207 protein-coding genes and 4 tRNA genes (1 of these 211 only partly in view) are annotated in these 228,529 nt (G+C 70.2%); 99 read left to right on the top strand and 112 right to left on the bottom strand.

Annotated features, from left to right (window positions below):
* The first annotated feature begins 192 nt into the window (after nt 1-192).
* Nucleotides 193-1,215, top strand: a complete 1,023-nt coding sequence (locus tag AC59HU_RS05540; protein WP_497222358.1) for a LacI family DNA-binding transcriptional regulator — start codon at nt 193-195, stop codon at nt 1,213-1,215.
* A gap of 63 nt (nt 1,216-1,278) precedes the next feature.
* On the opposite strand, the gene rplL is transcribed toward AC59HU_RS05540, so the two are convergent.
* The 5 genes from rplL to AC59HU_RS05565 all read right to left on the bottom strand — a co-directional run bounded on the left by rplL (nt 1,279) and on the right by AC59HU_RS05565 (nt 4,942).
* Nucleotides 1,279-1,665: a 50S ribosomal protein L7/L12 gene (gene rplL, locus AC59HU_RS05545; RefSeq protein ID WP_497222359.1), complete on the bottom strand. Its 387-nt coding sequence runs from the start codon at nt 1,663-1,665 to the stop codon at nt 1,279-1,281.
* Between the two features lie 50 nt (nt 1,666-1,715).
* Nucleotides 1,716-2,231 (bottom strand): 50S ribosomal protein L10, encoded by a 516-nt coding sequence (gene rplJ, locus AC59HU_RS05550; protein ID WP_137837783.1) that lies wholly within the window; start codon nt 2,229-2,231, stop codon nt 1,716-1,718.
* Between the two features lie 262 nt (nt 2,232-2,493).
* Nucleotides 2,494-2,655: a hypothetical protein gene (locus tag AC59HU_RS05555; RefSeq protein WP_497222360.1), complete on the bottom strand. Its 162-nt coding sequence runs from the start codon at nt 2,653-2,655 to the stop codon at nt 2,494-2,496.
* A 74-nt stretch (nt 2,656-2,729) separates the two neighbouring features.
* Nucleotides 2,730-4,208, bottom strand: coding sequence for a sensor histidine kinase (locus AC59HU_RS05560; protein ID WP_497222361.1), 1,479 nt, complete (start codon nt 4,206-4,208; stop codon nt 2,730-2,732).
* Entirely contained in the window at nt 4,205-4,942 is a 738-nt protein-coding gene (locus tag AC59HU_RS05565) for a response regulator transcription factor (RefSeq protein WP_497222853.1), read from the bottom strand. Before AC59HU_RS05565 ends, AC59HU_RS05560 begins: the two co-directional genes overlap by 4 nt.
* Nucleotides 4,943-5,132: 190 nt before the next feature.
* Here AC59HU_RS05565 and AC59HU_RS05570 point away from each other — a divergent pair, with 190 nt between their 5' ends.
* Both AC59HU_RS05570 and AC59HU_RS05575 read left to right on the top strand, forming a co-directional pair.
* The gene (locus AC59HU_RS05570) at nt 5,133-5,759 is read left to right on the top strand and encodes a YqaJ viral recombinase family protein (protein WP_497222854.1); all 627 of its coding nucleotides are present in this window, start codon (nt 5,133-5,135) and stop codon (nt 5,757-5,759) included.
* Between the two features lie 43 nt (nt 5,760-5,802).
* Nucleotides 5,803-6,618 (top strand): alpha/beta fold hydrolase, encoded by an 816-nt coding sequence (locus tag AC59HU_RS05575; protein WP_497222362.1) that lies wholly within the window; start codon nt 5,803-5,805, stop codon nt 6,616-6,618.
* 55 nt (nt 6,619-6,673) lie between these two features.
* On the opposite strand, the gene AC59HU_RS05580 is transcribed toward AC59HU_RS05575, so the two are convergent.
* Both AC59HU_RS05580 and AC59HU_RS05585 read right to left on the bottom strand, forming a co-directional pair.
* Nucleotides 6,674-7,963, bottom strand: coding sequence for a cell wall-binding repeat-containing protein (locus AC59HU_RS05580; RefSeq protein WP_497222363.1), 1,290 nt, complete (start codon nt 7,961-7,963; stop codon nt 6,674-6,676).
* Nucleotides 7,964-8,098: 135 nt separating this feature from the next.
* Nucleotides 8,099-8,782, bottom strand: a complete 684-nt coding sequence (locus AC59HU_RS05585) for a DUF998 domain-containing protein (RefSeq protein WP_497222364.1) — start codon at nt 8,780-8,782, stop codon at nt 8,099-8,101.
* Nucleotides 8,783-9,008: 226 nt separating this feature from the next.
* On the opposite strand from AC59HU_RS05585, the gene AC59HU_RS05590 reads away from it, so the two are divergent.
* On the top strand, nt 9,009-10,034 hold the full coding sequence (locus AC59HU_RS05590; RefSeq protein WP_497222365.1) for an NADP-dependent oxidoreductase: 1,026 nt from the start codon (nt 9,009-9,011) through the stop codon (nt 10,032-10,034).
* Between the two features lie 86 nt (nt 10,035-10,120).
* Here the strand turns inward: AC59HU_RS05590 and AC59HU_RS05595 are convergent, their stop codons facing one another.
* From AC59HU_RS05595 to AC59HU_RS05630, 8 genes are all read right to left on the bottom strand, one after another.
* Nucleotides 10,121-11,242 carry a cell wall-binding repeat-containing protein gene (locus tag AC59HU_RS05595; protein WP_497222366.1) on the bottom strand — a complete coding sequence of 374 codons (1,122 nt, stop codon included), beginning with the start codon at nt 11,240-11,242 and terminating at the stop codon, nt 10,121-10,123.
* 122 nt (nt 11,243-11,364) lie between these two features.
* Nucleotides 11,365-11,919 (bottom strand): GNAT family N-acetyltransferase, encoded by a 555-nt coding sequence (locus AC59HU_RS05600; protein WP_497222367.1) that lies wholly within the window; start codon nt 11,917-11,919, stop codon nt 11,365-11,367.
* Between the two features lie 201 nt (nt 11,920-12,120).
* Nucleotides 12,121-13,380, bottom strand: a complete 1,260-nt coding sequence (locus tag AC59HU_RS05605) for a cell wall-binding repeat-containing protein (RefSeq protein WP_497222368.1) — start codon at nt 13,378-13,380, stop codon at nt 12,121-12,123.
* Between the two features lie 195 nt (nt 13,381-13,575).
* Nucleotides 13,576-14,265, bottom strand: coding sequence for a 50S ribosomal protein L1 (gene rplA / locus AC59HU_RS05610; protein ID WP_497222369.1), 690 nt, complete (start codon nt 14,263-14,265; stop codon nt 13,576-13,578).
* 14 nt (nt 14,266-14,279) lie between these two features.
* Nucleotides 14,280-14,711 carry a 50S ribosomal protein L11 gene (gene rplK / locus AC59HU_RS05615; protein WP_497222370.1) on the bottom strand — a complete coding sequence of 144 codons (432 nt, stop codon included), beginning with the start codon at nt 14,709-14,711 and terminating at the stop codon, nt 14,280-14,282.
* A 123-nt stretch (nt 14,712-14,834) separates the two neighbouring features.
* The gene (gene nusG / locus AC59HU_RS05620; protein ID WP_497222371.1) at nt 14,835-15,737 is read right to left on the bottom strand and encodes a transcription termination/antitermination protein NusG; all 903 of its coding nucleotides are present in this window, start codon (nt 15,735-15,737) and stop codon (nt 14,835-14,837) included.
* A gap of 50 nt (nt 15,738-15,787) precedes the next feature.
* A complete protein-coding gene (gene secE / locus AC59HU_RS05625) occupies nt 15,788-16,063 on the bottom strand; it encodes a preprotein translocase subunit SecE (protein ID WP_497222372.1) in 276 nt (91 codons plus the stop codon).
* Between the two features lie 27 nt (nt 16,064-16,090).
* Nucleotides 16,091-16,163: transfer RNA gene (locus AC59HU_RS05630), tRNA-Trp, on the bottom strand.
* Nucleotides 16,164-16,305: 142 nt separating this feature from the next.
* Here AC59HU_RS05630 and AC59HU_RS05635 point away from each other — a divergent pair.
* The 4 genes from AC59HU_RS05635 to AC59HU_RS05650 all read left to right on the top strand — a co-directional run bounded on the left by AC59HU_RS05635 (nt 16,306) and on the right by AC59HU_RS05650 (nt 21,979).
* Entirely contained in the window at nt 16,306-17,340 is a 1,035-nt protein-coding gene (locus AC59HU_RS05635; RefSeq protein WP_497222373.1) for an AI-2E family transporter, read from the top strand.
* Nucleotides 17,337-17,960 (top strand): MarC family protein, encoded by a 624-nt coding sequence (locus AC59HU_RS05640; RefSeq protein WP_497222374.1) that lies wholly within the window; start codon nt 17,337-17,339, stop codon nt 17,958-17,960. Before AC59HU_RS05635 ends, AC59HU_RS05640 begins: the two co-directional genes overlap by 4 nt.
* Nucleotides 17,961-17,969: 9 nt before the next feature.
* Complete coding sequence (locus tag AC59HU_RS05645) at nt 17,970-19,169, top strand: pyridoxal phosphate-dependent aminotransferase (RefSeq protein ID WP_497222375.1); 1,200 nt, start codon at nt 17,970-17,972, stop codon at nt 19,167-19,169.
* Between the two features lie 281 nt (nt 19,170-19,450).
* On the top strand, nt 19,451-21,979 hold the full coding sequence (locus tag AC59HU_RS05650) for a hypothetical protein (protein ID WP_497222376.1): 2,529 nt from the start codon (nt 19,451-19,453) through the stop codon (nt 21,977-21,979).
* Between the two features lie 63 nt (nt 21,980-22,042).
* On the opposite strand, the gene AC59HU_RS05655 is transcribed toward AC59HU_RS05650, so the two are convergent.
* A complete protein-coding gene (locus AC59HU_RS05655; protein ID WP_497222377.1) occupies nt 22,043-22,813 on the bottom strand; it encodes an alpha/beta fold hydrolase in 771 nt (256 codons plus the stop codon).
* A gap of 230 nt (nt 22,814-23,043) precedes the next feature.
* Here AC59HU_RS05655 and AC59HU_RS05660 point away from each other — a divergent pair, with 230 nt between their 5' ends.
* On the top strand, nt 23,044-23,904 hold the full coding sequence (locus tag AC59HU_RS05660; RefSeq protein WP_497222378.1) for an ABC transporter ATP-binding protein: 861 nt from the start codon (nt 23,044-23,046) through the stop codon (nt 23,902-23,904).
* The gene (locus tag AC59HU_RS05665; RefSeq protein ID WP_497222379.1) at nt 23,901-24,770 is read left to right on the top strand and encodes an ABC transporter permease; all 870 of its coding nucleotides are present in this window, start codon (nt 23,901-23,903) and stop codon (nt 24,768-24,770) included. Before AC59HU_RS05660 ends, AC59HU_RS05665 begins: the two co-directional genes overlap by 4 nt.
* Nucleotides 24,771-24,823: 53 nt before the next feature.
* Here AC59HU_RS05665 and AC59HU_RS05670 read toward each other — a convergent pair whose 3' ends face one another.
* The 5 genes from AC59HU_RS05670 to AC59HU_RS05690 form a co-directional block, all read right to left on the bottom strand.
* Nucleotides 24,824-25,576, bottom strand: a complete 753-nt coding sequence (locus AC59HU_RS05670; protein WP_497222380.1) for an ABC transporter permease — start codon at nt 25,574-25,576, stop codon at nt 24,824-24,826.
* Between the two features lie 3 nt (nt 25,577-25,579).
* Nucleotides 25,580-26,560 (bottom strand): ATP-binding cassette domain-containing protein, encoded by a 981-nt coding sequence (locus tag AC59HU_RS05675; RefSeq protein WP_497222381.1) that lies wholly within the window; start codon nt 26,558-26,560, stop codon nt 25,580-25,582.
* Between the two features lie 79 nt (nt 26,561-26,639).
* Nucleotides 26,640-27,887: a UDP-N-acetylmuramate dehydrogenase gene (locus AC59HU_RS05680; protein WP_497222382.1), complete on the bottom strand. Its 1,248-nt coding sequence runs from the start codon at nt 27,885-27,887 to the stop codon at nt 26,640-26,642.
* Nucleotides 27,884-28,315, bottom strand: a complete 432-nt coding sequence (locus tag AC59HU_RS05685; RefSeq protein WP_497222383.1) for a MaoC/PaaZ C-terminal domain-containing protein — start codon at nt 28,313-28,315, stop codon at nt 27,884-27,886. The genes AC59HU_RS05680 and AC59HU_RS05685 overlap by 4 nt, the downstream gene beginning before the upstream one ends.
* A complete protein-coding gene (locus AC59HU_RS05690) occupies nt 28,312-28,761 on the bottom strand; it encodes an FAS1-like dehydratase domain-containing protein (RefSeq protein ID WP_497222384.1) in 450 nt (149 codons plus the stop codon). The genes AC59HU_RS05685 and AC59HU_RS05690 overlap by 4 nt, the downstream gene beginning before the upstream one ends.
* 41 nt (nt 28,762-28,802) lie before the next feature.
* On the opposite strand from AC59HU_RS05690, the gene AC59HU_RS05695 reads away from it, so the two are divergent.
* Entirely contained in the window at nt 28,803-29,738 is a 936-nt protein-coding gene (locus AC59HU_RS05695; RefSeq protein WP_497222385.1) for a Ppx/GppA phosphatase family protein, read from the top strand.
* On the opposite strand, the gene AC59HU_RS05700 is transcribed toward AC59HU_RS05695, so the two are convergent.
* The 6 genes from AC59HU_RS05700 to AC59HU_RS05725 form a co-directional block, all read right to left on the bottom strand.
* Nucleotides 29,717-30,577: a TrmH family RNA methyltransferase gene (locus tag AC59HU_RS05700; protein WP_497222386.1), complete on the bottom strand. Its 861-nt coding sequence runs from the start codon at nt 30,575-30,577 to the stop codon at nt 29,717-29,719. The two genes, AC59HU_RS05695 and AC59HU_RS05700, sit on opposite strands and share 22 nt — an antisense overlap.
* An 11-nt stretch (nt 30,578-30,588) precedes the next feature.
* A complete protein-coding gene (locus AC59HU_RS05705; RefSeq protein ID WP_497222387.1) occupies nt 30,589-31,077 on the bottom strand; it encodes a VanZ family protein in 489 nt (162 codons plus the stop codon).
* Nucleotides 31,078-31,323: 246 nt separating this feature from the next.
* On the bottom strand, nt 31,324-31,497 hold the full coding sequence (locus AC59HU_RS05710) for a CsbD family protein (RefSeq protein ID WP_497222388.1): 174 nt from the start codon (nt 31,495-31,497) through the stop codon (nt 31,324-31,326).
* 95 nt (nt 31,498-31,592) lie between these two features.
* On the bottom strand, nt 31,593-33,110 hold the full coding sequence (locus AC59HU_RS05715) for a hypothetical protein (RefSeq protein WP_497222389.1): 1,518 nt from the start codon (nt 33,108-33,110) through the stop codon (nt 31,593-31,595).
* Nucleotides 33,100-33,966, bottom strand: coding sequence for a TIGR03943 family putative permease subunit (locus tag AC59HU_RS05720; protein ID WP_497222390.1), 867 nt, complete (start codon nt 33,964-33,966; stop codon nt 33,100-33,102). Before AC59HU_RS05720 ends, AC59HU_RS05715 begins: the two co-directional genes overlap by 11 nt.
* Nucleotides 33,959-35,008 (bottom strand): permease, encoded by a 1,050-nt coding sequence (locus AC59HU_RS05725; protein WP_497222391.1) that lies wholly within the window; start codon nt 35,006-35,008, stop codon nt 33,959-33,961. The genes AC59HU_RS05720 and AC59HU_RS05725 overlap by 8 nt, the downstream gene beginning before the upstream one ends.
* Before the next feature lie 286 nt (nt 35,009-35,294).
* Between AC59HU_RS05725 and AC59HU_RS05730 the strand changes: the two genes are divergently transcribed.
* The gene (locus tag AC59HU_RS05730) at nt 35,295-37,421 is read left to right on the top strand and encodes a phosphatase PAP2 family protein (RefSeq protein ID WP_497222392.1); all 2,127 of its coding nucleotides are present in this window, start codon (nt 35,295-35,297) and stop codon (nt 37,419-37,421) included.
* Nucleotides 37,422-37,568: 147 nt separating this feature from the next.
* Complete coding sequence (locus tag AC59HU_RS05735) at nt 37,569-39,311, top strand: S8 family serine peptidase (RefSeq protein ID WP_497222393.1); 1,743 nt, start codon at nt 37,569-37,571, stop codon at nt 39,309-39,311.
* A gap of 39 nt (nt 39,312-39,350) precedes the next feature.
* Here AC59HU_RS05735 and AC59HU_RS05740 read toward each other — a convergent pair.
* Both AC59HU_RS05740 and AC59HU_RS05745 read right to left on the bottom strand, forming a co-directional pair.
* Nucleotides 39,351-39,424: transfer RNA gene (locus tag AC59HU_RS05740), tRNA-Met, on the bottom strand.
* A gap of 49 nt (nt 39,425-39,473) precedes the next feature.
* Nucleotides 39,474-39,545 (bottom strand) — tRNA-Thr (locus tag AC59HU_RS05745).
* 140 nt (nt 39,546-39,685) lie between these two features.
* On the opposite strand from AC59HU_RS05745, the gene AC59HU_RS05750 reads away from it, so the two are divergent.
* Entirely contained in the window at nt 39,686-41,494 is a 1,809-nt protein-coding gene (locus tag AC59HU_RS05750; RefSeq protein ID WP_497222394.1) for a glycoside hydrolase family 13 protein, read from the top strand.
* Between the two features lie 88 nt (nt 41,495-41,582).
* Here AC59HU_RS05750 and AC59HU_RS05755 read toward each other — a convergent pair whose 3' ends face one another.
* Nucleotides 41,583-42,800, bottom strand: a complete 1,218-nt coding sequence (locus AC59HU_RS05755) for a M23 family metallopeptidase (RefSeq protein ID WP_497222395.1) — start codon at nt 42,798-42,800, stop codon at nt 41,583-41,585.
* Nucleotides 42,801-43,252: 452 nt separating this feature from the next.
* Between AC59HU_RS05755 and AC59HU_RS05760 the strand changes: the two genes are divergently transcribed.
* Nucleotides 43,253-43,780 (top strand): GNAT family N-acetyltransferase, encoded by a 528-nt coding sequence (locus AC59HU_RS05760; RefSeq protein WP_497222396.1) that lies wholly within the window; start codon nt 43,253-43,255, stop codon nt 43,778-43,780.
* A gap of 67 nt (nt 43,781-43,847) precedes the next feature.
* Here AC59HU_RS05760 and AC59HU_RS05765 read toward each other — a convergent pair whose 3' ends face one another.
* From AC59HU_RS05765 to AC59HU_RS05775, 3 genes are all read right to left on the bottom strand, one after another.
* Nucleotides 43,848-44,711, bottom strand: a complete 864-nt coding sequence (locus tag AC59HU_RS05765; RefSeq protein ID WP_497222397.1) for an inositol monophosphatase family protein — start codon at nt 44,709-44,711, stop codon at nt 43,848-43,850.
* A gap of 17 nt (nt 44,712-44,728) precedes the next feature.
* Nucleotides 44,729-44,813, bottom strand: a tRNA-Tyr gene (locus AC59HU_RS05770).
* Between the two features lie 86 nt (nt 44,814-44,899).
* A complete protein-coding gene (locus tag AC59HU_RS05775; RefSeq protein WP_497222398.1) occupies nt 44,900-45,676 on the bottom strand; it encodes a lytic murein transglycosylase in 777 nt (258 codons plus the stop codon).
* Nucleotides 45,677-45,735: 59 nt separating this feature from the next.
* Between AC59HU_RS05775 and AC59HU_RS05780 the strand changes: the two genes are divergently transcribed.
* Both AC59HU_RS05780 and AC59HU_RS05785 read left to right on the top strand, forming a co-directional pair.
* Entirely contained in the window at nt 45,736-46,224 is a 489-nt protein-coding gene (locus AC59HU_RS05780) for a YajQ family cyclic di-GMP-binding protein (RefSeq protein WP_370545119.1), read from the top strand.
* A gap of 5 nt (nt 46,225-46,229) precedes the next feature.
* Nucleotides 46,230-46,949, top strand: coding sequence for an NUDIX domain-containing protein (locus AC59HU_RS05785; protein ID WP_497222399.1), 720 nt, complete (start codon nt 46,230-46,232; stop codon nt 46,947-46,949).
* Between the two features lie 16 nt (nt 46,950-46,965).
* Here the strand turns inward: AC59HU_RS05785 and AC59HU_RS05790 are convergent, their stop codons facing one another.
* From AC59HU_RS05790 to AC59HU_RS05800, 3 genes are all read right to left on the bottom strand, one after another.
* Nucleotides 46,966-48,360, bottom strand: coding sequence for an FAD-binding oxidoreductase (locus tag AC59HU_RS05790; RefSeq protein WP_497222400.1), 1,395 nt, complete (start codon nt 48,358-48,360; stop codon nt 46,966-46,968).
* Between the two features lie 137 nt (nt 48,361-48,497).
* Complete coding sequence (locus tag AC59HU_RS05795) at nt 48,498-56,183, bottom strand: DUF5979 domain-containing protein (RefSeq protein WP_497222401.1); 7,686 nt, start codon at nt 56,181-56,183, stop codon at nt 48,498-48,500.
* 236 nt (nt 56,184-56,419) lie between these two features.
* Nucleotides 56,420-57,892, bottom strand: coding sequence for an aminotransferase-like domain-containing protein (locus AC59HU_RS05800; protein WP_497222402.1), 1,473 nt, complete (start codon nt 57,890-57,892; stop codon nt 56,420-56,422).
* On the opposite strand from AC59HU_RS05800, the gene AC59HU_RS05805 reads away from it, so the two are divergent.
* Nucleotides 57,891-58,856 carry a DMT family transporter gene (locus AC59HU_RS05805; RefSeq protein WP_497222403.1) on the top strand — a complete coding sequence of 322 codons (966 nt, stop codon included), beginning with the start codon at nt 57,891-57,893 and terminating at the stop codon, nt 58,854-58,856. The genes AC59HU_RS05800 and AC59HU_RS05805 overlap by 2 nt on opposite strands.
* Here AC59HU_RS05805 and AC59HU_RS05810 read toward each other — a convergent pair whose 3' ends face one another.
* The 3 genes from AC59HU_RS05810 to AC59HU_RS05820 are packed head-to-tail and all read right to left on the bottom strand — an operon-like array spanning nt 58,857 to nt 62,006.
* Nucleotides 58,857-60,209, bottom strand: a complete 1,353-nt coding sequence (locus tag AC59HU_RS05810; RefSeq protein ID WP_497222404.1) for an FAD-dependent oxidoreductase — start codon at nt 60,207-60,209, stop codon at nt 58,857-58,859. It lies immediately after the preceding gene.
* Between the two features lie 26 nt (nt 60,210-60,235).
* On the bottom strand, nt 60,236-61,291 hold the full coding sequence (locus AC59HU_RS05815; RefSeq protein WP_497222405.1) for a polyprenyl synthetase family protein: 1,056 nt from the start codon (nt 61,289-61,291) through the stop codon (nt 60,236-60,238).
* A gap of 10 nt (nt 61,292-61,301) precedes the next feature.
* Nucleotides 61,302-62,006, bottom strand: a complete 705-nt coding sequence (locus AC59HU_RS05820) for a demethylmenaquinone methyltransferase (RefSeq protein WP_497222406.1) — start codon at nt 62,004-62,006, stop codon at nt 61,302-61,304.
* 130 nt (nt 62,007-62,136) lie between these two features.
* Between AC59HU_RS05820 and AC59HU_RS05825 the strand changes: the two genes are divergently transcribed.
* Entirely contained in the window at nt 62,137-63,420 is a 1,284-nt protein-coding gene (locus AC59HU_RS05825; protein ID WP_497222407.1) for an isochorismate synthase, read from the top strand.
* 84 nt (nt 63,421-63,504) lie between these two features.
* On the opposite strand, the gene AC59HU_RS05830 is transcribed toward AC59HU_RS05825, so the two are convergent.
* A complete protein-coding gene (locus AC59HU_RS05830) occupies nt 63,505-63,657 on the bottom strand; it encodes an LPXTG cell wall anchor domain-containing protein (protein ID WP_497222408.1) in 153 nt (50 codons plus the stop codon).
* A gap of 112 nt (nt 63,658-63,769) precedes the next feature.
* Between AC59HU_RS05830 and AC59HU_RS05835 the strand changes: the two genes are divergently transcribed.
* Both AC59HU_RS05835 and AC59HU_RS05840 read left to right on the top strand, forming a co-directional pair.
* Entirely contained in the window at nt 63,770-64,219 is a 450-nt protein-coding gene (locus tag AC59HU_RS05835) for a YidH family protein (protein WP_497222409.1), read from the top strand.
* Nucleotides 64,216-64,629: a DUF202 domain-containing protein gene (locus AC59HU_RS05840; protein WP_497222410.1), complete on the top strand. Its 414-nt coding sequence runs from the start codon at nt 64,216-64,218 to the stop codon at nt 64,627-64,629. The genes AC59HU_RS05835 and AC59HU_RS05840 overlap by 4 nt, the downstream gene beginning before the upstream one ends.
* 43 nt (nt 64,630-64,672) lie before the next feature.
* Here AC59HU_RS05840 and AC59HU_RS05845 read toward each other — a convergent pair whose 3' ends face one another.
* From AC59HU_RS05845 to AC59HU_RS05885, 9 genes are all read right to left on the bottom strand, one after another.
* Entirely contained in the window at nt 64,673-66,193 is a 1,521-nt protein-coding gene (locus AC59HU_RS05845) for a hypothetical protein (protein ID WP_497222411.1), read from the bottom strand.
* Nucleotides 66,194-66,358: 165 nt separating this feature from the next.
* Nucleotides 66,359-67,327: a DMT family transporter gene (locus AC59HU_RS05850; RefSeq protein ID WP_497222412.1), complete on the bottom strand. Its 969-nt coding sequence runs from the start codon at nt 67,325-67,327 to the stop codon at nt 66,359-66,361.
* 20 nt (nt 67,328-67,347) lie between these two features.
* Nucleotides 67,348-69,735 (bottom strand): DEAD/DEAH box helicase, encoded by a 2,388-nt coding sequence (locus AC59HU_RS05855; RefSeq protein WP_497222413.1) that lies wholly within the window; start codon nt 69,733-69,735, stop codon nt 67,348-67,350.
* 257 nt (nt 69,736-69,992) lie between these two features.
* Nucleotides 69,993-70,289: a putative quinol monooxygenase gene (locus AC59HU_RS05860; RefSeq protein WP_497222414.1), complete on the bottom strand. Its 297-nt coding sequence runs from the start codon at nt 70,287-70,289 to the stop codon at nt 69,993-69,995.
* Between the two features lie 45 nt (nt 70,290-70,334).
* On the bottom strand, nt 70,335-71,261 hold the full coding sequence (locus AC59HU_RS05865; RefSeq protein ID WP_497222415.1) for an LLM class F420-dependent oxidoreductase: 927 nt from the start codon (nt 71,259-71,261) through the stop codon (nt 70,335-70,337).
* Between the two features lie 76 nt (nt 71,262-71,337).
* Complete coding sequence (locus AC59HU_RS05870; protein ID WP_497222416.1) at nt 71,338-72,624, bottom strand: MFS transporter; 1,287 nt, start codon at nt 72,622-72,624, stop codon at nt 71,338-71,340.
* A gap of 174 nt (nt 72,625-72,798) precedes the next feature.
* A complete protein-coding gene (locus AC59HU_RS05875; RefSeq protein ID WP_497222417.1) occupies nt 72,799-74,715 on the bottom strand; it encodes a YhgE/Pip family protein in 1,917 nt (638 codons plus the stop codon).
* Entirely contained in the window at nt 74,712-77,807 is a 3,096-nt protein-coding gene (locus AC59HU_RS05880; RefSeq protein WP_497222418.1) for an MMPL family transporter, read from the bottom strand. Before AC59HU_RS05880 ends, AC59HU_RS05875 begins: the two co-directional genes overlap by 4 nt.
* 64 nt (nt 77,808-77,871) lie before the next feature.
* Nucleotides 77,872-78,456, bottom strand: coding sequence for a TetR/AcrR family transcriptional regulator (locus tag AC59HU_RS05885; RefSeq protein WP_497222419.1), 585 nt, complete (start codon nt 78,454-78,456; stop codon nt 77,872-77,874).
* Nucleotides 78,457-78,566: 110 nt separating this feature from the next.
* Between AC59HU_RS05885 and AC59HU_RS05890 the strand changes: the two genes are divergently transcribed.
* A complete protein-coding gene (locus AC59HU_RS05890) occupies nt 78,567-80,099 on the top strand; it encodes an amino acid permease (RefSeq protein WP_497222420.1) in 1,533 nt (510 codons plus the stop codon).
* Nucleotides 80,100-80,110: 11 nt separating this feature from the next.
* Here AC59HU_RS05890 and AC59HU_RS05895 read toward each other — a convergent pair whose 3' ends face one another.
* A complete protein-coding gene (locus AC59HU_RS05895) occupies nt 80,111-81,046 on the bottom strand; it encodes an NAD-dependent epimerase/dehydratase family protein (RefSeq protein ID WP_497222421.1) in 936 nt (311 codons plus the stop codon).
* Nucleotides 81,047-81,096: 50 nt separating this feature from the next.
* On the opposite strand from AC59HU_RS05895, the gene AC59HU_RS05900 reads away from it, so the two are divergent.
* Nucleotides 81,097-81,486 (top strand): DUF1304 domain-containing protein, encoded by a 390-nt coding sequence (locus tag AC59HU_RS05900; protein ID WP_497222422.1) that lies wholly within the window; start codon nt 81,097-81,099, stop codon nt 81,484-81,486.
* Nucleotides 81,487-81,498: 12 nt separating this feature from the next.
* On the opposite strand, the gene AC59HU_RS05905 is transcribed toward AC59HU_RS05900, so the two are convergent.
* Nucleotides 81,499-84,834 (bottom strand): efflux RND transporter permease subunit, encoded by a 3,336-nt coding sequence (locus AC59HU_RS05905; RefSeq protein WP_497222423.1) that lies wholly within the window; start codon nt 84,832-84,834, stop codon nt 81,499-81,501.
* Between the two features lie 109 nt (nt 84,835-84,943).
* Here AC59HU_RS05905 and AC59HU_RS05910 point away from each other — a divergent pair, with 109 nt between their 5' ends.
* From AC59HU_RS05910 to AC59HU_RS05940, 7 genes are all read left to right on the top strand, one after another.
* The gene (locus AC59HU_RS05910) at nt 84,944-86,056 is read left to right on the top strand and encodes an NAD-dependent epimerase/dehydratase family protein (RefSeq protein ID WP_497222424.1); all 1,113 of its coding nucleotides are present in this window, start codon (nt 84,944-84,946) and stop codon (nt 86,054-86,056) included.
* A complete protein-coding gene (locus AC59HU_RS05915; protein WP_497222425.1) occupies nt 86,053-86,823 on the top strand; it encodes a glycosyltransferase family 2 protein in 771 nt (256 codons plus the stop codon). The genes AC59HU_RS05910 and AC59HU_RS05915 overlap by 4 nt, the downstream gene beginning before the upstream one ends.
* Nucleotides 86,824-86,944: 121 nt before the next feature.
* On the top strand, nt 86,945-87,589 hold the full coding sequence (locus tag AC59HU_RS05920; protein ID WP_497222426.1) for a TIGR04282 family arsenosugar biosynthesis glycosyltransferase: 645 nt from the start codon (nt 86,945-86,947) through the stop codon (nt 87,587-87,589).
* A 19-nt stretch (nt 87,590-87,608) separates the two neighbouring features.
* On the top strand, nt 87,609-88,865 hold the full coding sequence (locus tag AC59HU_RS05925) for a molybdopterin-dependent oxidoreductase (RefSeq protein ID WP_497222427.1): 1,257 nt from the start codon (nt 87,609-87,611) through the stop codon (nt 88,863-88,865).
* Nucleotides 88,865-89,305, top strand: a complete 441-nt coding sequence (locus tag AC59HU_RS05930) for a hypothetical protein (protein ID WP_497222428.1) — start codon at nt 88,865-88,867, stop codon at nt 89,303-89,305. Before AC59HU_RS05925 ends, AC59HU_RS05930 begins: the two co-directional genes overlap by 1 nt.
* 20 nt (nt 89,306-89,325) lie before the next feature.
* Nucleotides 89,326-90,714, top strand: coding sequence for a glycosyltransferase family 87 protein (locus AC59HU_RS05935; RefSeq protein WP_497222429.1), 1,389 nt, complete (start codon nt 89,326-89,328; stop codon nt 90,712-90,714).
* 98 nt (nt 90,715-90,812) lie between these two features.
* Entirely contained in the window at nt 90,813-91,487 is a 675-nt protein-coding gene (locus tag AC59HU_RS05940; protein ID WP_497222430.1) for a hypothetical protein, read from the top strand.
* A gap of 157 nt (nt 91,488-91,644) precedes the next feature.
* On the opposite strand, the gene mtnN is transcribed toward AC59HU_RS05940, so the two are convergent.
* Complete coding sequence (mtnN, locus tag AC59HU_RS05945; protein WP_497222431.1) at nt 91,645-92,430, bottom strand: 5'-methylthioadenosine/S-adenosylhomocysteine nucleosidase; 786 nt, start codon at nt 92,428-92,430, stop codon at nt 91,645-91,647.
* 128 nt (nt 92,431-92,558) lie between these two features.
* On the opposite strand from mtnN, the gene AC59HU_RS05950 reads away from it, so the two are divergent.
* The 5 genes from AC59HU_RS05950 (at nt 92,559) to AC59HU_RS05970 (ending at nt 97,829) form a co-directional block, all read left to right on the top strand.
* Nucleotides 92,559-93,752, top strand: coding sequence for an NYN domain-containing protein (locus AC59HU_RS05950; RefSeq protein WP_497222432.1), 1,194 nt, complete (start codon nt 92,559-92,561; stop codon nt 93,750-93,752).
* A gap of 171 nt (nt 93,753-93,923) precedes the next feature.
* On the top strand, nt 93,924-94,934 hold the full coding sequence (locus AC59HU_RS05955) for a FecCD family ABC transporter permease (RefSeq protein WP_497222433.1): 1,011 nt from the start codon (nt 93,924-93,926) through the stop codon (nt 94,932-94,934).
* Nucleotides 94,931-95,944, top strand: coding sequence for a FecCD family ABC transporter permease (locus AC59HU_RS05960; protein ID WP_497222434.1), 1,014 nt, complete (start codon nt 94,931-94,933; stop codon nt 95,942-95,944). Before AC59HU_RS05955 ends, AC59HU_RS05960 begins: the two co-directional genes overlap by 4 nt.
* Complete coding sequence (locus AC59HU_RS05965) at nt 95,941-96,798, top strand: ABC transporter ATP-binding protein (RefSeq protein ID WP_497222435.1); 858 nt, start codon at nt 95,941-95,943, stop codon at nt 96,796-96,798. The genes AC59HU_RS05960 and AC59HU_RS05965 overlap by 4 nt, the downstream gene beginning before the upstream one ends.
* Before the next feature lie 20 nt (nt 96,799-96,818).
* Nucleotides 96,819-97,829 (top strand): ABC transporter substrate-binding protein, encoded by a 1,011-nt coding sequence (locus AC59HU_RS05970; RefSeq protein WP_497222436.1) that lies wholly within the window; start codon nt 96,819-96,821, stop codon nt 97,827-97,829.
* A gap of 12 nt (nt 97,830-97,841) precedes the next feature.
* Here the strand turns inward: AC59HU_RS05970 and AC59HU_RS05975 are convergent, their stop codons facing one another.
* Genes AC59HU_RS05975 through AC59HU_RS05985 form a run of 3 tightly spaced genes read right to left on the bottom strand, consistent with a single transcriptional unit; the run spans nt 97,842 to nt 101,526 of the window.
* Nucleotides 97,842-98,531, bottom strand: coding sequence for a response regulator (locus tag AC59HU_RS05975; RefSeq protein WP_497222437.1), 690 nt, complete (start codon nt 98,529-98,531; stop codon nt 97,842-97,844).
* Nucleotides 98,528-101,137 (bottom strand): sensor histidine kinase, encoded by a 2,610-nt coding sequence (locus AC59HU_RS05980; RefSeq protein WP_497222438.1) that lies wholly within the window; start codon nt 101,135-101,137, stop codon nt 98,528-98,530. Before AC59HU_RS05980 ends, AC59HU_RS05975 begins: the two co-directional genes overlap by 4 nt.
* A gap of 8 nt (nt 101,138-101,145) precedes the next feature.
* Nucleotides 101,146-101,526 carry a DUF7882 family protein gene (locus AC59HU_RS05985; protein ID WP_497222439.1) on the bottom strand — a complete coding sequence of 127 codons (381 nt, stop codon included), beginning with the start codon at nt 101,524-101,526 and terminating at the stop codon, nt 101,146-101,148.
* A gap of 90 nt (nt 101,527-101,616) precedes the next feature.
* Between AC59HU_RS05985 and AC59HU_RS05990 the strand changes: the two genes are divergently transcribed.
* From AC59HU_RS05990 to AC59HU_RS06000, 3 genes are all read left to right on the top strand, one after another.
* A complete protein-coding gene (locus AC59HU_RS05990) occupies nt 101,617-102,750 on the top strand; it encodes an AI-2E family transporter (protein WP_497222440.1) in 1,134 nt (377 codons plus the stop codon).
* Nucleotides 102,751-102,833: 83 nt separating this feature from the next.
* Nucleotides 102,834-103,319 (top strand): pyridoxamine 5'-phosphate oxidase family protein, encoded by a 486-nt coding sequence (locus AC59HU_RS05995; protein WP_497222441.1) that lies wholly within the window; start codon nt 102,834-102,836, stop codon nt 103,317-103,319.
* Nucleotides 103,320-103,358: 39 nt separating this feature from the next.
* Nucleotides 103,359-103,667 carry a hypothetical protein gene (locus AC59HU_RS06000; protein ID WP_497222442.1) on the top strand — a complete coding sequence of 103 codons (309 nt, stop codon included), beginning with the start codon at nt 103,359-103,361 and terminating at the stop codon, nt 103,665-103,667.
* A 34-nt stretch (nt 103,668-103,701) separates the two neighbouring features.
* Here the strand turns inward: AC59HU_RS06000 and yczR are convergent, their stop codons facing one another.
* Nucleotides 103,702-105,174, bottom strand: a complete 1,473-nt coding sequence (yczR, locus tag AC59HU_RS06005) for a MocR-like transcription factor YczR (RefSeq protein WP_497222443.1) — start codon at nt 105,172-105,174, stop codon at nt 103,702-103,704.
* Between the two features lie 61 nt (nt 105,175-105,235).
* Between yczR and yczE the strand changes: the two genes are divergently transcribed.
* Entirely contained in the window at nt 105,236-105,910 is a 675-nt protein-coding gene (gene yczE, locus AC59HU_RS06010) for a membrane protein YczE (RefSeq protein WP_497222444.1), read from the top strand.
* Here the strand turns inward: yczE and AC59HU_RS06015 are convergent.
* Together AC59HU_RS06015 and AC59HU_RS06020 are read right to left on the bottom strand one after the other, a co-directional pair.
* Entirely contained in the window at nt 105,846-106,430 is a 585-nt protein-coding gene (locus AC59HU_RS06015; RefSeq protein WP_497222445.1) for an HhH-GPD-type base excision DNA repair protein, read from the bottom strand. The genes yczE and AC59HU_RS06015 overlap by 65 nt on opposite strands.
* Nucleotides 106,431-106,461: 31 nt before the next feature.
* Nucleotides 106,462-106,665, bottom strand: coding sequence for a hypothetical protein (locus AC59HU_RS06020; RefSeq protein WP_497222446.1), 204 nt, complete (start codon nt 106,663-106,665; stop codon nt 106,462-106,464).
* A 122-nt stretch (nt 106,666-106,787) separates the two neighbouring features.
* Here AC59HU_RS06020 and AC59HU_RS06025 point away from each other — a divergent pair, with 122 nt between their 5' ends.
* From AC59HU_RS06025 to AC59HU_RS06065, 9 genes are all read left to right on the top strand, one after another.
* Nucleotides 106,788-107,687 (top strand): SDR family oxidoreductase, encoded by a 900-nt coding sequence (locus tag AC59HU_RS06025; RefSeq protein WP_497222447.1) that lies wholly within the window; start codon nt 106,788-106,790, stop codon nt 107,685-107,687.
* Between the two features lie 112 nt (nt 107,688-107,799).
* Nucleotides 107,800-109,239, top strand: coding sequence for a ferredoxin reductase family protein (locus AC59HU_RS06030; protein WP_497222448.1), 1,440 nt, complete (start codon nt 107,800-107,802; stop codon nt 109,237-109,239).
* Nucleotides 109,236-109,658 (top strand): FMN-binding protein, encoded by a 423-nt coding sequence (locus AC59HU_RS06035; RefSeq protein ID WP_497222449.1) that lies wholly within the window; start codon nt 109,236-109,238, stop codon nt 109,656-109,658. The genes AC59HU_RS06030 and AC59HU_RS06035 overlap by 4 nt, the downstream gene beginning before the upstream one ends.
* A gap of 2 nt (nt 109,659-109,660) precedes the next feature.
* Nucleotides 109,661-110,440, top strand: a complete 780-nt coding sequence (locus AC59HU_RS06040; protein WP_497222450.1) for an FAD:protein FMN transferase — start codon at nt 109,661-109,663, stop codon at nt 110,438-110,440.
* Between the two features lie 32 nt (nt 110,441-110,472).
* Nucleotides 110,473-111,141 carry a response regulator transcription factor gene (locus tag AC59HU_RS06045; RefSeq protein WP_497222451.1) on the top strand — a complete coding sequence of 223 codons (669 nt, stop codon included), beginning with the start codon at nt 110,473-110,475 and terminating at the stop codon, nt 111,139-111,141.
* Nucleotides 111,138-112,388, top strand: a complete 1,251-nt coding sequence (locus AC59HU_RS06050; RefSeq protein ID WP_497222452.1) for a sensor histidine kinase — start codon at nt 111,138-111,140, stop codon at nt 112,386-112,388. Before AC59HU_RS06045 ends, AC59HU_RS06050 begins: the two co-directional genes overlap by 4 nt.
* A 215-nt stretch (nt 112,389-112,603) precedes the next feature.
* Entirely contained in the window at nt 112,604-113,551 is a 948-nt protein-coding gene (locus AC59HU_RS06055) for an ABC transporter substrate-binding protein (protein WP_497222453.1), read from the top strand.
* Between the two features lie 74 nt (nt 113,552-113,625).
* Complete coding sequence (locus AC59HU_RS06060) at nt 113,626-114,516, top strand: amino acid ABC transporter permease (protein WP_497222454.1); 891 nt, start codon at nt 113,626-113,628, stop codon at nt 114,514-114,516.
* Nucleotides 114,513-115,280, top strand: coding sequence for an amino acid ABC transporter ATP-binding protein (locus AC59HU_RS06065; protein ID WP_497222455.1), 768 nt, complete (start codon nt 114,513-114,515; stop codon nt 115,278-115,280). The genes AC59HU_RS06060 and AC59HU_RS06065 overlap by 4 nt, the downstream gene beginning before the upstream one ends.
* Here the strand turns inward: AC59HU_RS06065 and AC59HU_RS06070 are convergent.
* Complete coding sequence (locus tag AC59HU_RS06070) at nt 115,277-116,044, bottom strand: IclR family transcriptional regulator (RefSeq protein WP_497222456.1); 768 nt, start codon at nt 116,042-116,044, stop codon at nt 115,277-115,279. The genes AC59HU_RS06065 and AC59HU_RS06070 overlap by 4 nt on opposite strands.
* 143 nt (nt 116,045-116,187) lie before the next feature.
* On the opposite strand from AC59HU_RS06070, the gene AC59HU_RS06075 reads away from it, so the two are divergent.
* The 7 genes from AC59HU_RS06075 to hutI all read left to right on the top strand — a co-directional run bounded on the left by AC59HU_RS06075 (nt 116,188) and on the right by hutI (nt 124,203).
* Nucleotides 116,188-116,664, top strand: coding sequence for a cucumopine synthase-related protein (locus tag AC59HU_RS06075; protein WP_497222457.1), 477 nt, complete (start codon nt 116,188-116,190; stop codon nt 116,662-116,664).
* A gap of 110 nt (nt 116,665-116,774) precedes the next feature.
* A complete protein-coding gene (locus AC59HU_RS06080) occupies nt 116,775-117,200 on the top strand; it encodes a hypothetical protein (RefSeq protein WP_497222458.1) in 426 nt (141 codons plus the stop codon).
* A 122-nt stretch (nt 117,201-117,322) separates the two neighbouring features.
* Nucleotides 117,323-118,867 carry a histidine ammonia-lyase gene (gene hutH, locus AC59HU_RS06085; RefSeq protein ID WP_497222459.1) on the top strand — a complete coding sequence of 515 codons (1,545 nt, stop codon included), beginning with the start codon at nt 117,323-117,325 and terminating at the stop codon, nt 118,865-118,867.
* Nucleotides 118,864-120,513, top strand: coding sequence for a urocanate hydratase (gene hutU, locus AC59HU_RS06090; protein ID WP_497222461.1), 1,650 nt, complete (start codon nt 118,864-118,866; stop codon nt 120,511-120,513). The genes hutH and hutU overlap by 4 nt, the downstream gene beginning before the upstream one ends.
* Nucleotides 120,513-121,694 carry an allantoate amidohydrolase gene (locus tag AC59HU_RS06095; protein ID WP_497222462.1) on the top strand — a complete coding sequence of 394 codons (1,182 nt, stop codon included), beginning with the start codon at nt 120,513-120,515 and terminating at the stop codon, nt 121,692-121,694. The genes hutU and AC59HU_RS06095 overlap by 1 nt, the downstream gene beginning before the upstream one ends.
* Nucleotides 121,691-123,058 (top strand): amidohydrolase family protein, encoded by a 1,368-nt coding sequence (locus tag AC59HU_RS06100; protein WP_497222463.1) that lies wholly within the window; start codon nt 121,691-121,693, stop codon nt 123,056-123,058. Before AC59HU_RS06095 ends, AC59HU_RS06100 begins: the two co-directional genes overlap by 4 nt.
* On the top strand, nt 123,055-124,203 hold the full coding sequence (gene hutI / locus AC59HU_RS06105) for an imidazolonepropionase (RefSeq protein ID WP_497222464.1): 1,149 nt from the start codon (nt 123,055-123,057) through the stop codon (nt 124,201-124,203). The genes AC59HU_RS06100 and hutI overlap by 4 nt, the downstream gene beginning before the upstream one ends.
* A gap of 66 nt (nt 124,204-124,269) precedes the next feature.
* Here the strand turns inward: hutI and AC59HU_RS06110 are convergent, their stop codons facing one another.
* On the bottom strand, nt 124,270-125,475 hold the full coding sequence (locus tag AC59HU_RS06110; RefSeq protein WP_497222465.1) for an ROK family transcriptional regulator: 1,206 nt from the start codon (nt 125,473-125,475) through the stop codon (nt 124,270-124,272).
* A 165-nt stretch (nt 125,476-125,640) separates the two neighbouring features.
* Between AC59HU_RS06110 and AC59HU_RS06115 the strand changes: the two genes are divergently transcribed.
* The 6 genes from AC59HU_RS06115 (at nt 125,641) to AC59HU_RS06140 (ending at nt 131,097) form a co-directional block, all read left to right on the top strand.
* Complete coding sequence (locus AC59HU_RS06115) at nt 125,641-126,705, top strand: substrate-binding domain-containing protein (RefSeq protein ID WP_497222466.1); 1,065 nt, start codon at nt 125,641-125,643, stop codon at nt 126,703-126,705.
* A gap of 66 nt (nt 126,706-126,771) precedes the next feature.
* Nucleotides 126,772-127,752: an ABC transporter permease gene (locus AC59HU_RS06120; RefSeq protein WP_497222467.1), complete on the top strand. Its 981-nt coding sequence runs from the start codon at nt 126,772-126,774 to the stop codon at nt 127,750-127,752.
* The gene (locus AC59HU_RS06125; RefSeq protein ID WP_497222468.1) at nt 127,749-128,552 is read left to right on the top strand and encodes an ATP-binding cassette domain-containing protein; all 804 of its coding nucleotides are present in this window, start codon (nt 127,749-127,751) and stop codon (nt 128,550-128,552) included. The genes AC59HU_RS06120 and AC59HU_RS06125 overlap by 4 nt, the downstream gene beginning before the upstream one ends.
* A gap of 2 nt (nt 128,553-128,554) precedes the next feature.
* Nucleotides 128,555-129,496, top strand: a complete 942-nt coding sequence (locus AC59HU_RS06130) for a sugar phosphate isomerase/epimerase family protein (protein ID WP_497222469.1) — start codon at nt 128,555-128,557, stop codon at nt 129,494-129,496.
* A 10-nt stretch (nt 129,497-129,506) separates the two neighbouring features.
* Nucleotides 129,507-130,379, top strand: coding sequence for a sugar phosphate isomerase/epimerase family protein (locus AC59HU_RS06135; protein WP_497222470.1), 873 nt, complete (start codon nt 129,507-129,509; stop codon nt 130,377-130,379).
* Nucleotides 130,366-131,097 (top strand): nucleoside/nucleotide kinase family protein, encoded by a 732-nt coding sequence (locus AC59HU_RS06140; protein WP_497222471.1) that lies wholly within the window; start codon nt 130,366-130,368, stop codon nt 131,095-131,097. The genes AC59HU_RS06135 and AC59HU_RS06140 overlap by 14 nt, the downstream gene beginning before the upstream one ends.
* 7 nt (nt 131,098-131,104) lie before the next feature.
* Here AC59HU_RS06140 and AC59HU_RS06145 read toward each other — a convergent pair whose 3' ends face one another.
* Genes AC59HU_RS06145 through AC59HU_RS06155 form a run of 3 tightly spaced genes read right to left on the bottom strand, consistent with a single transcriptional unit; the run spans nt 131,105 to nt 134,263 of the window.
* Nucleotides 131,105-132,358 (bottom strand): ABC transporter permease, encoded by a 1,254-nt coding sequence (locus AC59HU_RS06145; protein ID WP_497222472.1) that lies wholly within the window; start codon nt 132,356-132,358, stop codon nt 131,105-131,107.
* Nucleotides 132,355-133,173, bottom strand: a complete 819-nt coding sequence (locus AC59HU_RS06150) for an ABC transporter ATP-binding protein (RefSeq protein WP_497222473.1) — start codon at nt 133,171-133,173, stop codon at nt 132,355-132,357. The genes AC59HU_RS06145 and AC59HU_RS06150 overlap by 4 nt, the downstream gene beginning before the upstream one ends.
* A gap of 10 nt (nt 133,174-133,183) precedes the next feature.
* Nucleotides 133,184-134,263 (bottom strand): permuted SH3 domain-containing protein, encoded by a 1,080-nt coding sequence (locus AC59HU_RS06155; RefSeq protein ID WP_497222474.1) that lies wholly within the window; start codon nt 134,261-134,263, stop codon nt 133,184-133,186.
* A gap of 121 nt (nt 134,264-134,384) precedes the next feature.
* Between AC59HU_RS06155 and AC59HU_RS06160 the strand changes: the two genes are divergently transcribed.
* Complete coding sequence (locus tag AC59HU_RS06160; RefSeq protein ID WP_497222475.1) at nt 134,385-135,824, top strand: MFS transporter; 1,440 nt, start codon at nt 134,385-134,387, stop codon at nt 135,822-135,824.
* A gap of 156 nt (nt 135,825-135,980) precedes the next feature.
* On the top strand, nt 135,981-136,553 hold the full coding sequence (locus AC59HU_RS06165) for a TetR/AcrR family transcriptional regulator (RefSeq protein WP_497222476.1): 573 nt from the start codon (nt 135,981-135,983) through the stop codon (nt 136,551-136,553).
* Between the two features lie 127 nt (nt 136,554-136,680).
* Here AC59HU_RS06165 and AC59HU_RS06170 read toward each other — a convergent pair whose 3' ends face one another.
* On the bottom strand, nt 136,681-136,863 hold the full coding sequence (locus tag AC59HU_RS06170) for a hypothetical protein (RefSeq protein ID WP_497222477.1): 183 nt from the start codon (nt 136,861-136,863) through the stop codon (nt 136,681-136,683).
* Between the two features lie 183 nt (nt 136,864-137,046).
* Here AC59HU_RS06170 and AC59HU_RS06175 point away from each other — a divergent pair, with 183 nt between their 5' ends.
* Entirely contained in the window at nt 137,047-137,889 is an 843-nt protein-coding gene (locus tag AC59HU_RS06175; protein ID WP_497222478.1) for an alpha/beta fold hydrolase, read from the top strand.
* Nucleotides 137,890-137,936: 47 nt separating this feature from the next.
* Here AC59HU_RS06175 and AC59HU_RS06180 read toward each other — a convergent pair whose 3' ends face one another.
* The 3 genes from AC59HU_RS06180 to AC59HU_RS06190 form a co-directional block, all read right to left on the bottom strand.
* Entirely contained in the window at nt 137,937-138,914 is a 978-nt protein-coding gene (locus AC59HU_RS06180; protein WP_497222479.1) for a GlxA family transcriptional regulator, read from the bottom strand.
* Between the two features lie 283 nt (nt 138,915-139,197).
* The gene (locus AC59HU_RS06185; protein WP_497222480.1) at nt 139,198-139,821 is read right to left on the bottom strand and encodes a TetR/AcrR family transcriptional regulator; all 624 of its coding nucleotides are present in this window, start codon (nt 139,819-139,821) and stop codon (nt 139,198-139,200) included.
* A gap of 148 nt (nt 139,822-139,969) precedes the next feature.
* Nucleotides 139,970-140,359: a VOC family protein gene (locus tag AC59HU_RS06190; protein WP_497222481.1), complete on the bottom strand. Its 390-nt coding sequence runs from the start codon at nt 140,357-140,359 to the stop codon at nt 139,970-139,972.
* Between the two features lie 397 nt (nt 140,360-140,756).
* On the opposite strand from AC59HU_RS06190, the gene AC59HU_RS06195 reads away from it, so the two are divergent.
* The 6 genes from AC59HU_RS06195 (at nt 140,757) to AC59HU_RS06220 (ending at nt 147,750) form a co-directional block, all read left to right on the top strand.
* A complete protein-coding gene (locus AC59HU_RS06195; protein ID WP_382309831.1) occupies nt 140,757-141,074 on the top strand; it encodes an NIPSNAP family protein in 318 nt (105 codons plus the stop codon).
* Nucleotides 141,075-141,903: 829 nt separating this feature from the next.
* Nucleotides 141,904-143,040: a LacI family DNA-binding transcriptional regulator gene (locus tag AC59HU_RS06200; protein ID WP_497222482.1), complete on the top strand. Its 1,137-nt coding sequence runs from the start codon at nt 141,904-141,906 to the stop codon at nt 143,038-143,040.
* Between the two features lie 251 nt (nt 143,041-143,291).
* On the top strand, nt 143,292-144,527 hold the full coding sequence (locus AC59HU_RS06205; RefSeq protein ID WP_497222483.1) for an ABC transporter substrate-binding protein: 1,236 nt from the start codon (nt 143,292-143,294) through the stop codon (nt 144,525-144,527).
* A gap of 32 nt (nt 144,528-144,559) precedes the next feature.
* Nucleotides 144,560-145,528 (top strand): carbohydrate ABC transporter permease, encoded by a 969-nt coding sequence (locus tag AC59HU_RS06210; RefSeq protein ID WP_497222484.1) that lies wholly within the window; start codon nt 144,560-144,562, stop codon nt 145,526-145,528.
* Nucleotides 145,521-146,345, top strand: coding sequence for a carbohydrate ABC transporter permease (locus AC59HU_RS06215; protein WP_497222485.1), 825 nt, complete (start codon nt 145,521-145,523; stop codon nt 146,343-146,345). The genes AC59HU_RS06210 and AC59HU_RS06215 overlap by 8 nt, the downstream gene beginning before the upstream one ends.
* A 106-nt stretch (nt 146,346-146,451) precedes the next feature.
* The gene (locus AC59HU_RS06220; RefSeq protein WP_497222486.1) at nt 146,452-147,750 is read left to right on the top strand and encodes an alpha-L-fucosidase; all 1,299 of its coding nucleotides are present in this window, start codon (nt 146,452-146,454) and stop codon (nt 147,748-147,750) included.
* A gap of 879 nt (nt 147,751-148,629) precedes the next feature.
* Here AC59HU_RS06220 and AC59HU_RS06225 read toward each other — a convergent pair.
* The 5 genes from AC59HU_RS06225 to AC59HU_RS06245 all read right to left on the bottom strand — a co-directional run bounded on the left by AC59HU_RS06225 (nt 148,630) and on the right by AC59HU_RS06245 (nt 154,044).
* A complete protein-coding gene (locus tag AC59HU_RS06225; RefSeq protein WP_497222487.1) occupies nt 148,630-149,364 on the bottom strand; it encodes a substrate-binding domain-containing protein in 735 nt (244 codons plus the stop codon).
* Between the two features lie 557 nt (nt 149,365-149,921).
* Complete coding sequence (locus AC59HU_RS06230) at nt 149,922-150,398, bottom strand: nuclear transport factor 2 family protein (RefSeq protein ID WP_497222488.1); 477 nt, start codon at nt 150,396-150,398, stop codon at nt 149,922-149,924.
* Nucleotides 150,398-151,429: an ABC transporter permease gene (locus AC59HU_RS06235; protein WP_497222490.1), complete on the bottom strand. Its 1,032-nt coding sequence runs from the start codon at nt 151,427-151,429 to the stop codon at nt 150,398-150,400. Before AC59HU_RS06235 ends, AC59HU_RS06230 begins: the two co-directional genes overlap by 1 nt.
* Nucleotides 151,422-153,032, bottom strand: coding sequence for a sugar ABC transporter ATP-binding protein (locus AC59HU_RS06240; protein WP_497222491.1), 1,611 nt, complete (start codon nt 153,030-153,032; stop codon nt 151,422-151,424). The genes AC59HU_RS06235 and AC59HU_RS06240 overlap by 8 nt, the downstream gene beginning before the upstream one ends.
* Nucleotides 152,992-154,044: a sugar ABC transporter substrate-binding protein gene (locus AC59HU_RS06245; protein WP_497222492.1), complete on the bottom strand. Its 1,053-nt coding sequence runs from the start codon at nt 154,042-154,044 to the stop codon at nt 152,992-152,994. Before AC59HU_RS06245 ends, AC59HU_RS06240 begins: the two co-directional genes overlap by 41 nt.
* Before the next feature lie 218 nt (nt 154,045-154,262).
* On the opposite strand from AC59HU_RS06245, the gene AC59HU_RS06250 reads away from it, so the two are divergent.
* Entirely contained in the window at nt 154,263-155,060 is a 798-nt protein-coding gene (locus AC59HU_RS06250; RefSeq protein ID WP_497222493.1) for an SDR family NAD(P)-dependent oxidoreductase, read from the top strand.
* A 3-nt stretch (nt 155,061-155,063) separates the two neighbouring features.
* On the opposite strand, the gene AC59HU_RS06255 is transcribed toward AC59HU_RS06250, so the two are convergent.
* From AC59HU_RS06255 to AC59HU_RS06265, 3 genes are all read right to left on the bottom strand, one after another.
* Nucleotides 155,064-156,056 (bottom strand): alcohol dehydrogenase catalytic domain-containing protein, encoded by a 993-nt coding sequence (locus AC59HU_RS06255; RefSeq protein WP_497222494.1) that lies wholly within the window; start codon nt 156,054-156,056, stop codon nt 155,064-155,066.
* A 36-nt stretch (nt 156,057-156,092) separates the two neighbouring features.
* A complete protein-coding gene (locus AC59HU_RS06260) occupies nt 156,093-157,373 on the bottom strand; it encodes an ATP-binding protein (RefSeq protein ID WP_497222495.1) in 1,281 nt (426 codons plus the stop codon).
* Between the two features lie 68 nt (nt 157,374-157,441).
* Nucleotides 157,442-158,476, bottom strand: coding sequence for an alcohol dehydrogenase catalytic domain-containing protein (locus tag AC59HU_RS06265; protein WP_497222496.1), 1,035 nt, complete (start codon nt 158,474-158,476; stop codon nt 157,442-157,444).
* A gap of 160 nt (nt 158,477-158,636) precedes the next feature.
* On the opposite strand from AC59HU_RS06265, the gene AC59HU_RS06270 reads away from it, so the two are divergent.
* The 4 genes from AC59HU_RS06270 (at nt 158,637) to AC59HU_RS06285 (ending at nt 162,672) form a co-directional block, all read left to right on the top strand.
* The gene (locus tag AC59HU_RS06270; protein WP_497222497.1) at nt 158,637-159,998 is read left to right on the top strand and encodes an ABC transporter substrate-binding protein; all 1,362 of its coding nucleotides are present in this window, start codon (nt 158,637-158,639) and stop codon (nt 159,996-159,998) included.
* Between the two features lie 79 nt (nt 159,999-160,077).
* Nucleotides 160,078-161,010 (top strand): carbohydrate ABC transporter permease, encoded by a 933-nt coding sequence (locus AC59HU_RS06275; RefSeq protein ID WP_497222498.1) that lies wholly within the window; start codon nt 160,078-160,080, stop codon nt 161,008-161,010.
* Nucleotides 161,007-161,855, top strand: coding sequence for a carbohydrate ABC transporter permease (locus AC59HU_RS06280; RefSeq protein WP_497222499.1), 849 nt, complete (start codon nt 161,007-161,009; stop codon nt 161,853-161,855). The genes AC59HU_RS06275 and AC59HU_RS06280 overlap by 4 nt, the downstream gene beginning before the upstream one ends.
* Before the next feature lie 43 nt (nt 161,856-161,898).
* Nucleotides 161,899-162,672, top strand: a complete 774-nt coding sequence (locus AC59HU_RS06285; RefSeq protein WP_497222500.1) for an IclR family transcriptional regulator — start codon at nt 161,899-161,901, stop codon at nt 162,670-162,672.
* Nucleotides 162,673-162,766: 94 nt separating this feature from the next.
* Here the strand turns inward: AC59HU_RS06285 and AC59HU_RS06290 are convergent, their stop codons facing one another.
* The 10 genes from AC59HU_RS06290 to AC59HU_RS06335 form a co-directional block, all read right to left on the bottom strand.
* Nucleotides 162,767-163,552 (bottom strand): shikimate dehydrogenase family protein, encoded by a 786-nt coding sequence (locus AC59HU_RS06290; protein WP_497222501.1) that lies wholly within the window; start codon nt 163,550-163,552, stop codon nt 162,767-162,769.
* A gap of 7 nt (nt 163,553-163,559) precedes the next feature.
* Entirely contained in the window at nt 163,560-164,318 is a 759-nt protein-coding gene (locus AC59HU_RS06295) for an SDR family NAD(P)-dependent oxidoreductase (RefSeq protein WP_497222502.1), read from the bottom strand.
* Nucleotides 164,315-164,605 (bottom strand): muconolactone Delta-isomerase, encoded by a 291-nt coding sequence (locus tag AC59HU_RS06300; RefSeq protein ID WP_497222504.1) that lies wholly within the window; start codon nt 164,603-164,605, stop codon nt 164,315-164,317. The genes AC59HU_RS06295 and AC59HU_RS06300 overlap by 4 nt, the downstream gene beginning before the upstream one ends.
* Nucleotides 164,593-165,699, bottom strand: a complete 1,107-nt coding sequence (locus tag AC59HU_RS06305; RefSeq protein ID WP_497222505.1) for a mandelate racemase/muconate lactonizing enzyme family protein — start codon at nt 165,697-165,699, stop codon at nt 164,593-164,595. Before AC59HU_RS06305 ends, AC59HU_RS06300 begins: the two co-directional genes overlap by 13 nt.
* The gene (locus AC59HU_RS06310) at nt 165,692-166,675 is read right to left on the bottom strand and encodes an aldose epimerase family protein (protein WP_497222506.1); all 984 of its coding nucleotides are present in this window, start codon (nt 166,673-166,675) and stop codon (nt 165,692-165,694) included. The genes AC59HU_RS06305 and AC59HU_RS06310 overlap by 8 nt, the downstream gene beginning before the upstream one ends.
* Entirely contained in the window at nt 166,663-167,541 is an 879-nt protein-coding gene (locus tag AC59HU_RS06315) for an SMP-30/gluconolactonase/LRE family protein (RefSeq protein WP_497222507.1), read from the bottom strand. The genes AC59HU_RS06310 and AC59HU_RS06315 overlap by 13 nt, the downstream gene beginning before the upstream one ends.
* On the bottom strand, nt 167,538-168,347 hold the full coding sequence (locus tag AC59HU_RS06320) for an SDR family NAD(P)-dependent oxidoreductase (protein WP_497222508.1): 810 nt from the start codon (nt 168,345-168,347) through the stop codon (nt 167,538-167,540). The genes AC59HU_RS06315 and AC59HU_RS06320 overlap by 4 nt, the downstream gene beginning before the upstream one ends.
* A complete protein-coding gene (locus tag AC59HU_RS06325; RefSeq protein ID WP_497222509.1) occupies nt 168,344-170,326 on the bottom strand; it encodes an alpha-ketoacid dehydrogenase subunit alpha/beta in 1,983 nt (660 codons plus the stop codon). The genes AC59HU_RS06320 and AC59HU_RS06325 overlap by 4 nt, the downstream gene beginning before the upstream one ends.
* A gap of 86 nt (nt 170,327-170,412) precedes the next feature.
* Nucleotides 170,413-171,603 carry a Gfo/Idh/MocA family protein gene (locus AC59HU_RS06330; protein WP_497222511.1) on the bottom strand — a complete coding sequence of 397 codons (1,191 nt, stop codon included), beginning with the start codon at nt 171,601-171,603 and terminating at the stop codon, nt 170,413-170,415.
* A 9-nt stretch (nt 171,604-171,612) separates the two neighbouring features.
* Nucleotides 171,613-172,596 carry a sugar phosphate isomerase/epimerase family protein gene (locus AC59HU_RS06335; RefSeq protein WP_497222512.1) on the bottom strand — a complete coding sequence of 328 codons (984 nt, stop codon included), beginning with the start codon at nt 172,594-172,596 and terminating at the stop codon, nt 171,613-171,615.
* A gap of 554 nt (nt 172,597-173,150) precedes the next feature.
* Here AC59HU_RS06335 and AC59HU_RS06340 point away from each other — a divergent pair.
* Entirely contained in the window at nt 173,151-174,368 is a 1,218-nt protein-coding gene (locus tag AC59HU_RS06340) for a DHA2 family efflux MFS transporter permease subunit (protein ID WP_497222513.1), read from the top strand.
* Here the strand turns inward: AC59HU_RS06340 and AC59HU_RS06345 are convergent.
* From AC59HU_RS06345 to AC59HU_RS06360, 4 genes are read right to left on the bottom strand one after another with little or no spacing between them, the layout of a single operon-like run.
* A complete protein-coding gene (locus AC59HU_RS06345; RefSeq protein ID WP_497222514.1) occupies nt 174,352-174,612 on the bottom strand; it encodes an HPr family phosphocarrier protein in 261 nt (86 codons plus the stop codon). The two genes, AC59HU_RS06340 and AC59HU_RS06345, sit on opposite strands and share 17 nt — an antisense overlap.
* Before the next feature lie 17 nt (nt 174,613-174,629).
* The gene (locus AC59HU_RS06350) at nt 174,630-176,057 is read right to left on the bottom strand and encodes a glycoside hydrolase family 1 protein (protein WP_497222515.1); all 1,428 of its coding nucleotides are present in this window, start codon (nt 176,055-176,057) and stop codon (nt 174,630-174,632) included.
* A gap of 8 nt (nt 176,058-176,065) precedes the next feature.
* The gene (locus AC59HU_RS06355) at nt 176,066-176,905 is read right to left on the bottom strand and encodes a PRD domain-containing protein (protein WP_497222516.1); all 840 of its coding nucleotides are present in this window, start codon (nt 176,903-176,905) and stop codon (nt 176,066-176,068) included.
* A 7-nt stretch (nt 176,906-176,912) separates the two neighbouring features.
* Nucleotides 176,913-178,850 (bottom strand): glucose PTS transporter subunit IIA, encoded by a 1,938-nt coding sequence (locus AC59HU_RS06360; protein ID WP_497222517.1) that lies wholly within the window; start codon nt 178,848-178,850, stop codon nt 176,913-176,915.
* Nucleotides 178,851-179,083: 233 nt separating this feature from the next.
* On the opposite strand from AC59HU_RS06360, the gene AC59HU_RS06365 reads away from it, so the two are divergent.
* Nucleotides 179,084-179,941, top strand: coding sequence for an MBL fold metallo-hydrolase (locus AC59HU_RS06365; protein WP_497222519.1), 858 nt, complete (start codon nt 179,084-179,086; stop codon nt 179,939-179,941).
* A gap of 28 nt (nt 179,942-179,969) precedes the next feature.
* Here AC59HU_RS06365 and AC59HU_RS06370 read toward each other — a convergent pair whose 3' ends face one another.
* From AC59HU_RS06370 to AC59HU_RS06390, 5 genes are read right to left on the bottom strand one after another with little or no spacing between them, the layout of a single operon-like run.
* Nucleotides 179,970-180,872 (bottom strand): alpha/beta hydrolase, encoded by a 903-nt coding sequence (locus tag AC59HU_RS06370; protein WP_497222520.1) that lies wholly within the window; start codon nt 180,870-180,872, stop codon nt 179,970-179,972.
* Nucleotides 180,873-180,891: 19 nt separating this feature from the next.
* Complete coding sequence (locus tag AC59HU_RS06375) at nt 180,892-181,707, bottom strand: heme-binding protein (RefSeq protein WP_497222521.1); 816 nt, start codon at nt 181,705-181,707, stop codon at nt 180,892-180,894.
* Nucleotides 181,708-181,743: 36 nt separating this feature from the next.
* The gene (locus AC59HU_RS06380) at nt 181,744-182,451 is read right to left on the bottom strand and encodes an SDR family oxidoreductase (protein ID WP_497222522.1); all 708 of its coding nucleotides are present in this window, start codon (nt 182,449-182,451) and stop codon (nt 181,744-181,746) included.
* Nucleotides 182,452-182,483: 32 nt separating this feature from the next.
* Nucleotides 182,484-183,266, bottom strand: a complete 783-nt coding sequence (locus tag AC59HU_RS06385; RefSeq protein ID WP_497222523.1) for an aldo/keto reductase — start codon at nt 183,264-183,266, stop codon at nt 182,484-182,486.
* The gene (locus tag AC59HU_RS06390; protein WP_497222524.1) at nt 183,263-184,423 is read right to left on the bottom strand and encodes an MFS transporter; all 1,161 of its coding nucleotides are present in this window, start codon (nt 184,421-184,423) and stop codon (nt 183,263-183,265) included. Before AC59HU_RS06390 ends, AC59HU_RS06385 begins: the two co-directional genes overlap by 4 nt.
* Nucleotides 184,424-184,560: 137 nt before the next feature.
* On the opposite strand from AC59HU_RS06390, the gene AC59HU_RS06395 reads away from it, so the two are divergent.
* Together AC59HU_RS06395 and AC59HU_RS06400 are read left to right on the top strand one after the other, a co-directional pair.
* A complete protein-coding gene (locus tag AC59HU_RS06395) occupies nt 184,561-185,163 on the top strand; it encodes a TetR/AcrR family transcriptional regulator (RefSeq protein WP_497222526.1) in 603 nt (200 codons plus the stop codon).
* A gap of 15 nt (nt 185,164-185,178) precedes the next feature.
* A complete protein-coding gene (locus AC59HU_RS06400; protein ID WP_497222527.1) occupies nt 185,179-186,000 on the top strand; it encodes an aldo/keto reductase in 822 nt (273 codons plus the stop codon).
* A gap of 239 nt (nt 186,001-186,239) precedes the next feature.
* Here the strand turns inward: AC59HU_RS06400 and AC59HU_RS06405 are convergent, their stop codons facing one another.
* On the bottom strand, nt 186,240-187,085 hold the full coding sequence (locus tag AC59HU_RS06405) for a helix-turn-helix transcriptional regulator (RefSeq protein WP_497222528.1): 846 nt from the start codon (nt 187,083-187,085) through the stop codon (nt 186,240-186,242).
* Between the two features lie 124 nt (nt 187,086-187,209).
* Between AC59HU_RS06405 and AC59HU_RS06410 the strand changes: the two genes are divergently transcribed.
* Nucleotides 187,210-187,959 (top strand): SDR family oxidoreductase, encoded by a 750-nt coding sequence (locus tag AC59HU_RS06410; protein WP_497222529.1) that lies wholly within the window; start codon nt 187,210-187,212, stop codon nt 187,957-187,959.
* Between the two features lie 123 nt (nt 187,960-188,082).
* Here AC59HU_RS06410 and AC59HU_RS06415 read toward each other — a convergent pair whose 3' ends face one another.
* On the bottom strand, nt 188,083-189,465 hold the full coding sequence (locus AC59HU_RS06415) for an NAD-dependent succinate-semialdehyde dehydrogenase (protein ID WP_497222530.1): 1,383 nt from the start codon (nt 189,463-189,465) through the stop codon (nt 188,083-188,085).
* The gene (locus AC59HU_RS06420) at nt 189,462-190,913 is read right to left on the bottom strand and encodes a flavin monoamine oxidase family protein (protein ID WP_497222531.1); all 1,452 of its coding nucleotides are present in this window, start codon (nt 190,911-190,913) and stop codon (nt 189,462-189,464) included. Before AC59HU_RS06420 ends, AC59HU_RS06415 begins: the two co-directional genes overlap by 4 nt.
* A 322-nt stretch (nt 190,914-191,235) precedes the next feature.
* Here AC59HU_RS06420 and AC59HU_RS06425 point away from each other — a divergent pair, with 322 nt between their 5' ends.
* On the top strand, nt 191,236-191,754 hold the full coding sequence (locus AC59HU_RS06425; RefSeq protein ID WP_497222533.1) for a GNAT family N-acetyltransferase: 519 nt from the start codon (nt 191,236-191,238) through the stop codon (nt 191,752-191,754).
* A gap of 34 nt (nt 191,755-191,788) precedes the next feature.
* Here AC59HU_RS06425 and AC59HU_RS06430 read toward each other — a convergent pair whose 3' ends face one another.
* The gene (locus tag AC59HU_RS06430; protein ID WP_497222534.1) at nt 191,789-192,568 is read right to left on the bottom strand and encodes a MerR family transcriptional regulator; all 780 of its coding nucleotides are present in this window, start codon (nt 192,566-192,568) and stop codon (nt 191,789-191,791) included.
* Between the two features lie 51 nt (nt 192,569-192,619).
* On the opposite strand from AC59HU_RS06430, the gene AC59HU_RS06435 reads away from it, so the two are divergent.
* Complete coding sequence (locus tag AC59HU_RS06435; RefSeq protein WP_497222536.1) at nt 192,620-193,573, top strand: aldo/keto reductase; 954 nt, start codon at nt 192,620-192,622, stop codon at nt 193,571-193,573.
* A 115-nt stretch (nt 193,574-193,688) separates the two neighbouring features.
* Here AC59HU_RS06435 and AC59HU_RS06440 read toward each other — a convergent pair whose 3' ends face one another.
* Together AC59HU_RS06440 and AC59HU_RS06445 are read right to left on the bottom strand one after the other, a co-directional pair.
* Entirely contained in the window at nt 193,689-195,182 is a 1,494-nt protein-coding gene (locus AC59HU_RS06440) for an L-serine ammonia-lyase, iron-sulfur-dependent, subunit alpha (protein ID WP_497222537.1), read from the bottom strand.
* Nucleotides 195,183-195,282: 100 nt separating this feature from the next.
* Nucleotides 195,283-196,665 carry a glycine--tRNA ligase gene (locus AC59HU_RS06445; RefSeq protein WP_497222539.1) on the bottom strand — a complete coding sequence of 461 codons (1,383 nt, stop codon included), beginning with the start codon at nt 196,663-196,665 and terminating at the stop codon, nt 195,283-195,285.
* Between the two features lie 114 nt (nt 196,666-196,779).
* Between AC59HU_RS06445 and AC59HU_RS06450 the strand changes: the two genes are divergently transcribed.
* Together AC59HU_RS06450 and AC59HU_RS06455 are read left to right on the top strand one after the other, a co-directional pair.
* The gene (locus AC59HU_RS06450; protein ID WP_497222541.1) at nt 196,780-197,718 is read left to right on the top strand and encodes a multidrug DMT transporter permease; all 939 of its coding nucleotides are present in this window, start codon (nt 196,780-196,782) and stop codon (nt 197,716-197,718) included.
* A complete protein-coding gene (locus tag AC59HU_RS06455) occupies nt 197,715-199,019 on the top strand; it encodes a hypothetical protein (protein WP_497222544.1) in 1,305 nt (434 codons plus the stop codon). Before AC59HU_RS06450 ends, AC59HU_RS06455 begins: the two co-directional genes overlap by 4 nt.
* 5 nt (nt 199,020-199,024) lie before the next feature.
* Here the strand turns inward: AC59HU_RS06455 and ku are convergent, their stop codons facing one another.
* The gene (gene ku, locus AC59HU_RS06460; protein ID WP_497222546.1) at nt 199,025-199,966 is read right to left on the bottom strand and encodes a non-homologous end joining protein Ku; all 942 of its coding nucleotides are present in this window, start codon (nt 199,964-199,966) and stop codon (nt 199,025-199,027) included.
* 37 nt (nt 199,967-200,003) lie between these two features.
* Between ku and AC59HU_RS06465 the strand changes: the two genes are divergently transcribed.
* The 7 genes from AC59HU_RS06465 to AC59HU_RS06495 all read left to right on the top strand — a co-directional run bounded on the left by AC59HU_RS06465 (nt 200,004) and on the right by AC59HU_RS06495 (nt 209,611).
* On the top strand, nt 200,004-202,625 hold the full coding sequence (locus AC59HU_RS06465) for an ATP-dependent DNA ligase (protein WP_497222548.1): 2,622 nt from the start codon (nt 200,004-200,006) through the stop codon (nt 202,623-202,625).
* Nucleotides 202,626-202,758: 133 nt separating this feature from the next.
* Nucleotides 202,759-204,654 carry a cell wall-binding repeat-containing protein gene (locus tag AC59HU_RS06470; RefSeq protein WP_497222550.1) on the top strand — a complete coding sequence of 632 codons (1,896 nt, stop codon included), beginning with the start codon at nt 202,759-202,761 and terminating at the stop codon, nt 204,652-204,654.
* 89 nt (nt 204,655-204,743) lie between these two features.
* Nucleotides 204,744-205,271 carry a TetR/AcrR family transcriptional regulator gene (locus AC59HU_RS06475; protein WP_497222552.1) on the top strand — a complete coding sequence of 176 codons (528 nt, stop codon included), beginning with the start codon at nt 204,744-204,746 and terminating at the stop codon, nt 205,269-205,271.
* 88 nt (nt 205,272-205,359) lie between these two features.
* Nucleotides 205,360-206,826, top strand: coding sequence for an MFS transporter (locus AC59HU_RS06480; protein WP_497222554.1), 1,467 nt, complete (start codon nt 205,360-205,362; stop codon nt 206,824-206,826).
* A 130-nt stretch (nt 206,827-206,956) separates the two neighbouring features.
* Nucleotides 206,957-207,091, top strand: coding sequence for a hypothetical protein (locus tag AC59HU_RS06485; RefSeq protein ID WP_497222556.1), 135 nt, complete (start codon nt 206,957-206,959; stop codon nt 207,089-207,091).
* 149 nt (nt 207,092-207,240) lie between these two features.
* On the top strand, nt 207,241-209,274 hold the full coding sequence (locus AC59HU_RS06490) for an APC family permease (RefSeq protein ID WP_497222557.1): 2,034 nt from the start codon (nt 207,241-207,243) through the stop codon (nt 209,272-209,274).
* 130 nt (nt 209,275-209,404) lie between these two features.
* Nucleotides 209,405-209,611, top strand: a complete 207-nt coding sequence (locus AC59HU_RS06495; protein WP_497222558.1) for a DUF3073 domain-containing protein — start codon at nt 209,405-209,407, stop codon at nt 209,609-209,611.
* Nucleotides 209,612-209,704: 93 nt separating this feature from the next.
* Here AC59HU_RS06495 and AC59HU_RS06500 read toward each other — a convergent pair whose 3' ends face one another.
* On the bottom strand, nt 209,705-210,049 hold the full coding sequence (locus AC59HU_RS06500; protein WP_497222559.1) for a hypothetical protein: 345 nt from the start codon (nt 210,047-210,049) through the stop codon (nt 209,705-209,707).
* A 70-nt stretch (nt 210,050-210,119) separates the two neighbouring features.
* Nucleotides 210,120-210,482 (bottom strand): sterol carrier family protein, encoded by a 363-nt coding sequence (locus tag AC59HU_RS06505; protein ID WP_497222560.1) that lies wholly within the window; start codon nt 210,480-210,482, stop codon nt 210,120-210,122.
* A 43-nt stretch (nt 210,483-210,525) separates the two neighbouring features.
* Here AC59HU_RS06505 and purD point away from each other — a divergent pair, with 43 nt between their 5' ends.
* The 4 genes from purD (at nt 210,526) to AC59HU_RS06525 (ending at nt 213,892) form a co-directional block, all read left to right on the top strand.
* Nucleotides 210,526-211,812, top strand: a complete 1,287-nt coding sequence (gene purD, locus AC59HU_RS06510; RefSeq protein ID WP_497222561.1) for a phosphoribosylamine--glycine ligase — start codon at nt 210,526-210,528, stop codon at nt 211,810-211,812.
* The gene (locus AC59HU_RS06515; RefSeq protein WP_497222562.1) at nt 211,809-212,741 is read left to right on the top strand and encodes a phosphoribosylaminoimidazolesuccinocarboxamide synthase; all 933 of its coding nucleotides are present in this window, start codon (nt 211,809-211,811) and stop codon (nt 212,739-212,741) included. Before purD ends, AC59HU_RS06515 begins: the two co-directional genes overlap by 4 nt.
* A gap of 42 nt (nt 212,742-212,783) precedes the next feature.
* Nucleotides 212,784-213,485 (top strand): alpha/beta fold hydrolase, encoded by a 702-nt coding sequence (locus tag AC59HU_RS06520; RefSeq protein ID WP_497222563.1) that lies wholly within the window; start codon nt 212,784-212,786, stop codon nt 213,483-213,485.
* 107 nt (nt 213,486-213,592) lie between these two features.
* A complete protein-coding gene (locus AC59HU_RS06525; RefSeq protein WP_497222564.1) occupies nt 213,593-213,892 on the top strand; it encodes a DUF6611 family protein in 300 nt (99 codons plus the stop codon).
* Nucleotides 213,893-213,974: 82 nt separating this feature from the next.
* On the opposite strand, the gene AC59HU_RS06530 is transcribed toward AC59HU_RS06525, so the two are convergent.
* Entirely contained in the window at nt 213,975-214,871 is an 897-nt protein-coding gene (locus AC59HU_RS06530) for an alpha/beta fold hydrolase (RefSeq protein WP_497222565.1), read from the bottom strand.
* Nucleotides 214,872-214,921: 50 nt separating this feature from the next.
* Complete coding sequence (locus AC59HU_RS06535; protein WP_497222855.1) at nt 214,922-215,398, bottom strand: VOC family protein; 477 nt, start codon at nt 215,396-215,398, stop codon at nt 214,922-214,924.
* A 252-nt stretch (nt 215,399-215,650) separates the two neighbouring features.
* On the opposite strand from AC59HU_RS06535, the gene AC59HU_RS06540 reads away from it, so the two are divergent.
* Nucleotides 215,651-216,574 (top strand): helix-turn-helix domain-containing protein, encoded by a 924-nt coding sequence (locus AC59HU_RS06540; protein ID WP_497222566.1) that lies wholly within the window; start codon nt 215,651-215,653, stop codon nt 216,572-216,574.
* Here AC59HU_RS06540 and AC59HU_RS06545 read toward each other — a convergent pair.
* Nucleotides 216,571-217,626, bottom strand: a complete 1,056-nt coding sequence (locus AC59HU_RS06545) for an isopenicillin N synthase family dioxygenase (protein ID WP_497222567.1) — start codon at nt 217,624-217,626, stop codon at nt 216,571-216,573. The two genes, AC59HU_RS06540 and AC59HU_RS06545, sit on opposite strands and share 4 nt — an antisense overlap.
* Before the next feature lie 77 nt (nt 217,627-217,703).
* Complete coding sequence (locus AC59HU_RS06550) at nt 217,704-217,928, bottom strand: response regulator (RefSeq protein ID WP_497222568.1); 225 nt, start codon at nt 217,926-217,928, stop codon at nt 217,704-217,706.
* 64 nt (nt 217,929-217,992) lie between these two features.
* Here AC59HU_RS06550 and AC59HU_RS06555 point away from each other — a divergent pair, with 64 nt between their 5' ends.
* Nucleotides 217,993-219,174 (top strand): DNA-3-methyladenine glycosylase family protein, encoded by a 1,182-nt coding sequence (locus tag AC59HU_RS06555; RefSeq protein ID WP_497222569.1) that lies wholly within the window; start codon nt 217,993-217,995, stop codon nt 219,172-219,174.
* 203 nt (nt 219,175-219,377) lie between these two features.
* Here the strand turns inward: AC59HU_RS06555 and AC59HU_RS06560 are convergent, their stop codons facing one another.
* Genes AC59HU_RS06560 through AC59HU_RS06570 form a run of 3 tightly spaced genes read right to left on the bottom strand, consistent with a single transcriptional unit; the run spans nt 219,378 to nt 223,353 of the window.
* Nucleotides 219,378-219,722, bottom strand: coding sequence for a hypothetical protein (locus AC59HU_RS06560; RefSeq protein ID WP_497222570.1), 345 nt, complete (start codon nt 219,720-219,722; stop codon nt 219,378-219,380).
* 60 nt (nt 219,723-219,782) lie between these two features.
* Nucleotides 219,783-220,895: a phosphoribosylformylglycinamidine cyclo-ligase gene (gene purM / locus AC59HU_RS06565; protein WP_497222571.1), complete on the bottom strand. Its 1,113-nt coding sequence runs from the start codon at nt 220,893-220,895 to the stop codon at nt 219,783-219,785.
* Nucleotides 220,896-220,932: 37 nt separating this feature from the next.
* Nucleotides 220,933-223,353: a cell wall-binding repeat-containing protein gene (locus AC59HU_RS06570; protein WP_497222572.1), complete on the bottom strand. Its 2,421-nt coding sequence runs from the start codon at nt 223,351-223,353 to the stop codon at nt 220,933-220,935.
* 203 nt (nt 223,354-223,556) lie between these two features.
* Here AC59HU_RS06570 and purF point away from each other — a divergent pair, with 203 nt between their 5' ends.
* On the top strand, nt 223,557-225,014 hold the full coding sequence (purF, locus tag AC59HU_RS06575) for an amidophosphoribosyltransferase (RefSeq protein WP_497222573.1): 1,458 nt from the start codon (nt 223,557-223,559) through the stop codon (nt 225,012-225,014).
* A 74-nt stretch (nt 225,015-225,088) separates the two neighbouring features.
* Nucleotides 225,089-225,559, top strand: a complete 471-nt coding sequence (locus tag AC59HU_RS06580) for an NUDIX hydrolase (protein ID WP_497222574.1) — start codon at nt 225,089-225,091, stop codon at nt 225,557-225,559.
* 57 nt (nt 225,560-225,616) lie between these two features.
* On the opposite strand, the gene AC59HU_RS06585 is transcribed toward AC59HU_RS06580, so the two are convergent.
* Nucleotides 225,617-227,926: a hypothetical protein gene (locus AC59HU_RS06585; protein WP_497222575.1), complete on the bottom strand. Its 2,310-nt coding sequence runs from the start codon at nt 227,924-227,926 to the stop codon at nt 225,617-225,619.
* A 367-nt stretch (nt 227,927-228,293) separates the two neighbouring features.
* Nucleotides 228,294-228,529 carry the 3' end of a helix-turn-helix domain-containing protein gene (locus tag AC59HU_RS06590; protein ID WP_497222576.1) on the bottom strand. It continues 595 nt past the right edge of the window, so 236 of the gene's 831 nt are visible here — the last part of the coding sequence; its start codon lies off the right edge, out of view; it ends in the stop codon at nt 228,294-228,296.

Here is a 228,529-nt window from a genome sequence, read left to right on the forward strand (position 1 = left end):
GAAACCTTTCCATAAGTCTCAGCAATTTACAAGCGACTTCGAGGGGCGGTCGAGAAGGTAACGATTTGGTTGCAGAGAGCGCTCTCACGGACTACTCACGTGAGACCCCTCCGGAGCCCAGTACTGACGCGGAAGCGCTCCGACCCACTAGGATTGTGGAAGCGTTTGCAGGCGTATGACGAGGAGGTCGTGATGTCGGGCATCGAAGACGTCGCGAGTCTCGCCGGCGTGTCCAAGGCGACCGTGTCGCGGGCGCTCAGCGGCCGCGGCTACGTCTCGAGCGAGACGCGCACCCGGGTGACCGAGGCCGCTCAGAGTCTCGGCTACGTCGTCTCCTCCAGCGCATCCAGTCTCGTCACCGGCCGCACGAGCAATGTCGGCGTCATCATCCCGGTGATCAACCAGTGGTTCTTCGGCAGCATCATCGAGGGCGTCGAACGCGCGCTGCTGGATCGCGGCTACGACCTGATGCTCTACAACCTCGCCAAGTCGCGCGCCGAGCGCACGAGGGTGTTCGAGTACTTCCTCGTACGCAAGAGGGTGGATGCGGTGATCGCCGTGACCCTGGAGATCACACCCGACGAGGCCGAACAGCTCCTCGCCCTCGGCAAGCCCATCGCGGGCATCGGCGGCCCACTCGCCGGCATCCCGACCCTCGGCATCGACGACGTGGAGGCCGCCCGGCTCGCGACCGAGCACCTGCTGCTCCTGGGGCACCGCGACATCATGCACGTGGGCGGCGACCTCGACGAGCAGATGGACTTCCATGTCCACAGCAAGCGACTCCAGGGCTACCTGCAGGCGCTCGAGGCCGCGGGCATCCGGTACGACGAGAAGTCGTTCGTGCCCACGCACTTCGACATCCCGGGCGGCTACCGTGCCGGCAAGCAGATCCTCGGCGACCCGCGGCGCCGGCCCACGGCGATCTTCGCGGCCGCCGACGAGGTGGCGATCGGCATCATCCTGGCGGCGCGCGAGCTCGGTCTCTCGGTGCCGGAGGATCTCTCGGTCATCGGCATCGACAACCACCCCCTGGCCGAGATGTTCGGGCTCACCTCGATCGAGCAGCGACCCGACCAGCAGGGCGAGCTCGCGGTCGACTGGGTGATCCGCCAGCTGGAGGAGCCGGGGTGGATGCCGCCGGCCGAGCACGCCTTCCTGCCCGCGACGCTGGTCATCCGCTCGTCGACCGGCCGGCCCCGACGAACCTCCTGAGAACGCCTTAACGGCGGATGCCCCGGGCCAGTGGCCCGGGGCATCCGTTGCGAAGCAGTGAGACTACTTGAGGGTGACGGTCGCGCCGGCCTCTTCGAGCTGTGCCTTGGCCTTGTCAGCGGCCTCCTTGGTCGCGCCCTCGAGCACGGCCTTGGGGGCGCCGTCAACGAGAGCCTTCGCCTCACCGAGGCCGAGGCTGGTGAGGGCGCGCACCTCCTTGATGACCTGGATCTTCTTCTCGCCGGCCGACTCGAGGATGACGTCGAAAGCGGTCTGCTCCTCGACCTCCTCAGCGGGGGCTCCACCGGCAGCGGCGGGGCCGGCGACGGCGACGGGGGCGGCAGCGGTGACCTCGAAGGTCTCCTCGAACGCCTTGACGAACTCGCTCAGCTCGATGAGCGTGAGCTCCTTGAAAGCCTCGAGCAGTTCCTCGGTGGAAAGCTTTGCCATGTTGTTCTCCTTGTTTGGTAGTTAGTTCAACCGCGTGACCGAGCAGGAGCTCAGGACGCGGACTCCTGCTTCTCGCGCAGCGCATCGACCGTGCGAACGGCCTTCGACAGCGGTGCGTTGAAGAGATAGGCGGCTCCGAACAGCGAGGCCTTGAAGGCACCGGCGAGCTTCGCCAGCAGGACTTCACGGGACTCGAGATCGGCCAGCTTGGTGACCTCGGCAGCGGTCAGGGGGTTACCGTCGAAGTACCCGCCCTTCACGACCAGCAGAGGGTTTGCCTTGGCAAAGTCACGCAGCGACTTGGCGACGGCCACGGGGTCACCGTGGACGAAGGCGATCGCGGACGGACCGGCGAGCTCGTCGTCGAACGACGAGATGCCGGCGTTGTTCGCCGCGATCTTGGTCAGCGTGTTCTTTACCACGGCGTATGACGCGTGCTCACGGATGTTGCCGCGCAGCTGCTTGAGCTGGGCAACGGTGAGACCGCGATACTCGGTCAGCAGAACGGCGGTCGAGCTCTGGAAGAGTTCCGTGAGCTCGGCTACCGAGGCTTCCTTGTTCGCCATGGCGCTCCTAGTAATCGTTGATGTGACCGGAATGACCGTCGGCACACACGAAAAAAGCTCCGGCACAGGAGGCCGGAGCGAGAGAACCAGCGAGACGCTGAAAAACTTACTTCGTACACCTGCGCAGGTCTTCGCTCATGCGAATCTTCGATCGAATGCTGCTCGCGCACCATCTGATGACCGGCGGTCTTTGGCCTCGTACATACTAAGCGGCCCGCCCCTGCGACGCAAATCGCAGGTGACGGGCCGCTCGGAGATCAGGTCAGCGGCGGTTGCCGGTGATGAAGCGGAGCAGGAAGACGATGAGCGCGATCACGAGCAGGGCGATTCCGACGTAGAGAAGGAACTGCAGCGATGAGACGAAGCCACCGGTGAACAGCAGGATGATCGCCACGACGACGATGATGATGACGAGGATGTTCATGTGATTCCAGACCTTCCGTAGGCGGGATCGCGTCCCTCGGCCCCGTGGCCGTGATTTTGACCGTACCCCGATCGTCAGGCGAGCGGGAGGGCGACGGTGAAGACCGTACTGCCCGGTTCGCTCCGCACCGCGACCGAGCCGCCGTGCGCATCCACGACCGCCTTCACGATCGCGAGGCCGAGGCCCGTGCTGCCGGCGTGCCGCGAGCGGGAGGAGTCGCCACGCACGAAGCGCTCGAACAGCGTCGGCAGCAGGGCGGGGTCGATGCCCGGGCCGTCGTCGGCGATGGTGACGCGGGCCATCCGGTCGGGCGCGGTGTCGATGCTGCCGGGTGCGGTGGTGCTCCCGCCCGCGATGCCGCTTCCGGGCGCGGTGTCGATCGAGACCCGCACGGTCGTGCCCGCCGGGGTGTGCACCCGCGCGTTCGCAAGGAGGTTCGCGAAGACCTGGTGCAGCCGGGCCGCGTCGGCAGCGACCTCGACGGGCTCCTCGGGGAGGTCGAGCTCCCACTGGTGGTCGGGGCCGGCCGCGTGTGCGTCGCTCACGACGTCGACGAGCACCAGCGAGAGGTCCACGGGTGACACCGCGAGCTCGGGCTTGGCGTCCAGACGGGCGAGCAGCAGGAGGTCCTCGACCAGGGAGGTCATGCGTGTGGCCTCCGACTCGATCCGGCCGAGCGAGTGCGAGACGTCCTCGGGCAGGTCGCCCGAGGTGCGCCGGGTGAGCTCGGCGTAGCCGCGGATGCTCGCGAGCGGGGTGCGGAGCTCGTGACTGGCATCCGCGACGAACTGCCGCACCTTGTTCTCACTCTGCTGGCGGGAGGTGAGGGCCGAGGCGACGTGCTCGAGCATCCGGTTGAAGGCGAGCCCCACGCGCCACACCTCGGATCGCCGGTCGGCGTCGTCGATCGGGACGCGTTCGCCGAGCGCGACGTCGCCGCGATCCAGCGGCAGCTCGGCGACCCGGGTCGCGGTCGCCGTCACGCGGTCGAGCGGGCGCAGCGCGAGGCGGATCACGAGGAAGCCCGCGATCCCGGCCAGCAGCATCGCGCCGGCCGTGACGGCGACGATCACGACGATCTGCTGCGAGAGGGTGCTGGTGACGTCGGAGAGCGGCAGGCCGGTCACCACGATGTCGCCCGCGGTGGTCACGGTCTGCGACTCGATCCGGTAGTCGCCCAGCGAGTCGATCGAGACGCTGGTCGCCTGGCGACCTGGCTCCACGCCGTCGAGCGAGGCGAGCTCGCTCTCGGTCAGGCCCTGGAGGGCGCCGTTCTGGTCGAGCACGAACCCGCTGGTCGCGATCCCGTCCGAGACCACGGCCACGACGGTTCCGGATGCCTGGCCGAGGGTGAGCCCGGACTGCGCGCCCGGCCCGCCCTGCGCGCTCTGGGACAGCGAGATGATCGTGCGGTTGGCGGCCTCGTGCAACTGCGAGTCGAGCCGGTTGAGGAGGAAGCCGTTGAGCGCGACCGTGCTGACCACGCCGATGATGACTCCGGCGAGCGCGATCAGCCCGAGCACGCTCAGGATCAGCGTCCGCCTGAGGGTCACAGCGCGGGTTTCAGCATGTAGCCGGCGCCGCGCACCGTGTGGATCATGGGCGTGCGGCCCGCATCCACCTTCTTGCGCAGGTAGGAGATGTAGATCTCGACGACGCTGGACTTGCCGCCGAAGTCGTAGCTCCAGACCCGGTCGAGGATCTGCGCCTTGCTCAGCACGCGCCGCGGGTTGCGCATGAGGTATCGGAGCAGCTCGAACTCGGTCGCGGTGAGCTCGATCGGGTCGCCGTCGCGGAAGACCTCGTGGCTGTCCTCGTTGAGCTCGAGGTCGCCGACCGTGACGATCGGGTCGTCGGCGTCGGCCACAACGAGGGTGGAACGACGGATGAGCCCGCGCAGGCGCGCCACCAGCTCTTCGAGGCTGAACGGCTTGGTGACGTAGTCGTCGCCGCCCGCGGTGAGCCCGGCGATGCGGTCGTCCAGCGCATCCTTCGCGGTGAGGAAGAGCACGGGCGTCTCGTGCCCGTCGCCGCGCACGCGGCTGAGCACCTGCAGCCCGTCGATGTCGGGCAGCATCACGTCGAGCACGATGACGTCGGGGCGGAACTCGCGGGCCATCGTGATGGCCTGCCTGCCCTCGCTCGCGGTCTTGACCTCCCAGCCCTCGTAGCGCAGGGCCATCGAGAGCAGGTCGGTGAGGGTGTTCTCGTCGTCGACCACGAGGGCGCGCACGGGCGAACCATCGGCTCGGCGCAGACGGGGCTGCTTGGCGGGGGTCGTTTCGATGCTCACGAGTTCCAGTATTGGCAATCGGCTATGAGGAGTCTATGAGCCGTCGGGGTGGTGTCTGAGAATGTCGGTGGCGGGGATGTCTGGCGGCCGGGTCGCTAGCGGTTCGGATGGCTTGGGATCGAGATGTCTGTCGCTGGCGGGGGATGTCCTCGGGTCGGGAGACAATAGGGACGTGTCCGATCTCATGCTCTCCTTCCCGTGGGACGAGCATGCCGTGCCCGCTCCTCCCCCGCCCCACGAGCGGCGGATCGTCGCGCGGTCGACCGACCGGGTCGCGTGGCTCCGGGCCCGCAGCCGCGGGGTCACCGCGACGGATGCCGCCCGGCTGGCCAGTGCCGCCGCCGTGAAGGCGGTCGCCTGGGAGAAGTTCAACGGCTCGGGCTTCGGCGGCAACGCCTTCACCGACCACGGTCGCGCCCGCGAGCCCGAGATCGCCGCCTGGGTGCTGAAGGAGCACGCGATCGAGCCGAGCGTGGCGCTGTTCCACGCGAGCCGCTCGCGGCATCACCTCGCCACCCCCGACGGCATCCGGGTCACCACCTCCGGCGCGCTCGAGCTCGCCGAGATCAAGACGACCTCGAAGCCGTGGTCGCGCATCCCGCGCAGTTATCTGCGGCAGGTCTGGTGGCAGCAGTACGTGCTGGGGGCGGAGCGCACCCTGGTGGTCTGGGAGCAGCACGTCGACTTCGTGCCGCTGGCCAGCGACCCGCGCTGCCAGTGGGTCGATCGCGACGAGTCGCAGATCGAGCTGCTCGTGCACCGGGCCGACGAGCTGCTGGCGTGGATGCGCGGAGAGCGGGGGCGCGCATGAGCGTCGTGCTGCGGGCCGGGCACGGCACCCACCGGGGGCGCGCATGAGCGTCGTGCTGCTGCACGGGCTGGGCGGCACCGGGGCCGACATCCTGGATCAGGTCGGCCCGATCATCCCGTCCGGAACCCCGGTCTTCGCGCCGGACGTGCGCGGTCACGGTTCGCGTGAGCCGCTCGATCCGGCGCTGCCGTCGTCGGCGTTCTCGATCCCGGCGCTGGCCGACGACATCGCCGTGCGCGTCGCCGCCTGGCGCCGGGAGCTCTCGCCCGCCCAGGCGGCGGAGCCGGTGACCGTGATCGGCACGTCGATGGGCGCGGCCATCGCGCTGCGGCTCGGTATGCGCTTCGGGGCCGTCTCGGGCGTCGAGCCCGAATCGGGTTTCGGCGAGCTCGAGCGCCTGGTCTTCGTCCGCCCCGCGTTCACCGACCTGCCCCTGCCTCACAACCTCCGGATGTTCCCGGTCATCGGCGAGCTGCTCGCGGATCGCGGCCCGGAGGAGGGTGCGCGGGTCTTCCTCGACACCGAGATCTACGCCGAGACGCTCGAGGAATCCCCCACCGCCGCGGAGGCGCTGATCGGGCAGTTCCAGAGCCCGGATGCGGCCGCCCGTTCCCGCCGTCTCCTGGAGATCCCGCGCTCGGTGGCCTTCGACGACACCGAGAGCCTCGCCGACATCGCGGTGCCGACCGCGATCGCCTGGGCCCCGCGCGACCCCGTGCATCCAGTCTCGGTCGCCGAGCTCTGGATGGACGAGCTCGACGGCGCCGCCAGCCTCCCCCTCCCGGCCCGCGACGACGGCCCCGAGGCCTACCTCGACGCCACCCGCACCGCCCTCGCCGCCTGGCTCGGCTGGCGCTAGCCCTGGCAGACGAATGGGCCCACGCCTTCCGACGCGGGCCCGTTCGTGACCTAGGTCAGGCGCACGGAGTGAGGTTCGCCACCGCGGCCGACAGCGTCGACGTCCCACCCAGGACGACGATCTCCGACGGAGCGATCCGGTAGATCGCGTCGATCGTGGCCTGCGGCACACAGGTGCTGGGCACGATCATCAGCGGGCTTTCGCTGTAGCCTGCCGCAGCGCCGCCGCTCAGCGCATCGGCGAACCCCGTGCCACTGGCGAGGTACACCCGCGGTGCCGTGGGGAACGCCGCGTTCACAGCGACCGAGGTGTCATAACGGGAGGCACCGGCCACCCGGGGCGTGAGTGCGCCGAAGGCCGTCATCGCGCTCTGCTCGAGCTGCGGCGTTACCGAGTTCGGGCCGCCGACCACGTGCGCCGAGGTGTAGCCGCGTTCGGCGATGAAGGTCTTCTCCGCGTCGGAGAGCGCCGTGCTGTGACCGTCCACGAGCATCATCGACTGCCCGAACCTCACGGCGGCCGGGCCGGCGCTGAGGGCGTCCGGGAAGTCGAGGCCCGACGCGAGCGTCGGAGCCGTCGCGCTGAGGTTGCCGAAAAGGGGATGCATGAGCAGCGAACGCGACGTGGCGAATCGATCGGCTCCGGAGATGCGGTTGACCGTCGCACCGGTCGTCAAGAGTTGGGTGCGGACGTTCTCGGAAATCGAGGAGGGTCCACCCACGAGCGCGATGTCCTTGACGCCGAGTCGTGTGAGTTCGGCCACGACTCCGTCGGGCAGCGCATCAGAGCGAGTGAGAAGGATCGGACCAGCGTTGATTCCCGCGACTCCCGATGCGCTGAGAGCGTCTGCGAACTTCTCCCCGCTCACCACGTAGGCGACGTTCGCTGTCGCGAACGACTGTCGGGAGAGCTCGAGGGCCGTGACGTACCGATCTGCGCCCTGCACCCGGCTAACGGTCGGAGCCGGCTTGATCTGCATCGAACAAGTGGTCAGCTCGTGGCCGTTCGTGCCGTCCGAAAGCGGATAGGTGCTTCTGATCGCGAAGGTGTACATGCCCGTCGTATTCGGCGTCCCCGAGAACGTGGAGTTCGTCAGTTCGATCCCCGGAGGCATCACTCCGGCGAACAGGTCGACGGAGCCGACCGCGACATCCCGAGCCGAGCTCGGCGCCAAGGCGTGACCGGTGTTGGCCGCAGGCTGAGGGCAGACCGGTGTGACGACCGTCTCGGCCGCGTTGGCCCCGGCGCTGCCGGAAGCGACGGAGAGACCCACGAGGGCCAGCAGGGAGAGGGCGGTCAGCCCGATCTGAGGACGAGAGGCCGGGGAGTTTCGAGTCAGGGTCATGATCTTCCATTCGTAGAGAGATCATCAGTTTCCGCCTGATTCCGCTGACCCCGTCCTGAGCAATTGGTACTCAGGAACGGGTGGAACCTGATCGGGCACGGACCGACCGGGACGCTCGGACGGCACGGACCCGTTCTAGACCCGTGTGGCCGCCAGCGCTTCCTGAGAAGCGCTCGTCAGAGGGGCCGGGGCGGGGCGGCGGGTGGACTCGAGGGCGAGGATGGCGGCGAGGCCGACGAGCCAGGCGAGGGCGACGGTGGTGGCCACGAGTTCGAGGATGCCGCCGAGCTGCGTCGCGAGCTGGAGGAGGGAGAGGATGCCGCCGATGCCCGCGATCACCGCGACGACGACGGCCGCGACGAGCGAGAACCGAGCGAGGCGGCGGAACCGGCGGTCGGCGGCGGCCTGCAGCATCACCAGCGCGGCGGCCGCGAAGCCGATCACGGCGCAGACGGTGTGGATCAGGTCCTGCCAGGTGAACGCGGCGCCCACCGGCAGCGGGCAGTACCTCGTGCAGGTGATCTGCGAGGCCACGCCGAACATCAGACCCGCCACGGCGAGCACGATGGTCGACGGAACCACCGCGAGCCAGCGCATCCCGGGCCGGAGCAGGGGTGCCGCCAGCGCCGTCACGATCGCCGCCGAGGCCACGAGGGTCATCGCGATGCGGAAGACCCCGGCGGTCGGTTCACCGGTGGCCCCGAGCTCGCTGACGTAGAGGAACCGATCGGCGCCGAGGCGTGCGACCCAGATGAGCACGAGCCCCGCGGCCGCGAGGAGCGCCCCCGCCCACAGCCCGACTGTGCGCAACGTGCTCATGGGTCTCGGGGCTTCCTGCTCGGGCGGCCGGTGGAGGCCGAGGATCACTGAATGCTACGGCGTCGCGCGCGAGTTTGCACCCCAGTGACGTGACCGTAACACCGGCGAATCATTCACCCCATAACGTGAGGATCAGCCGAAGAGGCGACGCAGTGGAGCGGGAGCCCGAGCCCCCTGGTGTGTGACGAGAGCTGTTGTGTGGCGAAGACGACCGGAAGGGCTGAGGATGATCGAACAGTGGAGCGGAGCGTCGAGGACGACGAGTCCGACACTCACCCACCCCAAGACGATGCGGGCAGCAGTGCTCGCCGAGTTCGGCGCACCGGACGCGTTCTCGATCGCCGAGGTTCCGACACCCGTCCGGATCAACGCCGAGGTGCTCGTCAAGGTCGCCGCGGCCGGAGTCAATCCGATCGACGCCAAGACCAGGGCCGGCAAGGGCGTGGCCGACGCGGTCGCCTCCCTCCCGTGCATCCTCGGCTACGACTTCGCGGGCGTGGTGGTCGAGATCCCGTTCGCCGGGCATCCGCTCAACGTCGGCGACGAGGTGTTCGGCATGATGTCGACGCCGCGCGGCGAGGGCTCGTACGCCGAGTACGTCTCCGTTCCGAGTCTGCAGGTCACCCGCACCCCGAAGACCCTGTCGCTCGTCGAGGCCGGCGCGGTGCCGTTGGCCGCCCTCACCGCCTGGGGCCTGGTCGTCGATCTGGCCAAGGCCCACGAGGGGCAGCGGATGCTCATCACCGGCGCGTCGGGAGGTGTCGGTCACTTCGCGGTCCAGTTCGCCTCCTACTTCGGCGCCCGGGTCGCTGCGACGGCCTCGGCCCGCAACCAGGCGTGGCTCCGTGAGCTCGGTGCGAGCACGGTGCTCGACTACGACCTGACCGGATGGGAGGACCAGGTGTCGGACGTCGACGTCGTGGTCGATCTCGTCGGCAACACGGTCGACGACACCGGGCGGCGCGCGCTCTCGACGCTCCGGCCCGGCGGGTTGATGGTGAACGCTCCCACCGGGAGCTGGCCGACCCTCGACGAGGAGGCCGCCGCCGCGGGCGTGCGCGCGACGACGTTCAAGGTGGCCCCGGATGCCGCGACGCTCGCCGTGGTCGCCCGGCTGATCGACTCCGGCGACGTGCGGGTGCACATCGACCGCGTCTTCCCGCTGGCCGAGATCGCGGCGGCGCACTCGAGCCTCGAATCCGGACACACGCGCGGCAAGCTCGTGCTGCAGGTGGGCGAACTCCCCTTCTGACGGAGTGCTCGTGGCCGTGCGGCTCGCGGTGTCGGCCGCCGCCGCGGCCGCGGCAGCCTCCGTGGCGGCCGTCTCCCGCAGGGTCTTCATGGGCACGGAGTCAGCGCTTCAACTGCGGGCGTGAGTGTCAGCGGACCGCCGAGGATCACGATGCGGTCGGGATCCAGTCGCACCAGATCGTCCAGCACCGGCTGCGGCACGCAGTTCGGCTGCACCACGTAGAGCGGAGCGCGGTCGTGCGCCGCGAGCGGTCCCCCGCTCAGCGCATCCGGAAACGACGCACCGCTGGCGAGGTAGGCGGTCGTCGCCCTGGGGAAGGCCAGCTGATTGATGCGCACCCCGGTCGCGTACCGGTCGGGGCCGCTCACCCTGAGAACCGCCCGCGTCTTCCCGAGGGCGGCCTCGAATTCGGCGCTCACGGTCGAGACACCTCCCGCGATCGTGACCCGGTCGACGCCCCGCGCATCGAGCAGGGCCCGCTCGACGTCGGTGGGGGCGGGTTCGGCTCCGTCGACCAGTAAGACCGGTGATCCCGTTCGGCTCGCCGCGGGCGCGGCGGTCAGTGCGTCTGGGAAGGAGGCTCCCCCGGCGATGTGGATGCTCGAGCCGGCCGGCGCACCGACCGCGCCGTCGCCGATGAGGCTCCGCGACACCTCGTACCGATCGGCGCCCGCCACCCGCACCACCGTGGATCCGGTGCTGGCTCGGGAGAGCTGGTCCATCACCGCGTCGGAGACCGTCCGCTCGCCGCCGACGACCACGATGACGTCCGGCGCGAGCCGGTTGAGCTCGGTGGCGGTGCTGACCGGCACGCTCCGCGCCATCGTCAGCAGCAGGGGCGCACCCCGGGTGGCGGCGACGGATGCGGCGGTCAGCGCATCCGGGAAGGCCTCACCGCTCGCGACGTAGACCAGCTCGCTGTGGGCCAGGCCGAGGGAACGGGATGCGAGCGCGGCCTGCGCGTACCGGTCGACGGCCGCCAGCCGTTGCGGAACGGGAAGCCCCCGCCGCGCGTGCTCCCCGGCGACCGAACCGGCCTCCCCGAGCGCCGAGGCCCTGGCTGGGGCTGGGGCTGGGGCTGGGGCTGGGGCTGGGGCTGGGGCTGGGGCTGCTGATGAAGCGGGTGTGTCGAAGGCGGCCCAGCCGAGCAGCATCGATCCGAGTGCGGCGGCGAGCGCGCAGCGCACCACGAGGTGCCCGGTGGTCATAAGAGGTGGTTCGACGTGTCCATGAACCCATGGTCGCGCCCGGCGAAGGAGCGGTGATATGAGCAATCCCTACCCAGACGCGTTCGCGCCGCCACCGCCCGACCAGCCGATCCGGTGCTGCCTCAGGAAGGAGCGTCGGTCCTGACCGCGAGCAGGTGCTCGAAGACGAAGTCGTCGTGGAGCTCGTCGCCGACGAGGAAGGTCTTCACTCCGACCCGCTCGAAGCCGCTCTTCTCGTAGAAGCGCTGGGCCCGCTCGTTCCGCTGGTTCACGCCGAGCCAGACACTCATCGCGCCGGCCTCGGTCGCGGCCTGCAGCGACGCCTCCATGAGCGCCCGGGCGACACCGTGGCCATGGAAGTTCGCCCGCACGTAGCACTTGCTCAATTCGGCGGTGGGCCGATATCGGACGGCGTCGAGCACCCCCTGATCGGTCGGCTCGCCGACGATCACCAGCGTGTACCCTGCTATCTCGCCGTCGACGTCGGCGAGCAGCACCACGGCGCTCTCGCTCGTGAGGTAGCGGGAGAACTCCGACTCGGAGAGGTGGGACTCGATGAAGGACGTGATCGCCTCGGGCGCGGTTCCGGGAGGGCAGGCGAGTTCGAACGTCTCCGCAGCGACGGCGGCGACGATCCTCGCATCTTCGGGACGTGCCCGGCGAACCCTCGTGACCATGTGTCACAAACTACCCGGACTTCCCCGATCCGCCCCGTCGCCGAACCGTCTCCGCCCAGACCCGAACCCCCGATCCGGGCTCGCATTCGACGCTCGACCCGCATTCGACGCTGCACTCCCGCCCGCGGCGAACCAGGCGCTCCGCCCGGAGCGATCTACCAGCGTGATCACGAGGGCGGAGCGCACCGTCGCCAGGCGAGGTCAGCAGGGCTTCAGCATGTCGACCCGGGAGTCGATCGTGGCGTCACCCCCGAGGATGACGATCTTCGTCGGCTGCAGCCGCACGATCTCCTGCAGCACCGGCTTCGGCACGCAGCTCTTCTGCACCAGGTAAACCGGGGCACCCTGCTCGCCGGCGACCGGAGCGGCGCTGAGGGCATCCGAGAACACCTCGCCGCTGGCCAGGTAGAACGTCGAGGCCGTGGTGAACCACTGGTTCACGGCGACCGCTCCGCTGTACCGGTCGGGACCGCTCGCCCGGGTCACCGAGAAGAGGTCGGTGCCGAGTGCATCCTGCAGATCCTGGCTGACCGAGAGCGGGCCGCCCGCGATCCGGATCGTCTCGGTGTGGAGCGACTCGAGGAGGTCGAGCTCGGCGGTCGAGGGCGCGGTCTTCGTACCGTCGACGAGCAGCACAGGGCCGTTCACCCCGATCGCCGCCGGCGAGGCCGCGAGCGCGTCGGGAAAGTTGTTGCCCGACGCCAGGTAGACCTCGGGCGCCGTCGGCACTCCGAACATCGGATCGGCGATCAACTTGCGCGACCCCGCGAAGCGATCGGCGCCCCAGATGCGCGTGACGGTCGCGTCACCGAAGTCGGCGGTGAGCCCGGTGACGACCGACTCGGCCACCGATGCCGGCCCGCCGACGACCACGATGTCGTCCGGCGAGAGCCTGGTCAGCTCGGCGCGGGTGCTCGCGGGGAGCGTGCCCGCCTGGGTGAGCAGCAGCGGCGCCCCGTGCACCCCGGCGACCGAACCGGCGCTCAACGCATCGGCGAACTTCTCGCCGCTCGCGAGGTAGACCAGGTGCGACCCGGTCGTGAATTGCGACGCCGAGACCTTCGCGGCCTGGTCGTACCGATCCGTGCCCTGGATGCGCGAGGGCGTCGGCGGGGTCTTCACCGTCATCGTGCAGACCATGGTCTCGGCCGGCACGTCCTCCTTCTCGACCTTCAGAGTGAACGTTGCGGTGCCTGCGGTGCTCGGCGTACCCGAGAAGGTGTTGCCCGAGAGCACGACGCCCGCGGGCAGGGTGCCGGCGGAGACGGATGCGACGGCCCGCGCATCCACCTCGGACAACGCGCTCGACGGTACCAAATCGATGCCCTGGTAGGCGGTGGTCTGCGGGCACACCGGGCCGGCGCCGACGGCGAAAGCCGCCCCGGCGGGCCCGGCCACCGCGAGGGCGGCGAGCACGGCGGCGCCGAGGACGGCACCGCGATGAAGAAGAGAACGAGTCACGTCGGGTCACTTTCTGGAGGAGGAGCAGGGGATGGGTCCTGTCATCCTGCAGTCCGATCGACCCGCACCGTTATGAGTACTTCCTACCCACGCCGCACCAAACCAAGCCGACCTCGCCCCCCCCAACGCAGAAAGGGCCCGCCGTGAGGCGAGCCCTTCCTGGTGCCACGCGCGAAGCGCGGCGAAAGCGAACTACTAGATCGCGTTGACGTCCAGCGGGATGCCGGGGCCGAACGTGGTCGACACAGCGCCCTTCTGGATGTAACGGCCCTTCGAGGCGCTCGGCTTGAGACGCACGACCTCTTCGAGGGCGGCCTTGATGTTGTCGTCGAGCTGCTCGGGGGTGAAGCCGGCCTTGCCCACGACGAAGTGCACGTTGGCGTGCTTGTCGACGCGGAACTCGATCTTTCCACCCTTGATCTCGTTGACGGCCTTCGCGACGTCGGGGGTCACGGTGCCGGTCTTCGGGTTGGGCATGAGGCCACGCGGGCCGAGCACCTTTCCGAGACGACCGACCTTGCCCATGAGCTCCGGGGTCGAGACGGCGGAGTCGAACGAGGTGTAGCCGCCGGCCACCTTCTCGATCAGCTCGTCGCCACCGACCTCGTCGGCGCCCGCAGCGATCGCGGCCTCGGCCGCAGGGCCGGTCGCGAACACGATGACACGGGCGGTCTTGCCGGTGCCGTGCGGGAGGATGACGGTGCCGCGGACCATCTGGTCGGCCTTACGCGGGTCGACGCCGAGCTTCAGCGCGACCTCGACGGTGCTGTCGAACTTCGACGAACCGGTCTCGCGAGCCAGGTTGACGGCCTCGGACGGGGTGTAGTACTTGCCGGCTTCGATCTTCTCGGCCGCGGCCCGGTAGGCCTTTGACTTCTGTGCCATTTCCAGCCTCCTCCTTATGCCTCGACCGTGATGCCCATGGAACGGGCGGTGCCGGCGATGATCTTCTCTGCAGCTTCGATGTCGTTCGCGTTCAGGTCGACCTGCTTCTGCTCGGCGATCTGACGGACCTGGTCACGGGTGAGCTTCGCGACCTTGACGGTGTGCGGGGTCGACGAGCCCTTGGCGACGCCGGCGGCCTTCTTGATGAGCTCCGCCGCGGGCGGGGTCTTCAGGATGAAGGTGAAGGAGCGGTCTTCGTAGACCGTGATCTCGACGGGGATGACGTTGCCGCGCTGCGACTCGGTCGCCGCGTTGTACGCCTTGCAGAACTCCATGATGTTGACGCCGTGCTGACCGAGCGCCGGGCCGATGGGCGGGGCGGGGTTGGCGGCGCCGGCCTGGATCTGAAGCTTGATCAGACCTGTGACCTTCTTCTTCGGTGCCATTTCTTCTCTTTTCTATCGAGCCGCGCGAAGGCGGCGCTCCCACCACGGGGCTTCTCCCCGCAGTGGTGTAGCGGATGCCCGCGAGGGCAACCGCAAGATTCTAGCCGAAAAGCCTGAGAGGCTCTACAGCTTGGTGACCTGGTCGAACGAGAGCTCGACGGGGGTCTCGCGCTCGAACAGGGAGACGAGGACCGTGAGCTTGCCGCTCTCCGGCTTGATCTCGCTGATCGAACCGGGAAGGCCGGCGAACGAGCCCTCCTTGATCGTGATCGTCTCGCCGATCTCGAAGTCGACCTCGGCCGGGATCGAGCGGGCGACGGCCTTGCCACCCTTGCCACCCGCGGTCTTCGCGGCCGGCACGTCCTTGACCTCGACGAGGCTCTTCAGCATGTTGAAGGCCTCCTCGAAGCGGAGGGGCGTCGGGTTGTGCGAGTTGCCGACGAAGCCGGTCACACCCGGGGTGTGACGGACGACGGACCAGCTGTCCTCGTTGAGGAACATGCGCACGAGCACGTAGCCCGGGATGCGCACGCGAGTCACCAGCTTGCGCTGGCCGTTCTTGATCTCGACGACGTCCTCCATCGGGACCTCGACCTGGAAGACGAAGTCCTCCATGCCCATCGAGGTCTTGCGGCTCTCGATGTTCGACTTCACGCGCTTCTCGAAGCCGGCGTAGGAGTGGATGACGTACCACTTGCCGGGCAGCGAACGCAGCTCGGCGCGGAAGGCGTCGTAGGGGTCGACCTCGGCCGCATCCTCATCGCCCTCGGCGGTGACGGCAGCGGCGGAGTCGGCGGCGTCCGAGTCGACGGCGGCAGCCTCGCCCTCGTCGAGCGGCTGGTCGGCGACGGCGGCATCCGGGTCTTCGAGCACGTCGAGCACCGCGGCGGCCTCGTCGAAGTCGCCGATGTTCAGCGCATCGTCGACCACAGCATCCGCTTCGGGATCCGCCGCCTCGTCGATCGCCTCGAGGAGAGCGTCGAGATCGGCGGGCACGCCGACTTCTTCGGGCTTTGAGTCAGACACGAAAGTTGTATTCCAATTCTTGTTGGTTCAGCCGGCTTGGTTCAGCCGGCTCAGGCCGGGGGATTTCCGAAGACGACCACCGCGAGCCAGCCGAACAGCTGGTCGAGACCGAACACGATCGCCATCATGATGACCACGAAGACCAGCACGACGAGCGTGTAGTTCACGAGCTCACGACGGGTCGGGGTGACGACCTTCTTCAGTTCTGTGAAGACCTGCCTGATGAACAGGGCGATCCGGGCGAACGGGTTGCGCCGGGCAGCCCGATCTTTCTTGGCATTCTCGACGACATCCTCGGAAGGTTCGTCGATTACTTTTCGTGCCACCGTTTCAGTACCTTTCACAAGCCGGTGCAGGGCGGACAGGACTCGAACCTGCAACCTGCGGTTTTGGAGACCGCTGCTCTACCAATTGAGCCACCGCCCTTGGGGAGACAAATCGCGCCGCTTCGCTACACTCACCTCAGGGACGACCTGAAAAATTGGCATAGAAAAGCTTGGCGGATTCAACCACCGTCAGCCAGTGTAAGCGACATCCGATACGACCGCAAAGGCGACCGAGGAGCACCATGCGCACCAGCCCGTTCCGCGTCGGATTCGTGGCCACCCTGGGGGCGCTGATCGCCGTGGCCCTCGGATTCGCCTTCGTCCAGCTCTCGACGGTGGTGATCTGCATCCTCGCGTCGCTGTTCCTGGCGCTGGGGCTCGACCCCCTGGTGCGCTGGCTCACCCGCCGGAAGATCCCCCGCGGCTGGTCGATCCTGCTGGTGTTCGCGATGGTGATCGCGTTCGCCGTGCTGGTCGTCTTCCTCGTCATCCCGGCCGTCGTCGACCAGACCACCGAGCTGGTCTCCAATCTGCCCGGGGCGGTCAGGAGCGTGACCCAGGAGAAGTGGTTCAGCGAGGTCTTCGGCTCCTCGGTCGACACCCAGAAACTCGTGGGCGACCTGGAGACCTACCTCTCCGACCCCAACAACCTCGCCACGCTCGGCGGCGGCGTGCTGAAGATCGGCATCGCCCTGGTCAACGGGATCTCCGGCGGCATCCTGGTGCTCGTGCTGACCCTGTTCTTCCTCGGGTCGCTCGAGGCCGTGAAGAGCAGCCTCTACGTGCTGGTGCCGATGTCGAAGCGCGAGGGCGTCGTCTCCATCACCGAGCAGATCGTGCGCTCGATCGGGAAGTACGTCAGCGGTCAGGTGATCCTCGCCGGCACCAACGGCGTGTTCGGGTTCATCGCGATGATGATCATCGGCGTGCCCTACGCGGGCGCGCTCGCCGTGGTCGCGTTCCTGCTCGCGCTGATCCCGCTGGTCGGCACGGTGATCAGCGCGGTCCTGGTCACCTTCATCGGGCTCACCGTCTCACCGGGCACCGCGATCGCGATCGGGATCTACTTCCTGGTCTACATGCAGGTGGAGGCCTACTTCTTCAGCCCGCGCGTGATGAACAAGGCGGTCGACGTCCCCGGCATCCTCGTCGTGATCGGCGCGCTCGTCGGCGGAACGCTGCTCGGGGTGCTCGGCGCGCTGATCGCGGTGCCCGTGGTGGCGTCGCTCCTGATCATCGTCAAGCAGGTCGTGGTGCCGCGCCAGGCGGTCCGGTGAGCGACGACCTGATCAGCGCCCCGACGCTGATGACGAGCGCGATCGCGCTGTTGACCATCGCCAACCCGATCGGCAGCCTGCCGATCTTCCTCAATCTCACCGCGGATTTCGAACGGGCCCGCCAGCGGCGCATCGGCATCCTGGTCGGCCTCGCGGTGTTCGCGGTGCTGACGGTGTCGCTCCTGATCGGCAAGCTCATCCTCCAGGCCTTCAGCATCGACCTGACCTCATTCCAGATCGCGGGGAACCTGCTGGTGGCCTCCATCGGATGGGGCATGCTGACCGCCAAGGCGAACGTGCTCACCGCGACGGGCACGCAGTCGCCCGTGGTGGTCCCCCTCGCGATCCCGCTGATCGCGGGGCCCGGCGCGATCAGCCTGGTCATCACCTTCGCCGAGAACTACGGCACACCCCTCGACCTGCTGGCCGGCGTGCTGGTGAACCTCGGCGTCGCGCTCGTGATCGCGGTGGCGCTGTTCTTCGCCCCCGAGGTGGCGCGGGTGGTGAAGCCGACCGGGATGAGCATCGTCACCCGCATCTTCGGCCTGCTGCTGCTCTCGATCGCGGTGCAGTCGATCCTCGGCGCGCTCACCACCGCCTTCCCGGTGCTCACCAAGTAGCCTGGTGGTGTGACGAACCACCCCCGCATCTCGAAACGAATCGCCGCCATCGACGAATCCGCGACCCTCAAAGTGGATGCGAAGGCCAAGAGCCTGCAGGCCGCCGGTCGCCCGGTCATCAGCTACGCGGCGGGCGAGCCCGATTTCGCGACCCCGGCGCACATCGTCGAAGCCGCGGCCGCGGCGGTGCTCGATCCCAAGAACTACCGGTACACGCCGGCCGCCGGGCTGCCGGAACTCCGCGAGGCGATCGCCGCGAAGACCCTTCGCGACAGCGGTCTCGAGGTCGCGCCCTCGCAGGTGATCGTGACCAACGGCGGCAAGCAGGCCGTCTACCAGTCGTTCGCCACCCTGCTCGACCCGGGCGACGAGGTGCTCGTGCCGACCCCGTTCTGGACCACGTACCCCGAGGCGATCGCCCTCGCCGGCGGCGTGCCCGTCGAGGTCTTCGCGGGCAGCGACCAGGACTACCTCGTCACCGTCGAGCAGCTCGAGGCGGCGCTGACGCCCCGCACGAAGGTGCTGCTGTTCGTCTCGCCCTCGAACCCCACCGGCGCCGTCTACTCGCCCGAGCAGACGAAGGCGATCGGTGAGTGGGCCGACGCCAACGGCCTCTGGGTGATCAGCGACGAGATCTACCAGAACCTGGTCTACGACGGCCTCCGCTCGGTCTCGATCGTCGAGGCGGTGCCCGCCCTCGCCGACCGAACCCTGCTCGTGAACGGCGTCGCGAAGACCTACGCGATGACAGGATGGCGGGTCGGCTGGATGGTCGGGCCCCAGGACGCGATCAAGGCCGCGTCGAACCTGCAGTCGCACCTCTCGTCGAACGTCGCGAACATCTCGCAGCGCGCCGCCATCGCCGCCCTCAACGGGCCGCAGGACACGGTCGAGGTCATGCGCGAGACCTACCAGCGCCGCCGTTCGCTCATCGTCGACGGCCTCAACACGATCAACGGGATGCACGTGCCGACGCCCGAGGGCGCCTTCTACGTCTACGCCGACGTGACGGGCCTCCTGGGACGCACCTGGGGCGGGGTGACGCCGACGACGTCGCTGGAGCTGGCCGACCTCATCCTCGACCAGATCGAGGTCGCGACGGTGCCCGGCGAGGCGTTCGGCCCGAGTGGGTTCCTGCGGCTGTCGTACGCTCTGGGCGACGAGGCGCTGCTCGAAGGTGTGGCGCGGTTGCAGCGGCTGTTCGGCTGAGCACGTCCCTGTATCGGGTCATCCCCCGTTTTGGGTTATCCCAAGGTTGCTGAGTGATCTTCAGGTAAGGGTCGTTTGCGAGTAGAGTTTTGCTCATGACACGGCTCGGGGTCTCGGCAGTGGCGCGGCGGGGACGCTCGGGTGCGGTCGCGGGCTCGAGCTCGGACTCCGACTCGGGTGCGCCCGGGGGCTCGGCAGGACGGGCTCATTCGGGTGCGCTCAGGGACTCGGGCGCGGCTGAAGGCCCGGTCGTACACAGGCGCTTTGCTGCGGCTGGGCGGTTGGCGGCCGGGTGGCTGGCGGCCGCGTGGCTGGTGGCCGGGTGGCTGGCGGTGGTCGCTCTGCTGACGCCGGTCTCGGGTGCGCTGGCGGATCCGCTCGCCTTCACGGTCACCGCTTCGCCCCCGGCGGGGTCGGTGATCGTGGCCGCCGGTGACGGGTCGTTCGCCTTCGTGGTCGCGGGCGCAGCACCCGCGGGAGGTTCGGTGGTGCTCAGTGCCACCGTCCCGCCGGGTGGGCTCGACGCCGAACTCTGCAGCACGGTCGCCGACGCCGGAGACGACTGGAGCTGCACCGTCACCGCGGGGCCGGACACCCCTGGCCCCCTTCGCGTCGTCTCCGGCGCCGACGAGCTGCTGCTCGACGTCGCGCTGCTGCACCCTCCGGTGATCACCACCGACCCGGCGACGCCCGGGGCACTGCCTTCGACGGGCACTCCCGAGGCACCCGCGCAGACCATCACGGGAACGGGGGCTCCCGGGGCGCTGCTCACCCTGAGCGTGAGCGACGGTAGCGGATGCACGACCACGGTCGGCGACGACGGCACCTGGGCCTGCGTGCTCGGCTCCCTCCCGGTCGGCGCCGATGTCTTCACTCTGGTCGCGTCGCAGGCCTACCCCTTCGCTCCGGGCACGGCGGCGGAGAGCGACCCCGTCGCGTTCGTGCCGTCGATGACCACGATCATTCCGGGCGGGCCGGTCGACCCGCCCCTACCGCCGACGCCTCCCGTGCCGCCCGCGCCGGGTTCTGCGGGAGTCGGCACGCCGGCGGACTCGGCTCCGGACACGATCCCTCCCGTCATCGGGACAGATCCGGGTTCCGAGGGCGGGGCCGGGGCCGGGGCGGCGCCGGGCGGCGAGACGGGCGATCCGGCGAACGACGCCACATCGGCCGCAGCGCGCGGCGGCACCGACGGCGGCGACGGACGCGGTGGGCGTGGGGACCGCAGTGGACGCGACGGTCTGCTGACCGACCCGTCGGGTGGCGACGAAGCAGCGCTCGCATCTGGCGTCGGCGACGGAGCCGCAGACTCGTCGGTGCGGCTCGTTCGCCCCGGCGACGGAGCCGTGGGGCTGGCTGGCGGGTCCTTCTCGGCCGGAGACGGCTCGAGCAAGGCCGGCCGGGAAGGGTCGGGAGGATCCGGTGCGTCGGACAGCCCCGGAGCCCTGGCTGCCGGGGACGGCGCCACCGACTCAGGCGCCGGCGACGCAGCCGGGGAGCGCTTCGGTTTCGCGCTCCGGGATGTGAACGCGGTGCTGTCACTGCCACCCGCATCGGTCGTGTTCGCGGGACTGCTCGTGGGCGGTCTCGCGCTGCTGGTCTGGCTGCCCGGTGGTCTGCTCGAGTCCACGCTGCACGAGAACCACCCCCGCATCCGCAGAAGCCCACCCGTCCGGTACCTCACCGCCCTCTCCGCCCGTTTCCGCCTCGCCTCCTCCGCCCGCGCCGCCCAAGCCCGTCCCGAATCCCCATCCCGCGCCGCCCACCTCCGCCTCGCCTCCCGCTCTCGCGACGCCCAGCTCCTCGTCGCGTCCCGCTCCCGCGCCGCCCAGCTCCGCGTCGCCTTGGCCTCCCGCGGGGCCCAGCTCCGCGTCGCCTCGCCCTCCCGCGGGGCCCAGCTCTCGCACCCCAGCCGCGCCCTCGCCGCCTTGGGCGGTCGACTGCCGCAGGTCGCGGCAGCCGGGGCGGCGGTCGTTGTTGCTGCGGGGGCCGGCGTCGTGGTCGTGCCGGGGGCCGGATTCGACGCGGAGGGAGTGCGCACGTTCCTGTGTTTCCTGGTCGCACTCGTCGTGGTGAACGCGGTGCCGCTCGTCGCCGCCGGCGGGTTCGTGGCCCGGCGCACCGGGGCGGGCGCGGTGCCGACCGCACGGTGGACGGCCCTCGGGCTGACCGTGCTCACCGTCCTCGGGTCGCGGGCGGCGGGTCTGGAACCGGGGTTCGTCTTCGGCACCGTGATCGCGCTGCAGTTCGGGATCAGGCTCACGCGGCCGATGGCCGCCCGGGCCACGGTGATCGCGACCACGGCCTCGCTCACCGTCGGCGTGCTGGCCTGGGTGGCAGCGAGTGCTCTCCTCCCGGGAGTCGGGGCGAGCGCGGCCGGCGCCGATGCCGGCAGCGTGGGTGGGGCGGCGATGATGGAGGGATTTGGCAGTGGCGGGGCCTGGGCGGGGTTGCTGGTGCAGGTGCTGACCGCGGTGACGGTGTGCGCGCTGAGCGGGCCGGTGGTGTCGTTGCTGCCGATGCGGTTCCTCGACGGGCACGGGCTGTTCGCCGCGTCGAAGCGGGTGTGGGCCGTGCTGTACGCGGTGGCCGCGACGCTCTTCGTCGTGGTGCTTCTGCCGCTGCCGTCGGCCTGGTCGGAGCTCGGCGGCGACCTCGCGGCCTGGCTCATCGCCCTCGCACTCGCGACGGCGCTCTCGCTCGGAGTCTGGGCCTACTTCCGCTTCGTCCCCGAACGCCTCTCGCCCCAGGACGACCGCCCCACCACCGCCACACCGGAGACGTCGACACCCCCCCTCACCCACCATTGAGTCCGGCCGTCGCCACTCCCACGGACGCACACTGCCCGCGGTAGGGAAGGACGGCGCGGCGGGTCAGCGGATCACTCGGGCCACCTCCCTGGCCAGGGGGAGGCGCATGAGGTGGTCGGTGCGGGGGACCTCGTGGAGAGTGACGTGGTGCATCGCGCCGAGACGCTCGACGCCCTCGGGCACGATGACCTGGTCGCGGGCGCCGTAGACGATGTCGACGGGCGCATCGAGCTGGGCGACGTCGGTGGCACAGCTCTGCGTCTCGATGCAGTTCTGCATCGAGAGCGAGAAGGCGGCCCACGACTCCTCGTCGATCTTCATCGCCCCGCCCGGCATCCAGCGCGAGAATCGGCCCGCCGTGTTGATGACCGTCGGCTTGTTGTCGCGCACGAAGCGGTAGAACCAGAGGTAGCCGCCGACGCGGAGGCGATGGCCGAACTCCTCGAGGTACCGCGGATGCGGATAGATGGGCGGCGCCACCAGCACCAGTTGCGCGATCTGCCGGCGGTGCTCGGCGGCGTACCGGGCCGCGAGCAGGCCGCCGAGGCTGTGGCCGATCAGCGTGAACGGCCGCCGGAGATGGAGGCTCCGGATCGTACGGTGCAGCGCCCGGACGTGCTCGTCGACCGTGAACCCGGCCCCGACCGGGGCCCTCGATCCGCCGAAACCGAGCAGGTCGATCGCGATCACGCGGTACAACGGCGAGAGCAGCGGCACCAGCTGCCGCCAGCTCGCCGACGACGACGCGATGCCGTGCAGCAGCACGACCACCGGGCCCTCCCCCACGTCGACCGCGACGTTCAGCAGGGGCGCGGGACGGGTCTTCGCGAACATCCTCAACCCCCTCGACACCCGACGGCTCGACCACCGACGACTCGACCAGCGGCGACTCGACGACTCAACGACTCGACCACCGGCAACCCGGCAACTCGACGACAAAATCACCCGACGACTCGACCAGGCGACCGCCCGAGCGCCGATACCTGAGGATACATCATCGAATCCACCCGGCCCAGCCCCCGGACAGGGTGGTGCCGGCGCGAGGATGCCGACAGCATTGACCCATGACTTCCGATGCCGCCGTGAGCGTGCGCGATCTCCGCAAGGACTACGGGACGTTCCACGCCGTCGACGGCATCAGCTTCGACATCGGGCGCGGCGAGACCTTCGCCCTCCTCGGTCCGAACGGCGCCGGCAAGAGCACGACCGTCGAGATCCTCGAGGGGTACCGCGAACGCACCGGCGGCGAGGTCAGCGTGCTCGGGCACGACCCGCGCCACGCGGGACTCGCCTGGAAGGCCCGGCTCGGCATCGTGCTGCAGCAGACCGGCGAGAGCGGCAACGTCTCGGTGCGCGAGCAGCTCACCCACTTCGCCTCGCTCTACCCGAACCCGCGCGACGTCGAGGAGGTGATCGCCGCGGTCGGCCTCGAGGAGGAGGCCAAGACCCGCATCAAGTCGCTCTCCGGCGGCCAGCGCCGCCGCGTCGACGTGGCCCTGGGGATCATCGGTCGGCCCGAGCTGCTCTTCCTCGACGAGCCGACCACCGGGTTCGATCCCGAGGCGCGCCGCCAGTTCTGGGAGCTGATCCGCTCCCTCTCCCGCGAGGGCACCACGATCGTGCTCACCACCCACTACCTCGACGAGGCCGCGCAGCTCAGCGATCGCGCCGCCGTCATCGCGGGCGGCCGGCTGATCGAGATGGGCCCGGTGCACGAGCTCGGCCCGGCCGAGGCCCGCATCCCGATCGTGCGCTGGCGGGATGCCGGCGGCCTCCGCGAGGAACGCACCGACTCCCCCGCCGCCCGGGTCGCCGCCCTGGTCGCAGCCCACGGCGAACTGCCCGAGCTCGAGGTCATCCGGCCCGGGCTCGAGGACATCTACCTCGACCTGGTCGCCACAGCCGAAGCCGGGGTCCCCGCATGACCACCCGAACCGACGCCCCCGCCCCCGCGGCCGCCCGCCCCGCGGGCTTCGGCCCCCTCCGCACCCTCCGCCTGGGCCTGGCCCGGGCGATCTACGAGACCACGGTCTACTTCCGCGCCGGCGACACGATCTTCTTCACCTTCCTGTTCCCGGTCGTGCTGCTCGGGATCTTCTCCGTCGCCTTCCAGGGCCTCGGCAACGTGGGCGAGGTGAACGGCCAGGGCGGCGTCTCGCAGGCCGCCTTCTACCTGCCCGGGATGATCGCCGCCGGCATCCTGCTCAGTGGCGTGCAGAACCTCGGCATCGACATCGCGGTCGAACGCAGCGACGGCACGCTCAAGCGCCTCGCCGGCACCCCGCTGCCGGTGGTCTCGTACTTCATGGGCAAGATCGGCCAGGTGCTGGTGACCTCGCTCGCGCAGATCGCCATCCTCATCCTGGTCGCCCGTCTCGCCTTCGGCGTCGAGCTGCCGACCGAGCCGGGCAAGTGGCTGACCTTCGCCTGGGTCTACCTGCTCGGCATCGCCACGGCGGCCGTGCTCGGGATCGCGATCTCGCAGCTGCCGAAGTCCGGCAAGAGCGCCTCGCCCGTGATCATCCCGCCGCTGCTGGTGCTGCAGTTCATCTCCGGCGTCTACATCTCGTTCTCGCTGCTGCCCGACTGGCTGCAGGCGATCTCGAGCGTCTTCCCGCTGAAGTGGATCGCGCAGGGCATGCGGTCGGTGTTCCTGCCCGACGACTTCGCGTCGGCCGAGGTGGGCGGGAGCTGGGACCTGCCCGGGGTCGCGATCGTGCTGGGCATCTGGCTGGTCGTCGGGCTCGTGGTCTGCCGCCTCGGCTTCCGCTGGATCCGCAAGGACAGCTGAGCCCCCGACACCCGAGCCGTCGGCAGGCCGCCGACCCGGCCGTCAGCCCCGCTCTACGCGTTCTCCTTCCGGAACGTCCGCGTCCCCACGTACAGCCCCGCCGCGAACAGCGCCAGGGTCCAGATCACACCCCACATCGTGGTGACGGTGAAGAACGACCCCGCGAACAGCTCACGGATCGCGTTGACGATGTACTTCGTCGGCATGAAGTCGCTCACCACCTGCAGCCACTGCGGCCCGATCGTCATCGGCAGCAGGATGCCCGACAGCAGCAGCACCGGCAGCGCGATGCTGTTGATCACCGGCGCCATCACGTCTTCGCTCTTGGTCGTGAGCGCCAGCGCGTTCGACGCCGCGGCGCACGCCGCGCCGAGCAGCACGGTCAGCACGAGCCCGAGCGCCATGCCGCCGATCGACCCGGTGAGCCCGAACAGGAACGCCAGCCCGATCAGCACCAGGCCCTGCACGAACAGCTGCAGCACGTCGCGAAGGATGCGCCCGAGCAGCAACGCGGTGCGACTGGCCGGCGTCACCCGCTCCGCCTCGATCACCCCCGCACGCCACTCGGCGATCAGCCCGAACCCGGCGAACAGCGCTCCGAACAGGCCCAGCTGCACCAGCAGCCCCGGCACGAACAGCGTGTACGCGTTCTGGGCGCCGAGCGAGCCCGCGAGGGGCTCGAGCAGCGGGCCGAAGAGCACCAGGTAGAGGATCGGCTGCACCAGCCCGATGATCACCCAGGCGGGGTTCCGCAACGCCAGCCGGAGCTGGCGGCGGAAGACGATGTAGGTCTCTCTCCAGAACATCGATCAGGCTCCTTCTCGCAGCGAACGGCCGGTGAGGGTGAGGAAGACGTCGTCGAGCGTGGGCCGGCGCACCTCGATCGACTCGAGCGCGATGCCCTCGGCGTCGAGGGCGCGGATGAGGCCGGCGACCTCGTGCCCGGCTCCGCGCACCCGGGCGCGGACGGTGGCCGGGCCGGCACCCGCGGCCCCGTCGTCCGGCTCCGAGCCGGCGAGGGAGGCCAGCAGCCGTGCGGCCGCCGGAGCCTGCGCCGGGTCGGCGACGACGAGCTCCACCAGGTCGCCGGAGACCTGCCGCTTCAGCGCATCCGGGGTGTCGCTCGCGACGATCGCCCCGTGGTCGATGACGAGGATGCGGTCGCAGAGCGCGTCGGCTTCGTCGAGATAGTGGGTGGTGAGGAAGATCGTGGCGCCGCGCTTGACCCGGAGGTCGGAGATGTGGGTCCAGAGGTTCGCCCGCGCCTGTGGGTCGAGCCCGGTCGTCGGCTCGTCGAGGAAGACCAGGGTGGGGTCGTGCACGAGGCCCATCGCGATGTCGAGCCGACGGCGCTGCCCGCCGGACATCGCGCGAGGCTGCCGCTCCCAGAGCCCGTCGAGGTCGAGCTGCTCGAACAGCTCGCGACCGCGCAGCTCCGCCTGCTTCTGGCTGATGCCGTAGAGCATCCCGTGATCCATGATCTCCTCGCCGGCCCGCGCCTCCGGCGAGGTCGACCCGCTCTGCGAGACGTAGCCGATGCTGCGGCGCACCTGCTGCGACTGGGTCTCGACGTCGAAGCCGGCCACCGTCGCCGAGCCGGCCGTGGGCTTCAGGAGTGTGGTGAGCATCCGGAGCGTCGTCGTCTTGCCGGCGCCGTTCGGGCCGAGGAATCCGACGATCTCGCCCTCCTCGACGTCGATGTCGACCCCGACGACGGCCTTCACCTGCTCCTTCTGCCGGCCGCGGCCGCGCCCGTCGAACGTACGTGCGAGCCCTCGCGCGTGGATCATCCGCTCTCCTTCACCGGCCGGTCACAATGTGGACATCGTTCACATTAGGGGCAGGAGGGCGCTGGGCGAAAGACCCGGATCAGATCCCGTGGCCGAGGAAGACGGGTTCGGGCTGCAGCAGCACACCGAACTCTGCGAGCACGCGGCCCTGCACGAAGCGGGCGAGCTCGGCGACGTCGGAAGCCAGACCGGCCGAGCCGGAGCCGGAGCCCGAGCCGGAACCAGAGCCCGACCCCGACCCCGAGCCAGAGCCCGAACCCGCCGCCGTGTTCACGATCGCCAGCGTGTGCTTCGACGAGATCGCGGCGGTCGACCCCGGAAGGGTGAAGCCCTTCCGCACCCCGGCGCGCTCGATCAGCCACGCCGCGCTGAGCTTCACGTGGTACTCCGCCGGCAGCACGCGCTCCTCGCGGTCGCCCGCGATCGAGACCCCGGTGCCGGCGTCGCCGATCGGCACGACCAGGTCGGGCTCATCCGGTTCGATCTGCCAGCGCGGAGCGTCGGACGGGAGGGTGCGGGCGAAGGCCTCGGTGACGACCGGGTTGGTGAAGAAGGAGCCGGCGCTGACCGAGTCCGGGTCGGCCGCGTCCAGCACCATGCCCTTCGACGCGCGCAGCGCCAGCACGGTCTCGCGCACCGCGGTCAGCGGCATCCGGTCGCCGACGGCGACACCGAGCGCGGTCGCGAGCTGGCCGTAGGCGATCGAGCGGCTGAGGGGCACGGTGTCGCCGCCCCGCGCATCCGTCAGCTCGAAGGTCACCGAGACGACGACCCCGCGGCGGCCTCGCTTGAACACCGAGGTGCGGTAGCCGAGGCCGAGCTCCTCGCGCGGCAGCCGCACGACCTCGCCCGAGTCGGCGTCGAGGAAGTCGAGCGAGACGATGGCCGACTCGACCTCCTGCCCGTAGGCGCCGATGTTCTGGATCGGCGCGGCACCGACCGAACCGGGGATGCCGGAGAGCGCCTCGATGCCGCTCAGCCCGTTCTCGACCGCGTAGCGGACGAGCCCGTCCCACGACTCCCCGGCCTGCACGCGGAGTCGCGCGGTGCCCGACTTGGCCGGGAGCGCGACGATGCCGCGGGTGGCGACCCGGATCACGGTGCCGTCGAAGCCCTCGTCGGCGACGACCACGTTCGAGCCTCCGCCGAGCACGAACCAGCGCTCGGGGTCGTCGTCCTCCTCGGCCCACGCACGCCGGGCGAGCTCGAGCAGCTCGGGCTCGGTGCGGGCGGTGAGCAGCCGGTTCGCCGGCCCGCCCACCTCGAGCGTCGTGAACTGCGCGAGCGGGGTGTCGGCGGAATCCTCCACGACGGCCGGATCGGTCACGGCAGCCTGACGAGCACCTGGGCCTTGCCCAGCACGGTGCCGCCGTCGACCGTGACGGTGAGGTCGATGCGCGCGGTCTGTTCGGCCTCGTCGACCGTGCCGATCTTCGCCGAGACCGCGACCTCGGCGCCGGTCTCCGGATGCACGACCACGGGCCGCGTGAACCGCACCTGGTAGTCGAGCACGCGCGCGGGGTCGCGCAGCCACTCGACGACCGGCTGCACCGCGAGTCCCATGGTGAGCATCCCGTGCGCGAGGACGCCGGGCAGCCCGACCTCCGCGGCGACGTCGTCGCGGTAGTGGATGGCGTTGAAGTCGCCGGAGGCACCCGCGTAGCGCACGAGCGACTCGCGCGTCAGGTGGTAGCTCGCCTCGGCGACCACGTCGCCGGGGACGTAGGCGTGGACGATGACCTCGTCGCTGGTCATGCGGCGTCTCCTCTCACCACGAGGGTCGAGGTGGCGGTGACCACGTGCTCGTCCCGCGCATCCCGGATCGTGGTCTCGGCGGCGACCATGGCGTTGCCGCCGAGGGTCTTGATGCTCGTGATCGACAGCTGGGCCGTGAGTTCGTCGCCGGCCACGATCGGGCGGGTGTACGAGAACTGCTGCGAGCCGTGCACGACGTGGGTGAGCTCGATGCCGGAGTCCTCCACCTCGAAGAGCTGGTCGAGGCCCAGCTGCTGCACCACGATGGCGAAGGTGGGGGGCGCGACGACGTCAGCGAAGCCGGCCTCCTGCGCCGCCTCGGCGCTGTAGTTCACGGGGTCGGAGGCGAAGACGGCCCGCGAGAACTCGCGCACCTTCTCGCGGCCGACGAGGTAGGGGCTCGTCTTGGCGAACTCCCGCTCGATCAGGTCCTGGTTCACTGGCACGCCTCTCATCTTACGTTCGCGGCTCCAGTAGGGTCGGTGGCGTGCGGTTAGGTGTGCTCGACGTCGGGTCCAACACGGTCCATCTCGTGGTCGTCGACGCGCATCCCGGAGCCCGGCCGGTGCCCGCCGCCTCGCACAAGTCGGTGCTGCGGCTGATGCGCTACCTGGAGCCCGACGGCGCCATCAGCGAGGAGGGCGTGCGGGCCATCGTCGAGGCGATCTCGGCCGCGACCGCGGTCGCCCGCCGCGAGGGCATCGAGGACCTGCTGCCGATGGCCACCTCCGCCCTCCGCGAGGCCGCGAACGGCGAGGAGGTGCTCGCCCGGATCGAGGCCGAGACCGGGGTCGCCCTGCGGGTGCTCTCGGGCGAGGACGAGGGGCGCCTGACCTTCCTGGCCATCCGCCGGTGGTACGGCTGGTCCTCCGGCAACATCCTGCTCTTCGACATCGGCGGCGGCTCGCTCGAGATCGCCGCCGGCAGCGACGAGTACCCCGAGGTCGCGGTCTCGCTGCCGCTGGGCGCGGGCCGCACCACGGTGCAGTTCTTCCCCGACGACCCGCCGTCGCCCGAGCGGATGCTGGAGCTGCGCGCCCACTCGCGGGCGGTCATGCGGGCGGATGCGCTGCCGCTGTTCGAGCACCTCCCGCCGTTCGAGCACGTGGTCGGCTCGTCGAAGACCATCCGCTCGCTCGCGCGCCTGGCCGGCTCGTCGTTCCCGAGCGGCTCGGCCGGCGGCGAGGACCGGTTGACGCTGCGCCGCTCCGAGTTGAAGGACTGGATCCCGCGGCTCGGCCGCCTCCCCGCCGAGGCCCGCCAGGCGCTGCCGGGCATCACGCCCGACCGCACCTTCCAGATCGTGGCCGGCGCCGTGGTGCTGCACTCGGCGATGAAGCTCTACGACGTCGAGGAGCTCGAGGTCTCGCCGTGGGCGCTCCGCGAGGGGATCCTGCTGCGCTACCTCGACGGGCTGGGCTGAGCCGGACTGGTCTGAGCCGGGCTCGAGACCGCCCAGAGCGCGACCGCACTCGCCGCGGCGACGTTGAGCGAATCGATGCCGTGCAGCATCGGGATCTGCACGACCGTGTCGGCCGCCGCGATCGCCTCGTCGGTGAGGCCGGCGCCCTCGGTGCCGAGCACCAGGGCGACCCGTTCGGGGACGTGACGCTCGAAATCGCGCAGGCTCACCGCATCCGGGGTCAGGGCCAGCGCCGCGATGTGGAAGCCGTGCGCGTGCAGCAGCGGGCCGAGCTCGTCCCACTCGCCGACCCTGGTCCACGGCACCTGCAGCACCGTGCCCATGCTCACCCGGATCGCCCGGCGGTAGAACGGATCCGAGCAGCGCGGCGAGACCAGCACCGCGTCGGCGCCGATCGCCCCGGCCGAGCGGAAGACCGCGCCGACGTTGGTCGGGTCGACCACGTCCTCGAGGATCGCGACCCGGCGGGCGCCGCGGAGGAGCTCGGCGGGGTCGGGCAGCGGCGGCCGGGTCATCGCCGCGATCAGGCCGCGGTGCAGGAGGTAGCCGGTCAGCTCGGCGAGCAGCGCGGAGTCGCCGACGAACACCGGCACGTCCGGATGCCCGGCCGCCGCGAGCACGGCGAGGGCCTCCTGCTCGCTCGGCCCGAGCGCGAGCACTGACCGGGGCACGTGACCGGCCCGGAGCGCCCGCTCGATCACGAGCAGCGACTCGGCGAGGTAGAGCCCGTTCTCGCGGCCCGGCTCGCTGCGACGCGCATTCTTCAGGGCCACGTCGGTCGCGTGCGCGTAGTCGGCGAGGCGGGGATCACGCAGATCCTCGACGCGGATGACGGGCATGGAACGAGAGTCTAGGGCGCGGGGGCGGGGCGGGTGCGCCGCCGGGCCAGGGCCCGGACGCCCAGCATGAGCCCGGCTCCGAGCAGCGCCCCGGCGGTGTTCGTGATCAGGTCGTTGACGTCGGCGGTGCGGCCGTCGTCAAGCAGGTACTGCGTGACCTCGATGGTGAGCGTCGTGGCCAGCGCGATCGCGAAGACGGTCAGGATGCGCGCGCCCGCGAGCACGAGCAGCAGGCCGAGCGGCACGAACACGAAAACGTTGAGCACCGCGTCGACCGCGGAGCCGCGGCCGTCGAACTGCAACGGCACCAGGTTGAGCCGCACGCCGAGGCCGGTGCCCGGACGCAGGGTCATGAACGCCACGCCGGCCGCCCAGACCAGGGTGAGCAGCACCACCGGGCCCCGCGAGACCGGGCCCGGGACGATGCCGCGCCCGACGGCGACCATGCCGAGCGCCACGAGGAGCCCGGCGAACAGCAGGCTCAGCAGGTATTCGCCCATGAGGCGATGGTGTCACGGCCGGGTGGCCGCGGCCTGGGCGTGGGCCGGGAGCGCGCTGCGCCGGGAAGCGGCCGGTGAGGCCGGGCAGCAGGCAATGAGACCGGGCAGCGGGCGGCGAGGCCGGGCAGCGCGCGGTGAGACCGCCGGAGCCCGGGCAGGCGAAGGCCCGCCTCACGGTGATGCGGGCGGACCTTCGGCGACGGCGGAACCGTCAGGACGCGGAACGCGTCAGCGCAGGAGAGCGCGTCAGTGCTTGAACGCGTCCTTGACGTTCTCGCCGGCGTTCTTGAGGTCGGCCTTCGACTGGTCGGCCTTGCCCTCGGCGACCTTCGAGTCGTCGTCCGTGGCCTTGCCGAAGGCTTCCTTCGCCTTGCCGCCGAGGTCCTCGGCCGCGTTCCCGATCTTGTCTCCAACACCCATGATGAGCACCTCTTCCTTCGTCAGAACCGCGTGTGGCGGTGATCTCAGCCTGCACCTCGCACCGAGAACCGCAACGGATTGTCAGCGATCGTGGATCATCCGCACCAGTCGGGCAGGAACCCGGCGACACCGCGGGTCGTCGCGCCGGTCTCGATGTCGACGAAGAAGGTCGACATGCCCGAGTACCCGGGCAGCGCGTAGCCGTCGTTGAGGGCGCCGGCCGGGACGACCTCGACCGCGAGGTACTGACCGTTCGGCGAGACGCAGAAGTCACGCACCCGGGAGCCCTCGGAGCTGGAGCGGTACAGCTCCCGCGTGCCCGTCGCATCCGCGAGCGCGATCACCGAGGCGGCGACCGGGCTGTCGCTGGAGTAGTCGACGTCGTCGTACTGCCGGATCGTCACTCCCCCGGCCTGCACCACGATCTTCTTCGGGTAGAACTTCGGGTCGACCACCGGCGTGAAGACCGGCAGAGCCGTCACTGCCCCGCTGGAGAGGTCGATCGTCGACTCGCCCTCCCCGTCGGCGACCACGAGCCGCACCCCGCCGGGCAGGAAGCCGCGCATCTGCGCGTGCCGGCCGAGCGGCGTGGGCTCACCGCCCTTCAACGGGTCGACCAGGTAGAGCTGCTGGTCGGAGCCCTGACCCACCAAGGAGGAGGTGCCAGGCACGAAGCGCCAGTCGACCAGCGGCAGCGGGGCGCCCTGGAAACCGGCCACCGGATCGGCCCGCCCCGAGGCGGCGAGCGGGTCGAAGACGAAGACCGCGTCCTGATAGGGCGCGCCCGACGCGTCGGCGCCGCCGCTCACGGTGAAGCCGAACAGTCGCGAGGTCGGGGAGGAGTGCAGGTTCTGCAGCCGCGCGCCGGTCGGGGTCGGCACGGTCACCGCCGAACCGCCGTTCGGCTGCACCTGCAGGGTGGTGCCGCCCTGGTCGTCGGCGACGATCGCGGCCAGGGCGACGTCGGTCACGGCGTACTGCACGATGTGCGGGGCCTCGAAGACGACGTCGCTCGTCGCATCCGGCCCGCCCGCCACGCCCGATCGCAGCACCTGGTCCTCCGGACGGCCCGGATCCCGAGCCGCGGCCCCACCCTGCCGGAGCAGCGTGTAGACGGGCACGTCGGGGGTCTCGAAGGTGTAGTCGAGCGCACCGGAGAGGCCCGTGTCGGCACCGACCACCCCGTCGACCCGCACGTGGTAGGTCGTGGCGTAGTCGAGCAGCCCGGAGAACGCGAGGGTCACGTCGGCACCGGAGGCGGTCACGTCGACGGGCGCGGCCGGCGAAACACTGACCTGCTCGGGCGTGATCGGGCCGAGCGACTGGTCGGCGTGCAGCACGAGTTTCTGCCCGTCGCGGGCGATGACCGCGGAGAGGTTGATAGAGGCCGAGTCGATCGTCGGCCCGCGGAGCACGGCGGCGGCGCCGAGCCCGGCGGAGAGCAGGGCGAGCACGGCGATCGTGGCCGCGCTCGTGCGTCGGTAGCGGCGCCAGCGGCGGTCGGCCCCGCGCGGCCCGGGCGCGGGCGGCGCGGGTGAAGGATGCGCGGAGGCGGGCTGCGCGGATGCCTGCGCGGGCAGAGGCTGCGACCCGGTCGGCTGCTCAGTAGACATACGGCTCCGCCGGCTGATCGACCGAGGCGAGCGCCGAGGGCTCGAGCACGATCGCCTGGGTGCTCGACGTGCTCGGGTTCGAGCCGAAGCCCCCGGTCGCGTGCACCCAGCTGTCGATCGGGTACTGGCCCTGCCAGCCCGGCAGGTAGACGGGCACCCCGACCGGCTGCGCGTCGACGGCGCAGCAGGTCACCACGAACCGGGCCACATAGAACACGTTCTCGGGGTCGGCGGGGTCGGGAGTGACGAACCCGGTGACGTCGGCCGTCTTGCCCGCGAGGTAGTCCTCGCCGGCGCCCTGGCGGAGGAGCGAGGCCCAGTCCTTCACGGTGAAGGTGGTGGTGTCGCTGCCGACGAGATCCGGCGCCGACAGCCCTGCCGCATCGGCGGCGGCGCCGGTCAGGGCCGCGGAGGCGTTGAGGTCGCGCTGGTCGACGGTGGCGGAGGTGAGGGTCGAGGGCGGCACGACGAGCAGGGCGCCGACCGTGCCGACGACGATGAGCGCGGTGGCGGCGACCCACGCGGTCGTCCGCCATCCCGAACCCGGCTTCGAGGCCGCGCCGTGGTCGTGCGTGTGGTCGTGCCCGTGCGCATCCACCCCGGCATGCGCATCCACCCCGCCGTGGTCGTCCACCGCGCCGTGGTCGTGACCGTCGTCGTCCGGCGCGCCCGGCACGACCGCGAAGGCGGCGATCACCGCGATCCCGGCCAGCACCGCCATGATCACCGTGAACTCGTAGTAGCGCGGGTGGATGTAGAGCCCGAGCTGACCGGTCACGGCCAGCCAGACGATCGCGACGACGCCGATCAGGCTGAGGACGACCCCGCGCCAGCGGGAGAGCAGACGGTCACGCAATGAGGTTCACTCCGAATCCGAGGGCGATCGAGGCCAGGGCGACGATCGCGACGAGACGCACCAGGGCCGCGGTCGTGAAGGTCGTCCGCATCAGGGTGACCATCTTGACGTCGACCATGGCGCCGAAGACCAGGAAGGCGACGACCCCGCCCGGCAGGAAGGTCGAGCCGAAGGCGAGGATGAAGAAGGCGTCGACGTTCGAGCAGATCGCCACCACGAACGCCAGCAGCATCAGGGCGAGCACCGACCAGATCGGGTTGCTGCCGAGCGCCACGAGGATGTCGCGGGAGAGCCCGACCTGGATCGCCCCGGCGATCGCCGACCCCACGATCAGCGCGGGCAGCATCGTCGAGGTCTCCTCGGCGAAGGCGACGACCGAGCGGCGCAGCCGCGGGCGCGGGGCGTCCGGCCCGTCCTCGATCCGGCGGGCCGCCTCGAACCGGGGGGTGAGCAGCGACTCGGGCTGGGGGTGACGGCTGAACACCCAGCCGATCAGGTTCGCGATGACGAAGCCTCCGACGATCCGGCCGGCGAGGATCCCGTCGTTCCAGCCGAACGCCTGATAGGTCGTGATGATCGTGACGGGGTTGAGGATGGGGGCGGCGAGCAGGAAGGTCATCGCCTCCGGCACGCTGAAGCCCTTCATGATGAAGCCGCGCGCGAGCGGCACGTTGCCGCACTCGCAGACCGGCAGCAGCACGCCGACCAGGGAGATCACGACCCGGCGGAGCCAGGGGGTGCGCGGCATGATCCGGTGCAGCCACCTGTCCGGCACCCAGAACCGCACCACGATCGAGATCAGGATGCCGAGGAACACGAACGGGAGCGATTCGATGACGACGCTGGTCGCGAGCGTGACGAAGTCGCGCATCCGGTTCGGCAGCCCGCCCGCATCCCAGTCGCTCGTGACGAGGCGGAGCACGATGAGGGCCCCGGCCACCGCGGCGCCGATCGCGAGGCCGACGATCCGTGCCCGCGGGGGCCGGGAGGCCGGGGTGCCCACCGGGCGGCTGGCTCCTCGCGCGATCAGGTCCTGGGTCACATCCGTCAGGGTAGAGGACGGCCGGGCCGGAAGCCTGGGTGGAAGGTGCTCGACGGAGGGCCGCAGGGAGAGCCGCGGGCGGAGGGCTCGACGAAGCGGCGCGGCTGGAGATCTTCGACGAGGGGCCGCCCGGAGAGCCCCGGCGGAGGGCGCCCACACGGCGACCGGGCGACACGCCGCTCAGGGTCCTCCGTTCATCCGCCGGCTGCCTCCAGTCAATCGCGGTGACGTTCAATCGGTGCGTCCCGTGCGCCCGCAGGGACGTCTGAGCCGTGGAGTCCATCCGATGAAACCATCCCCCGCCGAGCGCCACCCGCGCCGCGCCCGCCGCATCCGTGTCGCCACCGCGACCGCCGTCACCGCCGTCTTCGCCATCGGCCTCGCCGCACCCGCCCACGCGGCGCCCGACGACGCCATCGCCCCGCATCCGGATGCGTGGGGCCGCTTCTACGTCGACTCCTACGCCACCAACACCACGGCGAACACGAGCCCGGCGACCAACGCCGCCATCGGCCTGCTCTCGCCGATGCTCGACTACTGGACCCCGGAGGTGCCGGCCACGCCCGCCTTCACCGCCGACGGCACCTTCATCCCGGACAGCGTGGGCACGGTGAAGAACGCCACGGTGCTCGACGCCAACATCGCCGAGGCCGCTCGCATCACCCAGACCCGCACCGCCGATCAGGCCACCCAGGCGTACCTGATCGACCGGCGCAACCAGAACTACAGCGCCATCGACGGCCTCGGCGCCTACGCCGACGCCTTCCGCAGCGGCACGAACGCGGGAACCACCATCCCCGACACGATCCCGGCCGACGCCACCACCGTGAAGTACGACGACGGCGGCAACTCGCACGGCGCCTGGGCCGACTCGGGCACCGCCTACGGCCCGATGGTCGACCTGGTGAACCAGTTCCGCAACAGCTCCGCCTCGACCAACCCCGCGAAGGCCTATTACAACTACGCGCGCCCGTTCCGGTGGAGCGACGACGTGTCGGTGCTGCCCACCCTGGTGCCCGCGAAGAAGGCGGATGCCGACGCGCTCTCCGACGGCGGCTACCCGAGCGGTCACACGAACGCGGGCTGGCTGGCCAGCTACGCCCTCGCCTACGCCGCCCCGGAGCAGTACCAGGACCTGCTCCTGAACGCCTCCGAGATCGGCAACAGCCGCATCGTGGCCGGGATGCACTCGCCCGGCGACGTGATCGGGGGCCGTCTGCTGTCGACGGCCGTCTCGGCCGCGGCCCTGAACGACCCGGCGAACGCCGCGCTGAAGGAGGCGGCGCGCCAGAACGCCGCCACGCTGTTCGCCGCGACCGGCGGCACCGGCGGCATCGGCGGCAGCGGCGGCGGCACCGGCGGCATCAGCGCGGCGGAGGCCACCGCCGACCCGGCCGCCCACGCAGCCGCCGAGGCCCTCTACGTGCAGCGCCTCACCTACGGCCTGCCCGTCGTGGGCGACACCACCGTGCCGGCCGTCGTGCCCAAGGGCGCCGAGGTGCTGCTGGAGAGCCGGCAGCCCTACCTCGACGCCGACCAGCGCCGCTGGGTGCTGCAGACCACCGCGCTGCCCTCGGGCCACGCACTGCTCGACGACGCGGAGGGCTGGGGCAGGCTGAACCTGGTCGCCGCGGCCGACGGCTACGAGTCGTTCCGCACCGACGTGACCGTCGACATGGATGCCGCCGCCGGCGGGTTCAGCGCGGCCGACGCGTGGCGCAACGACATCGACGGCGCGGGGTCGCTCACGAAGCAGGGCACGGGCATCCTGACCCTGACCGGAGCCAACTCGTACGCCGGCGGCACCGTCGTCGACGCCGGATCGCTCGTGGCCGCCTCGACCACGGCCCTCGGCACCGGATCGGTGACCGTGGACGGCGGCACCCTCGAGGAGACCGCGGCGGCCCCCCTCGACGTGGCCGGCGACCTCACGCTGGCGGCGGGCGCGTCGCTCGACCTGTCGGTGGAGTCGGACGCCCCGGCGCTGCAGGTGTCGGGCGATGCCGTTCTGCACGGCGGACTCACCGTGACGGTCGCGCCGGGCACCGTGCCCGCCGACGACCAGATCATCGCGACCTTCGCGGGATCGGCGTCCGCCGTCGACCTCTCGTCGGTCTCCGTCACCGGCCTGCCGGCGGGGTACACGCCCGCCGTCGTGCTGCGCGACGGCGCCCTGCACCTGCTGAACACCGCGGCGATCGCGGGCGCACCGAAGCCCGGTGACACCCCGGCCTCCGGCGGGCGCCCGGTCGCCGTGGCCGGAGCACCCGGCTCGGGTGCCCTCGCGGCCACCGGGCTCGAGGCCTCGCCGCTCGCGCCGCTGGTCGCGCTCGGCCTGCTCGGTCTGGGTGCGGCGCTGCAGCTCGGCCGCCGCCGTCGCCCGGGTCTGCGTCTGCCGGTGTCACGCGGCTGAGGCCGAGCCGGACGGCCGCGGGAGGTGCGGGGCCACCCGAGCGCACCGCACTCCCCCGCACGGCGCTCCCCCGCACGGCGCTCCCCCTCACGGCTCCGTCAGGCGATGATGGTGTCGAGGAGAGGGGGCGTCGTGAGGGCAGCCACGATGAGGGGATGGATCGCGGGGGGCGTCCTGCTGGTCGCGATCGGGTCGCTGGGCGCGGCCGGGAGCTCGAGCGCGAGCGCGGCCGAGGGGTGCGGCAACGCACGCGGCCCGGCGGCCCGGCTGCTCGGAGCCGACACGGCGGCCTCCGCGTTCGGCGTGGACGGCACCGGCGTGCGGGTCGGGATCATCTCGGACTCCTTCGCCTCGCGCGGCCAGGACGCCGTCGATGCGGATGTCGCCGCGGGCTGGCTGCCCGGTCCGGGGAATCCGTGCGGCTACGACACCCCGGTGACCGTCCTCTCCGATCTGCCCGCGGGCAGCGACGACGAGGGCCGGGCGATGGCCCAGGTGGTCCACCAGGTCGCTCCCGGCGCCGAGATCCTGTTCGCGGCCAGCGGCGACAGCTTCGAGGATGCGGTGGCCGACCTGGTCGACCACGGCGTCTCCGTCATCGTCGACGACGTGGCGATCGGGGGCGAACGTCAGTTCCACGCCGACGCGGGGGCGGACGCCATCCGGTCCGCGGTCGACGCCGGTGTCTTCTCCGTCACGGCCGCGGGCAACTACGGAGTCGAGGGGGCGGAGGGCCGACCCAGTGAGGGCTACCCCATCGGCGCCTGGTCCACCGACCGGTACCGCCCGACCGTGTGTCCCGCGGGCGTCGCCGCGCTCTACCCGGATGAGCCCGTCGACTGTCTCGACTTCGATCCCGGCCCGGGCGAGGATGCGACGCTCACCCTCACCCTTCCCGCGCGCTCGCTGATGAGCGGCGCCCTGGACTGGGCCGAACCGGATGGCGCGGTCACCACCGCGCTGGACTACGTGCTCGAGGTGGGCGGCAAGATCAACAAGTTCTCCGCGGCGGATCCCGCCCGAGCTCAGACCCAGGCCGAGATCGGCAACCCGGCCGGCACCGCCGACACGGAGAACGTCGTCAGCATCGTGCGGCACCTGACCCCGGGAGCCGGCACCCCGCCGGTCGCGGTGACCTGGACCCAGGCGCCCGGTTTCGGTGTCCTCTCCGACCAGGAGTACTTCGTCTCCACCGGGAGCGACGTGGTCGGCGCCACCCTGTTCGGCCACCAGGCGGCACCCGCCGCCTTCGCGGTCGGAGCGATGGACGCGGCGGACTCGACCCTCGAGACCTACTCGACCCTGGGACCGGCCCGCCTGTACTTCGGGGTGCCCGAGCCGCTCACCGTGCCCGGGCCCGCCGCGATCGGCGTCGACGACCTGCCGGTGTCGGACACCGTCCTGGAGGGCACGGGATCGTTCCGCGGGACCTCGGCCGCCGCGCCGACGATCGCGGCGGCGGCCGCTCTGCTGCGCCAGTTCGCCCCGGCCCTGACGCCGGATCAGGTGCGGGCCGTCCTCACCGACCACGCGAGCCGCCTGTCGGTCGGTCAGCCCTGGGACGTCTCGGTGCCGGGGGAACGGTCCCTGGGCGCGGGACTCGTCGATGTCGGCGCCGGCCTCGCGTCGCTCGCGCCCGCGCCCGTCCCCGCGCCCGTCCCCGCGCCGACGCCGACCGCGACAACCTCACCGGTGCCGACGCCCGCGGCGGCGGGGCCGGAGAGACCCGCGGTCGCCACACTCGCCGCGACAGGCGCCTCCCCGGATGAGCCCCTGCTCGTCACGCTCGCGGTGATCGCGGTGGCGGTCGGCCTCACGATCGGTGCCGCTGCGCCCCTGCGCCTGAGACGCACTCGGGTCGGTGCCCGGGTCCGGGCCGAAGGCCGATAAGCAAAAACCCCCAAGATGGCGAGATCTTGGGGGTTTTCGTAGCGGGAGCGGGACTTGAACCCGCGACCCCACGATTATGAGCCGTGTGCTCTAACCAACTGAGCTATCCCGCCGAGGCTTCGACGGCCCGCGGCCTGGAGGCCGGAGCCGGCCGGAAGCCGGAGCCCCCTGTGGGAATCGGACCCACTACCTCTTCCTTACCAAGGAAGTGCTCTACCAATGAGCTAAGGGGGCGCGCACAACCGCGAGCGGTTTTTGGCACCAGTAGAGAATAGCATCCCGCGGGCGACGCTTTCGCCGCATCCGGTCTGCGAGATCCACGACCTGTGTGCAAACGGTTCCACACGCCGGATCCTCCCGTTAGAGTTCTCGGCATGACTATCGAGACCACCCCTGAATCCGGCCTGCCGGAGGCCGCGGTCACCGAGGCCGACGCGACCACCCCGACCACGACCGAGGCGGAACCCGCGCTCACCTCGGTCGGCACGGGCGGGGAGTGGTGGCGGTCGGCCGTCATCTACCAGATCTACCCGCGCTCGTTCTCGGACTCGGACGGCGACGGCATCGGAGACCTCCCCGGCATCACGGCCCGCCTCACCGCGCTCTCCGAGCTCGGCGTCGACGCGGTCTGGCTCTCGCCGTTCATGACCTCGCCCCAGCACGACGCCGGCTACGACGTCGCCGACTACTGCGACGTCGATCCGCTGTTCGGCACGCTGGAGGACTTCGACCGGCTGCTCGCGACCGCGCACGGCCTCGGCATCCGGGTCATCGTCGACCTGGTGCCGAACCACACCTCGTGGGATCACGAGTGGTTCCGCGAGGCCCTCGCGGCCGCGCCCGGGAGCCCGGAGCGGGACCGCTACATGTTCCGCGACGGACTGGGCCCGAACGGCGACGAGATGCCGAACAACTGGGAGTCGGTCTTCGGCGGCCCGATGTGGGAGCGCACGACGAACCCCGACGGCACGCCCGGCCAGTGGTACCTGCACATCTTCGACAAGTCCCAGCCCGACCTCAACTGGGAGAACCCGTGGGTGCGCGAGCGGTTCCGCGAGATCCTGCGGTTCTGGCTCGACCGGGGCGTCGACGGTTTCCGGGTGGATGTCGCGCACGGCCTGATCAAGGAGGCCGGCCTGCCGGACTACACGCCCCCGGCCGACGCCGGCAGCATGGGCGGCGGAGCGATCCCCGTGGGGCTGGAGCCGAACATCCTCGCCGACGTCGAGATCGACCCGCCGACCCCTCCCTACTGGGCGCAGGACGGCGTGCACGAGATCTACCGCGACTGGCACGCCGTGCTCGCGGAGTACGAGGGCGACCGGGTGCTCTGCGCCGAGGCCTGGGTGGAGCCGCTGACGAAGCTGGCCCGCTGGGTGCGGCCGGACGAGATGCACCAGGCCTTCAACTTCACCTACCTCTCCGCCTCATGGTCGGCCCCGGACCTCAAGGTCGTGATCGACACCTCGATCGCCGCCTTCGCCTCGGTCGGCGCCCCGAGCACCTGGGTGCTGTCGAACCACGACGTGGTGCGCCATGCCTCCCGGCTCGCGCTCGGCGCCGACAACCTGCAGGGCGCCGGCATCGGCCCTGACTCCCCCGGCCTGCCCGACCCGATCGTGGGCCTGCGGCGCGCCCGCGGAGCGACCGCGCTGATGCTCGCACTGCCGGGCAGCGCCTACATCTACCAGGGCGAGGAGCTCGGCCTGCCGGAGGACATCAACCTGCCGGACGAGGCGCGGCAGGATCCGACCTGGTTCCGCACGAACCACGAGAAGTACGGCCGCGACGGCTGCCGGGTGCCCATCCCGTGGGAGCCCCAGGTGCCGAGCTACGGCTTCGGGCTGACCGGGACGGCGGCCAGCTGGCTGCCCCAGCCGGACGACTGGGACCGCTTCGCCCGGGCGAGCCAGGAGGGCGTGGCCGGATCGACGCTCGAGCTCTACAAGCTCGCGCTGCGGCTGCGGGCCGAGCGGGAGCTCGGCTCGGGCACGCTCGAGTGGCTGCCGGGGTACGGCGAGAACGTGATCGCGTTCCGCAACAACGGCGTCACCGTGATCGCCAACATGGGCGAGACCGCGGTCGAACTGCCGGTCGAGACGACGCCGGACGGCATCCTGCTGATGAGCGAGGCACTGACCGAGGCGGCGCTGCCGCCGGACACGACGATCTGGCTCGCCTGACGAGTAACGTCCGAAATAACGAGGACCGACGCCATATACGGGGTCGGTCCTCGTTATTCCGGACGTTAGACGGAGGGTGCAGCGGCTCTCAGGCGACGCGCTCGCTGAGCCAGGCGTAGGGGTCGACCGCGGTCGTGCCGTTGAGCCTGATCTCGAGGTGCAAGTGCGCGCCCGTCGAGGTGCCGGTGTTGCCGACGCGCCCGATGACCTGGCCGACCTTCAGCACCTGACCGGTCTCGACCTCGATCGAGCCGGTGAGCATGTGGCCGTAGACGCTCGAGACCTCGTCGCCGTCGACCACGTGGTCGACGATGACGTAGACGCCGAGACCCCCGCCGTCGGACCGCACGACCTTGCTCACGACGCCGTCGGCCACCACGTGGATCTCCGAGCCCTGCCCCGGGGTGAAGTCGACGCCCTTGTGGTCGGTGCTGCCGATGCCGCCGGGCGACTCGCGCGGGCCGAAGCCGTCACTGATCGGCACCCCGACCGGGAACGGCCACTGCACGGCGCTGGTCGGGTTGTTCGTGAAGGTGTCCGCGACCCGGAGCCCGGCCGCCTTCAGCGCGGCGACGTCGCGCACGCTGTAGTCGTCGCGGAGGATGCTCGCGCCGGCCGAACCGGAGCTCGTCGTCAGCTCCTGGCGCGCGGCGAGCGGTGCGACGTCGGCGAGGACCGTCTCGGGCGCACCCGCGGAGGCCGCGTGGAACGCCGAGGCGGGCATCGTGGTCGCGACGGCGATCCCGGCGGCGAAGAGCATCGCCACGACACTGAAGGTGCCCTTGGCGATGTCGCCGCGGCGGCTCCGACGGCCGCCCTTGCCGGCGGGGGCGCCGGTGCCAGGGCCGCTCGCACCCTGCGCGGTCGTGTCAGGGGAAGACGACGCGGCGGTCGGGCCGCCGGTCGATGCGGCGGCCGCGCCGGTTCGGGATGCGGCATCCGGGGCGATCGACGCCGTGCGGAGAGACCGGCGCGAGACCGACTTCGGTACGACCGCGACGGGTGCGTCGGCGACGACCGCCACGGATTCGGGCGCCGGGGTCTCAGCGGTAGGAACGACCGCCAGCGAATCGAGTGCGGAGTCGGGCGAGGTCGCGTCGGTGGCGGGGACGACCACCACGGGGTCGGACGCGGGCGCCTCGGCGGTCGTGGGCGTCGAGACGCGGGCGCGGCGACCACCGGCGGGCTTCTCGATCGAGTCGCTGAACGATGAGGCGGCGCGGCGGCCACCCTTCTGAGCATGGGGCCGCGGGGCGGTCACCGTGCTGGCCGCCACCGACGGGCTCGGCGCCGCGATCTCGGTCACCGGCGCTGATTCGGCGGGCACAGACTCAGCGGGCACAGACTCAGCGGGCACAGAACCTGCGCTCTCCGCCTCGGCGCGCGCCGCCGCCTCGGCCGCCGCGAGGCGAGCCGCCCGGCGGCTCATCGCCGCGGTCGTGACCTCGGGCGATGCGGCGGGAGCCGTCACGCGCAGGCTCCGCCGTGACGGAAGAGCAGAGGAAGAAGGGGAGGAGGATTGGTGCTTCGTCGAACCAGGGGCCTCGCGTTTGGATGCGTCGTCATCCGGGCGTGAAGTCATCCGTGCCAATTGTTCGGGTATCTCCGGTCGATTCGGGGGCGCCCGATGGAGCGGGCGAGAAGGTCGATCCAGGCTAACCACCCAACATTTGAATTGCCACCGAGCCCCCGTCCCGCGTCCCTCGGTCGCACCGCCCATCGACGCCTCGGGCGCCGGGATGCTGCGAAGCTGGGGTCATGTCGTGGCCCCGAGGTCCCCTGCTCCGGTCGGACCGCTTCCTCCTGGAGCCGCTCTCCGTCGACCACGCCGACGAGATGCTCGCCGCGCTGGCCCCGAGGGAGCTCTACGGATTCACCGGAGGCGAGCCCCCCACCCTGGAGCAACTCCGCGCCCGCTACCGTCGGCAATCGCGGGGTCACTCCGAGGACGGAAGCGCGGGCTGGCTGAACTGGATCATCCGGCCCGTCCAAGGCGGGACGGCGATCGGTTTCGTGCAGGCGACCCTCGTCGGCGCCGATCCCGACCGGGTGGCAGACCTCGCGTGGCTGGTCACGACGAGCGAACAGGGCCGGGGCGTGGCCGCCGAGGCCGCCTCGACCGTCGCGGCCTGGCTGGCGTCGATCGGGGTCGGGAGGCTGACGGCCTCCATCCATCCCGCCCACGCCGCCTCAGCCCGGGTGGCGCAGCGGATCGGCCTCGCCCCCACGACCGCCAGCGTCGACGGCGAGACCGTCTGGGAAGGCCCGGCCCGTCCGGTGCGGTGACCGCCCGGGGGTGATTAGCGACCCGGAGTCGCCCGCCGCAAGCTCCCAGGAGCGACCCGCCGGACGGTCAGAGCGGCAGGCCGGCGTCGCGGTGCAGACCCTGCACCAGCGGCTCGAGCTCGGCCGCCAGGGCGGGAGCCGCCGCGAGGGTCATGACCCCGCTCTCCCGCGCCTCGCCGAACCCGCCCACGCGCGCCCCGGCCTCGCGGCAGATCAGCGCGCCGGCCGCGTGGTCCCAGGGGTTCAGCCCGCGCTCGGCGTAGGCGTCGAGGCGGCCGAGCGCCACCGAGCACAGGTCGAGTGCCGCCGAGCCCGCCCGGCGGATGTCGCGCACCCGGCCGACCAGCCCGGTGACGACCTGACCCTGCTTGACCCGCACCTCGGCGTTGTACGAGAAGCCGGTGCCGACGAGCGCCTGCGCGAGCGGCACGTCCTCGTTGACCGCGAGCCGGCGGTGCGCCGCGCGCGGTGAGTCGAGGAACGCTCCCCCGCCCGCCGAGGCGGTGAACACCTCGCCGAGCACCGGGTTGACGACGACGCCCGCGAGGGCGGTCCACTCCGCGGGATCCGTGCTGCCGGTGACCGCGGCGATCGACACCGCATAGGCCGGGATGTCGTAGAGGTAGTTGACGGTGCCGTCGATCGGGTCGACGACCCAGGTGATGCCCGAGCTGCCCGGGGTGGCCTCGGACTCCTCGCCGAGGAACCCGTCCTCCGGCCGCGCCTCGGCGAGACGGGCGCGGATGAAGTCCTCCGACTCGCGGTCGGCGAAGGTCACGACGTCCTCGAGCGACGACTTGGTCGCGGCGACCGTCACACCCTCGGCGCGGCGACGGGCGACGAGCTCGGCCGCATCGATCGCGATCGACCTGGCGAGTTCGAGGAGCTCAGCCGGAGAGGGGGCCGCGGCGGCGGCGGCGGAAGAAGTCATGGATGCGCTCCGTGATCTGGTGGCGAGTGAGGGATTCGAACCCCCGAATGCTGAGCAGTCTGATTTACAGTCAGATCCCTTTGGCCGCTTGGGTAACTCGCCAGGCGCACCCGACCACGTTCGACAACACAACCGAAGGCGCTGGTCAAGGATACCCATGACCCGCGCTGGAGCGAAATCGCCTCCGATCAGCCCGCCGCGGCGGCCTGTTCGCCGTAGCGCACCGCGTACTCGAGCACCTCGTCGAGGTAGGCGGGCGACTCGTTGTAGCCCGCGATGGCGGTCCGCCATCCGCTCTCCGTCGTGAGGTCACCCCCGGTGTAGCAGAGGTACTCGGCCGCCGAGAGCGAGGAATCGTCGATGTTGTGGATGTCGGGCACCCCGTCGCCGTTGGCCTCGGTGGCCCACGCGGCCCAGGTCGCGGGCACGAACTGCATCGGGCCCACCGCGCGGTCCCATTCGGTGTCGCCGTCGACCGCCCCGGCATCCGTGTCGGGGATCTCCTGGAACCCGTCGCCGTCGAGCGGCACGCCGATGATCAGGTCGCTGGTCACGCCGTTCTCGCCGATGCTGCCGCCGAAGATCGTGCCGTGGTGCGACTCGACCCAGCCGATGCCGGCCAGCGTGTTCCAGCCCACGCCGCAGCCGGGCCGCACCTCGCTCTCGGCGATCGCGGCCCCGGCGTAGCCGGTCAGGGCGCGCCTCGGGATGCCGGTGGCCTCGGCGACCCGGTCGAGCCAGGCGGGGTCGACGAGTTCTGCGGTCGGCGTGCCGGCGTCGTAGGTGCCGGAACCGGATTCCTCCGCCGGGGCCTGCGGCGGGAACGCGGGGCCGGCCGCCTCGGCACCGGAGGAAGCGCCGCCGCCGCTCCCCGTGCATCCGGCGAGCAGGAGCCCGGCGACACCGAGGGCGCCCAGGAGGCCGAGGGCGCCCGGGCCGGAACGGGTCGGGACGCGTGGCTGCATGACCCCCACTCAACCATCACCGGCTGACAGTCCCGCGGCGGCCGCCCTAAAATGGCCTCATGGCAGATTCATCGTTTGACGTGGTCAGCAAGGTCGACAAGATGGAGGCGGACAACGCCCTCAACCAGGCGCAGAAAGAGGTCGCGCAGCGCTACGACTTCAAGAACATCGGCGCCTCCATCGAGTGGAGCGGCGAGAAGGTGCTGATGAAGGCCAACTCCGAGGAGCGCGTCAAGGCGATCCTGGAGGTGTTCGAGTCGAAGCTGATCAAGCGCGGCATCTCCCTGCGCAGCCTGGATGCGGGTGAGCCGTTCGCGAGCGGCAAGGAGTACCGGCTCGAGGCCTCCATGAAGGAGGGCATCGCGCAGGACGACGCGAAGAAGATCAACAAGCTCATCCGCGACGAGGCCCCCAAGAGCGTCAAGTCGCAGATCCAGGGCGACGAGCTGCGCGTGAGCTCGAAGAGCCGCGATGACCTGCAGGCCACCATGGCCCTGCTCAAGGGCGCCGACCTCGACGTCGCGCTCCAGTTCATCAACTTCCGCTGATCGGGATGTCCGGCACGCCAGGCCCGGGCAGCGACGGCCCGGGCACCGACAGCCCCGGCACCCCCGGCATCGACGTCCCCGACCGCCGGGGCCGCACGGGCCTGGACCGCGAGGGCCTCGACCTCACCGGCAACCCCCGGGTGCGGGTCGAGGAGGTGCGGCTGCTCACCTCGAACTGGTACGTCACCCGCACCACCCGGATCGCCTTCCAGCACCGCGACGGCCACTGGTCGACCGAGGAGCGCGAGACCTACGACCGCGGCAACGGCGCGACCGTGCTGCTCTACGACGTCACGCGGCGCACGGTGCTGCTCATCCGTCAGTTCCGCTATCCGGCCTACGTCAACGGGCACCCCGACGGCATGCTGCTCGAGGTGCCGGGCGGCCTGCTCGACGACGACGCCCCCGAGGAGGCCGTGCGCCGCGAGGCGCACGAGGAGACCGGCTACCGCATCGGCGAGGTCGAGCACCTGTTCGACGTCTACATGAGCCCGGGATCGGTGACCGAGAAGCTCTACTTCTACGCCGCCGGCTACGACACCGCCGACGAGGGCGCGTCGACCCGAACGGATGCGGGGGGCGGGCTCGCCGAGGAGGGCGAGGACATCGAGCTGGTCGAGCTGGGCATCGACGAGGCGCTCGCCCGCATCGGCGCCGACATCATCGACGCCAAGACGATCATGCTGCTGCAGTGGGCGGCGCTCAGCGGCCCGTTCGCCCGCTGAGCCCCACCACGGGGTCCTACCCCGCCACGGGGCGCCGCCCCACCACCGGATAGGGGAACAACCCCGTCGGGTCCCACTCCTCCCGCAGCCGCGCCAGGCGCTCGAAGGTCTCGGGCGGCCACGACGCCTCGAAGGATCCCGGCACCGAGAGGTCGCCGGCGAAGTTGATCGAGTTCGACGCCGACACCCAGGGCGCGAGCCGCTGCCCGATCCCGTCGGCGACGGCGGGCAGCACGGTGTCGAACAGCGCCGGATCCGGCACGCCGATCAGCACCAGGGTGCCGGAGGCCGATCGCCCGCCGACCGCGCTGCCACCCGGCACGTCCCGCGCCGTCGCACCGCCGAGGTGCCGCAGCTCGGCGGCCACGATCGGCACCTCGCGCTCCGGCCCGAGCACGTCGAGGAAGGCCTCGATCAGGTCGTCGTCGATCAGGTCGAGGAGCATCCCCCTGTCCCACGCCGGCCCCGGATCGACCGGATCGTTGTGCACGAGCCCGATCTGGGCGGCCGGCATCTCACCCACCCGGCCGAACACCGCGGGCGCCGCCGACCGCAGGGGCGCGAAGACCCGCTCGGCCTCCTCCGGCTCGCCGACGTGCACGTAGCGCAGCGAGACGACGGTCTTGCCGCGGAGCGCCTCGGGTACGACCGGGAGCGGCGGGAACCGCAGCACCGCGACCGAGGAGGTCGCCTCATCCGGGGCCGTGTCGGTGAACGCGGCCCAGGCGCGCAGCACCGCGGGGATGTGCTCGGCGTCGAAGAACAGCGACCCGCCGTAGAAGGTCGTGAGCGGCACCAGCTCGAAGTCCATCGAGGTCACGACGCCGAATCCGCCCTTGCCTCCGCGCAGAGCCCAGAAGAGCTCCGGATGCCCGCCCTCGCCTGCGTGGACGCTGATCGCCTCGCCCGTCGCCGTCACGAGCCGGAAGGCGCGGGCGTAGTCCGACGAGAAACCGTGGCTGCGGGCGAGCGGGCCCAGGCCGCCGCCCAGCGTGTAGCCGATCGTGCCGACGTGGCCGGAGGCCCCGGTGACGGGCGCGAGGCCGTGCACCGCGGCGGCCTCGATCACCGAGCTCCAGCGGTTGCCTGCCCCGATCCTGGCCACCCGGGCGTCGGCGTCGATCTCGAGCGCGTCCAGCCGCCACGTGGTGACGAGCACTCCGTCGCGCACCGGCGCGAACACCCCGTGGCCGGTCGCCAGCACGTGCAGCGCCAGCCCGTGTGCCGCCGCGAAGCGCACGGCCGCCTGCACGTCGGCCTCGCTCGCGGCCCCGACGAGGAGGTCGGGATCGTGCACGACCATCGTGTTCTGGCCCGCCGCCTCGGCCGCGAGACCACTGTCGCCGCGGCGGAGGACCGGCCCCCGCACGTCCCGCCCAAGGGCGTCGAACTCATCCGTCGTGAACGTCATGAGCAGACGTTATCGAGGATCGGGCGGGACGGGAACGGCGGGACCCCACAGGATCCCGCCGTCGGCGTCTTCGGCCGTCAGCGTCTTCCGCCGTCAGCGTCCCGCCGTGCCGAGCACGCTCAGCTCGTCACCGCGGGTCAGACCGACCGCCGCCGCCGCATTCCGACCAGCACCAGGCCGAGAAGCAGTGCCCCTGCCGCACCGGCCAGACCGAAGGCCAGGCCCGAGCCCGTGCTCGCCAGGCCCGAGGGCCCGGGCAGCACCGGCACCGTCACGAGGGTCTGCGCCTCCGACATACCCTCCGGGGAGACGTCGCCGACGTGGTCGACCTCGCCCCAGGGGCCGGTGGGGTTCGTCACGTCCGCCAGGTTGGCGATCGCACCGGCCGAGTTCACGACCGTGGTCACGGTGAACACCCTGGAGGCGCCGACCGGCAGGCTGTCGACCGGCCAGGAGAGCTCGCCGCCCACCCCGTCGATCGTCGTCGTGGTCGCCGGCGGATCGGTCGAGACGACGGTCAGTGCCGAGGGGAAGACGTCGGTCACCGTGATGCCGGTGGCGTCGATCTGCCCTGTGTTGGTCAGCGTGATCGTGTAGACGAGGGTGTCGCCCACGGTCGCCGCCTTCTTGTCGACCGTCTTCTCGAGCGAGAGCCGGCCGACGTCGAAGGTGTTCGTGACCGTCACGGTCGCCGGGCCCGCCGCCTCGCCGTCGGCGAGGATCGTGATCCCCTCCTCCGGATCGATCGAGGATGCGGTCGCGAGTCCGCGGTCGGTCTCCGTCACGATGCACTCAGCACCGGCGATCAGGTCGCCGATCGAGGCCCGGTAGCCGTTCGCGGCCGAGAGCACGACCTCGCCGTCGTCGGCCAGCGCGATCGGGGTGATCACGCCGTCCTTCTCCCACGTGCAGACGACCTGCATCGTGAATGGTCCCGAGCCGAAGGCGGCCACGCCGTCGCCGACGCGCTCCTTCACGATGTCGAGCGATCCGGTGTCGAAGGTGTTCGTGATGGTGACCTCCGCCGCCGCGTCGGCCGGCACGGTGACCTTCCCGCCGGCCGGCGCGTAGACGGTGCTGGTCGCTCCTCCCGCCACCGTCTCCTCGACCGTGCAGCTCGCGCCCTGGATCAGGCCCTCGATCGAACCGGCGTAGCCGTTCGCCGCGCTGAGCTCGAGCACCCCGCCGCCGGGCAGCGGGATGGTCAGGGTCTGACCGTCCTTCACCCAGGTGCAGGTGACGACCGCGGTGAAGGGACCGGCACCGTAGGTCTCGGCACCCGCCCCGTCGATCACCTTGGTGACCTCGACACGGCCGGCGCTGAACCGGTTCGTGACGTCGGCCGTGACCGAGCCCACGGTCTGGCCGTCGCCGGGACCGACGATCCGCACCGAGGCGGCCGGGGTCGACTCGTTCGCTCCGCCGTCCACCGTCTCCTCGACCGAGCACAGGGTGCCGATCGGGAAGACGTCGCCCAGCGTGCGGGACTTCCCGCCGGTGAGCACGATGTCGCCGTCGAACAGCGTCTGGCCGTCGTAGGTGCAGGTCACCGCGATCGTGAAGGGCCCCTGGCCGTAGCCGTCCTCGGGCGAGGGCGACCCGGTGCCGTCGCCGGCTCCGGTGCCCGCCAGGGTCTTGGTGACCGTGAGCGTGCCCGCGGCGTAGGTGTTGGTGTACGCGGCGGTGCTGCCCGTGGCGCGGATGGGCACGACGGCCTGGGTGCCGGTCGTCGCGGCGCCCCCGTTGGTGCTGACGTGGATCGCGTTGCCCGCATCCTGCGCGCCGTCGGTTCCGGTCTCGACGACCGAGCAGTCGGCGAGCACCGGCAGGCCTTCGATCGTCCGCGAGGCTCCCGCCGCGAGGCTGAACGAGGCGTCCGCCGGGGCGAGCGCGACCGCCTGGCCGCCGGCCGCGACGCAGCTCACCGTGTACTGGAACGGCCCGAAGGAGCCGACCGTGGCGAGGGTCGACACGGTCTTCGAGACCGTCAGCGACGCCAGCGCGTAGTCGTTCACGATCCCGACCTGCTGTGCGGCGGGCACCGGGGCGGTGGCCGCGGCCGGGGCCGCGATCGTCACCGACTCCGGGCTGACCGAGCGCGTGGTCTCGCCGTACGACCCGGTCGTGCCGTTCTCGGTCACCGAGCAGACGGCGCCGAGCGGGATGCCGTCCAGACGCGCCGTGTAGTCGTGCGCCGCATCCAGCACCACCTGGTCGGTGGCGAACCGAACCGCAGCTCCGGCGACCGTGCAGGTCACGGTCGCGGTGAACGAGGTGGGTGCGAAGGATGCGCCCGCGCCGGTGACCGCCTTGGTGATCTGCAGCGGGCCGCCCTGGAGGGTGACTCCGGCGTAGTTCGAGGCCGCGCTCTTCGGCGCGCCCGTGACGAACTGCGCCACGAGGCCGATCTGGTTCCAGGCGAACTCGGGGCCGACGGGGGCGTCGACCGGCGCGAGTGCCGCATCCGCCGCGGTGACCGGCTCGTTCACCGTGTTGTAGAGGATCGTCACCGAGCCGCCGGGAGGCAGCACGCCGCCGGCCGCGCCGGCGAAGTCGACCGCGACGCGGAGGCCGGTGATCGCAGCCCAGTCGCCCGTGTACGAGGCGATCGGGGTCCACTCGGATGCGACGGGGTGCGTCGAGCAGGTCGGGTCGGTCGGCCAGGCCGAGGCCGGGTCCGTGCCGACACAGACCGCGGCGGCGGTGGTCACCTCGATCGTGCTGGTCGATCCCGCGGGGGCGGAGACGGTGACCGGGGTCGCCGCATCCAGCACCGGCTTGAAGGTCGAGCCGCGCGGGGCGCCGGTCGCGAGGCGGCGGTCGCCCGCGAAGGGCAGCGCGTCGACCACGGTCAGCGACGTCGAGGCGATCGTGCCGTTGTTGACGGGCACGAGCTTCCAGGTGTCGGTGCCGCCGACCACGGTCTCGGCGGCGCACGGGGACTTGTAGAAGCCCTCGGAGTCGGCCAGGCACGGCAGCGCCGGGTCCGTGGTGTTCACGGCGCCGCTGACGGTGCCGCCCGCGACATCGCCCTTGACCGACTTGGTCGAGACGACGGCGCTGCCCGGCTGCGGGCCGACGAAGTTCGTCGTGCCGCACTGCGTGGGCCCGACACCGGCGAGGGTGCCCTGCATGTTGCCCGAGGTGTTGGTGCAGGCCTGGAGGGTCTGCCCGGTGGTCACGACCATCTGGTTCGTGGCGCGCTCGCCGGCCGAGAGACCGACGCCCAGCACGATGCCGAGCGTGACGGTGAAGGTCTCACCGGGCTGCATCCGCTGCCCGCCGGTCGGCCAGGTGAAGACGATCTTCTTCGTGGTCTGGTCGTAGGCGACGGTGACGTCGGTCGAGAGCGTGCCTCCCGCACTGGTCGCGAAGACCGGGGCCTCGCCGTCCCAGTCGAGCTTGTCCGGCAGGCTGTCGGTCAGGTCGCCGATGGTGAGGATGCCCGTTCCGCTGTTGCGGAAGGTCATCGTCCACTCGTTCGGGGTCAGCGGGGTGACCGTGTGGATGTTCGAGAACGGAGACTTCGAGACGTCGATCGAGAACGTGCCGGCCAGCAGCGAGACGGTGTCCGTGCTCTCGGCGTTCGCATCCGGGTACACCGACGGCTGGTCGGTGCGGTGCGAGTTCGTCTGCACGGTGTTGTCGACCGAGCTCGGGAAGAGGATCGCTGCGCCGTTCCGCGCCACGTCGAGCAGGGTCACCTTGAGCAGCGCGGTCGCCGTGTAGTTCGCCGGTATCGCGGTGTTCGAGAGCAGCCCGCCGTCGGCGCGATAGAAGACGAAGCGGATGCCCGTGACGTCGGCCACGGTCTTCCCGGCGGGGAAGGCCGGCAAGGCGGCGGTGGGTGCCGCGGTTCCGGCCACCCAGTCGGCGCCGCCGTTCAGCTGCACGTCGACGCGCACCCGGTCGGAACCGGCCGGGAGCGTCACGTCGGACGCGGCGAGACCGGTGAGCGCGAACTCGTTCCAGAACTCGGCGTCTGTGTCGGTGATCGTGACCTGGTTGGTGGGCACCGTCGACGAGCCCTGCGTCGCGCCGAGCGTCGCCGTGACGACCGTGCCGCGATCCTTCTCGAGGATCGTGTCCGGCGCGAACTGCTTCGACGCGGTCACGTCGAGTGCACCCTGCACCAGGGTGACCGACTTGGTGTCGCTGTCGAAGGGACGCGCACCCGGAGTGCCCTCGGGGTAGAGGACCGGGTCGTAGCTCTGGGCGAAGGCGGAGTTCTCGACCGTGAACGGCGAGACCGGGACGGCGCTGTCGCTCCGCAGGGTTTGGCGCAGCTGGGTGGAGAGCACGAGCTTCGCCTGGCTGCCGCTGGCGATCGAACCGCCGTCGATCGCCGGGTCGAGACCGGCGAAGGTGACGCTCACGCCGACCACGTCCTGCAGGTCGGTGAGCGTCGCGGCCTGACTCAGCGACACGGTACGGGTCGACAGGGTGCCGTCAGCTGCGCGCTGCTGGAGGAAGACCGTGGAGGCGGCCGCGTCGATCTGCGCCGGGTCGACCGTGGAGGCGATCTTCGTGAGGGTGAAGCGCTCGAACGGGTTGGTCGCCGCGACGTAAGCCGTCTGGGCGAAGGGGTTCGCACCCCAGGCGTCGGCGGGCTGGGCGCAGTCGGCCACGTTCTGGCACGGCATCGGGTCGGTGACCCGGAGGTACGAGGCCCGCGACGAGGAGTTGTTGGTCGCCGTCAGCGTGAAGTCGTTCGTCGGGTAGCCCGACGCCGGCACGTCGCCGAAGTTCGGCACGACCATCCGGCTCTTCTGGGTGCTCTTCTGCACGTCGACCGCCGGCGGCTGGTCGACCAGGGCGATCGTGTCGGCCGCGGTGCGGGGCCCGACGGGCGTGCCGTTCTGCACTCCGGTGACGGCCATCGTGTTCACGATCGTGCCGGCGGCCGGGTCGTTGAAGGCCTGTTTCGCGGTGACCCACGGCGACGCGGGGTCGGCCGGGTCGCGGAGCGTGTTGCGGAGCTCCCAGATCAGGCGGAGCGGCCGGGTGTCGCCGAAGGCGCTGGTGGCGACACCGGAGCCCACCGGCGGGGCCAGCGGGTCGGTGCTCGAGGCGCGGGCCTGGTCGTTCGGGGTCACGATGAACCGCACGCCGGTCGCGTCACGCGACTCGTCGGCCGTCAGGGTGTAGCCGACGAAGCCGTTCTGGCCCATCCAGCCGCCGGCCGGCGCCCGGGTGGCGTCGTGCCAGTCGCCGCCGTAGAAGAACTGCACGTTCGTGATCGTGTCCCAGCGCAGGCGCGGGTCGAGCGAGTACGGGATCGCCGGGACGGACTTCAGGTCGAAGGCCTGGAAGACCGTGTTCCGGGGAGTCGCCTCGCCGGCGGCGGGGTCGGAGACGACCACGCGGGAGTACCCGGTCGAGGTCACGCCCCAGCCGAGCGCGGTGCCGACGCGGGCGCCGGACTGCGAGCTGAGGAGGTTGGCATCGGCCGAGAAGTCGGTCGTCCGCCAGGCCTTGGTGCCGGCGAGGGTGCCGGTACCGCTCTCGCTGCGGATCTGCGCGACCGCGTCATCCTGCACCACGTCGCTCACGACCGGGACGGTGCCCCCGGCGACCGAGCCCTCGCCCTGGGCGGTGGCGATGTCGGTGTACGCGGAGGCGGGGCCGTTCGCGACGGAGGTCGGGGTGCCGTTGGAGCGCGTGCTGCCGAGCGCCTGGAAGACCGCGTTCGGGCTGACCGTGGTGCCCTGGGCGAAGCCGGCCGGGTTCTCGAAGGTGTAGCGGAGGCCCACGATCCCGGGGATCGCAGCGGTCGGGAGGGTGCCCGAGTAGACCTGCGTGCCCGCGGTCGCGTCGACGACGTGGAACGTGGTCCAGGTCGCACCGTCGAGCGTGTACTCGATCGTGAGGGTGGACCCCGCGAGCACCTGGGTGGGGGCGATCGCGATCGGCTGGAAGGCGTTCCAGAAGTCGTCGGAGACGCCCGGGCGGAACAGGTCCTCGACCACGATCTTTGCGGGGTTCACGAACGCCGAGTCGGTGGAGGTGGAGGTCGGCAGCTGCACGACCGCGGTCGCGCCGGGCGACACGGGGGCGCCGGGCTGGATCGTCTTCACGATGCTGAGGGCGATGTCGGGCGTGAAGACCTTGAGCGGGGCGCTGGCGTCGGCGCTCGCGCTGCCCACCGGGTTGCTGCCGGTGACCACGAGGGTGTTCGTGAGGTCGACCGGGGCCGCGGGGTCGGCCACGAGGCCGACCCCCGGCGTCACGCCGAACGGGGCGGAGACCTGCGCGCCGGGCGCGACGGCTCCGGTGTACGAGATCGAGAACCCGGTCAGGTGGTCGCCGGATGCGGGGGCCGGAGCCGTCGGGGTCGAGCCGCTGGCGAAGGGGGCGACGACGGGTGCCGCGGAGGCGAAGTGCCAGGTGACCGTGGCGCCCGTAGCGCCGGTGGGGTAGGCCAGCGGCGCCTGGAAGCCGGCGAAGTGCACGCTGTCGGTGAAGAAGTCGAGGTCGTCGAGGGTGAAGACGCTGAGCGGCCCGTTGGAGTCGTTCTGGCCGGTGATGACCGCCTTCGCGGTGACTCCGGCGGGCACGCGGGAGGGTGTGATCGACTTGGCCGCCTTGACGGCGACGGTGAGGCTGCCGATCGAGTAGGGCGCCTGGGCGGTGTCGGTGGCGGAGGGCTGGCCGGGCACGTCGACCGTGCCGGTCACGGCGTTCGTGAGCGAGGCTCCCGCGACCAGCGAGGCGCCGGTGGCGCGGTCGGTCGCACGCTGGGCGACGTCGACCACGACGCTGCCCGCGGCACCGCCCGGGGTGAGGGCGACCGTGCCGGCGTCGCCGGCGAAGGTGAAGCGGAGGCCGGCGACCGCGGATGCGGCGACGCCGGTGGGCAGGGCGATGGCGCCCGGCGCCCGCGGCGATCCGGGGACCCAGGTGTAGCCGCCCCCGGCAGCGTCGAGGACGTAGGCGTCGACCTGCACCGTGGTGGCACCGGCCGGGAGGGTCACGGCCCCGAAACCGGCGAAGTCGGTGACGAGGAACGGGTTGTCGCCGCCCAGACCGGCCTCGCCGTCGTCGGCCGAGGAGGGCTCCTGCACGGTGAGGCGCTCGGCGGCCACGTTCGAGGTGTTGCGGCTGCCGAGCGTGATCGCCGAGGCGGCGCCGGGCTGGAACTGCTGGCTCGCGGGCTGCCAGGTCTTCGTGACGTCGGTGCCGACGTGGACCGGGATGGCCACCGTGACCTCGGCGCCGTCGCTCGGCTCGTTCATGGCGTTGGCGGCCTTCACCGTGGCGGTGTTCGGCACGGCGACGCCGTTGGAGGGCCAGCTGGCCGGGAGGTTCTGCGGGGCGCGGAGGGTGACCTGCACGTCGACGGACTCACCGGCGTTGATGCCGACCTTGCCGTCTCCGAGATCCTGCGCGTAGACCGCGGTCAGGGTGCAGTCGTCGGTGACGGTCGTGCTGCAGCCGCCGAAGCTCACCGAGGCGATACCCGACGGCACGGTCGTGGTGGACAGGATGTCGAAACCCTGGCCCGGGAGGCCGAAGGCGGTCGGCAGCGGGTCGGTGAGGGTGGCGTCGACGCAGTCCTCGTCGCTGCAGCTGACCGAGATCGTGTACGTGAACTCGTCGCCGGGCTTCACCGTCACGGCCTCCTGGCCGTCGACCGTCTTCGCTATGGCGAGGAAGCTCGGGTTCGCGGCCTGGGCCGGGAGCGCAGGCACCACGGCGAGCATGGCCGCGACGAGCGCGACCGTGAGCGCCGAGGCCACGGGCGCGAGCCGCTGGTACCAGCGGCGCGCGCGTGCGCCCCGGTTTTCGGGCGCGAAAAGGGTCGGTTTCAGGTCGAACGTCACGTGCTGGGGTCCCCTCGTACAGCGATGCGGTGCGGGCTCACCGCCGCCGTCGACTGGGTTGAGAGGAAAGGCAGGCGGTGAGCCAGTGCGAGCCTAGGGACGGTGTCGTGCTCGCGACCGCGGAGGGGTGGGGCTTTCACCCGTCGATTCACCCTCGGGGGTGGCTCGGGCCCTCCCCGGTCGGCCGGTCGGTTCTTCGGCTGTTCGGCTGCCCGGCTGTTCGGCTGCTCGGCCCGTCAGCCCGCGAGCTGCTGCAGGGTGGCGGCGAGGATGCGGACGCCCTCGCCGAAGCGGGCCGGGTCCGGCCCCGAGTAGTTCAGTCGCACGAAGGCGCCGGTGGGTTCGGCCGGGAACCACTCGTCTCCCGGCGAGACCAGCACGCCGGCCTCGGCCGCACGGGCGGTGAAGGCCGCGGCCTCGACTCCCGCGGGCAGGCGCAGCCAGAGGTTGAGTCCGCCCTGCGGCACGGCGGTCAGGGTGCCCGCCGGCAGCAGCTCGTCGATCAGGGCGACCAGGGAGTCCCGTCGCAGCCGCAGCTGCTCCCGCATCCGGCGCAGGTGGGCCGGCCAGCCCGGGGCCCCCACGACCTCGAGCGCGGCGGTCTGCAGCACCCCGCTGACGTACAGGCCGTCGACCACCCGGTCAGTCTGGATGCGGCTACGCGCCGGGCCCCGCGCGACGACGGCCGCGATCCGCACCGCCGGCGACACGCTCTTCGTGAGCGAGCGCACGTAGACGACGTGCCCGTCCGCATCCCGGGCCGCGAGCGGGCGCACGGGCACGTCGAGCGCGAAGTCGTGCGCCCAGTCGTCCTCGACGAGGAAGGCGCCGTTCTCGCGCACGACGGCGAGGATGCGATCGGCCTGCGCGGGCGACCAGCTGCCCCCGGTCGGGTTGGCGAAGTGGGGCATGGCGTAGAACAGCCGCGCCCGTGAGCGCTCGAAGGCCTCGGTGAGCACCACCGGATCGACCGCGGCCCCGTCGCGCGGGACCGGGACGATCACCAGCCCCGCCTGGCGGGCGGCGGCGATCGCACCCCAGTAGCCGGGCGACTCCATGATGATCGCGTCGCCCGGGCGCCCGAGGGCGCGGAACACCGAGGAGAGCGCGCTCTGCCCGCCCGGCATGATCGTGACGTCGCCCGCCGAGGGCGCGGCGCCCGTGGGGCTGCCGGCCGCACTGCTGCCGGCCGTACTGCTGCCGACGCCGTTGCCGGCCGTACTGCTGCCGGCCCCGGCGAGTTCGTCGGCGAACCAGGCGCGGAGCTCGGGCAGGCCCGGCGCCGGCGGCCGGTCGAGCGCCGAGCGCGACCGGGCGGCCCGGGCCAGTGCGGTCTGCACGGCCCGTGCCGGCAGCAGCTCGTCGGCCGGGTAGCCGCTGTGCAGGCCGATGACCTCGACCGGCGGCGACTGCATCGTGGAGCCGACGAAGGCGCCTTCCGCGCGGAGCGGCCCGAGGGCCGTGGTCTGCCAGGTGTAGTCGGCAGTCGGTGCCGCGGCGGGGCGGCGCACGAAGGTGCCGGCGCCCGGCCGGGTCTCGACCAACCCCTGGCGCACCAGGAGACGCACGGCCTGCTGCACGGTCACCGGGCCGGCGCCGAAGCGCACGGTCAGGCTCCGGGTCGAGGGCAGCGCCGTCCCGGCGGGCAGCCCGCGGATGTCGTCGCGCAGCACTGCCGCGATCCGTTCGGAACTGCTACCGTGGTTCATGAAGGCCAACGATAGCGCTATCGACTCCGAATCCGTACCGCTACCCGGCGCACCGCAGGGCCGCGCCCCACGGCGGGCCGGGTCGACCCCGGTCGCCGGGCTGGCCTGGGGCTTCACCGGGGTGCTGGTGTTCTCGTTCACGCTGCCGGTCACCCGGGTCGCCGTGGCCACCCTCGATCCGCTGTTCGTGAGCGCGGGGCGAGCGCTCGTCGCCGCGGTGCTGGGTGCGATCGTGCTCCTGGTGACCCGCACGCCCGTGCCGGCGCGGCGGTTCTGGCCGCGCATCCTGATCGTGGCGGGCGGGGTGGTGCTGGGGTTCCCGCTGCTGACCTCGTTCGCGCTGCAGACCGCGCCGGCCTCGCACGGAGCCGTGGTGATCGGCCTGCTGCCGGCGGCGACCGCGGCGGTGGCGGTGCTGCGCGGGCGGGAGCGGCCGAGCCGGGTGTTCTGGCTGGCGTCGGCGGCGGGCGCGCTCGCGGTGCTGGGCTTCACCGTGCTGAGCTCGGGCGGGCTCGGCGGGGTGCACGTCTCCGACCTGCTGCTGCTCGGCGCCGTCGTGGCCGCCGCGGTGGGGTACGCGGAGGGCGGGCTGCTGGCGCGGGAGATCGGGTCGTGGCAGGTGATCTGCTGGGCGCTGATCGCGGTCGCGCCGCTGATGCTGGTGCTGACCGGGGTCTCGTCGGTTCAGCATCCGCCGTTCGCGAGCGGCACCGGGGTCGAGGGGTGGATCGCCTTCGGCTACGTGAGCCTGTTCAGCATGTTCCTCGGGTTCTTCGCCTGGTACCGGGGTCTCGGCATCGGCCCGATCGCCACGGTCAGCCAGATGCAGCTGCTGCAGCCCGTGCTCTCGATCGTCTGGGCGGCCCTCCTCCTCGGCGAGCCCCTCACCCCCCTCACCCTCGCCGGAGCCGCCGCAGTAATAGCCTGCGCAGCCCTGGCAGTCCGCTCAAGGGTCGGGCGCTGATCACGCGCGCGAGATGTCGATCATCTCGTCGCGCGGCACGACCTTCACCCGCAGGCGGCCCTCGGCCTCGCCGAGCCCGAGCTCGTGCTGGTCGAGCTTGTGCCAGCCGTCGAGGTCGGTGTACGCCACGCCGCGCTCCTCGAGCAGGGCGGGCACCGACTCCTCGGCGGGGTCGGCCGGGGTCCACCAGTTGCCCTGGTCGCGCACGAGGTGCGACAGGGTCTCCATGGCGTCGGACTTGGTGTGCCCGATCAGACCGACCGGTCCGCGCTTGATCCAGCCCGTGGCGTAGACGCCGGGGATGACCTGGTTGTCGTCACCCAGCACCTGGCCCTCGTGGTTCGGGATGACGCCGTGCTGCTCGTCGAAGGGGATCTCGTCCAGCGGCGATCCGAAGTAGCCGACCGCGCGGTAGAGCGCCTGGATCGGGATCTCGCGGATCTCGCCGGTGCCGACCACGCCGCCCGCCGCATCCGGAACCGTGCGCTCGTAGCGGATCGCGGCCACCCGGCCGTTCTCGTCGCCGACGATCTCGAGCGGCTTCGCCCAGAAGTGCAGGTGCAGGCGGCGCGAGGCCTCGCCGACCGGGCGCTCGCGCCACTGGTTCAGCACCTTGTTGATCACGAAGACCTGCTTGTTGGAGGCGATCGCGAGCTTCGAGGCCTCGTCGAGCTCGAAGTCCTCGTCGTAGACGATCATGTCGACGTCGTTCATCTCGCCGAGCTCGCGCAGCTCGAGCGGCGTGAACTTGACCTGCGCCGGCCCGCGACGGCCGAACACGTGCACGTCGGTGACCGGCGAGGCCTTGAGCCCCTCGTACACGTTCTGCGGGATCTCGGTGACGAGCAGGTCGTCGGCGTGCTTGGCGAGGATGCGCGAGACATCGAGCGCCACGTTGCCGTTGCCGATCACCGCGACCGACTCGGCTTCGAGCGGCCAGGTGCGCGGCACGTCGGGGTGCCCGTCGAACCAGCTGACGAAGTCGGCGGCGCCGTAGGAGCCCTCGAGGTCGATGCCGGGCACGTCGAGCGAGGCGTCGCGGATGGCGCCGGTCGAGAAGATGACGGCGTTGTAGTGCTTCTTCAGGTCGTCGAGGGTGATGTCGACGCCGTAGCGCACGTTGCCGAAGAAGCGGATGACGCCCGAGTCGAGCACCTCGCGGAGCGCGGTGATGATGCCCTTGATGCGCGGGTGGTCGGGCGCGACGCCGTAGCGCACGAGACCGTAGGGGGCGGGGAGCTGCTCGAACAGGTCGATCGAGACGTCGAAGTGACGCTCGGCCTTCACGAGAAGATCTGCGGCGTAGATGCCGGCGGGGCCGGCTCCGACGATGGCCAAACGAAGCTTGGTCACGGTGAGTTGTTTCCTTCGGTTGTGGGTCAGCTGGTGCGTTCGACGACCGTGTCGGCGAAGCGGGTGAGAGTCTTCTTCACGGTGCCCTCGGGCAGCGGCGCGAGCGCCTCGACGGCCTCGCGGGCGTACCGGCGGGCCTCGTCGACGGTGCGGCGGGTGACCGCGTTCTCGCGGAGCAGCCGGATCGCGTCGTCCGACGCGGCGGCACCGTCGGCCTCGAGGGCCTCGGGACTCAGTCGCTCGAGCAGGGCCGCGGCCGTCTTGTCCGACGCCGCCTGCTCGCGCAGGTAGAGCACGGGGAGGGTGGCGACGCCGGCGCGCACGTCGGTGCCGGGCGTCTTGCCGGTCTCCTCGTCGCTCGGCGCGATGTCGATGACGTCGTCGACGAGCTGGAACGCGATGCCGACCTTCTCGCCGAACTCCCGCACGGGCTGCTCGTAGCGCGCGTCGCCGTTGGAGAAGATGACGCCGAGCTGGGCCGACGCCGAGATCAGCGAGCCCGTCTTGTCGGCGAGCACCGCGATGTAGTGCTCGACCGGGTCGGCCTCGGGCGCGGGGCCGATGGTCTCGTTGAGCTGGCCGAGGCAGAGGCGCTCGAAGGTGTCGGCCTGCAGCCGGATGGCCCGCTCGCCGAGGCGGGCGAGCAGGGCGCTGGCCCGCGCGAACAGCAGGTCGCCGGTGAGGATGGCGACCGAGTTGCCCCAGACCTTCTGCGCACTCGGCACCCCGCGGCGCTGGTCCGCGTCGTCCATGACGTCGTCGTGGTAGAGCGAGGCGAGGTGGGTGAGCTCGATCGAGGTCGCGGCGGTGATGACCTCGTCGGTGATGCCGTCGCCGAGCTGGGCGGTGAGGAAGGCGAGCACCGGGCGCACCCGCTTGCCGCCGGCCTCGAGCAGGTAGCGCGAGACGACGTCGACGAGCCCGCCGGTGAACGTGGTCTCAAGCGAAAGGCGCGCCTCGAGGTCCTCGATCCCGGCCTCGATCACGCGCGCGGTACGGCGGTCCTCCCCGGTCGAGAAGAGACGGTCGGCGAGCGAGAGCGGGGTCGACCGGCCGGTGGCGCGGCGAAGACTGGAGGGCACGGGGTCTAGCCTACTTTCCCGGCTTGATTCCGCGGTGGAGAGCGACGATCCCCGCGGTCAGGTTGCGGTAGCCGACGCGGGTGAAGCCGGCGGCGCGGAGCCAGGAGGCCAGCGTCTTCTGGTCGGGCCAGGACTGGATCGACTCGAACAGGTAGTCGTAGGCGTCGACGTTGGAGGAGACGGCCTTCGCGAGCGTGGGCATCACGTTCTCGAGGTACCAGGAGTAGAGGGAGCGCAACGGCTTCACCGGGGTCGAGAACTCGCAGATCACGATGCGGCCGCCGGGCTTGGTCACGCGGTACAGCTCGGCGAGCGCGGTGCGCGGCTCGACGATGTTGCGGAGCCCGAACGAGATGGTGACGGCGTCGAACTCGTCGTCGTCGAAGGGCAACGCCATCCCGTCGGCCACGACGAACTCGATGTTCGGGGTGTGGGCCTGCTGGCGCTTGCCGACCTCGATCATGCCGGGCGAGAAGTCGGCCGCGACCACGTGGGCGCCGCTCTTCGCGAGCGAGGCGCTCGAGGTGCCGGTGCCGGCCGCCAGGTCGAGGATCTTCTCGCCGGGGCGGGGGTCGACGGCGCGGGTCGTCGCCACGCGCCAGAGCACCGCGTTGCCCACCGAGAGCACGTTGTTGGTGCGGTCGTAGCCCGCGGCGACCTGGTCGAACATCGCGGAGACCTGCTCGGGTCGCTTGGTGAGGTCAGCCTTAGTCACCTGGACAGTTTACGTTCAGTTGCCTGACAGCGGCGTCGGAGCCGCTGTCCAGTCGATCGCCGCCTGAACGCCGCATCGGAGACACCCTCCCGGCGGCTGGGTGCCGGTTCGGCGGGCGTAGGCTGATCGGGTGAGTCCCACACCACGTCAGATCCCCCGTCTGCGCGTCGAGACGAGCCGGGTCGACGACCTGAAGCTGCTCATCCCGCTCCTCGACCCGCGTCATCCGCTGCTCTGGATCCGGAAGGGCCAGGGCATCGCCGGGGTCGGCGAGGCGCTGCGCCTGGAGTTCAGCGGCCCCTCGCGCATGGTCGACGCCTGCGCGGTGTGGAAGGACGTGGTCGCGGCCGCCACGGTGAGCGACCCGATCGCGGTGCCGGGCTCCGGGCTCGTCGCCTTCGGCACCTTCGCCTTCGCCGACGACTCCTCGGCCGTCAGCACCCTGATCGTGCCCCAGGTCGTGCTCGGCAAGCGCGACGGGCAGTACTGGGTCACCCACGTCGTGGCCGAGTGGCCGGCCGGCGCCGTGGATGCGGACGGGCGGCCCCGCGAGACCCTCCCCGCCCCCGTGCTCGCACCCCGCCCCCTCGGGCCGGAGTACCGGATCACGCTGCTGCCCGGCACGGTCAGCGCCGACGCCTTCCGCGCCTCGGTCGAGTCGGCCGTCGAGCGCATCACGGCGCAGGAGCTCGAGAAGGTCGTGCTCGCCCGCGACCTCGTCGCCCACCTGCCCGAGGGCGCCGACCTGCGTCGCCCGCTGACCGACCTGGCCCTCGGCTACCCCGACTGCTGGACCTACGCGGTCGACGGCTTCATCGGCTCCAGCCCCGAGACCCTCGTCCGGGTCGCCCGCGGCACGGTCAGCGCCCGCGTGCTCGCCGGCACGACCGCACGGGGGGCGGATGCGCAGGCCGACCACGACCGCGCCGTCGCCCTCGCGACCAGCACCAAAGACCTCGACGAGCACGGTTTCGCCGTCAACAGCGTGGTGGCGGCGCTCGCCCCGCACAGCCGCAACCTGATCGCGAGCGAGCTGCCCTTCACCCTCAAGCTGCCGAACCTCTGGCACCTGGCCAGCGACGTCGAGGGCACGTTGAGCGACGGGTCGACCTCGCTCGACCTGATCGCCGCGCTGCACCCGACCGCGGCGGTCGCCGGCACTCCGACGGCCTCGGCCCTCGCGCTGATCCGTCAGCTGGAGCCCTTCGACCGCGGTCGCTACGCCGGCCCGGTGGGCTGGGTGGGCGCCGACGGCGACGGCGAGTGGGCCGTCGCACTGCGCTCGGCGCAGGTGGATACGGCAAACGACATCACCGCTTACGCCGGCTGCGGCATCGTGGCCGATTCGGAGCCCGAGCGCGAGTACCTCGAGACGAAGATGAAGTTCAGGCCGATCGTGGAGGCCTTCGGCTAGAGGCCGCTACGGGTCTCGTGACGCCGTGCGCTGCCGGGCGGTCAGGCGGGCGACGCAGGGCAGTCGACGCCGGTCAGTCGGGGCTCAGTTGCCGCGACGGCGGCGGGTGACGAGCAGCACGATGCCGCCGATGATGAGCACGGCGACCGCGATGCCCCCGATGATCAGGGCGAGCTGGCCGTTGGCTCCGGTCGCCGCGAGGTCGGCGGCGACGGCGTGCGGGGTGGCGAGTGTCACGGTGGTTCCTCCTGGGATGGCTCCGCACAGCCTAACCCCCGGGCTCGCGGACCGCTCGACCCGGGCTGGTCGAGGCTCAGGCTCGGGTCTCGGCGCGCGTTAGAGTGCCGGTATGACCTCGGGCGCCGACACCCCTGCCGAGCTGCCGGATCCGACGCCGGGCGGCCCGGTGGATCCTCCCGGTCCCGACACCCGTCGGCCCCGGTCGGTGTACGGGGTCGGCTCCGATCCGGATGTGCGGTTCAGCCTCGCCAACGAACGCACGGCCCTCGCGTGGGTGCGCACCGGGCTGTCACTGGTGGCCGGCGGGGTGGCCCTCACGACGCTCTCGGCGCTGGCCGACCTCCCCTGGCTGATCGAGCTGATCGCCCTGATCGCCTGCCTGGCCGGCGGCGGACTCGCCGTCTCCGCCCTGTTCTCCTGGCGCCGCGCCGAGCGGGCGCTGCGGCTCGACCGGCCGCTCCCGGCTCCCGCTGCGCTGCCCTGGCTGGTCGGCGGGGTCGGCGTGCTGGCCCTGGTGCTCGCCGGCTACGCGCTCTTCGAACTGGGCCGGTCGCTGTGACGCCGGAGCCGGGCGCCCGACCGCCGCGTCCGGTCCGCGACCCCGGGCTCCAGCCCGAACGCACGGCCCTCGCGTGGCAGCGCACCTCGCTGTCGACCGCGATGGTCGCCCTGCTGCTCGCCTTCGCGTGTCTCCGGGGCGGCTTCCTGATCGGCGCCGTCGCCGCCGCGCTGATCACCCTGGCCGCGGTCGTCGTGCTCTACGGGCTCCGCCGTCGGGCCGTCGCCCGCGAGCGCGCCGACGAGGCCGCCCGAGCCGCGGTCGCCACCGGGCGCGCAGGCACGGAATGGGCGGATGCCGGCGGGACGCGACCGGCCACGTCGCCCTGGGGCGCGCTGACCCGGGTGACCGCGGTGATCGTCGCCACGGCGGTGCTCGGCGGCATCCTGGGCGCGATCATCCTCTTCTGAACCGCCTCGGCGTCGCCGAGCTCGGCGGCGGGGCCGCGCGCCGTCAGCCCGCGGGGAGGAGGTTGGTGTCGTTCAGCAGCAGCGGCGCATCCGTCACCGGGACGTCGACGTGCATGTGCGTGCAGGTGTCGTCGAACTCGGTCCAGTTGGTGAGGTCGAGCTTGATGCCGGCCGAGGTGCGGCAGCTGGCCTGGCCGACGCGGGCGCCGACGGGCATGACCGGGTCGAGGATGCCGATGAGCTTCAGCGTGTTCGCATCGGCTCCGTTCAGGCCCTTGTTGTTCAGCAGGTAGAAGTCGACCGCGTGGCCGCCGCCGTCGATGTAGTGCGACGAGCTCGTGCCCGCGCCCTCGATCTGGCCGGTGCACTTGCGGTTGATGTCGCTGACGCCGACCTGGTCGAAGTTGCGCACGGCGATCGCGATGATCTCGAGTACCCGGTAGTCGACGCCGCAGTCGGCGACGGTCACGCCCTGGGCGATCCAGCGGATCTCCTTGAGGTGGTCGGGAACGGAGCCGACGAGCTTGCCGGAGTCCATCGCGTTGACGAGCTCCTGGGCGAGCGAGCGGCCGACGAGCAGCTGGGCGGTGGAGTAGCCGGCGGCCTGCAGCTCCCCCGCATCCGTCACCGAGTAGCCGTCACGGTTGACGGAGGCCGACGAGCCGGCCGAGGTGATCAGCTTCTGCGAGGTGGAGTTGGTGTTCGCGTTGAGGCTCAGGTTGACGACGTTGGCGTCGACCGGGCTCGCGGAGACGGTGCTCGGCAGCCCGGTGACCGCGGTGATGCCAAGCACGAACGCCATGGCGACGGCGCTGAGGCCGGCCTTGGCCCAGCCCTTGCCCTTGGTGCTGCTCGCGTTCTTCCCGCCGGCGGCGATCGCGCGCTCCGCGGTGCGACGACCACGGCGACCCGGGCCGGTCGACGGCTCGGCCGAGGCCACGGCCTTCGCGGCGCGGGCGGCCTCACGGCCGGCGCGACGGCTCGGCGCGAGGTGGAGCGGCTGCTCGGGCTCGAGCGCGATCAGGGCGAGCGGCCCGGTGGGCACGGTCTCGATCGTCTCGACGTGACCGGAGTCGGAGGGCGAGGGCTCGAGGTGGGCCTCGAGCTCGTCGGTGAGCGGGGCGTCGCTGAGGCTGTGGTCTGCGATGCTGTGGTCAGCGGGGACGTCGTCGACCTCGACGACCTCGGCGTAGACGGGCTCGTCGGCGTCGGCGGGCTGCTCGGCGTCGACCGGCTGCTGGGCGACGGGACGGGATTCGGTGGCCGCCTGGAGCGGCAGCGAGACCGGCGGTTCGAGCGGTGCCGAGCCGAACTCGGCGATCTCGATGGCCGCCAGCTCCTCGGCCCGCAGCTGCTCTTCGCGCAGACGCTCGGCCTGCTCCTGCTCGCGCAGCTGACGCCGGGTCAGGGGCACGGCCGGAGCCGCGATCGCGTCGGCGGCCGACTGCTCCTGTCGACGCAGCTCCCGGAGTTGACGACGGGTCGGCGAGCCGGCCGGCGCAGTGCCGGGGTTCGCGTCGCGGGTCGGTTCAATGCCGTCGGAGCGCGGTTCGGGATAAGTCAAACGTGGAGCACTTTCAGAGGGTTCAAGCGGTTGCGTGCGCGACTCGGCACGGAAACGAAGCTGTTCGACCCTACCAACCGACCCTGGAAAAACCCAGGGCGGTCCGGAAATCTCCATGGATACGCATCCTTCACCCCGCCCGGAAGATCGTCTGACCCGCCGCCGTCAGAGCCGCGCCCGCGAGGGCAGCGACACCACCAGCACCGCGACGACGACCAGCACGGCGGCGATCGGCGTGGTCCAGTCGACGGTGTGACCGACGCCGGGGGCCACGAGGTCGATCACGATCGAGCCGACCAGCTGACCCGTGATCGAGCAGAGGCCCAGCAGCAGCACCCCGGTGACCCGCACCGCGGTCGCGAGCCCGAAGATGAAGACGACGCCGAGCGGGCCGCCGAGGTAGAGCCACCAGTCGCCGGGATACGCCGCGACCGGGGGCAGCCCGCCCACGACGAGCGCGTGCACCAGGGCGATCACGATGAGCAGGCCTGAGCCGGCGATGAAGTTGAACAGGGTCGAGCTCACCGCCGAGCCCGAGGCGGCCGCGACCCGTCCGTTGGCGGCCTGCTGCACCGCCTGCGCCACCCCGGCCACGAACGGCAGCACGAGCAGCCAGGCCGGCACGGCCGGATCGATGTGCACCGACACCGACCAGACGACGACGCCGAAGGCGATGGCGGCGCCGAGCACGCGCCGCAGGGTGAACAGACGCCGGCCTCCCGGGCCGATGCCGACCCGGTCGACCACGAGTCCGGAGATGGTCTGGCCGCCGATGAAGGCGACCGTGAACAGCGAGACGCCCACCAGCGCGGAGGCGAGCCCCTGGGTGAGCACGAAGATGCCGCCGCCGAAGCCGGCCAGCAGCATCCACCCGGGCAGTCGGCCCGCGCGCACCTCGCCGACGGCCTGCCGCGCGCCCGCCCGGGCCGAGGGCAGGAACGCGACGATCACCGCGACGATGACGAGGCCGACCGTGAAGCTGATCGCGGCCGCCGTGAAGCCGTCGCCGAGCCGACGACCGAACTCGCCGTTGATGCGCGACTGGGTCGCCATCAGCATCCCGCACACGACGGCGACGCCGACCGCCGCCCAGAGGGGCAGACGGCCGGCGCGCGGTGGGGCGATCGGGATCATCCGAGCGGTGTCGGGCGTGCTCAGTGCTCGGAGCCCGAGGCGTCCGAACCGTGGTCGGCCGCGAGCTCGCTCACGAGCCGGTCGCCGGGGGCGACCGTGACCATCTCGGCCTCGATCTCGGCGCGGCCGAGCAGCTCGTCCATCCGGCGGGCGCGGCTGCGGGAGATGATCGTGACGACCGTCCCCTTCTTGCCGGCACGACCGGTGCGGCCGGCGCGGTGCAGGTACGTCTTGTACTCGTCGGGCGCGTCGGCCTGGATGACCAGGTCGATGTCGTCGACGTGGATGCCGCGGGCCGCCACGTCGGTCGCCACCAGCACGGAGACCCGGCCCGAGGTGAGCATCTGCAGGTTGCGGGTGCGTCGGGACTGGTTGAGGTCGCCGTGCAGGCTGGTCGCCGGGAACCCGGCATCCTCCAGCTGCTCGGCGAGGGTCTCGGCGTAGGCGCGGGTGCGGGCGAAGATCAGCGTCTTGCCGTCGCGGTCGGCGAGCTGCTCGATGATCGCGCCCTTGTCGCGGTGGTCGACGATCAGCACGCGGTGGTCGATGGTGGAGGACGCCTGGTCCTCCCCCGCGACCTCGTGCACGCTGGGGTTCACCAGGAACTCCTCGACCAGCTTCGCCACGCCCTTGTCGAGGGTGGCGGAGAACAGCAGCCGCTGGCCGCCATCCTTGGTGTGACGCAGGATGCGCTGCACCGGCTCGAGGAAGCCGAGGTCGCACATGTGGTCGGCCTCGTCGAGCACCGTGATGGTGACCTCGGAGAGGTCGAGCCGACGCTGCTCGATCAGGTCTTCGATGCGGCCGGGGGTGCCGATGATGATGTCGACGCCGCGCTGCAGGGCTCCGACCTGGCGGGCCTGGGGCACGCCGCCGTAGATCTGCGTGGTGAACAGGCCCACGGCACGGGCGATCGGCTGCACGGTGCGGTCGATCTGCAGGGCCAGCTCGCGGGTCGGGGCGAGGATGAGGGCGCGGGGCTTGCGACCCGGCTTGCGGTTCGCACCGCCGCCGTTCTCCATCAGGCGCTCGACGAGCGGGGCGCCGAAGGCGATGGTCTTGCCGGAACCGGTGCGGCCGCGGCCGAGCACGTCGCGACCGGCGAGCACCATCGGGATGGTGGCCGACTGGATCGGGAAGGGGCTCTCGGCCCCGAGCTCGCCGAGCACGCGGACGATGTTGCCGCCGAGGCCCAGGCTCGAGAACGTGGCGCCCTCGACCTCTTCGGCCAGGGTGGCCGTGGCCTCGAGGCGCTCGAGCACGACGTCGTCGTCTCCGTGGAACGCCGGCTTGGCGTCGCGGGAGGGGTAGTAGCTCGAGTCGCGCGCGGGGCGGCTGTCGCGGGCCGGGCGGTTGTCGCGGTCGCCGTACGAGGGGCGCTCGGTGCGGGCCGGGCGGTCGCCGTAGGACGGACGCTCGCTGCGGGCCGGACGGTCGTCGCGGTCGAAGCTGCGCTTCGGGCGGTCGTCGAACGAACGGGAGGGACGGTCTCCGTAGGCGGGACGCTCGCTGCGCGCGGGACGGTCGCCGTACGAGGGACGCTCGCTGCGCGCCGGGCGGTCGCCGTAGGACGGACGCTCGGAGCGGGCGGGGCGGTCGCCGTAGGACGGACGCTCGCTGCGCGAGTACCCGCCGCGGTCGGACGAGAAGCGGTCGGTGCGGTCGGATCGCTCGGCGCGGTCGTAGCCGCCGGAACGGGCCGGGCGGTCGGCACGCTGGCCGGGCTGGAAGTCGGCGGTCGGGCGGGCGCTGCGGTTGTAGCCGCGCTCGTCGACGCGCGGCGGCTTGCCACCGGTCGGGCGGTCGGAACGCTGCGGGCGCTCGGCGGAGCGCTCGGCGGCCGCGGCGGCGCGGCGCTCCTCGTTGCGGGCGTCGTTCCACTTCTGGCGGTCGGTGCGCTGGCCGCGGTCGTGGCCGCGGGCGCCCTCGTCGCGGGCGGGGCGGTCGCCGTAGGCGGGACGGTCGTAGCCGCCGCGCTCGGGCCGGTCGCCGTACGCGGGGCGGTCGCCGTAGGCGGGGCGCTCGGAGCGGCCGGTGCCGGTGCCGGAGCGGTTGAAGCCGTTCTCGCGGCTCGGGCGCTCGTAGCCGCTGCGGGCCGGACGGTCGCCGTAGGCGGGACGCTCGGAGCGGTCGTAGCCGCGGTCGGAGCGGTCGTAGCCGCGGTCGGAGCGGTCGTTGCCGCGCTCGGGGCGGTCGCCGTACGAGCCGCGACCCGAGGGCGCGGTGCCACGCGAGGCGCGGTCGTCCGCGTTCCAGCGCTGCTTGCGCGCGGGTGCGGTGTCGTCGACGGGCTTGTACCCGCGGTGTCCCGGGCTCCGGCTGCCGGCCTTGGGGCCGCCCTTGCCGGGGGTGCGGGGCTCGTAGTTCTTGGCGGGCTTGAAGCCGCCTGACTTGTTGGATTTGGGCATGATTCTTTCCGGGTTATCTCGAAATGCGCGCACCGCAACGCCGAGTGCGTTGGAGTGCTAACTAGATCCCCGGGAGTAGCGGGGGCCGTGTCGTACGCGACATTCACCAGTGACCAGCGCATCCATGCACTGACTGGGAAACCGGCCCACCAGACTTACAAACCCATCCGCGATGCAATTCGCGGTGTCCAGAGCCGACCGACTCACATTACACGAGTCGGCCGGCGATCACCAGAGGCGATCGATCGAGCGGATGCTCAGACCCCGTCGGCGACGACGGTGCGCACCAGGCTCGGCGGCCCCGCCAGGATCGAGCCCAGGTCGCTCGCCCCCTCCGGCGTCGCCCGCCAGGCGCGGTAGGCGTCGTCGTCGTCCATCGAGGCCCAGCGCTCGACCAGCACGTAGTGGGTGGGGTCGTCGACGTCGACGACGACCTCCACGCCGAGGCTCCCCGAGAAGGCCCGGGTGGCGGTGAGCACGTCGGAGATGACGGACGGGGCGGATTCGAGAGCGTCCTGCCGGACGCGCACGTCGAGGAACGAGAGAACAGTCATGCCCTCACCCTAGGCCGCCCCTCCGCTTCTCCGCGAGGGCGGGCGCTACTCGGCGAGGGCGGGGACGACCTCCTGGGCGATGAGCTCGAGGTGGTCGAGGTCGGCGAGGTCGAGGATCTGCAGGTAGACCGTCTCGGCCCCGTCTTCGCGCAGGGCGCCGAGCGTGTCGACGACCTCGGCCGGCGTGCCCGCCAGGCCGTTGCGGCGCAGCTCCTCCGGCTCGCGGCCGATCGCGGCGGCCCGGCGTGCGATCTCGGCCTCGTCTTTGCCGACCACCGCGACGAGCGCGGTGGAGTAGACGATGTCGTCGGGGTCGCGGCCCATCTCGTCGCAGGTGCGCCGCACGTTCTCGAACAGGCCCGGCAGGGTTCCGGGATCAGGGAAGGGCACGTTGAACTCGGTGGCGTAGCGGGCGGCGAGCAGCGGCGTGCGCGTGGCGCCCTTGCCCCCGACGATGACGGGCAGGGGCGACTGCACGGGCTTGGGCAGCGCCGGGGAATTCTCGAGCGTGTAGTGCTCGCCGTGGAAGGAGTAGGTCTCGCCCGGCTCGGTGGCCCAGAGGCTCGTCACGATCTCGAGCTGCTCTTCGAGCAGGCCGAAGCGCTTCGGCGGGAACGGGATGCCGTAGGCCAGGTGCTCCTCTTCGAACCACCCGGTGCCGAGCCCGAGCTCGACCCGCCCGCCCGACATCTGGTCGACCTGAGCCACCTGGATGGCCAGGATGCCGGGGTAGCGGTAGGTCACGCTCGACACCAGGGTGCCCAACCGGATGCGCTGGGTCTCGCGGGCGAGACCGGCCAACGTCGTCCACGCATCCGTCGGCCCGGCGCCGGGATCGCCGGCGCCCATGCGCAGGTAGTGGTCGGAGCGGAAGAAGCCGTCGAAGCCGAGCCGCTCGGTCGCCTGGGCGACCGCGAGGATCTCGTCGTAGGTGGCGCCCTGCTGAGGTTCGGTGAAGATCCTGAACTGCATGGGGGAATGCTATAGCGCCCGGCCGACAGCGGGGCTGGCCCCGACAGGTGCAGGTCAGGCGCGGGTCAGGTGCCGGTCAGGCGCGAGGGCCCGCAGATCGGGGACCCGCCGAGCGAGGGCCGGCGGCTCGGGGCCCGGTGGCCCGGACCGCGCCCGCGAGGCCCGCCGCCGTGAACACCACGGTGGCGACGAGCACCGTCGCGATCGGCAGGGTCCACGCGCCCGTGGCGTCGTGCACGGCGCCGACCAGGGTGGGCGCGGTGGCGCCCAGCGCGTAGCCCACGCCCTGCACCATCGCCGACAGCCGCCGGGCGTGCGTGCCCGACAGCGAGAGCCGCACGATCAGCACGAAGACGATCGTGATGCCGCCGCCCTGCGCGATCCCGCCGAGCACGCCCCAGAGCGCCCAGGCCCCGGGGGCCAGCATCATGCCGAGCGGGAAGCTGATCCACAGCGCCGAGACGATCGCGAAGGTCACCGGGAGGCCCAGCCGCTTCGACACCAGCGGCACCCCGAGCGCACCCACCACCGCGGCGATCTGGAAGACCGACGAGCTGCTGCCCGCCTCGGCCGCGGTGTACGAGAGCTCCTGCTCGAGGATGGTCGGGAACCACGCGGTGAGTCCGTAGTAGGCGAAGGCCTGGCCCGCGAAGGCGAGGGCGAGGAAGACGGCCGAGAGATTGCGCCAGGTGCGGGGTTCGGGGGCCGCCAGCGGGATGCCCCTGGTGTCGATCGCCACGGTCTCGAACGCGCCGGTCTCGACGCCGGCCTGCACGGGCCCCCAGTGGAACGCCCGCCGCGGACCCATCGCGATCAGCCACGCGACGGCCGCGAGCACGACGAAACCGAGCCAGGTCAGCAGAGCGCCCCGCCAGCCCAGGGCGAGCGCGAGCGGCACCGTGGCGAGCGAGGTGATCATCGAACTGATGTTGAGCGCCGAGGTGTACGCGCCGGTGACGATGCCGATCCGCTCGGCGGGCACGTCGCGCCGGATGATCACCGGGATCACGACGTTGCCGATCGTGATGAAGGCACCCATGATCACGGTGCCGGCGAAGGTCGCCTCGATGCCTCCGGCCGAGCGCACGATCGACCCGATGCCCACGCCGATGATCGCGGTCGTGGTGGCGACGTTCGCGCCCGCCTTGCCGACGAAGACCGAGGCCAGGGGCGTGACGAGGGCGAAGCAGAGCACCGGCAGGGTCGTCAGCAGCCCCGCCTGGGCCGCCGACATCGACAGCTCGGCGCTGATCGTGCCGGTGATCGGGGCGACCGCGATGATGGGGCCGCGCAGGATGAAGCCGATGCAGACGATGCCGACCAGGAGGCTCCAGGGGAAGGCGCGGTTCGCGAGTCGGGACATCTGGTCAATGGTAGAGGCCGGGCGGCCGGGCCCCGCGCGATCGTACCTTGCGCGACCGGGCCCCGTGCGACCGGGCCCTGCGCGGCCGGGCCCTGCTCTACCGGGCACCGCGCGGCCGGGCACGGCCCGGCCGAGTCGCGCGCGACCGGGCGGCTACGCCCCGTGGCCTGGTTCCTACGCCAGGCGCGCCCGCGCCGTGGCCGCCCGCGCGCTCCGCTGCGGCACCAGCCACCCGATCTCGACCGGCCGCCGCCGGCGAGCGAGGGCGACGCCGGCGAGCAGCACGCTGACCACCAGCACCCCGGCCATGACCAGCGCGGCCTGCACGACCGTGCCCGCATCCCCACCGGTGAGGATGGCCTGCACCCCGGCGACCGCGTAGCTCATCGGCGTGATCGCGCTGAGCGCCTGGAACGGCCCCGACAGGATCTCGATCGGGTAGAGCCCGCCGGTCGCCGCCAGCTGGAGCGCGAGCAGCACCAGCGAGATCACCGCGCCCACCCGCCCGAAAGCGGTCGTCAGGAACTGGTGGAACGCCGTGAACGCGAGCGCCACGATCAGCGAGAAGCCGAGCGTCGCGGGGAACGAGCTCCACGCCACCCCGAGCGCGAGGTGGAGGAACAGCACGATCAGCACCGCCTGGCCGGCCGCGACGACCGCCGCGCGACCGAGGGTGCGCAGCGTGAGCCGGGCCGTGGTCGCCGAGGAGGCGAGCACCGCGCGGGAGAACGGCCGCAGCCAGAGGAACAGGGCGAGCGCGCCGACCCAGAGCGCCGTCGGCACCAGGATGGTCGACACGATCTGGCCCACGTTCGTCACCTGGTTCTGGGTCGAGACGTCGACCTTCACCGGCTGCGCGATCACGTCGGCCGCGCTCGAGGAGTCACCCGAGGCGTTCGCGGTGATCTGCTGGGCCCCGGTCGTGAGGCCGGAGGCGAGGGTGCGCGCGCCGTCGCCGAGCTGGGTGGCGCCGGTCGAGAGCTGGGTCGCCCCCGGGGCGAGCTGGGCTGCGCCGTCGGTCAGCTGCTGGGCGCCCGAGACGAGGGCGGGGCCGCTCGCGGCGAGCTGGTCGGCTCCGGATGCGGCGGTGGCGATTCCCGAGGAGAGCTGCGGGAGAGCCGCCACCCCGGCGTCTATTCCGTTCTTGGCATACGCGTCCGCCGTACCGATCGCGGTGGCTGCGGTGGTCAGCGAGGCGATCGCCTCGGCGGTCTGGCCGGTCTGCAACTGCCCGATGGCGGCCTGGAGCGCGGTGTTGCCCGAGGAGACCTGGTCGGACATGGTCGCGTAGCCCGAGGACAGCTGGCCGAGCTCGCTCGTCCCCGTCCGCAGCTGATCGAGCCCACCCGCGAGCCCGCTCACGCCGTCGGTGTACTGCGTCAGCCCGGTCGTGAGCTGCCCGGCGCCGCCGGAGAGCTGGGTCGCGCCGTCGGCGAGCTGGGTGGCGCCGGTGGCGAGCTGATCCGCGCCGGAGCCCAGCTGGGTCGCGCCGTTCGCCGCATCCGTGAGGCTCGTGCCGACCGTGCCGAAGCTGGTGTAGATGCCGTTGACGACCTGCGCGGTGACGGTCTGGCCGAAGCCGGACTGCACGGCGGAGGCGACCGTGGAGGCGACGATGCCGGAGAGGTAGCCGTGCGAGGCATCCGTCGTGATGTCGATCAGGCCCTGCTTCGGATCGGGGGTGCCCAGGGTGTTCAGGGTCGCCGAGAAGTCCGAGGGGATGGTGAGCACGGCGTAGTAGCGGCCGTCCTCCAGGCCCTTCGCCGCGTCGTCGGCGCTCGTGGCCTTCCAGTCGAAGCCGGTCTGGCCCGCCCCGGTCAGCTCGGTGACCAGCCCGCGGCCGGCGAAGTTGACCGACTGGGTGCCGTCGGCGTTGGTCGTGGTGGTCATCTGGTCGTTGTTGACGATCGCGGCCGGCACCTTCGAGAGGTTGGTGTCGGCGTTCGCGAGCGCACCGGAGAAGAGCCCGTTGATCGCGAGCGGCGTGAAGACGACGGCGAGCACGGCCAGCACGACGAGCACGATCTTGGTGCGCCGCCGCATCCGGGGCGAGGGGGCGACGGAGGTCGCGGGCGTGGTGGAGGAGCTCATCGGAGGCCTTCTTCCGAGACAGGGCGGACGGCGGAGACGGTGGCGGCGCCGGCGCGGGGCGCCTCGGCCGGAGGGGCGGCGGCTGGTGGGGCCGCGGCCGGCGGGGCCGCAGCGGGAGCAGCAGCAGCCGGGGTCACGGCAGCCGGGGCGGCGGGGGCCGAGGTGGCGGCGGCCAGCGCGGCCGCGGGCTCCCGCCCCAGCTCGATGCGCACGAGCGCGCGGTCACCGACGGACGAGGCATGGCTGGCGGGCTCGGACTCGAGCCCCAGCACCACGGTCGTGCCCGGCCCCGCGACCCGCGCGACGGCCGCGGCGAACGCCGGGGTCGCCGGGCGCGCGAAGTCGCCGTCGCCCGCGTCGATGACGAGCACCGGCGAACCGTCGGCGACGCCCAGGGCGACGGTGAGCAGCGCCAGCGCCAGCGGGCTCAGCTCGCCGATCGTGCGATGGATGTCGATGGTCGCCTCGGCGCCGGCGGCCCCACTTCCAGCTCCGCTTCCGGCCCCGCCGGCTTCCTCGAGCGCGCGGTTGATCCGCTCGACCGACGACTCGATCTCGCTCCGCGGCACCCGCCGGGCGACGACTCGGTTGAGCGAGATCCGCTCGGCGATCGCGTCGCCTACGGCCGTGCTCTCGTCGGGTCGGCGCGAGTCGAGGTCGACCAGGGTGACGCGCTTGGCGACCTCGGCCGACTCGGAGGGCAGGCTGCGACCGAGCACCTGGAGGTGCCCCGACTCGGGTGCGATGCGGCCGGCCACGGTGGCTCCGACCAGGCGCCGCGCCGTGGTGTCGCCGGTCAGCACGGCGACGGCGCCGGCGGGCACCGAGAACGACAGCGGCGACCCGGCCCCGACGACCACGAGCTCCTCGGCGCTGATCGCGGCGTCACCCTGCTCGTCGGCCCACTCGCGCTCCTCGATGTGCTCGCGGAGGCTCTCCCCCTCGACGTCGACGTTGGGCAGGGCTCGGTCCAGCCACCTCGGCAGGTACCAGGCGCTCTTGCCGAGCAGGGTCATGATGGCCGGCACCAGCGTCATCCGCACCAGGAAGGCGTCGACGAAGACGCCCACGGCGAGCGCGAGCGCGATCTCCTTGATCGCCCCCTCCCCCTCGGGGATGAACGCGAAGAAGACGAAGAACATGATCAGCGCCGCCGCGGTCACGACCCGGGCGCCGTTCTGGAAGCCGACCCGCACCGCGCGCCGCGCATCCTTCGACTTGACGAACTCCTCCCGCATGCCCGAGACCAGGAAGACCTCGTAGTCCATCGCCAGACCGAACAGGATGGCCATCAGGAGGATCGGCAGGAAGCTGATGATCGGCCCCTGCGCGTGCACGTTCAGCAGATCGGCGGCCCAGCCCATCTGGAACACCGCCACGGTCACGCCGAACGAGGCGCCGACCGAGAGCACGAAGCCGAGGGCCGCCTTGATCGGCACGGCGATGGAGCGGAACACCATCGCCAGGAGCACGATCGAGAGCCCGACGACCAGGATGCCGAACGGCACCAGCGCGTTGGTGAGCTGGTTCGAGACATCGATCGCGACGGCGGTCTGGCCGCTGACCGTGATCGGCGTGCCGTACTGCGAGTCGATCTCGCCCTTCATCTCGCGCAGCCGCTCGACCAGGTTCTTGGTCTCGGGCGAGTCCGGCGCGGTGGTGGGCACGACCTGGAAGATCGCGGTGTCCAGCGTCGGGTCAGGCAGGCCGGGGCCCACCGTCGCGACCCCGTCGACGGCCTCGAGATCCGAGCGGATGCCCGCCAAGTCGTTCTGGATGTCGGTGGTCTGCGTGATGTCGGCGACCACGACGATCGTGCCGTTGTACCCGGGGCCGAACTTGTCGGCGACCGTGTCGTACGCGGTGCGGGCCGTGCTGCCCTCGGGCTGCGAGGCCGCGGTCGGCAGGTTGAGGTCGAGGCTGAAGGCCGGGATGGCGACGACGCCGAGCAGGCCCACCACCGCGATGATGAACACGACCGGGGCCTTCATCACGATGCCGACCCAGCGGCCGCCGAGCGAGGGCTTGGCCGTCTCCTCCGAGGCCGCGATCGCGCGGCGCGCGGCGCGTGACCCGGGCTTGGGGGCGAGCCGACGCTTGGCGACGCCCATGATCGCGGGCAGCAGGGTGATGGCGATCGCGACGGCGGCGAACACGGCGAAGGCCGCGGCCACGCCCATCACCGACAGGAACGGGATGCCGACGACGAGGAGGCCGAGCAGCGCGATGATCACGGTCAGGCCGGCGAACACCACGGCCGCCCCCGCGGTGGCGACCGCCTGGGCCGCCGACTCCTCGGGTTCGAGCCCCTTGGCGAGCTGACTCCGGTGCCGCGACAGGATGAACAGGGCGTAGTCGATGCCGACGGCCAGCCCGATCATGATCGCGAGCATCGGCGCCGTGCTCGACACCGAGGTGAACGCCGCGACCACCGAGATGCCGCCGAACGAGACCCCGACGCCGATCAGCGCGGTCAGGAGCGGAAGGCCCGCTGCCAGAAGCGAGCCGAAGGTGATGAACAGCACCACGCCGGCGAAGAGCACGCCGAGGCCCTCCGTCAGGGTCGGCCCGAAGGTCTGGTTCTGGAACACCTCGCCGCCGTAGGAGACCTGCATGCCGTCGGTGTCGAGCGTGCCGGCCGTGGTCTTCAGGTCGTCCAGCGTCGAGTCCGGGATGTCGGTGGCCGGGCCGTCGAACTGCACCTTGAGCAGGGCGGTCGTGCCGTCCTGGGAGATCGCGTTGGTGGCGTACTCCGAGTAGGGCGAGATCACGGCGGCGACGTGGTCGATCTTCGCGATGTCGTCGCTCGCCGTGGTGATCTCCTGCTTCACGGTGTCGTCGTTCACGCTCTGGCCCTCGGGCGCGACGATCACCACGGTCGCGGCGGCGCCGGCGGCCGAGGGGAAGAGGTTCTCCAGGGTGTCGATCGTCTGCTGCGACTCGGTGCCCGGGATCGAGAAGCTCTCCTGGGTCTGGCCGCCGAGCGCGAGCCCGCCGCCGACGACGCCGGCGAGGATCAGCACCCACGCGGCGATCACGTACCAGGCGCGGCGGAAGGCGAATCGTCCGATGCGGTAGAGCAGTGTGGCCACGGGAGGGCTCCTCGGTTCGGGTCGGTGTGTTCGGTGTTCGGTGTCGTGCGATGCGGCAGGGGCGTCAGAGCGGGGTGGTCAGCTCTGTCACGACGTCGATGAGGGCCTCCCTGACCTCGTCGATGTCGTCGAGGTCGACGGCGCTGGGGCGCGACGCGACCATGACGTAGGCGGCCCCGGCGAGCGCGACTCCGAGTCGGATGCGCTGCGCGGCCGTGGGCAGGCCGGACATGAACGACTCGCCGATCCGCTCGATCAGGCCGCGGGCCTGGTCGATGATCGGGATGTCGGACAGGGTCTGGCCCTGGTTGATGATGATGTGCGCCGCGAGCCGGTGCTCGAGCAGCAGGTCGATGAACTCCTCGACGAATCTCGAGCGGCGCTCGTCGTTGGTCAGCTTCTCGACGATCGATTCGAGGAAGGAGTCGAGCTCGGCGACGGCCGGGGTGAGCGCCGCCTCGAACAGGGCCTCCTTCGACCGGAAGTGGTAGAGCACGCTGGATTTGGAGTACCCCGCCGCATCCGCGATCTGCTGCAGGCTGGTGCCCGAGTAGCCGTTCTCCGCGAACATCTGCAGCGCCACGAGGCGCAGCTCGGCGCCGGCGTCGATCTGGACGCGCTGTACGGGGGCGGAGGACGAAGTGGGCACGGGATCGAGCGTAGCCTGACCGATCGGTCAGCTCCTGCACGATCGGTCAGATTCGAAGATTCCTGTCAGGCGACTCGGAGGTGGAGCCGGGGTTGCACTAGCGTCGTGCCATGGACGAGACCCCACGGGAAGAAATCGGCGACCGGGCCACGTCGGTCGAGGACTTCTCGGACGAGCAGGCCGGCTACCACAAGAGCCTCAAGCCGCGTCAGCTGCAGATGATCGCGATCGGCGGGGCCATCGGCACGGGCCTGTTCCTCGGGGCCGGCGGCCGCCTCCACGAGGCCGGCCCGCTCCTGGTCGTGGACTACGCGGTCTGCGGCTTCTTCGCCTTCCTCATCCTCCGTGCGCTCGGCGAGCTGGTGCTGCACCGGCCCTCCTCGGGCTCCTTCGTGTCGTACGCGCGGGAGTTCTACGGCGAGAAGGCCGCCTACGTCTCGGGCTGGCTCTACTTCCTCAACTGGGCGATGACGGCGATCGTCGACTCCACGGCGGTCGCGGTCTACGTGCAGTACTGGAGCCTGTTCACGAGCGTGCCCCAGTGGCTCCTCGCCCTCATCGCGCTCGCCATCGTGCTCGGGGCGAACATGATCTCGGTGAAGGTCTTCGGCGAGATGGAGTTCTGGTTCGCGCTGATCAAGGTGGCCGCGCTGGTCGCCTTCCTCCTGATCGGTGTGATCTTCCTGGCCTTCGCCTTCCCGACCGACGTCGGGGTGACGGGCATCCCGATGATCGTCGCCGAGGGCGGCCTGTTCCCGGACGGCATCAACACGCTGGTCGTCGCGATCGTGATGATCCAGGGCGTGGTCTTCGCCTACGCCGGCGTCGAGCTGGTCGGCACCGCCGCGGGCGAGACCGCGAACCCCGAGAAGATCATGCCCCGCGCCATCAACAGCGTGGTCTTCCGGATCGCCGTCTTCTACTGCGGCTCGGTGCTGCTGCTCGCGCTGCTCCTGCCGGCCTCGAGCTACTCGGCCACCGAGAGCCCGTTCGTGACCTTCTTCTCGCACATCGGCAACCCGACCGTCGCCGCGATCGCGGGGTCGGCGATGAACTTCGTCGTGCTGACCGCGGCGCTGTCGAGCCTGAACGCCGGGCTGTACTCGACCGGGCGCATCCTGCACTCGATGTCGGCGAGCGGCGCCGCACCGCGCTTCACCGGCCGGATGAACAAGCGCGGCGTGCCCTTCGGCGGCATCCTGCTCACCGCCGCCGTGGCCCTGCTGGGCGTCGGCCTCAACTTCGTGGTGCCGGCGCAGGCCTTCGAGATCGTGCTCAACGTCTCGGCGCTCGGCATCGTCGCCAGCTGGGGCACGATCGTGCTCTGCCAGATGAAGTTCAAGAAGCTGGCCGACAAGGGGCTGTACGTGCGCCCGAAGTTCCGGCTGTTCGGGGCGCCGTTCACCTCGTACCTGACGCTCGCGTTCCTGGTCGCCGTGCTGGTGCTGATGGCCTTCGACTATCCGGCGGGCACCTTCACGGTGGCGTCGCTGGTGATCATCATCCCGTTGCTGATCGTCGGATGGTTCGTCTACCGCGACCGCATCCTGGCCATCGCCGCCGCCCGCTCGGGCTACACGGGCTCGTACCCCACGATCGCGAACCGCGGCTCGATCCCCGGCGACGAGGGCCCCGCCGACTAGCCCCCAGCCGACTAGCCCCCCGCCGACTGGCGGGGCTGGGCGTGGTCGCGCCAGGAGTGGCGCGGGCTGTACCAGAGCATCCGCCTGGCCTTGTCGATGCCGAGCAGCGTCTCGGTGCCCTCGACCTCGCGCCGGAACGGCACGGCCGGGAAGTATCTCGCGGCCAGCTCGGCCGAGGGGGTCGACATCACCGTGTCGGCGGCGGCGATGATGAAGGCCTCGAAGCCGGTGAGCGTGCTCTCCAGCGCCAGGCGCACCGCCTGGGCGCCGTCGCGGGCGTCGATGTAGCCCCAGGCGTTCCACGAGCGGCTGGCGGGGTCGGCCTCGAAGGCGGGGAAGGCGGCGTAGTCGGCCTCGTCCATCACGTTCGAGAAGCGCAACCCGATCAGCTTGAGGTCGGGGTTCCAGCGCATGAAGTGCCGGGCCATCTCCTCCTCGACGGCCTTGCCGAGCGAGTACGTGGTCGACGGGCGCACCGGGTACTCCTCGTCGACCGGGAAGGACGGCGGCGGGTTCGAACCGAACGGCAGGCCGAGCACGGTCTCGCTCGAGGCCCAGACGATGTTGTCAATGCCGGCGGCCTGGGCGGCGGCGAAGACGTTGTAGCTGCTCGGCACGTTGTTCGCGAAGGTCTGGGCGTTCGTGGTGAGCCCGGGGGCCGGGATGGCCGCCAGGTGCACGAGGCCGTCGATGCCGTCGTAGCGGTCGTCGACCGCGGTGAGGGCCTGCACGACCTGGCCGTAGTCGGAGAGGTCGACGCGCACGAAGATGGCTTCCGGGCGGGCTCCCGCATCCGTCTGCAGCGACGGCTGCGAGGTCGAGGCGAACGGTGACGCGGGGGCGGGAGCGCGGTCGAGGTTCACGACCTCGTAGCCCTGGTCGAGCAGATGGGCGACGACGGCGCGGCCGAGTTTGCCACTGCCACCGGTCACGGCGATACGGGTCATGATGGGCGCTCCTCCTGGATGCGGTTCACCTTCCACCCTAGGCTGACCGCATGACCATCGTCGCCGCAGTCTTCGCCGGGCTGGCCGCCCTCGTCCACGTCTACATCTTCGTGCTGGAGAGCGTGCGCTGGCGGCAGCCCGCGACCTGGAAGATCTTCGGCCTCGGCTCGCAGGCCGACGCCGACACCACCGCGCCGCTGGCCTACAACCAGGGGTTCTACAACCTGTTCCTCGCCATCGGGGCCGTGATCGGGATCGTGCTGCTGTTCACGCCGGCCGCGATGGCCGGCTACGCGCTCGTCTTCCTCAGCACCGGTTCGATGCTCGCGGCGGCGCTCGTGCTGGTCAGCACCGGGCGCGACCGCATCCGCACGGCGGCCATCCAGGGCACCTTCCCCCTGCTGGCGGTCGTGTTCTCGCTCATCTCGCTCGCCGTCTGAGCCGGCAGGCCGTCAGCGCGGCGCGGCGGCCGCGAGCTCCTCGGCAGCCCGCTGCTCCCGGCGGTCGCGGAACCGCTCCCGCGTCCCCTCGACCAGGTTGTAGAGCACCGGCAGCACGATCAGCGTCAGCACGGTCGACGAGACCAGCCCGCCGATCACGATGATCGCGAGCGGCTGCGAAATGAACCCGCCGTGCCCGGTGAGCCCCACCGCCATCGGCAGCAGCGCGAAGATCGTCGCCAGCGCCGTCATCAGGATCGGCCGGAGCCGGCGTGACGCGCCCTCGATCAGCGCCTCGCGCACGTGCAGCCCCTTCGCCCGGTACTGGTTCACCAGGTCGACGAGCACGATCGCGTTCGTCACCACGATGCCGATCAGCATCAGCACGCCGATGATCGACGGCACCCCGAGCGGGATGCCCGAGATCACCTGCAGCGCGATGGCGCCGGTCGCGGCGAACGGGATGGAGACCAGCAGCAGGATCGGCTGCAGCAGGCTCTTGAAGGTCGCCACCATGACGACGTAGACGATCAGGATGGCGATCAGCAGCGCGATCCCCAGCTGCGAGAACGCGTCCGACTGGTCGGTGACCACACCGCCCACGGAGGCGTCGGCACCGGCCGGCAGCTGCACGTCGGCGAGCGCCTTCGACACCTCCGAGCTCGCGGTGCCGAGATCCTCGGAGTTGGGCGTGACCGAGACGGTCGCCGTGCGCACGCCCTTGACGGTGGTGATCGCGTTCGGGCCGTCGGTGACCGCGACCGAGGCGATGGTGTCCAGCCGCACCGGGCCGGCCGCGGTCGGGATCTGCAGCGCCGCGAGGTCGGCCTCCGTGGTGGGCGGGTTCTGGGCGGCGACGTAGATCGTGTAGTTCTTGTCGTCGATCACGATCGAGCCGACCGTCGTGGGCTGCATGGCCTGCGACACGATCGAGCCGACGGCGATCTCGCTGAGTCCGACGGCGGCCGCCTTGTCGCGGTCGACCGCGACCTGCACGTACGGCCGGGAGTCGCTGAGGTTGCTCGAGGCCTGCTTGACGGCGCTGAGGCCCTGCATGGTGCTGAGCACCGCATCCGCCGCCGTCTTGAGGTCGGTCTGGTTGCCGGCCGTCACGTCGATCGAGATGTCGCTGGACCCGCCGAAGCCGGAGCCGGAGCCGATCGAGATCTCGCCGGCGTCGGGGAGCGCTTCGAGGGTCGTGCGCACGGTGTCCTGCAGCGCATCCTGATCGACGTTCTCGTCGGTGGTGATGTTGTAGGTGATGGCGCCGTCACCGCCGCCGACGAAGGCGTCGCGGAGGGCGCTGCCGCTGGAGCCGATGGTCAGCTGCACGGTCTGCACCCCGGAGACGCCCTCGAGCGCGGACTCGACCTGGGTGGCCGCCTGGGACTGCGCCTCCAGGCTCGCCCCGACCGGCACGGTCTGCGTCACCGTGAAGGTGTTCTGGCCGCTGGAGCCGAGGAAGTTGGTCTTCATCAGGGCCGTCAGCGGGATGGTGCCACCGAGCACGATGACCGCGAGCACGATCGTGACCACGGAGTGCTTGAGGGTCCAGCCGATGATGGGCAGGTAGCGGCGCTGGAGGGCGGTCGGCGGCTCGTCGTCGAGGTCGGCCCGGTGGCTCGACGCGCGGGCGCGGCGACTCGGGGCGGGGTCGGCGACGACCACGGCGATCGCCTGATCCTCGGTGAGTGTCTCGGTGGCGGTCGAGGAGGCCGGGAGCGCGTGCTCGTGGAGGGGTGCGGAGCCCGGTGTCGCAGCAGCGGGCGTCGCCGAGGCCGGCGTGGTCGTCGCATCCGCCCCCGGCGCCCCGTGCGCCTTCGCCGTCTTCGGCTTCGGGGGGCGCACGAACCAGTAGGCGAGCACGGGCACGATCGTGAGCGCCACCAGCAGCGAGGCGAGCAGCGCGATGGTGACGGTGAGGGCGAACGGCCGGAACAGCTCGCCCGTCGTGTCGCCCACGAACGCCAGCGGGAGGAAGACCGCGACCGTGGTGATGGTCGACGCGGTGATCGCGCCCGCGACCTCGCGCACGGCCTCGACGATCAGGGCGGCCCGGGCGGCGCCGGCCTCCTTGGGAGTCAGGGTCGCGCCGGTCAGCTGCGAGAGGTGTCTCTTGATGTTCTCGATCACGACGATCGAGTCGTCGACCACGCGCCCGATCGCGATCGTCAGGGCGCCGAGCGTGATGATGTTGAGCGTGTAGTTCGCGGCCTGCAGCCCGATGAAGGTGATCAGCACCGAGGTCGGGATCGAGATCGCGGTGACCAGGGTCGACCGGATCGACAGCAGGAACACGAAGACGACGAGCACCGCGAAGAACAGGCCCAGCAGACCCTCGGTCGCCAGCGACTCGATCGACTGCTGGATGAACGGGGCCTGGTCGAACACGACCGTGAAGGTCGCGCCCGGCAGCGCGCTCTGCAGCTGCGGCAGCAGGTCGCGCACCGAGTTCGAGACCTCGACGGTGTTGGCGGCGGGGAGCTTGGTGATCGAGATCGTCAGGGCATCCTGCCCGTTGACGCGCGAGATCGAGGTGGTCGGGTCGTCGGTCAGCTGCACGGTCGCGACCTCGCCGAGGGTCACGGGGGTGCCGTCGGCCTGCCGAGCCGGCAGCGGCAGGCCCTGCAGGTCGGCGATCGAGCCGAGCTTCTGCCCGGCCTGCACCGCGTAGCTCTGGCCGCCCTCGGTGAGGGTGCCGGCCGGGATGAGCTGACCGCTCGCCTTGACGACGTCGCTGATCGAGGAGGCGCTGAGACCGGCCGTGGCCAGCGACGCCGGGTTCGGGGTGATCGTGACCCGCTGGCCGATCTGGCCGAGCACCTGGGCGGCGCGCACGCCGTCGACGGCCTCGAGGTCGGGCACGGCCCCGGTCGTGAGCTGCTGGGCGAGCGACTTGGTGTCCTGCGAGGAGTCGGAGACCGCGATCGAGATGATCGGCAGGTCGTTCAGGCTGCCGCTCAGCACCTGCGGATCGAGATCGGCCGGAAGGGTCGACTTGATGCGGCTGATCGCCTGCGAGATCTTCTGCTCGGCGGTGGCGAGGTTCGTGCCGTAGCTGAACGTGGCCGAGATGATCGAGAGGTTCGTGCTCGAGGTTGCGCTCGTGGTGTCGATGCCCTCGACGCCCTGGATCGCCGCCTCGATCGGGGTCGAGACGTCGTCGTTCACCACCTCGGGGCTGGCACCGGGGTAGGTGGTCAGCACCGCGAGCTGCGGGAACTCGATCGACGGGATCAGCTCCTGCTTGAGGCTGGTGAGCGCGAGCCCGCCGAAGACGGCGACCACGATCGTGACGAGCGCGATCAGCGCCCGGTTCTTCATGCTCAGAACGGCGAGGAAATGCACGTGGTGGTCTCTCTGTGCGCCAGAAGTGTCTAGGAGCCTTAACTATCGCACCCCGCGCGCCGATCGATTCGCGGTGGGCCTCCGAAGAGGGGGTATGTATTGTGACGGAATGGGTACCGTGCTGGTGACGGGTGGGGCCGGCTTCATCGGGAGCGCGGTCCTCGAACGGGCGCTCGCGCTCGGTCGTCCGGTGCGGGTGATCGACTCGTTCCGGAGCGACGTGCATCCTGACGCCGACCTCGACGCCCTCGTCGGCGCCGACCCGCGCGTCGAGGTGATCCGCGGCGACATCCGTGACCTCGACATCGTCCGCGCCTCCCTCGAGGGCGTCGACGTGGTGTGCCATCAGGCCGGCAAGGTCGGCCTCGGCGTCGACTTCTCCGACGCGCCCGACTACGTCTCGTCGAACGACCTCGGCACCGCGGTGCTGCTTCGCGCGATGGCCGACCGGGGCGTGCATCGGTTCGTCTACGCCTCCTCGATGGTCGTCTACGGCGAGGGCCGCTACCGCGACGCCGGTGGCCACGACGTGCGGCCCGCTCCGCGCCGCGTCGAGGATCTCGAGGGCGGCCGGTTCGAACCGATCGACCCCGCCACCGGGTCGCCGCTGGAGCCCGCGCTCATCGCCGAGGACTCGGCCCTCGACCCCCGCAACGTCTACGCGACCTCGAAGCTCGCGATGGAGTACCTCGCGGCCTCCTGGGCACGGGCGATCGGCGGGCGCGCCGTGGGCCTGCGCTACCACAACGTCTACGGCCCCGGGATGCCGCAGAACACGCCTTATGCGGGCGTGGCCTCGCTGTTCCGCTCCGCGCTCGAACGGGGAGAGGCCCCGCGGGTCTTCGAAGACGGCGGGCAGCGCCGCGACTTCGTGCACGTGCGCGACGTCGCCGCCGCCAACCTCGCCGCGATCGACTGGACCGAGGATGCCCCGGCCGGGCGCACCCGCGTCTTCAACGTGGGGTCGGGCGTCGTGCACACCATCGGCGACATGGCCGAGGCGCTCAGCCGCGCCTTCGGCGGGCCGGCACCGATCGTGACGGGCGAGTTCCGCCTCGGCGACGTACGCCACATCACCGCGTCCTCGGCGCGCATCCGCGACGAGCTCGGCTGGCAGGCCGAGGTCGACTTCGAGAGCGGGATGCGCGAGTTCGCGTCGGCGCCGCTCCGCGCGGCGGCGGGCGCATCCGGATCGGCGACCGCGGCGGTGGGCAGCCGATGACCACCGCCCCGGCCCGCGTCGACGTGATCCTGCCCTGCCTCGACGAGGCCGGCGCCCTGCCCTGGGTGCTCGGCCGCCTGCCCGAGGGCTACCGCGCGATCGTCGTCGACAACGGGTCGACTGACGACTCGGCCGCCGTCGCCCTCGCCCGCGGCGCCACCGTCGTCACCGAACCCCGGCGCGGCTTCGGCTCGGCCGCGCACGCCGGGCTGCTCGCGGCCACCGCGCCGATCGTGGCGTTCTGCGACGCCGACGCCTCGATGGATCCCGCCGACCTCGTCGAGCTGGTCGCGCTGGTCGAGAGCGGGCGGGCCGGCCTCGCGCTCGGCCGCCGCCGCCCGACCGACCGGGGCGCGTGGCCCTGGCACGCGCGGTTGGCCAACCGGGCGCTGGCCCTGCTGATCCGGCTGCGCTCCGGCATCCGGCTGCACGACCTGGGCCCGCTCCGCGCCGCGCGGCGCGAGGATCTCCTCGCGCTCGACCTGCGCGACCGCCGCAGCGGCTACCCGCTCGAGATGGCGCTCGGGATCTCGAAGGCCGGTCTCCCGATCGTGGAGCGCGACATCCCGTACAGCCCCCGGGTCGGCCGCTCGAAGGTCACGGGCACGATCCGCGGCACGATCTCGGCCGTCACCGACATGTCCCGCCTGCTCCGCGACCACCGCGACGGCCCGGGCCGGCAGAGCGACCCGGCAGACCCGGCCGACCCGGTCAGCCCGGCCGGCAAGACCGACCCGGCCGACCGCGCGCGGGCCGCGCCATCCTGAACGCCGGCTGGGTGAAGCATCCGATCACCACCCCGCGCCGAATCACTTGTGCCCGCCGCCGCATCACCGGCACCGGGGGTCACAGCAGGCCACACCGCCTCCAGCGAACAAGGGACAGCACATGCTCACCATCGTCGTCATCGCCAAGGAATGCCTTCCCGGTCGGGTGAAGACGCGGCTGCACCCGCCGCTGAGCTACGAGGAGGCCGCCGAGGTCGCCTCCGCCAGCCTCTCCGACACCCTCCAGGTGGTCCGCGACCTCCCGGTCAGCCGCCGGGTGCTCGCCTTCGACGGCGAGAACGTGCCGGCTGAGGCCGAGGGCTTCACGGTGCTGCCCCAGATCGGCGGCTCGCTCGACCAGCGCCTGGGCGCGATCTTCGACTCCGTCTCCGGCCCGACCCTGCTGATCGGCATGGACACCCCGCAGGTCTCGCGACGACTTCTGGAGGACGCCCTCACGGGCTGGACCCCGGACATCGACGCCTTCCTCGGCTTCGCCTCCGACGGCGGCTTCTGGGCGCTCGGGATGCGCGACCCGAACGGGGAGCACATCCGCGGCGTGCCGATGTCGCAGGACGACACGGGCCGCGTGCAGCTCGGCCGCCTGCGCGGCGCCGGGATGACCGTGCACCTCCTGCCCGAGATCAACGACATCGACACCATCGACGACGCCATCGAGGTCGCCGAGCTCGTCCCGCACGGCCGCTTCGGCCGCACCTTCGCCCCCCTCGCCGCGCGGCTCGAACTCGAACGCGCGCGGTCCTAGGCCGGGTCGGGGGCCCGGGATGCAGCGCTTGCTGTCCGATCTCAGACGGGTCGTCAGCGCGCCCGCACGCACGCCGCGGAGCGCGGTGGTGCTCGGGCGCCTGCTCGCGATCGCGTTCCTCGTCTGCTTCGGCACCGGGCTGTACAGTCACTTCCTGCAGGAGCCGCTGCCGTGGATGCGGTTCCCGACCCAGCCCGCGCAGCTCTACCAGGTCACCCAGGGCCTGCACATCACGGCCGGAATCGCCTGCTTCCCGCTGCTGCTCGGCAAGCTGTACGCCGTCTTCCCGGAGCTGTTCCAGACCCCGCCGCTGCGGGGCGTCGTGCACCTGCTCGAGCGCGCGTCGATCGCGGTCTTCGTGGCGGCCTCGCTGGTGCAGATCACGATCGGGCTCCTCAACACCTACCAGTGGTATCCGTGGCCCTTCGGGTTCCGCGAGGTGCACTTCGCGCTCTCCTTCGTGCTGATCGGGTCGCTCGCCATCCACATCGGCGTGAAGCTGCCGATCATCACGCGGTACTGGACGAAGAACCGCGCCCGGCTGGCGGAACGAGCGGATGCGGCCGAGGGCCCGGATACCGACGATGCCACCGACCCCGCACCCCGCACCACCCGCCCGGCCCGCGGCCTGACCGGCCGCCTCTTCCGCTGGATCGACGGCACCCCCGCCGTCGCCGAACCGGGGGTCGACCGCCGCGGCTTCTTCGCCCTGGTCGGCATCGCGACCGCGGCCGTGGTCGGGCTCACGGCCGGCCAGTCGTTCGCCTTCCTCTCCCCCGTCAACGCCTTCGCCCCGCGCGCCAAGAACATCGGGCCGCAGGGAGTGCCGATCAACCGCACCGCCGCCGCGGCACAGGTCACGGCCGCCGACGTCGGCCCCTCCTGGCTGCTCTCCGTCGCGAACGGCGACCGGATGCTCGCCCTCACCCGCGACCAGCTGCTCGCGATGCCGCAGAGCGAGGTCGACCTGCCCATCTCCTGCGTGGAGGGCTGGAGCCAGATGGCGCACTGGAAGGGTGTGCGCATCCGGGATCTCGTCGCCGCCGTCGGCGGCTCCGCAGACTCCGCCCTCACGGTGACCAGCCTCGAGAAGGAGGGCGGCTACCGGGTGATGCAGATGGGACCGGAATACGCCTCTGACCCCACGACCCTCGTCGCCCTCGAGCTCAACGGCGAGACCCTCGACATCGATCACGGCTACCCGGCCCGGATCATCGCCCCCGGCCGCCCCGGCGTGCTGCAGACGAAGTGGCTGACCCGCCTGGAGGTGTCGTGATGCGTGCGACGAGAGGGATCCTGATCGGGATCGGCGTGCTGGGCCTCGCGCTCGGCGCGGCAGTGCTCCTGCTGAAGCAGGATCCGATGCAGATCGTCGGGGTCGGGCTCTGGATGATCGCGGCGATCGTGCTGCACGACGGCATCCTCTCGCCCCTGGTCGTGCTGGTCGCCCTGCTCGCGAGACGGGCGGGGCGCCGCATCCCGTACGCCGTGCTGGTGATCGTGCAGGTCGGCGTCGGGCTCGGCGTGATCCTCAGCCTGCTGGTGGTGCCCGAGATCTACGCCAAGACCCTCGGGGTCGCGAACCCGACCGTGCTGCCCTTCGACTACGGCCTGCGGCTGGCCGTCGCGTGGCTCGCGATCGCGGTGCTGACCGCGCTGGCCTGCCTCCTGTACCTGTCCCGATCCCGGCGGGCGCGCCTCTCGCCCCGGTCGTGACGCGCGCGAGACCATCGGGCGTGCGCATCCTCCTCGCCGCCCTGGCTCTCGCGGCCCTCACCGCGGTGACCGGGCTCGGGGTGGTGTCGGTGGGGTTCTACGATCCCCGCGACACGGGCGGGGCGCTCTGGTGGGCGATCGCAGGCTGGGCGCTGTTCGCGGTCGCCGTGTGGCTGCTCCGCGGGGTCGGGCGGCGCGCGGCCGTGGTGCTGATCGTGACGGGGGCCGTGGCGCTCGGTGCCGCGGCGATGATCGGGCCGCCGACGACCAGCACCGACTCGGCCCGCTACGCCTGGGACGGGATCGTGCAGGTCGACGGGCACTCGCCCTACGACCACGTGCCGCGCGACCAGACCTATCAGGAGCTGCGACCGGCCTGGCTGTTCCCAGATGCGGTCGCCGACGCGGGCGGGCACCCCCGCTGCCTCTCCAACGGCGAGCGGATCACCCGCACCCTGAACGTCCCGGACTTCACGGTGCTCTGCACCGCGATCAACCGGCCCACCGTCCCGACGATCTACCCGCCGACCGCGGAGCTCTACTTCGCCGGCGTGCGAGCCCTCGTGCCGCCCGAGGCCCCCTACTGGCCGTTCCAGGCGGCGGGCGCCCTGGCCTCCCTCGCGGTGACGATCACCCTGCTCGTCGCGCTGCGCCGGCGCGGGCTCGATCCGCGCTGGGCCGCCCTGTGGGCCTGGTGCCCCTTCGTGCTCTCGGAGGCGGTGACGAACTCCCACGTCGACGTGATCGGCGCGCTGCTCGTGCTCGCCGCCACCCTGCTCGTCGCCGGCGGCCGGCGCCTGCTCGGCGGCGTGGCCCTGGGTGCGGCGATCGGGGTCAAGCTCATCCCGGTCATCGCGGCGCCCGCACTGCTGAAGAAGCAGCCGTGGAAGGTCGCCCTCGGCGCGGTGCTGACCTTCGGCCTGCTCTATCTGCCCTACGTGCTGCAGAGCGGGCTGGACGTGATCGGCTATCTGCCCGGCTATCTCTCGGAGGAGGGCTACGACGACGGCACCCGGTTCGCGCTGCTCTCTCTCGTCGCGCCCGGCCCCGCATCCGTCGTGCTCGCCGCCGTCGCCCTGCTGGTGCTGGCGCTCGTGGTCTACCGCCGCACCGACCCGGCGTCACCCTGGCTCGGCCAGCTCGTGATGATCGGCGGGGTGATGCTCGTCGTCACGCCGCACTACTCCTGGTACGCGCTGCTGCTGGTTCCGTTCGTCGCGATGACGGGGCGCTGGGAGTGGCTCGGGATCCCGCTGGCGCTGAGCGTGGGCCTGCTGATCCCCGAGCTGTGGGTGGCGCGGCTGACCCTGGGCGCGGCCCTCGCGATCGTGCTGGTGATCAGCGCCCTGCGGCGCCGGGACGCCCGAGGAGGCCCCTGGCGGCTCCCGTCGAACCTGAGTGTCAGCTGAGCGAAACGGTCTGTTCCGATCTGGTCGGCGGAGGGTGACGAACTCCATGTGCCTGGCAATCACATCACCGACATTCGAGAACATTAAGGATTCGAACAATGCGTAGTATCACGAAAGCAACCATCGGAATCGTCACCGCCGGCCTCCTCGCCTTCGGACTCGGCGCCTGCTCGTCGAACAGCAGCAGCACCGACACCTCGGCCGGCTCGAGCCCCTCGGCCATGGCCACCCCCAAGCCGGTCGCCTCGATCCCGTCGCTCTCGGGCGTCGACACGCAGGTCGCCGTCGACAAGGGCTTCCTCGACGCACTCACCTCGCTCGGCCTCACCCCCGGCGTGGTCGGCACCGCGACGCTGACCGACGGCGTCCTGGCCTTCCCGATCACCGGCGGCAACGTCGACTACTACGACCCCAACGAGTCGTACCGCCCCTACGTGCAGGGCACCATCGAGCACGAGGGTTCCGGCCTCTCGCTCAGCGCCGGCGGCACCACCGTCGAGCTGACCAACTTCACCATCGACCCGGGCACCTCGGAGCTCTACGGTGACGTCGCGGCCAACGGTTCGCCCGTCGTCTCGCAGGCCAAGCTCTTCGACCTGGACGGCTCGACCCTGAAGCCGCTGCAGACCGAGGGTGACACCGCCATCCTCCAGGGCACGACCGTGCACGTGTCGGCCGACGCCGCCGACCTGCTGAACAAGACGTTCAACACCACGGCCGTCAAGGAAGGCCTGCTGGTCGGAGTCGCCAAGATCACGGTCAACACCAAGTAGCACCGGTGCCGCGTGAGCGGCACCCCACGGATTCCCACGGTCCAGACCCCGTCGGGAAATCGGGCCCGTCGCCTCGCGCGGCGGGCCCTTTCCGTGCGCCCGGGAGTTCTCCGCCTCAGGATCTCGGGGCCGCGGAACCCCTCCGGCCCGTTCGGCCTCAGAGCCGCAGGGCCTCCGCGAGCGCGAGCAGCACGCGCGACGAGCGCTCGGCGGTCGAGGACGTGTTGTCGACGTGGTCGACCGGGGCGGTGACGCTCGCGAGATCGGAGATGCCCCGCACCGAGGCGAACGGCACCCCGAGCGAGTAGCAGACCTGCGCGATGGCGGAGGACTCCATGTCGACGGCCGCGACCCGGGGGAACTCGGTGCGGGCGATCGCGGCCCGATCGGCCGTGACGAAGGAGTAGCTCGAGGCGATCAACCCCTGCCGCACCTGCCAGCCGCTGCCCACCGGCGGGGAGGCGAGATCGGTCGCGGCGAGCATCCGCGGGTCGGTCGGGTAGCTCTCCGGCATCCCGGGCACCTGGCCGAGCCGGTAGCCGAAGACCCGCGCGTCGGCGTCGATGTTGATGAACTCGCTGCCCACCACGACGTCGCCCACGTCGACCCCGGCGCCCAGCCCTCCCGCGGTGCCGGCCGAGAAGACGACGGGCACCGCATCCGGATGCGCCTCGCGCGCCCACAGGATCGCCGCGGTCGCCGCCGAGGCCGCGTTCACGAAGCCGATGCCGGTCTGCACCAGCCGGATCGGCAGGCCGTCGATCTCGATCGAGCGCACCACCGAGGCGCCGACCGTCTCGGGCTCGCCCGCGGTCTCGGCGCGGCGGAGGAAGGGCTCGGCCTCCTCGGCCATCGCGACCAGCACGATCACGGTGCGGGTGGGCTCGGCCGAGGCGGCGGAGGGCTCGGCGGAGGCTGCGGGGGTGGGGGTCGTGTCGCTCATCACGCCCATCCTCCCACCCGCCGGCCCGGCAGGCCGCCGGGCGCGAGTTGCCGCGCGGACGGGGATCACGGAGACTGGGGTCACCGGATCGCGGTCGAATTTCCGCGCCGGCTGAGGAGTCCACACCCATGACCGAACCGACCGAGGCGCGCGTCGGCCTCTACATCGACTTCGACAACATCGTCATCTCGCGCTACCAGCAGCTGCACGGGCGCAATGCCTTCCAGCGCGACGGCATCCGCGACTTCGACCGGTCGAGCCCCGGCGCCGACCCCGAGATCGCGGCCCGGCTGGCCGCCGCGACGGTCGATTTCAACGCGATCATCGACTTCGCCGCATCCTTCGGCACGATGGTCGTCAACCGCGCCTACGCCGACTGGTCGGTGCCGGTGAACGCCAGCTACCAGCGCCAGCTCATGTCGCGCGCCGTCGACCTGACCCAGCTGTTCACCACGACCACCCGCGGCACCAAGAACGGCGCCGACATCCGCCTCGCGGTCGACGTGGTCGAAGACCTGTTCCGCCTTCCCGACCTCACCCACGTGATCATCGTCGCCGGCGACTCGGACTACATCGCGCTCGCGCAGAAGTCGAAGCGGCTCGGCCGCTTCGTCGTCGGCATCGGCGTCGCCGGCTCGACCAGCACCTCGCTCGCCGCCGCCTGCGACGAGTTCGAGGACTACGACTCGCTGCCGGGCATCGAGAAGATCCAGCTGCCGACGGCCGCGACCTCCTCGGCCACCGCCACGGCCGAGAAGCGCGCCTCGGGCCGCCGGGCCGCGAAGGCCGCCGCCGACACGGCCGGCACCGGTGGAGCGGGCGGCGCGGGCGGCTCCTCGGCCGGCACCGGCGGGTCGACCGGCTCGGGCGCTTCGGGCTCCGGGCGCGGTCGGGCTGCTGCGGCGGATGCGGGCGCCACCGACGGCGACGGCACGGACGGCGTGGGTACCGAGGGCGACGGCACGAAGAAGGCGCCCACGCGGTCGCGCCGGGTCTCGACCACACCGATGTTCTCGCACACCGACGACACGGTCTTCGACGAGCCGGAGCCCGAGGACATCGACCCGCAGACCGTCGCGACCGAGCTGCTCGTGCGCGCCCTGCAGATCGGCCACGCCAAGGGCGACGCCGACGAGTGGCTCAACACGGGGACCGTGAAGAACCAGATGCGCCGGATGGACCCGTCGTTCAACGAGAAGCCGCTGGGCTACCGCTCGTTCACCGACTTCCTGTCGTCGCGCGCCGAACTGGCCGAGCTGGAGGAGGAGGGGCCGCAGCGCCTGATCCGCCTGCGCCCGGGGGCGGCGGTCCCCCGCCGCTGACCGGCGTGGGCGCCCGGCGGCGCGGTCGGCGGGCGGCGCCGACCGGCGCTTCTGGGCGCGCACTCCTGGCGCTCCTGGCCCCGCGCTCCCGGCCGCGCACTCCTGGCCTCGTGCTCCTGGGCTCGGATTCGCGTTTCGACGCGCAAGGTTAGGTGAGGCTAGGCTAACCACATGCGCCGCTCGACCGTTCTCCGTTCGCGGCGCGCGCTCATCCTGGTCGCCCTGCTGGGCGCCCTGGCCGTCATCGCCCTCGCCAGCCTGATGCTCGGCAGCAACCTGATCAGCCCGGGCGCCGTGTTCACGGGCCTGTTCGACCCGGCCCGCGACGAGGGGGCCGTGGTCTGGGGCTCCCGGGTGCCGCGCACCGTGCTCGGCCTGCTGGTCGGCTGCTGCCTGGGCATCGCGGGCGCCGTGATGCAGGGCCAGACCCGCAATCCGCTCGCCGATCCCGGGATCTTCGGCGTCTCGGCCGGAGCCACCCTCGCCGTCGTGATCGGCGTCTACGTGCTCGGCACCAGCTCGGTGCTGACCACCCTCTGGCTCGCGCTGGCCGGCGCGACGATCGCGAGCATCCTCGTCTTCACGGTCGCCGCGCTCGGGCGCGGTCTCTCGAGCCCGGTGCCGCTGGCGATCGCGGGCACCGCGGTGTCGGCTCTCCTGGTGGCGTTGACCTCCTACCTCGTGCTCGCCGACGAGACGACGCTGGCCGCCTACCGCATCTGGGTGGTCGGCTCGCTCTCCGGCCGCACGCTCGCCGGTGCGGATGCGGCCCTCCTCTTCGCCGGGGCCGGCCTGGTGTTCGCCTTCGCCAACGTGCGCTCGCTCGACAACCTCGCGCTCGGCACGGAGCTCGCCCACGGCCTCGGCGAGAACCTGCTCCGCGCCCGGATCGTCGGGCTCGCCGCGATCACCCTGCTGACGGCGGCGGCCGTCTCGCTCACCGGCCCGATCGGCTTCGTCGGCCTCACCGCCCCCCACATCGCCCGCGGGCTCGTCGGGGGTCGGCACGCCTGGCTGCTGCCCGCCTCGGGCCTCGTCGGCGCCGGGGTGCTGCTCGTCTGCGACATCATCGGGCGCCTGATCGGCGGCACCGCCGAGGTGCCGGTCGGCGTCGTGCTCACGGTCGTCGGCGGCATCGCGTTCATCGCGATCGTGCGACGCGGCAGGATGGCGGCGCTGTGAGGCGGCGCGTCGTGCTCAGCACCGTCTGCTGCCTGGTGGCCGCCCTGGTGCTCGCCGTGCTGGGCATCCTGGCCGGCTCGTCGTCGCTGACCGTGCCCGACGTGCTGCGCACCCTGGTGGGGGCGGGCACGCCCGGCCAGGAGCTGATCGTGCTCGAGCTGCGGCTGCCGCGGGTGATCGGCGGCCTCGCCGTCGGCGCGGCCCTCGGGCTCGCCGGCGCCCTGACCCAGACCTTCGCCCGCAACCCGCTCGCCACCCCCGACATCCTCGGGGTGACCTCGGGGGCCGCCCTCGGCGCGGTCTCGGCGATCGTGCTCGCGGGCGGCAGCTACTCGGTCGGCGCAGGGCTCCTCACCCTGGGGCTCCCGGCCGTGGCCACGATCGGGGCGCTGGTCACCGCCGGCATCGTCTACGGTCTCGCCTGGCGCGGCGGGGTCGACAGCTACCGACTCATCCTGATCGGCATCGGCGCCACCGCGGCCCTCGGCGGCATAACGAGCTACCTGATCTCGCGGGCGCAGATCACCGAGGCAGCGGCCGCCGCGCAGTGGCTGGTCGGCAGCCTGTCGGGCATCTCCTGGGCGAGCGTGTGGCCCGTGGTGGTCGTGCTGGTCGTCGTCACCCCCGTCGCGCTGCTGCAGTCGCGGGCCCTGGAGATCAGCCAGCTCGGCGACGACATCTCGACCGGGCTCGGGGTCGCGGTGCAGCGCCACCGGCTGATCGTGATCGTCTGCGCCGTCGTGCTCACGGCGGCCGCGGTGTCGGCCAGCGGGCCGATCGAGTTCGTGGCCTTCGTCGCACCGCAGATCGTGCGCCGCCTGGCACACACCGGCCGGCCGCCGCTGATCGCGTCGGCCTTCATGGGCGCGGTCATCGTCGTCGGCGCGGATGCGCTCGCGCGCGGGGTGCTGCCCGGCGAGGTACCCGTCGGCATCCTCACCGCGATCATCGGCGCCCCCTACCTGATCTGGCTGCTCACCCGACGCAAGGAACGGGAGTACACCTCATGACCGCATCCACCGCATCCGGCCCCGTCTCTCCAGCCCTCCGCGCGCGCGGAGTCACCCTGGCCTACGAGAAGACCGTGATCTTCGAGGGGCTCGACCTCGAGATCGAACAGGGCCGGGTCACCACCCTGATCGGGGCGAACGGCAGCGGCAAGTCGACGCTGCTCAAGGCCTTCGGCCGGCTCCTGGCACCCGACGCCGGCACGGTCGAGCTGAACGGCCGCCCGGTGGCCTCGCTGCCCACGCGGGAGGTCGCGCGACAGCTCGCGATCCTGCCCCAGAAGCCGCTGACGCCCTCGGCGACGACCGTGCGCGACCTGGTCTCGCGCGGGCGCCACCCGCACCAGAGTCTCCTGCGACCGTGGACCCCGGCCGACGCGGCGGTGATCGACGAGGCGCTCGCGGCGACGGGGCTGACCGAGCTGGGCGACCGCGAGGCGGGTTCGCTCTCGGGCGGTCAGCTGCAGCGGGCCTGGATCGCCCTGGTGATGGCCCAGCAGACCCCGATCATCCTGCTCGACGAGCCGACGACCTTCCTCGACCTCAGCCACCAGCTCGACGTGCTGGGCCTGGTGCGCTCGATCAACCGCGCGCGCGCCGCCACGGTCGTCATGGTCCTGCACGACCTCACCCTCGCGGGCCGCTACTCCGACCGGCTCGTCGTCGTGGGCGGCGGCCGGGTGATCGCCGACGGCACGCCGTGGGAGGTGCTCACCCCGGCGGTGCTGCGGGAGGCCTTCGCCCTGGAGGCCCTCGTCATCCCCGACCCGAGCACGGGCACCCCGCTGATCGTGCCGATCGACCCCGAGGCGGCCTCGACGAGCCCGGCCTCGATCTCGACTCGCGCGGCGAGTTAGGTTCGGCTAACCTAACTTTTGTGAAAACTTCGACCGCCCTCCGCCGTTCCGCCCTCCTTCTCGTCCCCGCTCTGGCCCTGGTCGGCCTGGCCGGGTGCGCGACCGACCCGGGCGCCGCGTCGGCCGACTCCGCCGCCGACGCCGCCTGGAGCTACACCGACGACACCGGCACGACCGTGACCCTCGACCACCGCCCCGAGCGGATCGCGAGCTACTCCGACTACGCGATCGGCCTGCTCAGCACCGGCATCGACCCGGTCGCGATCTTCGGCCGCGTCGACGTCGCCTCCGACCCCCGCTTCGACGGCTACGACATCAGCAAGGCGGCGATCGTCGGCAACAGCTACGGCGAGATCGATCTCGAGGCGCTGGCCGAGGCCGCCCCCGACCTGATCGTCACCGGCATCTACCCGACCGACCGGGAGGGCACGCTCGATCTGGCCGGCCCGTACTACGCCTTCGCCGACGTCGAGCAGCAGGCCCAGCTGGCGAAGATCGCCCCGATCGTCGCGATCGAGGTCGGCGGCAAGGGCAGCGACGTGATCGACAGCTCCAACCGACTCGCCGAGGCCCTTGGGGCGAGCCCGGACACCATCGCCGCGGCCAAGGAGAAGTTCGATGCCGCGGCCGCCGACCTCACCGCCGCCGCCAAGGAGAACGACATCGAGGTCACCCAGATGTACGCCGACGCCGACGGCATCTACGTCGTCAAGCCGATGGACGAGCCCGAGACCGAGCTCTACTCCAGCCTCGGCGTGACCTTCACGAACGCCAATCCCGACGGCTTCTACTACTGGGACATCTACAGCTGGGAGAACGCGGCCCAGATGATGACCGGCGACGTGCTGCTGGTGAACGTCGAGGGCTACCAGGAGGCCGACCTCCGCGCCCAGCCGACCTTCGCCGCCGACCCCGCCCTCGCCGCCGGCCAGATCCACACCTGGAACGGCGCCGCGCTGGACTACGCCTCGCAGGCCGCCCACATGGAGCAGCTGGCCGACATCATCCGCTCGTCGAAGAAGCTGTCCTAGCCCGAGACGCTGTCACGCCACGAACCGGTACCCCATCCCGGCCTCGGTCACGAGGTGCTTCGGCCGGGAGGGTACCGGTTCGAGCTTCTTGCGCAGCTGCCCGATGTAGAGCCGCAGGTAGCCCGTCTCCTTGACCCGGTGGGTGCCCCACACCTCGGTCAGCAGCTCCTGGTGCGTGACCAGCCGGCCGGGGTTCCGCAGCAGCAGTTCGAGGATCTTCCACTCCGTCGGGGTGAGCCTCACCGGCGTGCGGTCGTCGTCGTGCACCACCTGGTGCGCCGCGAGATCGACCGTCACCCCGCCGAACGAGACGGCGGGCTCCGCCGTCCCCGCGCCCGCCGCACCCGGGGCGCGACGGGTGAGAGCCCGGATGCGCGCGAGCAGCTCGTCCATCGCGAACGGCTTCGTGACGTAGTCGTCGGCCCCCGCGTCCAGCGCGTCCACCTTGTCGGAGGAGCCGGTGCGGCCGGACACCACCAGGATCGGCACGGCCGACCAGCCCCGGATCGCCTCGATCACCTCGATGCCGTTCAGCTCCGGCATGCCGAGGTCGAGCATGACGAGGTCGGGGTGGAACTCCGCCGCCGCTCGGATCGCCTCGGCGCCGTCGGCGGCGCTGCGGATGTCGTAGCCGTGCGAGCCCAGCGTGATCCGCAGCGCGCGGAGGATCTGCGGGTCGTCGTCGGCGATCAGGATCCTCATGCGTGCGGTTCCCTCTCCTCGGCCGGTTTGCTCTGCTCGGCCGGTTTGCTCTGCTCGGCCGGTTCCCTCTCCTCGGCCGGCTCCCTCTCCTCGGCCGGGAGGGCCGTCTGCAGGGCGACCACCATCGTCAGCCCGCCGCCCGGCGTCTCCTCCGCCTCGATCGTGCCGCCCATCCCCTCGACGAAGCCCTTCGAGAGCGCGAGCCCGAGGCCGAGCCCCGTGAGGTTGTCGGTGTCGCCCAGCCGCTGGAACGGCACGAACACCTCGTCGCGACGATCGGCCGGGATGCCCGGCCCGCGGTCGACGACCCGCAGCTGCACCGTGCCGCCGAAGGCGCTGGCCGCCACCGTGACCGGATCCCCCTCGGGAGCGTGCCGCAGGGCGTTGCCGACGAGGTTCACCAGCACACGGACGAGCAGCACGGGATCGGCGCGGAAGGCCGGCAGGCCGGCCGGCACGTCGAGCTCCACCTGCTCCGGCCCGACGGCGAGCTCGTCGAGCACCTCGGGCAGCAGGTCGTCTACGTCGACGTCGGCGAGGGTGACGCCGAGCACCCCGGCCTGCAGACGGCTCACGTCGAGCAGATCGGTGAGCAGGCGGGCGAGACCGGCGAGACTCTCCTCCGCGGTGGCGAGGAGCTCTTCGCGGTCGACGTCGGAGAGCGCCGCGCGTTCGGCGTCGGCCCGGAGGCCCGTGACGGCCGCGGTCGCAGCGGCCAGCGGGCGACGGAGGTCGTGGCCGACGGCCGCGAGCAGCGCGGTGCGCACCCGGTCGGCCGCGGCCAGCGGCACCGCCTCCCGGGCGGCCTCCTCCAGCTCGGCGCGCTCGAGCACGGCGGCGAGCTGCGTGGCGATGACCGACAGCAGCCGGCGGTCGGCGGCGCCGAGCGGGCGGCCGGCCAGCTCGAGCCGCGTGCGGTCGTCGATCGGCACCACGACCGGGGTCCCGCCACCATCACCGGCACCGGCACCAGCACCGAACCCCGCGCCGTCGTGGGCCAGCACGCGATCCTCGCGCACCAGCCGCACGCCGGTGAGGCCGAACGCCTCCCGGGTCTGCGCGACGAGCGCCTGCAGGGCGCCCTCACCCCGCAGCACGCTGCCGGCGACCGCGGCGACCAGCTCGGACTCGGCTGCCGAGCGCACCGCCGACCGGCTGCGCCGCGCCGCCTGGTCGACGACCACCGAGACCAGCACCGCGATCACGACGTAGAGGGCGAGCGCGACGAGGTGCAGCGGCTCGGCGACCGTGATCGTGTAGAGCGGGTCGACGAAGAAGAAGTCGAGCGTGAAGGCGCTGAGCACGGCGGCGAACAGCGCCGGCCAGAGCCCGCCGATCAGGGCCGCGACCACGGTGATCAACTGGTAGGCCAGCACGTCCGAGGTCATCGAGTCGTCGGAGCGCACGCTCGTCAGCAACCAGGTCAGCGCCGGGCCCGCCACCACCGCGAAGACGAATCCGAGCACCCGGCGCCGCAGGGTCAGCGCACCGCGCACCCCGGGCAGGCGCATCCGGAGCCGGCCGCCGGCCGCGGCGTGCGTGACGATGTGCACGTCGATGTCGCCCGATTCGCGGATGACGGTGGATCCGATGCCCGGCCCGGTGAACACGGCGGCGAGCCGGCTGCGGCGGCTCACGCCGATCACGAGCTGCGTCGCGTTCGACGCCCGCGCGAACTCCACCAGGGCGGTTGGGATGTCATCGCCCACCACCTGGTGGAAGGTGCCGCCGAGACTCTCCACCAGCACGCGTTGCGCCTCGAGCGCGCCCGGCTCGCCCTGGAGCAGGCCGTCCTGCGCCATCACGTGCACCGCGAGCAGTCGTCCTCCCGCAGACCGCGCGGCGATCCGGGCCCCTCGGCGCAGGAGGGTCTCGCCCTCCCGGCCACCGGTCAGCGCCACCACCACCCGCTCGCGGGCCTCCCATTTCTGGCCGATCCCGTGCTCGGCCCGGTACGACTGCAGCGAGGAGTCGACCTCGTCGGCCAGCCAGAGCAGGGCGAGCTCGCGGAGGGCGGTCAGGTTGCCGAGCCGGAAGTAGTTCGACAGGGCCGCATCCACCCGGGCCGCCGGATAGACCACACCCTCGGCGAGCCGGTCGCGGAGCGCCTCGGGGGCGAGATCCACGACCTCGATCTGGTCGGCGGAGCGGAGCACCGCATCCGGGATCGTCTCCTGCTGGGGTGCGCCGGTGATCTGCTGCACGACGTCGTTGAGCGACTCGATGTGCTGGATGTTGACGGTCGAGATCACGTCGATGCCCGCATCCAGCAGCACCTCGACGTCCTGCCAGCGCTTGCGATTGCGGAGTCCGGGCGCGTTGGTGTGCGCGAGCTCGTCGACGAGCGCCACGTCGGGTGCCCGGGCGAGCAGGGCCTCGAGGTCGAGGTCGTCGAGCGCCACGCCGCGGTGCTCGACCCGCACCCGTGGCACGGTCTCGAAGCCGACGGCCATCGACGCCGTTCCGGCGCGACCGTGCGTCTCCACGATGCCGACGACCACGTCGCGGCCCGCCGCGCGGAGCCGCCGGCCCTCCTCGAGCATCGCGTAGGTCTTCCCGACGCCGGGAGCCGCACCGAGCAGCACCCGCAGTCGGCCCCGTCGCACGGCCGCCGTCAGCGCACGGTGGCCGGGCCCGAGGCCCCGCCGTGGGCTGAACCGTTGCCGGAGTGCCCGTTGCCGGAGTTGCCGTTGCCGGCTCCGGGCTCCTCGGTGAACTGCAGCCCGCCGCTGCCGTTGGAGGAGGCGGTGAGGATGTCGAGCCACTCGCGGTTGATCGACGGAACCCGACCGCCCGCGAACTTGAAGTAGAGGGGGATGGAGGCGTCGAGCCAGATGCTCGAACGGCCGTCACCGATCGCCGGGTCGTCCTTCCAGGAGAAGAAGAAGCTCTCCTTGCGGCGGAGCTTCGCCGCGATCACGATCTGAAGATGCGTGAGCGTGCGATCGTCGAACTCGATCTCGATTCCTGACGATCCGTACAGCAGCTTTCCCATGCGGCGTTCCTCCTGGGCAAAACGATACTGCCACGGGCGGCGGGGCGCTCGGCGCATTAGTGTTGCCAGCGGATGAGATGAGGTGTCTTCGTGTTCAGGACAAAACGGCACGCCCCCGAGAACCCCGCACTGCAGCCCGGTTCCGACCTCGACGTCGCCGGCTCGGAGAGCGTGCCGGCGGTGCGCGTCAACGCCTTCCGCATCGGTCTGGTCGGCGGTCTCGGCGTGCTCCTCGCACTGGTGATCGGCGGCATCGTCGCTCAGCTGGGCACGGTGCTGGTCTACATCGGCGTCGCCCTCTTCCTCGCCCTCGGGCTCGACCCGCTGGTCTCGTGGCTCGAGCGGCGGATGAAACGGCCCCTGGCGATCGTGATCGTGTTCGCGGTCGTCATCCTCGTCTTCGGCGGGCTGCTGTTCGCCGTGATCCCGTTGATCGTCGATCAGGCCTCGAACTTCATCAACTCGTTCCCGCAGATCGTCACCGGTTTCACGCAGAGCGACTTCGTCAAGAGCGTTCAGAGCCAGCTCGGCAACGTGATCGACATCGACCAGGCGACCAAGGGCGCGCTCAGCTTCGTGCAGGACCCGAACAACCTCGTCACGCTCGGCGGCGGCCTGCTGGCCGTGGGCACGGGTATCGCCAGCGGGGCCACCGGCGCCGTGATCGTGCTGATCCTGACCCTGTACTTCCTGGCGTCGCTGCGCAGCATGAAACGGATGACGTACCGGTTCGTGCCGGCCAACCGTCGCGCATCCTTCGCCTCGCTGACCGACGACGTGACCGGGGCGGTCGGCCGCTACGTGGTCGGGCAGATCAGCCTCGCGGCGATCAACGGCATCCTGAGCCTGATCTTCCTGACGATCATCGGCGCACCGCTGCCGGCGCTGTTCGCGTTCGTGGCGTTCCTCGCCTCGCTGATCCCGCTGGTGGGCACGCTCTCCGGCGCGATCGTCATCACGCTGGTCTGCCTGTTCGCATCGCCGCTGACGGCGCTGGTCGCGGCGATCTACTACGTGATCTACATGCAGGTCGAGGCCTACTTCCTCAGCCCGCGCATCATGAACCGGGCCGTCGCGGTTCCCGGGGCGATCGTCGTGATCGCCGCCGTCGCGGGCGGCACCCTCGGCTCGGTGCTGGGCGCCCTGGTGGCCATCCCGATCGCGGCGTCGGGCATCATCATCATCCAGAAGGTCGTGTTCCCGAAGCAGGATGCGAAGGTCTGATCACCGGCCGGTGGCGTGAGCGGGTCGCATCCTCGCGATCCTTCCGCGTGGCGTTCTCGCCGCATCGGCGTAGGTTCGGGCGCATGAACGCATCCGACGACGACATCGCCACCATCGGCGCCATCATCTCCTCCGCCAAGATCGCCCTGGTCACCACGCAGGGCGAGGGCGGCGCGCTGCACAGCCGCCCCCTGCGGGTGCAGGAGCAGCAGTTCGACGGCACCCTGTGGTTCTTCACCCAGGAGCCGAGCGAGAAGACCGAGGAGATCGCCGCGCATCCCCAGGTCAACGCCTCCTTCGAGTCCGGGAAGGGCTACCTCTCGATCGCCGGCACCGCCTCGGTCGTGCGCGACGAGGCCAAGATCGACGAGCTGTGGTCGAAGGGCGTCGAGGCCTGGTTCCCCGAGGGCCGGGAGGACCCGACGGTCGCCCTGCTGAAGATCGACGCCGACTCGGCCGAGATCTGGTCGCTGGACGAGCCCCGCCCGGTGGCACTCCTCAAGATCGCCAAGGCGATCGTCACCGGCACCCAGCCCGACGTCGGAGACAACAAGACCGTCGATCTCTGAGTCGTTGAGGATTCCTCGCATGTGCGCTAATGTCGGCGGATGGACCTCGCCGACGAACTCGCCCTCGCGGGCCTGACGCGCCTCGCCACCGAGCTGTACCGCGTGTCGGCCACGTCGTCCGGGGCCCTCGCGGTGCAGCTCGAGCGCTCGGCCGACATCATCACCGAGGGGTTGGCTCGCGGCGAGCTGCACTCGGTGCGGGTGCGCATGACGGTGTTCTGGCTCGCCTGCTTCGACGGTCGGCACAGTTCGGCGCGCATCCCCGATGCGATCGTGCTCGGCGCGACCGCCGTGTTCCAGCTGCTCGACCGCCCGATGCCGATGCTGCGGAGCGCCGGGCGGCCGTGAGCTGTGGCGACTGCGGTCGCCTCTGCGGCCGGGTTCAGACCACGTCGGCGAAGAGCTCGCTCGTCGAGGCCACCGGGCCGGAACTGACCGAGCGCCAGGCGGCGGCGAGCGCGCCGACTCCGCGCTCGAGTTCGCCGCGCGAGTAGCCCAGCGGAATGCGCATGAACCGCTCGAGCGCCCCGTCGAGCCCGAACCGCGGCCCGGCGGTGATCAACAGCCCTTGGGCGCGGGCCGCCAGCGCGAGCTGGCTGCTGAGCGGTGCGCCCAGGTTCACCCAGGTCGAGAGTCCGCCGTGCACCCGCGGCACCTGCCAGTGCGGGAAGGTGGAGCCGAGCACGCGCTCGAGCGTCTCCCGACCCTCGCGCAGCTGCTGGGAGCGCAGGGCGAGCACCGGCGCGAAGTCCCTCAGCAGTTCGGCCACGATCAGCTGCTCGAGCACCGGCGTGCCGAGGTCGCCCGAGAAGCGGGCGCCGGCGAGCTTGCGGATGATGGCGGGCGTCGCCCTGACCCAGCCCACCCGCAGCCCCGCCCAGACGGTCTTGCCGACCGAGCCGATCAGCACGGCCGAGTCGGCGGTGGCGGATTCGCCGTAGGCGGCGAAGGGCAGGTACGACTCCGGTCGGTCGATGTCGAGCTCGCTGGTGGTCTCGTCGACGATCACGACGGTGCCGTGCCGGGCTGCATCCCGCAGCACCTGCTCGCGCAGCTCGGCCGGCATCGACTCGCCCGTCGGGTTGTGGAAGTCGGGCATCAGATAGGCGATCGCCGGGCTCGTGCGGGCGAACGACTGCGAGAGCTCCGCCGCATCCCACCCGTGCATCCCGTCCGGGACCGCGCCGCTGCCGCGCGCCGAGACGGTGACCGGCACCAGCCGCGCGCCCGCCACCCTGAGCGCCTCGTAGGCGTGCGGGTAGCTCGGCAGCTCGACGACGGCCCGATCGCCGCGGGCCATCACCGTGCGGGCGAGCAGCGCGATGGCGTGCTGGGCGCCGATCGTGATCATCACCTGGTCGACGCTCGTGGGCAGGCCGCGCTCTGTGTACCGGTCGGCGACGGCCTGGCGCAGCAGGAGCGAGCCGAACGGGTCGATGCCCGTGCCCCCGAGCTCGGCCGCCCAGTCGCCCATCACCCGCTCGGTCGCGGCGTAGAGGCCTGGGTAGGCGGGCATCGTGGCCTTGGTGAAGTCGATGTAGTCGCCGGTGGCGTCGTGCCCGGCCACCGGGGCGCGGCCGGGCAGCCGGGTGAGGCTTCCCGAACCGCGGATGCTCGTGGTGTAGCCGGCGTCGCGCAGCTCGCGGTAGGCCGCCGACACCATCGTGCGGCTCACGCCGAGCGCCTGCGCGAGGTCGCGCTCGGCCGGCAGCCGGGTGTCGGCCGCGATCCGGCCGTCGAGCACGAGCAGACGGATGCGGTCGAAGAGGGCGAGGTAGGAGGGTCCCGTGGCCGTCACCCGCCAGTCTCCGAGCAGGGCGATGAAGGCGCGGGTTCCGATGCGGGCGTCGACCATGCATCCACCCTAGTCATATTGGCTTCTTGAAAGGGGGCCAATCATCTAATTGGATTGCAGCATGTTCCGTCCCACGCTGCACTCCCGGCTCATCCGGCTCGTCATCGGCCTCGTGCTCTTCGGCTTCGGCGAGGCGATGATGATCCGGGCCGGGATCGGCGTCTCGCCGTGGACGGTGTTCTCGCAGGGCCTGTCGCACGTCACCGGCTGGGGCGTCGGCATCCTGACGAACCTGGTCGGGCTCGCCGTGCTGCTGATCTGGATCCCGCTGCGGCAGCGGCCGGGCATCGGCACCGTGCTCAACGTGCTGCTGGTCGGCACCGCGATCGAGTTCGGCGTGTGGCTGCTGCCCTCGCCGGCATCGCTGCCGATCGGCGGCTGGGCGATCGTGGCGCAGGCGGGGCTGTTCGCCGCCGGGCTGCTGCTGCTGGCCGTCGCCTGCGGCCTCTACATCGGTGCCGGGTTCGGCCCGGGGCCGCGCGACGGGCTGATGACGGGCATCCATTCGAGGCTGGGCTGGCCGCTGTGGCTCGGCCGCACCCTCGTCGAGGCGAGCGTGCTCGGGGTGGGCTGGCTGCTCGGCGGCGACGTCGGCATCGGGACGCTGGCCTTCGCCCTGCTGATCGGGCCGCTGTGCGGGGTGACGCTGCCGTTCTTCGCGCGGCGGGCGGTTACTTCCCCGCGCCCGCCTTCGCCGCGGCTTTCGCGGCCCGCTTGGTCTCGCGGACGAGCGTGAGCGACTCGGCGTCGACGATGTCGGCGACCGAGCGGTGCGAGCCCTCGTCACCGTAGGGGCCCGCGGCGGCCCGCCATCCGCTCGGCGTCACGCCGTACTGCTTGCCCAGCAGCGCGACGAAGATGCGGGCCTTCTGCGCGCCGAAGCCGGGCAGCCCTTCGAGCCGGCGCAGGAGGGTCGGGCCGTCGGGGTCGTCACGGGTCCAGAGTGCGGCCGGATCGCCGTCCCAGTGCTCGACGAGTGCGGCACTGAGCGCCTGCACTCGCGCCGCCATCGAGCCGGGGTAGCGGTGCACGGCCGGGGTCTGCCGGAAGACGTCGACGAGGGCCTCGGGGTCGTACCCGGCGAGGTTCGCAGCCGTGAAGGGCCCCGAGATGCGGTCGCGGATCTTCTTCGGCCCCTCGAACGCGGTCTCCATCGCGATCTGCTGGTCGAGCAGCATGCCGACCAGGAGCGCGAACGGATCCGTCGACAGGAGGGCGTCGGCGTCGGTGTCCCCCGTGATCCACAAAGCAGTCATGCCGACAATGTACGGGAAACCGCGGCGCGGGTCAGGAGCGGCTCGAGCGGCGCAGCTGCACGAGCGCCAGCACCGAGACGACCGCGCCCACGACGAGGAAGAACCAGCCGAAGAGCGGGTTGAGGTTCAGCACCACCACGACGATGCCGATCACGAGGCACACGACGGCGAGCACGAGGCCCAGGATGAGGGAGGCGCGGTAGCGCCCGGGGCTCAGCGGTTCGCGACTGGTCATGCTCGAACTCTAGCGATGCCCGGGTCGCGGTTTCCAGCCTCCCGGACGGGGGCCGCGAACGTCGCGGGCCCCCGGCGACCAGGGGATGGCCGGTCGGCGACGCGCGGCGTACGGTGTGCGGCATGAGCGACGCAGACCAGTTCGAGCCGGGCGACCCGGTGAAGCGCTACGCCCGGGTCGAGCCCCCGGTGCAGCACCAGCCCGAGCCGGGCCTGCAGAGCCGGATGACCCCGGTGCCGGATCTCGGCGAGACGAGCTATCGAGGGCTCGGCCGGCTGACCGGGCGCCGGGCCCTGATCACGGGCGGGGACTCGGGCATCGGCGGCGCCGTGGCCATCGCCTTCGCCCGCGAGGGGGCGGATGTCGCGATCGCCTACCTGCCCGAGGAGGAATCGGATGCGGCGCACGTGCTCGAGCAGGTGCGCGCCGCCGGGCGGACGGCGGTGGGCTTGCCCGGCGACATCACCGACCCGGCCGCGTGCCGGCGCCTCGTCGCCGATGCCGTCGAAGCGCTGGGCGGGCTCGACGTGCTCGTCAACAACGCCGGGAAGCAGCTCGCGGTGGCGGACGTGGAGGAACTCGACGACGACCAGTTCGAGGCCACGTTCCGCACCAACGTCTTCGCGAACTTCTGGATCACGAAGGCCGCCCTGCCGCACCTCGGCCCCGGGTCGGCGATCATCAACACGGCCTCCCTCGAGGCCTACCAGCCGGCACCGGACCGACTCGACTACGCCGCCTCCAAGGCCGCGATCAACAACCTGTCCAAGGGGCTCGCGCAGCAGCTCGCCGGTCGCGGCATCCGGGTGAACGTGGTCGCGCCCGGGCCGACCTGGACGGCGCTGCAGGTCTCCGGCGGCGTCTCGGACGAGCAGATGGCCGCCTTCGACGACGAGAGCACCTACCAGCGCGCCGGCCAGCCCGCCGAGATCGCGCCCGCCTACGTGTTCCTCGCCTCTGCCGAGGCGAGCTTCGTCTCCGGCGAGACGCTCAACGTGAACGGCGGCATGGTCACGCCGTAGCAGCCGGGCTGCGCCGCCGGGCCGGTGGAGTTGCCGCTCCTAAGAAAGCTGGAAGAATTCCGGACGATCGTTGAGAGGGTAACCCGACGACCCTCTGCGAATCGAGCGGATGATGACCCTCAGAACAGCCCCCGTGGCGACGACGCGGCCCCGCACCGCCCGCCCGGGCGCGCCCGCCGGCTCGATCGACCGAGCCCGCCGCATCCGCACCCGCCGCCGTCTGCGCGCGGCCGACGCGATGGTCGTCCTCGTCTGGGCCTCCGTCGCCGCGTCCGTCGCCCTCTGGCTGGCCTACGGCGGACTGCTGACCGTCACCGACCCGGCGTCCGCGATCACCGCCGCGGGCATCGTGACGGGCCTGGTCGGCACCGACCTGATCCTGGTGATGCTCGTGCTCGCCGCCCGCATCCCCGTGATCGACCGGGTGGTCGGCCAGGATGCGGCGCTGGCGGTGCATCGCCGGCTGGGCAAGCCCGCGCTGTACCTGATCCTCGCCCACGGAGTGCTGCTGACGGTCGGCTACGCGATGACCGACGAATCGGACGTCTTGACCGAGACGATCGGCCTCCTCCAGGGGCCTGACCTGGCGCTGGCCTACCTGGGGCTCGGGCTGCTGGTCGCCGTCGTGGTCACCTCGGTGGTCGCGGTGCGGCGCCGGTTCTCCTACGAGGCCTGGCACCTCATCCACCTGCTCAGCTATCTCGCGGTGCTGGTGGCCCTGCCGCACCAGCTCAGCGCCGGCGGGGTGCTCGCCGACGGCGCCGTGCAGCGGCTCTACTGGATCGCGCTCTACCTGCTCGCCTTCGGCGGCATCGGCCTGTACCGCTTCGCGCTGCCCCTCTGGCGCAGTGCCCGCCACGGCATCCGGGTCGCGGGCGTCGAGGCGGTGGCGCCCGGGGTCGTGTCGATCCACCTGGTCGGCCGCGAGCTCGACCGGCTGCAGACCGCGGGAGGGCAGTACGCGATCTGGCGCTTCTGGTCGCGTGGCACCTGGTGGCACGCGCATCCGATCTCGTTCTCGGCCGTGCCCACCGAGCACTCGGCCCGCATCACCGTGCGCGACCTCGGCCGCGGAAGTGCGGCGATCGGCCGGGTGCGCCCGGGCACCCGGGTCTGGATCGAAGGCCCCTACGGCGTCTTCACCGACGCCCACCGGGTCGCCCCGCGCCTCGCCGTAGTCGCCGCGGGGATCGGCATCACCCCGATCCGGTCGCTGCTCGAGCACTCGACGCTCGCGCCGGGCGAGGCGACCGTGGTGCTGCGGGCGACCGACCCGAGCGAGGGCTACCTCTGGCACGAGATCGGGATGCTGCCGAGCCTGCGGGGCAACGCGGTCTACTCCATGCTCGGCCCCCGCCCCCGCGAGCTGGCGACCTGGATGTCGGCCGAGGCCCTCGCCCGGGGCGTGACGATCACGAGCGCATTCCCCGACCTGCTCGACTCCGACCTTTACGTCTGCGGCCCGGCGGCGTGGACCGATCTCGTCGTGCGCGACGCCCGCGACGCCGGGCTGCCGGAGGCGCAGCTCCACGTCGAGAGGTTCGACTGGTGAGGGCCCGCGCGCTGGCGCTCGGCATCCTGTCGTCGGCCGCCGTGCTGACGGTGGGCTGGCAGCTGGGCACCCAGGGTCAGAACCCGACGGTTCAGGATGCGGCGGCCCCGGATGCGGCGGGGCCCGCGGCCCCGACGGGCGCGTCGGGCACCTTCACCGGCTCGTCGGTGCAGACCCGCTACGGCGCGGTGCAGGTGCAGATCACCGTCGAGAGCGGCACGATCACCGACGTCACCGCGCTGCATCTCACCGACGACGACCAGCGCTCGGTCTCGATCAGCAATCGCGCGGCTCCGGTGCTGCGGCAGGAGGTGCTCGCCGCGCAGTCGGCCGACGTGCACGGCGTCTCGGGCGCCACCTACACGAGCGAGGGGTACCTGACGTCGCTGCAGTCCGCTCTGGATCAGGCGGGACTGTGACGGTGACCACGCACGTCTTCGCCACAATGGGCACCACCGTCAGCCTGCGCTTCGCCGGAGCGGTGCCGGCAGCATCCGTGCTCGACGACATAGAAAGCGCCTTCACCGAGGCCGACCGGCGGTTCAGCCTCTACCGCGCCGACTCGGAACTGAGCCGGATCGCCCGCGGCGCGCTCGCCCTCACCCGGTCCAGTGCCGAGCTGCGGGAGGCCTACGCCGAGGCGCTCGACTGGTCGGCGCGCACCGGCGGCGCCTTCACCCCGCACCGGCCCGACGGCGTCATCGACCTCTCGGGCACCGTGAAGGCACGGGCGATGGCCGAGGCGGCGCACCGGCTCGAGCGGGCCGGTGAGACCGAGTGGATGCTCGTGGCCGGCGGCGACGTGCTGACGAGCGGGTCGGCGAGCGGCACGGCGGGCGGGGCGGCACGCGCAGAGCCCTGGCGCGCCGGCATCGTCGATCCCGCCGACCGGGGCGCCCTGCTGACGGCGGTGGAACTGGACGGCCGCCGGAGAGCCCTCGCCACGTCCGGCACCGCCGAGCGCGGCGAGCACATCTGGCGTACGGGCACCCCCGCCTCCGGTCGCTACCGCCAGGTGAGCGTGCGGGCCGAGAGCATCCTGACCGCCGACGTGCTCGCCACCGCGCTGGTCGCCGCGGGGCCGGACCGATGTCAGGAGCTGATCGACCGCTTCGACCTCGACGTGCTGGCCGTCAGCGGGGACGGCGCGCTCACCGCGACCGCCGCGTTCCGGCGATCCGGCGGGCTCGTGGCGGCGTGACCGTGCCCGAGCGCGCTCCTTATACTTCGAGCATGCCCGAGCCCGCCCGCATCCTGCTGGTGGAGGACGACGCCCGGCTCGCCGCGATGCTCGAGCAGCTGCTGGCCGGCGAGGGCTACGACACGGTGCTCGCGCGCGACGGCCAGCGCGCGTTGCACGAGGGGCTGACCCAGGACTTCGACGCCATAGTGCTCGACCGGGGCCTGCCGGTGCTCGAGGGCCTGGAGGTGCTGACCCGGCTGAGGAGCCGGGGCATCCTCACCCCCGCTCTCGTGCTCTCGGCGCTCGGCAACCCGGCCGACCGGGTCGAGGGCCTGGACCGCGGCGCCGAGGACTACCTCGCGAAGCCCTTCGACATCGACGAACTGCTCGCGCGCGTGCGGGCCCTGTTGCGCCGGCACCGCAGCACCCTGCCCGTGCTGCCGCTGCCCGACGCCTCCCTCGACGTCGACGGCCGCACCGTGACCACGCGTCACGGCGCCCTGGTCGCCCTCTCCGAACGCGAGACGCACCTGCTCGAACGGCTCGCCCGATGGCCCCAGCAGGTCTTCGAGCGCGACGACCTGCTGGCGACCGTGTTCCCCGACGCCGACGACCCCGGGGTCGTCGACACCTACGTGCACTACCTGCGGAAGAAGCTGGGCCGCGGGGTCGTGACGACCGTGCGCGGGGTCGGCTACCGACTCGGGCCGCTGTCGTGAGCCGATCGCGCACGGACGACCTTCGGGGCGCATCCCTGCGGCTCACCGCGCAGTTCACCGCGCTCGTACTGGTGCTGGTGGCGGTCGTCGGCGTGATCGTGTTCGGGCTGGTCAGCACCAGCGTCGCGGAGTCGGACCAGCGCGCGCTCTCGGCGCTGACCCAGCTGGACTCCCCCGGGGACACCCCGATGGGCTCGTACCTGTCGATGGTCGACGGCCGCACCGGCGACGCCCTGATCTCGTCGAAAGACATGCCCGCGGGCCTCGTCGACACCGCCGCCATCGCCGCGGTGTCGGCCGGCGGAGCGGACGTGAGCACCCGGCGCACGGTCGACGGGCACGACTACCTCCAGCTCACCACCTCGGCGACCGGCGACCGCAACCACGACCGGGTGGTGCAGGTCTCGCTCGACCTGCGCGAGAGCGGCGAGGAGCTCGGACGCCTCGCGACCGCCCTGATCCTCGGCGGCCTGCTCGCGGTGGTGCTGGCGTTCGGGGCCGCCTACCTGATGGCCCGGCGCGCCATCCGGCCGCTCGCCGACGCGCTCGCCCTGCAGCGCCGCTTCGTGGCCGACGCCAGCCACGAGCTCCGCACGCCGCTGACCCTGCTCAGCACCCGCGCCCAGATGCTCCGGCGGAGGGGCGGCCCCGCCCTGCCCCCGGACGTCACCCGCTCGGTCGACGAGATCGTCACCGACACCCGCGCGCTCACCGAGATCCTCGAAGACCTGTTGATCGCCGCCGACCCCCGGGAGGTCGCAGATCCGGTGCCGGTCGACCTCGCCGCGACCGCCGACGAGGCGGTCCGTCTGCTCCGCGACGACGCGGTCGCCCGAGGGCTGAGCATCACCCGGACCGGATCCGTGGAGCCCGTCCTGCTGTCCGGATCGCGCGCCGCCGTCCTCCGGCTCGTCATCGCCCTGACGACCAACGCGCTCGACCATGCGCGGAGCGGGGTCACGGTGACCGTCACCTCCGCGACCGGCGGCGCCGCCCGCATCCGGGTCTCCGACGACGGCCCGGGCTTCCCGCCCGAGATCGAGGCCACGGCCTTCGAGCGGTTCGCGAGCAGCCGCGGCGGAGCCGGCTCCTCAAGCGCCCGCCACTACGGCCTGGGCCTCGCGATCGTGGCCGAGATCGTGCGCCGGCACCACGGCACCGTCGAGATCGAGCACCCGGAGACGGGAGCGGCGGTCACCGCCGTCTTCCCGGGGGGCGTTCGATACGTCCAAGAAACATCGATGTAATCGTCGACCCTCAAGTCTGAGATCTCAGACAGTGGACGCGAAGGCGACCCCATCCGCGCGGGACGCCTACCTACGCTTGTGGGAATCCAACCCGCTTTCGTCGCACGGCCTCCAGGCACACTCACCGACTGGCCTTCCCCATCGCTCAGGGCCCGAGCGTGTTCCACCACTGTCATTCACACGTCACTCCCGAATCATCACGAGAGGTCTCAGATATGAAGAAGTCACTCCTCGGGGCATCGACCGCCGTCGCCGTCGCCTCCCTGCTCGTCCTGACCGGATGCTCGGGCGGCTCCGCCGGTTCCGCACCCGCCGACACCCCCGCGCCCACGGGCGACGCCTCCCTCCGCGCCCTCCTGCCCCAGTCCGTGCTCGACAGCGGCGAGCTGATCGTCGCGACCGACGCCAGCTACCCGCCGTGCGACTTCATCAACGACGCCGGCGAGATCGACGGGTACAACCACGACTTCCTCCAGGTGATCGGCGAGAAGCTGGGCATCACGATCACCCAGGAGTCCATCGCCTTCGACGGACTCATCCCCGGCGTGCAGGGCGGGAAGTACCTCGCCGCCATGGAATGCATCAGCGACCGGGCCGAGCGCCAGGAGCAGGTGACCTTCATCGACAACGCCTACGCGACCAGCGGCGTGCTGACGACCTCCGCCAACCCGGCCGGAGTCTCGGAGAACCCGCTGACGCTCTGCGGCGTCTCGATGGCGATCCAGAGCGGCACGGACTTCGTCGCCGAGGAGGAGTTCTTCAGCCAGAACTGCCAGCAGGAGGGTCTCCCGCCGATCAACGGCACCGAGTTCCCCGACGCGACCAGCGTCAACACCGCCCTGCAGTCCGGCCGCGCCGACGCCGCGTTCACCGACCTGACGACCGGCGCCTACCTCAACCAGACCACCGACGGGGCCTTCACCGTGTTCACCAGCCCGCTGATGGCGAAGGTCTACAACGGCATCATCGTCGCGCACGAGAGCACCGACCTCGCGAAGGCGATCGAGGGCGCGCTCAACCTCGCGATCGAGGACGGCAGCTACGGCGAGGTGCTGTCGAAGTGGGGGCTCGAGGGCCTCGCCCTCGACCACGCCGGCATCAATCTGGCCACCACCGAGCCGCTCGAGGCCCCGACCCTCTGCGGGGCCTGCGGCCTCGAATGAGCACCAGGGATGCCCGCCCGTACCGCGAGCACGGGCGGGCATCCACCCGAGAAGACAGCACGCAAGGAGACACCATGTCCGCACCGACGAGCACCTCCGGGCCGGTCGACGAGAGCCTGCCCGTCGTGCGCAGGCGACACCCCGACTGGTGGATCTCCGGCGTCATCGTGGCCGCGATCGCCGTGCTCGTCATCTCGAGCCTCGCGACCAACGAGAAGCTCAACTGGCCGGTCTTCGCCAAGTACGTCTTCTCGGCGCCGATCCTCGAGGGTCTCTGGGTGACGATCCAGCTCTCCGTGATCAGCATCCTGCTCGCCGTCACCATCGGCTTCCTGATGGCGGCCCTGGCGCAGTCCTCGAACCCGGTGCTCTCGGCCGTCGCCCGCGCCTACATCGGCTTCTTCCGGGGCCTGCCGCTGCTGGTCCTGCTGCTGGTCACCTTCAATCTCGCCCTGTTCATCCCCGAGTTCTCGCTCCGCATCCCGGGGATCATCGACGCCGGCATCGCGACCAACGACCTGATCAGCGGCTTCACCGCATCCATCATCGGGCTCGCCCTGCACGAGTCGGCGTTCATGGCCGAGATCGTGCGCGGCGGCGTGCTCTCGGTGCCGCCCGGACAGCTCGAGGCCGCCCGGAGCGTCGGAATGACGAAATGGCAGGCCATGCGCACGATCGTCTATCCGCAGGCGATCCGCGTGATCATCCCGCCCACCGGCAACCAGTTCATCATGCTGCTCAAGGCGAGCTCGATGGTCGCCGTGATCGGCGGCGGCGACCTGCTCACCCGCGCACAGCAGATCTACGGCCAGAACTTCCAGGTGATCCCGCTGCTGCTCGTGGTGTCGTTCTGGTATCTCGTGCTCGTCGGGCTGGCCTCGATCGGCCAGCACATCCTCGAGAAGCGGCTCGCCCGGGGCGCTCGGGCACCGCGGCCCACCATCCCCGTGGAGGTTGAAGCATGACCACCGACCCCCTGGTCAGGATGAGCAACGTGCACAAGCGCTACGGCGCCGCGCACGTGTTGAAGGGCATCGATCTCACCGTCGCAGCCGGAGAGGTGCTGTGCCTGATCGGCGCGTCGGGCTCGGGCAAGAGCACCCTGCTGCGCTGCGTCAACTTCCTCGAGACGCTCGACGAGGGCGTGATCACCGTCGGCGACACCTACGTGGGCAGGGTGGTGCGCAACGGACGGCTGCACGAGGCGAGCGAGAGGCAGGTCGCCGCCTACCGCCGCACCGTCGGGATGGCCTTCCAGCACTTCAATCTCTTCGGCCATCTCACGGCCCGCGAGAACATCACCGTCGGCCTCCGCAAGGTGCTGAAGCTCGGCAAGGACGAGGCGGACGCCACGGCCGAGGCGATGCTCGAACGCGTCGGGATGACCGCCCGCCGCGACGCCTACCCGCGTCACCTCTCCGGCGGGCAGCAGCAGCGGGTCGCCATCGCGCGCTCGCTGGCGATGAGACCGCAGCTGATGCTGTTCGACGAGCCGACGAGCGCGCTCGACCCGGAGCTGGTCGGCGAGGTGCTCGCGGTGATGAAGGACGTCGCCGCCGACGGCATGACGATGATCGTCGTCACCCACGAGATGCGGTTCGCCCGTCAGGTCGCCGACCGGGTCGCGTTCATGGAGCAGGGGATCATCGCCGAGCTCGGCGGCGCAGCCGAGGTCATCGGCTCCCCGAAGAGCGATCGGCTCGCGGGGTTCCTCGGCCACCTGCGCTAGATCTTGCCGCGCAGCCGCATGCTGAGCGCTCCGGCGCTGATCTGGGCCGCGGCACCGAGCTGCTTCCACAGCGTCTGATCGACGGCGATCTTGCGGAAGGTCAACGTGATGGAGGCCGCCGGGTACCCGTTGTGGTCGAGGGATGCGACGGCCACCGACGCGCAGTCCTCCGTGATCTCGCCGTTCTCCAGCGCCCAGCCGCGGGTGCGCGTCTCGCCGAGCAGCGCGTTGAACTCCTTCAGGCTCGACGGCCCCCGACCGTTGCGGGTGGTCAGGCTCGCCCGGTCGGGATACAGCGCCCGCACCTGGTTGCGGTTGAAGTGGGCGAGGATGGCACGCCCCGATGCCGTGAGGTGGGCGGGCAGGTGCACGCCGATGTCGGTCACCAGCGTCGGAGCGCGCGGCGCCGAGTGCTTGACGACGTAGACGACGTCGGTGCCGCGGAGGACTCCGAGGTGCGCCACGACCGGGAGCCCGGTGCGGCGGACCAGCTTCTCCAGCAGCGGTTCGGCCAGCTGCCCGAGCTTCGCGGTGCGCAGGTAGCTCGACCCGATCTCCGAGACCAGGGAGGACAGGCCGTACGTCCTGTCCTCGGGGAAGTGCAGCAGGAACCCCTCGTCCTGCATCACCTTGATCAGCTGGTACGTCGTCGACCGCGGGATCCCGAGGTCGCGGCTGATCATCGCCGCGCGCACGGGCCCGCTCTGCGCGGCGACGTACTTCACGATCTGGAGCGCCTGGCGTGCCGCCGGGATGTCGGGCATGGTCCTCCTCCGGAAACCTGCGGGAAATCAGCGGTGGGACTGTCTGGTATCTCAGACAGCTTAGGCGGGAAACCCCTGAGCCGGCACGACCGCCCGAGGTACCAATGAGTAGGCCGAAGACCACCACTAGAGGAAGGGATGCCGTGAGCATCGTCACCGACGTCATCGCAGAGCTGAATGCCGAGCGCGAGAAGATCTGGCTGGAATGCCCCCAGGAGATCGTCAACATGGGCAAGGGCATCATCCCCCGCAACACCGGTTCGCACGGGCAGTACCTGTCCACCCTCATCTTCGCGGAGGGCGAGGCGCGCACCCTCGCCGACGAGGTGCTCTGGGGCATCATCGAGGTCAGCGAGACCGAGTCGCTCGACCTCCGGACGGTGCAGCTCCTGGTCAACCAGATCGTCGGCTACAAGGCGGCGTTCTTCGACTTCGTCGGCATGCCCGAGGCCGGCGCTCTCGTGGCTCGGTACGTCGAGGCCGGCAACGCGGCCGAAACGATGGAGGAGTTCCTCGCTCTCACCAACGCGGCCATCAGCTACGTCAACAAGGTCCACATGTGGGTCGACGCCGTCTTCCCCTGGGGCGTCACCAACGGCTTCAAGCGCGTGAGCGCCTGAGCGCCTGAGCGCCTGAGCGCCTGAGCGCCTGAGCGCCTGAGCGCCTGAGTGTCTGAGCCCCTGATCCACAGCCCACGTCAAAGAGCATCCGAGAGCGAAGGAACACCCCAATGAAACTCATCATGTCCGTCGACGGCACCGAGGTCTGCACGATCCAGGTCTTCGACGACCTCGTGCCCCAGATCGCCGCCGCCCTGCGCGAGAACCTGCCGCAGAAGAGCATCCTCCAGCACGGGAAGATCGTCGGCGACATGGTCTTCTGGACCATGCCGATCGTCACCCCGTGGGAGAACGTCTACCTGACCGAGGAGGTCGGCGCGATGCGTCGTGCGGAGAAGGGTTACGCCCGCGGTTCGGTCTGCTGGTACAGCCCGCGCCAGCAGTTCTGCGTCGTCTACGGCGACGACCTGGCCGACGAACCGCTGAAGATCAGCTACATCGGCGAGGTCGTCGAGGGCGAGCTCGAACTCGCCCTGGCCGGGATGCGCAACTGGCTGCAGCAGGGCCAGCTGGTCGAGCTCGCCGTCGCGGCGTAGCCCGCACCCCTCTCCGGCGGCGCCCGACCACGAACGGCGCCGCCGGGCCTCCATCCCGACACCCGATCGCTCCCCCATACTGACGGGGGCCACACTCCCACCGGCGGAAGGCAAGGCTAGACGTGAACACCGACACCCTCGAGGTCGTGATCGGAACCGGAGCGCTCTCGTTCGAGGACGTCGTCGACATCGCCCGGCGCGATGCGCGCATCCGGCTCGACGACGAGTCCCTCGCCGCGATGGCCGCCAGCCGGTCCGTCATCGACGCCCTCGCCTCCGACGTGCAACCGCACTACGGCGTCTCGACCGGCTTCGGCGCGCTCGCCTCGAAGCAGATCCCGACCGCGCTGCGCGCCCAGCTGCAGCGTTCGCTCGTGCGCAGCCACGCCGCCGGATCGGGTCCCGAAGTCGAGCGCGAGGTCATCCGCTCGCTGATGGCCCTCCGGCTCTCCACCCTCGCCACCGGCCGCACCGGAGTGCGCCCGATCGTGGCACAGACCTACGCCGACGTGCTCAACGCCGGCATCACGCCCGTCGTCGGCGAGTACGGCAGCCTCGGCTGCTCTGGCGACCTCGCGCCGCTGGCCCACTGCGCCCTCGCGCTGCTCGGCGAGGGCGAGGTGCGCGTCGGCGGCGAGCTCCTGCCCGCCGCGGAAGCGCTCGCGGCCGCAGGCATCGCGCCGCTCGAGCTGCACGAGAAGGAGGGCCTGGCCCTCATCAACGGCACCGACGGGATGCTCGGGATGCTGGTGCTCGCCATCACCGACCTGCGCGACCTGCTGACGATGGCCGACGTGGCCGCCGCCATGAGCGTCGAAGGGCTGCTCGGTACCGACTCCGTCTTCGCCGACGATCTCCAGCAGCTGCGCCCGCATCCGGGACAGGCGGCCTCGGCGAAGAACATGCGGGTGACCCTGGCCGGGTCGCCGATGCTGTCCCGCCCCGAGGGCTTCACCCGGGTACAGGATGCCTACTCCCTGCGCTGCGCGCCCCAGGTGCACGGCGGCGTCCGCGACACGATCGAGCACGCCGCGACCGTCGCCGGCCGCGAGCTCGCCTCCGCCGTCGACAACCCCGTCGTCACGCTCGACGGCCGGGTCGAGTCGAACGGCAACTTCCACGGCGCCCCGGTGGCCTACGTGCTCGACTTCCTCGCCATCGTCACCGCCGACCTCGCGAGCATGAGCGAGCGGCGCACGGATCGCTTCCTCGACCCGTCGCGCAACCACGGGCTCAACGCCTTCCTCGCCGACGACCCCGGTGTGGATTCCGGGCACATGATCGCCCAGTACACGCAGGCCGGAATCGTCAGCGAGCTCAAGCGGCTCGCGGTTCCCGCCTCCGTCGACTCGATCCCCTCCAGCGCGATGCAGGAGGACCACGTGTCGATGGGCTGGGCCGCGGCCCGCGCCCTCCGGCGCTCGATCGACGGCCTCTCCCGCGTGATCGCGATCGAGCTGCTCACGAGCGCCCGCGCGATGGACCTGCGCGCCCCGGTCTCGCCCTCCCCCGTGTCGGCCGCGGTCGTCGCCCGCCTCCGCAGCGAGGTCGAGGGCCCCGGCACCGACCGGTACCTCGCCCCGGAGATCGCCGCCGCCCACCGCCTGCTCGTCGACGGGTCGCTGCTCTGCGCCGCCCGCGCCGCCACCGAAGGAGACCTCGTATGACCGGCCCCCGCCCCGTCCGCGCATTCCGCGGCACCCAGCTGAACACCCTGGGCTGGCCGCAGGAGGCGGCGCTGCGCATGCTGCAGAACAACCTCGACCCCGAGGTCGCCGAGCACCCCGACGAGCTCGTCGTCTACGGCGGCTCCGGCAAGGCCGCCCGCGACTGGGCGAGCTACGACGCGATCGTGCGGTCGCTCACGACGCTGAAGGGCGACGAGACCCTGCTCGTGCAGTCCGGCAAGCCGGTCGGCGTGATGCAGACCCACGAGTGGGCGCCCCGCGTGCTGCTGGCGAACTCGAACCTCGTCGGAGACTGGGCCAACTGGGACGAGTTCCGCCGCCTCGAACTGCTCGGTCTCACGATGTACGGGCAGATGACGGCCGGATCCTGGATCTACATCGGCACCCAGGGCATCCTGCAGGGCACCTACGAGACCTTCTCGGCGGTCGCCGCCAAGTCATTCGGCGGCACCCTCGCCGGCACGATCACCCTGACCGGCGGACTGGGCGGGATGGGCGGCGCGCAGCCGCTCGCCGTGACGATGAACGACGGCGTCGCGATCTGCGTCGACGTCGACCCCTCGCGCATCGCCCGCCGCATCGAGCACCGCTACCTCGATGTCGAGGCAGGCTCCGTCGAGCACGCTCTCGAGCTCGCCTATGCGGCCCGGGATGCGCGACGGCCGTTGTCGATCGGTCTGCTCGGCAACGCGGCGACCGTCTTTCCCGAGATGCTCGCGCGGAACGCCGAGATCGACATCGTCACCGATCAGACGAGCGCCCACGACCCGTTGGCGTACCTCCCGGTCGAGTACGCCTTCGACGACTGGGCCGAGGCGCGGAAGGACCCGGGCTTCATCGACGCCTCGCGCCAGTCGATGGCCCGCCAGGTCGAGGCGATGGTCGGCTTCCAGCGCGCCGGCGCCGAGGTCTTCGACTACGGCAACAACATCCGCACCGAGGCGAGGACGGCTGGGTTCGCCGACGCGTTCGCCTTCCCGGGCTTCGTGCCCGCCTACATCCGACCGCTCTTCGCTGAGGGCCGGGGTCCGTTCCGCTGGGCGGCGCTCAGCGGCGATCCGAAGGACATCGCGGCCACCGACCGGGCGGTGCTGGAGCTGTTCCCCGAGAACCGGTCGCTGGAGAAGTGGATCCGGATGGCGGGGGAACGCGTGCACTTCCAGGGCCTGCCGGCCCGCATCTGCTGGCTCGGCTACGGCGAGCGCGACCAGGCCGGGCTGCGCTTCAACGAGCTGGTCGCCTCGGGTGAGGTCTCCGCCCCGCTCGCGATCGGCCGCGACCACCTCGACGCCGGCTCCGTGGCCTCGCCGTACCGGGAGACCGAGTCGATGATGGACGGGTCGGACGCGATCGCGGACTGGCCGCTGCTGAACGCCCTGGTCAACACCTCCTCCGGCGCCACCTGGGTCTCGATCCATCACGGGGGCGGTGTCGGGATCGGCCGCAGCATCCACGCCGGTCAGGTCTCCGTCGCCGACGGCACTCCGCTGGCCGCCGAGAAGCTGGCGCGGGTGCTGTCGAACGACCCGGGGATGGGCGTCATCCGGCACGTCGACGCCGGCTACCCGGAGGCGACGGCCGTCGCCGACCGGCTCGGCGTCCGTATCCCGATGCAGGAGGGCTAGTGTCGCCGGTCGGTCTGCTCGACGAACTCGCCGCGGTCGGGCGCAATCCGCGCTCGGGCGGGTACGACCGCCTCGCCTGGACCGGTGTCGACGCCGAGTGCCGCCTGTGGTTCGAGCAGTGCGCCGCGGCCCTCGACCTCGAGGTCGAGACGGATCGGAACGGCAACCTCTGGGCCTGGTGGAACGAGTCGGCCCCCGGGAGCGTGCTGCTCCTCGGGTCGCACCTGGACAGCGTGCCCAGCGGAGGAGCCTTCGACGGCCCGCTCGGCATCGCCTCGGCGTTCGCCGCGATCAGCGACCTGCAGCGTGACGGCTTCCGCCCCGGTCGCCCGGTCGCCGTCGTGGCCTTCGCCGACGAGGAGGGGGCGCGGTTCGGCGTCGCCTGCGCCGGATCGCGTCTGATGACCGGCGCGCTGTCGCCCCGGGACGCCCTGTCGCTCCGGGATGCCGACGGCACCACGCTCGCGGAGGCACTCCGCTCGGCCGGCCGGGATCCGCGGAGCCTCGGGGCCGACCGGGCGCGGATGGATCGCATCGGCGAGTTCGTCGAGCTGCACGTCGAGCAGGGACACCTGCCGACCAGCGTGGGCGGCCCGGGGCTCGGTGGCGCGCCGCTCGGCCTCGCCACCCAGATCTGGCCGCACGGGCGGTGGCGGGCCGACCTGCACGGCATCCAGAACCACGCGGGCACCACCCCGCTCGCCGACCGTCGCGACCCCATGATCGCGCTGGCCGAGCTGATCCTGGCGGTCCGCGCCGGGGCGGAGCGGGCCGACGTGCTCGCCACTGTCGGCAAGATCTCGGTGCACCCCGGTGCCGTCAACGCGATCCCCGGGCTCGTCTCGGCCTGGGTCGACGTGCGCGGCGAGAGCGAGGCCCGGCTGCGCACGCTCACCGAGTCGGTCGGGGGGCTGGTCGAGGAGTCGTGGACGGCCGCGACGCTGTTCGACACCGAGTTGACGCAGGCCGTCTCCGGGGTGCTGGGCGGGGACATCCCGCTGCTGCCGTCGGGAGCGGGTCACGACGCCGGGGTGCTCGCGCTCGCCGGGATCCCGACCGCGATGATCCTCGTGCGCAATCCCAGCGGCATCTCGCACGCCCCCGAGGAGTTCGCCGAGCCGGACGACTGCGCGACCGGCGTCGACGCGCTCGTCGCCGTGCTCAGGGCGCGCGCGTCGTGAGCGTCTTCTGGGCCGAGGCGGCAGTGCTCCCGGGGGGCATCGCCGAACGGGTGCGCATCGACGAGGCCGGCGGGCGGATCGTGTCCGTCCGAGCGGATGCGGAGCCCACCGGCACCGTGCTGCGCGGCCTCGTCCTCCCCGGTCTCGCGAACGGGCACTCCCACGTCTTCCATCGCGCGCTCCGCGGCACGACCCACGCCGACGGCGGCACCTTCTGGAACTGGCGCGAGCGGATGTACCGGGTCGCCGCGAGCCTCGACCCGGACGGCTACCGCGAGCTCGCCACGGCGATCTTCGCCGAGATGGTGCTCGCCGGGTACACGGTCGTGGGCGAGTTCCACTACCTGCACGGCGTCGGCGACGGGGCACGGCAGGACGGGGCGATGGAGGACGGGGCGATGGAGGAGGCCGTGCTGGAGGCCGCCGCGGCCGCGGGCATCCGGATCACCCTGCTCGACACGCTGTACCTGCAGGGCGGGGTCGGTGCGGCCCTGCGGCCGGAGCAGGCGCGCTTCGGTGACGGCACCGTGGCAGCCTGGGCGACACGCCGGGCGGGCGTGGCCCGATCGCTCGAGGCCGGATCGTTCGAAGCTGGATCGTTCGAGGCCAGACCGCTCCAGTCCGGGTCGCACGTGCCTTCGTCGGCGACCGCCCGCATCGGCGCCGCCATCCATTCGGTGCGCGCCGTCGCACCGGCGGCCATCGCCGAGGTCGCGGCGCTCGACCTGGCCGTCGTGCACGCCCATGTCTCGGAGCAGCCCGCCGAGAACGAGCAGGCGATCGCCGAGTGGGGCGCGACCCCGGTCGAGCTCTTCGCCGAGCTGCTCGGCGATCGCTTCACCGCCGTGCACGCGACGCATCTGACCTCGAGCGACGTCGCCGCCCTCGGGACGAGTTTCGCGTGCTTCTGCCCGACCACCGAGCGCGACCTGGCCGACGGCATCGGTCCGGCCCGCCGGCTCGCCGACGCGGGCGCCCGACTCACCCTCGGCAGCGACCAGAACGCGGTGATCGACCCCTTCGAGGAGCTCCGCGGCCTCGAGATGCACGAGCGACTCGCCAGCGGCCGGCGCGGGCGCTTCGACCCGGCCGAGCTGCTGCGCATCGCCGGCGCGAACGGCTACGCCTCGCTCGGCTGGGACGAGGCGTCACTCAGCGCCGGCTCGCTCTGCGACCTGGTCGCCGTCGCCACCGACTCCGTGCGCACCGCGGGCTCCGAGCTCGGCCAGCTCTGGCTGTCGGCGACCGCAGCCGACGTCTCTACCGTCGTCGTCGGCGGTGACATCGTCGTCCGCGACGGCCGCCATCGTCTCGGCGACGTCGCCGGCCTGCTCGCCACGGCCATCGGGAGGACCCGGGCATGACCACCGTCATCGATCGAATCGGACTGCTCGTCACCCACGACCCCGAACGACCCCAGCGCGACGACGCCGCGGTGGTGATCGACGGCGGCGAGATCGTCTGGGTCGGCGACTCGGCCGATGCGCCGGCCGCCGACGAGCGCGTCGACGCGGCGGGCCGGTGCGTCATCCCGGGCTTCGTCGACAGTCACAGCCATCTGGTCTTCGCCGGCGACCGCGCCGACGAGTTCGAGAGCCGGATGGCGGGACGCCCGTACACGGCCGGGGGCATCCGCCGCACCGTCGCCCTCACCCGCGCCGCCGACGACGAGGCGCTGCGCGGGACCGTGAGGCGTCACGTGGCCGAGATGCTCCGGCAGGGTACGACGACGGTCGAGATCAAGGGCGGCTACGGGCTCACGGTCGAGGACGAGGCGCGCGGGCTCCGGATCGCTCGGGAGTCCAGCGGGGAGACGACCTTCCTGGGGGCCCACGTCGTGCCGCCGGAGTATGCCGACGATCCAGCCGGGTACGTCGATCTCGTGACCGGCCCGATGCTCGCCGCCGCCGCGCCCTTCGCCCGCTGGATCGACGTCTTCTGCGAGACCGGGGCCTTCGACGTCGACCAGGCGCGCGCCGTCCTCACCGCCGGGATCGGCCACGGCCTCCAGGCCCGGATGCACGCGGCCCAGTTGGGCCCGTCGGGCGGGGTGCAGCTGGCCGTCGAGCTGGGGGCGGCCTCCGTCGACCACTGCACCTACCTGACCGACGCCGATGTCGACGCGCTCGCGGACTCAGACACGGTCGCCACCCTGCTGCCCGGGGTCGAGTTCTCGACCCGCCAGCCCTATCCGGATGCGCGACGGCTGCTCGATGCCGGCGTCGCGGTGGCACTGGCGACCGACTGCAATCCGGGGTCCAGCTACACCTCGTCGATGGCCTTCTGCATCGCCGTGGCCGTCCGCGACATGGGGATGACCCCGGCCGAGGCGCTCCGGGCGGCGACGGCGGGCGGAGCGGCCGCGCTCCGCCGCACCGACGTCGGCGTGGTGCGCGTCGGAGGCCGCGCGGATCTCGTGCTACTGGACGCCCCTACCTACGTGCACCTCGCGTATCGCCCGGGGGTGCCGCTGGTGGCGCGCACCTTCAGCGCGACCCAGGAGCGCTAGGGGCTGCAGTGACCGTGGCGCCGGCAGCGGCGCTGGCGGCGCCCTCGGGCCCCCGCCCCCGCCCGATCACGCCCGGCGGGCTGCCGGCTCGGAGAAGAGCAGGTCGATGCGGTCCGACCCGAAGATGCGGTCGCCCGTGATCAGCGCCAGTCCGGTCACCCCCGCGAACTCGCCGAGCTGCGAGAGCGAGATGGTGAGGTTGCGGGTCGCGAGCGGCTGCGAGCGCTGGTAGACCCGCTCCCGCACGCCCGAGAGCAGCGCCTCGTCGCAGTCCGAGAGCCGGCCGGAGACGATGATGCTCTCGGGGTTCAGGATGCTGACCAGGTCGGCGACCGCGTCACCGAGCACGCGGCCGGCCTGGCGGACCAGGCGCACCGCATCCAGGTTGCCCTGCTTGACCAGGGTCACGACCTCGCCCACGTCGGCCGCGTGCACACCGAGGAGGCCCAGGTCGCGGATGATGGCCCAGCCCCCGGCGTAGGCCTCGACGCAGCCGACGTTGCCGCAGCGGCAGGGCAGCGGGTCGGCCGAGTCGGCGACCGCGGCCCGGGTGTGGCCGATGTCGCCCGCGGCGCCCTCGCCGCCCCGGATGATCTGGCCGTTGAAGACGAGGCCCGAGCCGATGCCCGTGCCCACCTTGAGACTGATCAGGTTGTCGTGGCCGCGGGGCCGGGCCTCGGCGACGGCGCGGGAGTTCGCGTCGTTCTCGACCACGACGGCGGCCCCGTAGCCGGAGAACCAGCCGGCGATGTCGAAGCCGTCCCAGCCGGTCATGATCGGCGGGTTCACGACGCGCCCGGCGGCGAACTCGACCGGGCCGGGCACGCCGATGCCGACGCCCCAGACGGGGCGATCCAAGACCGGGCGGTCCACGGCGGGTCGGCCGTCGGCCTCCGGCGAGGCGAGCAGCTCGGCGAAGCAGGCGTCGACCGCGGCGAGCACCGGCTCCGGGCCCTCCCACACGTCGATCGTGCGACGTCGATGCGCGAGCGGCGTGCCGCCCAGGTCGCAGATCGCGGCGACGAAACCGGTGGCGCCGATGTCGGCGGTCAGCAGCACGGCGCGCTCCCGGTTCAGCGCGAACCGGCTCGACGGGCGGCCACCGGTCGACTCGGCGCCGCCGATCTCGTGGATCAGCCCGAACTCGTGCAGCGCGGTCAGCCGCTGGTTGACCGTCGACCGTGACAGGCCGGAGAGGTCGATGACGTCGGTGCGGGAGAGTTCCCCGTGTTCACGGAAGAGCGCCATGACCTCGCCGACGTGGGTTCTCACATCCTTCACTTTACGCAGAGCTCCATTGCCGTCGTCATCACTGATGCGCCCAGTGTATACACACGTTGATCTAAAAGTCAGGAGACTTTCGGTTGCAATTAGACAAAAGTGCGCGTAGTTTCACTGAGGACGGCACGCAGTGGTGCCCCGACACCAAGGATCACAATGTTCAGCAAAGACGCAACATGGATGCGCACCGCCCGCATCGCCGTCCCTCTCGGAATCGCGGCCCTGGCCCTCGCCGGCTGCTCCGGCTCGGGCGACTCCGGCTCCGGCTCCGGCTCCGGCTCCGGCTCGACCAAGGTCGCGGCCGTCATCAAGGGCCTGGACAACCCCTTCTTCCAGGCGATGGAGTCCGGCATCCAGGGCGCGGCCGACACCGACGGCGTCGACGTCACCATCCAGGCCGCCTCCGACATCGGCGACACCACCGGCCAGGCCGACAAGCTCACCGCCCTCGCGGGCCAGGACTTCGGCTGCTTCGTCGTCAACCCCATCTCCGGCACCAACCTCGTGCAGGCTCTCGCCACCGTCGGCCAGGCCGGCAAGCCGATCGTGAACATCGACCAGCCGATCGACTCGAGCGCCGCCTCCGCCGCCAACCTCGACATCGCCACCTACATCGGCACCGACAACGAGGCCGCGGGCGGCAAGGCCGGCGACTTCGTCAAGGCCCAGGTTCCGGCCGGCTCCGAGGTCGCGATCATCGGCGGCATCGCCGGCGACGTCACCAGCGGCGCCCGCGTCGACGGGTTCAAGGCCGCTGTCGGGAGCGACCTGAACATCATCCAGGAGTCGGCCGCCGACTGGAAGCGCGAGGTCGCGCTGACCCAGGCCACCGACATCATCGCCGCCAACCCGAACATCAAGGCCTTCTTCGCCGCCAACGACGACATGGGCCTCGGCATCGTCAAGGCGATCGAGAACGCCGGCAAGACCGGCACCATCACGGTCGTCTCGGTCGACGGCAACCAGGATGCGCTGGAGTCGGTGAAGGCCGGCGGCCTCTCCGCCACGGTGGCCCAGTACCCCTACGCGATCGGCTCGCTCGGCCTCCAGGCCTGCGAGGTCGCGACCTCGGGCGGCACGCTGCCGAAGACCATCGAGTCGCCGACGGCCCTGGTGACCAGCGCCGAGGCCGACCAGGCGATCGCCGCCTTCCCGCAGCCGTTCGCGCCGTTCGAGAACCCGCTCGAGTCACTCCTGCCCACCCCGGCCGCCACGAACTAGTTCCCCCGGCGGGGGAGCCGGGCCAACCGCTCCCCCGCCCCCGTTCCCAGTCAGAAACCGGCATCCATGACAACGACAGAGCAATCCCGCCCCGGGCCGCTCCAGACGATCGGCGCCCACGCCCGGCAGCTCAGCTTCTGGGCCGAGAACGCCGCCCCGATCGGCCTGGTGGCCCTGGTCATCGTCTTCTCCATCCTCAGCCCCACCTTCCTCACCCTCGGCAACATCAAGGCCATGCTGGTCGCGGCCGCCATCCTGGTCATCCTCGCGATCGGCCAGACCTTCGTCATCACCACCGGTGGCATCGACCTCTCGATCTCGGCCACGATGACCTTCGGGGCGATCGGCTTCGGCCTGGCGTTCTCGAACGGCTTCGGGTTCTGGCTCTCCGCGCTGATGGCGGTGGTCGCTGCGCTGGTGATCGGCCTGATCAACGGCCTGCTGATCGCCAAGGGCAAGGTCACCGACTTCATCGCCACGCTGGGAACGCTCTCGGTCGCGACGGGCCTCGCGCTCATCGTCTCCGACGGCAAGCCGATCACGGTCTTCAGCCCCGAGCTGCTCACCCTGACCTCCGGCGCGATCGGCATCTTCGGCTTCCCGATCATCCTCGCCGCCGTCATCGCCGTGCTGGCCTGGTTCTTCATGTTCCGCACCCGGTTCGGCCTGCACGTGCAGGCCGTGGGCGGCAACGAGGAGAGCGCGGTCGCCAACGGCATCAGCGCCTCACGGATCCGCATCGCGGTCTACCTCATCTCGGCGGGCCTGGCCGGCATCGCCGCCATCCTGCTGGTCGCCCGCGTCGGCGCCGCCGAACCCGCGATCAACACGCAGTTCCTGCTCAACTCGATCGCCGCGGTCGTGCTCGGCGGGGTCAGCCTCACCGGTGGCAAGGCGAAGATCGTCGGCCCCGTGATCGGCGCCCTGCTCCTCACGGCCCTCACCAACGGGCTGACGCTGCTCGGCGTCTCGCAGTTCTACCAGCCGCTCGCCGTCGGACTCGTCGTGGTCCTGGCCGCCCTACTCACGAGGTTCCAAAAGAAATGACCGACACCTACAACACCCAGCCCGAGGGCTCGCCGCACACCGGCCGCACCCAGGCCCGCGACTTCATCCTGCAGGCCACCGACATCAAGAAGTCGTTCGGCGGCGTGCACGCCCTGAAGGGCGCGTCGATGACCATGCGCCGCGGCGAGATCACCGCCCTGATCGGCGACAACGGCGCCGGCAAGTCGACCATGGTGCGCTGCCTCTCCGGCATCCACCGCCCCGACTCGGGCACGATCGTGCTCGACGGCAAGCCGGTGACCTTCGAGAACCCGGTCGCGGCCATCAACCAGGGCATCGAGACGGTTCAGCAGAACCTCGCGCTGGTCGAAGACCTGACGGTCTGGCAGAACTTCTTCCTCGGCCGCGAGAAGACCCACGGCTTCGGCCCGTTCCGCACCCTCGACCGCAAGCTGATGAAGACCACGGCCGGCGACCTGCTGAAGAACCTCGCCGTCAACGTGCCGCCGGTCACGAGCAAGGTGCGCCGGCTCTCCGGCGGTCAGCGCCAGGCCGTCGCGATCGCCCGGGCCGCCGGCTGGGGCTCGAAGATCGTGATCATGGACGAGCCGACCGCCGCGCTCGGCGTGCAGGAGACCGCCCGCGTCGAGGGCGTCATCAACTCGCTCCGCGACTCCGGGGTGGCCGTGCTGCTGATCAGCCACAACTTCGACCAGGTCATGCGGCTCTCCGACCACGTCTGGGTGATGCGCGCGGGCATGGCCGTCGCCGAACGGCGCACGGCCGAGACCAGCGGCGACGAGCTCGTCGCCCTGATCACCGGCGCCAAGGCGGCCTGACCGTGGTGTTCGACCTCCGCATCCCGTTCCGGCGGGCGGCGGCCGATTCGGCGATGCCGCTGGGCGTCCACGCCGGGCTGTGGGTGGCCGACTGGTCGCCCACCTCGGCCCGGCGGGCCGTCGAGGGCAGTGCCGCCGCGGGCTACCAGCTGATCGAGATCCCGGTTCCGGATGCGGCGGACTCGCTCTCGCTCTCCCCTCAGGAGACCGTGCGCCTCCTGGAGGGCACGGGCCTGGACGCCGTGGTCTCCCTCGCCCTCGACGCCGCCTCGGACATCAACACCGACGACCCGGCACTCTCGGCCCGCGGCGAGGCCCGGCTCCTCCGCGCCGTGGAGTTCGCCGAGGCGATCGGCGCGAACTACGTCGGCGGCGTGACCTACTCGGCGATGACCAAGTACACGCACCCGGCCACCGAGGCGAGCCGGGGGAACTCCCTGGCCGTGCTCACCCGGGTCGCCGAGACGGCTCGTCGGGCCGACGTGCGGATCGGCCTCGAGTACGTCAACCGCTACGAGAGCAACCTGCTGAACACCGCCGCCCAGACGGCCGCGTTCATCGACGAGCTCGCCGAGCGCGGCGCCGACAACGTGCTGCTGCACATCGACACCTTCCACGCCAACAGCGAGGAGCTCTCGCTGGCGGCCGCGGTGCACGACGCCGGTGCCCGGCTCGGCTACCTGCACCTCTCGGAGAGCCACCGGGGCCTGATCGGCACCGGCACGCTCGACTGGACCGGCCTGTTCGAAGCCCTGACCGGCAGCGGCTACCGCGGGCCGCTCACCGTCGAGTCGTTCTCGCCCGCGGTGGTCTCCGCCGCCACCCGCGACCTGATCGGCGCCTGGCGCACGCTCTGGATCGACCCGGCCGACGCCGCGCGCGAATCGGCACGCTTCCTGCGTGCGCGGCTCGACGCATCCACTCTTCTCACCCCCACCAACTGAAGGAACCGTCATGACCACGAACCAGCTCGGAGTCCACGCCCTCGTCTTCTCCGGCGGAACCACTCCCGCCGAGGTCGACTACATCATCGCCGAGACCAAGAAGGCCGGTTTCGACCTGCTCGAGCTCTCGCTGCACGACTCCGCCAACCTCGACGTGCCCGCGGCCCGGGCCGCCCTGGAGGCCGCCGGCCTCGGCGTCGTCTGCTCGCGCGGCCTGGCGTTCTCGGCCGACGTCTCCAGCGACGACCCCGAGGTCGTCGCCCGCGGCGCGAAGCTGCTGCACGACTCGCTCGCCATCACGAACGGCCTCGGCGGCACCCACTTCACCGGTGCCCTCTACAGCGCGCTCGGCAAGTACGGCCACGCCCTCTCGGCGGCCGGCCGCGCCAACGTCGTCGCCGTGCTCAAGGATCTCGCGACCGAGGCGGAGGGTCTCGGGATGACGCTGGGCCTGGAGATCTGCAATCGTTACGAGACGAACGTGATCAACACCGCGGCGGATGCGCTGCGACTGGCCGACGACATCGGTCACGACAACGTGCTGATCCACCTGGACACGTACCACATGAACATCGAGGAGGACGATCTCGTGCGACCCGTGCACCTCGTCGGCGACCGCCTCGGCTACGTGCACATCGGCGAGAACCACCGCGGCTACCTCGGCTCGGGGCACCTGGACTTCGGTTCGTTCTTCCACGCCCTCGACGACATCTCCTACGACGGCCCGATCACCTTCGAGTCGTTCTCGTCGGCCGTGGTCTCGCCGACGCTGTCGAACGACCTGGCGATCTGGCGCAACCTCTGGAACGACGGGCCGGCCCTGGCGGCGCACTCGAAGAAGTACCTCGACACCATCCTCGAGGGAACCCGTGTCGCACTCTGAGCCCCGCACCGCTGAGGGGCTCGCCCCGGAGGCACCCGGCGCCGAGGAGCACGCGCTCGACGCGCTCGCGCGGCGGGCCCTCGCGCTCGTCGGCGCGGACGGCCGGGCCATCCTCGGCATCGCGGGCAGCCCCGGCGCCGGCAAGACCACCCTCGCCCGCACGCTGGCCGACCGGGTCAACGCCCTGAGCGCGGCCGCGGGCGGGCCCGGTGCTCCCTTCGCGGCGCACGTGCCGATGGACGGCTACCACCTGGCCCAGTCGACCCTGGTGCGGCTCGGTCGGGCCGAGCGCAAGGGCGCGATCGACACCTTCGACGGCTGGGGATTCGTCGCCCTGCTCGAGCGGCTGCGCAGCGAGACCGGGCACACGGTCTACGCGCCGAGCTTCGACCGGGCGATCGAGGAGCCGATCGCCGGCGAGATGGCGGTCGAGCCCGAGACCCGGCTCGTGATCGTCGAGGGCAACTACCTGCTCGTCGACCAGGAGCCGTGGAACCGGGTGAAGCCCCTGCTCACCGAGTCGTGGTTCTGCGAGACCGGCGACGAGGTGCGGGTCTCACGCCTGGTCGTGCGGCACGAGATCGGCGGGCGCACGCCCGAGGCGGCGCTCGCCTGGGCCGAGACGGTCGACGGGCGCAACGCCGTGCTGATCGAGTCGACCCTGCCGCACGCCGACCTCGTGGTCTCGGGCGTGACCGGGGAGATCGTCTCCCGCTGAACCCGCCTCAGTAGCGGATCGCGTCGATCACCTTCACCCGCACAGCGACGAGCGCCGGCAGCAGCCCGGCGAGCGCCCCCACCCCGGTCGCGGCGGCCAGCCCCAGCAGGGCCGCCTCGACCGGGAACGGCGGGAAGTCGGTGACCATCCCCTGCCCCACGAAGTCGTGCACGATCGGGCTCTGCACGAGCAGCACGGCCGCCATCACGCCGACCACCCCGGCGGCGACCGTGGCGACCACGCTCTCCATCATCACGGCGAAGAACACCCGCCCGGCCGTCGCCCCGAAGCTGCGCCGGATACCGATCTCCCGCACCCGCTGCTTGACCGTCACGAGCGCGATGTTCACCAGCCCCAGAGCACCGAGAAGCAGCACCAGCACGGCGATGCCGCCGACCACGAGCTTCGTGACCAGGAACGGGTCGTCGCCGTACTGCGCGTAGTCCTGTCGGTAGACGTCGACCTGCGCTCCGTCGCCGAGCGCGGCCTGGAGGTCGCGCTGAACGGCGGCGAGCAGCGGCTCGGCGAGCTCGGGCGGGATCCACATCTCGTACTGCGTCTGCCCGCCGCCGAACGCGGCGTAGGGGTCGGCCGAGGGATCGGTGACGGGTTGCGCCGCCTGCACCACCGCGAGCTGGGAGGCCAGCATGAACATCGCGGGCTCGGTCTCGTAGGTGGCAGCCGGGGTCACCCCGACCACGACCGCGGTGGCGCCCTTCTCCCCGCCCAGGGTGACGGTCGGATGCGTCGCGAGGTCGGGCTGGCCGAGCCGGTCCCAGAACACCGAGTTGATCACGAGCGCCGGGGCGAGCGCCTGCTCGTCGGCCGGGCTGAACCAGTGCCCCTCCGAGATGCGCACCCGGTGCATCTCGCCGTAGGGCTGGTCGACCGCCTGCGTGCCGACCTGCACCACCCCGGTCACGAAGGGCACCGCCTGCCCGGTGGAGACTACGCGACTGGCGTAGTCGATCCGGTAGCGCGCCACCGTCTCGTCCCAGGCGGTGTCGAGCGCCTCGGCGTCGATCGCGCCGCCGTCGGTGGCGTAGGCCGAGACGTACAGCGTGGCGGGCCGCCCGCTCGACCGCTCGCTCAGCTCCTCGTTGGCCTGCTGCACGATCGCGCCGAGCGCGACCACCGTGGTCAGCGAGCAGACCGCGACCGCGACGCCGATCAGCGACAGCAGCACGCGGGTGCGGTGCACCCGCAGCTCCTGCCAGGCCTCGAGCACGGCGCCGAGGAAGCCGGTCAGTGCGCGGCTCATCCGGTCGCCGCCTCGTCTGCGCGGGCGCGCATCCGGTCGTCGGCGGGGGCGTCGACTCGGGCGCCGGCCGGGACCTCCGCCGGCGCGTGGGCGGGGGCGTCCGCTCGACCGCCGGCCGCAGCATCCACCAGCGACTCGGCCGGGGTCAGGATGCCGCGGTCGAGCCGGTAGTGCGTGCGCGACCGGGCCGCGATAGACGGGTCGTGGGTGATCACGACCAGGGCCGCGCCCGTGCGGGTCGCCACCTCGTCGATCAGCTCCATCACGCTCTGCCCGGTGTCGAGGTCGAGGGCGCCGGTCGGCTCGTCGGCGAGGATCAGCCGCGGCCCGCGCACGAGCGACCGCGCGATCGCGACGCGCTGCTGCTCGCCGCCGGAGAGCCGGTCGGGCAGGCTGTCGACCCGATACCCGAGGCCGACCTGCTCGAGCATGTCGGCGGCGAGCTGCCGGCGCCGCCAGAACTGCCGCCCGCTCGCGTAAAGCAGCGGCATCGCCACGTTCTCCAGCGCCGTGCGGCCGGCCAGCAGGTTGAACTGCTGGAAGATGAAGCCGATCTGCGCCCCGCGCAGCCGGTCGCGGCCGGCACCCGAGTAGCTCTTGACCGGCCGGTCGTCGAAGGCGAGCAGGCCGCTCGTGGGCAGGTCGAGCAGGCCCATCAGGTTGAGCAGGGTCGACTTGCCCGAGCCCGAGCGCCCGACGATCGAGATGCGGTCGCCGCCCTCGACGGTCAGGTCGACGCCGTTCAGGATGGTCAGGGCGGGCTGGTCCGGCGGCAGCACCGTCCGCGTCACGTCCTCCAGCCGCAGCAGGCTCACGCGGCCCGCCTCATCGGACGGGCTCGGCGCAGACCATGCCGCCTCCGGGCTGGGTCATGCAGCCGTCGCCGTCCGGCACCGCGAGCGCACCGGGCGCGAACTCGAGGATCTCCTCGCCCTCCGTCAGGCCGCCCGTGATCTGCACCTGGCTGCCGTCGCTGAGGCCGAGGCCGACCGCGCGCTCCTCGGTGCCGCCATCCGGGGTCGACACCCAGACGGTGCCGTTCTGAGCGGCTCCGCGCACCGCGGTGGTCGGCACGACCAGCACGTTCTCGGCCTTGCCGCCGGCGATCGTCATCTCGGCCGCGAGGCCGGAGAAGACGGTGACCCCCTCGGGCACCGGGCAGGTCACGGTCGTGCCGGAGCCCGATCCGCCGCCGGTCGAACCGCCGCCGCCGCCTCCGATGCCGACGCCTGCGCCCGTGCCGGCACCGGAGCCACCGGTGTCGTCGCCGGTGCTCCCCGGCAGCGGGGTCAGGATGCGCAGCCCCGTGCAGACGAAGGGCGCCGGCCCGCCGGTGATCGCGATCGAGGCCTCGGTCGGCTGGTTCACCAGTCGGTACTGCTGGGCGGGTTCGATCGAACCCGAGACCGAGAAGCTCGGCGGGGCGATCTGCCCCGCCGTCATCCCGATCGTGACCGATTGGCCCGGGATGACGGAGAGCGAGCTGAGGATGCCGCCGGCCGCCGCGGTCACCTTCTCGTAGCGGAAGATCGCGGGCAGCGGCTTGCCCTCCGCGTCCACGGAGGCGGCCGGGTCGCGCACGATCTCGACCTTGACGTCGAAGACGGTGTCACCCGCCGCGATAGGCGCCCCGGTGGCGACGAAGATCTCGTCGACGGTGCCGGCGGCGGTGGACTTGACGGGCACCGCCGCATCCGCCGACACCGTGGCCTTCACCACGACGTCGTTCGTGATGGTGCCGAGGGTCGCGGCGATGCGCGGCTCGACGAGCTCACCGGTGGGCACCGCCGGGTCGGCCTCGACCGGCTGGTCCGGGAAGAAGGCGAGCTTGCCGAGGGCCACCGCGATCACCCCGATGATGACGATGCGGATGATCGGCAGCACCCATTTCCTGACGACTCCCACGTGCTTCCTCCCCGGCCGCGGACGCGATCCCCGCGGGCACCAGGCCACCCTATTGGACGGGTGTGGCGGGGCGGGGTGAGTACCCAGCCAACTAAACATTCATAAATGTATAGTTACAGACATGACCGCTCTCTCCGCCCGCCGCCGCTGGGTGCTGCTCGCCACGGTCTCGACCGGACTGCTGCTGATCACCCTCGACAACTCGGTGCTCTACACCGCCTTGCCCACACTGACCCGCGAGCTCGGCACCACGAGCACCGAGAGCCTCTGGATCATCAACGCCTACCCGCTCGTGATGGCGGGGCTGCTGCTGGGCGCAGGGACCCTCGGCGACCGCGTCGGCCACCGCCGGATGTTCGTGATCGGCCTGGTGATCTTCGGTGCGGCCTCGGCGTTCGCCGCCTTCTCCCCCGTGCCGCTCGCCCTGATCGCGGCGCGGGCCCTGCTCGCGGTCGGCGCGGCCGCCATGATGCCGGCGACCCTCGCGCTCATCCGGGTCGCCTTCACGGACGAGCGCGAGCGCAACATCGCGATCGGGCTCTGGGGCAGCCTGGCGGTCGTGGGCGCCGCACTCGGCCCCATCCTCGGCGGCCTGCTGCTGGAGTTCTTCTGGTGGGGCTCGGTGTTCCTGATCAACGTGCCGGTCGTCATCGCCGCTCTCGTCGCCACGATGCTCGTCGCGCCCCGCGGCGAGCGTCACCCGGGGCGGCCGTGGGATCTGCTCTCCTCCGTGCAGGCGATGGTCGGGCTCGCGGGCCTCGTGGTCGCGGTCAAGGAGGCCGCGAAAGGCGCCGACGCGGCCTGGCCGCTCGTCGGCGGCACACTCGCGGTCGCGGTGGTGGCGTTCTGGTTCTTCGTGCGGCGCCAGCGCCGGTTGCCGTACCCGCTGCTCGACTTCGCGCTGTTCCGGCACCCGGCGGTGCTCGCCGGCGTGATCGCGGCCGGGCTGTCGATGTTCGCCGTGGCCGGCACCGAGCTCGTGACCGCGCAGCGGTTCCAGCTGGTCGAGGGCTTCAGCCCGCTGCAGGCCGGACTCGTGGTCGCGGCCCTGGCGCTCGGTTCGCTCCCCTCGGCCCTGGCGGGCGGTGCGGTGCTGCACCGCACCGATCCCCGCCTGCTGATCGGGGGCGGCTTCGCGGTCGGCGCGGTCGGCACCGCGGTCGCTCCCCTGCTGCTCACCCTCGGCTGGGGGTGGATGCTCGTCGGTCTCGTCGTCGCCGGAGCCGGGCTCGGCCTCGTGATGGCGGCGGCCTCGGCCGCGATCGTCGGGAACGCGCCGGTGCACCGGGCCGGGATGGCGTCGTCGGTCGAAGAGGTCTCGTACGAGTTCGGCAGCCTGACGGCCGTCGCCGTACTGGGCGGGCTGATCCTGAGCGCGTTCGGCGGTGCCGGGCAAGGCGCGGGCGGTGCGGATGCTGCTGGCGCCGCTGGTGCCGACGCGGCGGCCGAAAGCGGATTTCTGACGATCATGATGATCGTGGCGGCCGTGCTCACCGTGGCCGCGGTCGTCACGACCGTCCTGCTCCGGGGCACCCGCGCCGGTACGCTCGTGAACCACTGACCGAGGCTGCCGCGTCCGCACCGCCACCGCCCCCGCCGCCGTGACCATTCAACGCCACCACCGCATCCGCACCGTCACCAAACCCGGCACCCGCATCGCCATCGCCGAAGGCGTCCACCGCATCCCGCCGCCACCGCCGACCACCCGAGGAGAACTGTGAGACCAAACAACCGCGCGAAGATCCTCGACGCCGCTGCCCGGGTGGTCGGGCGGGCGGGCCTGCGCGCCCTCACGCTCGAGGCCACGGCGGAGGAGGCCAGGCTCACCCGCGGCGGGATGATGTACCACTTCCGTGACCGCGATGCCCTCGTGCTCGCCCTGCACGAACACCTCGCCGCGGAGTGGGAGGCGCAGCTCGTCGCCGCAGCAGGCAAGCCCGCCGAGGACGCGACGGCCGACGAGCGGATCGCGGCCTATGCCCGCGCAACCAGCGAGGACGCGTCGGCGGCCGAGTTCGCCCTGCTCGTCGACGCGGCCCACGACCCGCGGTTCGCCGCGATCTGGGCGGCGGTGCAGCACCGCTGGTCGCCCACTCCGGCCGAGGCGGCCGCCGACCCCGCTGCGCTCGACCGCTTCGTGCTGCGCCTGGCCGCCGACGGCCTCTGGGCCTACGACGCCTTCGACGCCGAGCCCCTCACCCCGGAGTTCCGCCGCCGGGTCGCCGAGCGCATCACTTCCCTGCTCGGGCCCGCCGCGGCGCAGGACGACTTAGGGCGAGCTCTTCGATAGCGCAGACACGCCCCCTCGGGCGTGCATCCGGCGAATCAACACGAACCGACTCCCGAAAGACCGGGTTCGCGCGAAGGCGAACGGACAAGGGGACGCGGATATTGACCGTTATGTCAATAGTGACGGATTAGCCCTCAGCGGGCACCTGGTTGCCGAGGTCGCGCAGGAACTCCCCCCAGCGCGTGTCGGCTTCGGATCTGGAGTCGAACTTGCCCAGCCATGCATCGAAGGCCGGCCTGCCGACGAGCTTGATCTCGACCTGCAGGATGTGATGGGTGCCATCCCGGTGGACTTTCGGAACGAGCAACACGACGGGCTCGAAATCGATCCACGTCCGCGCGCTGCCGACGGGGATTTACGTCCGGATGTCTGGGATGTACGGCCCTGGCTGCGGGGCGCTGGATGCGCAGGCTCCCGAGACTGAGGTCATCGCCTCATTCGGGGTGATGTCGAGGGGCCCTCCGGCTCCGTACCTCAGCGAGGAAAGCAAATCATGTCCGTCATCTCAGTGGGTAAAGAGAACAGCACGTCGATCGACCTGTACTACGAAGACCACGGAACGGGGCAGCCGGTCGTCCTGATCCACGGCTACCCGCTCAGCGGCGCGTCCTGGCTGCCTCAGACGCGGGCGCTTCTCGCGGCCGGCTACCGGGTCATCACCTACGACCGTCGGGGGTTCGGCAAGTCGAGCCAGCCGAGCGTCGGCTACGACTACGACACCTTCGCCGCCGATCTCGATACGGTGCTGACGACTCTCGACCTGCGCGACGTCCTGCTCGTGGGCTTCTCGATGGGTACGGGCGAGGTGGGCCGCTACACCGCCACGTACGGGACGGATCGCCTTGCGAAGATCGCCTTCCTCGCTCCGATCGAACCGTTCCTGCTGAAGACCGACGACCACCCGAACGGACTTCCGCAGGAGGCCTTCGACGGTTTCGTCACGGCCGCGAAAGACGACCCGTACGCGTTCTACACCGCGTTCTACAGCGACTTCTACAACCTCGATGAGAACCTCGGCAGCAGGGTCAGTCAGGAAGTGGTCACCAACAGCTGGAACGTGGCCACCGCCGGCTCCATGCGCGCCGCGTGGGCCGTTGTGCCGGCCTGGCACGAGGACTTCCGCGGAGACATCGAGAAGATCCGCGCCAGTGGAGTCCGGAGCCTCATCATGCAGGGCACGCTGGACCGCATCCTGCCCATCGATGCGACCGGCCGCGCCTTCCACGCGGTCTTCCCGGAGAGCGAGTACATCGAGATCGAGGGAGCTCCGCACGGCTTCGGCTGGACCCACTCCGCCGAGGTGAACGACCACCTGCTGCACTTCCTCGCGTCCTAGGAATCTGCGCGCAGCTCGACGATGACCCGATCGGACCCGCGCCGGCTTCACACGGCGCGGGTCTGACCAGCGGCGGAAGAGAAGCGGCGCTGGTACACCGACGGCGGCACCGACAGATGGGCGATGAAGGCACGTCTGAGAGATTCGGATGTGCCGAAGCCGGAGTCCTCCGCCACGCGCGTGACGGTGTGCCCCAGATCGAGAAGCGACTTCGCCTTGTCCACCCGCACGATCTCCACGTACTTGCCCGGAGTCGTCGCCAGCTCGTCATGGAACAACCGAGAGAGGTGCCGAGGACTCACCCGAGCGATCGCCGCCATGCTCGAGGCGGTGTGCTCAGCCGACGGGTCGGCCATGACCGCGCTCACCACCACGCGCAGCAGCGACGCCTCCCTTACCGGAGCGAGCAGACTGTCGGAGAACTGGGTCTGACCACCGTCCCGCCGAAGATAGACGACCAAGGCGCGAGCGACACCTCGCGCGACCTCGGCGCCCTCATCCTGCTCGAGGAGCGTCAACGCCAGATCGATCCCGGCCGTCACACCGGCCGAGGTGTACGTCGCGTCGTCCTCGACCACGATGGCGTCCGGCTGAACCCGTATTCCGGGATAGCGCCGGGCGAGCTCCCGTGTGTGATGCCAGTGGGTGGTGGCTCGCTTGCCGTCGAGCAGGCCGGCCGCAGCCAAAACGAACGCCCCGGTGCAGATCGACGCCGTACGGGCTGCGCGTTTCGACATGCTCACCGCCGCCGATGCCAGAGCTTCGGTGACCTCGCCCGCGGGAAACGCCTCGCCGCCGGTGACGACCACCGTGTCGAACGCCCCCCGCGACGCGGCCGAGGAGTCCACGGGAATCCTCATCCCCATCGAGGTCCGCACATCACGGCCGTCGACCGAGACCATGCTCATCCGGTAGTCGGCACCGAAGTGATTCGCCTCAGCGAAGACCTCGGCCGGCCCGGCGAGGTCGAGCAGCTTCATGTCGTCGAACACGAGCAGGGCTACTCGGTGACCAGAACTCGACATGGTCGGCCTCTCGTGTGCTCATCAGGCGGTGCATCGTCAGAATGACCGACCCGTCACACGCACAAAGCGAATGCACACGGTGGGAGCAAGTAAAGCACGAGCGCGCACCGCCATCAACGCCCCCGGTCAGACATCGGCGAGTCACACCTATCTCAAAAGTCCGAAGGTTTCGAGACGTCTCAGATCGCCGTCGGAAGGCCTACACAGCGTGCTGTTGATAACTGCCTCGCGATTCGCGAGGGAGCGCTACACGATGACCGGGCGGAATCCTCGATGATGACGGTCAAGTGCGGTTGGGTTGGCGCATCCATTCCGGGAGAAGGGAATGCGCCACCCGAGCGATCTCGCCAGCGTCTTCGTTGCCTCGAGCACCCGTCGAGAGCACGGCGTACAGCCCGGCGGCAGCGTAGGTGATTTCGACTTCCGCTGTGGCCGAGACGTTCCCGCTGTCCTTCCAGACGAGGCGGGTTTGAACGCGGAAGATCTCGCCTATTCCACGGAGGTCGGAGCCGTTGTCGTAGGTGTCCGCCAGATGGAAGAGCTGCGGTTCGGCGCGCAGCAGCTCGACGATGAGCCGAAGGTTCTCGATCGCCGCGACCCTCAACTGGATGCCCTCGTCACGTTTCTCGAATGCTCGGGCGATGAGGTGGTCGAAGCTGTCGAGGATGGCGAACCATGCTGCTTCCTCGAGGATGTCGAAATGGTTGTAGAAGGTTGCTCGAGTGACGCCGGCAGCCTCACTCAACGAGGAGATGCTGGTGAGCTCTCCGGCCCGCGCCTGAGCGTGCAGGGCGTCCAGGATCTGCTGGCGTGATTTCTGCGACCGTGGGTCGGATGAGATCGGACGTGCTCCCATAAGCAGGTTTGCTCTTTCGGTGGATCGGATTGCTGTGTTGGTTCGTTGCACAGATCCTTGGTGTTGATGAGCGGGGGCGGTGCCACAGATCCCGCTTGGAGAAGCTGCCGAGAGCGGCATCGTCTGAGGTACCGCTCTCGGATCAGGTCTCGTCGGGCGAACTGTGCAGCGCGGATGGACCGGAGGCGGGCTGGGGTACCTATGCCCAGCTCTTCTTCACGATCTCGAACTGGTTGCCGTCGAAGTCGGTGAAGTTGGCTGCGTAGTAGCCTTCAGCGAATTGGGGACGCGGGCCGGGTGCTCCGTCGTCGTTCCCGCCGGCGGCCAACGCGGCAGCGTAGGTCGCATCGACGGCGTCTGTGCTGTCTGCGGCGATGCCGAGGTAGATGCCCTCGATCGAGTCCTTCTTACCGGGTCGAAGCCAGATGCTGTTTGCCCCGTCCGCGAGACCCCAGGTGTCGACGGCAGTGCCCGGCCCGCCGGAGCTGAACTGCCCGAACTCTTCCCATCCAAGCGGCTTCAAAGCCGAGACGAGAAATCTGAACGAACGTTCCGGGTCGCTAGCGGAAATGTACACGTGATCGATCATGGTGGTCTCCCTGTTCAGGTTCGGCGTTCTTGCCGGTAGCTCACGCGGTGAGCTTGGATCAGTGTGGCACATCATTGACAGATGTCAAAGATGTTCTTTACAACCGTCTAAGACAGCCAGTAGAGTCATCAGCACGCCGCCACAACAAGGCCGTGCGCCCAGCGGTAGACAAGCTCGCGCACAACGATGCGGGGACAAGGACATGGGATACATCACCGTTGGACGAGAGAACTCGACGCCCATCGAGCTCTACCACGAAGACCACGGCGCCGATCAAGCGGTCGTGCTCGTATGCGGATACCCCTTCGATGGAAGCTCCCGGATCGGGGGAGCCCCCACAGCACGTCTGCTGACAGACGACCCGGGTTCGTCAACACCCTGACAGGAAGCGCCGCCCATGCCCGTCACCTTCGTGATCGACTACACGATCGATCCAAGCAAGATCACGCAGTTCGAAACCTACTCAGCCCGATGGATCGAACTCGTCGAGCGTGAGGGCGGGGTGCATCACGGCTACTACCTGCCGTCGGAAGGTGCCAGCGACAAAGCTCTTGCGCTCTTCACCTTCGAAAGCCTCACCGCCTACGAGGCCTACCGCGAGAACTTCGGCGTCGACCCCGATTTCATTGCCGCCGACCGGCTGCGCACCGACACCGGCTGCGTGCTGCGCTGGGACCGCACCCTAATGCAACCACTCCGCCGCAACACACAATGACCCGGCGCATGCGCTTCGCGCACGCAATCCGGCCGCCCGCCGGATACACAACTGTTGCGATGCCCATAGCCCCGGCAAACTACCACGCAAGAGTGCCGCATATCGCGAAGGCTATTGCCTCAGAAATCTAAGGCGAGCTCAACCGGGGTGGACACGGCCGGCCACTCCCCTTCTGTGAATCGCAGCGCTAAGTGGCCGCGTTTTCACAGCGCTATTCGTCATCCCCGCTGCACGTTAGCCGATCCCTCAACGGGACCATTAATGCTCGGGAACGGCTCCGTTACCGGACAGCATTTCGGAACAGGCAAACGGGGCGCAGAACCTCGGCGTGTCTGGCGGCTTGTTAGCAGACCGCTGGACCATCCCCTATCGAGACTGTCTGCACCATCAGGTCAGGGATTGAAAGGACAGACCGCGCGCGTTTAAAAGGTGTAAACACGTGTGTTTCAAACACCCATAACAACTGTTATGTCAATAGCTTCCTGAATGACCCTCACCCCCACGCTCCGAGCCGCTCCGCCTGAGCTCACACGCGAGTCAGGGGAAGACGCGGTTCCGGCGGCAGCTGTACCTCGATCCGATCCCCGGCGGCCGCACGCCCGCCACGCGAGACGATCCCCATGACACCCGCGAGAGGAAGCCGTCGCCATGCCCGTCTCGGCACCCTCGACGCGAATGGGGTGGGCGTTCCGGCTACGTCGCTGACCCGGAGGGAAACCGATGGGAGATCGCCCGGGCCTCGACAGCTCGGTTCGACGACCGCGGCTCACTCACCGGCTTCGGCTCGTGAGCGAGCCGCCGGCGGGATGAACAGCGGCGCGGAAGGCGGATGGTAGATTCGCCTCCGTACGACGGCGCGGCACGGCCGCTCAGCAGCGGTGCCGCGGATGTCATGTCGGCGCGGGAGGAGCTCATGGGGCAGTCGACGCACCCCCCCGTCCCGGGCGTCCGCGAGGTCGCCCACCACGCGGGAGTCTCGCGCGGGACGGTCTCGAACGTCCTGAACTACCCCGATCGGGTCCGGCCGCAGACGCGGGAGCGGGTCCTCAAGTCGATCGACGCGCTGGGGTTCGTGCCCGACGGCAACGCCCGTTCGCTGACGCTCGGGCAGAACAACGTGATCGGGCTCATCCTGCCGGGGCTCCTCAGCTCGTTCTTCGTCGACGTGGCCAGGGGCGCCCAGAAGGCGGCCCAGGACGCCGGGTGCAGCCTCCTGATCGCCACGATCGTCTCCAACAACGACGACGGCGCAGTGCGGCAGAGCGGGTACATGGACTACTTCGACTCGACGCGCGCGCGGGGGATCGTCGTCGCGCCCATCCGGAGCCCGATGGACGGCGTCCGTCGCGCTCACCGGCGGGGGCGGCCGGTCGTCACGGTCAACTTCGAGGATGAGGGTCTCGACGCCTGTCGGGTGCTGGTCGACGAGGAGCTCGCCGGATACCTGGCGGCGGACGAGCTGCTGCGCGGCGGTTCGACGAGGATCGCCTGGGTGACGGGGATGACCGAGTACCAGCCCGTCACGCGACGCCAGCAGGGTGTGCTCCGGAGGCTGGCCGAGGCCCGGCTGGACCTCGATGCCGAGATCATCGACGCCGGCGGATTGACGGCGACGCACGGCGAGACCGTGGGACGGGCCCTCGCCGAGCGTGCGCCGCAGGAGCGACCGGATGGGGTCGTCGTCGCGACGGCCGCGCTCGGCGCCTCCATCATGCGCCAGCTCCTCCGCGCCGGTGTCGACGTACCCGCGGACGTCGCCATCGCGTCGTGCGAGGGCAACACCGACGAGATCCGCTCCGACACCCCCCTGACCGCATCCGAGACGGACGGCGTGCGGGTGGGCGAGAACGCTGTGGAGCTCCTCCTGGGCGAGTCGCTGGACGAGGACTTGGGACACGTCCATCGAGCGGTGATACTCGAGCCGGTGCTCGTCCGCAGGGCGAGCACGCGGGAGCCCGTGCGCTGACGCCCCTTCGTGCGTGAACCGTCCATTGTCGGACGCGATCGGACGTCTCCTCCCCCAGGACACAGGACTGTTACCTGGGACCGGCCGGATTTTACGTGCCCGAAACGTAATTTGACCGGTCCAAATTCCTGTGTCAGAGTCCCTCCTTGCGAGGCGATGAACCACTGGCGTCGCTCCGGGCACCCGTCCGGATCCCTACTCCCCGCCCACCGGAGAACCCTGACGCCGGTGGCCCTTCTGAAGAGGTTCACATGAGATCTTCCGTTCGACCGCCGGTGATCGCCGCGATCGGCGCCGGCACCGCCCTGCTCCTCGGCCTGTCCGCCTGCAGCTCCCCCTCCTCGAGCTCGGAGCCCTCCGGCGAGGTGGCGCTCTACACCTGGGCGTCCGGGTCCGAGAGCCAGTGGGACACGTTCGTCGACGCCGCCCAGAGCCAGCTCGACGGGATCACCCTCAGCTACGAGGGGCCCTCCTTCGCCGACTACTGGACCCAGATCAAGACCCGGTACTCCGGTGGCGACGCGCCGTGCCTCGTCGCGACGCAGTCGGACAAGACCTCGTCGATCGACAGCATCCTCGCTCCCCTGGACGACCAGCTCGCCTCGGCGGGCATCTCGGCCTCCGATTTCAATTCGGCGATGATCGACGGGATGACGATCGACGGGAAGATCAAGGCGCTGCCCTACGACTCCTCCGCGCTCGTCATCTACTACAACAAGTCGCTCTTCCAGCGCTACGGCGTCGCCGAGCCGACGGCGCAGTTCACCTCCGCCCAGTTCGAGGATGCCGCGGCCGCCCTCTCGAAGGACGGCAACAAGGGATTCGCCTACGGGAGCAGCTGGTTCTGGTTCGGTCCCTTCGCGGTCGCCGCCGGGCAGACCTGGTCCGACGGGGACGGCGGCCTCGACCTGACGAACGAGGGAGTGGAGTCCACGCTGCAGTCGTACCTGGATCTCGCGGCGAACGGCTACGCGGCCCCGGTGACGGCGGGTGAGACCGCCACGCAGCAGGACGCGTTCGCGCAGGGCGACGTCGGGATGATCGTGGGCGGCACCTGGGACTACAGCACGCTCGTCAGCGCCCTGGGCGAGGGGAACGTGGGCGTCGCCCCCATCCCGAGCCCCGACGGCAACGGGCCGCAGTTCGTGACCGGCTCCGGCTACGGCATCTCCGCATCCTGCGCCGACAAGGACCAGGCCTTCACGGCTCTGACGGCCCTGACGAGCCCCGAGACCATGAAGGTCGCCGCCGACTCCATCGGCACCGTCCCGGCACGCACCGCCGTGCTCGACGATTTCCTGGCCGCCGGCGACCCCGCCTATGCCAGCACCGTCGGCTCGGTCCTCCAGAACGGCACCGTCGCGCCCTACGTCGAGAACTGGTCCAACACCGACACCCTCCTCACCCAGTACCTCCCGGAGGGCTTCAGCGGCTCGATGTCGGCGAAGGAGATCCTGGAGCAGGTGCAGTCGTCGGTCGGCGACTGACTCCCGACGACATGAGACCCGAGACCTCGACCATGAGCGAACGACTCGCCGTCGCCGAACCCGTCGCGGACACCGCTCGGGGGGAGGCCCTCGCGGCCTCCCCCCGAGCGGGACGCAGGAGGGCCCGAGGGCAGGCTGAGGGCGGCGGACTCACCGCCGCGCTGTACCTGGCCCCGGGCGTCATCGGGCTCCTCGTCTTCGTCATCGGCCCGCTCGTCGCGTCTCTCGGGATGAGCCTGTTCGACTGGTCCCTGCTCGGGACGCCCGAGTTCATCGGCCTGGACAACTACCGCCGCCTGCTCTTCGACGATCCGAGCTTCTGGACCATCGTCGGTAACACGCTGATCATCGTCTTCGTCTACGTCCCGCTGAACATCGCGCTCGCGACCGCGATGGCGACCTGGCTGACGACCCGGATCAAGGGCCGGTCGATCTTCCGGGTGCTCTTCCTGCTCCCGGCGCTGACACCGATGGTCGCGAACGCCCTGATCTGGCGCTTCATCCTCAGCGACGACGGCCTGGTCAACACCCTGCTGGCCACGGTCGGCATCCAGGGACCGAGCTGGCTCGGCACCGGCGGATGGGCGCTCACGTCGATCATCATCGTCTCCGTGTGGCAGAGCTTCGGCTACAACATGGTCATCATCGGCGCCGGGCTCGATGCGGTCGACAGATCGGTGCTGGAGGCCGCACGCATCGACGGAGCGGGCGCGTTCACGCGCTTCCGATCCGTCACGCTCCCTTTGATCACGCCCTCCCTCTTCTTCACCACCGTCATGACCGTGATCGGCGCGTTCCAGATCTTCGTGCAGCCCTACATGATGACCCGCGGCGGCCCCGGTCAGAGCACGAACACCCTCGTGCTGTACCTCTACCAATCCGGGTTCACGTTCGACCGGCTCGGATACGCCTCCGCCATCGGCTGGGTCGTGTTCGCCCTCGTGATGGTCGTCACCGCCCTGCAGTTCATCGCCCAGAGGAAGCTGGTCCACTATGCGTGACTCCGCCCGGGTGTGGATTAACACCGGCCTGGTCGCTCTCGTCTCGCTGGGCTTCGTCTTCCCCTTCGTCTGGATGATCAGCACGTCGCTCAAGCCGTCGGACGAGATCTTCTCGGGCGGCCTCCAGCTCTGGGGCTCGCAGGTCATGTTCTCGAACTACGCGGAGGCGTGGACGCGGATCGACTTCGGGCGGTTCGTCCTCAACGGCCTGTTCGTCGCCAGCGTGGGCACGCTCCTGACCTTGGTGGTCTCCGTCCTCTCGGCGTACGCCTTCTCGCGCCTGCCCTTCCGGTTCCGCGACCGCCTGTTCCTGCTCTTCATCGCGTCGATGGTGCTGCCCCAGGAGGTGCTCGTCATCCCCCAGTTCATCCTGATGCGATCCCTCGGCCTCGTGAACACCTACACGGCGCTCATCCTGCCCGCCGCGTTCGCCGCCTTCGGCGCCTTCCTCCTCCGGCAGTTCCTGCTCTCGATCCCCGAGGAGCTCGAGGAGGCGGCCACGCTCGACGGCGCCTCACGGCCCCGCATCATCTGGAGCATCCTCGTCCCCCTGATCCGTCCTGCCCTCGCCGTGCTGGCGGTCTTCACCTTCATCTCCTACTGGAACAGCTTCCTGTGGCCGCTGGTGATCGTGAACTCGACCGACATGGCCACCGTCCCGCTCGGCCTGTCCATGTTCACGACCCAGTTCACGACGGCATGGCACCTGGTCATGGCGGGCTGCGTCATCTCGACCGTCCCGAGCCTCTTCCTCGTCGTCTTCATGCAGCGCCATCTCATCAGCGGTCTCGCGGCGGGAGGCTTCGGGGGCCGCTGAACGCGCGGACGGCCCTCCGCATCCACCGTCGGCACCCGCGGCTCCGACCGCCCCTACGCTTCCGCGCGCCTCGACGCGGGCATCCTCATCATCCAGAAGGAGACACATGACATCGATCGACTGGTTCACGCGAGCCAACGTGGGGCTCTTCGTCCACTGGGACCACGCCAGCCAGACCGGGACCGAGATCGGCTGGCCGATCGTCGGGGGACTCTCCCACCTGCCCTCCCCCATCCCCACGACCGCCGCCGAGTACCACGCCAGCGCCGCCACCTTCGACCCGAAGGACTGGGATCCCCAGAACCTTGTCGCGGCGGCGAAGGCCATCGGAGCGAAGTACGCGATCTTCACCACCAGGCACCACAGCGGATGGTCCGCCTGGCCGACCAAGACCGGACAGCTCTCGATCGCGAGCTCGCCTTTCGGCGCCCGTGGCGGCGACTTGGTGCGCGACTTCACGGACGCCTTCCAAGAGGCGGGCATCCGCGTCGGCCTGTATTACTCGCTCTCCGACTGGCACCACCCCGACTACCTCGCCTGGACCGACGACCAGCGCCCCTACAACTACCGGCCCACGATGGGCACTCCTGAGCAGTGGCAGCGCTACCGCCAATACATGAAGGATCAGTTCACCGAACTTCTGACCGAATACGGCCAGATCGACCTGCTGTGGTTCGACGGAGACTGGGAGCGCACCCCGGAGGAATGGGATGCGGACGATCTCGTCTCGCACATCCGATCGCTCGCGCCCGACATCATCCTCAACAACCGGCTCCCCGGGCACGGCGACTATCAGACTCCCGAACAGCACATGCCGAGCCAGCCCCTCGACGGACCATGGGAATGCGGCATCACCATCAACGACACCTGGAGCTACGTCCCCAAGGACACCAACGTCAAGTCGGCCTTCGACCTCATCCGCAGCCTCGTCCAGGTGCGCGCGAGCGGCGGGAACCTCCTCCTGAACGTCGGACCCACCGGAGATGGTGTCCTCCCTCCCACGGAGACGGAACGCATCGACGACATCTCGCAATGGCTCAGCGCACACAGCGAATCCGTCTTCGACGTCGAGCCGGGTCTCGAGGTGTGGCAGTTCTACGGACCCTCCACACGACGAGGGAACACGCTCTACCTCCACCTCCTGGCCTGGCCCAGGGAGTCGATCAGCATCCGCGCGCTTCCCGTTCGGCGGGTGCGCTCCGCCCGGATGCTCGACACCGGTGAGGAGCTTGCACTGCGGTCGCAGATCTCTCCCCTGTCCATCGAGGAGAACGACCCCGAGGGCGAGTTGACGATCCTCATGCCCCAGACCCCGTCGGAGTCCGTCGTCCCCGTCATCGCCATCGAGATCGACGACTACGCATCCCGACCCCGCGCGGAGGGCTCATCCGGGGAACGCGTCTGACCGCCAAGCCGGAGAATTGGGCGTGAGGAGAACGGTGTCCTGCGAGGGGTCGCGAAGGATAAACCCGTTCCCGGCTTCGGTGACGTCATGAGAGAGCGTGCCGAGCACTTGGTCGAGGCGTTCTGGTGTGTCCAGCTGCAGGGTGAAGTTCCGCATGCGGGCGGTGCAGGCCTGTGACTGAGGGGCGTTCACGCCTTGCCAGGTGTTGACCGCGATGCGGTGGTTGAAAAGTCCGCCGCCGCACACGTCACCCATGTGAATGCGGGGCGCCCAGAGAGCCTGGTTGAAACCGAACGCTTTGTAAAACGTGCACGCGGCTTCAAGGTCGCCGGGGTCTCGAGCGTAATCTCGACGGTGAGGGAGTCTCGCTTGCGCTTCTTGGGGACGTATCGCTGCCTCGGCAGTCGTGCAGTTCGTCATCGCGGGAGTGAGAGCCTGGCTGGGAATCTAATTCCCAGGGAGTCCCGGTCTCGTAAGAGGCCGGGACTTCCCTTTATTCAAATCCGTCGATGATGAACGCCCGCGGCCTCCCGTGCCACCTTTTTTCTGTAGAGGATGCTACTCAGCCGACTCCCAGAAAAACGCGGATAACCCCAATTGTGTCAAGGGCGACTCTTCCGAGACCCTTTTTGAGGTCTGCATCAGCCTAAAAGCCGGACGGCACGCGCAGCGAGAACACAGCCGTGAGGCGGCTACTGCACCATGCGCAGGATAATGATGCTGTGGCGAGGCCTGCATGAATTCTTTGAGCGACGGAACGGCCCGTTCGGACTCATCAGCGCGGACCTGTGTTGATCGGCATGCTGCTCGAAGTGAGCCGCTGGTCTCGAGAACGTCCGGTCGAGACCTACCAGGGATTCCCTAGGGCGCAGCCGGAACCTAAGATGTCGCGCGTCGCACCACGACAGCTTCACCCGCCGACCCCGCGACAGGCGCGGGGAGGCCGTTGATCGCCGCGAGGGCAGCCTCGGCCATGTGCCGCCCGAGACCCGCGGTGTCGATGCGGACGCTCGAGAGTGCGGGGACGAAGAGCGAGGCGAGCGGCGTGTCGTCGTGTCCGACGACGGCGATCCTGTCGGGGACGGCGATCTCCTGCCGCAAGGCGGACCCGACCGGGAGCGCCGCGACGTCGTCGTTGTAGGCGACGATGCCGTCTGCTCCGTCGCCAACCCACTGAGCGAGGTGCTCGTCGACATTCTCCTGATCGACGTCCGCTTCGTGCATCAGCATGTTGCCGGTGAGACTCAGCGCCGTGTCCCCCGCCAATCGACGACGCGCATCCACCAGATCGGTCACACGCGGATCCGTGGTTCCCGCGAATGCGAGTCGCGTGCGACCGACCGAGACCAGATGCTCGACCTGCTTGCGAGGGCCTTCCGCGAAGCCTCGGGCGCCGGGCGCAGTGACCGGTTCCGTCGCCTCGGGGAAGACCCGTCGTACGCCCGCGCGTCGAATCGAAGCGCGTTGCTCGCTCGTGAACGGTGTCAGACCGAGAACGACCTCGGGATCGAGGGTCTCCCAGAGTGGCGGCGTCCGACACTCCGGGTGCACTGTCGTCGTCACGAACGAGTACCCGGCTTCGTTCATCACATGAGAGGCCTCGTCGAGATGCACTCGCATGCTGTAGTCGATCGGCCAGTCGGGAGCCCCGCGAAGAGATTAGCTCGCGTTCGCCACATGAGGACATATATTGCCCCTGAAACGCGGCCCTCTATTGCTACCACTCACATTCTTCATACTCTCGCCCTCACCCGATATCTCAGAAAGCCGCCCCACGTTCGCGGTATCTCAGCCCGGAATTCTGCGGGTTCACGACACACGCGATGGGGCGCAGCACCATTTGCATCGCAACACGATCGCGAAGCACCTGAAATCACGGGGACTCGCGCTGGACAAGCAGCTGCTGCTCGCGCCGGCCGAGATTGATTGAGTGAGCGACGATGCTATACGCGCGAGACCTATCGCTGATCGCTAGTGGAAAAGAGATGGGGCGCAATCCGAAGTTGGTAAAATCAGCCATGGTGTGCTGAAGGCACTCATCGCCGAGGCTGTCCCTCATTCGACGGCCAAACCCGGGTGTGCTCTCGCGAGCCAGGGGCTGAGGGCGTCGTACTGGTCGATGTTCAGTTCCTCAGAGAGATCTGCATGGGACGGGGTGACGTCGACGTGTATCAGGCTTGCACGTTTAGCGTAGGGTCGAGGCTCCACGGCTGGCCGAAGGGGAGCCAGTAGTGCAGATCGGCGCGACGCTCGAACAGGCGCCAACGTCCATCGGTCCTCACGAAGGAATCCCGATACGTGGCACCCAGAATCAGCGATCGGTTGCCGGAGTCGGTGGCCGTCGCGAACACTTGACTGACGGCCTTCGCGGTCTCGCTCTCCATCTCGATCAGAGGCTCGCCGGCGATGTGATGCGACTGAGGCAGAGTGGCCCAGGTCTGACGAATCCAGCCTTCGATCGCGGGATGCCCAACGTAGTCGCCTTGAACGATCCCCGAATCGGTGACAATGAGAGACCGCCCGCCGGGATGCCAGATGTCGAGCAGCAGATCGAGGCGGTGCTCGTCGATGCCATGGACGTAGGAGGCCATGATCTGCCGGAGGGCTGCGATCGACTCGGGTGAGGTTGTGGGGGATGATGCGCTCACTATGAGTCCCTCTCTCCCGTCGTGAGACGGGTGATGATGAGTGACGCGACGATGATGGCGCCGTAGCACGCGTCGATCCAGAAGGAGGCCACCTGTGCAAGCGTCAGGATGTTGGAGATGACAGCCAGGAGAATGACGCCGGTGAGAGCTCCGAACAATCGTCCTCGCCCGCCGTTCAGGCTGATTCCCCCGATCACGGCAGCCGCGAATGCACTGAAGATGAGGTTGGTGCCTTGACCCGCAGTGGCGGAGGCGATTCGGCCGGTCATCATGAGTCCGGCGAGAGCGGCGAGGACACTTCCGACGATGAACACGCCGATCAGGATTCGATCGACGGGGATTCCGGCCGCCCGGGCCGCGTCCTGATTGCCACCGATCGCGTAGATCGAGCGCCCGATCTTATGGAACTTGAGGAACAATCCACCGACCAGGAAGACGAGACCGGCGATGATGATCGATACCGGCAGGCCGAAGATGTCGGCGGATCCCAGCCAGAGGAACGTCTCCGGGAAGTTGTAGAGCGTACTGCCCGAGGTGATCCCGAGGGTCACGCCGCGCAGGAGGATGAGGACGGCAAGAGTGACGATGAACGCATTGAGGCCGAGCTTTACGATCAGTAACCCGTTGGCCAGCCCGACTGCGGCACCGATCAGGAGAGCGACTCCGATGGCCAGCAGAGGATTGAGCATCAAACCCGATCCGCCGAGAGAAGTTGCCGAGATGAGCCACGCAGCGACCATCGGGGCGAGACCGAACGTGGACTCGAGCGACAGATCGAACTTGCCCGCAATCAGGATGACCGAGAGAGCGGCCACTACGATCGCAAGTTCGGAGCTCTGCTGAAGAATGTTCAGCATGTTCCGTTCGGTGAGGAAGGTCGGGCTGCTGATGGTTCCGATGATGAGCGCCAGTATGAGCACGGGGATGAGGGTGAAATCACGCGCGATCGTCCTGACGACGGACCGGCGAGCGCGCGGTGCTCGCGACGCCCGGTGTTGTTCACCGGCAGTCGGGCTGATGGTGCTAGTCATGGTGTGCGGATCCTTCCATTGCGGCGACCAGTTCCTCGTCGGTTCTCTGGCGACCGAACTCGTTGACGACGGAACCGTGTGACATGACGATGACTCGGTCGCAGAGTTCAAGCTCGTCGAGTTCATCGGTGATGAGGAGCACGGCGATGCCTTTGTCGCGTTCGAGAGCAACCTGTTCGTACAGAGTCTGCTTCGACGCGATGTCGACCCCCACCGTGGGCTTGATTAGGACGAGGAGCTTCGGGTCAGATGCGAGCGCTCGCGCCATGACCACCTTCTGCTGATTTCCGCCGCTCAATTCCGAGACCTTCTGCCTGATCGAGAACGCCTTGACGTCCAGCTCGTCGGAGAGTCCGGTCGCCGTCGCCGATCGCTTGCTCCTGTCGATGACTCCGATCGGTTTCGAGATGCGATCGAGGATGCTCAGGGTGGAGTTCTCCTCGATGTCGAAGTCAGGGACGAATCCCCGGGCATGCCTGTCCTCGGGCACGTAACCCAGACCTCGCGCGATGCGGGCCTTCACACGCTGCCCTGCGAGATCACGCCCGCTCAGCGAGACCGTTCCCGAGTCGAGAGTGGTCAGTCCGACGATGGCGTCGCCAACGACCGACTTCCCCGAGGAGGAGTGTCCGGCTAGTCCGACGCACTCGCCGGCGCGCACGGTGACGCTCACGTCACGTACGACGCTGCCCACAGTCAGTCCTGCGGCGTCGAGCACGATGTCGCCGATCGGCGATGCCGTAGGCGCGGGTTCTCGAGGCGTCGCGGGCTTTTGGCGGGTCTGATCCCCGACCATCGCCGTCACCAGTCTGTCCATCGGCAGCTCGGACACCGGGGCAGTGATGATCCGACGACCGTCGCGGAGGACGGTCAGTTCCGAGCAGAGTTGGTAGACCTCATCCAAATGGTGGGAGATGAAGAGGAAGGCGACTCCCGCGTCCTGGAGGGCTGTGATCCGATCGAAGAGACGGGTTATCTCCGGACCGTCCAGTTGGGCGGTCGGCTCGTCCAGGATGACGAAGCGGCTGCCACGCCTCAGGGCACGCGCGATCTCGACGAGCTGCCGTTGCTCGACCGAGAGCGAGTCCGCGGTGAGGCGCGGATCGATGCGGATTCCCCACTGTTCGAGTTCGGAGCCGGCGCGCTCATACGACGATTTCCAGTCGATCGACCCCCAGCGAGTGGTGAGCATGGAATTGAGCAGCAGGTTCTCCGCAACCGACAGATGCGGCACCATCGTGGGCTTCTGATAGACGCACGCCACACGGGATAGCCACCCATCCCTGTCCCCGAGAGCCGGCGCGGGCTCACCACTAAAGCTGATGGCGCCGGAGTCGGGTCCGTACAGTCCCGTCATCAGAGAGACGAGACTGGACTTTCCCGCTCCGTTCCGCCCGATCAGAGCGTGGGAGCGGTTCGCTTCCACCGTCAATGAGACTGAGTCAAGGGCAAGGGTCTCACCCCATCTCTTTGTGACGTCGGTCACTTGGACAAGAGGCACGGACGAGTGGCGGTCCGCCGTCACGATATCGTGGGCCATTGCTCCCTTTCGGCGTTCCGGACTACTGAGTGGCGAGGGGCGAGTTCGCCCAGAGTGATTCATCGTCGACGTTGTCGGCGGTCACGACGGGCGAGGGGAGCAGATCCATCAAGTTGCCGGTCTCGTCGTCGACGACGATCTCGCTGTCATGATCCGTGGGCCCCGCCTTCTGCTCGACCCCGTCGATACCCTCCTGGGCGTAGCGCACTCCGAGCTGGGCGTAGGCGTCCATCGGCTGCGAGATTGCCGCATCGAGCTGCCCGTCGCGAATTGCGTCAAGCGCTACCGGCCCGCCGTCGATCGAGACAAGGACGACGTGACCGTCCGAACCGACACCGGCGTCGAGGCCGCTCTGCTTGAGCACCTGGAGAACCGAGGTGAGCATCACCGAATCGCTCTGCATGTAGATCCCGCTGATGTCGGGCCTATCCGTCAAGACCGTCTGAGCTTCGTTCGCCGCCTTTTCCGCTTGCCACTCGGTGGGGCGTTCAATGACCTCGATGTCCGGGAACTGCTCGGACATGCACTCGTTGAATCCGTTCGTGCGGTCGCGTCCGTTGGTCGTCGAAAGGCTGCCCTGCAGCGAGAGCACCGTCCCCTCACCGTTCAGGCGCGAACCCATCTCCTGACAGGCCTGGGCCCCCATAGCCGAGTTGTCGGCACGGACAACCATGTAGGCCTTGCCCGAAGTGGGCTTGTCGTCCAGAACCACAACTGGAACCTTCTGCTCTTCCGCGTAGTCGAGGGCCGGCGCGAATGCAGCGGCATCCACAACCGTGGCCATCACGGCGTCTGCACCTGAGTTGATGAGGTTGCGGACGTCCGTGATCTGCTTGCCGGGATCCTGATTCGCGTTGGTGGGCTGGAGAAGAGTGAGGCCGGAATCCTTCGCGTCGGCCTCGATGTAGTCGTTCATCACGACGAAGGCGGGATTCGCCAGGAATGCGTGCGAGAGAGCGATCGTGGACCCACCTCCGCTTGTGGAGCCACCGGAGCACCCGGCAAGGAGCAGTGCCCCTGCGGCGACCGCCGATGCGACGGTGATGCGAGTTGGAACATGACGTGACGATCGCACTTGCTTCTCCTCATTGAGTTCGCGCAGCCGACGTTGTCGTCGACTTCGAGCAGATTATGCGCCGAGACACTGATAGTCAATATCTTGATTACGTTTCATATGCTGACCATTTGTGGAACAGATTGCAGTGAGTCGTGCGACACTGGGTCAGAATTTGTGCTACATCATGTGAAAGCTTTTTCACATAGAACGCGTTGTCGTGGAGAGACGAGGATGTCATGAGCAACAACCCACCGCCCCTGGCCGGCCGAGTAGCGCTTGTCACTGGGGGAAGCCGTGGGATCGGCGAAGGCATTGCGCGTTCCCTGGCGGAGGCAGGTGCACGAGTGATGGTGGCCGATGTCGACCTCGTCGCCGCCGAGAGCGCAGCCCGGAGCCTTCAGCGCGAGGGGTTCGCCGTCAGAGCTACCGGCGTGGACGTCTCCCGTGGCCGCAGCGTGACGCAGATGATCGCGACGACGATGGCCGCGTTCGGGAAGCTCGACATCGCGGTGAACAACGCGGGCGTCCTCGGGCTCGGGCCGCTCGAGACCATCAGCGAAGCGGAATGGGACCGCGTGTTCGCGGTCAATGCGCGAGGGGTGTTCCTATCGTGCCAGGCGGAGATCAAAGTCATGCGCGCCGCGGGAACCCGAGATGGGCGGATCATCAATGTCGCATCGATAGCCGGCAAGGTCGGGTACCCCTTGCAGGCCCACTACTGCGCGTCGAAGTTCGCCGTCGTCGGCTTCACCAACTCCATAGCGAAGGAGGTCGCGAAGGAAGGGATCACGGTCAACGCCCTGTGCCCGGGTGTCGTCGGAACAGCCATGTGGCGGGGGCCTGGCGGTGTAGCCGCAGGCAAGGCTCAGGACGGCGAGTCAGAGCAGGAGTCCTGGGAACGGCACCAACAGACCCTCATGCCTCAGGGCGAGGCGCAGACGGTGGAAGACATGGGGGCGATGGCCGTCTTCCTGGCCACCGCCCCCCACATCACCGGTCAGGCCATCGCGGTGGATGGTGGCGCGACGCTGTAGCCGTCACTCGAAGAGCACGTGTGCTTTCGCAGCACGACGCGCACCTGTCTTGTGTGTCCAATCAGCCGCTTCGTCCAGGGTCAGGGTGTCCCCGAGAATGATCGCGGGATCCACAGCTTTCATCGCCAGGAGGCGGAGCGCAGTGCCCATCGCCCCGAGACCCACGTAACTGCCTCTGATCGACATCTCGCGTCGGAACACCCGTTCCGGGGCGACAGCGACGCGATCGCCCGGCGACATCACGCCATACAGGAGGAGCGTGCCCCTCGGTCCGACCGCCTCGAACGCCGGCTCGAACGCCGACGGCGACCCCGACGCCTCGATCGCCAGGTCGACCTCAAGACCCGTCGAAGCTTCTTCCTGAGTGATCGCCTCCGACGCGCCCGCTGCCAGAGCGCGCTCCCGGTGATCCGAATGGTGACTGATCGCGACGATCCTGGACGCTCCAACAGCCTTGAGGTACTGGATCATCATCAGGCCAGCGGTCCCCAGACCCCAAATCGCCGCCGATGAGCCCGGCCGTGGATTCACGCCTTCCAGGGCTCTGACCACACAGGAGAGAGGCTCCCCGAGGACGGCGTCCTGGGTGGTGAGACTCTGAGGGATGGGATAGCACACCTCGGCTGGGACGGCAAGAAGAGGTGCCAGGCCCCCATCCTGCGTGACACCCACCGCCTTGAGGTTGGTGCACAGGTTCGGATGCCCGCTCTGGCAAGACGCGCACCGTCCGCACGCGATGTTCGGTTCGATGCAGACGGCCGTGCCGACGCCGAGGTGGTCGACGCCTGCTCCGACCGCAGCTACGGTGCCCGAGACTTCATGGCCTAGAACGATTCCTCGGGCGCTGCTCCCGTGTGACCCCTCGGCGATATGGCGGTCGGTGCCGCAGAGCCCGGCGGCGGTGACGCGCACCAGCACTTCTCCAGCACCTGCCGTGGGTTCATCGACGTCAGCGACGAGTGTTTCGCCGTCCCGGTTGTGAACTAGTGCTCTCATGGTTTTCGCTCCTTTGCAGATGATCGGTTGAAAGACTCAGATGCGCGCGAGGTGTGTGATGTCCTCGAGGAATTGCGCCGCCACCTCCGCGGACACCGTTGCCCGTGTGCTGGAAATCGCATCCGTGTAATGGCGCGATTGGGGGCCACCCCGTCGATCGAATTCGCGACCCTGAGCGAGCGCCTCATCCAGTGCCGTCTGAGCGGCCTTTCGCGCGGCGAACTCGATGTCGGCGGGGGAGAACCCTTCAGATCCTTCGACCAGACTCTCTAAGTCGATGCTTGTGGCCGAGTCAGGGATGTACCGTGCCCAGATCGACGAGCGCGCCTGGGCGTCGGGGAGGCCGATCGGAATGACATAGTCGAATCGGCCGTGCCTCAGGAACGCTGAATCCAGCGACCGAATGAAGTTGGTGGCGCAGACTAGCAGGCGATTGGGCTGATCGCGAAACGCCGGGATGATCTTGAGCAGCTCATTCGTGACGCCCTGGATCGAGGATGGGGGCTCGCCGCTTCGCTGCACGGCGATCTCCTCCACCTCGTCGATGAAGACGACCGCGTGTTCCAGCTCGTCGATCTTGATGAAGGCCTCCCGCAAGGCGCCCGCCAGGCCCGCAGGGTCAGCACCCAACCGCGAGGGGAACACCTCGACGAACGACCACTCGAGCCGAGACGCTATCGCACGGGCGAAGGTCGTCTTCCCTGTGCCGGGTGGCCCAAAGAGCACAACGGCGCTCGGCGGGACCACCCCGTACTGTGCCGCCAGATCCACGTTGGACAGCGGGGCCACAAGCCTTCGTTCGAGGAGCTCCTTCTCCGCATGCATGCCCCTGATTGCCTCCCAGAGGCCGCGCGGGAGCAGCTTCCCGCCGAGCTCCGCCAAGCTCGCCAACTCCTTGCGCTGCACAGGGAACTGGCGCTCGAAGTAGAGCAAGTTCTTCTTCGCGACGAAGCCTTGGTCGCTGAAGGCGTCGGTCCGCACGGCGGACTCCGGCAGGAGGACGGATAGCTTCTGCAAGCCGAGACCGGCCATGCGCGCCTCGAGCGCCGCCAGCATACGCTTTCCCACCCCGCGGTCTTGCCACGCACTCTCGGTCGCCACGAAGACGATCCACCCATGAGCGTGCGCGGCTCGTCCAACCGCCGTTCCGATGACCCGGTCTTCGTGGGTCGCCACAACCGCGTGGTCTTGTTGGCACGACGAGATGACCTCGGAGAGACCGTAGACGGGCTCGTCGGCCCGTCTGGCCTCCTCCCACAATCGGAGGATCGCGTCGATGTCTTCGGGATGGAAGTCGCGTACGCGGAATGTCGCCACAGCTCTACGCTCGCTCTAAGCCGTCGAGGTCGTCGGCGAAGCGGCCGCCGCCTGCTCGGCCTGACCGTTCACGGCCAGACGATCATGGTCTTGCCGATGCCTCCGTTGGCGAAGTCCTCGACAGCCTGGGGAGTGTGCTCGAGCGTGCAACGCACCGTAACGATGTCATCCAACGCCACCTTCAGTCGGGCAGCATCACGGACAGCCTCCATCATCACGGGCATGCTGAACACGAACGAGCCCCTGATGGTCGCTTGCTTCATGATGACGTCGGTGACCGGGTCGATGTCGTAACCGGGCCCGAATCCGACCAGCACGACCGAGCCCCAGGTCTTGGTGATCCGGGACGCATTTCGACGGCCGTGGATGTTGCCGGAGGTCTCGATCGTCACGTCGACACCGTCGGGAATCGATGACACATCGAATTCCGCAGGGTCGTGCGCCTCATACCCGAGCGTCACGGCGAACGCGCGCCGATCCGCGGTCGGGTCCAACCCGAATGCTCGAAGCCCGTAGGCCCGAGCCCATGCCAGCACCGCCAGACCAACCGGGCCCAGACCGATGACCGCCACGGTGCCGCCCAACGGAACCTCCCCTCGGCGGAGCGCTTGGTACGCAGTGCTCGCGCCGCACGCCAGAAACGCTCCCGTCTCGAACGACAGCTCGCCGGGAAGAGGCACACAGTCGCGGCTGGCCACGATGACCTTGTCCTGGTAGCCGCCGTCCCGGTCGAGAGAGTAGACCGTGTTGTTCGCACAATGGTTGTCCCAGCCCTTGCGGCAGCTGAGGCAGTTGCCGCATCCCGAATAATGCTGGACCGCGACCCGGTCCCCCGCCTTGACGTTGGTCACTCCCGCTCCGACGTGCTGCACGATCCCGGCCATCTCGTGGCCCGGTGTCGTGGTCCACTTTCGCGGCTGAGTGTGCGCTTCCATCGCCTCGCGGGAGATGTGGTAGTAGTGCAGGTCGCTTCCGCACATCCCCTCGGCTCGAACATCGAGAAGCACCTCACCCAACCCGGGAGCTCGAACGGACTTCTGCACCAGCTCCATTGAGGAGTCGCCGGAGAACAGGGCGGCGAGCACCGTCACTTCTTCAGACATTGAGCATCGTTGCTTTCTTTGCGGCCGACAAGATATCCGGGCTTAACCTACCGCATGTTTTCATATGGTTACACCTTGACTCATAGTATTGATTTAAAGGGCCCCATTCCCTACGGTGTGGCGAGGAGCTATGAAGCTCTATCCCAACCAAGGAGATTCGATGAAGAATCAACGCAACACAGCAGTCGCTGCGCTGGGCCTGGTCGCAGTGGTCACCCTTGCCCTCTCCGGGTGTTCCGGAGCCGGAGGCGGCGGCCAGGAGGCCAGCGGGACGACAACACTCACCCTGGCTTCTCCGAGCTTCTCTCAGATGAAGGACATGGAGAAGCTGATCCCCGAGTTCGAGAAGTCACATCCCGACATCAAGGTCGACGTGACGTTCCTCGAAGAGAGCGATCTCCGGGACGCAGTGACGAAGGACGTCGCCACCAAGGGCGGCCAGTACGACATCGTCACCATCGGCGCCTACGAGACGCCGATCTGGGCGGCCAATGGCTGGCTCACCGAATTGGGCGGCTACGCCGAGGAGGACACGGAGTATGACCTCGACGACCTGTTCGCACCCGTTCTCGAGGGCAGTTCCTATGACGGGAAGATGTACTCGGCACCGTTCTACGGCGAGTCGTCCTTCTTGATGTACCGCAAAGACCTGTTCGAGGCAGCCGGTCTGACGATGCCGGAGAACCCGACCTGGGACGAGGTCGCCGCGATGGCGGAGAAGCTGAACGATCCGGGCAACGGCATCTCGGGCATCATTCTTCGTGGCAAGCCCGGCTGGGGCGAGTCACTTGCCCCTCTCAACACGGTCATCAACACGTTCGGGGGGCAGTGGTACGACACCGATTGGAACGCGACCCTCACCTCACCGGAGGTCGAGAAGGCGACGACGTTCTACGTCGACCTCCTGCAGAAGGCCGGCGAGCCCGACCCGGTATCCTACGGATTCGCGGAGTCCCTCAACCTGTTCACGCAGGGCAAGGCCGCGATGTGGTACGACTCGACCTCGGCCGGTGGAGTGATCGAGGACCCTGACGTCTCGAGCGTGGCCGGGAAGGTCGGCTACGTGCACGCCCCCACGGTCGAGACCGCCGAGAGCGGGTGGTTCTGGTCCTGGAACCTCGCCATTCCCGAGACGTCGAAGAAGAAGGATGCCGCCTGGCAGTTCGTCTCGTGGGCGACGAGCAAGGAGTACGTGCAGCTCGTCGGTAACGAGATCGGGTGGACCCAGGTGCCTCCCGGAACGCGCAGCTCGACGTACGAGATCCCCGAGTACCTCGAGCAGGCCAGTTCCTTCGCCCCGATCACGAAAGACATCATGTTGGCTGTCAATCCGAAGCAGCCCGGGGTCAAACCACAGAACTGGATCGGCGTCCAGTACGTAGGCATCCCGCAATTCCAGGACATCGGCAATCAGATTTCCCAGGGGCTGGCCGACACGATCGCCGGGAAGCAGGACGTACCGACCTTCCTCAAGTCGGCCCAGCAGATCGCGCAGCAAGCCGGCGACGAGCAGAAGAAGTAACGCGCACCTCTAGTCACCGAGGGGGTGGTCAGGGCATCAGCCCTGCCGCCCCCTCCATCCCATCCGAAAGGACCGCGTCATGGCAACTGCCGTGCTGGACGATGCCATCCCTGTCGTCAAAGTTCGTCGCGCGCGAACGTCGAGATCTCTCTGGACCTCCCGTGCCATGCTGTGGCCGGCTCTGTTGGTGTCGCTCGTGCTCACACAGATACCATTCTTGGCGACGATCTTCTACTCGTTCCAGTCGTGGAACCTGCTGCAGGACCCCGGGCCCGCATTCGCCGGATTTCAGAATTACGTCACCGTCTTCACGAACGGGTCATTCCTGTCATCGTTCATCGCGACTGCGCTGATCACCACCTCGACCGTAGTGGCCGCACTTCTGCTCGGCCTCGGATTCGCGGTGCTCCTCGACAGGAAGTTTCTGGGCCGCGGGGTCGCGCGAACACTGATGATCACGCCGTTCCTCGTCATGCCGGCAGCGGCGGCCCTGATCTGGAAGTGGTCGATGCTGGACGCCAGTACGGGGTTCGTGAACTGGGCACTAAGCCTGCTCGGGATCGCGCCGGTCGCCTGGGGAACCGACGCGCCGGTCGCCTCGATCGTCATCGTCTTGACCTGGCAGTACACGCCCTTCTTCATGCTGATCCTCCTTGCGGGACTGCAGTCGCAGTCCAAGGAGGTGCTCGAGGCCTCCAGCGTCGATGGAGCCGGGCCGCTTCGGCGATTCAGCCTGATCACCTTGCCACACCTGCGCTCCTACATCGAGATCGCGGTGCTACTCGGCTCGATCCAACTCGTGCAGGCGTTCGATCCGATCGCCATCATGACCCGAGGTTCGGGTGGAACGAAGACCCTCTCCTATCTGCTCTACGAGCGAGCCTTCGTCGGTCTCGACGTAGGCGAGGCGGCCGCTTACGGGGTCATCACCGTCCTGGTCACGATCGCCATCGCGAGCCTCGGATTGAGGCTCTTGTTTTCCATCTTCACTGAAGGGACGAACCGCGCATGACCTCCTCCACCGCTCACGGCCGCCGGCGCGCCATCCGCCACATCCCGTCCCGCGTGCTCACGCTCATCACGTGGTGCCTTGTGATCCTGTTCGTGTTCCCGTTCTTGTGGATGGTCATCACCGCCTTCAAGCCGGAAGGGCAGGCGGCGACAAACCCTCCGACGTTCTTCGCCGCGTGGACCGTCGCTGGCTTCACCGAAGCCTTCGATCGCGACATCGCCCCGTACCTGATCAACTCGGCGACGGCGTCGATCCTCTCGACCGCCCTAGTGCTTCTTCTCGCCATTCCTGCGGCGTATGCCCTGAGCATCCGGCCCATCAAACGAACCCGCGACGCCCTCTTCTTCTTCATCTCCACCCGCTTCATGCCTCTCGCCGCCGCGATCATCCCGATCTATCTCCTGCTTCAGAGCATCGGGGGCCTTGACAACATCACGGTTCTCAGCATCCTCTACGTGGGCATGAACCTTCCGATCGCGATCTGGATGATGCGATCGTTCTTCTCCGAAGTACCGTTCGAGATCGTCGAGGCTGCGCAGGTCGACGGTGCGAACGTGCGAACGGAACTGTTCCGTGTTGTTCTGCCGATCGTCCTCCCCGGTGTCGCGGCGGCCGGACTGATCTGCTTCATCTTCGCGTGGAACGAGTACTTCCTGGCCAACATCCTGACCTCGTCGATCGCCCGCACGACCCCCCCGTTCCTCACAAGCTTCGTCGACGGGCGAGGTCTGTTCCTTGCGGTGCTCTCCGCCGCGTCGTCATTGGCGATCCTGCCGGTGGTCATCGCGGGATGGGTGGCCCAGAAGCAGCTCGTGCGTGGACTGGCGATGGGCGCCATTAAGTGATGGGGGCTCCCGGATTCAAGATAGTGAAAGGTAGAGTTCGGGAGTGACGAACGAACTAGCGCCAGACACCGAGCTGAGAAGCCAGACCCGGATCCAATCGGTGAGCCGCGCCATCCAGATACTGCTCGCTGTCGCCGAGTCCGATGGCATCCAAGCTAAGGACGTGGCTCGACGATTCGGGCTCTCGCTTCCGACCACCTACCATCTGTTGACGACGCTGGCGGCCGAGGGCATGGTGACCAAGGACGAAGGTCGCTCCTTCCACCTCGGCCCTCGAGCCGGGGTGGTCGCTGACGCGTATGCCCGCGCAGACGTGGTGCCGGCTAGCTACAGCCGCGCGCTGGACGCACTCGCTCTCGCCACCGGCGAGACGACCTATCTGAGCGTATGGCGCAATGGTGCCGTCAAGGTGCTGGCGACCGCTGAGGGCGCACATGCCGTGCGTGTTGTCGGGCTGAATGCCGGGTACTCGGACAACGTGCATGCGCGGGCGAGCGGCAAGCTGCTTCTCGCCTTCGCATCGCCCGAGGTCCGAGATGCCGCGATAGCGCGTATGAAGTTCGCCAAACTCACGCCGAACACCATCTCGAGCAAGAAGAAGTTCCTGGAAGAGCTCGAGACGATCCGCGAGCAGGGCTACTCCTTCGACCGACAGGAGTTCCAGCTCGGCGTCGACTGTGTGAGCTTCCCGATCTTCCAGTCGAATCACGTGGCGGCCTGCATCACCGTCTCGTCCCCCTCCCAACGGTTTGTCGACACCGAGCACGACCTGATCCGCCAGGTCGGAGACGTCACGTCCCAGTTGAGCAATTCGTGAACTCTATCCACACTTCACCTGGTTTGAACGGTTGCCAGCCCTTGGCCTCGACGGAATGCCGTCTCAACACCGAGCGGGTGGATATGCCTGATGATCACGGTGTGAGGAAGTCCGCGATGAGCTCGACCTGCCCCGTCAGCATGGCGCGCCCCTCGTGCACGGTCAGCCCCTGACGCGAGGCCGCCGCAAGCAGTGGGGTCAGGCTGTCGGACACGACGACCTCCGCCACCACGGCTGATGGTTTGGCCTCCGTCAGATCGACGTGAAGAGTGTCACCGGGACGCATGCCGTTCGATGTCGCGTTGATGATCAGGTCAGCGTGGCCGAGGTCTGGGTCGGCGACGCGGATGCCGGCGAACCCGGTCTTCTCGATGAGTCGGTCGCGCAGCGCGATGGCCCGGGCCACAGTTCGGTTGATTATGAGCAGATCGTCGATTCCTGAGTGGATGAGCGCGGCGGCAGTCGCGGCGGCCGCTCCCCCGGCACCCAGTACGACGACCTGCATGCCGGACGGATCGATGCCCGCAGCGTCCAGTCCGGCGACGAAGCCAAGTCCGTCGAGGGTCTCGCCGACGAGTGATCCGTCGCTCTCTCGTCGGATGGTGTTGACGGCGCCGACGATCGCGGCGTTCGCACCGATCCGGTCGCAGAGCGCCGCGGCAGCCTGCTTGTGGGGGATGGATACGACCGCGCCGGCCCAATTCCGAACGGTTCGCATGCCGTCCAGATACCGTTCAAGACCATCCCCAGCGACTTCGGCCGCGTGCGTGACCACATCTGCTCCCCGTCGAGCCCAGACCGCGTTCAGCTCCTGCGGAGTCTGCAGCTGGAAGACGGGCTCGGCGATGACACTGACAGTCTTAGTCTCTCCAGAGATCACGACGCCCTCAATACCAATCGCCGTCGATAGTCATCCCACCGTCGACGTACAGGGTGTGTCCGGTGATGAAGGACGCCTCCCGCGAGGCCAGGAAGAAGATCGCCGAAGAGATCTCCGCCGGATCGGCGAGTCGCTTCAAGGGTGTCCTCCGCACGATCGGGTCGAGGTCGAGCGAACCCGCCTGGACAAGCCCCTTCGTCATCGCCGAGTCGACGTATCCGGGGGCCACTGCGTTAACCCTGATCCCATCCGGTGCCCATTCGACGGCAAGTGCCTTCGTCAAACCCTCGACCCCAGCTTTCGCGGCGCAGTAACTCGATCGCCCCGGCATCCCTGAGACGGCTGCGACGGATGAGATGTTGACGATCGCCGGACGGCTCGACCGAGCGAGCGCCTCATAACAGGCACGGTTGACGCGCATCGTGCCGTTGAGGTGAATGTCGACCAACTGCGTCCACTGATGGTCTGCGACCGTCGCCGCGGGCGCCGGCCGGGCTATGCCGGCACAGTTCACGACTGCGTCCAGAACACCGTCCATGCTCGTGACGAGTGATTCGACTGCCGCGCGCACCTCCTCGTCGCTCGTCACGTCTGCTGTCGCCCCTAGAGCGACGTCTCCGCCGCCTAGCGAATGGATCGCCGAATCGACGCGGTCTCGGTCGAGATCGATGATCCCGACGACACCTCCCTCCTCGATCCAACGTTCGGCGAACGCGAGCCCCACGCCGGATGCTCCTCCTGTCACCAGGGCCGTAGGTTTGGTCACGATTGCTCCTTCATCGGGTCTGAGGGGTGGTCTTGCACCGGGTAGGGGGTGATGGTCATGTACGGAGAGAGCGGCAGCGTGGAGACGAGATCCAGAAGAGCCGCTTCGTCGTCGGCCTGCCAGAGGCCCCAGTTGGCCCACTGCCGGGAATCTCTCCACAGGCGGAGGATGACACCGCCATCTGACAGTTCTCGAGCCCTCGCGCTTTCGGCTCGCTTTAGTTCGTCGAGTGCGTCAGCGGAAATTCCCGCGGGAGTCGCCAGTTGGATGTGGACTATGAAGAGCACGCGACCGCCAACGTTGTCGAGGAGAGGCTGTCGACCCGCTCCCAATCGAGCGGGAGATACAACCCGAGGTGCTCCGGGGGCATCCAGCGGCCGTGTTCAACCGGGTAGGGTTCTGTCAGTATCAGGTCGAGGGGGTCTGCCGCCGAATAATGCGGGATCAGCTCCACCATGCCGACGCTGGACGATGCCGCGGCCAGTGGGTGATGAATGTGGGGCCACACGTGAGGTGCGGCCACCGCGTCGAAGCGGCGTACCGACTCCATACCCGACAGAGCACCCGTGTAGCCCCCTGACGCTGTGGCGTCCAGCCGAAGGAACCCGACTCCCCCCTGGAGAAGCTGCGCGTAACCGGTCGATGCTGCGACGTCTTCGCCCGCCGCGACCGGAGTGCTGATCGCTTGAGCCACGGCGGCGACCGATGCGACTTCGTAGCTGGCGAAAGGATCTTCGATGAACGTGAGGCCGAGGTCGTCGAAGGCGCTGCAGTAATCGATCGCCGATGCGGGGTCAGTGAAGGCACCGTGGAAGTCAATGGCGAGGCCCACCCTAGGGGGCACGACCTCAGCGACAGACGAGACGAATGCAAGGTCGGCGTCGCGGTCGTGCCCGGGCACGATCAGTTTGATGGTCGAGTATCCTTCGTCGACGAACTGACTCACTTCGTCGACGATGGCGCCGGTCCCGCGCTGATCGAGGAAGTATCCGGCGACGACCATGAGAGGGACTTCTCGGCTTTGGGAGCCCAGCAGAGCCTCGAGCGGCAGGAGCTGACGGCGGGCGTCAATGTCCCAGAGTGCGATGTCGAAGAGTGAGGCTGCGCGGACGAGCGAGCCCCATCCCGGCGCGAACTGGCGTCTGAGTCTGCCGACCAACCCCAGGTCGACCTCGGTCACATGGGGGGCGAGCAGACGCACGGCCTCTAGAAGTGGGGTATCGCGAGTGTACCCGACAGCGCTGCCGGTGATGCCGGACTCAGTGGTCAATCGGAGGACCACATAGTCGCGAGAGGTGTATCGGATGGCACCCAGTCGCAGCTCCTTCGGAAGCGGCAGTGGGCACAGCCACGCGTCGATGCGTTCGATCTTGTCAGTCATGCGCAACGTGCCCGTTCTTGTCGACACCGGAGACCGGTGGTGATCCGTCTTCTAACAGCGTCATCGTGAGCCAGGAGGAGCGGGTCTCCCCCGGGGCCAGAATCACCGCCTGGCCGCGTTCCACGGCCCCGGCCAAGCCATCGAATGGCCAGGCGCGCTGGGGTTCGAGGCCGAGCATCCGGGCGCGCCCGTACCAGGGGAATCCGGGATCGCCATTCTGCAGCCAGACCCAGAGGAATGGATACGCGTCGGTGTCCCAGCTCATCGCCACGCTCGGCGACGTCGACCCGGGGGGATTACGCAAGGCGACCCACCCCTGAGGCAGCTCCCGAATGTACAAGAGGCGTACGAGTTGCTCGGCCGGGACCGTGCTCACATCGACGAGCATCCGCTGGTCGGACAGGGTCAGCGGCCACGCGAATTCCTCGGAGCTCAGACCACCGACAGCACTGGGTTCGACTGCTACCTGACCGCCCGCACAGAGATCGATCTGCGCTCCCGTTTTCGCGGGGAACGTGGGGTGATGGCCCCAAAGAAAGGGGACGTCGACCGAGCCGATGTTGCGCACGGATTCTTCGACGTAGACGGTAGGCGCGTCGATCGATAGTCGAATGGTCCGTGTCAGCTCCAACGGCAGCCGGGCCGTCGTGCGTATCGTGCATGACGTGTCCGTCCGAGCCAGCACGGTGACGTGCGCCAACGACGATTCGCCGTGGAACGCCACAGGCACGCCCAGAGCGCGTGACTCCGCTCCTGCGTTAGGAAACAGAAATTGCCATCCCGCGCGGTAGCGCGACAGCCAGTCCAGTTCCGTCGATCCGTAACTCGGGCCGACCGTTGCCGAGAGGGGAGCATCCCAGGTGTGGTAGGCGAGCGCATTGCGTTTGTCGCTGCCGGCGAAATAGGTGACCTCCCCTCCGCGACTGGGATCCAGGCGCAGCGTCAGATGAGGATGCTCGAGTGTCAGCTCCCCCACGCCACAACCTCCGGACGCTCGATTCGGTGTCCTGCCGCTGGTACGTCGTCGGTGACTCCGACGTGGTAGCCGCACAGATTGGCATGGGCCAGGGACGACAGATCGGGGCCCACGAAGGCGACATTGGTCGGCCCCTGAAGGACCTGTCCGGACCAGTCGTGAGCGAAGACCTCCGAGCTGCCGTCGGGCTTCAGCACGAAGATCGAGTCGGGAGTATGGCAGCTGATATAGAGGCTGCCTTCCTGATCGAACGCCAGGCCGTCTGGAACCGTCTCGGGAACATGCCAGACCAATTCGTGCTCCCCCGCCTTTCCGTCCGGGTTGATGGCGATTCGCCAGACGTTCGATGCCCGGCTCTCGGCGACGTAGAGCCAGCGCGCATCCGGCGCCAGAGCCAGCCCGTTCGTGAAATCGCTGGGTGCCGTCGCCCACACCTCGGTGCCGTTCTTCGGGTCGACGGTGAAGATGACACCGCTGTCATCACCCCACGCCCCTGAGTCACTGACGAACAGACGCCCGCTCTTGTCGAAGGCCGGGTAGTTCGGGCAGGCCATCGGCCGATCGGCCGTGCCGCGGGAGAGCTCGACGACGGAGAGGTTGTCGACATCCACCTTGAGGAGCCGCGCATTGCCCCGCTCGCAGACGTAGAGATCGCCTCGGGCATCGAGCGCCATTCCGAGCACGAAGGCGTTCTCGCCGCAATCGACGATCTTCTCCCACAAACCGTCCAGGTGCCCTCGGATGATCTCGCCGCGGTCGCTTCCGGAGTAGACGACTTCGCGCATGTCGTCCCACACGATGTCCTCCGGATGGTGGAGCCCCGCGAGAAGCACCCGAAATCGGTCGGGCCCGACGACCGCGTTCATTTGTCCTGGTGGCCGACAGACCCGTTGAGCAGGAGTCCCCCGTCCACGGTGATGATCTGGCCGGTGATGTATCGCGACTTCTCCGAAGCGATGAGCAGGATCGCGTCGGCGATGTCCTCGGGCGTCGCGATCCGCTGAAGGGGAATGCGTTCGCGATAGGTGCTGCGGACGTCTTCCGTCCACGAGTCGGTGTTGAGCGGCGTCTCCGTCGCCCCGGGGGCCACCGCATTCACGGTGACACCGGACGGCGCCAGTTCGACAGCGAGGGCCCTGGTGAACCCTGTGATGCCTCCCTTTGCCGTCACGTATCCGGTCATGTGGGTCGGGGGCTGCTCGGCGACCACGGAGCTCACGTTGATGATGCGCCCGTAGCCGGCCGGAACCATGACACGCGAGGCCGCCCGAGCCCCTCGGATGTATCCCAGGAGATTGGAGTTGAGCAGCGACGTCCACTGGTCATCGTCCATCTCGCTGAAGGGTCGGACGAGGAGCCGGGCCGCGTTGTTGACCCAGACGTCGATGCCCCCCCACGCGGTGATCACGCGCTCTGCGGCCCGGTCTATGTCGGCGGTGATCCCGGCATCGCCCGTCATGATGATCGCACGGGCCCCCCGCTTCTCGATTTCTGCTGTAAGCCCTGCCGACACGGCGGGGTCCGTACCGCGGTGGATACCCGCGACGTCGTACCCCGATTCAGCCGCGGTAAGGGCGAGCGCACGTCCGATGCCCCGGGAGACTCCGGTGATCACGATTCGAGGGCGCTGTCCATTGGCGTGCATACGGGTCTCTCTTTCGATCAGATTCACGCGAGTACTGGGGAGACGAGCCTACGAGCCGCGGCGGTGATCGTCTCGACGGTCGGTACGAGTGCTCCCTGCAGCGGCGCGGCGGCCGGCAGGCGGGAGTCCGGGGTGGCAAGGCGCTTGACCGGGTGGGTCAGCAGAGCAAAGTGCTCGTCCTGGATCCGAGCTGCGATCTCAGCACCGAAACCTCCCGTTCGGTTTGCTTCGTGCACGACGAGGACCCTGCCGCCGCTGAGCGTCACGGCCTCTCCGATTGCGGCTTCGTCGAGGGGGTTGAGCCAGCGCAGATCCAGGACGGTCGCGTCGATACCCTCCGCTTCCAGCGCCTCGGCGGCGCGGAGCACCCTGTGGAGCATGGCACCCCAGGTGATGATCGTGACGTCACCACCCCGTCGGTGAAAGCGAGCACCACCGATGGTCTCCAGCTCGGCCTCCAGGTGCACGTCACCTTTCGTCTGGTACAGCTCACGGGCCTCGATCAAGATCACGGGGTCTTCATCAGCGACAGCGGCGCGGGTCATCGCATACGCGTCGCCCGGCGTCGCAGGAAGACCGACGCGCAGCCCGGGGATGTGGGCCAGTAGAGCCTCGAGACTCTGGTCGTGCTGCGCTCCCGAGCCCGGAGTGGCACCCTGCTGGGTTCGGACGACCAACGGAGCGTGAAGGGCGGACCTCGTAGAGTACCGGACGTTGGCGGCCTGGTTGACGAGCTGGTCGAGAGCGACGAGCATGAAGTCAGCCCACATGATCTCCACCACCGGGCGCAGTCCCTCCATCGCTGCCCCCACCGCGGACCCGAGTATCGCGCTTTCCGAAATGGGCGTGTCGAAGACACGGGCGTCACCATGGGCTTTCTGAAGCCCGCGGGTGACACCGAAGATGCCTCCGGCGAATCCGACGTCCTCGCCGTACACGACGACCTCGGGACGGTTCTCCAGTTCTGCGTTGAGCGCCTTGTTCACCGCGCGCTGGTAGGTGAGTTCGGTGGCGACACCCTGGGTCTGTGGTCCCGTCGGAGTGACCTGCGGCCCGTAGAGGTGCGCGAACGCGTCTGCGGGATCGCATTCCGGCATGGCTACGACGGCAGCTGCGGTATCCCGGATGGTCGCTTCGACCTCGGCGTCGATCGCCTTGATGTCGGACTCCGGGACGTTCGCCTCGGAGAGCCGAGCACGGATCAGGACAAGCGGTTCCGTCGCCTGGGCCCTGGCGCTGTCCTCCTTCGGGCGATAGTGCTCGATATCGCGGTTGTAGTGACCGCGGAGACGGACGGTCGCGAACTCGAGCACGGTGGGACCGTGACCGTCTCGGGCTCGGTTCGCGGCTTCCCGCGTGGCCTCCGTCACAGCGAATGGGTCACCGCCATCGACGACGCGAACGGGGATGCCCAGCGCTGCGGCGCGCTCGGACAGGTTCACGTTCTTCAGGAGCGAGATGGTCTCGGTCATCTCCGACCAGGCATTGTTTTCGATGACGAAGACGACCGGCAGTGAGTACGCCGCCGCGAAGATCATGCCTTCCTGCACCGAGCCCTGGTTCATCGCACCGTCGCCGATCGACACGACTGCGATCCGCCCCGTGCCCTGGTGCTTCGCAGCGAGTGCCACGCCGCCGCCGATGGGGACTCCTGCGCCGACGATGGAGTTCTCTCCGAAGAAGCTGTACTCGGGAGCTGTGATGTAGGCGGAACCCCCGCGGCCCCCGCTGACACCGCCCTTACGCTGTGCGATCTCCGCAAGCAGCTCGACCGGCGGCACGCCGGCCATGAGGGCCCACCCGTGGCCACGATAGGTCGGAAGGATGCGATCGTCCGAGCGGATTGCTGCCCGGACTCCCACGGGGATGGCCTCCTGGCCGGTGCACGTGTGGACCGATCCGGGGAAGAAGCCCTCGGCGCTGAGCTCGAGGCACTTCTCCTCGAAGAGACGGATGAGGAGCATCTGGCGATAGGCGTCCAGAAGTTCGCTCGCGGACTGCGTCATTGGTATCTCCTAGGTGTGATGCAGGTTGACGCTCGGACGGGCTGGACCGGCCGTCGTTGAGATCGGCCCGTCGGAGCGAGATGCGGTCAGAGGCTTCGGTATGAGATCGTCTGTCTCGCCCCGGTTTCGGCGGAGCGGGCGATCGCATCGACGATCTTCGCCACCCGGTAGCCGTCTTCGAGAGTTGCTCCGTGCGGCCCGATGGGGCCGTCTGTCGCAATCGCCTCGAGGAGATGCCCGATCTCGTGTACGAAGCTGTCCTCCCACCCGATCATGTGGCCGTGTGGCCACCAGTGCTCCCAATAGGGGTGGTACGCCTCAGAGACCAGAACGGTACGGAACCCTTGAGCGTTGGACGCAGGCGTCGTTTCGATCAGATGGAGCTCGATCTCGTTCATCCGCTCCTGGTCGAAGATCACCGTTCCGGTTGTCGTGCTGATCTCAAATCGCATGTGATTCTTTCGCCCCGGCGCCACTCGCGTGGCCTCGAGCACACCTAGGGCGCCGTTGCTGAAGGAGATCAGCGCGTCGAACGCATCATCGACATCGACGTGGCCGCCGGGCCGCTCCTCGGTGAAGGTCCGGGCGTTCGCGGAGACGGTCTCCGGCTCGCCGACGAGGTAGCGTGCGAGATCGATGATGTGGGACCCGAGATCTCCAAGGGCGCCCGATCCTGCGATCTTCTTCTCGAGCCGCCATGATGTCGGAAGGTTGGGGTCGACCAGCCATTCCTGGTGATATCGGGCCCGGAAATGACGCACTTCTCCCAAGGTGCCGTCGTCGAACAGGCTCTTGATGAGACGAATAGCTGGAAAGAAGCGGTAGTTGAAGGCGGTCATCGCCTTCACGCCAGTCTTCTCGACCTCCGACCAGACCTCGAACGCCTCATCCGCCGTACGACCGAGTGGCTTCTCGCAGATCACATGCTTGCCGGCCCGTGCCGCGGCGATGGTCGGTTCGACGTGCTGATCGTTCGGGCCGGTGTTGTCGAAGATCCCAATGTCAGGGTTCGCGATGATGTCTCGCCAGTCGGTGGTGGACCGCTCGAAGCCGTATCGATGAGCTGCCTCGGCGACCGCGTCTTCGGTACGGCCGGCGATCGTCACGAGACGGGGCAGGAGAGGCGGCGGCCAGTACGTGTAGGGGATTTTCTTGTACGCATTGACGTGGGCACGCCCCATGAAGGCATAGCCGAGCATCCCGATACCGATCGAGGGGACGTCGCCGTCCGCACCCTTCGCATCGCCCTGGGAGAAGAAAGATGGTGAGTTGCTCATCGTCCGCTCCTAAACCAGCCAGAAATGCTGCGCCTCGGGGTCCATCGGCTCCTTCACGATCAGGGGCCGAAGGTACTCGATCGCCTTCTCGGCTCCATCGCGCTCGCTCATCACCGGATCCTCGTGCTCGTACGACATCACGTAGTCGTAGCCGACCTCGAGAAGGGCCGTGATAACTCTCTTCCAGGGCACCTGACCCCACCCGACCACGCGATAGCGGGCGGCGCGGCGCATGTTGCGCCACGACCCCGTGGAAAGGACGCCATCACGACGAATCTCGTCCTCCTGCACCTCGAAGTCCTTGGCGTGCACGTGCAGGATCCGGTTGCCGAAGGTCTTGATGAAGACCACCGGGTCGATTTGCTGCCAGATGAAATGACTCGGGTCGAAGTTGAATCCCCAGTCGTCGCGATCGAGCTTCTCGATCGCAGTCTGGGCGGTGGTGATGTTGTACGCGATCTCGGTCGGGTGCACCTCGTGCGCGAATTTCACACCCAGCTTCGCGAACTCGTCGAGGATGGGGTTCCAGCGCTCCACGAACAGATCCCAGCCCTCGTTGTAGATCTCGAGGTGCTTTGGAGGCCAGGTGTACCACGAACCCCACACCGTCGACCCGAAGAACCCGTTCACGACGGGGATCTCGAGATCGGACGCCGCCTGCGCCGTACGGATCAGATGGGCCTTGCCGTACTCGAACATCTCCTGCTTGTCGGTGGTCACCGACCAGTCGTCGAAGCTGGCGTCGTTCGGGGGCAGCACCTGCTGGGCAGAAAGGTGGTCCGACAGGGCGGAAATCGACAGCCCCCGCGAAGCGAGCATCTTCTTGAGGTCGCGTCCGTACTGCCTGTCATGCGTGGCTTGGTCGAGATCGAAGTGACCCGATCCGTTCCAGGTGGTCAGTTCCACGGCTTCGTAGCCGAGACCGGCGACATAATCGGCTACTTCGTCCAGAGGCTTGGAGTCGAAGAGCGCCGTGAGGATGCCGAGCTTCATTCTGAGTTCCCTCTCCCTTGAGGACGGGCGCCAGGGGTGGTCGCCCTCGTTGCTTCTATGATGGATCGTTCTTGAGTCTATGTCTATATGAAATGTTTTTCACATCATGACGATGATTCATCCCGGTGCTTCGGATCGACGGAATCAGCGTCCCGGAATGGACTCGTCGCATCCCTGCGGATCCTGGATCATTCGGAGTTCGGCGCGAGGTCGTCGGAGGTCGTGATCATGCCACCTCACGTTCACCGTGGTGTCCTGCGCTAGGCGAAGGCGCGCGCCGACCAGGTCCGCCATGCGCGCGTCCACGGTGCCCGCGAAGCCCGGTCGAGCTCCCTGGCGCATCGGCGGGGGTGTGAATGCCCCCCGCCCCCCGCGTACCGGCTACCCCCAAGGGGTGAACGTTCGACGCATCCAACTGGTTAGTAGGTTTGCCTCAGCTTCATGCGCGAATCTCGCCCCTACGTCATCGCCGCCATCACCACTGCGGCGCTCGTCCTAGACTTCATCGACACGACGGCGGTGGTCGTCGCCCTGCCGAGCATCGGCACCTCGGAGTGGCCGACCCGGCGGGGATGGGCGCCGTCGTCATCTCGTATCTCGCCGCGTTGGCCGTATCGATGCCACTGAGCGGATGGCTCGGCCAGCGCTTCGGCCCACGGATCACGTTCGCCGCAGCCGTGTCGGTGTTCCTCGCCGGTTCCGTCGGCGCGGGCCTCGCCGCGAACCTGCCCCTTCTCGTCGCGGCCCGCGCGATCCAGGGCCTCGGCGGTGGCGTCCTGATCCCGCTCGCACTGGCGACCGTGCTCGTTGCGTTCCCCGAGGAACTCCGCCAGCGCGCATCCGCCATCGTCGCGGCGCCTGCGGCCGTGGCGCCTGCGCTCGGCCCGATTCTGGGCGGCCTCATCCCCTCGGGTGGGGACTGGCGCTGGATCTTCTTCATCAACGTCCCTGTCGGCGTGCTCTGCGTCGTAGGCGGATTGCGCTTCCTGCCCGACCAGCCCAGAAGTCGCGAGCGGTTCGACACCGTCGGCTGGGTCTTGGCATCGATCGGTGTGCTCGGCGTCGTCATAGGACTCTCGATCGTCGAGTCGGCCCTGCCGCTGGGGCTGGTGGCCGTCGCCCTCGGTGCCGCCGCCATCGCCTCGCTCGTGGTCTACGAGAGGCGCGTCCGGTCTCCGCTGATCCCCCTGACCCTGTTCGCGCGCCGCCCGTTCGCGGTGGGACTGTCGGTGATGTTGGTCGCCTCAATCGCGTTCAGCGCGCTCATCTTCACCCTGCCCGTGGCCAGGCAAGATCAACTCGGCGAGTCGGCCGTGGAGTCGGGCTTCGTCCTCCCCGCCCACGCCGTCGGCATCATCGTCATCACGCCGCTGGCACCTCGCCTGGTCTCTCGCCTCGGCGCGCGCCTGGTGCTCCTGGCGGGGATGGCGCTGTGCGCCGCAGCGACGCTCGTCATCGCCCTCAACGTGGCCGCCTCACCCTGGTTGACGGCGCTGCAGCTCGCGATCGCGGGTGTCGGCTTCGGGCTGAGCATCGTCCCGCTCCAGACCGTCCCCTTCCAGCGGATGGACGACGAGTCGATTGGACGCGGAACGCCTCTGCTCTCCCTGGTCCGTCAGATCGGGGCAGCGATCGGGCCGGCCGCGGCGGCGGCGGGCATCGCGATCGGCCGCGGCGGCGGTGAGTCCGCCTCATTCGTCACGGCCCTGCTCAACTCCGCAGGGTTCGCGGCGCTCGGCGCGGCGATCGCCACACTCACACCTCGGTCCTAAGCACTTCCGCCACGGCCTCGACCGCCGCCTCGGCGCCTTCTCCCTCGGCCTGAACCGAGACGACGTCCCCGTTCGAGATGCCGAGACCGATGATCGCCAGGACGCTGACCGCGGGCGCCGTCCTCCCCTGCTCGTTCGACAGGGTGATAGAAGCGGAGTGCGCGCGGGCCGCGGCGACGACGAGCCCCGCGGGCCGGGCGTGGAGCCCGTGCTCCGAGGTGATAGTGACAGTCTGGGTTGGCATGGGGGTCTCCTTGGTGACTAGTGGGAGGACTGTGCTCTGGACGGGAGCGCGTTCTGGCGAATCACGCTCTCGTACCAATACGAGCTCTTCTTGCGGATGCGCCTGAGGTCTTTCAGGTCGGTGTCGGTGCGGTCGACGTAGATCAGCCCGTAGCGCTTCGCCACTCCCTGGTGGGTGGATATGAGGTCGATGGCCGACCACGGGCAGTACCCGAAGACGTCGACCCCGTCGGTGAGCGCGAGCTGGAGCTGCTCGAGGTGGCTGCGCATGAACTCGATACGCTGGTCATCCTCGATCGACCCGTCGTCACCCGGTGCCTCGATGGCACCGAGACCGTTCTCGGTGACGATGAGCGGCAGACGGTACCTGTCCCAGATCTCCCGCATGGTCGACCGGAAGCCGACCGGGTCGATCTCCCACCCGAAGTCGTTGGTGGCGAGATGGGGGTTGGCCACGCCGCGGTAGACGCCGACCTCGCCGGACACGAGATGCTGGTCGCCACCCTGGGGCAGTTCATCGTCGGCACCACGCGGAGCGCCGGCCGTCTGCGACGTGTAGTAGTTGAACGCGATGAAGTCGGGTTTCGCCGCGGCGAGCGTGTCCAGATCCCCGTCGGCCACCTCGGGGGTGTAGCCGTGTTCCCGCAGGTAGGCCCACGCGGTCGGGTGATAGGTGCCTCGCACGGCGACGTCGAGGTAGAGCCAATTGCGGATGGCGTTGTAGTCGGATGCGGCGATCACGTCCCGCGGATCGGAGGAAGCGGGGTAGATGAGCGAGATGTTCGGTGCGGGGCCGAATCGGGCCGCCGGCGCCATCTCGCGGCCCGCGACGACCGCCCGTGCCTGGGCCAGGAAGAGGTGGTGGTTCTGCTGGTAGAGGGTCTTCCGAGCGCTCGGAGCGGAGGCGTCGAGGGTGCCGATCGCCGACCCGTGCAGGATCATGATGTTCTGCTCGTTGATCGTGATCCAGTGCCTCACCCTGCCCCCGAACTCCTCGAGGAGCACCCGGGCATACCGCTCGAAGGCGTCGATGGTCGCCCGGGAGGACCATCCGCCTTTCTCCTCCAGAGCCTGCGGGAGGTCGAAGTGGTACATGGTCACGACCGGCTCGATCCCGTGGGCGATGAGCTCGTCGATGAGATCGCCGTAGAAGCGGAGACCGGCGGGGTTCACTTCACCGTCGCCGTCGGGGATGACGCGAGACCAGGAGATGGAGAACCGGTAGGCCGTGAGCCCCATCTCGGCGAAGAGGGCGACGTCCTCCCGGAACCGGTGGTAGTGGTCGGTCGCCACGGTGAAGTCGGCGACACCGGGGCGGTGCGGTTTGGCGTCGATGACGGAGGGGCCCTTGCCGTCGACATTCCAGCCCCCCTCGACCTGGTAGGCGGAGGTGGAGGCACCCCACAGGAATCCGGTAGGGAATGGTGTCGGTTCTTGGTAGTCCATCTGTCGTCTCAGTCGGTGTCGCCGGGCCGGCGGACACGGTGGATGTGGAGCATGAGGTAGAGGATCTCCTCGGAGGGCACGCTCGTCCCGTACCGGTCTTCCGCGTAGGCAGCCACTGCGACGGCGGCGCGGTAGACCTCTTCGTCACGAGCGCGGAGGAGGTCGAACATCTCCGCGTCGGCGCCGTGCAGGGGGGAACCCTCCTCGAGTCGCTGCACGAAGTACTTGATGTGCGTGACGAATCGCAGGTAGTCGTTCGAGCCCTGCCCGGCGGTGATCCCGACCGTGCGGCGCACGATCGCGATGCTCTCCTGCACCGTTTCGGAAGTGCGCATGGTCGCCGGCATGTCGCCGGTGAGCGAGGCGTTGACGAGGTGCATCGTCAGGTAGCCCACCTCGTCCAAGGGCAATGTGATGTCCATCTGCTCGGCGACCTGTCCGATCATGTCGAGCGCCACTGCGAACTCGGCGGGGTATGCCCCCCGCACCTCCCACAACAGCGGGTTGTCGAGGCGGCGGTCGTTGCGCTCGCGTTCGATGGCGGCGTGCAGGTGGTCTGCCAACGCGAAGTGCGCCCGAGGCGTCAGCCGGATCCCGAGACGGGATTCGGCTGACGCCGCCAGGGTGTCGGCCAGCTGCAACACGTCGTAGGGCAGGTCGACGACGAGCGCGCTCATCTCGGACGTTCCGCCCTCGGGTTCGAGCACGAAGCGCTTCTCGACCTTCGATTCGTCGACCGTGTCGCCCGGCCGCACCTGGAAGCCCAGACCCAGACCGGTGAGGATCGTCTCGGTGCCGTCGGTGACCACCCTGATGATGTTGTTGTTGTAGACGTGGTCGACTTTCACGGCACGACTATCTCACCCGGGAGAGGGAGACCGAGAGCAGCGGGTCGCCCGCCGCGACCGAACCCGAGACCACTTCGGTCAGGGCTTCGGCCGAGGTGATGCTCGTGAACACCACGGGAGTGATGATCTCGATGCCCTCCGCCCGGATGGCGTCGAGGTCGAACTCGAGGAGCACGTCACCGGCCGACACCGAGTCTCCGGTCGCGACCCGGGGCGTGAAGTGACGCCCGCCGAGGTTGACCGTGTCGATGCCCACGTGCACGAGGATCTCGGTTCCGGAGGTGGACTGGAGGCCTATGGCGTGACCGGTGCGGGCCACCGAGACCACCGTGCCGTCGAATGGTGCGCGCAGCTCGCCGACGGTCGGGGTGATGGAGACGCCCGCACCCAGGGCACCCCCGGCGAACACGGGGTCGGGCACGCTGCTCAACGGTGAGACTGTGCCGGTCAGGGGACTGCGCACGACCTCGCCGGTCGCACCTGGAGTCGACGCCGGGGTGGCAGGCACAGGCATCGGCGTGGTGGCGGGCACAAGGGCCGGCGCGGGCGCGGCAGCGGTGGTCTCCGTCGTGTCGGCCGCGGTGTCGCCCGGCTTCGCCTTCTTCTCGTATCCGAAGACGAGAACACCGACCACACCGAGCACGAAGGCGACGCCGATGCCGAGGAGGTAGCCGCCGATGGGCTGGAAGCCCGGGATGGTGAATACGTTCTGGAAGAGGAACCCTGTCGCCTGCACACCGAAGGCCCCGTTGATCGCCCCGCCGACGGCGGCAGCGACGACGAGGATGGGGATGAGCCGCCGGTAGCGCAGGATGACGCCGTAGACGATCGGTTCGGAGACGCCGGCGAGGGCGCCCGACGCCGCTCCGGCTCCGGCAACGGCCTTGAGGTCGGCGTTCTTCGACACCAGCAGCACGCCGACGGCGACACCTGTGAGGGCGAAGTTGTAGCCGGCCCAGCCCGCGAGGATGCTGTCGGTGCCCGTGGCCGACAGGTTTGCCAGGATGATCGGGATGAGGGCCCAGTGCAGTCCCAGCGTTACGAGGAACAGCATCGAGCCGGCGATCAACGCTCCGGTGAGGATGCTGCTGGTCGAATTCAGGAACTCGACACCGGTCGCGATCCACTGACCGAGGTAGACCCCGAACGGCCCGAAGGCGAGCATCGTGAGCGGCACGACGATCAGCAGGCTGATGAAGGGGATGAGCACGAGGTGCAGGTTCTTGTGCAGCCATCGGCGCAGGGTCCGCTCGATCACGGCCAGTAGGAGGACGGCGATCATGACCGGGAACACCTGCGACGAGTAGGCCATGAGCACCATCGGGATGCCGAGGAACGAGCTTACGTCTCCGGTGGTCCCGAGGGCGGTGAACGTCGGCTCCAGGAGAGCCGCCCCTACGACCCCGCCGACGTAGGGGTTCGCCCCGAGCTTCAGGGCCGCCGTGACACCCACGAAGATGGGAAGGAAGTAGAAGACCGCATTGCCGGCGGCGTTCAGCACGGCGTACGTGGACGAGTCGGCGGCGAGCCAGCCGAACGTGGTCAGAAGGGCGAGCAGCGTCTTGATCATGCTCGAGCCCACCAGGGCCCAGAGCAAGGGCGAAAAGGTGCCGGACACGAAGTCGAAGACCCGGTCGGTGACACGGCGGCCCCGCGAACGGGTGTCCTCCGCACCGGTGGGGGTGGTGGTCGACGAGGTCGAGGGCGTGAACCCGATGGCGTCGAAGACGTCGGCGACAGCATTTCCGACCACGACCTGGAGCTGCCCACCCCGCTCCACGACCGAGATCACGCCGGGCGTGCTCTCGAGAGCCTTTTTGTCGACGCGAGCGCTGTCCTTCACCGTGAAGCGCAGGCGCGTCGTGCAGTGCTCGAGCGTGTTCACGTTGTTCATCGTCCCCACGTGGAGAACGACGTCGTCCGCGAGTTGCGAGACATCGACCATGATGTTTCCCTCAATCCGTTGTTCAAGTCTTCGGCATACGGGCACAAAAAAAGACCTGACCGACAAGAGGACTTGTCTGTCAGGTCTTGCCCGCCGAGCGGTCACAATCCTGAACGCCCGAAGACGTCGGAGTTAGCATAGGCGACCGGGAAGAAGCCGTCAAGAGAGCTCGAGCACGCCCACGAGGGCCTCGGATCCATCTACCGAACCCATTGACCGAGTTGAATGGTGCAATGATGCAACAGCTCACTCCCCGCGTGTTCACGGAGACTACAGTCCGTGGCTGCAACCCGTCGTTCGTCGCGACGGACAACGGCGTCGTCGTGATCGACACGCCCCAGCTGCCCACGAAGGCCGTCGCGATGCGGCGTCAGGCCGAAGAGCATGGCGCGATCCGATACGTGATCAACACCGAGCACCACGTCGACCACATCTTCGGAAACTACTACTTCAAGAGCGCGGGCGAGGTCGTCCATCATCAGGGCGTCTACGACAACTTCATGACCGTCTACCCCGAGCTCGATCCGTTCGCCTACGCCCTCGAGGCCATCCCGACCGACGACCCCGAGGGCGAGAGCCTCATACCCGACCGGGATGAGTACTATCGCGACCCCAACAAGGGCACGATCGTCTTCACCGGCGACCTGACGCTCCGGGTCGGCAACCACACGTTCGACCTGCTTTACACCCCCGGGCACACGCCGGGCCAGATTGCCGTGCACGTTCCCGAGGAGCGGGTCGTCTTCACCGGGGACACCGTGTTCTGCGAGTGCCAGACCTGGCTGATGACCTCCGACGTCGATCAGTGGATCGCGTCGATCGATCGGCTCCGCGCTCTTGACGTGGACTACCTCGTTCCCGGTCACGGGCCGGTCACCGACATCCGGTCACTCGATGCTCAGCGCGCGGTGCTGTTGGAGTGGACGTCCGCCGTGGCCGTCGGGGTCGCGAACGGATGGACTCGGGAGGAGACCATCGAACGGGTGGACTTCTCCGATCGGTTCCCGGTGGATGTCGGCCAGGGCTACATGATGAACTACATTCAGACCCTCAACGCGGGCTCGCTCTGGGACAAGCTGACCGCGGTGTAAGTTCCACCGCGGTCAGCCTGTCAATCTCTCAGGCGGTGCGGTCGGTGAGGTGCTCGACGAAGAAGTCCCGCGCCGTGGTCACCGCGGTCTCGAAGGACGCCCCGCCGTACGGGTCGTAGTGACCGCCCGGGAGGATCTCGAGCCGCTTGGGCTCGAGGGCTTGTTCGAACGCCGCGAGCGGCAGGTCCGACGAGGCGACCGTGTCGTCCTGCCCGACCATGATGAGGAACGGAGTCGGGCTGATGCGGTCGATGTAGGCCCGCGGTTCGTACTCGGTGAGCTTCTCGAGGCTCGCCACGGTGACGACGTTCTCCCAGGCGGGCGCGTTCTGCGCCGCATTGCTGAACCACTCGTACGAATCGGCGGTCGGGAAGGCGACGCTGGCCATGGGGTCGGGGTCGACGATCGGGATGGTCGCGGGCGCGGCTCCAGCGAACCGGTCACGTCGGTCCTTCTCCCAGGCCGCGCGCTGGTCGGGGAGGAGGTCCTGACGCACCAGGCGCCGGACGGCGGCGAAGCCGCTGACCACCGGCACCTGGGCGGAGACGGCCTTCACCCGTCGGTCGACGGCACCGAGGATGATGACGTGACCGCCGGAGTAGCTCGTCCCCCATGCTCCGATCCGCTCCGGATCGACGTCGGGTCGGGTCTGGAGGTAGGAGACCGCGTGCCGATAGTCCGTCATCTGCTGCCAGGGGTCGATCTCGAATCGGGGCTGGCCGTCGCTGGCACCGAAGTTTCGATGATCGAACACCAGTACCGCCAGGCCCGCGTCGACGAACCGGAGCGCGTATTCGTGCAGGCCCATCTCCTTGAGGGCTGCGAACCCGTGGCTCATGACGACCGCGGGGGCAGGGGTGGACAATTCCGGCGAGTAGAACCATCCTCGAAGGGTGACGCCGTCGGCGTCGAACTCGATGTCAGTGCGCATAGATGTTCTCCTTAGAAAATCAGTTCGCCAGCTGGCGAGAGAGCTCGTCCGCATCGAAGACGGCGTAGAAGCTGCCGATCAACCCGTCGTCGTCGAGGAAGAACGTGTTGATGCCCGACCAGCGGACGGGGTTGCCGGCGGCGGACAGACCGCTTCCGGTCCAACGGACCGATGTGACCGGTCCGGCCGTGATCACCTCGTCCTCCTGGATGCCGTCGAAACGGCCCCAGGTGGGCAGGAAGCCGGTGAGCATTATCCGGAACGCGTCGCGCCCGACCAGCGGCGGGGTGCCGGCTGGGTCGTACCCGACTACGTCCGCTGCGAAGACGCTCGCCCACGCGTCGGGGTCGTTGGCACGAAGCGCTGCGAAGTAGCCGGCCACCACATCCGGCGCCTGACGCTCCGAGTCGAGGACCGCGGCGATGGCCGCCTCCGCGACCCGCTTGTCCTCGAGCGCGGTCCCGCCCGAGACGCCCACCGCACCGACGACCTCACCGTCGACTGTGATCGGCACTCCGCCGGCCATGGGGACGAGGTCGTCGACCGCTGCCGCGACCATCGCCACCCCCGACTCTCCGAAGGGCTTCGCGCGTTCGAACCAGGTCTCGGAGGGAGCCTTGAAGCTGACCGCGGTGTAGGCCTTATTGCGCGAGATACGCTCGGAGTGGAGCGGCGCGCCCGGCAGGCGCTGGAAGGAAAGCGTCACGCCCGACCGGTCGAGGACGGAGATGCAGAAGGGCTTGCCGACGAGCGCCGCCTCGTCGACGGCCGCGCGGATGAGGCGCTGCGCAGCGTCGGCGGTGAGGGTCGGCACGGTCTCGGTGGTGGGTGTCATGGTGGTCACCTTTCAGGAAGAGGTCGGGTGGGGGGCTCAGACGAGGCGGGCGCCGCCATCGACGTGCACGGTGCTCGCCGTGGTGTAGCCGTTGTCGATCAGGTGGAGCACGGTCGAGGCGATGTCGGCGGGTCGGCCGACGCGGCCGGCGGGCAGCGAGCGCCCGGTCTCCTCGAAGAAGTCCGCCGCTCCGTCGCCCAGGTGCGCCCATCCCTCGGTGTCGACGACGCCGGGGCTGACGGCGTTGACGCGGACCGGTGCCAGCTCGATGGCCAGTGACCGGGCGAGGCCTTCGATCGCGGCGTTGACGGCGGTGACGGCGACGGTGCCCGGGCCGGGCCGGTCGGCGGCGACGCCGGAGAACAGGGTTATGCTGCCGGTCGGGGGCAGGGCGAGGCCGAACACCTGGGCAGCCCGGTAGTAGCCCCAGAATTTCGCGAAGACAGCCTGCGCGTCTTCGACGGAGAGCTCCGCGAAGGGCGCGTAGGTGAGCGCCGCAGCGGAGAGCACGAGGTGATCGATGGGGCCGAGGATGGCGGCTGCCGCACGGATCGACTCGATGTCATTGAGGTCGATGCCGATGCCTTTGGCCGAGCCGCCGATCTCGCGGGCGACGGCGTCGGCGCGGGCCTGGTCGCGACCGGCGACGATGGCGATGTCGCCGCGGGCCGTGGCCTGCTCGGCGATCGCTCGGCCCATTCCGGAGGTTCCTCCGACGATGAGGATGGTCGAGGTGCTGCTCATGGTGTGCCTTTCGTGTGGTGGGGGGTGGTGGGTCAGCGGGCGAGCAGGTCGATGCGGGCGATCTGCGCGTCGGTGAGCTCGAACCCGTCGAGGTCGATGTTCTGGGCGATCCTCGTGGCGTTGCTCGATCGGGGGATGGCGACGATCTCCTTCTGCAGCATCCACCGCAGGACGACCTGTGCTGCGGAGACCTGGTGCTCAGAGGCGATCGAGGTTAGCTCGGGTCGGGCGAGGAGCGGTCCGCCCTGTCCGAGGGGAGACCAGGCCGTCGTGGCGATGCCGCGTCGCCGGTTCTCGGCGTGCAGGCTCGTGCGAGGTTTGAGAGGGTTCAGCTCGATCTGGTTGACGGCCGGCACGACGTCGGAGGTCTTCGCCAGGAGGTCGAGATCGGGTTCCGCGAAGTTCGACACCCCGATCGACCTGACATCGCCCTGGTCGAGCAGGTGTTCCATGGCTCGCCACGTTTCGGTCATGATCTGGTCGTCGGACTGCGGCCAGTGGATCAGGAACAGGTCCAGCGCGTCGACGCCCAGGTGCCGGCAGGAGGTGGCGTACGAGCGGAGGGTGTTCTGGTAGCCCATGTCGCTGCGCCAGACCTTGCTGGTGAGGAACACGTCGTCGCGGGTCAACCCGGCGTCGCGGATGCCCTCCCCGACCTGTTTCTCGTTCGCGTACATCGCCGCGGTGTCGAAGGAACGGTATCCGTCCGATGCGGCGATGGCGACGGCCTTGCGGCCGACCTGCCAGGTGCCGAACCCGATCAGCGGCATCCGGTGGCCCGAGTTGAGTGCGATGGTGTCGGTGGTGGTGATCATGCTGCTGCTTTCGCTTCCTTCGGGGAATCGGCCGTTCGCCGCGTAGAGATGACCCAGGTCACGGCGGCGATGAGGATGAAGACGACGCCTTCCTCCGCGACCCGCACCATGCCACCGTTCGCGAAAGCGATCGGGCCGAGGAGCGCTCCGAGGGAGCCGCCCAGGAAGACGAAGAACATGAAGAGAGTGTTGGCCTGGGCCGATGCCCCGGGGTTTGCAGCCAGCACCCTGTTCTGGTTCGCAGACTGGATGGACTGGTTCGCCCACGTGGCGAGGAACATCGTGATGGCGAACAGCACGATCAGCTGCGAGTCGAAGATCATCGCCACGGTCGACACGAGCAGCAGGCCGAGGAAGACACCCGTCACCGGCATCGGGCCGAAGCGATCGATGAACCGGCCGCCGAACGGCGTGACGACCCCGGCCGCGAGGCCGACCAGCCCGAACAGCCCTGCGGCGAGGACGCTCCACCCGAACGGCGCCCCGGTCAGATGGAGCACCATCACGGTCCAGATCGAGTTGAACGTCGCGAAGACGAAGAACTGCATGATCGCGGACTGCACGAGCACGGGGCTCCGCTTGACCAACGCGAGCGTCGACAACAGGAGTCGTCCGTAGCTCTGCGGGGCTCCTTCCCCGGGCAGGTCCCCCCCGAGTGCGCGGCGCACGAACGGGAGCACCACCAGCACCAACGCCGCGAAGAACACGACGACGAACCGCCACCCGATCGCCTCCACCAGCAGGCTCGCGACGATCCGGCCACCGAAGATGCCGATCAGCAAGGCGCCGACGAGGGTGCCGGTGGTGGATCCGCGCCGATCCTCGGGCGAGAGCCGGTTGGCGGCAGGGATGATGATCTGCGCGATGTTGGCCACGAGCCCCACGATCAAGAAGCCCACGGCGACGCTGACGACCTCGGGGAGGACTGCGGAGACAGCCAGTGCCACCGCGAGGATGATCGACTGGATCGTCACCTGCTTGCGCACCTGTATTCGGTCCCCCAGCGGCACCAGCAAGAGGATGCCGAGCGCATAGCCGGCCTGGACCGTCGTCGCCACGGCGCTTGCCGCCCCGGGCGCCACTCCGAGGTTCTCGGCCATGTCGGTGAGAAGCGACTGCGGCAGGTAGATGACACTCACCGCCACTGCGGCGGCCACCGCCAGTACCACCAGTCGGGATGTCCATGGACGGTGCAATTCGTTTTCGGTCATCGACTCCCTTTCCAACTTGTTAGTTACATTACTCGTTGGTTAGAATAATGTCACCTCGATGACGAGGAAGAGACAGGAGCACCGTGCCGACATACAACAAAGCTCAGACCAAAGCCCGGATTTTCGACGCCGCCGTTGACGAGTTCGCAGCCCGGGGCATCGCGGGCGCGCGCGTCGACCGCATCGCCGAGGCAGCCGACAGCAACAAGGCGCTCATCTACAGCTACTTCGGCAACAAGGAGGACTTGTTCGCCCAGGTGCTCCAGCAGCGCCTCACCGACCTCGCAGAGGCCGTCACACTGCAACCTGATGCCGTTGCCGAGTACATCGGCGAACTCTTCGACTTCATGGTCGCCAACCCCGACGTGCTTCGCCTCGTGCAGCACGAGACCGCCCACTTCGTCCCCGGAGCCGCCCCGCACCGCGAAGCGCGAGAAGCCCACTATGCAGAGAAGGTCGCCGCCGTCAGTGCCGCCCAGGCCGTCGGTGCGATCGATCCGGCACTCGACCCCCATTTCGTCGTGCTCAGCCTGATCGGCCTCGTGAGCTGGTTCGTGGCCGCTCCGCAGATTACCGAGATGGTGCTCGCACGCAAAGTCGACCCCGACGTCCAGGCCGCGTACCGGGCACACCTGGTCACCATGGCGAACCGAATGCTCCAAACTCCCGGGCCCTCAGCCCCCTGACTCAGGAAGGTCCACATGGTCATCCCCACCCTCCCCTTGAACGACGGCCACCGCATTCCACAGATCGGGTTCGGCACCTGGCCTCTGACCGACGACGAGCTCCCCGAGCTCGTCCGCACCGCCATCGACGCAGGTCATCGCCACATCGACACCGCCGCCGCCTACGGCAACGAGACCGGGGTAGGCGCCGGTATCCGCTCCAGCGACATCGATCGGGCGGAGATCTTCGTCACGACCAAGATCGGCAACGACTCGCACGGCTTCGACGACGCCCGACGGGCGGCCGACGATTCCCTGCGAAGGCTGGGCACCGACTACGTCGATCTGCTCCTCATCCACTGGCCGATGCCGCAACAGAACCGGTACGTCCAAACGTGGCGGGCCCTGATTGCGCTGAAGGAAGACGGCAAAGCGCGGTCGATCGGTGTGTCCAACTTCAAGCCTCCCCAGCTCGAGCGGCTCATGGCCGAGACCGGCGTGGCGCCCGCGGTCAACCAGATCGAACTGAACCCCGTCGTCCGCCACGACGCGCTGCGCCGCTTCAACGCCGAACAGGGAATCCTGACCGAATCGTGGTCCCCGCTCGGGCCCACCACCGGCCTGCTCACCGACGAACGGCTGGCGTCGATCGCCACGAAGCACGGCAAGTCAGTGGGGCAGGTCATCCTGCGCTGGCACCTCGACCTCGGGCTCGTGGCCATCCCGAAGTCGGCCACCCCCGCCCGCATCGCCCAGAACATCGACGTCTTCAACTTCACCCTCGACGACGATGACCGCGAAACAATCGACTCCTTCGACCAGGGCTTCGACGCGGTCTACCCGGAGCACCTGGCCTGACCCGCCAGCGCGGCACCTGCTCCATCCTCGAGTGCCTCGACAATCTAAAGGTTACCGAGACAGCCGCCGCCCCCTGAGACGACCATCCCCCTCCTCCCCGCGTTGCGGGCTTCCGCAACGTCTCACATTGTCGTCTCAGGCGTGTGCGTGTCTCACCGGCGCTTCCGACAGTTAGCGAGACATTGTTCCGAGAGCGCACCATTGGCCCGAGCAAGCGGCAGTCGGTGGCGAGCAACGGGTCAGGCGTCGGCCGCGAGCTGCTGCGCCCCCAGCACCGCGAGCAGCGCGAGCTTCTCAGCACTGGGCGTGCCCGGCGTCGCCGTGAACACGAGCAGCGACTGCTGCTGGTCGGGGTCGAGCACGATCTGGCAGTGCAGCGTGAGGTCGCCGACCTCGGGATGCTGGAACCGCTTCTCGTCGGTGTAGCGCAGGTCGACGCCGCCGAGCTCCCAGATCGCGGCGAACTCCGGGCTGACCTGTTGCAGGTGCCGCACGAGCGCGGCCGCCTCCGAGTCGGGGCCGGCCTGCGCCGCGGCCGCCCGCAGCTGCGCCGCCTTCACCCGACTGTGATGCGGGTGGTCGGCGGCGGGGTGGATACTGCGGGTCTCGGTCTCGACGAACCAGCGGTAGGTGGCGCTGCGGGAGAACCCCGTGCGTCCCGTCTGGCGGCCGAGCAGCGCGACCGCGGCATCCGTCTGCACCAGCGCCTCGCCGAGTGAGCCCATGATCTGGGCGGGGGTGTCGGCGAGCCGGTCGAGGATGCGCATGAGCCCCGGACTCACGTGATCGCTCGACGCGGTGCGGCTCGGCGGGCGGTGACCGGCGAGCAGGAAGAGGTGGTCGCGCTCGGCGAGGGTGAGCCGGAGGCCGCGGGCGAGGGCGGCGACCATCTGCTCGGACGGCTGCGGGCCCGAACCGCGCTCGAGCCGGGAGAGGTAGTCGGCCGACATGCCCGAGAGCTCGGCGACCTCCTCCCGGCGCAGCCCGGGTGTGCGGCGGCGCTGTCCGCGGCGGAGCCCCACGTCCTCGGGCTGCAGCACCTCGCGGCGGGTGCGCACGAAGTCGCCGAACGCGATCGGGTCCATGGGTCGTTCCTCCGGGGTCGTGGTTCTTCCACTCTTCCCCGTTCGCGCCGCCGTATCCACTGCACGGCGGTCAGTGGATGACCGTGTCCTGGTCCGTCCGGCGTGCGGCGGGTGCAATGGAGTCATGGACATCACCAACAGCACCGTCTTCATCCCCGGCGCGACCTCGGGCATCGGCCTGGGGCTCGCGCTCCGACTCCAGCAGGCCGGCAGCACCGTCGTGGTCGGCGGTCGCCGCCCCGACCTCCTCGAGAAGGTCGCCACCGAGCACCCCGGCCTCCACACCGCCCTCATCGACACGACCGACACCGACTCGATCGCCGCCGCCTTCGACGACGTGACCGGCCGATTCCCCGAACTCGACACCCTCATCACGATGGCGGGCATCATGCAGCCGGAGGATCTCCGCGACCCGTCGTTCCTCGCGACCGCCGAGGCGACGGTCACCACCAACCTCCTCGGGCCGATCCGGCTCATCGCGGCCTTCGAGCCGTTCCTCGAGACGCAATCCCGGGCCACCATCATGACCGTCTCGTCGGGCCTCGCGTTCGTGCCGCTGCCGGCCACACCGACCTACAGCGCGACCAAGGCCGCCATCCACTCGTTCACCGAGAGCCTGCGGGTGCAGCTGGCCGACACCTCGGTGCAGGTGGTCGAGCTGGTGCCGCCCGCGGTGCGCACGAGGATGCTGAACCAGGACGAGCTCGGCACGGGCATGCCGCTCGGCGAGTTCCTCGACGAGACGATGGCGCTGCTCGCCGCCGACCCCTCGGCGCCGGAGATCCAGGTCGAGGACGTGAAGTTCCTGCGGCTCGCGACCGAGCGCGGCGCCTACGCCGAGACCCTGGCGCTCCTGGCCACCCGCACCCACTGACCGTCCGCGACCCGTCAGTTGTTGTCGCTATTCGGCGCGGATGGCGACAACAAGTGACGGGTCGGCGACAGTCGGGGGCGCCAGGCCGGGGGGGGTGGCGGCGCGACAGTCGGGGGCGCCGGGTCAGCCGGCGATGCGGATGAGCTTCTTGTTCACGAACTCCTCGAGCGCGAAACGGCCCATCTCCCGGCCCGAACCCGAGCGCTTGACGCCGCCGAACGGCAGCTCGGCCGCATCCCCGAGCACGAGGTTGATCCAGACCATCCCGGCGTCGATCCCGTCGGCCACCCGGAGCGCCTGCTCGTCGTCGGTCGTGTAGACGTACGAACCGAGGCCGAAGGGGGTGTCGTTCGCGAGGCGCACGGCATCCCCCTCGTCGGCCACCCGGTAGAGGGCGGCGACCGGGCCGAAGAACTCCTCGCGGTACGCATCCATCTCGGGCGTCACGTCGGCCAGCACCGCGGGCGGGAAGAAGTTGCCCCGGGTCTCGCCCTTGGCGAGCACGGTGGCGCCCTGGGCGATGGCCCGATCGAGCTGCTCCTGCAGCCGCTCGGTCGCGGCCTCGGACGACAGCGGCCCGAGCACCGTGCCCTCGGCCATCGGGTCGGCGGGCTGGGCCGCCGTGAACGCGGCGGTGAACTTCTCGGCGAACTCGTCGAACAGGCCGTCGACGACGATGAACCGCTTGGCCGCGTTGCACGACTGGCCGTTGTTGTCGAGGCGGGCGTTCACCGCGTCCTGCACCGCGGCATCCAGGTCGTTCGTCGACAGCAGGATGAACGGGTCGGAGCCCCCGAGCTCGAGCACGACCTTCTTCAGGGCCCGCCCCGCCGCCTCGGCGACGGCCGAACCGGCCCGCTCGGAGCCGGTCACCGAGACGCCCTGCACCCGCGGATCCTCGATCACGGTCGCCGACTGCTCGTTGGTGGCGAAGAGGTTGATGTAGACATCCGGATGCGCGCCGGTCGCGTCGACCGCATCCGCGAAGATCTGAGCGATGGCGGTCGCCGACGCCGGACACTGCGGCGCGTGCTTCAGCAGGATCGTGTTGCCGGCCACGATGTTCGGGCCGGCGAACCGGGCCACCTGGTAGTACGGGAAGTTCCACGGCATGATGCCGAACAGCACCCCCAGCGAGGCGCGGCGGATGAAGGCCGAGCCCCCGCCGTCTTCGAGCTCGATCGGCTCGTCGGCGAGGTACCTCTCGCCGTTGTCGACGTAGTACTGGTAGATCGCGGCCGCGAAGTCGACCTCGCCCAGCGCCTGCTCGAGCGGCTTGCCCATCTCGCGCACCGCGAGGGCCGCGAGCTCGTCGCGCCGCTCGAGGTGCAGGTCGGCGACCTTCTGGATGAGGGCGGCCCGGTCGGCGATCGGCACCCGGCGCGACCAGTCGCGGTGGGCGGCGGCCGATCGGGCGAGCGCGTCCTCGAGTGCCTCGTCGGTGATGGTGGGGTACTCCTCGAGCGTCTCGCCGGTGGCGGGGTCGACGACGGCGTAGTGGGTCACTGGGATTCTCCTCCGGTGATGCGGGCGGTGGTGGATGATTCGGGGCTCGCGGCGGGGGCGCCGGATGCGGCGGCGCCGGCTTCGGGCGCGAGCTCGGCGATCACCTCGGCCGCCAGCCGGCGCCCGACGCGGATCGCGCCGTCGACGTGCTGGTAGCCCTCGGCCGCGAGGTCGCTCGACCCGAAGCGCAGCGCGCCCACGGGCTCGAGCTGCGCCGCGCCGTAGCGGGTGAGCCCGCCGAGGTCGAAGCTCGCGGCGTAGGCACCCTGGGTCCACTCCTCGGCGGCCCAGTCGCTCTCGTAGTACACGGTCGGGCTCTCGGCCTCGGGGCCGAAATAGGCGGCGAGCGAGGCCAGGATCGTGCGCTTCCGCTCCGCGGGGTCGAGGCGGAACATCGCATCCGCCTTCTCGTCGGAGACGAAGCCGACCAGGGTGCCCTGCTCCTCGCCGTAGTTGGAGTTGTCGTAGGCCTCGTGCACCACCTGGTAGGGGCTGAAGGCCGTGCCGGAGAGGCCCTTCGCGCGCCAGAACGGGGTCGGGTAGGTGGCGTGCACCTTGATCACGAGCCCGAGCGACTGGTGCTGCTGCAGCTGCTGACGGATGCGCGGGAGCGGCGGGCGGTACTCGATGCGGTCATAGAGATTGGGCGGCACGGCCACGACGACCCGGCGGGCGGCGACGGCGAGGGTGTCGGTCACGACCGTCGCCGCATCCGCCGACCAGTCGATGTGGCGCACGGGCTGACCGAGTCGCACGTCGTCGCCGAGTCGCTCGGCGAGCGTGAGCGGCACCGATTGCAGCCCGCCGACGACCCGGCGGTCGAGGATGAAGTTGGCATCGACCAGGTTGCTGAAGCTGCCCGCGCTGGCGGCCATCAGTAGCGCCTGCAGCAGCGAGAAAGCGTGGGCGGGCTTGGTGAGCATCGCGTCGGCGATGAACAGGGCGATGTTCTCGACCGCCTCGGCGTCGTCGCTCTGCTGCTCGAGCCAGCTGCGGAACGAGATGCGGTCGAAACGGGATGCCTCGGGGTGCTCCCATGGGGCGGCCGGGTCGGTCTGGGCGACGAGCTCGTCGAGCACGACGATCAGGCGCTCGATCTCGGCCTTCGTGTGCTCGCCGGCCGGGAAGATGTCGCCCGTGAAGCGGCCCGGCACGCCGTCGGGGCCGATGTAGACGCTCTCGCCGTCGCGGTAGCGCTCGTAGGTGGGCAGGCCGAGCTCGTCGAGGGTCTCGAGCAGTGCGGTCTGATCGGGCGAGACCCACTGGCCGCCGAGCTCGAACATCTGGCCGTCGATCCGGTCGGTCCAGAGCCGGCCGCCGACGCGGTCGCGGGCCTCGAGCACGATCACGCTCAGGCCCGCCTCGGCGAGCTTGGACGCGGCGGTGAGGCCGGTCGCTCCGGCGCCGATCACGACGACATCCCGTTCGAGGTGTTCAAGTTCGGGCACGACGACTCTTTCCGTTGGTTTCAGAGCACTCCACGACGGATCCCGGAGCGGTACGCCACGGTCACAGCCGCTTTCGATGGTAGCCGTCCCGGCTCCGCGCGCCTAGTGCCCGCCACCCTCCCGCCCTCGACTGTCGCCGACCCGGCACTTGTTGTCGCCATCCGGCGCACGTAGCGGCAACAACTGACGGGTCGCGGACAGTGGGCGTGCCCCATCCGCACCCCACCTCACCCCCGACCCGGCACTTGTTGTCGCCATCCGGCGCACGTAGCGGCAACAACTGACGGGTCGGGGACATGGGGGGGCGGCGTAGGGTCGGAGGATGCGAGAGGGCGGGGGGTTCGTGGTGCGGCGCACCGTCGAGGACGACTGGCGCGAGGTGCGCGCACTCCGGCTCGAGATGCTCGAAGACACCCCTCTGGCCTACCTCGAGACCGTCGCGCACGCCGAGCGCCGGTCCGAGGCCGAGTGGCGCGCCTGGGCCCGGGACGGCTCGGCGGCCGACGCCATCACCGCCGTCGCCGTGACCGACGACGGGCGCTGGGTCGCCTCGATGACCTCGAAGGTGCCGCGCGGCGCATCCGGGGCCTTCCTCTACGCGGTCTACGTCTCGCCCTCGCATCGGGGCCGCGCGGCGGGCGTCACGGATGCGGTGCTCGACCGCATCGAGGAGTGGGCGGCCGAGCGCGGCGACACCCTCACCCTCGAGGTGCACGAGCACAACGACCGCGCCGTGGCGGCCTACCGCTCGCGCGGCTTCGTCGAAACGGGAGTGACCCGCCCCTACCCCCTCGACCCCGCCTCGGGCCGCGAGCTCGAGATGCGCAAGCGCCTCGCCTGAGGAGCACCGACAAGCACTATGGGGCCGACAAGCACTACGGGAGGGTGCGGGCGTAGGCCGCCAGGGCGTCGCGCACGAAGGCGGCACCCCGATCGCCGCCGTAGACGGCCGCGAAGCGCGGGTCGGCCACGTACAGCTCGCCGAGTCCGCTGAGGTAGGCGGCCGTGAGACCTCCCGCGCCGGAGCCGGGCGTGCCCGGGATCGCCGCGAGCCACTCGGCCTGCCGCCGGGCGAGCTCCTGGCCCGCCTCGCCCGCGGGGTCGGCGCCGGCTTCCGCCGCCGCCCTCCAGTCCGCGGCGAGCGCCGCCGCCCGCTCGGACCAGGCCGCCCGCTCGGCCTCCCCCATCCCCCGCCACCAGTCGTCGCTCCGGGCGTACGACTCGGCGCCCCAGCGCTCCTCGATCTCCTCCCGATACCGGGTGTGGTCGAATCCGTCGAACATCTTCTCCGCCACGAGCGGTTCCTCCTTCTCCATCGTCTCGATCGTCGAGAGCACCGCGGCGATCCGCCGGCCGAGCAGCTCCTGATCCGACCGCAGCCGCTCGAGGTGTCGGCGCAGCGCAGCCGGCGCATCCGTCTCGCGCTCCAGCACCTCGCCGATCGCGGGCAGCCCGAGGCCGAGCCCCCGCAGCAGCAGCACGCGCTGAAGTCGCACGAGCGCGGCCTCGTCGTAATACCGGTAGCCGTTCGCGCCCACCCGGCTCGGCGCGATCAGGCCGATCGCGTCGTAGTGCCGCAGGGTGCGGCTCGTGACGCCCGTCAGCCGCGCGATCTCCGAGATCGGCCACTCCCGTGCGCTGCGTCCCGTGCTCATGCTGCGACTGTAGGAGTTGACGCTACGGCAGTGTCAAGCGAGGCTGGAGAGATGACCCGCATCGGCACCAGCGACCTCGACGTCTTCCCCCTCTCGCTCGGCGGCAACGTCTTCGGCTGGACCGCCGACCGCGAGACCTCCCTCGCCATCCTCGACGCCCACGCGGCCGGCGGCGGCGACTTCATCGACACCTCGGACAGCTACATGGCGAGCGCCCCGGGCAACGTCGGCGGCGAGTCGGAGACGATCATCGGCGAGTGGTTCACGAGCCGCGGTTCGCGCGACGCGACCGTGATCGCGACGAAGGTGTCGAAGCATCCGCAGTTCAAGGGCCTCTCAGCCTCGACCATCGCCGCCGCGGCGGATGCCTCTCTCGGCCGCCTGCAGACCGACCGCATCGACCTCTACTACGCCCACGCGGAGGATCCCGAGACCCCGCTCGAGGAGACCGCCGAGGCCTTCGACCGGCTCGTGCGCGCGGGCAAGGTGCGGTACCTAGGCCTGTCGAACTTCGCGCCCGAGTCGGTAGAGCGCTACCTCGCGATCGCCGATGCCAACGGCTGGGCGCGCCCGGTCGCGCTGCAGCCGCACTACAACCTGGTTCACCGCAACGAGGTGGAGGACGGGCTCGCGCCCATCGCCCTGCGCGAAGAGCTGTCGGTGATCCCCTACTACGCGCTGGCGAGCGGGTTCCTGACCGGCAAGTACCGCTCGAAGGAGGACTTCGCGGGCACCGTGCGCGCCCCGTCGGCGGCGAAGTACGTGTCGACCCAGGGCCTCGCGATCGTGGCTGCGCTGGAGGAGATCGGCCGCGCCCACGACGCGTCGATCGCCACCGTCGCGCTGGCCTGGCTCGTGGCGAAGCCCATCGTGGCGGCGCCGATCGCGAGCGCCAGCCGTGTCTCACAGGTCGCAGACCTGCTGGCCGTCGGCCGCGTCACCCTCACCCCCGAGGAGGAGGCGCGCCTGGACGCCGTCTCGGCCTGGACCCCGCCCGCGGCCTGAGTCGCTGGACTTCTCCGAACGAGAAGCCGACCGGGGCCCTCACGGCACCCGGAGCTGCCCTCGTTCAGAGAAGTCCGGGCCACACCGCGTCAGCGCCCCGGCGCCCGCCCGCCGCTCAGCACTCCGGCACGTTGACGGCCAGCCCGCCGCGGGCCGTCTCGCGGTACTTGTCGCTCATGTCGGCGCCGGTCTGCCGCATCGTCTCGACCACCTGATCGAAGCTCACCCGGTGCAGCCCGTCGCCGCCGAGCGCGAGCTTCGCCGCGGTGATCGCGGTCACCGCCGCCACGCCGTTGCGCTCGATGCACGGGATCTGCACGAGCCCGCCGATCGGGTCGCAGGTGAGACCGAGGTGGTGCTCCATCGCGACCTCGGCGGCGTTCTCGACCTGACGCACGTCGGCGCCGAGCAGGGCCGCGAGGCCGGCGGCGGCCATCGCCGACGCCGACCCGACCTCGCCCTGGCAACCGACGTCGGCTCCCGAGATGGAGGCGCGCTGCTTGATGATGCCGCCGATCGCGGCCGCCGTCAGCAGGTAGGTCTCGATGTCGCGCCGGGCCTCGGGCGAGTCGAACGGATCCCGCGCCAGATCGGCGCGGGCCAGGTCGGTCGGCGCCGGCGGCGTGAGCACGGTGCGGGTGGGGGCCGAGGCGTGCCGGTGCCGGAGCGCGTGATACAGCACCGCGGGCACGATCCCGGCGGCGCCGTTGGTCGGCGCGGTCACGACCCGGTTGCCGGCCGCGTTCTCCTCGTTCACGGCCATCGCCGCGATCGTGGCCCACTCGGGGCTGTTGGCGACACCGTCCTCGGCGAGCATCCGGGCGAGCTTCGCGGCACGACGGGGCACCTTGAGACCGCCGGGCAGGATGCCCTCGGTGCGCAGCCCCGACTCGATGCAGCCGCGCATCACACCCCAGATGCGATGGAGCCCCTCGCGGACGCCGTCCTCGCCGCCCTCGTGCCGGGCGGCCTCGTTGGCCAGCACGACTTCGGCGATGGACATCCCCTGTCGCGCGCACAGCACGAGCAGCTCGTCCCCCGACCCGAAGTCGCCCGCCGGCAGGCTCGGCGCAGACGCACCGGCCGGAGGCTCGGCGTCCACCTCCGTCACCGGCGCGCGGAGGATGAAGCCGCCGCCGATCGAGTAGTAGCTGACCGCCAGCGTCTCGTCGCCGAAGCGCGCCGCGAACGCCACCTCGTTCGCATACCGGTCGCGCACGACGAGCGGATGCTTTGCGATGTCGTTCTCCGAGAAGCGGATTCCGGCCGCGGGCGCACCCGCGAGCAGCAAGGCCTCACCGGCGTCGAGCGCGGCGACGCGCATCCGCCCCGCTTCGGGGTCGACCGTCTCGGGGTCGGCCCCCTCGAGCCCGAGCAGCACGGCGCCGAAGGTGTTGTGCCCCCGGCCGGTCGCCGCGAGCGATCCGTACACGTCGACCTGCAGCGCATCCGGAGCCCGGTCGGGCCAGCGGGCGGCGCACTCGAGCGCGAACTCCCGCGCGGCCCTCATCGGCCCGACGGTGTGCGAGCTCGACGGCCCGATCCCGATCGAGAAGAGTTCGAAGACGCCCGCGATACGTTCACCGGATGCTCGGGCGCTCGATTCCATCCGGAAACCCTAACCCGGCCGGTCGGCCCTCACCGCGCATCCACCGCCCTCTCGCAACGAAGCTGCGCCGGGCGGCGGAAAACGCCGTGATGAGCGCCCGCTACGCCCCGACGAGCTTCTCGGCCAGGTACCCGGTGAGCCGGTCGAGCGAGATCCGCTCCTGCCCCATCGAGTCGCGCTCGCGCACGGTCACCGCGTTGTCCTCGAGCGAGTCGAAGTCGACCGTGATGCAGAACGGGGTGCCGATCTCGTCCTGCCGACGGTAGCGGCGGCCGATCGCGCCCGCGTCGTCGAAGTCGACGTTCCAGTTCTTGCGCAGGTCGGCGGCGAGCGTCTTCGCCAGCGGCGAGAGCGCCTCGTTGCGCGACAGCGGCAGCACGGCGGCCTTGACCGGCGAGAGCCGCGGGTCGAGCTTCAGCACCGTGCGCTTGTCGACGCCGCCCTTGGTGTTGGGCGCCTCGTCCTCGTGGAACGCGTCGACCAGGAAGGCCATGAGCGAGCGGGTGAGGCCGGCGGCCGGCTCGATGACGTACGGGGTCCAGCGCTCGTTCGTGGTCTGGTCGAAGTACGACAGGTCGGTGCCGGAGGCCTTCGAGTGCGTCGTGAGGTCGAAGTCGCCCCGGTTCGCCACACCCTCGAGCTCGCCGAAGGCGCTGCCGGTGAAGCCGAACTTGTACTCGATGTCGACCGTGCGCTTGGAGTAGTGCGAGAGCTTCTCGGCAGGGTGCTCGTAGAGCCGCAGGTTCTCGGGGTCGATGCCGAGGTTGGTGTACCACTGGAAGCGCTGGTCGATCCAGTACTGGTGCCACTCCTCGTCCTCCCCGGGCTTGACGAAGAACTCCATCTCCATCTGCTCGAACTCGCGGGTGCGGAAGATGAAGTTGCCCGGCGTGATCTCGTTGCGGAAGCTCTTGCCGATCTGGCCGATGCCGAACGGCGGCTTCTGGCGCGAGGAGTTCAGCACCGCGTTGAAGTCGACGAAGATGCCCTGCGCCGTCTCGGGCCGCAGGTAGGCCAGGCCGCTCTCGTCGTCGACGACGCCGAGGAAGGTCTTGAGCAGCCCCGAGAACTGCCGCGGCTCGGTCCACGAGCCGGGCTGGCCGGTGTCGGGGTCGCGGATGTCGGCGAGGCCGTTCACGGGCGGGTGGCCGTGCTTCTCCTCGTACTGCTCGAGCAGGTGGTCGGCGCGGTAGCGCTTGTGGGTGTGCAGCGACTCGACCAGCGGGTCGGAGAAGACCTCGACGTGGCCGGAGGCCTCCCACACCTGGCGGGGCAGGATGACCGCGGAGTCGAGCCCGACGACGTTGTCGCGGGACTGCACCATGAACTTCCACCACTGGCGCTTGATGTTCTCCTTGAGCTCCACGCCCAGGGGCCCGTAGTCCCACGCCGACCTGGTTCCGCCGTAGATCTCTCCCGTCGGGAAGACGAACCCCCGGCGCTTGGCGAGGGCGATGACGGAATCGAGACGTGAGGCAGGCATTGAGGCTCCGTTTAACTCCACGCGGCCGGCTGCACGCGATGGGTCTGCACAATTCTATCGGGAGGGTCCGGCCACATCCGGCCGCATCCGCCCGCATCCCGCTAGGGTCGAGCCATGGAGCCCGTGACCCTCACGTCCCTGCCCGTCGCGGGCATCGGACTGGCCGTCGTCGCGGCGGCCCTGCTCGCCCTCGGCAACGAGCTGCAGTCGCGCGGCGTCGCCGCCGTCTCCTCGAAGGGGCTCGGCGCGAAACAGCTCAGGCGGCTCGCGCTCAACAAGATCTGGCTGCTCGGCACGGTCTCGTTCATCCTGTCGATCATCATCCAGATCGCGAGTCTCTCCCTCGCGCCCCTGATCGTGGTGCAGCCGGTCGGTGTGGTGGCGCTCGTCTTCGCCGCGCTCGTGACGGCGATCACGACGAAACGGATGCCGTCCAAGCGCGTCGTGCGCGCCATCCTGATCTGCGTCTCCGGCGTCGCGGTCTTCGTCGGGGTGGCCGCCGTTGTGTCGCACCAGTCGCCGATCGACGAGGTGCAGCTGATCACGATCCTCGTCGTGCTGGGCGTGGTGCTCCTGGCAGTCGCGGGCACCGTCATCTACTTCCACCGGCCGGGTCGGCACCTGCCGTCGATCCTCTACGTGCTGTTCGGCGGCCTGCTCACCGGCTTCGTCGCGACCCTCGGCAAGACCGTGATCGTGCGGGTGCAGGTGGTGCTGAGCGACCGGCTGATGCTCGACTCGGCGACCGTGCTCACCGGGTTCTGCGTGCTCGCGATCCTCGTGGCGGGCGGGCTCTCGATCTACTTCGTGCAGCTCTCCCACACCACCAGCAACCCCGAGGTCGTCGTCGCCGGGCTGACGGTGATCGACCCCTTCACCGCCGTCATCCTCGGCATCACGATCCTCGGCGAGGCCGCCGGCGCCCCGATCTGGGCGGTGCTGGTCTTCGTGGTGGCGGGTGCCGTGGCGGTCGGCGGGGTGTTCCTGCTCTCGCGCGCCCAGCGAAAGGATGCCGCCGAGGTCGGCGAGACGCCCGGGGCGACGACGGGATGATCGAGACCTCCCCGGAGGCGCGCGAGCGGCGGCGCGACGCGGAGCGGTGGCTCCGCAGCGTCGGGCTGCCCCTGTTCGTGCAGCGCAGGTGGCGGGCCGACGGCCTGCCCGAGCGGGTGGCGCCCTTCCTGGTCTTCGCCCTGACCACCGGCATCGCGGCCTCGCTCCTCGGTACGGTCGACGTCATCGTCGACGACGGCGATCCGTCCGCCATAGCGGGGCTGATCATCGTGCTGCTCCTGGTCGCCGTCGGCGCGGCGATCGCGGTGCCGGTCCTCCTGGGCTGGCTGACGGCGGTGCTGGTGCGCCGCCGGCCCGCACTCCGCCGCCCGCTCGGCATCGCGCTGCCGATCGTCTACCTCCTGCTGGTGCCGTCCGTCGACGCGATCCTCGGCGATCCGGCGGGGGCGGTGCGCCATGTGGTGGCCGCCGCGGCGACGATCGCGGCCGCCTACCTCCTCACCTGGCTCGGCATCGGCGCGGTGCTCGCCTGGGCGGCGCGGGCGGCGTTCCGTCAGACGGCGGCCATCGGGGCGCTGGTCACGCGCGCCCTGCCCATCCTGATGCTCGTGATCGTGTTCGCGTTCTTCTCCGAGCCGGTGTGGATGGTGACCAGCACCATGTCGCCGGCCCGCCTGTTCGCGGTCGCCGTGTTCTTCGCGCTGCTGTGCCTGTTCTTCGTGATGCCGATCAGCCGGTCGGAGATGAAGGAGCTCGACGAAGGCCTCGAGTCGCCCGACCACCTCGACCCGGAGGGCGCCGCGCCCCGCCCCGGGCCGCCGCTCAGCCGGGCCGAGCGGCTCAACCTGCAGACGGTGCTGGTCTTCGCGCTGGGCCTGCAGACGGTGCTGTTCGCGGTGATCGTCTGCGTGTTCCTCATCCTGCTGGGGCTGCTCGCGTTCTCGAACGAGGTGCTCGAGGAGTGGGTCGGCGAGCGGCTCACCTCGGTGTCGGTGTTCGGTGTCGAGATCCCGTTCACCTGGGCGCTGGTCAAGACCGCGATCTTCCTCAGCTGCGTCTCGTCGCTCAACTTCCTGGTGTCGGTGACGACGAACTCGGCGTACCGGGTGGCGTTCTTCCACCCGTTGATCCGGGAGGCTCGGCGGGCGCTGGTCGTGCGCGCGCGGTACCTGGCCGGTGGGGACGAGTCGGGCGGTCTCGGCCTCGACCCTGCGGCAGAGGCGTCACATCCGCCCGCAGGCCATGGCAGACGGGGACGACACGAGGGCGCGCACGAGGCTCGGCACGGCGACGACGAAGGCCCCGAGATGATCGAGCCCGGGCCGGGTTCAGCGGGCTGAGCGGCTCAGGACGCCTTCGTGGCCTTCTTCGCCGGCGCCGCCTTCTTGGTGGCCGCAGGCTTCTTCGCCGCAGCGGCGGTGGTCTTCTTCGCCGCGGGCTTCTTCGTCGAGGCGGCCTCGGGCTTCGAATCCGAATCCTTCGCGCTGCCGGAAGACCCGGAGCGGCTCTTGTCGACCGACCGGCGCAGCGCCTCCATCAGGTCGAGCACCTCGCCGCCCTCGTCGCCCGAGCCCGGCGCACGGCCGAAGGTCTCGTCGGTGTCGACCGAGTCGCCCTGCGCGAGCTTCGCGTCGATCAGCGTGCGCAGCTGCTCCTGGTAGTCGTCGGTGAACTTCTCGGGCTCGAAGTCGGTGGCGAACTGGTCGACGAGCGACATCGCCATGTCGAGCTCCTGCGACGAGACCCGCGTCGGCTCGTCGAGGGCGGGGAAGGCGGCCTCCCGCACCTCGTCGTCCCAGAGCAGCGACTGCAGCACGAGCACGTCGCCGCGCACCCGCAGCGCCCCGAGCCGCGTCTTCTGACGCAGGGCGAAGTGCACGATCGCGGTGCGGTCGGTGCTCTCGAGGGTCTTGCGCAGCAGCGCGTAAGCCTTGGGCGACTTCGAGTCGGGCTCGAGGTAGTAGCTCTTGTCGAGCATGATCGGATCGATCTGCTCGCTCGGCACGAACTCGACGACCTCGATCTCGCGACTGCGCTCCTCGGGCAGCGACGCCAGATCCTCCTTGGTCAGGATGACCGTGCGGTCGCCGTCGTCGTACGCACGGGCGATGTTCTCGTAGTCGACGATGTCGCCGTCGATCTCGCAGCGACGCTGATACCGGATGCGCCCGCCGTCCTTGTCGTGCACCTGGTGCAGCGAGATGTCGTGGTCTTCGGTGGCGCTGTAGACCTTGACGGGCACGTTGACGAGCCCGAAGGTGATCGCGCCCTTCCAGATCGATCTCATACCCAATTAGACCCCTGAACAGGGCCAAGATGAAAGCATGGCCGCGAAAGCAGCGAAGTCCGACGAGCAGACCGTGACGGTGGGTGGGCACCGTCTGCGCATCACGAATCTCGACAAGCTGCTCTACCCCGAGACGGGCACGACGAAGGCGGATGTCTTCCGCTACTACGCCGAGATCGCGCCGATACTCCTCCCCCACTCCCGCAACCGCCCGGCGACGCGCAAGCGCTGGGTGCACGGTGTGGGCACCGCCGACCACCCGGGGCAGGTGTTCTTCCAGAAGAACCTCGACGACGGCACGCCCGACTGGGTGCGACGCGTCGACATCCAGCACTCCGACCACGTCAACGTCTACCCGCTCGTCAACGACGCGGCGACCCTGGCCTGGCTCGCCCAGATCGCGGCGCTCGAGCTGCACGTGCCGCAGTGGCGGGTGGATGCGCACGGCCGGCAGAAGAACCCCGACCGCTTCGTCATCGACCTCGACCCCGGCGAGGGCGCGGGTCTGCCCGAGTGCGTCGAGGTGGCGAAGCTCGCGAAGTCGATCCTGGTCGGGATGGGGCTCGACCCGGTGCCTGTCACCAGCGGGAGCAAGGGCATCCACCTCTATGCATCCTTGGACGGGACCCAGACCAGCGACCAGGTCTCGGAGGTCGCACATGAGCTCGCGCGAGCGCTCGAGGCAGACCACCCCGAGCTGGTGGTGAGCGACATGAAGAAGACCAAACGCGTCGGCAAGGTGCTCGTCGACTGGAGCCAGAACAACGGCAACAAGACGACGATCTGCCCCTACTCGCTGCGCGGGCGCTCCCGGCCCACGGTCGCGGTGCCGCGCACCTGGCGCGAGCTCGCGTCGAAGGATCTGCGGCAGCTCGAGCTCGACGAGGTGCTGGCTCGCATGAAGAGGCGGAGCGATCCGTTGGCCGAGAGCGCCGACGCCCCCGGGGCGATCGAGGCCCCGGCCGGTGAGTGGCACTCCGACCGCGGGCCGGAGGATCAGCCGGATGCGCACCCGGCTCCGGCATCCGCGACCCGCGCCGGCGCTGGAGCCGATGCCGGCGGCGGCTCTCGCGATCGCCTCGAGGTCTACCGCTCCAAGCGCGACGGGAGCAAGACGCCCGAGCCCGTGCCCGCCGCGGCGCCGGCGTCGACCGACGGGCGCTCGTTCGTCATCCAGGAGCATCACGCCAGGCGGCTGCACTGGGACTTCCGGCTCGAGCACGACGGGGTGCTGGTCTCCTGGGCGCTGCCGAAGGGCGTGCCGGACGACCCGCACCAGAACCACCTCGCGGTGATGACGGAGGACCACCCGCTCGAGTACGGCACGTTCGAGGGATCCATTCCCTCCGGGGAATACGGTGCCGGCACCGTCACGATCTGGGACTTCGGCAGCTACGACCTAGAGAAGTGGCGCGACGGCAAGGAGATCATCGTCACGCTGCACGGGCAGCCCTCGGGTGGGCTGGGGGATGCGCGGAAGGTGGTGCTGATCCACACCGGGCGCGGCGATCAGGAGAAGAACTGGCTGATCCATCGGATGGTGCCGGAGGATGCGTCCTCGTCCTCCGCAGCTCCCGCCAAGGCCTCGTCCTCCAAGGGCACGCCCTCGAAGGGAACGACCTCGAAGGCCTCCTCGTCCCCTGAGGCGGCCTCGTCCGCCAAGGCCTCGTCTTCCCCCACCGCCCTCGACAAGGCCTTCAAGCCCATGCTCGCCACACTGGCCGCCGGCGCCGGCGACCTCGACGCCGACAGCGAGTACGCCTTCGAGATGAAGTGGGACGGCATCCGCGCCCTCGTCCGCATCGACCACGGCGAGGTGACCCTGCGCACGCGCAACGGCAACGACGTCACGGCCGGCTACCCCGAGCTCACCGAGGCGCTCGCGCGGCTCCACCCCGACCGCTCGCTCGTGCTCGACGCCGAGATCGTGGCCCTGGATGCGCGGGGCCGGCCGAGCTTCGGCCGCTTGCAGCAGCGGATGGGCCTGTCCCGCCCGCGCGACGTCGAGGCCGCCCGCGCGACCACGAAGGTCGACCTGATGGTCTTCGACCTGCTCGAGCTCGACGGCCGCTCGCTGGTCAAGGAGCCGTACGACGACCGCCGGGCGGCTCTGGAGGACGTGGTGCCCGCCGACGACGGCCCCATCCACCTGCCGCCCGCCTTCGAGGGCGACCTCGAGCACGCGATGACCGCCAGTCGCGACCTCGGCCTCGAGGGGGTCATGGCCAAGCGGCGCGACGTGCCCTACGCGCTCGGGCGTCGATCGCGGGCCTGGCTGAAGCTGAAGCACCACGCGGCCCAGGAGGTCGTGATCGGCGGCTGGCGGCCGGGGAAGGGCCGCCGGGCGTCGCAGGTCGGCTCGTTGCTGATGGGCGTTCCGGATGCCGACGGCACCCTGCGCTACGTCGGCCGCGTCGGAACCGGCTTCTCCGAGCGCGACCTCGTCGACCTCACCACGCGCCTGTCGAAGCTGGAGCGGAAGACCTCCCCCTTCGCCGACGTGCCGGGCGCGGACGCCCGCGACGCGATCTGGGTGACGCCGAAGCTCGTCGGCGAGGTCGAGTTCGCCGAGTGGACGGGGACCGACCGCCTCCGCCAGCCCTCCTGGCGCGGCTGGCGCCCCGACAAGTCCCCCGCCGAGGTCCGCCGCGAGTCCTGACCCTTGCGTCCCGCCCGGTGGGGGCTATTCTCGGGGGATGAGATATTCTCGACTAAGCGCAGCCGTCATAGCTACAGCGCTGTTCGCGGCCGTCGGGCTCACGGCCGCTTCGCCCGCTTCCGCGACGAACTTCGTGACGGCCACGATCACGATCACCTCCCCGACCCGCCCCGATCCGACACCCGTAGCGATCGCTATTGCGGCGGGCGACCAATCCGCCTACGTCAGCAACACATTCGATGGCACGGTGTCGGTCATAGACCTTCAGACGAACGCGGTGACCACCACGATTCCTCACGGGCCGACGAGCATCGGAGACGGGCCAAGCGCAGTGGCGATCGACGAGGCGCATCACCAAGCCTACGTCGCCAACTACAACTCCCACACGGTTTCGGTAATCGACACCACGACACACATTGTCCTGACCGTGATTCCCTACGACCGCGCCCATGGAATCGGAAAGGGTCCTGCAGGGATCGCCGTCGACGGCGGCCTCTCCCGCGCTTACGTCGCCAATCTCATTGACGGCACGGTTTCAGTCATCGACACCTCGACCAATCGCGTTTCCGCCGTGATCGCTCACGATCCTTTGTCCGGCATCGGCAACTTTCCAATCGATGTCGCCGTCGACTCGGGCTTGCACCGCGCCTACGTTCCCAACCTCAACGACCACTCCGTCTCGGTCATCGATACCGCGACCGACAACGTCATCGCCGTCATCCCTCACGACGTCGTCACCGGAATCGGACTCAGTCCGCGCGGCGTTGCCGTCGACTCCACCCGACATCGCGCGTTCGTCGCCAACGAGCGCTCCGGGACCGTCTCCGTCATCGATACCGTCACGAACCGCGTGATCGGAGTGATTCCACACGACCGGACGAACGGCATCGGCGACGGTCCCGACGGCATAGCGGTCGACGCGGACGGACGCCAGGTCTGGGTGGCGACGGAAGGGCAGATCACCGCGATCGACGCGGAGACCTTGCATGTGATCCGTGTCATTCCAAAGGAGTTCGGGAGCTTCTACGGATCCGGGATCCAATCGATCGGGGTCGATTCCGCGCGGCGGCACGCCCTCGTCGTGGGGTCGAACTCACAGACGGTCGCCGTGATGGATCTCGACAGCACGGCGCCCCTAGTCCGCGTGAGCGGCGCAGATCGATATGACAGCTCGGCCCGGCTTTCAGCGGCCGAGTTCGCCGCGGGGGCGCCTGTGGCCTACGTCGCATCGGGGGAGAATTTTCCGGATGCGCTTTCGGGTGGGGCCGTAGCGGGCAGCCAGGGTGCGCCCCTGCTGCTCGTGACGAAGGACGGTATCCCGGGTGCCGTGGCGAACGAGCTGGCGAGGCTTCGCCCCGGCAAGATCGTCGTCCTGGGCGGGCCGGCATCCGTCAGCGACGCCGTCGTGGGGTCGCTGACCGCCTACAGCCCCACGACGCGCATCGGAGGGGCAGATCGTTACGCCGTGTCGGCCGCGCTTTCAGCGCAGTCCTTCGCGCCCCGCCGGCCGGTCGTCTACGTGGGCTCAGGCGAGAACTTCCCGGACGCATTAGCCGGGGGCGCTGCCGCCGGCCTTCGCGGGGCCCCCGTCCTCCTCGTCCCGCGAGACTCCGTGCCCGGTGCGGTCCAGGCAGAGCTCACACGCCTCCAGCCGGGGAAGATCGTGATCCTCGGCGGCGCCAACACGGTGAGCACGGGCGTCGAAGCGGCCCTGGGAGCGACCGCACCCACGACTCGCGTCTCGGGCGCCGACCGCTACGAGGGATCCGCCGCCGTCTCCGCCAACACCTTCCCCACGGGCGCCCGAACGGTCTTCATCGCCTCGGGCAGCGTGTTCCCGGATGCCCTCTCGGGTGGCCCGGCGGCCGCGAGCAACACAGCACCGATCCTCCTCGTGATGCGGGATTCCATCCCGACCAGTGTGGCGACCGAACTCTCGAGACTTCGACCGACACGGATCGTCGTGCTCGGTGGCGTGAACTCCGTCTCGCCGGCGGTCTTCGACCAGCTGAGCGCGTTCCTCAACTGATTCTCGGAGCGGATGTCTCCGAGACGTTGCACTTGGAGAAGAGTGAGTGTATGGTCACTCATATGGGTAAGGTGCTTTCTACGGCAGACGTGAGGCGGGAGACCGTCGTGGCGAGCGCGATCCGGGCGTTCTCGCGGTCGGGGTATCTCGGCACGCCGATCGCCAAGGTCGCCGAGGAGGCGCAGATCTCGACGGCCTACGTCTTCAAGCTCTTCCCAGGCAAGGAGGCGCTCTTCGTCGCCGCCCTCGAGCGATGCTTCGAGCGGGTGCTCGACGCACTCGAAGCGGGCGCGGCCGCCGCCACCCGCCAGACGCCCGAGGGGATCCTCGACGCGATGGGCGACGCCTACGCCCACCTGATCGCCGACCGCGACCTGCTCATGCTGCAGGTGCACGCCCAGTCGGCATCCGACGTGCCCGAGGTGCGGCAGGCCCTGCAGCGCGGACTCGCCCGGGTCACCGAGTTCGCCTCCTCGCGTTCCGGTGCCGACGACGCGTCGGTGCAGCGGTTCATCGCCTACGGGCAGCTCTGCCACCTCATCGTGACGGTGGGGGTCGAGGACATCGACTCCGACTGGGCGCGGCTACTCAGCGAGGGCATCACGCACCCCGCCTGAGACCCCTCGCGACCGGGCCATGAGTCGGCCCGGTTTTTCTTCACCACAAGAAGTGACTGTTCAGTCACTCACAACTGAAAGGATCATGATGTCAACCTCGACCACGACCTCCCTCCCCTCCACCTCGCACCCCTCGGCCGCGGCACCGGCCCCCGACCGCCGCCGCTGGGCTGCGCTCGTCGTGCTGGCCGTCGCCCAGTTCCTCGTCGTGCTCGACGCCTCGATCGTCAACATCGCGCTGCCGTCCATCGGCGCGCAGCTGAGCCTGGACACGGCCGCGCTCAGCGGTGTGATCACCGCCTACGTGCTCCCCTTCGGCGGACTGCTGCTGCTCGGCGGCCGACTCGCCGACCGCTTCGGGCACCGCCGCGTGTTCCTGATCGGCATCGCCGGCTTCATCGCCGCCTCGGCGCTGGCCGGGCTCGCCACGAACGGCGGGCTGCTGCTCACGGCCCGCGCGCTGCAGGGCGCCTCGGCGGCACTGCTCGCACCGGCGTCGCTCGCGATCGTCACCCGCCTGTTCGTGACCGGCGCCGATCGCGCCAAGGCCCTGGGCGTCTGGGGCGCGGTGGCCGGCATCGGCAGTGCGGCCGGCGTGCTGCTCGGCGGCGTGCTCACCGGGGCCTTCGGGTGGCCGGCGATCTTCTTCGTGAACGTGCCCGTCGGGCTGTTCGTGCTGATCGCGCTCCCCCGCCTGCTCGCCCGCGACGGAGTCAGCGCTGTCGGTGCCCGACCCAAGCTCGACCTCCCCGGCGCCGCCACCGTGACCGCCGGCCTGGTCGCCCTGGTGGCCGCCCTCGGCACCGCCGGCCGGTCCGGCTTCGGCTCGCCCGTCGTGCTCGGCCTGTTCGCCGCCGCGGTCGCCCTGCTCGCCGCGTTCATCCTGATCGAGCGCCGCAGCAGCGCGCCCCTGGTCGACCTCGCGATCTTCCGGCGCCCGGCCGTCACCGGGGGCAACCTCGCCATGCTGCTGATCGGCGCCGCCACCACCGCGACCTTCTTCGCCCTCTCCGTCTTCATGCAGGACGTGCTCGGCTTCGACGCCCTCACCTCCGGCCTCACCCAGCTGCCCCTGGCCGGCACCCTCGTCGTCGCGGCCGCGACGGTCCCGGCCCTGATGGCGCGAATCGGCGCCCGCCCCGTGCTCGTCGCCGCCCTGGTCGTGCTCGCGGCCGGGCTGGTCTGGCTCTCGTTCGCGCCGGCCGGGGCCGGGTTCGTCGGCGACCTGCTCGCACCGACCATCGTGATCGGCGCCGGGCTCGGCGCATCCTTCGTCGCGGTCACCGACCTCGCCGTGAGCGGCACGAGCGGGGCGGATGCGGGGCTCGCCAGCGGACTGGTCAACACCAGCCAGCAGATCGGCGGCGCCCTGGGCCTCGCCGTGCTGTCGACGATCGCGGCCGCGATCACGAGCGGAGCACTCGGCTCGGGAGCGGCGCCCGCCGTCGCCGCCACCTCGGGCTTCAGCGCCGTCTTCGTCGGAGCCGCACTGGCCGCCCTGGCCGCCGCCGCCCTCGTGCTCGCCATCCGGCCCGCCCGCGGGCGTCGCGCCTGACGCCCGCCCTGGTGGCCCCGGCCGCACCGGCACACCCCGCCTGCACATCCGTGCGAAACCCTGGCTCCGCCCCCACGGCGGTGGTACTTTCACCCGAAGAGCCACCGGCCATTCAATCGAGGAGGATCTCATGACCGAGAAGAAAGAACACGACGGACGCGGCGAGCGCGACGGCGAGTACACCGACACCGAGGCCGAGAACGTGAACGTGCCCGAGCCGGAGAGCGGCGAGTACACCGACAGCGTCATCCCCGGCGACGAGTAGTCGACCAGGGCGAACGAGCGCCGCACGACCCCGGAATCACGGGGCGCGCGGCGCTTTTTCACGCCCGGGAAATCCTGGGGCCGAGAGCGGGAATAAATCCGCCGCCGCTCAACTTGACACGCGTTCGCGCGCGAGTAGTGTCGTCACTCGTGGTTAATGAAACCCGCTCAGCGAAACGCTGGTTGATCGGCGATCCGCTGCCGAGCGACAAGCTCGAGGGTCAGCTCCTCCCCAAGCGCCTGGCCCTCCCGATCTTCGCGAGCGACCCGCTCTCGTCGGTGGCGTACGCCCCGCAGGAGCTGTTGATGATCCTGCTGATCGGCGGGCTCTCCTTCCTCACCTTCGCGCCCTGGGTCGCGGCCGCGGTCGTGCTGCTGCTCGTCGTGGTGGTGGCCAGCTACCGGCAGCTGGTGAAGGCCTACCCGAGCGGCGGCGGCGACTACGAGGTCGCCCACAAGAACCTCGGCGAGAAGGCCGGCCTGGTCGTCGCCTCGGCCCTGCTGGTCGACTACGTGCTGACCGTGGCCGTCTCCGTGGCCTCGGGCGTCGACAACATCATCTCCGCCCTGCCCGAGCTGAACCCGTGGCGGGTCGAGATCGCGGTGGGCTTCGTGATCATCCTGATGGCGGTCAACCTGCGCGGGGTGCGCGAGTCGAGCAAGGCCTTCGCCATCCCCACCTACGTCTTCGTGGCCAGCGTCGCAGCGATGATCGTGATCGGCCTGGCGCGCACGGCGTTCGGCGTCGCTCCCGTCGCCGAGTCGGCGGGCTTCGAGGTGCGCTCCGACCAGCTGACGCAGGCGGCGATGATCCTGCTGCTCCTGCGCGCCTTCTCGAGCGGATGCTCCGCCCTCACGGGCGTCGAGGCCATCTCGAACGGCGTGCCCGCGTTCCGCACCCCCAAGATCCAGAACGCGCAGCGCACTCTGGTGCTGATGGGAGGCATCGCGATCTGCCTGTTCGCCGGCCTCACCGCCGTCGCCCTGATCTCCGGCGTGCACTACGCGGAGGACGCGTGTCACCTGATCGGTTTCGCCGACTGCGCCACCACCCCGCAGCGGAGCCTGATGGCCCAGGTCGCCGCGGCGACCTTCGGCAACAACTCGATCATGTTCTTCGTCATCCAGGCCGCCACCGCCGCGGTGCTGCTGCTCGCGGCCAACACCGCGTTCAACGGCTTCCCGCTGCTCGGCTCGGTGCTGGCGAAGGACTCCTACGCCCCCAAGGCCATGCTCACCCGCGGCGACCGCCTCGTGTTCTCCAACGGCATGATCGTGCTGGCCCTCGCGGCGACCGCCATCCTGATCGTCTACCAGGCCAACCTCACCCAGCTGATCCAGCTCTACATCATCGGCGTCTTCGTCTCGTTCACCCTCGGCCAGACCGGCATGGTGCGGCACTGGCTCCGGATGCTCAGAGAGGGCTGCGCCGACCGGGGCGCGGTCGTGCGCTCCCTCGCCATCAACGCCGTGGGAGCCGTCTTCACCGCGATCGTGCTCATCGTGGTGACGATCACCAAGTTCACCCACGGCGCCTGGCTCGTGTTCGCGATCATGCCCGTGCTCTTCCTGCTGATGATGGGCGTCAACCGCTACTACCGCGACGTGAACAAGGAGGTCGAGGTCGACCCCCACACCACCTTCGGCGCGACCGGCGACCACGCGATCGTGCTGGTCGGGCGGATGCAGAAGCCGGTGCTGAAGGCCCTGGACTACGCCATCGCGGCCCGGCACGACTCGATCGAAGCGGTGCACCTCTCGATCGACGACGAGCAGACCAGCCAGCTCGAAGCCGACTGGCAGGCGATGAACATCGAGGTTCCGCTCAACATCATCGAGTCGCCCTACCGCGACGTGGCGGTGCCGCTGGCGAAGTACATCATGAAGCACCAGGCCGAGCACGGCGGCGAGGTCGTCACCGTCTACACGCCGATCTACATCGTCGGGCACTGGTGGGAGACGATCCTGCACAACCACAAGGCCCGCCGCATCCGCAAGAAGCTCATGCTCGTGCACGGCGTGACCATCGCCCTGGTGCCCTGGCTGCTCGACTCCTCGGAGCTGCTCTACGGCCGCCGCTCGCGGCCGCTGCCCGGCCAGGAGCGCCGCGGCGAACCGGTGCGCCCGGTGCCCCGCCGCCCGCACTCCGGCGAGCCGGTCGTGCACAAGCGCGGACGAGGCTGAGCGCCCGCCGTCCTCCCGCCCGGCGCACGGGGCCGTCCGATGGCTGCGTGCTAAACTGACGCAAGTTTTCGTCGTTGTTCGTCTCATCCGGGTGGCACCGCCCCCGGCCCGATTCGTGAGGGGGTCTCGCATGGGGCGTGGCCGTCAAAAAGCCAAGCACACGAAGGTCGCACGCGAGCTGAAGTACTTCAGCCCCGACACGAACTATTCGGCGCTCGAGCGTGAACTCACGGGCAGCCAGCACGGCGAACCCGACTACTCGAAGTGGATCGATGACGACGACGACGCTGAGGCCGACGACGCCTTCGACGCGTCGGACGAGCAGAAGCTCGCCTGAGGCGAGTTCGTCTGCGAAGGCTTCTGGCTGACGGCTAGGCCGCTCAGGTGTCTGGGCCGGTCAGGTGTCTGGGCCGGTCAGGCTTCCGTCTGCTCAGGCGTCCTGGTCGGGCCCTGAGCCCTGCTCCCGGACGAGTTCGACGTCGACCGTGCGGGCACGGCGGCGGCTGACCCGGTCGATCAGCAGCGCGACGATCGCACCCAGTGCGACGAAGATCGCGATGACGAACAGCGCCGTGAACCCGATCACCTGGAGCCGGCTGAAGTCCTCCTGCTCGGGAAAGGCGAAGGTCACGATCAGCGTGATCAGCAGGCCGATCGCGGCACCCACCGCCATGAAGCGGTAGTACCGGGGCGCACGGCGGACCGTCACCGGCCCGATCAGGCCGGGTTCCTGGTCGCCGTCGCGGGTGGGCGGGACGTCGGGGTGCGAACTCACCCCTCCATTGTCGCGCACTCCGCTGGGCACGGGCTGCCCTATCGGAGGGCGAGCGGCGGGACCTGCCCGATCAGAGCGCGAGAGGCACGACCGCCGAGAGATCGGCGCGCTGGCCCGAGGCGTGGATGCGGGCGGTCGCGCGACCCTCGGCCCAGTCGAGCCGGCCGGTGGCGAGCTCGAGCCAGGTACGCGCATCCATCTCGACCACGTTCGGCGGGGTGCCCCGGGTGTGACCGGGGCCCTCGATGCACTGCACCGCGCCGAACGGCGGCACCCGCACTTCGACCGAGTTGCCCTCGGCCGCGTCGGCGAGCCGCTGCAGCAGGTAGCGCACCGCGGTCGCCCGGGTGTCGCGGGACGCCTGGTCGAAGTCGGCGGTGGCCGCCGTCACGGCCGCCGTGCCTTCGGCGTCGGGGATCCTCGCTTTTGCCATGCCTCCACGGTAGCCCCGGCGTCGACCTCGGTAGGCTGGCGGCGTGAAGATCCTGGTTCTCGGCTCGGGCGCGCGCGAGCACGCCATCATCACCGCACTGCTGCGGGAGGAGGCGCACGAGATCGTCGCCGCTCCCGGCAACGCGGGCATCGCGGCCGTCGTGCCGACCGTGGCGCTCGACGCCGACGACCCGGGTGCCGTCGTCGAGTACGTGCTCGCGGAGGACGTGCAGTTCGTCGTCATCGGCCCCGAGGCGCCCCTGGTCGCCGGGGTGGCCGACGCGCTGCGCACCCGGGGCATCCCGGTGTTCGGACCCGGCCAGCAGGCCGCCGCGCTCGAGGGCAGCAAGGCCTTCGCCAAACGCATCATGGATGCCGCCGGCGTGCCGACGGGCGGCGCGACGACCGCGGCGACGCTGGCCGAGGCATCCGCCGCCCTCGCCCGGTTCGGCGCCCCCTACGTGGTGAAGGCCGACGGGCTGGCCGCCGGAAAGGGTGTGCTCGTGACGAGCGACCTCGACGCCGCCACCGCCCACGCGGCCCACTGGCTGGAGCACGGCGACGTGCTGATCGAGGAGTTCCTCGACGGCGAGGAGGTGTCGCTGTTCCTGCTGAGCGACGGGCACACCGTGGCTCCCCTCTCGCCGGCGCAGGACTACAAGCGGCTGCTCGACGGCGACCTCGGCCCCAACACGGGCGGCATGGGGGCGTACTCGCCGCTGCCGTGGCTCGACGAGCGGTTCGGCAGCGAGCAGGCCTTCGTCGACGAGGTGATCGAGACCATCGCTCTGCCGACCGTGCGCCGGCTCGCGGCCGAGGACACGCCGTTCATCGGCCTGCTGTACTGCGGGTTGATCCTGACCGACCGCGGCATCCGGGTGATCGAGTTCAACGCGCGCTTCGGCGACCCCGAGACCCAGGTCGTGCTGCCCCGGCTGATTACGCCGCTCAGCGACCTGCTCTTCGCCGCGGCCACCGGCACGCTCGGCGAGCAGCCCCGGCCGGTGTTCGGCGACGAGGTGGCGGTCACCGTGGTGCTCGCGAGCGAGAACTACCCGGGGTCACCGGTGATCGGGCGGGTGATCGAGGGGCTCGAGGCGACCGTCGGGATCGAGGGGGTGAGCGTGATGCACGCGGCCACGGATCGCGACGACTCGGGCGCCGAGCCCGTCATCCGCGCCACCGGCGGCCGGGTGCTCAATGTGGTGGCGGTGGCTCCCGACTTCGGGATCGCCCGCGATCGCGCCTACGGGGCGCTGGGGGCCCTGCGCCTGGAGGGGGCGCAGTACCGCGAGGACATCGCGGCGAAGGTCGCGGGGGTGACCGAATGAGCGTCGCGGGGTGGCGGCACCTGTACAGCGGGAAGGTGCGGGATCTGTACGAGCCGGCTGCGGAGGGCGGGGATGCGGGCGCGGCTGCGGCTGCGCCCTCTTCTGGCGCCGAGGGCGCGGCTGCCGGCTCGGCGGCCGCGGCCCTGCTCGTCGTCGCCAGCGATCGGGTGAGCGCGTTCGACCACGTGCTCGAGCCCGGCATCCACGGCAAGGGCGAGCTGCTGACCACGCTCAGCCGCTGGTGGTTCCACCAGCTGGCCGAGGTGCCCAACCATCTGCTCACCGGTGCGGAGGCGGCCGCGCTGCCGCCGGTGCCGGCCGAGCTCGCCGGCCGCTCGATGGTGGTCAAGGCGCTCGAGATGTTCCCGATCGAGTGCGTGGTGCGCGGCTACCTCTCCGGCAGCGGCTGGAAGGAGTACCGGGCGTCGCAGAGCGTGTGCGGCATCGCGCTCCCCGCCGGGCTGCACGACGGCGACCGGCTGCCCGAGCCCATCTACACGCCCGCGTACAAGGCGCCGATGGGCGAGCACGACGAGAACATCAGCTTCGAGCAGACCGTCGAGCTCGTCGGGCTCGACGACGCCACCGCGCTGCGCGATCTGTCGCTGGCCATCTACCGTCGCGCCTCAGCCGTCGCCGAGGCGCGCGGCGTCATCCTCGCCGACACCAAGTTCGAGTTCGGGCGGGATGTCGCGACCGGCGAGATCACGCTCGGCGACGAGGTGCTGACGAGCGACTCGAGCCGGTACTGGGATGCGGCGGCCTACGACTCCGGGGAGCGCACGGCGAGCTTCGACAAGCAGATCGTGCGCAACTGGCTGGCGGCGAACTGGGATCAGACCGGCACGCCGCCCACGCTGCCGCAGGAGATCGTGGAGCAGACGGCGCTCCGGTACCGCGAGCTGCTCGAGCGGCTGACGGGCGAGTAGCGCAGCCTCCGCGGTGTCGGGGGTGGCGCATAGGGTCTGACCATGAACGTGATTCTGGTCGCAGGATTCTGGTTGAAGGGCTCGTCGTGGAACGACGTCGTGCCCGCGCTCCGCTCGGCGGGCCACACCGTGCACACGCCCACGCTCGAGGGGCTCGCCTCGGTCGACGACGACCGCAGCGGGGTGACCCTCGCCTCGCAGACCGCGGAGGTCGTGGCGCTCGTCGAGTCGCTCCCGGCCGACGAGGAGGTCGTGCTGGTCGGGCATTCCGGCGCGGGCTCGATCATCCACGGGGTGGTGGATGCACTGCCCTCCCGCATCGCGCGCGCCGTCTACGTCGACAGCTGGCCGACGGCCGACGGGGTCGCCGTCAACACCGAGCTCGAGGCCTCCGGGGCCGACATCCCGCTGCCGCCCTGGAGCGAGTTCGGCGAGGCCGACCTGCGCGGGCTCACGGATGACGTGCGGGCCTGGTTCCGTGGCATGGCGGTGCCCGAGCCGGTTCGGGTCGCGCGCGATCCCCAGCGGCTGCACGACCCGGCGCGGTTCGACGTTCCGGTCACCCTGATCGCGACCACCTTCACCGAGGAGGAGCTGCAGGGCTACATCGCCTCGGGGCACGAGTACTTCGCCGAGTTCCCGCGACTGAGGTCGGTGACGGTGATCGAGCTGCCCACGGGCCACTGGCCCCAGTTCAGCCGCCCGGCCGACCTCGGCGAGGCCCTGGTCCGCGCCATCGGCTGAGCCGCGGCCGGGCCTCTGTTGCGGCGGCATTCTCCGAGTTCTCTGAGCATCCGGACCGGGATGTCGACCGGTTGGAAGGGTGGAAGGACCGAAAGGAAGGAGCCCTCGTGTCTCTGCTCTCCGATCTGTTCCCCGTGATCTTCGCCGTCATCGGCGTCGCCGTCGTGGTGGTGTTCGTGGTCGTCATCGTCCTGATCGTCAGGAACGCGCGACGAGTGCGGGAGCGCGGCCATGACCCGCTCACCCTTCAGGCCGACCTCGCCACCCGGCTTCTCGACAGCGAGGCGCTCCGTCCGGACACTCCGCTCACCGAGCGTCTGGCCGAACTGGACCGGCTGCGCGACGCCCGCACGATCACGCCCCAGGAGTACGAGGCCGCCCGCGCGAGCGTGCTCGGCGGGCGCTGACGGCGGCGAGCGGTCGCTGACGCCGGTGACTGGTCGCTGACTCCGGCGAGCGGTCGCCGGTCACCGGTCACCGGTCACCCGCTCAGGCCGGGGAGTCGACCGCGGTGGCAACGACGCGGGCCATGGGCTTGCGGATCATGTGGTCGCTCACGTTGACCACGTGCGTCGTCACGTTGCGCATCTTCTCGATCACCTTGAGGTTGCCCGGCACGAGGAACTGGTCGAGCCGGCCGTAGACCACGTCGATCGGCACGTCGACGCTCGCCAGATCGCTGACGACCGTCTGCGACTCGATGCAGTGCTGCAGCGACTTCACGAACGGCTCCCAGTTCTGCTCGGTGATCTCCATCACGTGCTCGACCGGCAGCAGCCGTGAGACCACGGCGGCGGTCGCGGTCGTGAACTGCTTGTTGCCGCGGAAGTACTGGTACGCCTGCAGGTAGCCCTGCACCCGGCTGCGCACGCGGGGGTCGCCGATCTCCTGCGGCGAGAGGTAGACCGGCGGGCTCACCAGCACGAGCTTGGTCACGTGCGAGGGATGCGTCGCGGCGTAGCGCGTGCCGATCAGGCAGCCCAGCGAATGGCCGACCAGCACGAACGGGCGGTCGAGGTGCAGCGAGCGGATGGTGTGGGCGATCGCGGCGACGTGCTCCTCCAGGGTGTACTCGGCTCCCTCCGGCTGGGGCGAACCACCGAAGCCCAGGAGGTCGATCGCGATGACGCGGTGGGTCTTCTCGATCAGCGGGATGACGTAGAAGAAGGTCGCCGACGACGAGGCGATGCCGTGCAGCAGCACCGCGATCGGGCGGTCGTCGCGCTCGGCCGACCCGCCGCCGCTCCCCCGCCCGAAGAGGCCGAGCACATGCGGTCTCGGCGCATCCGGAGTCGTGGTCGCCGCGGCACCCGTGTCGACGGCCACGTGCAGCAGCGGGGCCTTGGGGTCGCGCAGACCCTCGATCACGTCGTCCAGGAGCGCCATCACCCCACTCTGCCGTCTGGGAGCGGCGAGGACCAGCCCCGCGCCGGCCGTCAGCCCTGCTGCGCCGCCCACTCCGCGACGCGACGGGCGCCCTCCTCGGGCGACAGGTCCTCCACGCGGGTCATGACGCTCCAACGCACGCCGAAGGGGTCGACGATCGAGGCGAAGCGGTCGCCGGAGACGAAGGTGGCCGGCGGTTCGCGAACGGTCGCCCCCGCCGCCTCGGCGGCCGTGGTCGCGGCATCCACGTCGGGGAGGTAGATCGCGAGCGAGAACGAGTGGCCGCCCCCGGCGGCGGAGGCGGCGGTCGCCGCGACGAGACCGTACTCCTCGAGCGGTTCGCTCAGGGTGAGCATGCCGGTGCCGAGATCGAGCACGGCGTGGGCGACGAGCTCGGTGCCGTCGGCCCCGGGAAACCGCGTCACGTCGACCACTCGGGCGCCGAAGACGTCGCGGTAGAACTCGATCGCCGCATCGGCGGGCGAGACGACGAGGTGCGGGGTGAGGGAAGTGGAGCCGTGCGGCATGCCGCCGGTCGTGTGGTCGCCGGTGACGCCGCGGGTGCCGGGTTCGGCGGTGTCGGGACCGGCGGTGCCCACGTCTGCGGTGGGGTTGCCGATGCCGTCGGCGGGGGCGGTAGAGGCTGCGGGGGATGCGTTCGGGGTGGTCATGCGGTCATGCTAGGACGAGCATCCGGTGCCCGTCTTGTACGAACGCGACAGTGCGCAGCGCCGGGCCGACGAGGTGTCGGACGAGGTCCGCACGACGGAGAGAGCGCGATGGCAGCGACGGACGAGCCCGAGTCGAAGGGGCACCTCAACCCCGGCGACGAGGGCGTGCACTTCGACCGCTTCGGGCTCGGGCCCGGGCTCGACGACCTCGTGCGGCACGTCTGGGTCGCGCGGTGGAGCATCCCGGCCGGCGAGAGCCGACCCCAGCGCGTGCTCGGGTACCCCGCCTTCAACGCCGTGGTGCGGCCGGGCGGTGCGTCGCTGGCCGGGCCGGATCCGCGGCTGTTCGTCGAGCCGCTCCGCGGGGCGTCGTGGGTGGTCGGGGTGCTGCTGCGGCCGGCGGCGGGGGTGGCTCTGACCACGGCGGCGCCGCGGGCGCTCGTCTCCGCGTCGGAGCCGCTGCCCGACGCCCCGGTCGCCCGCATCGCCGCCGTCATGGCCCGGGGGCGGCGCGGCGCCGGTCCGCTTGCCGACACGCAGCCCGACCCCGCCCCCGACACGGTGGCCGCCGCCGCGCGACGGGAGCTGGTGGGGGTGCTGCGAGGCTGGCTGCTGCCGGCCGCCGGCCGGGTGGATGAACGGGGTCGGCTGCTCAATGCGGTCTGCGACCTGGCCGAGAACGACCCGGAACTGCTCCGCGCCGCCGACCTGGCCGACGCGGCCGGGCTGTCGCTGCGTTCGCTGGAGCGGCTGGTCGGCGAGCGGCTCGGCGTGAGTCCGAAGTGGTTGATCGAGTGCCGTCGGCTGCAGGAGGCGGCCACTACCCTGTTCGCGCATCCGGAGACCCCGCTCAGCGATCTCGCCGCCCGGCTCGGCTACGCCGACTACCCGCACTTCTCGCGCCGCTACGCGCTGTTCCTCGGCGAGACCCCCGAGGCGGCCCGGCGCGCGGGGCAGGCCGGGCAGGCCGGACGGGACGGACGGGACGCCAGCGACGGGCGCGCCGCCGACAGCGCCGACACGGCGCGCTAGCGACCCGCCGCGGCCGCGACGACCCGCGCAGCCTCGCGCTCGGCGCGCTCGTTGCGCACACCCGCCCGGGATCCCGCGAGCTTCGCGGCGATGTGCTCGCCGACCGTGACCGGCTCGTACAGGTTCAGGCGGTCGGCCGAGACGCAGGAGGGCAGCGTCTCGATCAGCGCGTCGAAGTCGCCGTCGTGGAAGTAGGCGGCCGACCGCCGCCGCTCGATCGTGCCGTCGACGATGGGCGGCTTCACGCGGTGGAGCGTCGACATCCAGCGCTCGTTGGTCCAGCGCGCGGTCACGTCGCCGAGGTTGATCAGCAGGGCGTGGTCGGCCGGCGAGACGTCGTGCCAGCCGCCGTCGGCGCCGAGCACCTGCAGCCCCTTGACCTGATCGGCCCAGAGCACGGTCACGATGCCGTAGTCGGTATGCTCGCCCATGCCGGTGAGGTCGCCGTCGAGGTCGACGGTTCCCGGCGGGAGGGCGTAGTTGTTCATCCGCAGCACATCGAGCGAGTGCCCGGTGTAGGCGTCGAAGAAACCGGGCGCGAGGCCCAGCGCGTCGGCGAAGATCTCGGTCATCGTGTTCGCCACCCGGCGGGCCTCGGCGACGTAGGCGGTGACCCGCGGCTGGAAGCCGGGCGCCGCATCCGGAGCCGAGGGCCAGACGTTCTCGGCGTAGTGCACCGGGTCGAGCTCGACCCCCGGGTAGTCGGCCTGCGAGGCGCCGACGTTGAAGGCCTCGAAGAAGTCGTTCATCCGGCTGGCCGACTCGACGCCGAGGCTCAGGCTCAGGCTCTCCGACTTGGGCGGGGCATAGCCGCGGTTGATGCCGGGCGGGGTGCGGTAGGTCTTCTTCGTGTCGAGGTCGAGGCCGAAGAACTCGTCCATCGCGGCGGCGAGACCGTCGGTCGTCGCGCGCGGGATGCCGTGGCCGAGGATCTGGATGAAGCCCACCTCGCTGCACGCGGCATCGATCGCCTTCGCGACCGCATCCTTCTCGTCGGCGCTGCCGCCTGCGACGTAGGGGGTGATGTCGACCACGGGAACCTGGAATGCCATGAGTCCTCCTCGAGGATTGACAGTAATCGGGCCGCGTTACGGCGATGTAACGCGGCCCTCAGGATTCGTGGTGCGGCTCAGTGCTCGTTGTACGTGCCCTCGACCAGGATCTCGGAGGTCTCGTTGTACCGGTACTGGGCCGTGGGCGGGCCCTCGGAGCCGTCGGAGTCGGCGGACTTGAGGTACACGAGCTGGCCCTCGCTGTAGGGGAGGACGAGCTCGTCGGGGGCTCCGTCGTCGAGCGGGATGGTCTGGCCGTCGAGGGGGCCGCCGGACAGGTGCGCGAGAGCAGGTGTTGTCATGCTGCAAGGGTACCCGGATGCCGCCGTGGTGGTGATTGCCGGGTGCATCACTCAGGATGGGGGGATGGTCGACGCCCGGGAGCTCGCCGCGGCCGCGCCGCGGGGGTCGTTCGCGCTGCAACCGCGGGGGCCGTACTCGCTCGCCGAGAGCATCCGGTTCTTGGAGGGGTTCGAGCCGGCCAAGTACGAGGCCGGCGCCGACGTGAACGGCCTGGAGGTGGTCTTCCCGCTCGAGGGGTCGTGGCTGACCGTCGGCATCGGCGTCGAGCAGGTCGGCACCGAGGTGCGCGGCCGGATCGTCGCCGCGCGCCCGCTCAAGCGGCTCGAGCTGTCGGCGGCGCGGCAGCAGATGGAGCGCATCCTCTCGCTCGACGTCGACGGCAGCGGCTATGCGGCGATCGGCGAGACCGATCCGGTGATCGGCGGCCTGCAGGGGCGGTACCCCGGGCTGCGGCCGGTGGGGTTCTGGTCGTGGTACGAGGCCGCGGCGTGGTCGATCATCAGCCAGCGCATCCGCACCGGGCAGGCGGCGACGCTCAAGGCGAAGCTCGCCCGCGAGCTCGGCGTGGGGGTGGTGGTCAACGGTGAGCGGCGCTGGGGCTTCCCGGCGCCCGGGGTGCTGGCACAGCTGTCGTCGTTCCCGGGGCTGACGCCGCAGAAGGTCGACTGGCTGCGCTCGCTGGGCGAGGTGGCGCGCCGCAACACGATCGACAGCGTCAGCCTGCGACGGATGCCGCGCGCCGACGCCCTCGCGCTGCTGCAGACGCTGCCCGGCGTGGGCCCGTTCTCGGCCGAGCTGATCCTCCTGCGCGGTGCGGGCGAGAAAGATGCCGCACCCGTCGGCGAGAAGCGCTTCGCCGAGGCGGTCGCCGCGGCCTACGAACTGGAGGCGCCGCCCTCGGCCGACGACCTCGAGGTGCTGAGCGAGGGGTGGGCGCCGTATCGCACGTGGGTGACGGTGCTCCTCCGGCGTGCCGCGGCCGACGCCGGTGCGTCGGACTCCGGCGCCGCGGACTCTGGCGCCGCGGAATCTGGTGTCGCTGACGCCCCTGCGGAGCCCGCAGACGCCCCCACCAACTCGAACCCGCAAGACGAGGCCCTAGACGAGCCTGATGGGGATGCTGACGCTGGCGATGAGGGCGCTAGTGCTGGTGCTGATCGCGAGGCGGCGGAGACGGATGTGGACGCCGAAGCCCCCGAGTCACCACGCCGCAGAGCCTTCTTCGGCATCCGCCGCAAGTCCTGACCCCTCGAGAAGTCACCTTTACGTCCCAAACCCTCCCTTTAGACGTAAAAGCGACTTCTCGGCGCGCGCGGAGCGGCACCCGGTCCGCGATCCGTCACTTGTTGCCGCTATGGGGGCGGGATAGCGGCAACAAGTGACGGATCGAGGGCATTCGGGGGCGCCACGGGGGGGCGGGGACGAGGGGGACGGGACGAGGAGGTGTGTCAGCGGGGGGTGAGGCGGGCCAGGGCGAGGGCGTCGGCCGCGAAGAGCGCCCAGACGTCGGCGGCCGCGAGCGGGAGCGCGACCCAGTCTTTGAACGGGCGACGCTGGCCGCCGGGGTCGAACAGCTCCGCCTCGGGGATCGCCAGCGCCGCCGTGTGCTCGGCGGATCCCGCACCGAGCTTCAGGGCGAAGGCGGCACCGCTCAGACAGGCGAACATTGTGCCCGCCCGGGTCAGGATGGGCCGCCCCATCATGCGCCCGCGCTCCACCGACGGGTCGCCGAGCTCGGCGACCACCAGGTCGAGGCGCTCGAGCGCCTCCTCCGAACTCACCGGCACGGCCACGCGGTCAGAGTACCGCCGCGCACCCCGCCCTGTCAGGCCGCGGCCGCCGCCGGCCGCCGCTCAGGCGGCCGGGTACGCCCCGACGAGCTTGACGGCCCCGCCGTCGACGCCCTTGGCCCCCTGCTCGAACCCGTCGGCCGGCGAGAAACTGCGCGCCGCGGTCGAGACCGTGCCGACCGGCCACGTCGGGATGCCGAGCGCCGAGATCGCGGCGGCCACCGCATCCGCTTTGGCCGCGTCGACGACCGCGAAGAAGCCGATGCCCAGGTTCCAAGTGCCCTCGGACGACTCGAGGGTCGAGCCCGCGATCGACGACAGCACGCGGAACACCGGCGCCGGCGACCAGGTCGCGCGGTCGACCTCGACCCACGACCCGACCGGCAGCACGCGGGCGAGGTTGGCGGCGATACCGCCCCCGGTCACGTGCGAGAGCGAGTGGATGGCGCCGGCGAGCGCCGGGTCGGCCAGGATCTGCACCAGCGGCCCCGTGTACAGCCGCGTCGGCTCGAGCAGCACCTCGCCGACCACTCCGCCGAAGTCGTCCGAGTGCGAGTCGTAGGCGAGCGACGCCCCCGCGAGGATGTGCCGCACCAGCGAGTAGCCGTTCGAGTGCAGCCCCGACGACTCCAGGGCGAGCACGACGTCGCCGTCGCGCACCCGCTCGGCGCCGAGGGTCGCATCCGCTTCGACCACGCCCACCGCGGCCCCCGCCACGTCGTAGTCTTCGGCCCCCATGAGTCCGGGGTGCTCGGCGGTCTCGCCGCCGACGAGCGCGGTGCCGGTCGCCGAGCAGGCGCGCGCGATGCCGGCGACGATCGTCGCGATGCGCTCGGGCACGACCTTGCCGCAGGCGATGTAGTCGGTCATGAACAGCGGCTTCGCCCCGACCACGACGATGTCGTCGACGACCATGCCCACGAGGTCTTGCCCGATGGTGTCGTGCTTGTCGAGCGCCTGAGCGATCGCGACCTTGGTGCCGACGCCGTCGGTCGAGGTGGCGAGCAGCGGATGCGCGTAGCCCTTGAGCGCCGAGGCGTCGAACAGCCCCGCGAACCCGCCGACCCCGCCGAGCACCTCGGGGCCGTGCGTCTGCTGCACCGCCGCCTTCATCAGCTCGACCGCGCGGTCGCCCGCCTCGGTGTCGACTCCGGCTGCGGCGTAACTGTTGCTCATGCGCCTATTCTCGCAGGCCCGTCGCCCCGCCCCGATGTCACGCGGGGCAGGCCGCGAGGTTCTGCACGTTCTGGCTGAGCGAGTTGGGCCCTCCGAGCAGCACCACTTTCGTGGCGCCGAGGCGCTGGATGTCGCTCAGCACCCCGCGCGGCACGCAGTCGGTCGGCACCACGTAGAGCGGTGCGTGTCCGGTGCCGGCGAGCACCCCGCCGGCGAGCGCGTCGGGGAAGTTCAGGCCGGTCGCGAGGTAGACCGTGCCGGTCGACGAGAACGCCTGGTTGAGCGCGATCGAGGTCTGGTAGCGGTCGGCTGCCGCGACGCGGGTGACGGATGCGGGGACCCCGGCCAGCGAGTCGAGCACGCCCTGCGAGACCGAGTTCGGGCCACCGGCGACCACGATCGACTGGGTCTGCAGCGTGCGGAACAGCTGCAGCGTCTCGGCGTCGGCCGAGGGCTGCGACCCGTTCACGAGCACGACCGGCTGCAGCGAGGAGCCGGCGGCCCCGCCCGCTGAGAGGGCGTCGGGGAAGTTCGTTCCGGTCGCCGCGTAGGCGTTCGGGGCGGTCGCCCCCTCGATGCCGAAGACGGTCTGCACGACCGCGCGGCTCGCGGCGTACCGGTCGGCGCCGGCCAGTCGCTCGACGCTCGTGCCCTCGACCAGGGTGCCGAGCTGCCCGGCAACGGCATCCGACACCGAGTTCGGGCCGCCGACGACGACGATGCGGTCGGGCGCGAGGCGCGTGATCTCGGCCTGCACCACCGCCGGCACGTCGTCGCGGGTGACCAGCAGCAGCGGGCCGCCCTGCTTGACGGCCGCGGGGCCGGCGCTGAGCGCATCCGGGTAGTTCTGGCCGGTCGCGACGTACACGACCGGGACGGTCGCGGGGGCCGGGTACGCGGCCTGCGAGATCTTCACGGCCCCCTCGTACCGGTCAGTGCCCGAGATGCGGGAGACGCTCGGCGCCCCGACGACGGTGAACGACCCGGTGACCGCCGCCGACGTCGACGTGCCGGCGCCGGATCCGAACACGGCGGTGGCGCGGTACGTGTGCGCGCCGCCGGTAATCCCGGTGGCGAAGAGCGACCAGGTGCCGTCCTGGGCGACGCTGGTGCTGGTCGCCGGGCCGCCGTCGATGCTGACGAGCACGGAGTGCCTCGTGCTGCCGGAGGGCAGGGTGCCCGTGATCGGCTGACCCCAGGTCAGCGTTCCGCCGGAGGCGGGCTGGGCGACGACGGGGGCTTCGACGGCCACCTCGAGCTGCCAGTTGAGCTCCGAGCTCAGCACCGAGCCGTAGGGCGGGGCCGAGATCATCGGGAAGACGCCCGAGAACTTCGGGTTGTCGGGCGTGCTCGGTTCTGAGCAGGACGACACGTAGTTGCCTGAGGAGAGCAGACCCATGGCGTAGGGGCCAGAGACGACCGCCCCGCCGCTGTCGCCCGGGAGGGCGCAGAACGTCGTGATGTCGACGTTGATCTCGACCTCCGTGTCCCCGCCATCCTTGACCGGCAGCAGGACGTCGGTGGCTTCGACGGTGCCGCAGGTCCACCCGGTCGTGCGGCCGGACTTGCAGATCGGCTGTCCGACGATCGCGTCCCCGTAGTCGCGGACGACCTGCTGAGACCCGGAGGTGACCGGGCCGGTGTTGCCGTTCCAGGTGCCGACGGCGGGCTTCGGGGTCCAGGTCGAGGTGGTGCTGGCGACGAGACCGGTGTCGAGCTCGTTGCCGAGCGCGAAGCTGCCTCCGACCGGATCGCCGAGGCGGTCACCGGCCCCGGACACCACGTTCGGCTTCGGCTGGACCAGCTCGGTCACCCGGCCGTTCTGGTCGGTGCCGTCGACCTTGCAGTGCCCGGCGGTGAGGAACTGCTTCTGCCCGCTCACCCGGTCGACGCCGTTGAAGGCCACCGAGCAGTAGTAGTTGTAGACGGAATCCGTCGAGAAGAAGCCCTGCCCACCGACGAGGTCCTTGAGGAGCCGGGGCTCGGCCTCGCCCGGGTCGAAGGCCTGCGGCTCGCCGAGCACCGGAGTCGCGTCGACCGCCGCGACGAGATCGGCATCCGCGGTGTCGGCGACGTTGACCACGAGTGCCGTGCCGTCCAGGTGGGCCCCGAGCACGTCGACCCCTGCGGATGTGAGGCCGTGGACCACCGCCGAGGCGTTGGCCGCGGCGTCGGCGCGAGCGAGGTAGTCGGCGGGGGTCTGGCCCAGGTCGTCGGCGAGGGCGGTGGCGAGTTCGGCGGGGAGCTCCGAGGCCTGGGCGGCATAATCGTCGGCGGAGTACTGGGCCATCGCCACGAGCGGGGCCGCGGCTGAGCTCGGGCCGGGGGTCGCCCGGGGCTCCGGAGCGACGATCTCCGCCGAGGCTGACCCGACGGCGACGAACGGAGTGGCCAGGAGCGCTGTGGCCGCGAGGGCGACGGCGGCGAGGGCGCGGATGCGGGTGGAACGGCGGGACATCGGGACCTCTCGTCTGCGCCTCGGGCGCACGGTTCCCGAGAGGATCCCGCCTGATGTCGCGAGCCCCCGACTCGGATGGCGCTCATCCTAGGACACGCGTGTTGCGCATCCGTGACGCCCACTGCGGATCGACCGCAGATCGACGGCGGATCGAGCGCGGATCGACCGCCGAGCACCCCGCCGCGGCAGGTAGAATCGTTGCAATGTGCGGCATCGTGGGTATCGTCTCGTCTGACCCCGTCAACCAACTCGTGTACGACTCCCTCCTGCTGCTGCAGCACCGGGGGCAGGACTCGACGGGCATCGCCACGGCCGAGGGCAGCATCTTCCACATCGTGAAGGCCAAGGGCCAGGTGCGCGAGGCGTTCCGCACCCGCGACATGCGCTCGCTGCTGGGCACGATGGGCCTCGGCCACGTGCGCTACGCGACACAGGGCAAGGCCTCGCAGGAGCAGGAGGCGCAGCCGTTCTACGTGAACGCGCCGTACGGCATCATCCTCGTGCACAACGGCAACCTGACGAACACGCGCGAGCTGACCAACGAGCTCTACAGCATCGACCGCCGGCACCTGAACACGAGCTCCGACACCGAGGTGCTGCTCAACGTCTTCGCCAACGAGCTGCAGTCGGAGATCACCGGCCTCTCGCTTGACCCCGACCAGATCTTCACCGCCGTCTCGCGCGTGCACGAGCGCGTCGAGGGCTCCTACGCCGTGATCTCGATGATCGCCGGGCACGGGCTGCTCGCGTTCCGCGACCCCTTCGGCATCCGGCCGCTCACCATCGGCAGCCGACTGCTCGAGAGCGGCCAGACCGAGTACGTCGTCGCCTCCGAGTCGCTCGTGATGGAGAGCCTCGGCTACACCGTGCTGCGGGATGTCGAGCCCGGCGAGGCGGTCTTCATCACCCTCGACGGCGAGCTGATCTCGAAGCAGTGCGCGCCGAACCCGGTGCTCATCCCGTGCTCGTTCGAGTACGTCTACCTCGCCCGGCCGGACTCGGTGCTCTCGGGCATCTCGGTCTACGAGGCCCGGCTGCGGCTCGGCAACTCGCTGGCCGACACGGTGGCGCGCTACACGCCGATGGGTGACATCGACGTGGTCATGCCGATCCCGGACTCGTCCCGCCCGGCCGCGATGCAGGTCGCCCAGAAGCTCGGCGTGGAGTACCGCGAGGGCTTCTACAAGAACCGCTACGTCGGGCGCACGTTCATCATGCCCGGGCAGGCGGAGCGCAAGAAGTCGGTGCGGCAGAAGCTCAACGCGATGTCGAGCGAGTTCAAGGGCAAGAACATCCTGATCGTCGACGACTCGATCGTGCGCGGCACGACCTCGAAGGAGATCGTCGACATGGCCCGGCAGGCCGGCGCCCACAAGGTCACCTTCGCCTCGGCGGCTCCGCCGGTGCGCTTCCCGCACGTCTACGGCATCAACATGCCGTCGCGGCACGAGCTCGTGGCGCACGACCGTAAGATCCCCGAGATCGCGCAGGCGATCGGGGCCGACCACCTGATCTACCAGGAGGTGGAGGACATGCGGAAGGCCATCACGATGGGCTCGTCGGTCACCGACCTCGAGATGAGCTGCTTCACGGGCGAGTACGTTACCGGCACGGTGACGCCGGAGTACCTGGCGTGGGTGGAGAAGAACCAGCTGAGCTGAGCATCCGCTCGCCTGCGCCCTGGCCCGGGGCCATCCGCCCGCTACGCCGCTCGGCCGCCGCTAGGCTCGATCGCATGGCGACCCCCGACTTCGTTCTGGCCCTCCGCGAGAAGATCGGGCACCTGCCCCTGTGGTTGTCCGGGGTCTCGGCGGTGGTCGTGCGCGAGAACGGCGACGTGCTGCTGGTGCGCCGCAGTGACAACGGGGCCTGGACCCCGGTGACCGGCATCATCGACCCCGGCGAGGAGCCGGCCGTCGCGGGGGCGCGCGAGGTGCTCGAGGAGGCGTCGATCGTCGCCGAGCCCGTGCGTCTGGTCTTGGTGCACACGATCCCCGAGATCGTCTACCCGAACGGCGACCGCTCGCAGTACCTCGACATCTGCTTCCTGTTCCGGTACGTCTCGGGCGAGCCGTTCCCGGCCGACGGCGAGAACACCGAGGCGGCCTGGTTCGCTCCGGATGCGCTGCCGCCGATGTCCGACGAGATGCGCGCGCGCCTCACCCACGCCCTCGACGGAACACCCGAGGCCCGCTTCGAGTCCTGACCCGCCTGCCCCGAGCCCGGCCCTCGCGCGTCGGCGTGGGCCGGACAGGTTCGGGGCCTAGCGGGACGTTCGGGGCTTGCGTCGGAGGAGGAGCGCGAAGCCGGCGAGGAGGAGCGCGAGGGCCACGCCACCGGCTGAGGCCGCCGCGCCAGCGTCGGCACCCGTGTTCGCGAGCCCGGACGGGGTCGACCCGGAAGGAGTCGGCCCCGAGGGAGTCGGCCCGGAGGGGGTCGGCCCGGGTGTCGGTTGCGGGGTCGGCCCGGGCGTCGGCTGCGGGGTCGGCTGCGGGGCGGGCACGACGTCGATCGTGACGCTCGCCGACACCGCGCCGAGGGTGGCGGTGATGGTGTGCGGGCTGGCATGGGGGAACGTCACCGAGAAGCCGTCGACGACGTCCGTGGCGACGGACGAGGTGAGCACCGCATCCGAGGCGTCGACCGGGTTGCCGGCGGCGTCGGTGCCGGTGACCGTGAAGGCGACGGTGCCGCCCTGCTCGACCGTCGGGGTCGTCGGCGTGATCGCGAGCGAGCTCAACGGCCCGGCGACGACCGTGACGGCCGACGTGGTCGTGATCGACCCGAGGGTGGCGGTGACGGTGTGGGCTCCGGCCCCCGAGAACGTCACCGTCCGGCCGGCGATGGTGTCGGCCGCCGACGACGAGGTGAGCACGGCCGCGTCGACGTCGACGGCGTTGCCCTCGGCATCCGAACCCGTGACCAGGAAAGCGACCGACGCGCCCTGGGCGACCGTGCCCGAGGCGGGGGTGAGGGCCAGGGTGGCGAGCGGACCCGGCGCGACCTGGATCGTGAAGGTCTTCTGCAGCAGCGCATCCTGAACCGTCGTGGACGCCGTGATGCTGCACGAGCGAGCGACGGTGAACACCACGCCGGCACCGATCGTGCAATCGGCGGAGGTGTAGTCGACCGCGGGCTGCGGCACCAGCGGCGACCCGGTGAGCCCGTTCACGGTGACCGGGAAGTCGTACGGCTCGCCCGCCGTCGCCGTCAGAGCAGCCGGATCGGCGGAGACGGCGATCGATGCCGGCGCGACCCCGTAGAGGTCGAGCGTGCCGGAGCCGGCGGTGGACGAGGTGCTCGTGAACCAGTCGCCCGACCCGTCTGCCGCCGTGTTCCACAGCGTGCCGGCCGGCGGGGCCGGGAGCGTCCGGGCGCCGTCCGCGAACGAGGGCGCGAACACCCGAACGCTCGGGATGGTCGGGGCGAAACGCACGAGACGGTTGTTGCCCGTCACGGTGGTGTTCATCGGGTCCAGCGTGATGGTGCCCTGGTTGTCGATCGTTCCCGGACCGGTGATGGAGGCTCCCGCGGCGGGGTCGTCGACCGCGCCCAGGATGCGGCCGGTGGGGCCGACCGTGATCTCGGGCCCCGCGGCGGCATGGGTGCCCACGTAGAGCCGACCCGAGGGAAGGCGCAGCACGCCGTCGACCGTGACAGTGCCGAAGTCGCTCGTGGGCTCGCCTACGCTCGTGTCCCAGCCTGCGCCGATGGCGTTGAGAGAGCCGGCGACCACGACCTCTCCGTCGGCGCCGATCGTCAGCGAACCGCCCGCGCCCCCCACGTCGCCCGGGTTGAATCCGGGGATGCCTCCCCCGATGGCTGTGCCGTCCTCCGACGAGGACGTCGCCGTCAGGATGCCGCCGGTCACCGTGACCTGCGCCCCCGCACCACCCGAACCGATGGCCTGGCCGCCCCCGCCGACCGCGACCGTGAAGCTCTCCTCGGCGTACGCGTTGAGCGCCCCGGAGGTGACCGTGACGGTCCCACCCGCACCCGACGGATAGCCGCCGCCCACGGCCGCGCCCAATCCGTTCGAGTAGGCGTTCACGGTGCCACCCGCGACGACGAGCGAACCTCCGGCAGCACCCCTGGACCCGCCGATCCCGGCCCCGAACGATGCGGATGCCCGCGCGACGACCGTGCCGCCGGTCACCGTGAGGGACGCCCCCGTGGTCTGGATCCCCGGCGTCGCGGCGGCCGCGCCCGTCGCGATCGCTGCAAGGGTGCCACCCGTGCCGTCCGTGGGCCCCTCCACCGTGAGGCCCTTCCCCGCCGCGATCACGACGTTCAGCACGGACAGGTCATGCGTGCCGAGATCGATCGCGGTGTCGCACGGCACGGTCAGAGCCGTCGTGGGCGCCGCGATGTCGGCCCCCAGCAGGATCGTGTTGGGGGCCGTCGCGCAGTCGGCCAGCGCATCCTGGAGCTGCCCGATGGTCGAGACCGTCGTCGTCGCCGCGAAGACCGGGGCGACCGGGATCGCGACGAGGGCGGCGACCGTCACCAGCAGAGCGGCACCGGCGCCCAGGGCACGGCGTCGTACGGAGAGCGGGCGGGTCATGCCGGTCATGCGGGTCCTTCGGGGGCGTCGGGTCGGACTCCCCCGAAGCGTCCGCCAGACGCCCCCGAGCGTCCGATGGACGAAGGGCAGCTCTTGATCGTCCTTCACCGGGCGGCGGCGGCACAACAGCCTCCTGCGGACATGTCCGCAAGAGGACGGCCGCATCGCCCACGGACGGCGCCCGCGACTGAACGGCGTTCGAGCTGGTCGCGTGCCTGCCCGGTCGGCGAGCCGGAACCCCGCGCGCTAGCGGGGGGGGGCCAGCACGGCGGCGAGCTTGGATCGGCGACTGATCCCCAGCTTGGCGAACGCGCGATGCCGGTGGGCCCGACCGTGCGGTGCGACAGGCAGATCTGATCGGCGATCTGTCGCTTGCTCAGACCGTCCGCCGCGAGCCGCGCGACGAGGAGGTCCTCCCCGGTGAGGAGCCGAGCGTATCCTCCTCGAACACGATCAGGAGGAGTCCGTCGCCTCCCGGCACCTCGAAGGTCGTGCAGGCCGCGCGCGCCCGCGCGGAGCCCCCGACGTCCACACGCATCCGCCCGTGCGTGACCGGCCGCGCCTCGTGGCGCGCCCAGATCCGGCGGAACGCCTCGTCCCGGATCGACAGAC

It is taken from the genome of Herbiconiux sp. 320_LB (genome assembly GCF_059691755.1).

Excerpts from the sequence above, each read along its gene's own strand:
- AC59HU_RS05575 (WP_497222362.1), top strand. The coding sequence starts at position 5,803 with ATGAGCGTCGTGCTGCTGCACGGGCTGGGCGGCACCGGGGCCGACATC.
- AC59HU_RS05855 (WP_497222413.1), bottom strand. The coding sequence starts at position 69,735 with ATGCCCAAATCCAACAAGTCAGGCGGCTTCAAGCCCGCCAAGAACTAC.
- AC59HU_RS06350 (WP_497222515.1), bottom strand. The coding sequence starts at position 176,057 with ATGGACTACCAAGAACCGACACCATTCCCTACCGGATTCCTGTGGGGT.
- AC59HU_RS06410 (WP_497222529.1), top strand. The coding sequence starts at position 187,210 with ATGGACATCACCAACAGCACCGTCTTCATCCCCGGCGCGACCTCGGGC.
- AC59HU_RS06255 (WP_497222494.1), bottom strand. The coding sequence starts at position 156,056 with ATGAGAGCACTAGTTCACAACCGGGACGGCGAAACACTCGTCGCTGAC.
- AC59HU_RS06495 (WP_497222558.1), top strand. The coding sequence starts at position 209,405 with ATGGGGCGTGGCCGTCAAAAAGCCAAGCACACGAAGGTCGCACGCGAG.
- AC59HU_RS06065 (WP_497222455.1), top strand. The coding sequence starts at position 114,513 with ATGACCACCGACCCCCTGGTCAGGATGAGCAACGTGCACAAGCGCTAC.
- AC59HU_RS06025 (WP_497222447.1), top strand. The coding sequence starts at position 106,788 with ATGAGCGACGCAGACCAGTTCGAGCCGGGCGACCCGGTGAAGCGCTAC.
- AC59HU_RS05965 (WP_497222435.1), top strand. The coding sequence starts at position 95,941 with ATGACCGCATCCACCGCATCCGGCCCCGTCTCTCCAGCCCTCCGCGCG.
- AC59HU_RS06385 (WP_497222523.1), bottom strand. The coding sequence starts at position 183,266 with ATGATCACCACCACCGACACCATCGCACTCAACTCGGGCCACCGGATG.
- AC59HU_RS05635 (WP_497222373.1), top strand. The coding sequence starts at position 16,306 with ATGCGCACCAGCCCGTTCCGCGTCGGATTCGTGGCCACCCTGGGGGCG.
- purM (WP_497222571.1), bottom strand. The coding sequence starts at position 220,895 with ATGAGCAACAGTTACGCCGCAGCCGGAGTCGACACCGAGGCGGGCGAC.
- AC59HU_RS05585 (WP_497222364.1), bottom strand. The coding sequence starts at position 8,782 with ATGAGCACGTTGCGCACAGTCGGGCTGTGGGCGGGGGCGCTCCTCGCG.
- AC59HU_RS05895 (WP_497222421.1), bottom strand. The coding sequence starts at position 81,046 with ATGACCCGTATCGCCGTGACCGGTGGCAGTGGCAAACTCGGCCGCGCC.
- AC59HU_RS06045 (WP_497222451.1), top strand. The coding sequence starts at position 110,473 with ATGCCCGAGCCCGCCCGCATCCTGCTGGTGGAGGACGACGCCCGGCTC.
- AC59HU_RS06080 (WP_497222458.1), top strand. The coding sequence starts at position 116,775 with ATGAAACTCATCATGTCCGTCGACGGCACCGAGGTCTGCACGATCCAG.
- AC59HU_RS06175 (WP_497222478.1), top strand. The coding sequence starts at position 137,047 with ATGTCCGTCATCTCAGTGGGTAAAGAGAACAGCACGTCGATCGACCTG.
- AC59HU_RS06190 (WP_497222481.1), bottom strand. The coding sequence starts at position 140,359 with ATGATCGATCACGTGTACATTTCCGCTAGCGACCCGGAACGTTCGTTC.
- AC59HU_RS05940 (WP_497222430.1), top strand. The coding sequence starts at position 90,813 with ATGCGTAGTATCACGAAAGCAACCATCGGAATCGTCACCGCCGGCCTC.
- AC59HU_RS05875 (WP_497222417.1), bottom strand. The coding sequence starts at position 74,715 with ATGAGCTCCTCCACCACGCCCGCGACCTCCGTCGCCCCCTCGCCCCGG.
- AC59HU_RS06135 (WP_497222470.1), top strand. The coding sequence starts at position 129,507 with ATGACCACGAACCAGCTCGGAGTCCACGCCCTCGTCTTCTCCGGCGGA.
- AC59HU_RS05665 (WP_497222379.1), top strand. The coding sequence starts at position 23,901 with ATGACCACCCGAACCGACGCCCCCGCCCCCGCGGCCGCCCGCCCCGCG.
- AC59HU_RS06235 (WP_497222490.1), bottom strand. The coding sequence starts at position 151,429 with ATGACTAGCACCATCAGCCCGACTGCCGGTGAACAACACCGGGCGTCG.
- AC59HU_RS06215 (WP_497222485.1), top strand. The coding sequence starts at position 145,521 with ATGCGTGACTCCGCCCGGGTGTGGATTAACACCGGCCTGGTCGCTCTC.
- AC59HU_RS06450 (WP_497222541.1), top strand. The coding sequence starts at position 196,780 with ATGGAGCCCGTGACCCTCACGTCCCTGCCCGTCGCGGGCATCGGACTG.
- AC59HU_RS05775 (WP_497222398.1), bottom strand. The coding sequence starts at position 45,676 with ATGCAGCCACGCGTCCCGACCCGTTCCGGCCCGGGCGCCCTCGGCCTC.
- rplJ (WP_137837783.1), bottom strand. The coding sequence starts at position 2,231 with ATGGCGAACAAGGAAGCCTCGGTAGCCGAGCTCACGGAACTCTTCCAG.
- AC59HU_RS05900 (WP_497222422.1), top strand. The coding sequence starts at position 81,097 with ATGACCATCGTCGCCGCAGTCTTCGCCGGGCTGGCCGCCCTCGTCCAC.
- AC59HU_RS06330 (WP_497222511.1), bottom strand. The coding sequence starts at position 171,603 with ATGAGCAACTCACCATCTTTCTTCTCCCAGGGCGATGCGAAGGGTGCG.
- AC59HU_RS06205 (WP_497222483.1), top strand. The coding sequence starts at position 143,292 with ATGAGATCTTCCGTTCGACCGCCGGTGATCGCCGCGATCGGCGCCGGC.
- AC59HU_RS06405 (WP_497222528.1), bottom strand. The coding sequence starts at position 187,085 with ATGGACCCGATCGCGTTCGGCGACTTCGTGCGCACCCGCCGCGAGGTG.
- AC59HU_RS06055 (WP_497222453.1), top strand. The coding sequence starts at position 112,604 with ATGAAGAAGTCACTCCTCGGGGCATCGACCGCCGTCGCCGTCGCCTCC.
- AC59HU_RS05785 (WP_497222399.1), top strand. The coding sequence starts at position 46,230 with ATGTCCGGCACGCCAGGCCCGGGCAGCGACGGCCCGGGCACCGACAGC.
- AC59HU_RS06030 (WP_497222448.1), top strand. The coding sequence starts at position 107,800 with ATGACCCTCAGAACAGCCCCCGTGGCGACGACGCGGCCCCGCACCGCC.
- AC59HU_RS06440 (WP_497222537.1), bottom strand. The coding sequence starts at position 195,182 with ATGGAATCGAGCGCCCGAGCATCCGGTGAACGTATCGCGGGCGTCTTC.
- AC59HU_RS05655 (WP_497222377.1), bottom strand. The coding sequence starts at position 22,813 with ATGTTCGCGAAGACCCGTCCCGCGCCCCTGCTGAACGTCGCGGTCGAC.
- AC59HU_RS05975 (WP_497222437.1), bottom strand. The coding sequence starts at position 98,531 with ATGAGGATCCTGATCGCCGACGACGACCCGCAGATCCTCCGCGCGCTG.
- AC59HU_RS05735 (WP_497222393.1), top strand. The coding sequence starts at position 37,569 with ATGAGGGGATGGATCGCGGGGGGCGTCCTGCTGGTCGCGATCGGGTCG.
- yczE (WP_497222444.1), top strand. The coding sequence starts at position 105,236 with ATGTTCCGTCCCACGCTGCACTCCCGGCTCATCCGGCTCGTCATCGGC.
- AC59HU_RS06545 (WP_497222567.1), bottom strand. The coding sequence starts at position 217,626 with ATGGCATTCCAGGTTCCCGTGGTCGACATCACCCCCTACGTCGCAGGC.
- AC59HU_RS06160 (WP_497222475.1), top strand. The coding sequence starts at position 134,385 with ATGACCGCTCTCTCCGCCCGCCGCCGCTGGGTGCTGCTCGCCACGGTC.
- AC59HU_RS06210 (WP_497222484.1), top strand. The coding sequence starts at position 144,560 with ATGAGCGAACGACTCGCCGTCGCCGAACCCGTCGCGGACACCGCTCGG.
- AC59HU_RS05590 (WP_497222365.1), top strand. The coding sequence starts at position 9,009 with ATGATCGAACAGTGGAGCGGAGCGTCGAGGACGACGAGTCCGACACTC.
- AC59HU_RS05675 (WP_497222381.1), bottom strand. The coding sequence starts at position 26,560 with ATGATCCACGCGCGAGGGCTCGCACGTACGTTCGACGGGCGCGGCCGC.
- AC59HU_RS06265 (WP_497222496.1), bottom strand. The coding sequence starts at position 158,476 with ATGTCTGAAGAAGTGACGGTGCTCGCCGCCCTGTTCTCCGGCGACTCC.
- AC59HU_RS06465 (WP_497222548.1), top strand. The coding sequence starts at position 200,004 with ATGGCCGCGAAAGCAGCGAAGTCCGACGAGCAGACCGTGACGGTGGGT.
- AC59HU_RS06400 (WP_497222527.1), top strand. The coding sequence starts at position 185,179 with ATGGTCATCCCCACCCTCCCCTTGAACGACGGCCACCGCATTCCACAG.
- AC59HU_RS05910 (WP_497222424.1), top strand. The coding sequence starts at position 84,944 with ATGGGTACCGTGCTGGTGACGGGTGGGGCCGGCTTCATCGGGAGCGCG.
- AC59HU_RS06380 (WP_497222522.1), bottom strand. The coding sequence starts at position 182,451 with ATGAGCAGCACCTCGACCATCCTCATCGTCGGAGGAACCTCCGGAATG.
- AC59HU_RS06485 (WP_497222556.1), top strand. The coding sequence starts at position 206,957 with ATGACCGAGAAGAAAGAACACGACGGACGCGGCGAGCGCGACGGCGAG.
- AC59HU_RS05950 (WP_497222432.1), top strand. The coding sequence starts at position 92,559 with ATGACCGAACCGACCGAGGCGCGCGTCGGCCTCTACATCGACTTCGAC.
- AC59HU_RS06180 (WP_497222479.1), bottom strand. The coding sequence starts at position 138,914 with ATGTCGAGTTCTGGTCACCGAGTAGCCCTGCTCGTGTTCGACGACATG.
- AC59HU_RS06145 (WP_497222472.1), bottom strand. The coding sequence starts at position 132,358 with ATGAGCCGCGCACTGACCGGCTTCCTCGGCGCCGTGCTCGAGGCCTGG.
- AC59HU_RS06480 (WP_497222554.1), top strand. The coding sequence starts at position 205,360 with ATGTCAACCTCGACCACGACCTCCCTCCCCTCCACCTCGCACCCCTCG.
- AC59HU_RS05555 (WP_497222360.1), bottom strand. The coding sequence starts at position 2,655 with ATGAACATCCTCGTCATCATCATCGTCGTCGTGGCGATCATCCTGCTG.
- AC59HU_RS06555 (WP_497222569.1), top strand. The coding sequence starts at position 217,993 with ATGGTCGACGCCCGGGAGCTCGCCGCGGCCGCGCCGCGGGGGTCGTTC.
- AC59HU_RS06580 (WP_497222574.1), top strand. The coding sequence starts at position 225,089 with ATGGCGACCCCCGACTTCGTTCTGGCCCTCCGCGAGAAGATCGGGCAC.
- AC59HU_RS06195 (WP_382309831.1), top strand. The coding sequence starts at position 140,757 with ATGCCCGTCACCTTCGTGATCGACTACACGATCGATCCAAGCAAGATC.
- AC59HU_RS06305 (WP_497222505.1), bottom strand. The coding sequence starts at position 165,699 with ATGACTGACAAGATCGAACGCATCGACGCGTGGCTGTGCCCACTGCCG.
- AC59HU_RS06070 (WP_497222456.1), bottom strand. The coding sequence starts at position 116,044 with ATGCCCGACATCCCGGCGGCACGCCAGGCGCTCCAGATCGTGAAGTAC.
- AC59HU_RS06315 (WP_497222507.1), bottom strand. The coding sequence starts at position 167,541 with ATGAACGCGGTCGTCGGGCCCGACCGATTTCGGGTGCTTCTCGCGGGG.
- AC59HU_RS05730 (WP_497222392.1), top strand. The coding sequence starts at position 35,295 with ATGAAACCATCCCCCGCCGAGCGCCACCCGCGCCGCGCCCGCCGCATC.
- AC59HU_RS06125 (WP_497222468.1), top strand. The coding sequence starts at position 127,749 with ATGACCGACACCTACAACACCCAGCCCGAGGGCTCGCCGCACACCGGC.
- AC59HU_RS06360 (WP_497222517.1), bottom strand. The coding sequence starts at position 178,850 with ATGGTCGATGTCTCGCAACTCGCGGACGACGTCGTTCTCCACGTGGGG.
- AC59HU_RS05600 (WP_497222367.1), bottom strand. The coding sequence starts at position 11,919 with ATGGTCACGAGGGTTCGCCGGGCACGTCCCGAAGATGCGAGGATCGTC.
- AC59HU_RS06435 (WP_497222536.1), top strand. The coding sequence starts at position 192,620 with ATGACCCGCATCGGCACCAGCGACCTCGACGTCTTCCCCCTCTCGCTC.
- AC59HU_RS06020 (WP_497222446.1), bottom strand. The coding sequence starts at position 106,665 with ATGACCAGTCGCGAACCGCTGAGCCCCGGGCGCTACCGCGCCTCCCTC.
- AC59HU_RS05780 (WP_370545119.1), top strand. The coding sequence starts at position 45,736 with ATGGCAGATTCATCGTTTGACGTGGTCAGCAAGGTCGACAAGATGGAG.
- AC59HU_RS06325 (WP_497222509.1), bottom strand. The coding sequence starts at position 170,326 with ATGACGCAGTCCGCGAGCGAACTTCTGGACGCCTATCGCCAGATGCTC.
- AC59HU_RS05925 (WP_497222427.1), top strand. The coding sequence starts at position 87,609 with ATGCAGCGCTTGCTGTCCGATCTCAGACGGGTCGTCAGCGCGCCCGCA.
- AC59HU_RS06530 (WP_497222565.1), bottom strand. The coding sequence starts at position 214,871 with ATGGCGCTCCTGGACGACGTGATCGAGGGTCTGCGCGACCCCAAGGCC.
- AC59HU_RS05860 (WP_497222414.1), bottom strand. The coding sequence starts at position 70,289 with ATGACTGTTCTCTCGTTCCTCGACGTGCGCGTCCGGCAGGACGCTCTC.
- AC59HU_RS05790 (WP_497222400.1), bottom strand. The coding sequence starts at position 48,360 with ATGACGTTCACGACGGATGAGTTCGACGCCCTTGGGCGGGACGTGCGG.
- AC59HU_RS06455 (WP_497222544.1), top strand. The coding sequence starts at position 197,715 with ATGATCGAGACCTCCCCGGAGGCGCGCGAGCGGCGGCGCGACGCGGAG.
- AC59HU_RS06120 (WP_497222467.1), top strand. The coding sequence starts at position 126,772 with ATGACAACGACAGAGCAATCCCGCCCCGGGCCGCTCCAGACGATCGGC.
- ku (WP_497222546.1), bottom strand. The coding sequence starts at position 199,966 with ATGAGATCGATCTGGAAGGGCGCGATCACCTTCGGGCTCGTCAACGTG.
- AC59HU_RS06370 (WP_497222520.1), bottom strand. The coding sequence starts at position 180,872 with ATGCGCACTGACATCGAGTTCGACGCCGACGGCGTCACCCTTCGAGGA.
- hutU (WP_497222461.1), top strand. The coding sequence starts at position 118,864 with ATGACCGGCCCCCGCCCCGTCCGCGCATTCCGCGGCACCCAGCTGAAC.
- AC59HU_RS05670 (WP_497222380.1), bottom strand. The coding sequence starts at position 25,576 with ATGTTCTGGAGAGAGACCTACATCGTCTTCCGCCGCCAGCTCCGGCTG.
- AC59HU_RS06335 (WP_497222512.1), bottom strand. The coding sequence starts at position 172,596 with ATGAAGCTCGGCATCCTCACGGCGCTCTTCGACTCCAAGCCTCTGGAC.
- purF (WP_497222573.1), top strand. The coding sequence starts at position 223,557 with ATGTGCGGCATCGTGGGTATCGTCTCGTCTGACCCCGTCAACCAACTC.
- rplK (WP_497222370.1), bottom strand. The coding sequence starts at position 14,711 with ATGGCACCGAAGAAGAAGGTCACAGGTCTGATCAAGCTTCAGATCCAG.
- AC59HU_RS06535 (WP_497222855.1), bottom strand. The coding sequence starts at position 215,398 with ATGCCGCACGGCTCCACTTCCCTCACCCCGCACCTCGTCGTCTCGCCC.
- AC59HU_RS06060 (WP_497222454.1), top strand. The coding sequence starts at position 113,626 with ATGTCCGCACCGACGAGCACCTCCGGGCCGGTCGACGAGAGCCTGCCC.
- AC59HU_RS06445 (WP_497222539.1), bottom strand. The coding sequence starts at position 196,665 with ATGCCTGCCTCACGTCTCGATTCCGTCATCGCCCTCGCCAAGCGCCGG.
- rplL (WP_497222359.1), bottom strand. The coding sequence starts at position 1,665 with ATGGCAAAGCTTTCCACCGAGGAACTGCTCGAGGCTTTCAAGGAGCTC.
- AC59HU_RS05710 (WP_497222388.1), bottom strand. The coding sequence starts at position 31,497 with ATGGGTGTTGGAGACAAGATCGGGAACGCGGCCGAGGACCTCGGCGGC.
- AC59HU_RS06015 (WP_497222445.1), bottom strand. The coding sequence starts at position 106,430 with ATGACTGCTTTGTGGATCACGGGGGACACCGACGCCGACGCCCTCCTG.
- AC59HU_RS05580 (WP_497222363.1), bottom strand. The coding sequence starts at position 7,963 with ATGACCCTGACTCGAAACTCCCCGGCCTCTCGTCCTCAGATCGGGCTG.
- hutI (WP_497222464.1), top strand. The coding sequence starts at position 123,055 with ATGACCACCGTCATCGATCGAATCGGACTGCTCGTCACCCACGACCCC.
- AC59HU_RS05920 (WP_497222426.1), top strand. The coding sequence starts at position 86,945 with ATGCTCACCATCGTCGTCATCGCCAAGGAATGCCTTCCCGGTCGGGTG.
- AC59HU_RS06425 (WP_497222533.1), top strand. The coding sequence starts at position 191,236 with ATGCGAGAGGGCGGGGGGTTCGTGGTGCGGCGCACCGTCGAGGACGAC.
- AC59HU_RS05915 (WP_497222425.1), top strand. The coding sequence starts at position 86,053 with ATGACCACCGCCCCGGCCCGCGTCGACGTGATCCTGCCCTGCCTCGAC.
- AC59HU_RS06345 (WP_497222514.1), bottom strand. The coding sequence starts at position 174,612 with ATGCCAACCCAGACTGTCACTATCACCTCGGAGCACGGGCTCCACGCC.
- AC59HU_RS06115 (WP_497222466.1), top strand. The coding sequence starts at position 125,641 with ATGTTCAGCAAAGACGCAACATGGATGCGCACCGCCCGCATCGCCGTC.
- yczR (WP_497222443.1), bottom strand. The coding sequence starts at position 105,174 with ATGGTCGACGCCCGCATCGGAACCCGCGCCTTCATCGCCCTGCTCGGA.
- AC59HU_RS05995 (WP_497222441.1), top strand. The coding sequence starts at position 102,834 with ATGAACGCATCCGACGACGACATCGCCACCATCGGCGCCATCATCTCC.
- AC59HU_RS06520 (WP_497222563.1), top strand. The coding sequence starts at position 212,784 with ATGAACGTGATTCTGGTCGCAGGATTCTGGTTGAAGGGCTCGTCGTGG.
- AC59HU_RS05570 (WP_497222854.1), top strand. The coding sequence starts at position 5,133 with ATGCTCTCCTTCCCGTGGGACGAGCATGCCGTGCCCGCTCCTCCCCCG.
- AC59HU_RS06000 (WP_497222442.1), top strand. The coding sequence starts at position 103,359 with ATGGACCTCGCCGACGAACTCGCCCTCGCGGGCCTGACGCGCCTCGCC.
- AC59HU_RS06200 (WP_497222482.1), top strand. The coding sequence starts at position 141,904 with ATGGTAGATTCGCCTCCGTACGACGGCGCGGCACGGCCGCTCAGCAGC.
- AC59HU_RS05705 (WP_497222387.1), bottom strand. The coding sequence starts at position 31,077 with ATGGGCGAATACCTGCTGAGCCTGCTGTTCGCCGGGCTCCTCGTGGCG.
- AC59HU_RS05805 (WP_497222403.1), top strand. The coding sequence starts at position 57,891 with ATGAAGGCCAACGATAGCGCTATCGACTCCGAATCCGTACCGCTACCC.
- AC59HU_RS06250 (WP_497222493.1), top strand. The coding sequence starts at position 154,263 with ATGAGCAACAACCCACCGCCCCTGGCCGGCCGAGTAGCGCTTGTCACT.
- AC59HU_RS05760 (WP_497222396.1), top strand. The coding sequence starts at position 43,253 with ATGTCGTGGCCCCGAGGTCCCCTGCTCCGGTCGGACCGCTTCCTCCTG.
- AC59HU_RS05890 (WP_497222420.1), top strand. The coding sequence starts at position 78,567 with ATGGACGAGACCCCACGGGAAGAAATCGGCGACCGGGCCACGTCGGTC.
- AC59HU_RS05540 (WP_497222358.1), top strand. The coding sequence starts at position 193 with ATGTCGGGCATCGAAGACGTCGCGAGTCTCGCCGGCGTGTCCAAGGCG.
- AC59HU_RS06540 (WP_497222566.1), top strand. The coding sequence starts at position 215,651 with ATGGCAGCGACGGACGAGCCCGAGTCGAAGGGGCACCTCAACCCCGGC.
- AC59HU_RS05985 (WP_497222439.1), bottom strand. The coding sequence starts at position 101,526 with ATGGGAAAGCTGCTGTACGGATCGTCAGGAATCGAGATCGAGTTCGAC.
- AC59HU_RS05715 (WP_497222389.1), bottom strand. The coding sequence starts at position 33,110 with ATGTCTACTGAGCAGCCGACCGGGTCGCAGCCTCTGCCCGCGCAGGCA.
- AC59HU_RS06375 (WP_497222521.1), bottom strand. The coding sequence starts at position 181,707 with ATGACACCCACCACCGAGACCGTGCCGACCCTCACCGCCGACGCTGCG.
- AC59HU_RS05930 (WP_497222428.1), top strand. The coding sequence starts at position 88,865 with ATGCGTGCGACGAGAGGGATCCTGATCGGGATCGGCGTGCTGGGCCTC.
- AC59HU_RS05765 (WP_497222397.1), bottom strand. The coding sequence starts at position 44,711 with ATGACTTCTTCCGCCGCCGCCGCCGCGGCCCCCTCTCCGGCTGAGCTC.
- AC59HU_RS05835 (WP_497222409.1), top strand. The coding sequence starts at position 63,770 with ATGACCTCGGGCGCCGACACCCCTGCCGAGCTGCCGGATCCGACGCCG.
- AC59HU_RS06505 (WP_497222560.1), bottom strand. The coding sequence starts at position 210,482 with ATGGCAAAAGCGAGGATCCCCGACGCCGAAGGCACGGCGGCCGTGACG.
- AC59HU_RS06275 (WP_497222498.1), top strand. The coding sequence starts at position 160,078 with ATGGCAACTGCCGTGCTGGACGATGCCATCCCTGTCGTCAAAGTTCGT.
- rplA (WP_497222369.1), bottom strand. The coding sequence starts at position 14,265 with ATGGCACAGAAGTCAAAGGCCTACCGGGCCGCGGCCGAGAAGATCGAA.
- AC59HU_RS06220 (WP_497222486.1), top strand. The coding sequence starts at position 146,452 with ATGACATCGATCGACTGGTTCACGCGAGCCAACGTGGGGCTCTTCGTC.
- AC59HU_RS05800 (WP_497222402.1), bottom strand. The coding sequence starts at position 57,892 with ATGAACCACGGTAGCAGTTCCGAACGGATCGCGGCAGTGCTGCGCGAC.
- AC59HU_RS05595 (WP_497222366.1), bottom strand. The coding sequence starts at position 11,242 with ATGACCACCGGGCACCTCGTGGTGCGCTGCGCGCTCGCCGCCGCACTC.
- AC59HU_RS06515 (WP_497222562.1), top strand. The coding sequence starts at position 211,809 with ATGAGCGTCGCGGGGTGGCGGCACCTGTACAGCGGGAAGGTGCGGGAT.
- AC59HU_RS05750 (WP_497222394.1), top strand. The coding sequence starts at position 39,686 with ATGACTATCGAGACCACCCCTGAATCCGGCCTGCCGGAGGCCGCGGTC.
- AC59HU_RS05870 (WP_497222416.1), bottom strand. The coding sequence starts at position 72,624 with ATGTCCCGACTCGCGAACCGCGCCTTCCCCTGGAGCCTCCTGGTCGGC.
- AC59HU_RS06280 (WP_497222499.1), top strand. The coding sequence starts at position 161,007 with ATGACCTCCTCCACCGCTCACGGCCGCCGGCGCGCCATCCGCCACATC.
- AC59HU_RS05685 (WP_497222383.1), bottom strand. The coding sequence starts at position 28,315 with ATGACCAGCGACGAGGTCATCGTCCACGCCTACGTCCCCGGCGACGTG.
- AC59HU_RS06365 (WP_497222519.1), top strand. The coding sequence starts at position 179,084 with ATGATGCAACAGCTCACTCCCCGCGTGTTCACGGAGACTACAGTCCGT.
- AC59HU_RS06270 (WP_497222497.1), top strand. The coding sequence starts at position 158,637 with ATGAAGAATCAACGCAACACAGCAGTCGCTGCGCTGGGCCTGGTCGCA.
- AC59HU_RS05865 (WP_497222415.1), bottom strand. The coding sequence starts at position 71,261 with ATGCAGTTCAGGATCTTCACCGAACCTCAGCAGGGCGCCACCTACGAC.
- AC59HU_RS06430 (WP_497222534.1), bottom strand. The coding sequence starts at position 192,568 with ATGAGCACGGGACGCAGCGCACGGGAGTGGCCGATCTCGGAGATCGCG.
- AC59HU_RS05850 (WP_497222412.1), bottom strand. The coding sequence starts at position 67,327 with ATGATCCCGATCGCCCCACCGCGCGCCGGCCGTCTGCCCCTCTGGGCG.
- AC59HU_RS06240 (WP_497222491.1), bottom strand. The coding sequence starts at position 153,032 with ATGAATCACTCTGGGCGAACTCGCCCCTCGCCACTCAGTAGTCCGGAA.
- AC59HU_RS05660 (WP_497222378.1), top strand. The coding sequence starts at position 23,044 with ATGACTTCCGATGCCGCCGTGAGCGTGCGCGATCTCCGCAAGGACTAC.
- AC59HU_RS06570 (WP_497222572.1), bottom strand. The coding sequence starts at position 223,353 with ATGTCCCGCCGTTCCACCCGCATCCGCGCCCTCGCCGCCGTCGCCCTC.
- AC59HU_RS05955 (WP_497222433.1), top strand. The coding sequence starts at position 93,924 with ATGCGCCGCTCGACCGTTCTCCGTTCGCGGCGCGCGCTCATCCTGGTC.
- AC59HU_RS06550 (WP_497222568.1), bottom strand. The coding sequence starts at position 217,928 with ATGACAACACCTGCTCTCGCGCACCTGTCCGGCGGCCCCCTCGACGGC.
- AC59HU_RS05700 (WP_497222386.1), bottom strand. The coding sequence starts at position 30,577 with ATGCCCGTCATCCGCGTCGAGGATCTGCGTGATCCCCGCCTCGCCGAC.
- AC59HU_RS06585 (WP_497222575.1), bottom strand. The coding sequence starts at position 227,926 with ATGACCGGCATGACCCGCCCGCTCTCCGTACGACGCCGTGCCCTGGGC.
- mtnN (WP_497222431.1), bottom strand. The coding sequence starts at position 92,430 with ATGAGCGACACGACCCCCACCCCCGCAGCCTCCGCCGAGCCCTCCGCC.